Source organism: Burkholderia sola, assembly GCF_905400185.1.
GTDB classification, from domain to species: Bacteria; Pseudomonadota; Gammaproteobacteria; order Burkholderiales; family Burkholderiaceae; genus Burkholderia; species Burkholderia sola.
Genome location: NZ_FR989675.1, coordinates 2287313 through 2513471, shown reverse-complemented (window position 1 = coordinate 2513471; position 226159 = coordinate 2287313). Strand labels below are relative to the sequence as shown.

The 226159-nt window shown below is 66.5% G+C and carries 197 protein-coding genes, 13 tRNA genes, 3 rRNA genes and 4 pseudogenes (2 of these 217 cut by a window edge); 146 read left to right on the top strand and 71 right to left on the bottom strand.

Annotated elements, in window-relative coordinates:
- Positions 1-413, bottom strand: the 5' portion of a protein-coding gene (locus KR541_RS11530) for an oxepin-CoA hydrolase, alternative type (RefSeq protein ID WP_089488679.1). The gene continues 379 nt to the left of window position 1, outside the view; only the first 413 of its 792 coding nucleotides appear in the window; the start codon lies at positions 411-413; the stop codon falls past the left edge of the window.
- 202 nt (positions 414-615) lie between these two features.
- Between KR541_RS11530 and KR541_RS11525 the strand changes: the two genes are divergently transcribed.
- The gene (locus tag KR541_RS11525; protein ID WP_050016493.1) at positions 616-1272 is read left to right on the top strand and encodes a glutathione S-transferase family protein; all 657 of its coding nucleotides are present in this window, start codon (positions 616-618) and stop codon (positions 1270-1272) included.
- A gap of 39 nt (positions 1273-1311) precedes the next feature.
- On the opposite strand, the gene KR541_RS11520 is transcribed toward KR541_RS11525, so the two are convergent.
- Both KR541_RS11520 and KR541_RS11515 read right to left on the bottom strand, forming a co-directional pair.
- Positions 1312-2484 carry a pyridoxal phosphate-dependent aminotransferase gene (locus KR541_RS11520; RefSeq protein ID WP_216089544.1) on the bottom strand — a complete coding sequence of 391 codons (1173 nt, stop codon included), beginning with the start codon at positions 2482-2484 and terminating at the stop codon, positions 1312-1314.
- A 28-nt stretch (positions 2485-2512) separates the two neighbouring features.
- A complete protein-coding gene (locus tag KR541_RS11515) occupies positions 2513-2998 on the bottom strand; it encodes a putative toxin-antitoxin system toxin component, PIN family (RefSeq protein ID WP_089488677.1) in 486 nt (161 codons plus the stop codon).
- Between the two features lie 57 nt (positions 2999-3055).
- Between KR541_RS11515 and yaaA the strand changes: the two genes are divergently transcribed.
- Positions 3056-3838 (top strand): peroxide stress protein YaaA, encoded by a 783-nt coding sequence (gene yaaA, locus KR541_RS11510; RefSeq protein WP_050016498.1) that lies wholly within the window; start codon positions 3056-3058, stop codon positions 3836-3838.
- 140 nt (positions 3839-3978) lie between these two features.
- Positions 3979-5133 carry a M14 family metallopeptidase gene (locus tag KR541_RS11505; RefSeq protein WP_124554874.1) on the top strand — a complete coding sequence of 385 codons (1155 nt, stop codon included), beginning with the start codon at positions 3979-3981 and terminating at the stop codon, positions 5131-5133.
- Between the two features lie 84 nt (positions 5134-5217).
- On the opposite strand, the gene KR541_RS11500 is transcribed toward KR541_RS11505, so the two are convergent.
- From KR541_RS11500 to KR541_RS11485, 4 genes are all read right to left on the bottom strand, one after another.
- Positions 5218-5844, bottom strand: coding sequence for a BspC domain-containing protein (locus tag KR541_RS11500; protein WP_050016502.1), 627 nt, complete (start codon positions 5842-5844; stop codon positions 5218-5220).
- A gap of 169 nt (positions 5845-6013) precedes the next feature.
- On the bottom strand, positions 6014-6688 hold the full coding sequence (locus KR541_RS11495) for an energy-coupling factor ABC transporter permease (protein ID WP_050016504.1): 675 nt from the start codon (positions 6686-6688) through the stop codon (positions 6014-6016).
- 76 nt (positions 6689-6764) lie between these two features.
- On the bottom strand, positions 6765-7607 hold the full coding sequence (locus tag KR541_RS11490; protein WP_050016506.1) for a response regulator transcription factor: 843 nt from the start codon (positions 7605-7607) through the stop codon (positions 6765-6767).
- Between the two features lie 211 nt (positions 7608-7818).
- Positions 7819-9036, bottom strand: a complete 1218-nt coding sequence (locus KR541_RS11485) for a DUF2863 family protein (RefSeq protein WP_089488673.1) — start codon at positions 9034-9036, stop codon at positions 7819-7821.
- A gap of 569 nt (positions 9037-9605) precedes the next feature.
- Between KR541_RS11485 and KR541_RS11480 the strand changes: the two genes are divergently transcribed.
- From KR541_RS11480 to KR541_RS11445, 8 genes are all read left to right on the top strand, one after another.
- Positions 9606-11138: ribosomal RNA gene (locus KR541_RS11480) — 16S ribosomal RNA — on the top strand.
- Between the two features lie 63 nt (positions 11139-11201).
- A tRNA-Ile gene (locus KR541_RS11475) sits at positions 11202-11278 on the top strand.
- A gap of 91 nt (positions 11279-11369) precedes the next feature.
- A tRNA-Ala gene (locus KR541_RS11470) sits at positions 11370-11445 on the top strand.
- Between the two features lie 288 nt (positions 11446-11733).
- Positions 11734-14614, top strand: a 23S ribosomal RNA gene (locus KR541_RS11465).
- A gap of 226 nt (positions 14615-14840) precedes the next feature.
- Positions 14841-14953 (top strand): 5S ribosomal RNA (gene rrf, locus KR541_RS11460).
- Together the 16S, 23S and 5S rRNA genes with 2 tRNA genes alongside form the textbook arrangement of a ribosomal RNA operon.
- 250 nt (positions 14954-15203) lie before the next feature.
- On the top strand, positions 15204-15608 hold the full coding sequence (gene cueR / locus KR541_RS11455; protein WP_050018291.1) for a Cu(I)-responsive transcriptional regulator: 405 nt from the start codon (positions 15204-15206) through the stop codon (positions 15606-15608).
- 215 nt (positions 15609-15823) lie between these two features.
- A complete protein-coding gene (locus KR541_RS11450) occupies positions 15824-15970 on the top strand; it encodes a DUF3563 family protein (RefSeq protein ID WP_006478295.1) in 147 nt (48 codons plus the stop codon).
- Between the two features lie 144 nt (positions 15971-16114).
- The gene (locus KR541_RS11445; RefSeq protein ID WP_050018294.1) at positions 16115-16450 is read left to right on the top strand and encodes a hypothetical protein; all 336 of its coding nucleotides are present in this window, start codon (positions 16115-16117) and stop codon (positions 16448-16450) included.
- Between the two features lie 14 nt (positions 16451-16464).
- On the opposite strand, the gene KR541_RS11440 is transcribed toward KR541_RS11445, so the two are convergent.
- On the bottom strand, positions 16465-17310 hold the full coding sequence (locus tag KR541_RS11440) for a 23S rRNA (adenine(2030)-N(6))-methyltransferase RlmJ (RefSeq protein ID WP_050018292.1): 846 nt from the start codon (positions 17308-17310) through the stop codon (positions 16465-16467).
- A gap of 111 nt (positions 17311-17421) precedes the next feature.
- On the bottom strand, positions 17422-18393 hold the full coding sequence (locus tag KR541_RS11435) for a potassium channel beta subunit family protein (RefSeq protein WP_050018293.1): 972 nt from the start codon (positions 18391-18393) through the stop codon (positions 17422-17424).
- Positions 18394-18557: 164 nt separating this feature from the next.
- On the opposite strand from KR541_RS11435, the gene KR541_RS11430 reads away from it, so the two are divergent.
- On the top strand, positions 18558-19346 hold the full coding sequence (locus KR541_RS11430) for a 3-hydroxybutyrate dehydrogenase (RefSeq protein ID WP_089488615.1): 789 nt from the start codon (positions 18558-18560) through the stop codon (positions 19344-19346).
- A gap of 126 nt (positions 19347-19472) precedes the next feature.
- Here the strand turns inward: KR541_RS11430 and KR541_RS11425 are convergent, their stop codons facing one another.
- Complete coding sequence (locus tag KR541_RS11425) at positions 19473-20672, bottom strand: amino acid aminotransferase (protein ID WP_050018182.1); 1200 nt, start codon at positions 20670-20672, stop codon at positions 19473-19475.
- 259 nt (positions 20673-20931) lie between these two features.
- Between KR541_RS11425 and uvrB the strand changes: the two genes are divergently transcribed.
- From uvrB to KR541_RS11400, 5 genes are all read left to right on the top strand, one after another.
- Entirely contained in the window at positions 20932-23022 is a 2091-nt protein-coding gene (gene uvrB / locus KR541_RS11420) for an excinuclease ABC subunit UvrB (protein ID WP_050018183.1), read from the top strand.
- Between the two features lie 226 nt (positions 23023-23248).
- Complete coding sequence (locus KR541_RS11415) at positions 23249-23800, top strand: iron transporter (RefSeq protein ID WP_050018184.1); 552 nt, start codon at positions 23249-23251, stop codon at positions 23798-23800.
- Positions 23801-23855: 55 nt separating this feature from the next.
- Positions 23856-24188, top strand: a complete 333-nt coding sequence (locus tag KR541_RS11410; RefSeq protein ID WP_006478303.1) for a cupredoxin domain-containing protein — start codon at positions 23856-23858, stop codon at positions 24186-24188.
- 58 nt (positions 24189-24246) lie between these two features.
- The gene (locus KR541_RS11405; RefSeq protein ID WP_216089543.1) at positions 24247-25089 is read left to right on the top strand and encodes an FTR1 family iron permease; all 843 of its coding nucleotides are present in this window, start codon (positions 24247-24249) and stop codon (positions 25087-25089) included.
- A complete protein-coding gene (locus KR541_RS11400; protein ID WP_050018185.1) occupies positions 25086-26483 on the top strand; it encodes a 4Fe-4S binding protein in 1398 nt (465 codons plus the stop codon). Before KR541_RS11405 ends, KR541_RS11400 begins: the two co-directional genes overlap by 4 nt.
- A 265-nt stretch (positions 26484-26748) precedes the next feature.
- Here KR541_RS11400 and hemP read toward each other — a convergent pair whose 3' ends face one another.
- From hemP to KR541_RS11385, 3 genes are all read right to left on the bottom strand, one after another.
- A complete protein-coding gene (gene hemP, locus KR541_RS11395) occupies positions 26749-26994 on the bottom strand; it encodes a hemin uptake protein HemP (protein WP_050018186.1) in 246 nt (81 codons plus the stop codon).
- A 139-nt stretch (positions 26995-27133) separates the two neighbouring features.
- On the bottom strand, positions 27134-27616 hold the full coding sequence (locus KR541_RS11390) for an SRPBCC family protein (protein ID WP_050018187.1): 483 nt from the start codon (positions 27614-27616) through the stop codon (positions 27134-27136).
- A gap of 97 nt (positions 27617-27713) precedes the next feature.
- Positions 27714-28586 carry a pirin family protein gene (locus KR541_RS11385; RefSeq protein WP_050018188.1) on the bottom strand — a complete coding sequence of 291 codons (873 nt, stop codon included), beginning with the start codon at positions 28584-28586 and terminating at the stop codon, positions 27714-27716.
- 121 nt (positions 28587-28707) lie between these two features.
- Here KR541_RS11385 and KR541_RS11380 point away from each other — a divergent pair, with 121 nt between their 5' ends.
- Positions 28708-29682: a LysR substrate-binding domain-containing protein gene (locus KR541_RS11380; RefSeq protein ID WP_050018189.1), complete on the top strand. Its 975-nt coding sequence runs from the start codon at positions 28708-28710 to the stop codon at positions 29680-29682.
- 405 nt (positions 29683-30087) lie between these two features.
- On the opposite strand, the gene KR541_RS11375 is transcribed toward KR541_RS11380, so the two are convergent.
- From KR541_RS11375 to KR541_RS11335, 9 genes are all read right to left on the bottom strand, one after another.
- Entirely contained in the window at positions 30088-30516 is a 429-nt protein-coding gene (locus tag KR541_RS11375) for an ExbD/TolR family protein (protein ID WP_006478310.1), read from the bottom strand.
- A 13-nt stretch (positions 30517-30529) separates the two neighbouring features.
- Complete coding sequence (locus KR541_RS11370) at positions 30530-31264, bottom strand: MotA/TolQ/ExbB proton channel family protein (protein ID WP_006483875.1); 735 nt, start codon at positions 31262-31264, stop codon at positions 30530-30532.
- Between the two features lie 35 nt (positions 31265-31299).
- Positions 31300-32031, bottom strand: coding sequence for an energy transducer TonB (locus tag KR541_RS11365; protein ID WP_050018190.1), 732 nt, complete (start codon positions 32029-32031; stop codon positions 31300-31302).
- 218 nt (positions 32032-32249) lie between these two features.
- Complete coding sequence (locus tag KR541_RS11360; RefSeq protein WP_006482749.1) at positions 32250-32486, bottom strand: (2Fe-2S)-binding protein; 237 nt, start codon at positions 32484-32486, stop codon at positions 32250-32252.
- Positions 32487-32637: 151 nt separating this feature from the next.
- Positions 32638-33495 carry a glutamate racemase gene (gene murI / locus KR541_RS11355; protein ID WP_050018191.1) on the bottom strand — a complete coding sequence of 286 codons (858 nt, stop codon included), beginning with the start codon at positions 33493-33495 and terminating at the stop codon, positions 32638-32640.
- 34 nt (positions 33496-33529) lie between these two features.
- A complete protein-coding gene (gene bfr, locus KR541_RS11350; protein ID WP_043188739.1) occupies positions 33530-34006 on the bottom strand; it encodes a bacterioferritin in 477 nt (158 codons plus the stop codon).
- Between the two features lie 193 nt (positions 34007-34199).
- Positions 34200-35723: a fumarate hydratase gene (locus KR541_RS11345; protein ID WP_050018192.1), complete on the bottom strand. Its 1524-nt coding sequence runs from the start codon at positions 35721-35723 to the stop codon at positions 34200-34202.
- A gap of 43 nt (positions 35724-35766) precedes the next feature.
- Positions 35767-36351 carry a TIGR00645 family protein gene (locus tag KR541_RS11340; protein WP_050018193.1) on the bottom strand — a complete coding sequence of 195 codons (585 nt, stop codon included), beginning with the start codon at positions 36349-36351 and terminating at the stop codon, positions 35767-35769.
- A gap of 112 nt (positions 36352-36463) precedes the next feature.
- On the bottom strand, positions 36464-37372 hold the full coding sequence (locus KR541_RS11335) for a DMT family transporter (RefSeq protein WP_089488613.1): 909 nt from the start codon (positions 37370-37372) through the stop codon (positions 36464-36466).
- 319 nt (positions 37373-37691) lie between these two features.
- Here KR541_RS11335 and acs point away from each other — a divergent pair, with 319 nt between their 5' ends.
- The 3 genes from acs (at position 37692) to KR541_RS11320 (ending at position 42122) form a co-directional block, all read left to right on the top strand.
- Positions 37692-39674 (top strand): acetate--CoA ligase, encoded by a 1983-nt coding sequence (gene acs, locus KR541_RS11330; RefSeq protein ID WP_204383331.1) that lies wholly within the window; start codon positions 37692-37694, stop codon positions 39672-39674.
- Between the two features lie 84 nt (positions 39675-39758).
- Positions 39759-40103 carry a DUF4212 domain-containing protein gene (locus KR541_RS11325; RefSeq protein ID WP_216089541.1) on the top strand — a complete coding sequence of 115 codons (345 nt, stop codon included), beginning with the start codon at positions 39759-39761 and terminating at the stop codon, positions 40101-40103.
- A 3-nt stretch (positions 40104-40106) separates the two neighbouring features.
- The gene (locus KR541_RS11320) at positions 40107-42122 is read left to right on the top strand and encodes a sodium:solute symporter family protein (RefSeq protein WP_050018007.1); all 2016 of its coding nucleotides are present in this window, start codon (positions 40107-40109) and stop codon (positions 42120-42122) included.
- Between the two features lie 229 nt (positions 42123-42351).
- Here KR541_RS11320 and KR541_RS11315 read toward each other — a convergent pair.
- Both KR541_RS11315 and KR541_RS11310 read right to left on the bottom strand, forming a co-directional pair.
- Positions 42352-42442 (bottom strand) — tRNA-Ser (locus tag KR541_RS11315).
- A 57-nt stretch (positions 42443-42499) separates the two neighbouring features.
- Positions 42500-44680, bottom strand: coding sequence for a TonB-dependent receptor (locus KR541_RS11310; protein ID WP_050018006.1), 2181 nt, complete (start codon positions 44678-44680; stop codon positions 42500-42502).
- Positions 44681-45023: 343 nt separating this feature from the next.
- Between KR541_RS11310 and KR541_RS11305 the strand changes: the two genes are divergently transcribed.
- The 8 genes from KR541_RS11305 (at position 45024) to KR541_RS11270 (ending at position 51807) form a co-directional block, all read left to right on the top strand.
- Positions 45024-45653 carry a LysE family translocator gene (locus KR541_RS11305; RefSeq protein ID WP_050018005.1) on the top strand — a complete coding sequence of 210 codons (630 nt, stop codon included), beginning with the start codon at positions 45024-45026 and terminating at the stop codon, positions 45651-45653.
- A 45-nt stretch (positions 45654-45698) separates the two neighbouring features.
- Positions 45699-46115: a hypothetical protein gene (locus KR541_RS11300; protein WP_050018004.1), complete on the top strand. Its 417-nt coding sequence runs from the start codon at positions 45699-45701 to the stop codon at positions 46113-46115.
- Between the two features lie 352 nt (positions 46116-46467).
- Positions 46468-47565 (top strand): toxic anion resistance protein, encoded by a 1098-nt coding sequence (locus KR541_RS11295; protein ID WP_050018003.1) that lies wholly within the window; start codon positions 46468-46470, stop codon positions 47563-47565.
- A gap of 20 nt (positions 47566-47585) precedes the next feature.
- Positions 47586-48326: a VWA domain-containing protein gene (locus KR541_RS11290; RefSeq protein ID WP_050018002.1), complete on the top strand. Its 741-nt coding sequence runs from the start codon at positions 47586-47588 to the stop codon at positions 48324-48326.
- A 43-nt stretch (positions 48327-48369) separates the two neighbouring features.
- Entirely contained in the window at positions 48370-49386 is a 1017-nt protein-coding gene (locus KR541_RS11285; protein WP_050018001.1) for a DUF475 domain-containing protein, read from the top strand.
- A 97-nt stretch (positions 49387-49483) separates the two neighbouring features.
- Positions 49484-50140, top strand: a complete 657-nt coding sequence (locus tag KR541_RS11280) for a TerD family protein (protein WP_050018000.1) — start codon at positions 49484-49486, stop codon at positions 50138-50140.
- 51 nt (positions 50141-50191) lie between these two features.
- On the top strand, positions 50192-51064 hold the full coding sequence (locus KR541_RS11275; protein ID WP_216089540.1) for a hypothetical protein: 873 nt from the start codon (positions 50192-50194) through the stop codon (positions 51062-51064).
- 122 nt (positions 51065-51186) lie between these two features.
- Positions 51187-51807, top strand: a complete 621-nt coding sequence (locus KR541_RS11270; RefSeq protein ID WP_050017998.1) for an HAD family hydrolase — start codon at positions 51187-51189, stop codon at positions 51805-51807.
- 29 nt (positions 51808-51836) lie between these two features.
- On the opposite strand, the pseudogene KR541_RS11265 reads toward KR541_RS11270, so the two are convergent.
- From KR541_RS11265 to KR541_RS11250, 4 genes and pseudogenes are all read right to left on the bottom strand, one after another.
- Positions 51837-52178 (bottom strand): annotated as a pseudogene (locus KR541_RS11265) (fatty acid desaturase); the annotation flags it as partial.
- A 121-nt stretch (positions 52179-52299) separates the two neighbouring features.
- The gene (locus KR541_RS11260) at positions 52300-53346 is read right to left on the bottom strand and encodes a lactonase family protein (protein ID WP_216089539.1); all 1047 of its coding nucleotides are present in this window, start codon (positions 53344-53346) and stop codon (positions 52300-52302) included.
- On the bottom strand, positions 53333-54700 hold the full coding sequence (locus tag KR541_RS11255; protein ID WP_050017996.1) for an MFS transporter: 1368 nt from the start codon (positions 54698-54700) through the stop codon (positions 53333-53335). The genes KR541_RS11260 and KR541_RS11255 overlap by 14 nt, the downstream gene beginning before the upstream one ends.
- Before the next feature lie 221 nt (positions 54701-54921).
- Positions 54922-55122 carry a hypothetical protein gene (locus KR541_RS11250; protein ID WP_216089538.1) on the bottom strand — a complete coding sequence of 67 codons (201 nt, stop codon included), beginning with the start codon at positions 55120-55122 and terminating at the stop codon, positions 54922-54924.
- 151 nt (positions 55123-55273) lie between these two features.
- On the opposite strand from KR541_RS11250, the gene KR541_RS11245 reads away from it, so the two are divergent.
- Together KR541_RS11245 and KR541_RS11240 are read left to right on the top strand one after the other, a co-directional pair.
- Entirely contained in the window at positions 55274-56254 is a 981-nt protein-coding gene (locus KR541_RS11245; protein ID WP_089488670.1) for an acetyltransferase, read from the top strand.
- A gap of 327 nt (positions 56255-56581) precedes the next feature.
- The gene (locus tag KR541_RS11240) at positions 56582-58060 is read left to right on the top strand and encodes a cryptochrome/photolyase family protein (RefSeq protein ID WP_176016052.1); all 1479 of its coding nucleotides are present in this window, start codon (positions 56582-56584) and stop codon (positions 58058-58060) included.
- Positions 58061-58082: 22 nt separating this feature from the next.
- Here KR541_RS11240 and KR541_RS36925 read toward each other — a convergent pair whose 3' ends face one another.
- From KR541_RS36925 to KR541_RS11230, 3 genes are all read right to left on the bottom strand, one after another.
- Positions 58083-58205 carry a hypothetical protein gene (locus tag KR541_RS36925; RefSeq protein WP_050017994.1) on the bottom strand — a complete coding sequence of 41 codons (123 nt, stop codon included), beginning with the start codon at positions 58203-58205 and terminating at the stop codon, positions 58083-58085.
- Positions 58196-59428, bottom strand: coding sequence for an MFS transporter (locus KR541_RS11235; protein ID WP_050017993.1), 1233 nt, complete (start codon positions 59426-59428; stop codon positions 58196-58198). Before KR541_RS11235 ends, KR541_RS36925 begins: the two co-directional genes overlap by 10 nt.
- Positions 59429-59593: 165 nt before the next feature.
- The gene (locus tag KR541_RS11230) at positions 59594-60535 is read right to left on the bottom strand and encodes a LysR substrate-binding domain-containing protein (protein ID WP_050017992.1); all 942 of its coding nucleotides are present in this window, start codon (positions 60533-60535) and stop codon (positions 59594-59596) included.
- A gap of 234 nt (positions 60536-60769) precedes the next feature.
- Between KR541_RS11230 and KR541_RS11225 the strand changes: the two genes are divergently transcribed.
- On the top strand, positions 60770-61810 hold the full coding sequence (locus KR541_RS11225) for an alpha/beta hydrolase family protein (RefSeq protein WP_124557629.1): 1041 nt from the start codon (positions 60770-60772) through the stop codon (positions 61808-61810).
- A gap of 123 nt (positions 61811-61933) precedes the next feature.
- The gene (locus KR541_RS11220; protein WP_176016051.1) at positions 61934-62689 is read left to right on the top strand and encodes a 4'-phosphopantetheinyl transferase family protein; all 756 of its coding nucleotides are present in this window, start codon (positions 61934-61936) and stop codon (positions 62687-62689) included.
- Between the two features lie 19 nt (positions 62690-62708).
- Here KR541_RS11220 and KR541_RS11215 read toward each other — a convergent pair whose 3' ends face one another.
- Positions 62709-63629, bottom strand: coding sequence for a glutamate/aspartate ABC transporter substrate-binding protein (locus KR541_RS11215; protein WP_089488606.1), 921 nt, complete (start codon positions 63627-63629; stop codon positions 62709-62711).
- Between the two features lie 212 nt (positions 63630-63841).
- Here KR541_RS11215 and hutH point away from each other — a divergent pair, with 212 nt between their 5' ends.
- From hutH to KR541_RS11165, 10 genes are all read left to right on the top strand, one after another.
- Positions 63842-65365, top strand: coding sequence for a histidine ammonia-lyase (gene hutH / locus KR541_RS11210; RefSeq protein WP_050017988.1), 1524 nt, complete (start codon positions 63842-63844; stop codon positions 65363-65365).
- 4 nt (positions 65366-65369) lie between these two features.
- A complete protein-coding gene (gene hutC, locus KR541_RS11205; protein ID WP_050017987.1) occupies positions 65370-66065 on the top strand; it encodes a histidine utilization transcriptional repressor HutC in 696 nt (231 codons plus the stop codon).
- Between the two features lie 39 nt (positions 66066-66104).
- On the top strand, positions 66105-67793 hold the full coding sequence (gene hutU, locus KR541_RS11200) for a urocanate hydratase (protein WP_011549425.1): 1689 nt from the start codon (positions 66105-66107) through the stop codon (positions 67791-67793).
- Positions 67794-67795: 2 nt separating this feature from the next.
- The gene (locus KR541_RS11195) at positions 67796-68407 is read left to right on the top strand and encodes a HutD/Ves family protein (RefSeq protein WP_050017986.1); all 612 of its coding nucleotides are present in this window, start codon (positions 67796-67798) and stop codon (positions 68405-68407) included.
- Between the two features lie 4 nt (positions 68408-68411).
- A complete protein-coding gene (gene hutI / locus KR541_RS11190; RefSeq protein WP_089488669.1) occupies positions 68412-69635 on the top strand; it encodes an imidazolonepropionase in 1224 nt (407 codons plus the stop codon).
- A 199-nt stretch (positions 69636-69834) separates the two neighbouring features.
- Positions 69835-71211 (top strand): formimidoylglutamate deiminase, encoded by a 1377-nt coding sequence (locus KR541_RS11185; protein WP_124557626.1) that lies wholly within the window; start codon positions 69835-69837, stop codon positions 71209-71211.
- Positions 71212-71263: 52 nt separating this feature from the next.
- Positions 71264-72061 (top strand): N-formylglutamate deformylase, encoded by a 798-nt coding sequence (hutG, locus tag KR541_RS11180; RefSeq protein WP_050017983.1) that lies wholly within the window; start codon positions 71264-71266, stop codon positions 72059-72061.
- Positions 72062-72818: 757 nt separating this feature from the next.
- Positions 72819-73631 (top strand): gamma-glutamyl-gamma-aminobutyrate hydrolase family protein, encoded by an 813-nt coding sequence (locus KR541_RS11175; protein WP_050017982.1) that lies wholly within the window; start codon positions 72819-72821, stop codon positions 73629-73631.
- Positions 73632-73642: 11 nt separating this feature from the next.
- On the top strand, positions 73643-74980 hold the full coding sequence (locus tag KR541_RS11170) for a glutamine synthetase family protein (protein WP_050017981.1): 1338 nt from the start codon (positions 73643-73645) through the stop codon (positions 74978-74980).
- A gap of 28 nt (positions 74981-75008) precedes the next feature.
- On the top strand, positions 75009-76394 hold the full coding sequence (locus KR541_RS11165; protein WP_176016048.1) for an aspartate aminotransferase family protein: 1386 nt from the start codon (positions 75009-75011) through the stop codon (positions 76392-76394).
- 109 nt (positions 76395-76503) lie between these two features.
- On the opposite strand, the gene KR541_RS11160 is transcribed toward KR541_RS11165, so the two are convergent.
- Positions 76504-76578: transfer RNA gene (locus KR541_RS11160), tRNA-Val, on the bottom strand.
- A 98-nt stretch (positions 76579-76676) separates the two neighbouring features.
- Positions 76677-77579, bottom strand: a complete 903-nt coding sequence (locus KR541_RS11155; RefSeq protein ID WP_050013031.1) for a LysR family transcriptional regulator — start codon at positions 77577-77579, stop codon at positions 76677-76679.
- A gap of 174 nt (positions 77580-77753) precedes the next feature.
- On the opposite strand from KR541_RS11155, the gene KR541_RS11150 reads away from it, so the two are divergent.
- The 3 genes from KR541_RS11150 to KR541_RS11140 all read left to right on the top strand — a co-directional run bounded on the left by KR541_RS11150 (position 77754) and on the right by KR541_RS11140 (position 82318).
- Positions 77754-79505: an acyl-CoA dehydrogenase family protein gene (locus tag KR541_RS11150; protein ID WP_050013030.1), complete on the top strand. Its 1752-nt coding sequence runs from the start codon at positions 77754-77756 to the stop codon at positions 79503-79505.
- A gap of 5 nt (positions 79506-79510) precedes the next feature.
- Positions 79511-80737 (top strand): CaiB/BaiF CoA transferase family protein, encoded by a 1227-nt coding sequence (locus KR541_RS11145; RefSeq protein WP_089488668.1) that lies wholly within the window; start codon positions 79511-79513, stop codon positions 80735-80737.
- 168 nt (positions 80738-80905) lie between these two features.
- A complete protein-coding gene (locus tag KR541_RS11140) occupies positions 80906-82318 on the top strand; it encodes an MFS transporter (RefSeq protein ID WP_050013029.1) in 1413 nt (470 codons plus the stop codon).
- A 215-nt stretch (positions 82319-82533) separates the two neighbouring features.
- Here the strand turns inward: KR541_RS11140 and KR541_RS11135 are convergent, their stop codons facing one another.
- Positions 82534-82809, bottom strand: a complete 276-nt coding sequence (locus tag KR541_RS11135) for an oxidative damage protection protein (protein ID WP_006478357.1) — start codon at positions 82807-82809, stop codon at positions 82534-82536.
- Positions 82810-82860: 51 nt separating this feature from the next.
- Positions 82861-84240, bottom strand: a complete 1380-nt coding sequence (gene argA / locus KR541_RS11130) for an amino-acid N-acetyltransferase (protein ID WP_050013028.1) — start codon at positions 84238-84240, stop codon at positions 82861-82863.
- Between the two features lie 23 nt (positions 84241-84263).
- On the opposite strand from argA, the gene hrpA reads away from it, so the two are divergent.
- From hrpA to KR541_RS11105, 5 genes are all read left to right on the top strand, one after another.
- On the top strand, positions 84264-88469 hold the full coding sequence (gene hrpA / locus KR541_RS11125) for an ATP-dependent RNA helicase HrpA (RefSeq protein WP_216089537.1): 4206 nt from the start codon (positions 84264-84266) through the stop codon (positions 88467-88469).
- A 179-nt stretch (positions 88470-88648) separates the two neighbouring features.
- The gene (locus KR541_RS11120) at positions 88649-89638 is read left to right on the top strand and encodes a YVTN family beta-propeller repeat protein (protein ID WP_089488603.1); all 990 of its coding nucleotides are present in this window, start codon (positions 88649-88651) and stop codon (positions 89636-89638) included.
- 16 nt (positions 89639-89654) lie between these two features.
- On the top strand, positions 89655-90629 hold the full coding sequence (locus tag KR541_RS11115) for a sterol desaturase family protein (protein ID WP_124651465.1): 975 nt from the start codon (positions 89655-89657) through the stop codon (positions 90627-90629).
- 132 nt (positions 90630-90761) lie between these two features.
- Positions 90762-91589, top strand: coding sequence for an EI24 domain-containing protein (locus KR541_RS11110; protein WP_050013024.1), 828 nt, complete (start codon positions 90762-90764; stop codon positions 91587-91589).
- The gene (locus KR541_RS11105) at positions 91586-92401 is read left to right on the top strand and encodes a competence/damage-inducible protein A (RefSeq protein ID WP_050013023.1); all 816 of its coding nucleotides are present in this window, start codon (positions 91586-91588) and stop codon (positions 92399-92401) included. Before KR541_RS11110 ends, KR541_RS11105 begins: the two co-directional genes overlap by 4 nt.
- 122 nt (positions 92402-92523) lie before the next feature.
- On the opposite strand, the gene KR541_RS11100 is transcribed toward KR541_RS11105, so the two are convergent.
- Complete coding sequence (locus KR541_RS11100) at positions 92524-92988, bottom strand: rhodanese-like domain-containing protein (RefSeq protein ID WP_050013022.1); 465 nt, start codon at positions 92986-92988, stop codon at positions 92524-92526.
- Between the two features lie 403 nt (positions 92989-93391).
- Between KR541_RS11100 and glnA the strand changes: the two genes are divergently transcribed.
- The 4 genes from glnA (at position 93392) to KR541_RS11080 (ending at position 99863) form a co-directional block, all read left to right on the top strand.
- Positions 93392-94807, top strand: coding sequence for a type I glutamate--ammonia ligase (glnA, locus tag KR541_RS11095; protein ID WP_017331833.1), 1416 nt, complete (start codon positions 93392-93394; stop codon positions 94805-94807).
- 160 nt (positions 94808-94967) lie between these two features.
- Complete coding sequence (gene glnL / locus KR541_RS11090; RefSeq protein WP_006478366.1) at positions 94968-96110, top strand: nitrogen regulation protein NR(II); 1143 nt, start codon at positions 94968-94970, stop codon at positions 96108-96110.
- A 37-nt stretch (positions 96111-96147) separates the two neighbouring features.
- Positions 96148-97662, top strand: coding sequence for a nitrogen regulation protein NR(I) (gene ntrC / locus KR541_RS11085; RefSeq protein WP_050013021.1), 1515 nt, complete (start codon positions 96148-96150; stop codon positions 97660-97662).
- Positions 97663-97754: 92 nt separating this feature from the next.
- The gene (locus KR541_RS11080; RefSeq protein ID WP_050013020.1) at positions 97755-99863 is read left to right on the top strand and encodes a prolyl oligopeptidase family serine peptidase; all 2109 of its coding nucleotides are present in this window, start codon (positions 97755-97757) and stop codon (positions 99861-99863) included.
- Positions 99864-99915: 52 nt separating this feature from the next.
- On the opposite strand, the gene xth is transcribed toward KR541_RS11080, so the two are convergent.
- The gene (gene xth / locus KR541_RS11075) at positions 99916-100692 is read right to left on the bottom strand and encodes an exodeoxyribonuclease III (RefSeq protein WP_050013019.1); all 777 of its coding nucleotides are present in this window, start codon (positions 100690-100692) and stop codon (positions 99916-99918) included.
- Between the two features lie 182 nt (positions 100693-100874).
- Between xth and KR541_RS11070 the strand changes: the two genes are divergently transcribed.
- Positions 100875-100951: transfer RNA gene (locus KR541_RS11070), tRNA-Met, on the top strand.
- A gap of 99 nt (positions 100952-101050) precedes the next feature.
- On the opposite strand, the gene KR541_RS11065 is transcribed toward KR541_RS11070, so the two are convergent.
- Positions 101051-101854, bottom strand: a complete 804-nt coding sequence (locus tag KR541_RS11065) for a DUF3472 domain-containing protein (protein WP_216089536.1) — start codon at positions 101852-101854, stop codon at positions 101051-101053.
- A 295-nt stretch (positions 101855-102149) separates the two neighbouring features.
- Positions 102150-102842: an aspartate/glutamate racemase family protein gene (locus KR541_RS11060; RefSeq protein WP_050013017.1), complete on the bottom strand. Its 693-nt coding sequence runs from the start codon at positions 102840-102842 to the stop codon at positions 102150-102152.
- 165 nt (positions 102843-103007) lie between these two features.
- Here KR541_RS11060 and dinB point away from each other — a divergent pair, with 165 nt between their 5' ends.
- Complete coding sequence (gene dinB / locus KR541_RS11055) at positions 103008-104183, top strand: DNA polymerase IV (protein ID WP_050013016.1); 1176 nt, start codon at positions 103008-103010, stop codon at positions 104181-104183.
- Between the two features lie 65 nt (positions 104184-104248).
- Here the strand turns inward: dinB and KR541_RS11050 are convergent, their stop codons facing one another.
- From KR541_RS11050 to fixL, 4 genes are all read right to left on the bottom strand, one after another.
- The gene (locus tag KR541_RS11050) at positions 104249-106336 is read right to left on the bottom strand and encodes a M3 family metallopeptidase (RefSeq protein ID WP_050013015.1); all 2088 of its coding nucleotides are present in this window, start codon (positions 106334-106336) and stop codon (positions 104249-104251) included.
- A gap of 272 nt (positions 106337-106608) precedes the next feature.
- On the bottom strand, positions 106609-107469 hold the full coding sequence (gene folD / locus KR541_RS11045; protein WP_050013014.1) for a bifunctional methylenetetrahydrofolate dehydrogenase/methenyltetrahydrofolate cyclohydrolase FolD: 861 nt from the start codon (positions 107467-107469) through the stop codon (positions 106609-106611).
- 251 nt (positions 107470-107720) lie between these two features.
- Complete coding sequence (fixJ, locus tag KR541_RS11040) at positions 107721-108359, bottom strand: oxygen response regulator transcription factor FixJ (RefSeq protein WP_006493245.1); 639 nt, start codon at positions 108357-108359, stop codon at positions 107721-107723.
- Positions 108356-110872 carry an oxygen sensor histidine kinase FixL gene (gene fixL, locus KR541_RS11035; protein WP_050013013.1) on the bottom strand — a complete coding sequence of 839 codons (2517 nt, stop codon included), beginning with the start codon at positions 110870-110872 and terminating at the stop codon, positions 108356-108358. The genes fixJ and fixL overlap by 4 nt, the downstream gene beginning before the upstream one ends.
- 273 nt (positions 110873-111145) lie before the next feature.
- On the opposite strand from fixL, the gene aceE reads away from it, so the two are divergent.
- The 3 genes from aceE to lpdA all read left to right on the top strand — a co-directional run bounded on the left by aceE (position 111146) and on the right by lpdA (position 117619).
- Entirely contained in the window at positions 111146-113842 is a 2697-nt protein-coding gene (aceE, locus tag KR541_RS11030) for a pyruvate dehydrogenase (acetyl-transferring), homodimeric type (protein WP_050013012.1), read from the top strand.
- Positions 113843-113910: 68 nt separating this feature from the next.
- On the top strand, positions 113911-115563 hold the full coding sequence (gene aceF / locus KR541_RS11025; protein ID WP_050013011.1) for a dihydrolipoyllysine-residue acetyltransferase: 1653 nt from the start codon (positions 113911-113913) through the stop codon (positions 115561-115563).
- 283 nt (positions 115564-115846) lie between these two features.
- On the top strand, positions 115847-117619 hold the full coding sequence (gene lpdA / locus KR541_RS11020) for a dihydrolipoyl dehydrogenase (protein ID WP_124557689.1): 1773 nt from the start codon (positions 115847-115849) through the stop codon (positions 117617-117619).
- A gap of 198 nt (positions 117620-117817) precedes the next feature.
- On the opposite strand, the gene KR541_RS11015 is transcribed toward lpdA, so the two are convergent.
- The gene (locus tag KR541_RS11015) at positions 117818-118384 is read right to left on the bottom strand and encodes a phasin family protein (protein ID WP_034188948.1); all 567 of its coding nucleotides are present in this window, start codon (positions 118382-118384) and stop codon (positions 117818-117820) included.
- Positions 118385-119038: 654 nt separating this feature from the next.
- Between KR541_RS11015 and pbpG the strand changes: the two genes are divergently transcribed.
- Positions 119039-120205 carry a D-alanyl-D-alanine endopeptidase gene (gene pbpG, locus KR541_RS11010; RefSeq protein ID WP_050013009.1) on the top strand — a complete coding sequence of 389 codons (1167 nt, stop codon included), beginning with the start codon at positions 119039-119041 and terminating at the stop codon, positions 120203-120205.
- Positions 120206-120332: 127 nt separating this feature from the next.
- Here pbpG and KR541_RS11005 read toward each other — a convergent pair whose 3' ends face one another.
- Entirely contained in the window at positions 120333-121142 is an 810-nt protein-coding gene (locus tag KR541_RS11005; RefSeq protein WP_050013008.1) for an IclR family transcriptional regulator, read from the bottom strand.
- Between the two features lie 183 nt (positions 121143-121325).
- On the opposite strand from KR541_RS11005, the gene KR541_RS11000 reads away from it, so the two are divergent.
- From KR541_RS11000 to iscX, 12 genes are all read left to right on the top strand, one after another.
- Positions 121326-122048 (top strand): (Fe-S)-binding protein, encoded by a 723-nt coding sequence (locus KR541_RS11000; protein ID WP_089488595.1) that lies wholly within the window; start codon positions 121326-121328, stop codon positions 122046-122048.
- Positions 122049-122083: 35 nt separating this feature from the next.
- Positions 122084-123496 carry a lactate utilization protein B gene (locus KR541_RS10995; RefSeq protein WP_050013006.1) on the top strand — a complete coding sequence of 471 codons (1413 nt, stop codon included), beginning with the start codon at positions 122084-122086 and terminating at the stop codon, positions 123494-123496.
- A gap of 128 nt (positions 123497-123624) precedes the next feature.
- Positions 123625-123852 carry a hypothetical protein gene (locus tag KR541_RS10990; protein ID WP_050013005.1) on the top strand — a complete coding sequence of 76 codons (228 nt, stop codon included), beginning with the start codon at positions 123625-123627 and terminating at the stop codon, positions 123850-123852.
- Between the two features lie 101 nt (positions 123853-123953).
- Positions 123954-124436 carry a low molecular weight protein-tyrosine-phosphatase gene (locus KR541_RS10985; protein WP_050013004.1) on the top strand — a complete coding sequence of 161 codons (483 nt, stop codon included), beginning with the start codon at positions 123954-123956 and terminating at the stop codon, positions 124434-124436.
- Positions 124437-124550: 114 nt separating this feature from the next.
- Positions 124551-125090 (top strand): Fe-S cluster assembly transcriptional regulator IscR, encoded by a 540-nt coding sequence (gene iscR, locus KR541_RS10980; RefSeq protein ID WP_006401955.1) that lies wholly within the window; start codon positions 124551-124553, stop codon positions 125088-125090.
- Between the two features lie 65 nt (positions 125091-125155).
- Positions 125156-126379 (top strand): IscS subfamily cysteine desulfurase, encoded by a 1224-nt coding sequence (locus KR541_RS10975; RefSeq protein ID WP_050013003.1) that lies wholly within the window; start codon positions 125156-125158, stop codon positions 126377-126379.
- 67 nt (positions 126380-126446) lie between these two features.
- Positions 126447-126854 (top strand): Fe-S cluster assembly scaffold IscU, encoded by a 408-nt coding sequence (iscU, locus tag KR541_RS10970; protein ID WP_006478389.1) that lies wholly within the window; start codon positions 126447-126449, stop codon positions 126852-126854.
- A gap of 65 nt (positions 126855-126919) precedes the next feature.
- On the top strand, positions 126920-127243 hold the full coding sequence (gene iscA, locus KR541_RS10965; RefSeq protein WP_011885413.1) for an iron-sulfur cluster assembly protein IscA: 324 nt from the start codon (positions 126920-126922) through the stop codon (positions 127241-127243).
- 96 nt (positions 127244-127339) lie between these two features.
- Positions 127340-127867: a Fe-S protein assembly co-chaperone HscB gene (gene hscB / locus KR541_RS10960; RefSeq protein WP_050013039.1), complete on the top strand. Its 528-nt coding sequence runs from the start codon at positions 127340-127342 to the stop codon at positions 127865-127867.
- A gap of 54 nt (positions 127868-127921) precedes the next feature.
- Entirely contained in the window at positions 127922-129790 is a 1869-nt protein-coding gene (gene hscA, locus KR541_RS10955; protein WP_216089535.1) for a Fe-S protein assembly chaperone HscA, read from the top strand.
- Between the two features lie 87 nt (positions 129791-129877).
- On the top strand, positions 129878-130219 hold the full coding sequence (fdx, locus tag KR541_RS10950; protein ID WP_006478392.1) for an ISC system 2Fe-2S type ferredoxin: 342 nt from the start codon (positions 129878-129880) through the stop codon (positions 130217-130219).
- Between the two features lie 19 nt (positions 130220-130238).
- Entirely contained in the window at positions 130239-130448 is a 210-nt protein-coding gene (iscX, locus tag KR541_RS10945; protein WP_006478393.1) for a Fe-S cluster assembly protein IscX, read from the top strand.
- A gap of 153 nt (positions 130449-130601) precedes the next feature.
- Here the strand turns inward: iscX and KR541_RS10940 are convergent, their stop codons facing one another.
- The 5 genes from KR541_RS10940 to KR541_RS10920 all read right to left on the bottom strand — a co-directional run bounded on the left by KR541_RS10940 (position 130602) and on the right by KR541_RS10920 (position 137318).
- A complete protein-coding gene (locus tag KR541_RS10940) occupies positions 130602-131330 on the bottom strand; it encodes a glycine zipper 2TM domain-containing protein (protein ID WP_124556715.1) in 729 nt (242 codons plus the stop codon).
- Positions 131331-131677: 347 nt separating this feature from the next.
- Positions 131678-133204, bottom strand: a complete 1527-nt coding sequence (gene lysS, locus KR541_RS10935; RefSeq protein WP_050013000.1) for a lysine--tRNA ligase — start codon at positions 133202-133204, stop codon at positions 131678-131680.
- A gap of 73 nt (positions 133205-133277) precedes the next feature.
- Positions 133278-134382, bottom strand: a protein-coding gene (gene prfB, locus KR541_RS10930) for a peptide chain release factor 2 (RefSeq protein WP_102961735.1) whose coding sequence is annotated in 2 segments (ribosomal slippage) — positions 133278-134300 and positions 134302-134382 — 1104 coding nt in all. Because the reading frame shifts where the segments join, the coding sequence is not laid out codon by codon here.
- A 148-nt stretch (positions 134383-134530) separates the two neighbouring features.
- Positions 134531-136228 carry a single-stranded-DNA-specific exonuclease RecJ gene (recJ, locus tag KR541_RS10925; RefSeq protein ID WP_050012999.1) on the bottom strand — a complete coding sequence of 566 codons (1698 nt, stop codon included), beginning with the start codon at positions 136226-136228 and terminating at the stop codon, positions 134531-134533.
- 13 nt (positions 136229-136241) lie between these two features.
- Positions 136242-137318, bottom strand: coding sequence for a hypothetical protein (locus tag KR541_RS10920; protein WP_050012998.1), 1077 nt, complete (start codon positions 137316-137318; stop codon positions 136242-136244).
- Between the two features lie 150 nt (positions 137319-137468).
- Here KR541_RS10920 and KR541_RS10915 point away from each other — a divergent pair, with 150 nt between their 5' ends.
- The 9 genes from KR541_RS10915 to ftsB all read left to right on the top strand — a co-directional run bounded on the left by KR541_RS10915 (position 137469) and on the right by ftsB (position 148510).
- Positions 137469-138722, top strand: coding sequence for a lipoprotein-releasing ABC transporter permease subunit (locus KR541_RS10915; RefSeq protein WP_006478398.1), 1254 nt, complete (start codon positions 137469-137471; stop codon positions 138720-138722).
- 58 nt (positions 138723-138780) lie between these two features.
- Positions 138781-139476: an ABC transporter ATP-binding protein gene (lolD, locus tag KR541_RS10910; RefSeq protein ID WP_486195167.1), complete on the top strand. Its 696-nt coding sequence runs from the start codon at positions 138781-138783 to the stop codon at positions 139474-139476.
- A 66-nt stretch (positions 139477-139542) separates the two neighbouring features.
- Positions 139543-140331, top strand: coding sequence for a TatD family hydrolase (locus KR541_RS10905; RefSeq protein ID WP_089488592.1), 789 nt, complete (start codon positions 139543-139545; stop codon positions 140329-140331).
- A gap of 55 nt (positions 140332-140386) precedes the next feature.
- Positions 140387-142873 (top strand): DNA internalization-related competence protein ComEC/Rec2, encoded by a 2487-nt coding sequence (locus tag KR541_RS10900; protein WP_216089533.1) that lies wholly within the window; start codon positions 140387-140389, stop codon positions 142871-142873.
- A 194-nt stretch (positions 142874-143067) separates the two neighbouring features.
- Positions 143068-143913: an alpha/beta fold hydrolase gene (locus KR541_RS10895; RefSeq protein WP_050012995.1), complete on the top strand. Its 846-nt coding sequence runs from the start codon at positions 143068-143070 to the stop codon at positions 143911-143913.
- Positions 143914-144103: 190 nt separating this feature from the next.
- Entirely contained in the window at positions 144104-145762 is a 1659-nt protein-coding gene (gene pyrG, locus KR541_RS10890) for a CTP synthase (RefSeq protein ID WP_050012994.1), read from the top strand.
- Positions 145759-146613: a 3-deoxy-8-phosphooctulonate synthase gene (gene kdsA / locus KR541_RS10885; RefSeq protein WP_050012993.1), complete on the top strand. Its 855-nt coding sequence runs from the start codon at positions 145759-145761 to the stop codon at positions 146611-146613. Before pyrG ends, kdsA begins: the two co-directional genes overlap by 4 nt.
- 106 nt (positions 146614-146719) lie before the next feature.
- The gene (gene eno / locus KR541_RS10880; protein ID WP_006478406.1) at positions 146720-148003 is read left to right on the top strand and encodes a phosphopyruvate hydratase; all 1284 of its coding nucleotides are present in this window, start codon (positions 146720-146722) and stop codon (positions 148001-148003) included.
- Positions 148004-148084: 81 nt separating this feature from the next.
- Positions 148085-148510: a cell division protein FtsB gene (gene ftsB, locus KR541_RS10875; RefSeq protein ID WP_011549473.1), complete on the top strand. Its 426-nt coding sequence runs from the start codon at positions 148085-148087 to the stop codon at positions 148508-148510.
- A gap of 89 nt (positions 148511-148599) precedes the next feature.
- Here the strand turns inward: ftsB and KR541_RS10870 are convergent, their stop codons facing one another.
- The 3 genes from KR541_RS10870 to KR541_RS10860 form a co-directional block, all read right to left on the bottom strand.
- Positions 148600-148971, bottom strand: a complete 372-nt coding sequence (locus KR541_RS10870; RefSeq protein WP_124714605.1) for a hypothetical protein — start codon at positions 148969-148971, stop codon at positions 148600-148602.
- A 148-nt stretch (positions 148972-149119) separates the two neighbouring features.
- Positions 149120-150070, bottom strand: coding sequence for an Hsp33 family molecular chaperone HslO (gene hslO / locus KR541_RS10865; protein ID WP_050012991.1), 951 nt, complete (start codon positions 150068-150070; stop codon positions 149120-149122).
- A gap of 25 nt (positions 150071-150095) precedes the next feature.
- Positions 150096-150620 carry a gamma carbonic anhydrase family protein gene (locus tag KR541_RS10860; protein WP_089488588.1) on the bottom strand — a complete coding sequence of 175 codons (525 nt, stop codon included), beginning with the start codon at positions 150618-150620 and terminating at the stop codon, positions 150096-150098.
- A 142-nt stretch (positions 150621-150762) separates the two neighbouring features.
- Between KR541_RS10860 and KR541_RS10855 the strand changes: the two genes are divergently transcribed.
- The 11 genes from KR541_RS10855 (at position 150763) to KR541_RS10805 (ending at position 160116) form a co-directional block, all read left to right on the top strand.
- Positions 150763-151623: a ferritin-like domain-containing protein gene (locus KR541_RS10855; protein ID WP_050012989.1), complete on the top strand. Its 861-nt coding sequence runs from the start codon at positions 150763-150765 to the stop codon at positions 151621-151623.
- A gap of 175 nt (positions 151624-151798) precedes the next feature.
- Entirely contained in the window at positions 151799-152689 is an 891-nt protein-coding gene (locus tag KR541_RS10850; protein ID WP_216089532.1) for an alpha/beta fold hydrolase, read from the top strand.
- Positions 152690-152771: 82 nt separating this feature from the next.
- On the top strand, positions 152772-153602 hold the full coding sequence (locus KR541_RS10845) for a 3',5'-nucleoside bisphosphate phosphatase (protein ID WP_034178618.1): 831 nt from the start codon (positions 152772-152774) through the stop codon (positions 153600-153602).
- Between the two features lie 72 nt (positions 153603-153674).
- Positions 153675-154307, top strand: a complete 633-nt coding sequence (locus KR541_RS10840; protein WP_050012987.1) for an L-threonylcarbamoyladenylate synthase — start codon at positions 153675-153677, stop codon at positions 154305-154307.
- Positions 154308-154354: 47 nt separating this feature from the next.
- Positions 154355-155017 (top strand): site-2 protease family protein, encoded by a 663-nt coding sequence (locus tag KR541_RS10835; RefSeq protein ID WP_011549479.1) that lies wholly within the window; start codon positions 154355-154357, stop codon positions 155015-155017.
- Positions 155018-155025: 8 nt separating this feature from the next.
- A complete protein-coding gene (locus KR541_RS10830; RefSeq protein WP_050012986.1) occupies positions 155026-156228 on the top strand; it encodes a tryptophan--tRNA ligase in 1203 nt (400 codons plus the stop codon).
- 8 nt (positions 156229-156236) lie between these two features.
- Positions 156237-156839 carry a class I SAM-dependent methyltransferase gene (locus tag KR541_RS10825; RefSeq protein WP_050012985.1) on the top strand — a complete coding sequence of 201 codons (603 nt, stop codon included), beginning with the start codon at positions 156237-156239 and terminating at the stop codon, positions 156837-156839.
- A 46-nt stretch (positions 156840-156885) separates the two neighbouring features.
- Entirely contained in the window at positions 156886-157791 is a 906-nt protein-coding gene (gene dapA, locus KR541_RS10820) for a 4-hydroxy-tetrahydrodipicolinate synthase (protein WP_050012984.1), read from the top strand.
- 111 nt (positions 157792-157902) lie between these two features.
- The gene (bamC, locus tag KR541_RS10815) at positions 157903-159048 is read left to right on the top strand and encodes an NlpB/DapX family lipoprotein (RefSeq protein ID WP_050012983.1); all 1146 of its coding nucleotides are present in this window, start codon (positions 157903-157905) and stop codon (positions 159046-159048) included.
- Between the two features lie 4 nt (positions 159049-159052).
- On the top strand, positions 159053-159829 hold the full coding sequence (locus KR541_RS10810) for an MBL fold metallo-hydrolase (protein ID WP_050012982.1): 777 nt from the start codon (positions 159053-159055) through the stop codon (positions 159827-159829).
- A 122-nt stretch (positions 159830-159951) separates the two neighbouring features.
- Positions 159952-160116: a hypothetical protein gene (locus tag KR541_RS10805; protein ID WP_162838119.1), complete on the top strand. Its 165-nt coding sequence runs from the start codon at positions 159952-159954 to the stop codon at positions 160114-160116.
- A gap of 20 nt (positions 160117-160136) precedes the next feature.
- On the opposite strand, the pseudogene KR541_RS37025 reads toward KR541_RS10805, so the two are convergent.
- Positions 160137-160383, bottom strand: a pseudogene (locus tag KR541_RS37025) (hypothetical protein).
- A 56-nt stretch (positions 160384-160439) separates the two neighbouring features.
- Positions 160440-161660 carry a cupin domain-containing protein gene (locus tag KR541_RS10800; RefSeq protein WP_216089531.1) on the bottom strand — a complete coding sequence of 407 codons (1221 nt, stop codon included), beginning with the start codon at positions 161658-161660 and terminating at the stop codon, positions 160440-160442.
- A 32-nt stretch (positions 161661-161692) separates the two neighbouring features.
- Between KR541_RS10800 and KR541_RS10795 the strand changes: the two genes are divergently transcribed.
- The gene (locus KR541_RS10795) at positions 161693-162235 is read left to right on the top strand and encodes an FKBP-type peptidyl-prolyl cis-trans isomerase (protein ID WP_011694320.1); all 543 of its coding nucleotides are present in this window, start codon (positions 161693-161695) and stop codon (positions 162233-162235) included.
- Here the strand turns inward: KR541_RS10795 and KR541_RS10790 are convergent.
- From KR541_RS10790 to KR541_RS10775, 4 genes are all read right to left on the bottom strand, one after another.
- Positions 162215-163486, bottom strand: coding sequence for a hypothetical protein (locus KR541_RS10790; RefSeq protein ID WP_089488586.1), 1272 nt, complete (start codon positions 163484-163486; stop codon positions 162215-162217). The genes KR541_RS10795 and KR541_RS10790 overlap by 21 nt on opposite strands.
- On the bottom strand, positions 163467-166124 hold the full coding sequence (gene mutS, locus KR541_RS10785; RefSeq protein ID WP_124631415.1) for a DNA mismatch repair protein MutS: 2658 nt from the start codon (positions 166122-166124) through the stop codon (positions 163467-163469). The genes KR541_RS10790 and mutS overlap by 20 nt, the downstream gene beginning before the upstream one ends.
- Positions 166125-166404: 280 nt before the next feature.
- Positions 166405-168027, bottom strand: a complete 1623-nt coding sequence (locus KR541_RS10780) for an NAD(P)/FAD-dependent oxidoreductase (protein ID WP_089488584.1) — start codon at positions 168025-168027, stop codon at positions 166405-166407.
- A gap of 304 nt (positions 168028-168331) precedes the next feature.
- Positions 168332-169135: an inositol monophosphatase family protein gene (locus KR541_RS10775; RefSeq protein WP_050012977.1), complete on the bottom strand. Its 804-nt coding sequence runs from the start codon at positions 169133-169135 to the stop codon at positions 168332-168334.
- A 280-nt stretch (positions 169136-169415) separates the two neighbouring features.
- On the opposite strand from KR541_RS10775, the gene KR541_RS10770 reads away from it, so the two are divergent.
- Complete coding sequence (locus KR541_RS10770) at positions 169416-170240, top strand: RNA methyltransferase (RefSeq protein ID WP_050012976.1); 825 nt, start codon at positions 169416-169418, stop codon at positions 170238-170240.
- 304 nt (positions 170241-170544) lie between these two features.
- Positions 170545-171318 carry a serine O-acetyltransferase gene (cysE, locus tag KR541_RS10765; protein ID WP_027784824.1) on the top strand — a complete coding sequence of 258 codons (774 nt, stop codon included), beginning with the start codon at positions 170545-170547 and terminating at the stop codon, positions 171316-171318.
- Positions 171319-171370: 52 nt separating this feature from the next.
- Here cysE and KR541_RS10760 read toward each other — a convergent pair whose 3' ends face one another.
- The 4 genes from KR541_RS10760 to KR541_RS10745 all read right to left on the bottom strand — a co-directional run bounded on the left by KR541_RS10760 (position 171371) and on the right by KR541_RS10745 (position 174117).
- On the bottom strand, positions 171371-172171 hold the full coding sequence (locus KR541_RS10760; protein ID WP_216089530.1) for a UDP-2,3-diacylglucosamine diphosphatase: 801 nt from the start codon (positions 172169-172171) through the stop codon (positions 171371-171373).
- 27 nt (positions 172172-172198) lie between these two features.
- Positions 172199-172690, bottom strand: coding sequence for a peptidylprolyl isomerase (locus tag KR541_RS10755; RefSeq protein ID WP_006478428.1), 492 nt, complete (start codon positions 172688-172690; stop codon positions 172199-172201).
- 88 nt (positions 172691-172778) lie between these two features.
- Positions 172779-173354 carry a peptidylprolyl isomerase gene (locus KR541_RS10750; RefSeq protein ID WP_006478429.1) on the bottom strand — a complete coding sequence of 192 codons (576 nt, stop codon included), beginning with the start codon at positions 173352-173354 and terminating at the stop codon, positions 172779-172781.
- A gap of 40 nt (positions 173355-173394) precedes the next feature.
- Positions 173395-174117, bottom strand: coding sequence for a tetratricopeptide repeat protein (locus KR541_RS10745; RefSeq protein ID WP_060733325.1), 723 nt, complete (start codon positions 174115-174117; stop codon positions 173395-173397).
- 234 nt (positions 174118-174351) lie between these two features.
- Between KR541_RS10745 and cysS the strand changes: the two genes are divergently transcribed.
- From cysS to tilS, 4 genes are all read left to right on the top strand, one after another.
- Positions 174352-175749 carry a cysteine--tRNA ligase gene (gene cysS / locus KR541_RS10740; RefSeq protein ID WP_089488583.1) on the top strand — a complete coding sequence of 466 codons (1398 nt, stop codon included), beginning with the start codon at positions 174352-174354 and terminating at the stop codon, positions 175747-175749.
- 43 nt (positions 175750-175792) lie between these two features.
- Positions 175793-176620 carry a DNA-3-methyladenine glycosylase family protein gene (locus KR541_RS10735; RefSeq protein WP_050012971.1) on the top strand — a complete coding sequence of 276 codons (828 nt, stop codon included), beginning with the start codon at positions 175793-175795 and terminating at the stop codon, positions 176618-176620.
- Between the two features lie 103 nt (positions 176621-176723).
- Positions 176724-177695, top strand: a complete 972-nt coding sequence (locus KR541_RS10730; RefSeq protein WP_006478433.1) for an acetyl-CoA carboxylase carboxyltransferase subunit alpha — start codon at positions 176724-176726, stop codon at positions 177693-177695.
- Between the two features lie 46 nt (positions 177696-177741).
- Complete coding sequence (tilS, locus tag KR541_RS10725) at positions 177742-179163, top strand: tRNA lysidine(34) synthetase TilS (RefSeq protein WP_050012970.1); 1422 nt, start codon at positions 177742-177744, stop codon at positions 179161-179163.
- A 122-nt stretch (positions 179164-179285) separates the two neighbouring features.
- Here tilS and KR541_RS37020 read toward each other — a convergent pair.
- Positions 179286-179523, bottom strand: a pseudogene (locus KR541_RS37020) (hypothetical protein); the annotation flags it as partial.
- Between KR541_RS37020 and KR541_RS10720 the strand changes: the two are divergent.
- Positions 179506-180759 (top strand): aspartate kinase, encoded by a 1254-nt coding sequence (locus KR541_RS10720; RefSeq protein ID WP_050012969.1) that lies wholly within the window; start codon positions 179506-179508, stop codon positions 180757-180759. The pseudogene KR541_RS37020 and the gene KR541_RS10720 sit on opposite strands and share 18 nt — an antisense overlap.
- A gap of 110 nt (positions 180760-180869) precedes the next feature.
- A tRNA-Ser gene (locus tag KR541_RS10715) sits at positions 180870-180963 on the top strand.
- Positions 180964-181139: 176 nt separating this feature from the next.
- On the opposite strand, the pseudogene KR541_RS10710 reads toward KR541_RS10715, so the two are convergent.
- A pseudogene (locus KR541_RS10710) lies at positions 181140-181639 on the bottom strand (IS30 family transposase); the annotation flags it as partial.
- 384 nt (positions 181640-182023) lie between these two features.
- Here KR541_RS10710 and KR541_RS10705 point away from each other — a divergent pair.
- From KR541_RS10705 to KR541_RS10620, 18 genes are read left to right on the top strand one after another with little or no spacing between them, the layout of a single operon-like run.
- Positions 182024-182719, top strand: coding sequence for a beta-ketoacyl synthase chain length factor (locus tag KR541_RS10705; protein WP_050012968.1), 696 nt, complete (start codon positions 182024-182026; stop codon positions 182717-182719).
- Complete coding sequence (locus tag KR541_RS10700) at positions 182703-183497, top strand: lysophospholipid acyltransferase family protein (protein WP_050012967.1); 795 nt, start codon at positions 182703-182705, stop codon at positions 183495-183497. Before KR541_RS10705 ends, KR541_RS10700 begins: the two co-directional genes overlap by 17 nt.
- Positions 183472-183777 (top strand): phosphopantetheine-binding protein, encoded by a 306-nt coding sequence (locus KR541_RS10695; RefSeq protein ID WP_050012966.1) that lies wholly within the window; start codon positions 183472-183474, stop codon positions 183775-183777. The genes KR541_RS10700 and KR541_RS10695 overlap by 26 nt, the downstream gene beginning before the upstream one ends.
- The gene (locus KR541_RS10690) at positions 183774-184022 is read left to right on the top strand and encodes an acyl carrier protein (RefSeq protein ID WP_050012965.1); all 249 of its coding nucleotides are present in this window, start codon (positions 183774-183776) and stop codon (positions 184020-184022) included. The genes KR541_RS10695 and KR541_RS10690 overlap by 4 nt, the downstream gene beginning before the upstream one ends.
- A 17-nt stretch (positions 184023-184039) precedes the next feature.
- Positions 184040-184660 carry a COG4648 family protein gene (locus KR541_RS10685; RefSeq protein WP_185731881.1) on the top strand — a complete coding sequence of 207 codons (621 nt, stop codon included), beginning with the start codon at positions 184040-184042 and terminating at the stop codon, positions 184658-184660.
- Positions 184657-186345 carry an ApeI family dehydratase gene (locus KR541_RS10680; RefSeq protein WP_124556732.1) on the top strand — a complete coding sequence of 563 codons (1689 nt, stop codon included), beginning with the start codon at positions 184657-184659 and terminating at the stop codon, positions 186343-186345. Before KR541_RS10685 ends, KR541_RS10680 begins: the two co-directional genes overlap by 4 nt.
- Entirely contained in the window at positions 186345-188051 is a 1707-nt protein-coding gene (locus tag KR541_RS10675; protein WP_124556733.1) for a glycosyltransferase family 2 protein, read from the top strand. The genes KR541_RS10680 and KR541_RS10675 overlap by 1 nt, the downstream gene beginning before the upstream one ends.
- Positions 188038-189648, top strand: coding sequence for an HAL/PAL/TAL family ammonia-lyase (locus tag KR541_RS10670; protein ID WP_124631410.1), 1611 nt, complete (start codon positions 188038-188040; stop codon positions 189646-189648). The genes KR541_RS10675 and KR541_RS10670 overlap by 14 nt, the downstream gene beginning before the upstream one ends.
- Positions 189645-190073 (top strand): acyl-CoA thioesterase, encoded by a 429-nt coding sequence (locus KR541_RS10665; RefSeq protein ID WP_050012961.1) that lies wholly within the window; start codon positions 189645-189647, stop codon positions 190071-190073. The genes KR541_RS10670 and KR541_RS10665 overlap by 4 nt, the downstream gene beginning before the upstream one ends.
- Positions 190064-190729 carry a LolA family protein gene (locus tag KR541_RS10660; protein WP_216089529.1) on the top strand — a complete coding sequence of 222 codons (666 nt, stop codon included), beginning with the start codon at positions 190064-190066 and terminating at the stop codon, positions 190727-190729. Before KR541_RS10665 ends, KR541_RS10660 begins: the two co-directional genes overlap by 10 nt.
- Entirely contained in the window at positions 190729-193137 is a 2409-nt protein-coding gene (locus tag KR541_RS10655; protein ID WP_216089528.1) for an MMPL family transporter, read from the top strand. The genes KR541_RS10660 and KR541_RS10655 overlap by 1 nt, the downstream gene beginning before the upstream one ends.
- Entirely contained in the window at positions 193134-194321 is a 1188-nt protein-coding gene (locus KR541_RS10650) for a beta-ketoacyl-[acyl-carrier-protein] synthase family protein (protein WP_216089527.1), read from the top strand. Before KR541_RS10655 ends, KR541_RS10650 begins: the two co-directional genes overlap by 4 nt.
- Position 194322: 1 nt before the next feature.
- Positions 194323-194826, top strand: a complete 504-nt coding sequence (locus KR541_RS10645; RefSeq protein ID WP_050012957.1) for a hotdog family protein — start codon at positions 194323-194325, stop codon at positions 194824-194826.
- Positions 194823-195548 carry a 3-ketoacyl-ACP reductase FabG2 gene (locus KR541_RS10640; protein ID WP_050012956.1) on the top strand — a complete coding sequence of 242 codons (726 nt, stop codon included), beginning with the start codon at positions 194823-194825 and terminating at the stop codon, positions 195546-195548. Before KR541_RS10645 ends, KR541_RS10640 begins: the two co-directional genes overlap by 4 nt.
- Positions 195548-196777: a beta-ketoacyl-ACP synthase gene (locus tag KR541_RS10635; protein ID WP_050012955.1), complete on the top strand. Its 1230-nt coding sequence runs from the start codon at positions 195548-195550 to the stop codon at positions 196775-196777. The genes KR541_RS10640 and KR541_RS10635 overlap by 1 nt, the downstream gene beginning before the upstream one ends.
- Complete coding sequence (locus KR541_RS10630; protein WP_050012954.1) at positions 196774-197997, top strand: beta-ketoacyl synthase N-terminal-like domain-containing protein; 1224 nt, start codon at positions 196774-196776, stop codon at positions 197995-197997. The genes KR541_RS10635 and KR541_RS10630 overlap by 4 nt, the downstream gene beginning before the upstream one ends.
- Positions 197998-198029: 32 nt before the next feature.
- The gene (locus KR541_RS10625; RefSeq protein ID WP_216089526.1) at positions 198030-198452 is read left to right on the top strand and encodes a signal peptidase; all 423 of its coding nucleotides are present in this window, start codon (positions 198030-198032) and stop codon (positions 198450-198452) included.
- Positions 198453-198475: 23 nt separating this feature from the next.
- Positions 198476-198898, top strand: a complete 423-nt coding sequence (locus KR541_RS10620) for an excinuclease ABC subunit A (RefSeq protein ID WP_089488578.1) — start codon at positions 198476-198478, stop codon at positions 198896-198898.
- Positions 198899-198946: 48 nt separating this feature from the next.
- Here KR541_RS10620 and KR541_RS10615 read toward each other — a convergent pair whose 3' ends face one another.
- Complete coding sequence (locus KR541_RS10615) at positions 198947-199666, bottom strand: class I SAM-dependent methyltransferase (protein ID WP_050012952.1); 720 nt, start codon at positions 199664-199666, stop codon at positions 198947-198949.
- Positions 199667-199774: 108 nt separating this feature from the next.
- Here KR541_RS10615 and KR541_RS10610 point away from each other — a divergent pair, with 108 nt between their 5' ends.
- The 7 genes from KR541_RS10610 to cyoD all read left to right on the top strand — a co-directional run bounded on the left by KR541_RS10610 (position 199775) and on the right by cyoD (position 207792).
- On the top strand, positions 199775-201034 hold the full coding sequence (locus KR541_RS10610; RefSeq protein ID WP_050012951.1) for an NAD(P)/FAD-dependent oxidoreductase: 1260 nt from the start codon (positions 199775-199777) through the stop codon (positions 201032-201034).
- Positions 201035-201080: 46 nt separating this feature from the next.
- Positions 201081-201677 (top strand): LysE family translocator, encoded by a 597-nt coding sequence (locus KR541_RS10605; protein WP_235356183.1) that lies wholly within the window; start codon positions 201081-201083, stop codon positions 201675-201677.
- A 465-nt stretch (positions 201678-202142) separates the two neighbouring features.
- A complete protein-coding gene (locus KR541_RS10600; RefSeq protein ID WP_050012950.1) occupies positions 202143-203672 on the top strand; it encodes a complex I subunit 4 family protein in 1530 nt (509 codons plus the stop codon).
- Positions 203673-203956: 284 nt separating this feature from the next.
- Positions 203957-204844 (top strand): ubiquinol oxidase subunit II, encoded by an 888-nt coding sequence (cyoA, locus tag KR541_RS10595; RefSeq protein WP_050012949.1) that lies wholly within the window; start codon positions 203957-203959, stop codon positions 204842-204844.
- A 3-nt stretch (positions 204845-204847) separates the two neighbouring features.
- Positions 204848-206851, top strand: a complete 2004-nt coding sequence (cyoB, locus tag KR541_RS10590) for a cytochrome o ubiquinol oxidase subunit I (protein ID WP_050012948.1) — start codon at positions 204848-204850, stop codon at positions 206849-206851.
- A complete protein-coding gene (gene cyoC / locus KR541_RS10585) occupies positions 206851-207459 on the top strand; it encodes a cytochrome o ubiquinol oxidase subunit III (RefSeq protein WP_027784811.1) in 609 nt (202 codons plus the stop codon). The genes cyoB and cyoC overlap by 1 nt, the downstream gene beginning before the upstream one ends.
- Positions 207460-207792: a cytochrome o ubiquinol oxidase subunit IV gene (cyoD, locus tag KR541_RS10580; RefSeq protein ID WP_050012947.1), complete on the top strand. Its 333-nt coding sequence runs from the start codon at positions 207460-207462 to the stop codon at positions 207790-207792.
- Between the two features lie 108 nt (positions 207793-207900).
- On the opposite strand, the gene KR541_RS10575 is transcribed toward cyoD, so the two are convergent.
- On the bottom strand, positions 207901-208200 hold the full coding sequence (locus KR541_RS10575; protein ID WP_050012946.1) for a DUF4148 domain-containing protein: 300 nt from the start codon (positions 208198-208200) through the stop codon (positions 207901-207903).
- Positions 208201-208418: 218 nt separating this feature from the next.
- Here KR541_RS10575 and KR541_RS10570 point away from each other — a divergent pair, with 218 nt between their 5' ends.
- The 9 genes from KR541_RS10570 (at position 208419) to KR541_RS10530 (ending at position 218385) form a co-directional block, all read left to right on the top strand.
- Positions 208419-209093 carry a response regulator transcription factor gene (locus KR541_RS10570; RefSeq protein WP_050013034.1) on the top strand — a complete coding sequence of 225 codons (675 nt, stop codon included), beginning with the start codon at positions 208419-208421 and terminating at the stop codon, positions 209091-209093.
- Positions 209094-209104: 11 nt separating this feature from the next.
- Positions 209105-210496 carry a sensor histidine kinase gene (locus tag KR541_RS10565; protein ID WP_050012945.1) on the top strand — a complete coding sequence of 464 codons (1392 nt, stop codon included), beginning with the start codon at positions 209105-209107 and terminating at the stop codon, positions 210494-210496.
- 16 nt (positions 210497-210512) lie between these two features.
- Positions 210513-211187, top strand: a complete 675-nt coding sequence (locus KR541_RS10560) for a response regulator transcription factor (protein ID WP_050012944.1) — start codon at positions 210513-210515, stop codon at positions 211185-211187.
- A gap of 164 nt (positions 211188-211351) precedes the next feature.
- Positions 211352-211708, top strand: coding sequence for a hypothetical protein (locus tag KR541_RS10555; RefSeq protein ID WP_050012943.1), 357 nt, complete (start codon positions 211352-211354; stop codon positions 211706-211708).
- Positions 211709-211848: 140 nt separating this feature from the next.
- Complete coding sequence (locus tag KR541_RS10550; protein WP_050012942.1) at positions 211849-213723, top strand: extracellular solute-binding protein; 1875 nt, start codon at positions 211849-211851, stop codon at positions 213721-213723.
- A gap of 50 nt (positions 213724-213773) precedes the next feature.
- Positions 213774-214817 carry a microcin C ABC transporter permease YejB gene (locus tag KR541_RS10545; RefSeq protein ID WP_050012941.1) on the top strand — a complete coding sequence of 348 codons (1044 nt, stop codon included), beginning with the start codon at positions 213774-213776 and terminating at the stop codon, positions 214815-214817.
- A 48-nt stretch (positions 214818-214865) separates the two neighbouring features.
- Entirely contained in the window at positions 214866-215963 is a 1098-nt protein-coding gene (locus KR541_RS10540) for an ABC transporter permease (RefSeq protein ID WP_050012940.1), read from the top strand.
- Positions 215960-217582: an ABC transporter ATP-binding protein gene (locus tag KR541_RS10535; protein WP_050012939.1), complete on the top strand. Its 1623-nt coding sequence runs from the start codon at positions 215960-215962 to the stop codon at positions 217580-217582. The genes KR541_RS10540 and KR541_RS10535 overlap by 4 nt, the downstream gene beginning before the upstream one ends.
- Positions 217583-217710: 128 nt before the next feature.
- Positions 217711-218385, top strand: coding sequence for a C40 family peptidase (locus KR541_RS10530; protein WP_050012938.1), 675 nt, complete (start codon positions 217711-217713; stop codon positions 218383-218385).
- A gap of 170 nt (positions 218386-218555) precedes the next feature.
- Here the strand turns inward: KR541_RS10530 and KR541_RS10525 are convergent, their stop codons facing one another.
- Complete coding sequence (locus KR541_RS10525; protein ID WP_050012937.1) at positions 218556-219473, bottom strand: patatin-like phospholipase family protein; 918 nt, start codon at positions 219471-219473, stop codon at positions 218556-218558.
- 273 nt (positions 219474-219746) lie between these two features.
- On the opposite strand from KR541_RS10525, the gene gltX reads away from it, so the two are divergent.
- From gltX to KR541_RS10480, 9 genes are all read left to right on the top strand, one after another.
- Positions 219747-221156 (top strand): glutamate--tRNA ligase, encoded by a 1410-nt coding sequence (gltX, locus tag KR541_RS10520; protein WP_050012936.1) that lies wholly within the window; start codon positions 219747-219749, stop codon positions 221154-221156.
- A gap of 127 nt (positions 221157-221283) precedes the next feature.
- Positions 221284-221359: transfer RNA gene (locus tag KR541_RS10515), tRNA-Ala, on the top strand.
- A gap of 138 nt (positions 221360-221497) precedes the next feature.
- Positions 221498-221573: transfer RNA gene (locus tag KR541_RS10510), tRNA-Glu, on the top strand.
- Between the two features lie 78 nt (positions 221574-221651).
- Positions 221652-221728, top strand: a tRNA-Asp gene (locus tag KR541_RS10505).
- Between the two features lie 63 nt (positions 221729-221791).
- Positions 221792-221867, top strand: a tRNA-Glu gene (locus KR541_RS10500).
- 80 nt (positions 221868-221947) lie between these two features.
- Positions 221948-222024: transfer RNA gene (locus KR541_RS10495), tRNA-Asp, on the top strand.
- 67 nt (positions 222025-222091) lie between these two features.
- Positions 222092-222167, top strand: a tRNA-Glu gene (locus KR541_RS10490).
- Positions 222168-222240: 73 nt separating this feature from the next.
- Positions 222241-222317 (top strand) — tRNA-Asp (locus KR541_RS10485).
- 349 nt (positions 222318-222666) lie between these two features.
- Positions 222667-223131, top strand: a complete 465-nt coding sequence (locus KR541_RS10480; RefSeq protein ID WP_050012935.1) for a GNAT family N-acetyltransferase — start codon at positions 222667-222669, stop codon at positions 223129-223131.
- A gap of 25 nt (positions 223132-223156) precedes the next feature.
- On the opposite strand, the gene KR541_RS10475 is transcribed toward KR541_RS10480, so the two are convergent.
- Positions 223157-224038 (bottom strand): AraC family transcriptional regulator, encoded by an 882-nt coding sequence (locus tag KR541_RS10475; protein ID WP_050012934.1) that lies wholly within the window; start codon positions 224036-224038, stop codon positions 223157-223159.
- A gap of 281 nt (positions 224039-224319) precedes the next feature.
- Here KR541_RS10475 and KR541_RS10470 point away from each other — a divergent pair, with 281 nt between their 5' ends.
- Positions 224320-224733: a gamma-glutamylcyclotransferase family protein gene (locus tag KR541_RS10470; RefSeq protein ID WP_050012933.1), complete on the top strand. Its 414-nt coding sequence runs from the start codon at positions 224320-224322 to the stop codon at positions 224731-224733.
- Between the two features lie 138 nt (positions 224734-224871).
- Here the strand turns inward: KR541_RS10470 and aceB are convergent, their stop codons facing one another.
- Positions 224872-226159: the 3' portion of a malate synthase A gene (gene aceB / locus KR541_RS10465; RefSeq protein WP_050012932.1), read on the bottom strand. The gene runs 305 nt beyond the window's last position; the window shows 1288 of its 1593 coding nt (coding positions 306-1593); its start codon lies beyond the right edge, outside the window; it ends in the stop codon at positions 224872-224874.

The window sequence follows — 226159 nt, the reverse complement described above, 5'->3', positions numbered from 1 at the left end:
TACGACATCACGAATTTCGCATCGTGTGCGGCGACGATCAGGTCGCACGCGAGCGCGAGCGAGAAGCCCGCGCCGGCCGCGGCGCCTTCGACGGCCGCGATCACCGGCTTCGTCGACGCGCGGATCGCCGTGACCCATGCCGCGAGCTGATCGATGCTGTCGGCCTGGAAGGACGGATCCTTCGAGCGATTCTCGAGCAGCCGGTTCAGGTTGCCGCCTGCGCAGAAGAAGCGATCGGCGCCGGTCAGCACGACGGCGCGAATCGCCGGATCGCGCTCGGCGGTGGCGAGCGCTTCGATGCCGGCCGCGTACATGTCGGGATGCAGCGCGTTGCGCGCGCCGGGATTGGACAGCGTGAGGACGAGCGTCGATTCGCTCTCGGGCGGACGCGAGGCCAGCAGTTCAGCACTCATGCGAGCGTGTCTCCATCGGATGGCGCGGCGGCGACGCCGCGTGTGTCGCGCGGACGGGCGAAGCCGACGCCGCAGCGGAGGTAATGTCGTCGTGACGAACACACAACTTGCTTTAGACTAGCACGGACGTGCTTTTCAGCGCGATGAATCCCGATGCGGCCGGCGTCGATGCGGCCGCGCTTCAGCAAGGAAGGAGACCCCGATGCTACAGCTGTGCGGTATTCCGTTGTCCAACTACTACAACAAGGTGAAGTTCGTCCTGCTCGAGCACGACATTCCATTCGAGGAACGGGTGTGCGGTTTTCCGATCAGCGATCCGGCGCAGCTTGCCGATTCGCCGCTCGGCAAGATTCCGTTCCTGAAGACCGAAGAGGGCGCGCTGTTCGAGTCGCAGGCGATCATCGAATACCTGGCGGCGCGCTATCCCGAGAAAGGCATTTTCCCCGCAAGCCCGTTCGCTGCGGCGAAGGTGCGCGAACTTGTCGAGACGCTCGAGCTGTATCTCGAATGGATGGCGCGGGAGGTGTACACGGAAGCGTTTTTCGGCGGCAAGGTGAGCGACGGGATGAAGGCGCACGTCGAGAAGCGCCTGCCGCGCGCGATCGATGCATTCAAGCAGATGACGCGCTTTTCGCCGCATGTGCTCGGCGACTCGTTCGGCCTCGCGGACATGGCCGCGTGGGTTCATCTGCCGGTCGTCGGGATGGCGACGAAGGCCGTCTTCGGGCGCGACTTCCTGCTCGATGCTGGCATCGACTGGAAGGCGCACGCAAAGACGGTCGGTGAACGCCCGGCCGCGCAACGCGTGGCAGCCGAGCGCAAGGCGTATGTCGAAGCGGCGAACGTCGTGCGTTCGTAAGCGTGTCTGACGGGCGGCGCGTGGCCGCCCCTGCCGGGCTTACAGGCGGGCGAGCCGTTCGAGCGCGGATGCGAGCGTGCTTTCCTGCTTCGCGAAGCAGAAGCGCACGACGCCCGATTCGTGCGGCTCATGATAGAACGCCGACACCGGAATGGCCGCCACGCCGATCTCCGACGTGAGCCACTTCGAGAATTCCGCTTCGGGCAGGTCGCTGATCGCCGAGTAATCGACGCACTGGAAGTACGTGCCCGTGCACGGCAGCAGCTTGAAGCGCGTGCGCTCGAGGCCGGCCCGGAAGAAGTCGCGCTTCTTCTGATAGAAGCCCGCGAGCGACAGGTACGGCGCCGGGTCGCGCAGGTAGTCGGCGAGCCCGATCTGCATCGGCGTGTTCACCGTGAACACGTTGAACTGGTGGACCTTGCGGAATTCCGCGGTCAGCGCCGCCGGCGCCGCGACGTAACCGACCTTCCAGCCCGTCACGTGATAGGTCTTGCCGAAGCTCGACACGATGAAGCTGCGCGCGGCGAGCTCCGGGTAGCGCGCGACGCTCTCATGGCGCGCGCCGTCGTAGACCATGTGTTCATAGACCTCGTCGGACAGGATCAGCACGTTGGTGCCGCGCACGATGTCCTCGAGCTTGCGCATGTCGGCCTCGCGCCACACGGTGCCCGTCGGGTTGTGCGGCGTGTTGATCAGGATCATCCGCGTTCGCGGCGTGATCGCGGCCGCGAGACGGTCGAACGGGATCGTGTAGTCGGGTGCGTCCAGCGTGACGAACACGGGTTTGCCGCCGGCAAGCTCGATCGACGGCAGGTAGCTGTCGTAGGTCGGCTCGACGACGATCACTTCGTCGCCCGGATGCACCGCGCAGAGGATCGCCGTCAGCAGCGCCTGCGTCGCGCCGGCCGTCACGGTGATTTCGGTGCCCGGATCGTAGCGTCGGCCGTACACCTGCGCGATCTTGTCGGCGATCGCGTCGCGCAGCGGCGCGACGCCGGCCATCGGCGGGTACTGGTTGTGTCCGTTGCGCATCGCGGTGGCGGCCGCATCGACGATGCGCGGATCGCAATCGAAATCCGGGAAGCCCTGGCCGAGGTTCACCGCGCCTTTTTCGGTGGCAAGCGCGCTCATGACCGTGAAGATCGTCGTGCCGACGTTCGGCAGGCGCGACGGGAAAACGGGAGTCGTTGGCATATCTGAAGGAGCGTTCATCGAGACGGTCGAATTCGGGTGTGAGGCGTCAGGCCGGCGTCGCCGTGGCGTCGAGCGCGCAGGCTTCCACGAACGGCGCGGGTTGCGCGATCCGGAAGCCGAAGTCGCGTGCGGTGCGTTTCGCGAGCTTCAGCAGCGCGCGGTCTTTCGACACGAGCCAGTCGGCCTGTGCGGCGCGGGCGAGTTCGAGAAATTTCTGGTCGTCGCGGTCCTTGCACTTCGGCAGCGGCGGCGCGTCGGCGTCGACGGGCGACGGTTCGACGAGGCTCGCGAGCCGGGCGACCGTCGCGAGCGCGGCAGCCTTGTCGATCGCGCGCGACTGGAACTGCGGATAGTCGAGCACGTATTCGAGCTCGGTCAGGCAGCGGCCGTCGATTACGGCGGCCAGCGTGCCGCGCTCCAGCGCGGCACGGATTGGGCGCGTAGCGGGGTCGTCGAATACGAGGATGTCGATCCAGACGTTCGAGTCGAGCACGACGCGGTGGGCGGCATGCGGGGCGAGAGAGCGGGGCATTCGTTACAATCGGTGGTTTTCGTCTGACCGCAAGGCACGGCGTGCCAGCGAGCCTCTATGATAATCGTTCTCTCTCCCGCCAAATCCCTCGACTACGAGACGCCCGCGCACATCCAGTCTTACACGAAGCCTGCATTCGTCGACGACGCGTCGGAGCTGATCGCCGGCCTGCGCAAGCTGTCGCCGCAGGACATCGCGGCGCTGATGGATATCTCCGACCCGCTCGCGCGCCTGAACTTCCAGCGCTACGCCGATTGGTCGCCGACCTTCACGCCGGCCAACGCGAAGCAGGCCGTGCTGGCGTTCAACGGCGACGTCTACGAGGGTTTCGACGCGAAATCGCTGTCGCCGACCGATCTCGACTATGCGCAGCAGCACGTGCGCGTGCTGTCGGGCCTGTACGGGCTGTTGCGTCCGCTCGACCTGCTGCAGCCGTACCGGCTCGAGATGGGCACGCGTTTCGCGAACGCGCGCGGCAAGGATCTGTATGCGTTTTGGGGCGACCGCATCACGCGGGCGCTGAACGAGCAGCTCGAGACGCGCAGCGGCGCGGCGCGCGTGCTCGTCAACTGCGCGTCGACCGAATACTTCAAGTCGGTCAAGCCGAAGCTGCTGGCCGCGCCGGTCATCACGCCGGTATTCGAGGACTGGAAGGGCGGCCGCTACAAGATCATCAGCTTCCATGCGAAACGCGCGCGTGGCCTGATGGCGCGTTTTGTCGTCGAGAACCGTATCACCGACCCGAAGGCGCTGAAGGCATTCGCGACCGAAGGCTATGCGTTCGATGCGGCGGCGTCGAACGATTCGACTTACGTATATCGCCGGCGCATCGGCGAGTGACCCAGCCGGCCGTTCACGAGACGGCCGGCGCATGCATTGGGGCCGGACAGGCGGTACGCTGCCCGATTCGGTCGACCGCTTTGCATGGGACCAGCGTAAGCGCTGAAGCGCTTACGCTGGTCGACAAAGGAGATAGACAGATGGCCGTTTCGATCACCAGTAATTTCGACGCGGGCGCAATCGACGTCGTGTCGTGCGATAGCCCCGACGCAATCCGGCTGCGCGTGCGTGGCGACAATCGCTCGGAATTCGCGCAATGGTTTTACTACCGTTTGACGGGGGCGCGCGGCGAGCGATGCGTGATGACGTTCGAGAACGCAGCCGAATGCGCGTATCCGTCGGGCTGGCGCAACTACCACGCGGTAGCGAGCTATGACCGCGTCGACTGGTTCCGGGTGCCGACGACATTCGACGGCAAGACGATGACCATCGACCATACGCCGGAATTCGATAGCATCTACTACGCGTATTTCGAACCGTACTCCGAAGAGCGTCACGCGGCGTTTCTCGGCGCGGTCCAGCAGTTGCCGCAGGCGAGGGTCGCCGAGCTCGGCCGCACGGTCGAAGGCCGTCCGATGTCGCTGCTGACGCTCGGCACGCCGGAAACCGATGGCGCGCCGAAGAAGAAGGTGTGGATCATCGCGCGCCAGCATCCGGGCGAATCGATGGCCGAGTGGTTCGTCGAAGGCCTGGTCAAGCGGCTGGCCGGATGGGGCGACTGGGCGGGCGACCCGGTTGCGCGCAAGCTCTACGATCGCGTGACGTTCCACATCGTCCCGAACATGAACCCGGACGGCAGCGTGCACGGTAACCTGCGCACCAATGCGGCCGGTGCGAACCTGAACCGCGAGTGGATGGCGCCCGATGCCGAGCGCAGCCCCGAAGTGCTGGCCGTGCGCGATGCGATCCACGCGATCGGCTGCGACATGTTCTTCGACATTCACGGCGACGAGGATTTGCCGTACGTGTTCGTCGCCGGCTCGGAGATGCTGCCGAGCTTCACCGAGCAGCAGCGCAAGGAGCAGACCGCGTTCATCGACGCGTTCAAGGTCGCCAGCCCCGACTTCCAGACCGAGCATGGCTACGCGGCGAGCAAGTACAAGGAAGACGCGCTGAAGCTCGCGTCCAAGTACATTGGCCACCAGTTCGGCTGCCTGTCGCTGACGCTCGAAATGCCGTTCAAGGACAATGCGAACCTGCCCGACGAGCGCGTCGGCTGGAACGGCGAGCGTAGCGCGGCGCTCGGCGCGGCGATGCTGGCCGCGATCCTCGTGCACGTCGACACGTTCGCGTAAGCGCAGCCGTCGTCGCATGAAAAAGGCCGGCGCATCTTGCGATGCACCGGCCTTTTTTGATGCTGTCGTCGCCGCTCCGCCGTATCAGGACTTCTTCGCGGTTTTTTTCTTCACGGCTTTCTTCTGCCCGCCTGATTTCTTCGTCGCGACGGCCTTCTTGCTGCCGGTGCGGCCCGATGCCTTCGCCTTGGCTTTGCCGCGGTGCGACTTGCCCTTGAACTTCTTCGTCGAAGACGACGAGCGCTCGACGCGCGGCTTCAGCGGCGGAACCGGATCGTTCCAGCTGAACGCGAGCATTTGCTGGCCGACATAGCCGCAACGGAATTTCAGCGGCGTCGGGTCGCTGCCGTCGCTATGGATGCCGAGCCCGTCGACGGTGACGATGTTGTCGACTTTCACACGCTGCTTGCCCTGGTCGAACGAGTCGTTCCACGGCGTGATCGTCGCGTTGCCGCCGTCGAATGCGTTCGGCGCGAAGTCGACGCGATCGAACGCCGTCGACGTGCTGGCGATGAAGCTGCCGTGCGCCGCACAATCGGCGGCGAGCGGATCGGCACGCATCTCGTTGACGAATTTGTTGATCAGTTCGGAACGCTGGTCGAGCAGGTCGGCGAATACCGGTGCGGGAAGCGCAAGCGACAGGCCCGCGATACAGGCTGCCAGCTTGCCGAGCGCCCGGAAAATCCGGAGCGAGGCAGGTGAGCTGTCCATCTGGTTATTGGTGAGGAGCGAAGAAGACGTCGGGCACGTATAGATGCCCGATGAAGAACAGGAGTTCAATCTTAGCGTAAAAAAGTTGTGCGGCAGTAGGTGACGTATTCGGCGCGCGCGGCGGAATGGCCGCCGATACGCGTGTGCGCTCGTCCGATGCGGAGGAAATTCAGGCGCGCGGGCCGCCGAGGCGGTAGCGGCGGACGTCGAAGGTCGTGACCCACGCGGGGCGATAGACGGCGATGAGGGCCGTTGCCATGCCGGTGAACCAGGCCTCGCCGAGCGCGAGCAGCGCGGTGTTCAGCAGATAGCCGGCCGGAATCACGACGGGCACGCCGTCCGCGAGCGCGAGCTGGACACCGGCCGCCGCCGCGGCGACCGCGACGATCGCGATAGCGGGCGACAGGAAGCCCTGCCCGGTGATGAACGACGCGAGGTTGTGCGGCAGCCACGCGAGTGCGGCGCGTTGCAGCAACGCCGACACGCCGACAGGCAGCGCACCGTAGATCAGATAGGTCAGGCCGATGCCTTGCCACGGCGCGTCGAAGATGACCGCGGCAATCGCCGTGACGGCGCCCATCGCGACCAGTGCGAGCGTCCAGTCGAACAGCGTGACGAGCAACGTCGCGCCGAGCAGATGCATGACGATGCCATCTTCGAGCCATGCGTTCGAGGCCCACAGGACCGCGATCGCTGTGACGAGCGCGAGCCACACGTGCTGAAGCGTGGCGTCTTGCAGGCGTACGAAGGGGCGATTCCAGATCGCGAGCGCGAGCAGGGCCACGGCGGCGATCCAGCCACCGATGCCAACCCAGAGCGGAAGCGGTGTGAAAAGAAAACCCATGCGTCCATATTACTCGTTGAGCATCAAAGGTGGGAGCCTGCACATGCCCGACCGTCGCAATATCGAGACTGTTTGCCTAGCGTCCGCGCCTGAACCGTGCCGGTGGCTCGGCGGCGAGTGGCAGGTCCTGCGTGCCGGTATTCGCGGTGGGTAACGGGTACGGACGGTCATGCCGTTGTGTACGCAGCGGAGCCGGGCCGTGTTCCCCGATGACCGGTTTACGGGCGCGGTTCCGGTTCGCCAGCAGCACCTCGAGATGGGGCGACAGCCAGCCGTTGTAGATCGCGACCGCGGCGGCGCGGTTTGCGGCGCCGAGCTGCTGGAAGATGCTCGCGAGGTGGATCTTCACGGTGCCTTCGCTGATGCCGAGCGTACGCGCGATCATCTTGTTCGTGCTGCCCATGTGGACGAACCGCATGATCTGCGCTTGCCGCGGCGACAGGAGGCCGCTCGGCGGGCGCCGCGGCAGGGAGCCCGCGAGCGTCTGGAAATGGGCGTCGTGGCGGGCCGTCGCCGTTGCCGTGGACGGCAGCAGGCTGAGGGCGATCGGCGGAATGTAGTGGCCGCCCAGCAGCACGATCTCGAGCGCCCGCACGATCAGGTGCGGCCGCGTGGAATGCGGGATCACGCCTGCGACGCCGTAATTGAAGAAGCGCTGGATCGCTTCGGGCGAGATGTCGTCGACCAGGACGGCGACCGGGGTCGGCGAGCACGCGTTGCCGAGTGCCTGAAGCTCGCTGATCCGGCCCACGTCCAGCCAGTCGATCGCGACGAGGTCGAAACGCTGGGTGCGCAGCAGCCGGCGTGCCTGGAAACCGTCAGGCGCATCGTTGATGCTGGCGTGCCGGTCGATCTGCCGCAACAGGGTCTTCAGTCCGTCACGCCGTTCGGCGTCTGAGTTAAGTACCAAGAACCGCATATTCAACCTCCGTGAAGTGAGTCATTGACTGCCGTCGGGGATAAGCTGGCCCCGATAATGACAAAGACCTTACACGATGTCTGCTTGGCTGAAAGGCTTAGGAAAAGTTCGAAATTTCGAGCGACCGGGCATCGGATATGAAAAAAGCCGCTTCGGCAGGGAACCGAAAGCGGCTTTGGGGCGGGCAGGCCGTCTGGGCCTGCGGTGCGGGTCAGTGGAAGTGCGGCTGGGCGGGCGACGCGTCTTCCGGCATTTCCGCATGGACAATTTCGCCGAGCGGATCGGCGTAAAGCGGCACGCCGCAGTCGTCGCAGTATTCGGGTTCGAAGCGGCCCGCGTGCCGCCGGACGTCGGTTACGCCGCATTCCTTCAGCAGGCTCACGATTTCCTCGAGCGGTCCTTCGATCGGCGCTTCGCCTTCGAGCGTCGCGTTGTCGACCGAGATGTCGCCGTTTTCACGGCCGTAGAGCGGCCACACGACACCGTAGATCACGTCGTTGCTCGCACGTCGCGTGAAGCCGACGCGATACTCGTCGATACGGCGTTCGCCGAAGCCGGCGACCACCGCGCGTAGCTCTTGCGGCGCTGCACCAAGTGTGTCGAATAGATAACGAATGGCCGTTCGGACGGTATGCGGACGTACGCGTTCGTCCGCATCGCGACAAGCCGAGTAGTACGCGTCCGGAAGCAGGCATTCGAACTCGCAGCCGGGCAGCGCGATCGACAGGTTCGGGCCGCCTTGGGCCGTCCATTGTTCGAGGCACTGGCCGCGCTCGATCCGGCTGCCGTTTTCTTCTTCTTGCCAGCGGAACAGCGGCGCGCCGGCCGGCGCGGCGACGACCGCCAGCAGGAAGCGCGGATCGGCGAGGATCGGCGAAGTTTCCGGCAGGTCGCCGAAGCTCAGCTTCGGGGCGTGCTGGCCGATTGCCGCGTGGGCGAGCTGCTGGGCCAGCCGGTAGGTTTCGACATGGTGCCGCGGCAACTGGTCGATGCTGTAGAGGAACGGTGCGAGGCCGACGAGGGTGCCGTTCGCGAGCACGTGCGCTTGCAGATGCGTTCGCAGCGCGTCGGCAACGTCGCCCTTGAGCGGGCCCGACGGAATCATGTAGCGCGTCCAGGCGAGGACCGGGACGGCGACCAGCAGCGCATCGTATGGTTGGCCGTCGTGCTCGATCACCATCGACTCGCTGTGCGTCTCGGCCATGTCGGCGAGCGCGCCGTAGGCGTCGGGATGATTCTGCTGAAGATGGTCGAGCGCGGCGTCGAGCGTAGTTTGATTGCCGTTGCGGACGATCTTGGCGAGCAGCGTATCGAGCTTCGCTTCCCAGAAGCGATCCTCGATGCGGCTGCCCGACGCGAAGAGCGCAAGTGACAGACCGACCAGTTTGTCGGCATCGGGGGGGAGGCGTTTGGCGATTCGCTGGCGCATATTAAAGACGTATATAGAAAGAGGCGAAGAACCTCACATTCTAGTCCGTTCTTTGCACCATAAGCGGTCTCGTGGCCAAGCATGGCCGGACGGCCGAATTGCGGCCTGTGTAAAAAAGTTTCTGCGAAACCCCTTGCGCTCACGACCTGAGCTGCATAGAATCACGCCTCTTTCGCGCTAACGGAAACGCGGCGCGGAAGGAAGGGAAGCGGTGCTGTTGGGGTTCGGTCGTAGCGAGCCTTGGCGGTACAGGAAGTTGAGCCCCGCAGTCGCAACGATGTAGTGTAAAAAGTTGTTGACGAGCTGCGAAACACGGTTCATAATCTCGCTTCTCTGCTGCTGAAAACGCGGCGCTGCCGGGAAATACGAAGTTCCTCGCAGAATGCTCTTTAAAAATTAACAGCCGATAAGTGTGGGCGCTTGATGAAAGCGAGCTGATCCTCGGATCAGATAGCGAAAGTATCAAGAGTCTCACACTAAAGTAAGTCAGGTTTATGAAGTGATTCATATTCCTGTCAGCTTTGAGTGAGCGACCGGTTCTTAACCGAACCGAAAACAGTAACAGGTTTGAACTGAAGAGTTTGATCCTGGCTCAGATTGAACGCTGGCGGCATGCCTTACACATGCAAGTCGAACGGCAGCACGGGTGCTTGCACCTGGTGGCGAGTGGCGAACGGGTGAGTAATACATCGGAACATGTCCTGTAGTGGGGGATAGCCCGGCGAAAGCCGGATTAATACCGCATACGATCTACGGATGAAAGCGGGGGACCTTCGGGCCTCGCGCTATAGGGTTGGCCGATGGCTGATTAGCTAGTTGGTGGGGTAAAGGCCTACCAAGGCGACGATCAGTAGCTGGTCTGAGAGGACGACCAGCCACACTGGGACTGAGACACGGCCCAGACTCCTACGGGAGGCAGCAGTGGGGAATTTTGGACAATGGGCGAAAGCCTGATCCAGCAATGCCGCGTGTGTGAAGAAGGCCTTCGGGTTGTAAAGCACTTTTGTCCGGAAAGAAATCCTTGGCTCTAATACAGTCGGGGGATGACGGTACCGGAAGAATAAGCACCGGCTAACTACGTGCCAGCAGCCGCGGTAATACGTAGGGTGCGAGCGTTAATCGGAATTACTGGGCGTAAAGCGTGCGCAGGCGGTTTGCTAAGACCGATGTGAAATCCCCGGGCTCAACCTGGGAACTGCATTGGTGACTGGCAGGCTAGAGTATGGCAGAGGGGGGTAGAATTCCACGTGTAGCAGTGAAATGCGTAGAGATGTGGAGGAATACCGATGGCGAAGGCAGCCCCCTGGGCCAATACTGACGCTCATGCACGAAAGCGTGGGGAGCAAACAGGATTAGATACCCTGGTAGTCCACGCCCTAAACGATGTCAACTAGTTGTTGGGGATTCATTTCCTTAGTAACGTAGCTAACGCGTGAAGTTGACCGCCTGGGGAGTACGGTCGCAAGATTAAAACTCAAAGGAATTGACGGGGACCCGCACAAGCGGTGGATGATGTGGATTAATTCGATGCAACGCGAAAAACCTTACCTACCCTTGACATGGTCGGAATCCTGCCGAGAGGTGGGAGTGCTCGAAAGAGAACCGGCGCACAGGTGCTGCATGGCTGTCGTCAGCTCGTGTCGTGAGATGTTGGGTTAAGTCCCGCAACGAGCGCAACCCTTGTCCTTAGTTGCTACGCAAGAGCACTCTAAGGAGACTGCCGGTGACAAACCGGAGGAAGGTGGGGATGACGTCAAGTCCTCATGGCCCTTATGGGTAGGGCTTCACACGTCATACAATGGTCGGAACAGAGGGTTGCCAACCCGCGAGGGGGAGCTAATCCCAGAAAACCGATCGTAGTCCGGATTGCACTCTGCAACTCGAGTGCATGAAGCTGGAATCGCTAGTAATCGCGGATCAGCATGCCGCGGTGAATACGTTCCCGGGTCTTGTACACACCGCCCGTCACACCATGGGAGTGGGTTTTACCAGAAGTGGCTAGTCTAACCGCAAGGAGGACGGTCACCACGGTAGGATTCATGACTGGGGTGAAGTCGTAACAAGGTAGCCGTATCGGAAGGTGCGGCTGGATCACCTCCTTTCCAGAGCTATCTCGCAAAGTTGAGCGCTCACGCTTATCGGCTGTAAATCAAAGACAGACTCAGGGGTCTGTAGCTCAGTCGGTTAGAGCACCGTCTTGATAAGGCGGGGGTCGTTGGTTCGAATCCAACCAGACCCACCATTGTCTGACGTGTCGGTGATCGTTAGCGCTTTAGCGCTTACGAGCAGCCCATGCCGATAGGCTGTAGTACCTGAGGTCATCTGTACTCAATGGGGGCATAGCTCAGCTGGGAGAGCACCTGCTTTGCAAGCAGGGGGTCGTCGGTTCGATCCCGTCTGCCTCCACCAATCTTCAATGACAAGCGTTCGAACGAAGCGTTGTTCGAGTCTTTGTCATTGGCGATTGAGCCAGTCAGAGTGATACGTAGTATGTATCGGCTGTCGTTCTTTAACAATCTGGAAGAAGTAAGTAATTTGGATAGCGGAAGCGTCTCGAGATGGACGTGGAAGTTATCCGGGTTGTGATTGTATCGATGTATCTCAAGATGATTCGAACTCTATGTTCGACTCAATTGGAATACGGCACAACGCGAGAACTCAACCTGTAGCGGCTGTCGAGAGACAGACTCGTTATAGGGTCAAGCGAACAAGTGCATGTGGTGGATGCCTTGGCGATCACAGGCGATGAAGGACGCGGTAGCCTGCGAAAAGCTACGGGGAGCTGGCAAACGAGCTTTGATCCGTAGATGTCCGAATGGGGAAACCCGGCCCTTTTGGGTCATCCTGGACTGAATACATAGGTCCAGTGAAGCGAACGCGGTGAACTGAAACATCTAAGTAACCGCAGGAAAAGAAATCAACCGAGATTCCCAAAGTAGTGGCGAGCGAAATGGGATGAGCCTTGCACTCTTTATTTGTATTGTTAGCCGAACGCTCTGGAAAGTGCGGCCATAGCAGGTGATAGCCCTGTAGGCGAAAACAGTATGAAAGAACTAGGTGTGCGACAAGTAGGGCGGGACACGTGAAATCCTGTCTGAAGATGGGGGGACCATCCTCCAAGGCTAAATACTCGTGATCGACCGATAGTGAACCAGTACCGTGAGGGAAAGGCGAAAAGAACCCCGGGAGGGGAGTGAAATAGATCCTGAAACCGCATGCATACAAACAGTCGGAGCCTCGCAAGGGGTGACGGCGTACCTTTTGTATAATGGGTCAGCGACTTACGTTCAGTAGCAAGCTTAACCGTATAGGGCAGGCGTAGCGAAAGCGAGTCCGAATAGGGCGTTCAGTTGCTGGGCGTAGACCCGAAACCAGGTGATCTATCCATGGCCAGGATGAAGGTGCGGTAACACGTACTGGAGGTCCGAACCCACTAACGTTGAAAAGTTAGGGGATGAGCTGTGGATAGGGGTGAAAGGCTAAACAAACCTGGAAATAGCTGGTTCTCTCCGAAAACTATTTAGGTAGTGCCTCGTGTCTCACCTTCGGGGGTAGAGCACTGTCATGGTTGGGGGGTCTATTGCAGATTACCCCGCCATAGCAAACTCCGAATACCGAAGAGTGCAATCACGGGAGACAGACATCGGGTGCTAACGTCCGGTGTCAAGAGGGAAACAACCCAGACCGCCAGCTAAGGTCCCCAAATATAGCTAAGTGGGAAACGAAGTGGGAAGGCTAAAACAGTCAGGAGGTTGGCTTAGAAGCAGCCACCCTTTAAAGAAAGCGTAATAGCTCACTGATCGAGTCGTCCTGCGCGGAAGATGTAACGGGGCTAAGCTATATACCGAAGCTGCGGATGCGAGCTTGCTCGCATGGTAGGAGAGCGTTCCGTAAGCCTGCGAAGGTGCCTTGTAAAGGGTGCTGGAGGTATCGGAAGTGCGAATGCTGACATGAGTAGCGATAAAGGGGGTGAAAGGCCCCCTCGCCGTAAGCCCAAGGTTTCCTACGCAACGTTCATCGGCGTAGGGTGAGTCGGCCCCTAAGGCGAGGCAGAAATGCGTAGCTGATGGGAAGCAGGTCAATATTCCTGCACCATTGTTAGATGCGATGGGGGGACGGATCGCGGAAGGTTGTCCGGGTGTTGGAAGTCCCGGTCGCTGCATTGGAGAAGGCGCTTAGGCAAATCCGGGCGCGCAATTCAAGGGTGTGGCGCGAGCTCCTTAGGGAGCGAAGCAATTGGAAGTGGTTCCAAGAAAAGCCTCTAAGCTTCAGTCTAACGATGACCGTACCGCAAACCGACACAGGTGGGCGAGATGAGTATTCTAAGGCGCTTGAGAGAACTCGGGAGAAGGAACTCGGCAAATTGGTACCGTAACTTCGGGATAAGGTACGCCCTTGTAGCTTGACTGGCCTGCGCCAGGAGGGTGAAGGGGTTGCAATAAACTGGTGGCTGCGACTGTTTAATAAAAACACAGCACTCTGCAAACACGAAAGTGGACGTATAGGGTGTGACGCCTGCCCGGTGCCGGAAGATTAAATGATGGGGTGCAAGCTCTTGATTGAAGTCCCGGTAAACGGCGGCCGTAACTATAACGGTCCTAAGGTAGCGAAATTCCTTGTCGGGTAAGTTCCGACCTGCACGAATGGCGTAACGATGGCCACACTGTCTCCTCCCGAGACTCAGCGAAGTTGAAGTGTTTGTGATGATGCAATCTACCCGCGGCTAGACGGAAAGACCCCATGAACCTTTACTGTAGCTTTGCATTGGACTTTGAACCGATCTGTGTAGGATAGGTGGGAGGCTATGAAACCGGAACGCTAGTTTCGGTGGAGCCGTCCTTGAAATACCACCCTGGTTTGTTTGAGGTTCTAACCTTGGCCCGTGATCCGGGTCGGGGACAGTGCATGGTAGGCAGTTTGACTGGGGCGGTCTCCTCCCAAAGCGTAACGGAGGAGTACGAAGGTACGCTAGGTACGGTCGGAAATCGTGCTGATAGTGCAATGGCATAAGCGTGCTTAACTGCGAGACCGACAAGTCGAGCAGGTGCGAAAGCAGGTCATAGTGATCCGGTGGTTCTGTATGGAAGGGCCATCGCTCAACGGATAAAAGGTACTCTGGGGATAACAGGCTGATACCGCCCAAGAGTTCATATCGACGGCGGTGTTTGGCACCTCGATGTCGGCTCATCTCATCCTGGGGCTGTAGCCGGTCCCAAGGGTATGGCTGTTCGCCATTTAAAGAGGTACGTGAGCTGGGTTTAAAACGTCGTGAGACAGTTTGGTCCCTATCTGCCGTGGGCGTTGGATATTTGAAGGGGGCTGCTCCTAGTACGAGAGGACCGGAGTGGACGAACCTCTGGTGTACCGGTTGTCACGCCAGTGGCATCGCCGGGTAGCTATGTTCGGAAGAGATAACCGCTGAAAGCATCTAAGCGGGAAACTCGCCTTAAGATGAGATATCCCTGGGGACTAGATCCCCTTGAAGGGTCGTTCGAGACCAGGACGTTGATAGGTCAGGTGTGTAAGCGCAGTAATGCGTTCAGCTAACTGATACTAATTGCCCGTAAGGCTTGATCCTATAACAAGTCTGCCTTGTCGATGATCGTTAGTGCTTCAGCACTTACGAGCATCCCACGCAGAGCGTCGAGCAGCGAAGCTGATCGATGCGGCGCGCCGGTTGAAGTACCGGCGACCTGCGTAGCAAGATGAGACAAGTTGGATTCTCGTGTGTGATACACACAACTCAAGATTACTGCTTCTTCCAGGATTGGTTGCGCTGCGAAGCAACGCAACAACCCCCTTTGCCTGATGACCATAGCGAGTCGGTCCCACCCCTTCCCATCCCGAACAGGACCGTGAAACGACTCTACGCCGATGATAGTGCGGATTCCCGTGTGAAAGTAGGTAATCGTCAGGCTCCCTAAGCCAAGAACCCCCGCCCGACAAGGCGGGGGTTTTTGCATTTCGGCGTCCCCAAAAGCATGTGGCGAAGCGCCCCCATCCCTCGCAACCCAACGGCGTGCGTGCAAGGTCGGATCATCTGCGTTCCTGCTGCCAACTCTTCCCCGGAACGAACCGCCTCGATTTGATACGATCGATATGTCGTCGACGAGGGCGTCCGTCGGCGGTCGTGTTCGAAACCAGGGTTTGATGGAGAGGGGAGGGGAATGAATATCGGCGACGCGTCGCGCGAATCCGGAGTCAGCGCAAAAATGATCCGGTACTACGAGCAGGTTGGGCTTCTTGCGCCGAGCAAGCGTACCGATGCCGGCTACCGCATCTACGGCGCGGACGAAATCCATATCTTGCGGTTCATCCGTCAGGCACGACGACTCGGCTTTCTCGTCGAGGACATTCGCAAGCTGCTGATGCTTTGGCAGGATCGTTCACGCGCCAGCGCCGAAGTGAAATCGATCGCACTTGAACATGTGGCCGAACTCGACAAACGCATCGCGGAGCTGAGCGACATGCGCGACACGCTGGCCGATCTGGCTGCGCACTGCCATGGTGACGGGCGGCCGGAGTGCCCGATTTTGGCGCGCTTGGCCGACCCCGTCAGTGAACCAAATTAGTGCGTGTGCTCGAGCCTCCAAACGCGCCCACACAGCATGTCATTTAAAATCAACGGGTTGGATGCGCCACGCTTTTCTTCATTCCGATTTGGAATGGTTTCCATGCAAGTTTTTCACTAGCATATTGGTGCGGCGTCGCTATAATTCGGGATAACCCTATACGGGAAATCCCTGAATTTCGATTCACCAGGGGTCCCTCTTCCTTGGAGAACGTCATGATCGCCTACATCGTTGAAAAGCTGAGCAACTGGTTCGAATCCGCAGAACGTGAGCGCCGTGAGGCTTACCTCGCCACGTCGTCGGACATCGTCCAGCTCGAGAGCCGCATTCGCTCGCTCGAAACCAACGGCTACTCGCTGTAATCGGAGTCACCGTCAGGTGCCGCGCGGCACCGCACGATAAGCAAGCCCCGTATTGACGGGGCTTTGTTTTTTTGTGCGCCGGATCTGGCGAAATCGTCGGTGCAGCGCTATGGTATGGACCTTTTCATCCTGAAGGACACGATCATGCGTTTGCGTGTCGAAGTGCGTCGCAGTGCCCGCGCGCGTCTCATTCTGGGCGCAGTCGTGCTCGTCCATGGCATCGCGGCGGGCGCCGCGACGTCGTCCAGGCCGCTCGTTCTCGATACGCAGCGCGGTATCCAGGACGGCAAGGGCGGGTTGGTGTTGCAGACGGCGCCGTTGTCGCAGGAGCCGATCGTCGAGCCGGCAGGTATGCGGGCTCCAGCCGGACAGGGGACGAACACGTCGGTTCCGCTGTTCGTCGCGCCGTATATCAGTGTTCCCGCGTGGGGCGGGCAGCCGGCCAACCAGCCGCGGCTCGCGCCCAGGCCGCAGCCGTAACGACCGTCGCCCGGTCAGTTTCCGCGGTGCTCGATTTGACAGCGGGCGCCGCTATCCTGTCCCAGCTTCTCGACCAGGTAAGGCAGGACCTCGTTCATGCTCTGGGCGAGCGTATATGGGGGATTCAGGATGAACATCCCGCTGCCGTAGAGGCCAAGTCCGTCGGTCGGCGGATTCGACACCGTCAGCGTCAGGTGCAGCCAGTTGTTCGGCTGCAGGCGCTTCAACTGCTCGGGAAAGCGCTGCGATTCCGTCCGCGTGACCTGCGGATACCAGATCGCATAGCAGCCGGTCGCGAAACGCTTCAGGCATTCGGTCACGCAGCCCACCGTGCGCGTGTAATCCTTCTTGTCCTCGTAGGACGGATCGATCAGCACGAGTGCGCGTCGCGGCGGCGGCGGCAGCAGCGCCTTGATACCTTCGAAGCCGTCGCCGGCGAAGATCATCGCGCGTCGCCCCGCATCGCGGAAATTGTGGCGCAGCACATCGATTTCCGTCGTGTGCATTTCGAACAGGCGCATACGATCCTGCTCGCGCATCGACCGCCATGCGATGTACGGCGAGCCTGGATAGAAGTGCAGTTCGCCGTCGTCGTTCAGCGCGCGGACTTCGTCCACATAGTCACCCAACGCCTCCGGCAGGTTCTTTTCGTTCCACAGCCGGCCGATGCCGGTATCGAATTCCGACGTCTTCGCTGCATAACCGTCGCGCAGCGAGTACACGCCGGCGCCCGCGTGCGTATCGATATACCAGTACGATTTGTCCTTCTTGTTCAGGTAGCGCAGCAGCTGGACGACGACGGCGTGCTTGAGCACGTCCGCGTGATTGCCTGCGTGAAAACCGTGACGATAACTGAGCATGGCTGGCCGCCTGAAACGAAAGATGAATCGATGAAAGCGCTCGATCGCGCGCGGCCGTCAGGCCGGGCGCCGATGCGGCCGCGTATTGTACGCGAGTGGCCGCGCGTCGCCTTACTCGTATGCGTCGCCGACCACTGCCTCGATGCGTTGCTTCACATCCGGCGTCAGCTTCGCGGCAACGTCGAGCGCGCGCATGTTGTCGCCGATCTGGTCGACCCGCGATGCGCCCGTGATGACCGAACTCACGCGCGGATTCGCGAGTACCCAAGCGATGGCCAATTGGCCGGTGCTGCAGCCGAGCTCGGCCGCGATCTCGCCGATCCGTTCGACGATGTCGTTGGCTGCCCGATCGGTCAGGCGTTCGCGCATCCAGTCGTAGCCCTGCAACTGCGCGCGGCTGCCGGGCGGCACGCCGTCGCGGTACTTGCCGGTGAGCAGGCCCGACGCCAGCGGGCTCCAGGTCGTCAGGCCGAGGCCGTAATCGTCGTAGAGCCGCGCATATTCCTGTTCGACCCGGCTGCGATGGAACAGGTTGTACTGCGGCTGTTCGACGACCGGCTTGTGCAGATGGTGCCGCTCGGCGATCTCGCATGCTGCACGGATCTCGTCGGCGCTCCATTCCGACGTGCCCCAGTACAGCGCCTTGCCGCGCACGATCATGTCGCTCATCGCCCAGACGGTTTCCTCGATCGGCGTATGCGGATCGGGGCGATGGCAATAGACGAGGTCGACATAGTCGAGCTGCAGCCGGCGCAGCGAGCCGTCGATCGCGTTCAGCAGATATTTCCGGTTCAGCGTGTGATACTGGTTCGGGGCTTCCGCGAGCCCCCAGAAGAATTTCGTGGACACGATATAGCTGACGCGCGGCCAGTCGAGCGACTTGAGCGCGTGGCCCATGATTTCCTCGGATTTGCCGCCGGCGTAGACCTCGGCGTTGTCGAAGAAATTGACGCCCGCGTCGCGTGCCGCGGCAAGGCATTCGCGCGCGACCCGCTGGTCGACCTGGTTGCCGTACGTCACCCACGAGCCGAGGGAAAGCGCGCTGATCTGCAGGCCGGAGCGGCCTAGCCGTCGATAGTGCATGAGACTCTCCTGCTGAACGGAACCGACCTTAAGCTTAGACGTTTTGCGCACGAACGGCGGGGCCGATCGTGCACAATGACGGCTGGCACGCCGATGCGATTTCGCGATGAGCGCGGATACGACGGGCGCGTGTTTTATCGATCCGATATCGGGAGGAGACGGACATGGCAGCAGATCTGAGCGGCAAGACCGCAGTCGTCACGGGCGCCGCGAGCGGCATCGGCAAGGAAATCGCGCTGGAACTGGCCAAGGCAGGCGCGGCCGTCGCGATCGCCGACCTGAACCAGGACGGCGCGAACGCGGTCGCCGACGAGATCGTCAAGGCAGGCGGCAAGGCGATCGGCGTCGCGATGGACGTGACCAACGAGGACGCCGTGAACAGCGGCATCGACAAGGTGGCCGACGCGTTCGGCTCGGTCGACATCCTCGTGTCGAACGCCGGCATCCAGATCGTCAACCCGATCGAGAACTACTCGTTCGCCGACTGGAAGAAGATGCAGGCGATCCACGTGGACGGCGCGTTCCTGACGACGAAGGCCGCGCTCAAGCACATGTACAAGGACGATCGCGGCGGCGTCGTGATCTACATGGGCTCGGTGCACTCGCACGAGGCGTCGCCGCTGAAGTCCGCGTACGTGACGGCCAAGCATGGCCTGCTCGGCCTGGCCCGCGTGCTGGCGAAGGAAGGCGCGAAGCACAACGTGCGCTCGCACGTCGTGTGTCCGGGCTTCGTGCGCACGCCGCTGGTCGACAAGCAGATTCCGGAGCAGGCGAAGGAGCTCGGGATCAGCGAAGAGGACGTGATCAAGAAGGTGATGCTCGGCAACACGGTCGACGGCGTGTTCACGACGGTGCAGGACGTCGCGCAGACGGTGCTGTTCCTGTCGGCGTTCCCGAGCGCCGCGCTCACCGGCCAGTCGTTCGTCGTCAGCCACGGCTGGTTCATGCAGTAACGCGGGAGCGGGCGGTATCGCCGTCCGCCGCGTTGGACGCTGGACTGCACAAAAAAACGCGCTCCGTGGAGCGCGTTTTTCATGTCGGCAGGGCGGGGCCGGTGACAGCCGCCTCCCGGCGTGGCTTTACTTCAGGACCGCTGCGACCGCATTGGCGACCGCGTCGAGGTTCCGCATATTCAGCGCGGCGACGCAAATCCGGCCCGTGCCGACCGCATAGATGCCGAACTCGTCGCGCAGGCGATCGACTTGTGCCGAGGTCAGGCCCGAATACGAGAACATCCCGCGCTGCGCGTTGATGAAGCTGAAGTCACGATCGACGCCGCTCGCCTTCAGGCGTTCGACGAGACCATTGCGCATCGCGCGGATGCGATCGCGCATTTCGCCGAGTTCCTGCACCCACGAAGCGTGCAGTTCCGGCGACGCGAGCACCGCTGCGACCACTGCGCCGCCGTGGGTCGGCGGGTTCGAGTAGTTCGTGCGGATCACGCGCTTCAGTTGCGACAGCACGCGCGTGGCTTCTTCCTTGCTCGACGTGATGATCGACAGCGCGCCGACGCGCTCGCCGTACAGCGAGAACGACTTCGAGAACGACGACGACACGAACGCGTTCAGGTCGGCCGCGGCAAACAGGCGCACGGCAGCGGCATCGGCTTCGATGTTCTCGCCGAAGCCCTGGTAGGCCATGTCGAGGAACGGCACGAGGTTGCGCGCCTTCACGACGTCGACGACCTGTTGCCATTGCGCTTCGGTCAGGTCCACGCCGGTCGGGTTGTGGCAGCACGCGTGCAGCACGACGACCGTGCCGGCCGCATAGCCGTTCAGCGCCGACAGCATGCCTTCGAAGTTCACGCCGTGGGTGGCCGCGTCGTAGTACGGGTACGCGACGACCTCGAAGCCGGCCGCTTCGAACAGTGCGCGATGGTTTTCCCAGCTCGGATCGCTGATCGCGACCTTCACGTTCGGGTTCAGGGTGCGCAGGAAATCGGCGCCGATCTTCAGCGCGCCGGTGCCGCCCAGTGCCTGGGCCGTGACCACGCGGCCCGCCGCGATCAGCGGCGAGTCGTTGCCGAGCAGCAGCTTCTGCACGGCTGCATCGTAGGCGGCGATCCCGTCGATCGGCAGGTAACCGCGCGGCAGGCCGGCCTCGACACGCGCCTTTTCCGCGTCGCGAACCGCGCGCAGCAGCGGAATCTTGCCGTCTTCGTTCGTGTACACGCCGACGCCGAGGTTGACCTTGGTCGGACGCGCATCGGCGTTGAAGGCTTCGTTCAGGCCCAGGATCGGGTCGCGGGGAGCAAGCTGGACAGCGGAGAAGAGCGACATGATGATTCGGCAGTAGTGAAAAGAGGGTCAGGCTTTCAACCGGCGGGGCGGGCGCAGTGGACCGCGCCTGCGGCGCGACGCCGGGAAGCGCAGCAGCCTGACATTGTAGCGAATTCGTGCTGGCGGGGGCGGTCATTCCGTCGCGATCAGGGCGACGAATCGCGATTTCGGGCGGCCGTCGCGCGTCAGGAGTCGACAGCAGTTCGCACGGCCGCGAAGCGCTAGAATGCTTTCTTTGCCCTTGCTCCGGCCGCATTCCATGTCCGAACATCATGCCGAAGTCGGCGACGCGCTCGACGAATCCAAATTCGTCACTTTCGAAGGGTCGCCGTTCCAGCTTTACCAGCCCTATCCGCCCGCGGGCGACCAGCCGACCGCGATCGACACGCTCGTCGAAGGCGTCGGCGACGGCCTTGCCTTCCAGACGCTGCTCGGCGTAACCGGTTCGGGCAAGACCTTCACGATGGCGAACACGATCGCGCGGCTCGGCCGCCCGGCGATCGTGTTCGCGCCGAACAAGACGCTCGCGGCCCAGCTTTACGCGGAGTTCCGGGAGTTCTTCCCGCGCAACGCGGTCGAGTATTTCGTCTCGTACTACGACTACTACCAGCCTGAGGCCTACGTGCCGCAGCGCGACCTGTTCATCGAGAAGGATTCGTCGATCAACGAGCACATCGAGCAGATGCGGCTGTCGGCGACGAAGAGCCTGATGGAGCGCCGCGACGTGGTGATCGTCGCGACGGTGTCGGCGATCTACGGTATCGGCAATCCGTCCGAATACCACCAGATGATCCTGACGCTGCGAACCGGCGACAAGCTCGGCCAGCGCGACGTGATCGCGCGGCTGATCGCGATGCAATACACGCGCAACGAGCAGGATTTCCAGCGCGGCACGTTCCGCGTGCGCGGCGACACGATCGACATCTTCCCCGCCGAACACGCGGAAATGGCCGTGCGCGTCGAGCTGTTCGACGACGAGGTCGAGACGCTGCACCTGTTCGACCCGCTGACCGGGCGCGTGCGGCAGAAGATTCCGCGTTTCACCGTGTATCCGTCGTCGCACTACGTGACGCCGCGCGACACCGTGATGCGCGCGGTCGAGACGATCAAGGACGAATTGCGCGAACGGCTCGAGTTCTTCCATCGCGAAGGCAAGCTCGTCGAGGCGCAGCGCCTCGAGCAGCGCACGCGCTTCGATCTCGAGATGCTGCAGGAGCTCGGCTTCTGCAAGGGCATCGAGAACTATTCGCGGCATTTCTCGGGCGCGGCGCCCGGCGATCCGCCGCCGACGCTCGTCGACTACCTGCCGCCCGATGCGCTGATGCTGCTCGACGAATCGCACGTGCTGATCGGCCAGCTGAACGGCATGTACAACGGCGACCGCGCACGCAAGGAAAACCTCGTCAATTACGGGTTTCGCCTGCCGTCCGCGCTTGACAACCGGCCGCTGAAGTTCCCCGAGTTCGAGCGCAAGATGCGGCAGGTCGTGTTCGTGTCGGCCACGCCGGCCGACTACGAGAAGCGCGTGACGGGGCAGATCGCCGAGCAGGTCGTGCGACCGACGGGCCTCGTCGATCCGGAAATCGAGGTGCGGCCGGCGAGCTCGCAGGTCGACGACGTGCTGACCGAGATCAACGCGCGCGTGAAGGCCGGCGAGCGCGTGCTGATCACGACGCTGACGAAGCGCATGGCCGAACAGCTGACCGAGTTCCTGGCCGACCATGGCGTCAAGGTGCGTTACCTGCACAGCGACATCGATACGGTCGAGCGCGTCGAGATCATCCGCGACCTGCGGCTCGGCACGTTCGACGTGCTGGTCGGGATCAACCTGCTGCGCGAGGGCCTCGACATTCCCGAAGTGTCGCTCGTCGCGATCCTCGACGCGGACAAGGAAGGCTTCCTGCGCGCCGAGCGCTCGCTGATCCAGACGATCGGCCGCGCCGCGCGGAACGTGAACGGCAAGGCGATCCTCTACGCGGACAACATGACCGAGTCGATGAAGCGCGCGATCGGCGAAACCGAGCGGCGCCGCGCGAAGCAGATCGCGTACAACGAAAAGATGGGCATCACGCCGCGCGGCGTCGTGAAGCGCATCAAGGACATCATCGACGGCGTCTACAACGCCGACGACGCGCGTGCGGAGCTGAAGGAGGCGCAGCAGCGCGCGAAATTCGAGGACATGTCGGAAAAGCAGCTCGCGAAGGAAATCAAGCGCCTCGAGAAGCAGATGGCCGACTACGCGAAGAACCTCGAGTTCGAGAAGGCCGCCGCGACCCGCGACCAGCTTGCCGTGCTGCGCGAACGCGTGTTCGGCGCGAACGTCGGCGACCACATCAGCGGCGGGCGGTAAATCTTTCCAAACGTCACCGTATCCTTTTGGTAAAGCGCCTGTAAGCCTTGTCGGATCAGGGGTTTACGGCGCTCTCCGTTTGTTCCGGAACGGGTTCGGTGCTAAACTCCCCATGTATTGAGAATAGTTCGCATTAACGTTCTTCGTCGCGTTAGTGTTTCCAGCGGGCGGCCCGGCGGCGGCCCGCATGTCGTCAAGATAGTCAGACAAATAACAAGGAGTGTCCATGTTGGGTTCTTCGTTCATCCGCACGACGGTTGCGGTAGCGGCGGCGCTGGCCGCGATGTCGGCCTCGGCTGCCGAGTATCCGATCGGCAAGCAGCAGATCCAGGGCGGCATGGAAATCGGCGCGGTGTATCTGCAGCCGATCACGATGGACCCGGAAGGCATGATGCGCAAGGCGTCGGATTCCGACATCCACCTTGAGGCCGACATCCATGCGGTCAAGAACAACCCGACCGGTTTCGCGGAAGGCGACTGGATGCCGTACCTGCAGGTCACCTACAAGCTGACGAAGCAGGGCGACACGAAGTGGAAGGCCGAAGGCGACCTGATGGGCATGGTTGCGAGCGACGGCCCGCACTACGGCGACAACGTGAAGCTCGCCGGCCCAGGCAAGTACCACCTGACGCTGGTCGTCAAGCCGCCGATGCAGTCCGGTCACATGGCGTTCGGTCGCCACGTCGACAAGGAAACGGGCGTGGGCCCGTGGTTCAAGCCCATCACGCTCGAGTACGACTTCCCGTTCGCCGGTATCGGCAAGAAGGGCGGTTACTGATCGGTGGCATCACGAACGGCGCGCTTCGGCGCGCCGTCGGCGTAGAGAACCCAGTATGAAAATTCCCCAGAAAATCGTCGCCGCAGCCGCTGCGCTGTGGCTTGCCGGCGCGGCCCATGCGGCCGATCTGCCGACGTTCAAGCTCGAGATGACGGACGGCAAGCTGAACCCCGCCCGCATCGAAGTGCCGGCCGGCCAGCGTTTCAAAATCGAGATCAGGAACACCGGCAAGGGTGCCGCCGAATTCGAGAGCGTGCAGTTGCGCAAGGAGAAGGTGCTCGCGCCGGGCGCCGACTCGTTCGTCGTCGTCGCCCCGCTGTCGCCGGGCGAATACAAGTTTTTCGACGATTTCCACCAGCAGGCACAGGGCGTGATCGTCGCGAAGTAACGCGTTTTATCTGCGCGCGGGCGCGCCAGTCCCTTGCCCCGCGCGTCAGGAGGTATCGATGGGTCAGATCTTGTTCATCGTCTGGCGGGAGAGCGTCGAAGCGCTGCTCGTCGTCGGCATTCTCTATGCATGGCTGAAAAACGGCGGCGACGACGCGCGCCGCGGCCTGCCTTTCCTCTGGGCCGGCGTCGGCGTCGGCCTGCTGATGGCCGTCGGCCTCGGCGCCGCGCTGGTCGGGTTCACCGAAGTGTTGTCCGGCGACGCGCAGGACTATTTCCAGACGGCGATGGTGCTGATCGCGTGCGTGCTGATCGTGCAGATGGTGCTGTGGATGCGCCGGCACGGCCGCACGCTGAAGCGCGACATGGAGCAATCGCTGCAGCAAAGCACGCGCGATTCGAACTGGTGGGGCGTCGCCGTGCTGGTCGCGCTCGCGATCGCGCGCGAAGGCAGCGAGACGGTGATCTTCCTGTACGGCCTCGGTTTCGGCCAGTCGGGCCACGTCGATGGCAGCCAGATGCTTGCGGTCGTGATCGGTCTCGGCCTCGCGTTCCTCACGTTCTATCTGCTGCAACTCGGCGGCAAGTACTTCTCGTGGCGGCATTTCTTCCGCGTCACCGAAGTGATGCTGCTGTTCCTCGGCGCGGGCCTGTTCCAGACCGGCGTCGACAAGCTGATCGACAAGGAAATCCTGCCGCTCGGCATCTCGCAAGTGTGGGACACGTCCGCGATCCTCGATGATTCGGGCACGTTCGGTTCGCTCGTCGCGACGCTGACCGGCTATCGCGCGCATCCGGCGCTGACCAACCTGGTCGCCTATGCGGTTTACTGGGCGGTCGTCTGGCTGCTGATGAAGCGTGCGAGCCGCCGTCCGGCCGTCGCAGCGGGTCGCGCGGCATGAGCGTTATCGCCGCCGTCAAGCCGGGCTGGCTCGCGCAGGCCGGCCAGTGGATGCAGCGCCACGGTGCGCTGATCCGGGGTATCCAGTGGATCGTCGTCGCCGTCTACGCGTTCCTGATCATCGTGCCGGCCGTGCTGCCGCTGCCGGACGATTCCGCGCATCTGTGGAACAACCTCACGCTCATCGCGCAGTTCGCGTTCTGGGGCATCTGGTGGCCGTTCGTGCTGCTGTCGATGGTGATGCTCGGCCGCGTGTGGTGCGGCGTGCTGTGCCCGGAGGGCGCGCTCACCGAATACGCGAGCAAGTTCGGCCGCGGCGGCCCGATTCCGCGCTGGATCCGGTGGGGCGGCTGGCCGTTCGTCGCGTTCGGCATCACGACGATCTACGGGCAGATGGTCAGCGTGTACCAGTACCCGCTCGCGGTGCTGTTCGTGCTCGGCGGCTCGACCGTCGGCGCGATCGTGATCGGCGTGCTGTACGGTCGCGAGAAGCGCGTGTGGTGCAAGTATCTGTGCCCGGTCAACGGCGTGTTCGGGCTGCTCGCGCGGCTTGCGCCGATGCGCTACAAGGTCGACGAGGATGCGTGGCGCCGTTCGTACAAGAACGGCGAGCACGGCCATCGCGTGATTCCGATCAATTGCGCGCCGCTCGTGCCGTTGCGCAACATGAAGGGCGCGGCGGACTGCCATATGTGCGGCCGCTGCAGCGGGCACCGCGACGCGATTTCGCTGTCGCTGCGCTCGCCGTCCGACGAAGTCGTGAATCTCGGTGCGGAGCGGGCCAATCCGTGGGACACCGCGCTGATCCTGTACGGCTTGCTGGGCGTGGCGATCGGTGCGTTCCACTGGACCGTCAGCCCGTGGTTCGTGCAGATCAAGCAATGGCTCGCGGGCTGGCTGATCGATCAGGACATCACGTGGCCGCTCGAGACCAATGCGCCGTGGTTCCTGCTCACGCACTACCCGGATCGCAATGACGTGTTCTCCTGGCTCGATGGCGGGCTGGTCGTCAGCTACATCGTCGGCACGGGGCTCGTGTACGGCACGGCGCTGCTGGTGTTGCTGGCCGGCGCCACATTGATGCTCGGCCGTTTCGATCGCGTGCGCCTGCATCACCTCGCCCAGGCGCTGATCCCGATCGCGGGCGCGGGCGTGTTCCTCGGGCTGTCGGCCACGACGCTGTCGTTGCTGCGCGCCGAGCATGTGCCGCTCGGCTGGGCTACCGATGTGCGCATCGCGATTCTGGTCGGCGCCAACGTATGGAGTGCGTGGCTCGCGTGGCAGGTGACGGGGCGCTATGCGACGTGGCCGCGCCGGCTCGCGGCATTCGCGTGGTTCGCGGTCGGCCTGGCCGTCATCGACAGCGCGTGGTGGTTGATGTTCTGGGGGTTCTGAAGCGGCGCGTGCCGCTTCCTTCGGCTGACCAGCCACATACATGCGGGCGGCATGCTTCGTACATTGGCTGCCCACACAAAAAAGCGACACGTCCATCGACGTGTCGCTTTTTTCTTCCTTGTGCGAGAACCAAAAAAGTGGCTTGGCTTGCTGCAACGGCTGCTTGAGTGTGTTTGCACGAAGGGGTCTAGATCTCGCGTGCAAGCCGTTACGCTGGCTACTGCCCAACACCTCTCAGGGAGGTGGTCCCCACAATACTCGGTCGTTACTTCGTCAGGATCAGTTTGCCGAGCCGCGTGGCCCGCAACTGATAAGTCTCTCCGTTATGCGCGATGCTGACGTGGCTTTGGCCTTGCAGCAGCGCATCGCTGTTGACGACCCGCGTGCCTGCATCGCGGTTGCCGGCGGGTTTCGCCGGCGTGGTGACCGCTGCCGTCTTCTGGCGGCTGCTGGCTGCGGTGCTCGTGGTGCGGCGCAGGGTCAGCGTGGTCGGGCGCATGGTGTCGGTCATTCGGTTTGATCGGTGACTGTCGATACGATGGAATGAATTCTAAATGATAACTATTCCCATTTACAAAAACTCTTTATCGATCGATTCGTCTGGGCTGATAGCCTGAGTCAAAGGGGCGGGCCGCGGGCCGCCGCCGGGTTCAGTGCAGCGGATCAGGGTCCTTGCGACCCTGCGCGTATTCGCGGATCAGGCGAACGGTGTCGATGTCCGACGTGCGGTACGCCTCCTTGACGATCCCGTGCGTCTGTCGCGCTTCTTCGCTGTCGTCGGTGACCGTCAGCGTCGTGCGGTACTCGAAACGCAGGAACAGCTCGTGGTCGTCGCGTTCCTCGATCGTCATCGTCAGCGAGCCACCGATCTCGCCATCGGCCGCACGGATGTCGTAGCGGACCTGCTGGTTCGGCGTGAACGTCACGTGGTCGCGCACGGTCGCGTGGCCGTAGTGCAGTTCGCGTTCGAGCGTCGTGTCTGTCCGCTCGCGGATGACGCAGCTGTCGAGGCCGATCACGAACAGTTGCGGCTGTTCGGCACGCAGGACGAGACCTTCCCAGAGCTGGTCGCGGTTGAGGCTTGGCACGGCCGGATCGTCGGAATTGATCTGGATCAGATGTTCGAAGTTCAAGGGGACGGGTTCCTTCTGGTGGCGGGCGGCCACATGGTTCAAGAAGTTATTGTGACGCAAAACCATCGGCTTCGCGGCACCTGCCACCCGATCCGATTCACGCTTCGATGCGACCCATGCGACCGGTCTGATAGTCGACGACAGCCTGCCGGATCTCTTCCTCGGTATTCATCACGAACGGGCCGTAACGGACGATCGGCTCGTTGAGCGGCACGCCGCCGATCAGCAGCAGGTCGAGCGACGTGTCGCCGGCAGCGAACGTGACGGTGTCGCCATCGTCGCCGTAGACGATCATGTGCCGTGCGTCGACAGCTTGCCTGTCGGGCCCGTAAAGGCCCCTTCCGTCGATCGGATAGGCAAACACGCGATAACCGGCCGGCACGGGCTGCGTGACCGTTGCACCGGGCTCCAGCGTGAAGTGCTGGTAGAGGATCGGCGTGCGCGTCTCGATCGCGGCTTTTACGCCGAATGCTTCGCCCGCGATGACGCGCACGCGCGCGCGGCCGTCCGGCGATGTCGCGGTCGGAATGCGGGCGGCCGGGATCTCCTGGTAGCGCGGCGCGATCATCTTGTCGCGGCGCGGCAGGTTGACCCACAGCTGGAAGCCGTGGGAGCGTCCGCCTGCCCGAGCGAACGCCGGTTCGGGCATCTCGCTGTGCACGACGCCGGCGCCGGCCGTCATCCACTGCACGTCGCCGGGGCCGAGCGTGCCGGCATGGCCGGACGAGTCGCGATGGCGGAAGCGTCCATCGAGCGCGTAGGTCACGGTCTCGAAGCCGCGATGCGGATGGTCGGGCGCACCCACGGCTTCGCCGGGCGCGTAGTCGACGGGGCCCATTTCATCGAGCAGCAGGAACGGATCGAAATCCATCAGCAGCCGCGTCGGGAACGGGCGGTGAACCACGAAACCGCCGCCTTCGGTGGTGCGAAGCGCGGGGTAGGTGCGATCAAGCGAGCGAGCGGTGGTCATGGGAAGCCCTCGAAATCATCGGAATAGCGTTATTTTTGAAACATAGCGCTATTATATTGGGCGTTTTCCCGTTCGATTGGCGGTGGTTCGCAATGGATTGTTCTGAAATTGGAACGATGAGATGAATATCGATGCACATAACCTGAACGACCTGATGTACTTCTCGCAGGTCGTTGAACATGGGGGCTTTTCGGCCGCCGAACGCGTGCTGGGCATCTCGAAATCGCGTCTGTCGCGGCGCCTGACCGAGCTCGAGGCCGCGCTCGGCGTGCGCCTGCTTCAGCGCTCGACGCGCAAGCTCGCACTGACCGAGGCGGGGGAGCTGTTCTACCAGCATTGCCAGGCGATGCTCGCCGAAGCACGGGCCGCGATGAACGCGGTGCAGCAATTGCGCGCGTCGCCACGCGGCTCGGTGCGCGTCAGCGTGCCGGTGACGCTGTCGCAGACAATGCTGTCGCGCATCCTGCCCGAATTCCTGCGCCGCTATCCCGAGGTGAAGGTGCATGTGCGCGTGACGAATCGCGTGATCGACCTGTTCGAGGATTCGATCGACGTCGCGTTGCGCGTGCGCTCGGAGCCGCCGCAGAACGCGAACATCGTCGTGCGGCCGCTGTGGCGCACCGAGCAGATGCTGGTCGGCGCGCCGAGCCTGCTGAGCCAGAACGCGCCGCCGCTGGCGCCGGACGACTTGACCGGCTTCGAGACGCTCGATACGCCGAGCGTCGACGGCCGGCACGTATTCAACCTGATCGCGCCGGACGGAACGCGTCACGTGCACGAGCATGATCCGCGTCTCGTGACGGCCGACCTGATGACGATCCGCGAGGCCGTGCTCGACGGCCTCGGCATCGCGGCGCTGCCGGAGATGATGTACGGCAACGCGTTGCGCGCGGGGCAACTGTCGCCGGTGATGCCGGGCTGGACGCTGCCGGTGCCGCAGCTGTATGCGGTGTTCGTGTCGCGTCAGGGGATGCCGCCCGCGGTCCGTGCGTTCGTCGATTACCTGGTCGAGAAGCTCGACCATGGCGCATACAAGGAGCCAGGTTGCCCCGAGCGTGCGAAGAAGGAAACGGCAGCCGATGTTTCGGCCACCTGAACACGGCACGCACGACGACGCAAATTTGTTTTGTCATTGAAGCGTCGGCTGCAATCGCAAGTTTCAATCGCCGGAACCTTGAATGCGTGCGCGGGCGGGCCTATATTGAAATCCCATTTCGCGAAGGAAGTTCTGAGCGAAATCAGGTGGCCGCATATATTGTGAGCCAGATAGGGCAGAACGCGCAGTCCGTGCAGACCACGGCAGAGTCGCATTTGCGTTGCTCGAGGCGTAACCGATACCGCCGAAGAGCCCGCCGCCCGAAGGCGCCCGCGTGCGCATGAAAAAAGGCCTTCATCTGGCGATGAAGGCCTTTTACTTTGGGTACGGCCGGTTAGGTACGGCCGGTTAGGTACGGCCGGCTAGCTGCGCAGTGGCGACTGGCGACGGCGGAACGTGCGTGCGTTACTTCGCTTTCGCGCCCGGCTCCGTCACGAAGCCGAGTTTTGTCAGGCCGCCAGCTTGCGCATCCGACATCACTTCCGCGACGTGTTCGTAGGCAACCTTGCGGTCCGCGCGCAGATGCAATTCCGGCTGCGGCGTGCGCTTCGCAGCTTCCGCAATGCGTGCCTGCAGCTGTTCGCGCGTGACCGTGTGGTCGTCCCACAGGATCGTGCCGTCGCCCTGGATCGCGACGTCGACGGTCTGCGGCTTTTCGTCGACGGGCTGGCTGCTGGCGTGCGGCAGGTCGATCTTCACCGCATGCTGCATCGCCGGGATCGTCACGAGGAAAATGATCAGGAGGACGAGCATGACGTCGACGAGCGGCGTCATGTTGATCTCGCTCATCACGGCATCGTCGTCATCGTCGCTGAAACCGGTGTTCATGGCCATGGTTCACCTCGTCTCAGCTGGCGGCGCGCGATGCGAGACGCAGGCCGTCGCGCGTCGACGACGACGCGAGGCTCGCGCCCGTCACGAAGTACGCATGCAGGCCGTGCGCGAAGCGGCGCAGCTTGCTGACGACGCCCTTGTTCGCGCGGGTCAGCGCGTTGTAGCCGAGCACCGCGGGAATCGCGACGAACAGGCCGAAGGCCGTCATGATCAGCGATTCGCCGACCGGGCCCGCGACCTGGTCGATCGACGTCTGGCCGGTGGCGCCGATCGCGAGCAGCGCGTGATAGATGCCCCAGACCGTGCCGAACAGGCCGACGAACGGCGCCGTGCTGCCGACCGATGCGAGGATCGCGAGGCCGCTCTGCATGCGCGAAATGCCTTCGTCCATCGTGTCCTTCAGGCAGCGCGTGACCCAGTCCGATACGTCCATGCGGTCGTGCAGGTGCGGTTGCGTCTGATGGTGGTGGTCGGCGGCTTCCTTGCCCGACAGCGCGAGCGCGAGGAACGGGTTGTCGTTCGGCGTCGATGCGGCGAGGCCGAGCTTCTTGATGCCGTCGTCGAAATTGTCGGAATGCCAGAATGCCTGTTCGGCATTCTTCGTGAGGCGGTTCAGGCGGATCACGTTCCAGCCCTTGATGACGATCACGATCCACGACAGGACCGACATCACGAGCAGCGTGATCGCGATGGCGCGCGTGACGAAATCACCTTGCGCCCAGACGTGCGCGATACCGTAGCTTTGCATTTTTTGTTTCCTTTGAATCTTCCGGATGAGGCAGGTTAGTCGGTGAGCCCGAAGCTGTAGGGCTGTGTGCGGGCGGCGCGGATCGCCTGGCCGTTCTCGACGTACGGGCGGCAGGTGGTCGAGCGCATCGCGTCGAGTGCGGCATCGTCGAGGCGCGGATAGCCGCTGCTCTTCTGCAGATCGATGCTTTCGATCTTGCCGGTCACGCCGACGACGAAGTGAACATAGGCGGTGCCCGATTCGCCGCGGCGGCGCGACATCGACGGATAGTCGGGCTTCACGAAGTTGCATTGGAGCGTCGGCACGTTCTTCGGTGCGCTGACCTGCATCGTTTCGCGCGCCGGGCCCGGCGTGGCGGCCGGTGCCGCGGGAGCGGGCGCGGCCGGCGCCGGCGTTGGATCGGCTGCGGGAGCGGGTGTGGGCGATGGGGCCGGCGACGGCGCAAGCGGCTGCGGGGTCGGCTTCGCCGCCTTTTGCACCGGCTTCGGCTCGACCTTCGGCTTTACGCGCGGCACGGGCTTCGGCGGTGCCGGCTGCGGGATCGACTCGGCCGCGACCTGCTGCGCGATCGGCGCGGGCGTGATGAGCTGCGCGGTGATCGTCTGGACCTCGACCGATTTCGGCGGCGGTGCGTTGCGATGGAGCCACGCGGCCGTCAGCATGATCGCGTGTGCGGCAAGCACACCGACCGCGACGACGATCATTCGGGGATTCATACGTGGTGCAGCCGGCATGGCGCCGGCAGGAGCGAGATGCGAAGCCTGCATGTTAGCTTGAAAGAACGACGTCGCACCCGGGGCGCGGCGGGTGAATCGGCATCACTTGCGGAAGATCAGCAGCGAGATGCAAACGGTGGTTACGAATCCGATCAGCAATTCCATCACAGGCTCCTTGGCAGGTAAGCCGTTGGCTCGCGCAGACGGTGGCTTGCTGACGGTCAAGACAAAAAATGCGGCCTGGGCCGCATGCGCACGCTCGGCGCCGCTCAGGCGGCCTTGCGGTCGTAGAACGTGACCGGAATCGGATGCGCATGATGCTCGACACCGCAACGGCTCGCGCAGACGCCTTGCTCGGCCATGAGGTCGCGTACGGACTCCTCGCACTTGCCGCAGCACGTGGCCACGCCGAGCTCGAACTGGAGTTCATCGAAAGAGTTCACGCCCTCGGCGAGGGACGCGCGAATCTTGCGATCCGAAACAGACTTGCACACGCAGACGATCATGATGAGTTGCGATAGCTAACGTTAATGCGAATTATTATCATTAATTTTGCGGAGGTTGACAAGCCTGGGTCCGGCTTTTTTTAAGGTCATCGGACCCTTGAAACGGCGGGGGAAGGCGAAGTCGTCGCGGGAGCGGGCGCACCGGCCCGCGTCAGGCGGTCGCGCAGGCGCGCGCGTTCGGCGACGAAATGGTGACGGATTCGACCGGCGCATCGAGGCCGAGCAGCGTCGACGCGAGCGCGCGCAGTTGCAGGCCGTCGCTCGTCGAGCAGAAGCGCGGCGGCGCGGCATGCGTGCCGGCCGGCGCGCGCAGACCGCGCTCGTCGAGCACCCGCGCGAGCTGGCGCGCGATGGCATCGCTCGTGTCGACGATCGTCAGGCGCTCGCCAACAAGGTTACGAATCGTGTCTGTGAAGAACGGGTAGTGCGTGCAGCCGAGGACCAGCGTATCGGCGCCGTCGTCGAGCATCGGCTGGATGTAACGCTCGAGCAGCGCGCGCAATGCGGGCGAGTTCGTGTCGCCGCGTTCGATCGCTTCGACGAGCCCGTGGCCGGGCTGGCAGATGAAGCGGCGGCCGGCGCCGTAGCGGTCGAGCAGTGCCTGGAAGCGCGGGCTGTTCAGCGTCGATTGCGTCGCAAGGACGCCCGCGACGCCGGTCGTGGACAGCGCGGCGGCCGGCTTGATGCCCGGCTCGACGCCGACGAGCGGGATCGACAGGCGTTCGCGGATGGCCGCGATCGCCCGTGCCGTGGCCGTGTTGCACGCGATGACGAGCGCTTTCGCGCCTTCGCGGGCGAGCCACTCGCCGATCGCCAGCGTGCGTTCCGTGATGAATGCCTCGTCGCGCGGGCCATACGGCGCGTGGTGCGAGTCGGCGACGTAGACGAACGATTCGCCGGGCAGGTGCGCGCGCGCGGCGCGCAGCACCGACAGGCCGCCGAGCCCCGAGTCGAAGATGCCGACAGGGGCGGTGGCGCGCGGCGCGGGTGCGGCGGACGGGTTCGTCATCGTCGGGTGGGCGGCAGGCTGGCGGGCGGTGCGATTACTCGGCCGAACCCATCATCGTTTGCTGATAGTTCTGCAGGCCGACCTTGCCGATCAGGTCGATCTGCGTTTCGAGCCAGTCGATGTGCTCTTCGGTGTCGTCGAGGATCTTTTCGAAGATCTCGCGCGACACGTAGTCGCGAACCGATTCGCAGTAGGCGATCGCTTCCTTGCAGGTGGACTGCGAGATCTGCTCGAGCTTCAGGTCGCACTTCAGGATCTCTTCGGTTTCCTCGCCGACGAGCAGCTTGTGCAGGTCCTGCAGGTTCGGCAGGCCGTCGAGCATGAACACGCGCTCGATCAGCCAGTCGGCGTGTTTCATTTCGCCGATCGACTCATCGTATTCGTGCTTGCCGAGCTTCTCGAGGCCCCAGTGCTTGTACATGCGCGCATGCAGGAAGTACTGGTTGATCGCCGTGAGTTCGTTCTTCAGTTGGGCGTTCAGATATTCGATGACTTTCTTGTCGCCTTGCATGGCTATTCCTTGTTCAGTGGGGCTTCAGAAACCGAACGATAATCGCTCGAACGAGAAAAGCCAAGCCTCGAAGCCTTGTCGGGCCTGCCTTTCGCGTGTAATGAGAATCAGCCTCGAACGACCGGCCGAACACAATAATGAGAATGAGAAGTAAAAAGGCCGGACGTCCGTCCGGCCTTTCGTTCGATCGCGCTTAAGCGGTGGCGACCGGGATCTTGCCGATCTTCGCTTGCCACTCCTTCGGACCGGTCTGGTGCACCGACGTGCCCGACGAATCGACAGCAACTGTTACAGGCATGTCCTGCACGTCGAACTCGTAGATCGCTTCCATGCCGAGGTCTTCGAACGCGAGCACCTTCGCGCCGCGGATCGCCTTCGACACGAGGTAGGCCGCCCCGCCGACCGCCATCAGGTAGGCTGCCTTGTGCTTCTTGATCGCGTCGATCGCGACCGGGCCGCGCTCGGCCTTGCCGACCATCGAGATCAGACCCGTCTGAGCGAGCATCGTCTCGGTGAACTTGTCCATGCGCGTGGCCGTCGTCGGGCCGGCCGGACCGACCACTTCGTCGCGCACCGGATCGACCGGGCCGACGTAGTAGATCACGCGGTTCGTGAAATCGACCGGCAGCTGCTCGCCCTTCGCGAGCATGTCGGCGATGCGCTTGTGCGCGGCGTCGCGGCCGGTGAGCATCTTGCCGGACAGCAGCAGCGTCTGGCCCGGCGTCCAGCTCGCGACTTCTTCCGGCGTCAGCGTGTTCAGGTCGACGCGCTTGCTGGTTTCCGTGTTCGGCTCCCACTGCACCTTCGGCCAGGCATCGAGCGACGGCGCTTCAAGCTTGGCCGGGCCCGAGCCGTCGAGCACGAAGTGCGCGTGGCGCGTGGCCGCGCAGTTCGGGATCAGCGCGACCGGCTTCGAGGCCGCGTGCGTCGGCGCCGCCATGATCTTCACGTCGAGCACGGTCGCGAGGCCGCCGAGGCCCTGCGCGCCGATGCCGAGCGCGTTGACCTTCTCGTGCAGTTCCACGCGCAGTTCCTCGACCCAGTCCTTCGGGCCGCGCGCGATGATTTCCTGGATGTCGATCGGCTCCATCAGCGATTCCTTCGCCATCAGCATCGCCTTCTCGGCGGTGCCGCCGATGCCGATCCCGAGCATGCCCGGCGGGCACCAGCCGGCACCCATCGTCGGGACCGTCTTCAGCACCCAGTCGACGATCGAGTCGGACGGGTTCAGCATCACGAACTTCGACTTGTTTTCCGAGCCGCCGCCCTTGGCCGCGACCTGCACGTCGACCTTGTCGCCCGGCACGATCTCGTAGTGGATCACGGCCGGCGTGTTGTCCTTCGTGTTCTTGCGGGCACCTTCCGGCGGATTGACGATCGACGCGCGCAGCACGTTGTCCGGGTGCGTGTAACCGCGGCGCACGCCTTCGTTGATCATGTCGGTGAGGCCCATCGTCGCGCCGTCCCAGCGCACGTCCATGCCGACCTTCACGAAGATCGTCACGATGCCGGTGTCCTGGCAGATCGGGCGCTTACCTTCCGCGCACATGCGGCTGTTCGTGAGGATCTGCGCAATCGCGTCCTTCGCCGCCGGGCTCTCTTCCAGCTCGTACGCGCGGCCGAGGGCCTGGATGTAGTCGAGCGGGTGGTAGTAGCTGATGTACTGCAGCGAATCCGCGATGCTCTGGATCAGGTCTTCCTGTTTGATGACGGTCATGGCTGAGACTCTGTGGGGACAGTGGGAATGGTTTGCCGACGGTTCAGGCCGCCGGTCGGGACGCCGCGGGCGCATGCGCCTCGTGGAAATGGGCCGGGTGCGTATGCGTCGTCAGGCGGTCGACCCACGCCATCACGAGCGCCGACACGAGGAACGACACGTGGATGAGCACCTGCCACATGATCGCGTGCGTCGTGTGCTGGTCGGGGTTGATGAAGGTCTTCAGCAGGTGGATCGACGAAATGCTGATCAGCGCCATCGACAGCTTGACCTTCAGCACGCCCGCGTTCACGTGGTCGAGCCATTCGGGCTCGTCGGGGTGGCCCTCGATGCCGAGCCGCGACACGAACGTTTCATACCCGCCGACGATCACCATGATCAGCAGGTTCGAGATCATCACCACGTCGATCAGGCCGAGCACGGCGAGCATCACGCTGATTTCGTCGAGGCCCGCCGCATGCGACAGCAGGTGCCAGACTTCCTTCAGGAACAGGAACACATAGACGGCCTGCGCGACGATCAGGCCGAGGTAAAGCGGCACCTGGAGCCAGCGGCTCATGAAAATCAGCGCGGGAAGGGGGCGAAGCGGGCGACGGCCAGGATGGCCGGGCGAATGCGGGGCGGACATGTCGGGGTACGGGCGCGGTGCGCAGGTATCGGGGATGATCTTGAAAAGGCGCGCTATTGTAACGCGTCGGCCGGCGCGGTTGCAGCGACGCGCCGGCACTGCCGGGGACGGATCAGGAAGCGGCGGCCGGCACGCGTTTCACGCGCAGGCTCGCGAGCACGATGCCGGCGACGACGCACGCGAGCGCGATGCCATGCGCAAGCGTCGGGCGCTCGCCGAGGAACGCGATGCCGTACGCGGCCGCGGCGATCGGCAGCACCGCGCTGAACACGCCGGCGAGGCTGCCCGGCACGTGCCGGATACCCTTCATCCACAACCAGAACGAGAAGATGCTGGCCGACAGCCCGTACCAGACGACGAGCGCCCAGGTGCCGGCGGGCACGCTCGCGTAATCGAAGTGCCACAGCGCGGTTGCGCCGAGCGGCAGCATCAGGAACAGGCCGAACAGGTGCGTGTACGCGCAGATGTCGATCGGCGCGAGCGTCTGCGTGAGCCGGCGCGACAGGATCACGTAGATCGATTCGCAGCACACCGCGCCGAGGATCAGCAGGTTGCCGGTCAGCGAGCCGGACGCGTCGCCCTGCGCGCCGTGACCGGCCGCGCCGCCGTTGGCGAGGTTGATCGTCACGACGCCGATGATCGCGAGCGCGATCGACACGAGCGCACGGCCGTTCGGTTTTTCACGCATGATCAGCCACGCGAACAGCGCGACGATCGCCGGGATCGTGCTCGTGATGACGCCCGCGGCCACCGCGCTCGTGCGCTGCACGCCGTTGAGCATCAGCAGCGTGAACATGAAGGTGCCGAAGAAGGCCTGCAGGAACAGGTTCAGCCATTCGCCGCGCTTGACCGCGCGCATCTTCACGGGGCTGAACAGCGGCCACAGCACGGCGATCGCGATCACGAAGCGCAGCGTGGCGAGGATGGCGACGGGGACGAATGCAACGATGGATTTACCGATACCGACGTTGCTGCCGACGAACAGCATCGACAGGATGAGGAAGAGGGCGTAGCGATTCAAGCTGGAATCCGGAAGGCGAGTTCAGTTAGGATTGTAGGGTCGCGGTTGTAACAGCGTAAAGCCGACCTCGATGCGGCGCCGCCCGGCGCACGAAACGGCCATGCCGCGTAAGTGACGGGTAAGTTGGAGCGCTTATCGTGGAAACTGCCGGGCCGCGGGTCACGTTCATGTGAGGTGGTGCGGTGCAGCATCGTGCGCAGGCTTCGCGGCCGCGTGCGGGTGGTGGGAGACAGCGGCGCGCAGGCGCCGGCCAAGACGACGCGCGGCGCACACGATCGCGCCGCCATGCAGAGGATTCATGTTCACCAAGGGGTTGTCGATGTCTGCGATTGAATCGGTTCTTCACGAAACCCGTCAGTTCGCGCCGCCCGCGGCGCTCGAGCAGACGGCGACCATTTCCGGCATGCCGGCCTATCGCGCGCTCGTCGCCGAGGCCGAGCAGGATTACGAAGGCTTCTGGGCGCGTCTCGCGCGCGAGGGCCTCACGTGGCACAAGCCGTTCACGACCGTGCTCGACGAGCGCAACGCGCCGTTCTACAAGTGGTTCGACGACGGCGAGCTGAACGCGTCGTACAACTGCCTCGACCGCCACGTCGAAGCCGGCCACGGCGAACGCGTCGCGGTGATCTTCGAGGCCGACGACGGCACCGTCACCCGCGTCACCTATGCGGATCTCCTCGCGCGCGTGTCGCGCTTCGCGAATGCGCTGAAGCAACGCGGCATCGGCAAGGGCGATCGGGTCGTCATCTATATTCCGATGTCGATCGAAGGCATCGTCGCGATGCAGGCCTGCGCGCGCATCGGCGCGACCCACTCGGTCGTGTTCGGCGGCTTCTCCGCGAAATCGCTGAACGAGCGGCTCGTCGACGTCGGCGCGGTCGCGCTGATCACCGCCGACGAGCAGGCGCGCGGCGGCAAGACGCTGCCGCTCAAGAGCATCGCCGACGAGGCGATCGCGATGGGCGGCTGCGAAGCGGTCAAGAGCGTGATCGTCTATCGCCGCACCGGCGGCCAGATCGACTGGCATGCGGATCGCGACCTGTGGATGCACGAGCTGACCGACGGCGAGTCCGACCGCTGCGAACCGACCTGGGTCGGCGCCGAGCATCCGCTGTTCATCCTGTACACGTCGGGCTCGACCGGCAAGCCGAAGGGCGTGCAGCACAGCACGGGCGGCTACCTGCTGTGGGCCGCGCAGACGATGAAGTGGACCTTCGACTGGAAACCCGACGACGTGTTCTGGTGCACGGCCGACATCGGCTGGGTCACGGGCCACACGTACATCACGTACGGGCCGCTCGCATGCGGCGGCACGCAGGTCGTGTTCGAGGGCGTGCCGACGTATCCGGACGCCGGCCGCTTCTGGAAGATGATCGACGATCACAAGGTCACCGTGTTCTACACCGCGCCGACCGCGATCCGTTCGCTGATCAAGGCGGCCGAGGCCGACGACAAGGTGCATCCGAAGAGTTACGACCTGTCGAGCCTGCGCATCATCGGCACGGTCGGCGAGCCGATCAATCCGGAAGCGTGGATGTGGTACCACAAGCACGTCGGCCACGAGCGCTGCCCGATCGTCGACACGTGGTGGCAGACCGAAACCGGCGGCCACATGATCACGCCGCTGCCGGGCGCGACGCCGACCGTGCCGGGTTCGTGCACGCTGCCGCTGCCGGGCATCATGGCCGCGGTGGTCGACGAGACGGGCCAGGACGTGCCGAACGGGCAAGGCGGGATTCTCGTCGTCAAGCGGCCGTGGCCCGCGATGATCCGCACGATCTGGGGCGATCCCGAGCGTTTCAAGAAGAGCTATTACCCGGAAGAGCTCGGCGGCACGCTCTATCTGGCCGGCGACGGCACCGTGCGCGACAAGGAGACCGGCTACTTCACGATCATGGGCCGGATCGACGACGTGCTGAACGTGTCGGGCCACCGGCTCGGCACGATGGAGATCGAGTCGGCGCTGGTATCGCATGAACTGGTTGCCGAAGCGGCGGTGGTCGGCCGTCCGGACGATACGACGGGCGAGGCGGTCGTGGCGTTCGTCGTGCTGAAGCGTTCGCGCCCGGAAGGCGACGAAGCGGCGGCGCTCGCGAAGACGCTGCGCGACTGGGTCGGCAAGCAGATCGGGCCGATCGCGAAGCCGAAGGACATCCGCTTCGGCGACAACCTGCCGAAGACGCGCTCGGGCAAGATCATGCGGCGCCTGCTGCGCTCGCTCGCGAAGGGCGAGGCGATCACGCAGGATACGTCCACGCTCGAGAATCCGGCCATCCTCGAGCAGCTCACCGAAGTACGCTGAACGCCTGTCGGTTCGCGTCAAGCGTGCAAGCCCCTGCGCGGCAATCCCGATTGCCCGCGCAGGGGCTTTTTGCTACATAACGGCATGACCGTTCCGACCCGTTCGGCGCCTGCCGCGCCACCTCCCGTTCCCGTACCGCTCGCGCGTGCGCATGCGCGCTATTGGCGCTTCAACGTCGCACTGATCGCGGTGCTGATGGTGATCGGCTTCGCGGTGTCGTTCATCGTGCCGTTCTTCGGGCCCGCACTCGCCGGCGTGCGCTTCGCCGGCTTCAGCTTGCCGTTCTATGTCGGCGCGCAGGGCGCGATTCTCGTGTACCTCGTGCTGATCGTCGTCTACATCGGGTTGATGCAACGTGCGGACCGCACGCTGCGCCGCGCGTACGACGAGCATGCGGCGCGCGCCGGCCATGCGAACGTCGGGCGCTGATTCATGCTGACGCGTCGACTGATACGCGCATACGCGCTCTACACGCTCGGATTTCTCGGCTTCGTGCTGCTGATGTGGCGGATCGAGCGCGCGACGGGCTCGGGCGTGTGGATCGGCTACGTGTTCCTGTTCGTGCCGATCGCCGTGTATGCGGTGATCGGGTTGTTGTCGCGCACGTCCGATCTCGTCGAGTACTACGTGGCGGGGCGGCGCGTGCCGTCCGCGTTCAACGGGATGGCGACGGCGGCCGACTGGCTGTCGGCCGCGTCGTTCATCGGCCTGGCCGGCTCGCTCTACGCGACCGGTTACGACGCGCTCGCGTACGTGATGGGCTGGACGGGCGGGTTCTGCCTCGTCGCGTTTCTGCTCGCGCCCTATGTGCGCAAGCTCGCGCGCTACACGATTCCGGATTTTCTCGGCACGCGCTTTTCGAGCACGGCCGTGCGCGCGCTCGCGGCCGGCGCGGCGATCCTGTGTTCGTTCGTGTACCTCGTTGCGCAGATCCAGGGGATCGGCCTGATCGCGACGCGCTTCATCGGCGTCGATTTCGCGATCGGCATCTTCTGCGGGCTCGCGGGCATTCTCGTGTGCTCGTTTCTCGGCGGGATGCGCGCGGTCACGTGGACCCAGGTCGCGCAGTACATCATCCTGATCAGCGCGATCCTGATCCCGGTGTCGCTGATCGCGATGAAGAACGGGCTCGGTCCGGTGCCGCAGTTCAATTACGGCAAGCTGATGGAGCGCGTCGCGGCGCGCGAGGCGCAGGTGCGCGACGCGCGCGACGAGCAGCAGGTGCGCGATGCATACCGCCGGCAGGCCACGGCTATCCAGACGCGGCTCGACCGGTTGCCGGCGTCCTATGCGGATGCGCGCCGGCATCTCGTCGACCAGCTTGCGGATCTGCGGCGCCATAACGGGCCGCTGCGCGAGATCAGCCGGCGCGAGCGCGAGTTGGCCGATTTTCCGCGCGATCCGGCGGCGGCGCGCGTGGCGTGGACGCAGGCGCGTGACGACCTGCTGGCGCGTGCCGAACCGCCCGTGCCGATGCACGAGCCGTTTCCGGCCGCGAGCGAGGACGAACGCAAGCCGCGCGAGCGGAACTTCCTCGCGCTGCTGCTGTGCCTGTCGCTCGGCACCGCGAGCCTGCCGCACATCCTGACGCGCTACAACACGACCACGTCGGTCGCGTCGGCGCGGCGGTCGGTCGGCTGGACGCTGTTCTTCATCGCGCTGTTCTACCTGAGCGTGCCGGTGCTCGCGGTGCTGATCAAGTACGAGATCCTCGCGAATCTCGTCGGGCGACCGTTCGCCGAATTGCCGGCCTGGATCACGCAGTGGCATCACTTCGAACCCGACCTGATCAGCGTCGTCGAGGTGATTCGCGACGGTATCGTGCACTGGTCGGAAATCCAGATGCAGCCGGACATGGTCGTGCTGGCCGCGCCGGAGATCGCGGGGCTGCCGTATGTCGTGTCGGGGCTGATCGCGGCCGGTGCGCTGGCCGCGGCGCTGTCGACTGCGGACGGGTTGTTGCTGACGATCGCGAACGCGCTGTCGCACGATGTCTATTACTGCATGGTCGCGCCCGATGCGTCGAGCCAGCGGCGCGTGACGATCTCGAAGGTGCTGCTGCTGGGGGTGGCGCTGTTCGCGTCGTATGTCGCGTCGCTCAATACCGGGAAAATTCTGTTTCTCGTCGGGGCGGCATTTTCGCTGGCGGCGTCGAGCTTCTTTCCGGCGCTGGTGCTGGGCGTGTTCTGGAAGCGCACGACGACGCGTGGCGCGATTGCCGGGATGGTGACGGGGTTGGCGGTGTGCGTGTATTACATCGTGTCGACTTATCCGTTCTTCACGCAGCTGACGGGGTTCGCCGGGCGTACGTGGTTCGGGATCGAGCCGATCAGCTCAGGCGTGTTCGGTGTGCCGGCGGGGTTCGCGGTGGCGATCGTGGTGAGTTTGTGTGACAAGCGGCCGGATGAGTATACGCGGGCGTTGGTGGATTACATTCGGCATCCGTGAGGGGGGCCGATGAGGTATCGCGTGTCGACGCCCAAATGAAAAGCCCCCTGATTTCTCGGGAAATCAGGGGGCTTCATGGATTCTGGCGGAGAGAGGGGGATTCGCCCACACAAGCGCGGGCCGCGGATTCGCTTGCAAGCGAATCCCTTCGAATCCCCCGCGCAAGCCGAATTGTCGGCTTGCTTCTCTCCGGAAACGAAAATGCCCGCTGGCGCGGGCATTTGAATCCTGGCGGAGAGAGGGGGATTCGAACCCCCGATAGGCGATTAACCTATACACGCTTTCCAGGCGTGCGACTTAAACCACTCATCCATCTCTCCGGAAGACCGAGAGTATAGCAAACTCTGGCGGCAGCCCGCCACTCCCTTCGGCGTTCGTCAGAAATCCGTCGTCATCGACAGCCACACCGAGCGCGGATCGCCCTGCGTCAGGTATCCGCCGATCGTCGACGACCAGTACGACTTGTTCGCGACGTTGCGAACGGTCGCGCGGAACGTCGTCTTCTTGCCGAACACCTCCGTCGCGTAACGGGCGCCGAGGTCGACGCGGTCCCACGCGTGGATCGACATCGTGTTCGCGACGTCCAGGTACTGCGGCCCGGTGTGGATCCAGCGCGCGGTCAGCGTAAGCCCGTTCAGCATCGGTACGTCGTATTCGGCGCCCGCGTTGAGCAGGAACGACGGCACGCCGATCGGCCGGTGGCCGTCGTTCGCGCCGCCCGCCGTGTCCTGCAGCGTCGCGTTGAGGTACGTCGCGCCCGCGATCAGCCGCACGCCTTTCCACGGTTCGCCGTACACGGCCGTCTCGATGCCGCGGTGGCGCTGGGTGCCGTCGGCGCCGAACAGGTTCGTCGCCGGATCGGTGTACGCCATCGGCTTCTCGATCTGGAACAGCGCGAGCGACGCGCCGACCTTGTCGGTGTCGTACCGGATGCCGGCTTCATATTGCTTCGAGCGGTACGGCGACAGCGCCTGGCCAGCGTTGCGTGCGGTGTTCGGTGCGATCTCGCCCTGGGCGAGCGCTTCGCTGCGGTTCGCGAAGATCGACACGTTGCGCCACGGCTTCACGACGAGACCGAATACCGGCGTCGTGATCGCGTCGCTGTAGACGCCCGTGACCGCGCCCGTGTAGCTGAAATTGTCGACCGAAATCGACTGGCGGCGTGCGCCGATCGTGAACAGCACACGATCGTCGAGGAAGCCGAGCGTATCGGACACCGCGACGCTGCGCAGCCAGCTCTTCGTGACCGTGCCCGGATCGTTCATGTCGCCGCCTGCGTAGGCCGTCGGCGGGAACGCGACCGGCGCCGGATCGTAGAGCGTCGTCGGAAACGCGTTCGACAGCGTGTACGCGGACTGGCTGTCGACGCGGATGAACGACGCGCCGGCCGTCACGAAGTGCGACACGGGGCCGGTCGTGAAGCGGCCGCGCACGCCGGCTTCGGCCGACTGCGCATCTTCCTTGTGCGGCACGCTCAGGCGCGAGCCGGTCGTGCCGGACGACGAGTAGGTCGGCGTGTAGTAGTCGCCGTGCTCGTTCGTATGGCGCGCGCCGGCCGATACGTAGGCCGTCCACGCGGGCAGGAAGTCGTACTCGGCGCGCACGATCCCGACCGTGTCCTCGAGTTCGCTGAAGCTCCACGGCTGCGCATAGTTGTGCGTCGCGGACGGCACGGCGGGCAACTGATTGCCGCTGACGAGCACGATCGGGCGGCCGTTGTCGATCCGCTGCCGCTGATACAGGAAGTCCCCTGACAGGCGCAGCCTGTCGCCGCGCCAGTCGAGCGACACCGCCGTCACGTTGCCGCGGCGGCGCTCGTCGTCGACGGCCGTGTCGCCGCCGCTGATCGACTGGTTCACGCGTACGCCGAACTGGCCTTCGCTGCCGAAGCGGCGGCCGATGTCGACATGCGTGCCGAGCGAACCGGACGTGGCGCCGTCGACGGTGACGCGCGTGAGCGGCTTGTCGTCCGCGCGCTTCAGCTGGAGGTTCACGCCGCCGCCGACTGCCGAGCCGTTCGGCGATGCCCCGTTCAGGAAGGCATTCGCGCCCTTGAACACGTCGACGCGCTCGACCGCATCGGTTTGGACGAGCTGCCGCGGCGTGACGCCGTACAGGCCGTTGAGCGACACGTCGTCGCCGGCGAGCGCGAACCCGCGGATGACGAACACCTGCGAGAAGTTGCCGTAGCCGGATGCGCTGCGCACGGCCGGATCGTTGTCGAGCACGTCGGCGAGCGTGCGCGCCTGCTGGTCCTCGATCAGTTTCGACGTGTAGGTGGTCATGCTGAACGGCACGTCGCTCGCCTTTTGCTGGCCGAGCACGCCGAAATCCGCGCCGCGCGCGACCTGGCCGCCGGCGTAGGTCGGCGCGAGATCGCCCGGCAGCGGCTCGGCCGCGCCGGTCACGTTGATCGACGGCAGCACGGCGCCATCGGGCGCGGTGTTGGCGGCGGAAGTCGCTTGCTGAGCGTGTGCGGCGGCCGGGAAGGCGCAGGCGAGCGCAATGCCGAAGGCAATCGGCGTGAGACGCCGGGCGGGTAACGAAAATGTCGACATGGGACGCAAATCGGTGTGGTCGATGATCCGTCCCAGGGCGGCAAGTCGGAATCCGGGCGGCGTGACGCGTCCGTACTGTCGCGGACGTGCTTTTATCGAGCGGCGGAGTCTAACGTAAACGAGAATCATTGTCGTTTACGGAGGAATCAGTCCACTATTTGAGATAACCGCGGGCCGTTCACCGGCGACGGCGCACAACCGCCGAGCGGGCGTCGGGACGAACATGCGATCATGCGAAGTCCGCATTCGTCGTAACAAACCGTGCGTGCCGATTGCGGTCTGTCGGGTCGATCGGTTCCATGCCGCCCGTCCGCATCGCACTCTTCAAAAGGAACGCCACACCATGTCGCTCTCCGCCTTGCTCGCCTTTGCGCTGATCCTGTCCGTCGGTGTCGCGACGCCCGGCCCGACGGTGTTGCTCGCGATGAGCAACGGTTCGCGCTACGGGCTGCGTCACGCGATGGTCGGTATGCTCGGCGCGGTCACCGCCGACGTCGTGCTCGTTGCGCTGGTCGGGTTCGGCCTCGGCGTGCTGCTCGACGCGTCGGAAACGGCGTTCGTGACGCTGAAGCTGCTCGGCGCGGCGTGGCTCGCGTATGTCGGCATCCGGATGCTGATATCGAGCGGCGGGGCCGCGGCTGCGCAGCCGTGCGTGCCTGCGACGCCCGATCGCCGGAGCGCGTTTCTGAAGAGCTTTTTCGTCGCGATGAGCAACCCGAAGTACTACCTGTTCATGTCGGCGCTGCTGCCGCAGTTCGTCGACCGGTCGCACGCGATCGCGCCGCAGTACGCGATTCTCGCGGCGACGATCGTCGCGATCGACGCGATCGGCATGACCGGTTACGCGCTGCTGGGCGTGCATTCGGTCCGCGTATGGAAGGCGGCCGGGGAAAAGTGGCTGAACCGCGTCAGCGGATCGCTGCTGCTGATGCTCGCGGGGTACGTTGCGCTGTATCGGAAGGCTGCGCATTGACACGGTGATGGAGCGGGGAAGCAGTATGCCTAGGGCAGAGCGGTGATGAAGCCGGTCGACCGCTTCGCGCTCGCAACGCACGACGGGCCGTATGAAGCGTGGCCGGCGCGCACCGATGTGCTCGTGGATGGCGTGCGTTCCGGTCTCGCCGTTTCCGGTTACGTGCTGCTGCGCCAGTTCGAGACGCCGGCCGCGTTTCTGCTTGTCACCGACTACGACTGCTCGTTCGAGGAAGCGGTCACGTTTACGCTCGTGTCGAAGGGGCCGCTGAAGGTGCTCGCGCAGCGCACGGTCGGTGCGATGTATGCGTCGTGCCATCTGGACGAGATGACGTGGGCCGACGACCGGCATTTCAGCACGACTTTTGTCGGTATCGACGGACGATGGGATTTCACGATTCGTGACCTATCGGTGCCGTTCGTCCGGTCTCGGCTCGGCATGCATCGCGTGCGGGATCGCTGACGCGCGACCGACGAGCACGCGCATTTCATGCCAGAGGGGCCCGCGCCACATCTGCAAAAATCGTCTATTTCATTTCTCTTTCACTTTGATCGGGCGTGTAAGTTTTGATGCGCGCCGATCGTGCGTGCCCTACGCACATGGCGGCAGGAATGGCGACGTCCGCGCCTCGCGCGCGTTCACGACATTACAAAATGAATGGAAATTGAAAGAAATCCTTCCCTTGACGCCATGCATCGTCGCCCTTTATTGTCCGGTCTGCCGCCCGTGAGAGAGCACCGACGGCACCGCGCAAGCGCGCCTCGCGCGCACGACAACACGTAGCAAAAAGCAGAAAAGGAAACGTGGTAGCCACATGAAGCCGCTATTCGACGACAACAAATCCGATGCGGTCAGCGATCGTCCTTCCACGCCGTCTTTGTCGCCCATCGCCGCCCCGGCCGCCGTCGCCAACGTCGCCGTGCCGGCCGCGCAGCCGACGGAACACGCGCGCCTGATCACCGTCGACGAGATCGACCAGCTCGGCGCGACACAGGGCACGCGGATCGCCGCCTTCTCCCAGCAGATCCTCGCGAGCGTCCGCGCGTCGGACGCCGACCAGTTCGGTGACAAGCTCAACGAGTTGATCGCGACCGCTAAAGGGCTCGACCCGCGCGGCGCCGACAAGGGCGGGCTGCTCACGCAGGTCACGCGGCTGTTCCGCTCGACCAAGGAGAAGCTGCTGTCGCAGTACGAATCGGTGAGCAAGCGGATGGACACGCTCGTCGTCGAGCTCGAAAACCATGCGCAGCGCCAGAAGGCCGGCATCGACGAGCTCGAGCGGATGTACAACGACAACTACGCGCTGCACCAGGAACTCGCGCAGTCGAAGGCGCACGGCGAAACGGCGCTTGCGGCGCTGCGCGCGCATCTGGCGGCCGGCCAGCAGCCGGCGGACGATGCGTTCGCCGCACAGCGCCTGCTCGACGTGAAGCGCAAGATCGACGCGCTCGAAAGCAAGCTCGACGATCTCGACCGCGCGATGCTGATGTCGAAGCAGCTCGCGCCGCAGATCCGGATGGAGCAGGACCAGAAACGCACGCTGACGTCGAAGTTCATGACGATCAAGACCGTGCTGATCCCCGCGTGGACCAACGCGTTCGCGCTCTACCTCGAACAGCTCGGCACGAAGCGCGCGGCGGCGCTCGCGAACGCGACGTACGACGCGGCCGACGAGGCGATCCGCGCGCAGGCCGACCTGAATCGCCAGAACGCGCAGGAAGTCGCGAAGCTCGGCCAGCGTCCGGTGATCTCGACCGACACGTTCGAATACGCGCAGCAGCAGCTGTTCGGCGCGTTCGACGACATCACGCAGATCATCGCCGACGGACGCCGCCAGCGCGAGCAGGACGCGCCGCGCCTGCGCCAGCTCGAACAGGACCTGATCACCCGATTCGCTCCGAAGCACAACTAAGAGAACTGAGAGAACACCGCATGATTACGCTTGAGAAACGCGCGGCGAAGGTCGCGATCGTCCTCGAAAAACGTCAGATCCTGAAGCCGCCGGTCGTGCGCGTCGGCGCGGCGCTCGACATCTCGGGTTCCGCGAAGCCGCTGTACCAGTCGGGCGTGATCCAGGAGACGCACGACCGCATTCTCGGCATTGCACTGAAGTTCGACGACAACGGCGAGGTCGACACGTGGACCTTCACCGAAGGCTACGACCGCCTGCCGACCGCGACGCCGGACAACTACGGCTCGTACATTTCCGATCACGTGCTCAATGCACGGATCGAAAAGTGGGGCGGCACGCAGTACGCACCGGTGATGAACGACATCGTCGATTTCTTCTTCCGTGCGCCGGAGCCGAAGCGCGAGGAAAAGCGCGGCTTTCTCAGCCGGCTGTTCGGCGGTGCGGACGACACGCTCGCGCCGGCCGCTGCGGCGCCCGCGAACGGCCATCTGCCCGCATGGGTGCTGTTCGTCACCGACGGCCAGAACCCGAAGAACGACCGCAAGCGCGTGCGCCAGCTGCTGGCCGAATCGCAGCACTTCCCGCTGTACTGGTCGCTCGTCGGCGTCGGCGATCCGAGCGAATTCGACTTTCTCGCGGAAGTGGCGGACGAAATGCCGAACGTCGGCTTCCTGCATCTCGAATCGCTCGATCTCAGCGACGAACAGATCTACGAACACCTGATCACGCAGGAATTCTGCGACTGGGTGCGCGCGAAGTAAGCGCGTCCCGCCTGCCCATTTTTCTGAACTCGATTACTCCATCATGTTGAAAGACTTCAAGATCCCGTTGTCGCTCACCGCGCTCGCGCTGATCGCGGCCTATCTCCTCGGCGGCGTGAAGGACATGCTGATCGTCGCGGTCCTGTGCGTGCTCGAAATTTCGCTGTCGCTCGACAACGCGGTCGTCAACGCATCGGTGCTTAAGAACTGGTCGGAGAAGTGGCGCAACCGCTTCATGGTGTTCGGCCTGCCGGTCGCGGTGTTCGGCATGCGGCTCGTGTTCCCGCTGCTGATCGTCGCGGTGATCGGCCACATCGGCCTGTGGGACGCGCTGACGCTCGCGGTCGAATCGCCGGACAAGTACGCGGCAGTGCTGACGTCCGCGCATCACGAGGTGTCGGCGTTCGGCGGCGCGTTCCTGCTGATGGTGTTCTTCAAGTTCATGCTCGACACCGAGAAGGACGAGCACTGGATCGGCTTCCTCGAAGGCCCGATGCGCCATCTCGGCCGCATCACCGCGCTGGAAGTGGCGCTGACGCTCGCGATCGTGATCGTCGCGTCGTTCTACGTGCCGGCAACCGAGCAGGTGAACTTCCTGCTCGCGGGCGCGTTCGGCGTGATCGGCTTCGTGATCGCGCACGGCGTGGGCGACCTGGTCGGCGGCGAGGACACGGGCACGCGCGTGGTGCGAGAAGGCGTCGCGGGCTTCATGTATCTGGAAGTGCTCGATTCGTCGTTCAGCTTCGACGGCGTGATCGGCGCATTCGCGCTGTCGAACAACATCTTCCTGATCGCACTCGGCCTGGGCGTCGGTGCGGCCTACATCCGGGAAATGACGCTCGTGCTGCTGAAGAAAGGCACGCTCGCGCAGTACCGCTATCTCGAACACGGTGCGTTCTGGGCGATCGGCGCGCTCGCGACCATCATGTTCCTCGGCGTGAAGCTCGAGGTGCCCGAGGTCGTCACGGGCCTGGTCGGCGCGGCGATGATCGCCGCGGCCGTGTGGTCGTCGATCGTCGTGCAGCGCAAGGAAGACCGCGCGGCGGTGGCGGGCAAGTAAGCGCGTCACGCGGCACGAAAACCATCCACGAAGGGGCCGCCGCGCGCGGCCCGGCATCGCCGCCGGCGCAACGGCGGTTCCAGCAGAAGAGGTTCAGATGATCAATTTGTCGAAAGGCGGTCGCGTCAACCTGTCGAAGGAAGCGCCCGGCACGCAGAAATTCCGCATCGGTCTCGGTTGGGACGCGAACGCGACGGACACGGGTACGGATTTCGATCTCGACGTGTCGGTGTTCCTGTGCAAGTACGACGCGCAGAGCAATCCGAAACTGATCTCGGATCAGCATTTCGTGTTCTACAACAGCGAAGTGCGGACGATGGAGCGCAAGGAAACCTTCATTCAGCCGGGCGACGATTTCCCGAAGCGGGGGATGCCTTCGTCGAAGTGCCTGGGCGTCGTGCATAGCGGCGACAACCGCACGGGCAGTGGCGACGGCGACGACGAAGTGATCTTCATCGACATCACGAAGCTCGCGGCCGACGTCGAGGAAATCTCGGTGGTCGTGACGATCGACCAGGCCGAAGCGCGCCGCCAGAATTTCGGGCAGGTTCGCAACAGCTACATCCAGATCGCCGACGAGGTGTCGGGCGCGGTGATCGCGAAGTACGCGCTCGAGGAGGACTTCTCGATGGAGACGTCGGTGCAGGTCGGCAGCTTCTATCGTCGCGACGGCCACTTCATGTTCAAGGCGGTCGGCGCGGGCTACAACCGCGGCCTCGGCGATTTCGTCCGCGCGTACGGCGGCGCGGTCTGACGGGCGGCAGCCCGGCGCGCGAAACACCGCCGCGCCGGGCAGGAAGCAGCGATGACGAATCCGTCCGACGAGCCGAAACGGCTCGAGTTCGATGCGACGCCCGAGCGCACGCCCGGGCGTCTTGCGTTCGACGCGCCGGCCGCGCCCGGTGCGCCGGTCGCGCGTGCGCCGGCGCGGCCCGCCCCGCAGGCGCTCGATTTCGGGCCGGCGCCCGCCCCCGATCAAGCCGTGCGCGCGGCGCCCGCCGACGCCATCGGCCGTGCGCTGTTCGGCGAATCGAACCATCCGCAGCTCGAAGCGTGCTTCCGCGCCGCGCAGGCCAGCTTTCCGAATCTCTATCCGGACTACGCGCCGCGCATCGAGCGGCAGATCCGGCAACTGGTGCCGCTGAAGCTCGGGACGGTCGCGACGATCGGCGACGGCGCGCTGGAGACGGCCGGCAACCTCGTCGAAGCGGTCGCGGCGACGACGCGCGAATTCAACGAACTCGGCGCGGCCGACATGATGGCCGGGGTGCTCGCGCAGGCGACACGCAAGGCCGGCATGTTCGAACGCTGGTTCGGTGGGACGTCCAGCCATGTCGACTACCGCGCGGCGCTCGGCGCGCTGAAGCAGTCGCTCGGTTTTTTCCCGCGCCGCACCGAGGAACTCGCCGCGAAGGTCCGCCATGCGGAGGAAAACCTCGTGGTCGTGCTCGCGGCGCTGAGCGCGGTGTCGGACGTCGTGCGGGCGCCGGACGATGCGGGCGTCGAGCGTACGCTGTTCGACCGCCGCAACATCGTCGGGCAGGCCGTCCAGCAGATCCGGATGCAGCCGGCGCAACTGCGCGGGCTGGACGAGCGCGTGACCGACCTGCTGTCGCGCGCCGATCACCTGATGAACGTCGTGCTGCCGGCGGCGCTTGCCGCGCGGCCGTCGCGCTGAGCGAACGACTCGACCGCATGCGCTTCGCCGCGCGCGGTCTCGTGTCGGGCGATACGGTTTCGCGTGGGGGCCGCGAGTCTGCTATCTTCCCGGGCATCTCATCGCTTTCCCGCCGATTCTTCATGACCGACCGCATCGTCGCCGCCTTCGATTTCGACGGCACCATCACGACTACCGACAGCTTTCGCCATTTCGTCCGCCAGACGGTCGGCACGCCGCGTTTCGCGTGGGCCGGGCTGCGCGCGCTGCCGTGGATCGTCGCGATGAAGGCCGGGCTGCTGTCGCGCGGCGACGCGAAGGCGAAGTTCGCGTCGTTCGCGTTCGGGCCGATCCGCGAGGACGCGCTCGATGCCCAGGCGCGCAGGTTCGTCGACAGTTATCTGCCGAGGCTCGTGCGTCCGGAAATGCTCGAGCGCGTTCGCGAACATCGCGCGCGCGGGCATGAAGTTGTGCTGGTCAGCGCGTCGCCGTCGCTGTATCTGGAGAAGTGGGCCAAGACGGCCGGCTTCGACGCGGTGCTCGCGACGCGGCTCGCGTTCGAGCGCGGCATCTTCGCCGGCCGGCTCGACGGCGAGAACTGCTGGGGGCCGCAGAAGGTCGTGCGGCTGCGCGGGTGGTGGGGCAACCGGCCGCCGAAGCAATTGTTCGCGTACGGCGACAGCCGCGGCGACAAGGAGATGGCCGAGCTCGCGAACTGGTCGTGGATCCGCGGCCAGGGACCGATGCCGCCGATCGGCGATTGAGGCCGCGCTGATGTCGCGCGCCGCCGGCGTTACGCGTCGGCCTGCGCGCTGTGCGTGCCGCGCGGCGGACGATAGCCGCCCCAGCGATTCGCGCGCGCGAACGTGCCGACGTCGTTGAAGCGCACGCCGACTTCGCGTAATGCCGCATGCGCGGTGCGCGCGGTCAGTTGCCGGATGTAGAACGGATCGCGCACCACGAAGTGATGGATCGCGTGCGTGCTGCCGAAATTGAAGCAGAACAGCTGGAACGGCAGCATCCACCACGGGTTCAGCACCTGCGTCTGCTGGATCACGTTGCGCGAATCGATGTCGCCGAAATAATGCATGTTCGAGCTGACGAAGTTGATGCAGAAGCTGCGCAGGAAGTTCGGCTGCCAATTTCACGCGCGCGTTCAAGCGCTGGACGGGCGTTGCGCCGAGCGAGCGGCGCTGAACGTCGCACCCGCATCGGGGTGTCGGTTCCCGCGCAGGCGCCGAATCTTTTTCAGACCGTCAGACGATCGCGATCCAGTTCGCGCCGCGTCCGCCCGGCACGCGCGCGTGCAGCGACAGCGTGCCATCGTCCGGCGCGATCGCATACACGGCCACGTGTTCCGACTGTTCGCCGCAGGCGACGAGCCAGCGTCCCGACGGATCGATCGCGAACCCGCGCGGCTGGGTCTCGGTGGGTGTCGCGTGGGTGGGCTCGAACGTGCCGTCTTCGTTGCGGCGATAGCCGAGCAACCGGCTCGACGTGCGCTCGCTGACGTACGCGAAGCGCTCGTCGGGCGTCAGGTGCAGATCGGCGGCCCACACGGACGGTTCGGCGGGAGCGGGCGGGCGCGCATGGCCTTGCGCGAGTTCGGCGACGGCCGGATGGCGCGCGCTCACGTGCGGGTCGCCGAGCCGGCCGGTGTCGGCGTCGCGCGCGAAGGTCGCGAGCGTTCCCCGGAATTCGCTGACGACGACCAGCGTGCGGCCGTCATCCGCGAACCGCAGGTGACGCGGGCCGAAGCCGGCCGGCACGCGCGTTTCGCCGTGTTCGACCGCGCGCACGCCGGCGGCGTCCTCGACGAGCGCAAAGCCGAACACCCGATCCGAGCCCAGCGAACTGACGTACGCGAAGCGGTTGTCCGGCGATACGATCACCGCATGCGCGTTCGCGATGCCGCCCGCGACTTGCAGCGGCGTGCCGTCGCCGTCGCGCACGCGCGCCGCGTCGTAGAGGCTCAACGAACTGCCGCCGTACGACGCGCCGAGCAGCCAGCGGCTGCTGCGGTCGAGCGACAGGTACGCATGGCTCGCGTCGATCGCGGTCGCGCCGATGCGCACGAGCGCGCCCGTGGCGGCGACGCGGAACGCGACGATCGTCGGCTGCTCGCCGCGCGTCGCGACGTAGAGCCGCGCGCGGTCGGCCTGCACGGCGATCGGCATCGCGGCGTCGGCGGCCGGATAACGGGCGAGCGGCGCGAGCGTGCCGTCGCCGGCGAGGGAGAACGTGGCGAGGTCGCCGTCGACGGCATTCGAGACGACGACGGTCAGGCGGTCAGTGTTCGGCATGGCGGAGCATCGAAGCGTGCGTGAAGGATTCGTCGGCCGGCCGGCCGCGCGGCGGATCGCTGCGCCGGTGCGTGCGCGCGAACAGCGCGGCGACCGCGGCGACGAGCGAAGCGATCGCGAGCGCATACAGCCCGCCCGTGATCGAACCCGTATGTTGCTTCAGATAGCCGAAGGCCGTCGGCGCGACGAAGCCGCCGAGGTTGCCGACCGAGTTGATCAGCGCGATCACGGCCGCGGCCACGCGCGTGTCGAGATAGCCCTGCGGGATCGGCCAGAACAGCGACGCCGCGGCCTTGAAACCGAGCGCGGCGAAGCAGATCGACGCGAACGACCACACCGGATTCGGCGACGTCGATGCGAACAGTCCGCACGCGGCAAGCACGAGCGCGAACGCGAGCCAGCGCTGCGGATGCTTCCACTTCGACGACAGCACCGCGAAGCCGTACATCGCACCGATCGCGATCATCCACGGAATCGTGTTGTACAGGCCGACCTGGAAATCGGTGAGGCCGCCCATCTTGCGGATGATGGTCGGCAGCCAGAACGTGGCCGCGTAGATCGTCAGCTGGATCGAGAAGTACAGGAAGCAGAACAGCATGATTTGCGGATCGCGCAGCAGCGTGGTCGCGCGCACCGGCACGTTCGAGCGGACGTCGCGCGTCGCGCGCTCGTCATCGAGCGCGTTCTGGAGCGCCGTGCGTTCTTCCGGCGTGAGCCACGTCGCGTCGCGGATATGCGATTTCAGCAGCAACCAGCTCGCGCCGCACAGCGCGACCGAGAACAGCCCTTCGATCAGGAACATCCACTGCCAGCCTGCGAGGCCGAAGCCGCGGATCGACAGCAGTGCGCCGGTGACGGGCCCGGACAGCACCGACGCGAACGCGGAGCCGCCGAGGAAGATCGCCATCGCCTTGCCGCGTTCCTGCGGCGGCAGCCATTGCGACAGGTACAGCACGACGCCGGGGAAGAAGCCGGCCTCGGCGGCGCCGAGCAGAAAGCGCAGCGCATAAAACGATGTGTCGTTCCACACGAACGCCATCGCGGCCGCGACGATGCCCCACGTCGCCATGATCCGCGCGAGCCAGATGCGCGCGCCGTAGCGCTGCATCAGCAGGTTCGACGGCACTTCGAACAGCGCGTAGCCGACGAAGAACAACCCGGCGCCGAGCCCGTACGCGGCCGCGCCGATGCCGATCGACGCTTCGAGATGGCGATCGACGAAGCCGACGTTCACGCGGTCGATGTAGTTCGCGATGAACATGATCAGCACGAGCGGCAGCACGTGCCACTTCACTTTCGAGACGGCGGACGCGAGCGGGTCGCGGCCGGGCAGGGCGGACGAGGGCGGGTTCAACGGTGTCTCCGGTCGGGCGGCCGCGGACGGGGCGGTAGCCCGCGTCGCGTCCGGGTGGCAGTTTATGTAGTACGTCGTCGTATGACATAGTACGCCGGTGCGTTGGCGATGACGCCGCGGGTTTACCCGGAAATTTTCTTGGTTTTGGAGAAATCAGGCGATGGAAAGCGGAAGTTTTCACATCTGATGACGTATGACATAAAACGACATTGCGTCGACCGTCAGGTGCGGCGCGGGCCCGCCTCGGCGTGAAAGCTCGGGATCGAGGCGATGCATTCGTGCCCGGTACGTTGAGGGAGCCGGGCGAGAGAACCGACCTCGACGGCGCACTGCCCGATATCCGTGTGTTTCGCACGACGGCGCTCAAGCGGGAAGTCGTGCTGCGCATAAAGCGGCAACAGCGCGCTCGTGGCGAACGACATGCAGGCGACCCGCAAGCCGTTTGCAGGGCAGCGCCGCTACGCTGTATCGAAGGCGCGCGCGGTTGCGGCACAATACTTGGCGCGCGCGTTCGGCGTGCACGCCAGTTGCGCGAACGGCGGATTTCATGCGTTGACGATGGAGCAACGGATCATGCAGGACAACCAGTACGCGCGGCATGTCTTCGCGTTCAACGGCGACGCGGACGGCCTGTGCGCGCTTCAGCAACTGCGGCTCGCGGAACGCGTGCACGGCACGCTCGTGACCGGCGTGAAGCGCGACATCAGGCTGCTCGAGCGCATCGACGCGGGCGCCGACGACATCGTCACCGTGCTCGACGTGTCGCACGACCAGAACCGCGACGCGTGCGCGCGGCTGCTGCGCGACGGCGCGACGGTCCGTTACTTCGACCATCACTTTGCCGGCGAGCTGCCCGACCATCCGCGCTTCGACGCGCATATCGACATGGCGGCCGACGTCTGTACGAGCGCGATCGTGAACCGCCATCTCGACGGCCGGTACGCGCGCTGGGCGATCGTCGCGGCGTTCGGCGACGAACTGCCGGCGCTCGGCGAGGCGCTGGCGCGCGAGCACGGCGTCGACGAAGCCGAGCGGGGCGTGCTCGCCGAACTCGGGCGCTATCTGAACTACAACGCCTACGGCGAGTGCGTCGGCGATCTGCACTTCGATCCGGCGGCGCTCGCGGACGCGATGCTGCCATGCGTCGATCCGCTCGATTTCGTGCGCGGGACGGCCGTGTTCGCCGCGTTGCGCGACGGCTACCGCGACGACATGGCGCGCGCGTGCGCGCTCGCGCCGCTGCGCGAGGTGCCGGGCGCAACGCTGGTCCGGATGCCCGATCATCCGTGGGCGCGGCGCGCGACCGGCATGCTCGCGAACGAGCGAATGCGCGACGCGCCGCATGCGGCGCTCGCGGTGCTGTCGCCGCGCGCGGGCGGCGGGCTCGTCGTCAGCGTACGCGTGCCCGACGGCCGGCCGATCGGCGCGGACGAGTTCTGCCGCGGCTTCGCGACCGGGGGCGGGCGCAAGTGCGCAGGCGGCATCAACCATCTGCCGGAAGCCGAGTTCGATGCGTTTGCGGAGCGCTTCGAGGCCACGTTCCGGCTCGATTGACGCGATGCATCGTTGACCGGATCAGCCGGTCGCCCCGGCGGGCACGGACGACCGTCGGGCAGCCGCAGCGTGGCTCGCTGCGTTCGGCGTTGCGTCGACCGTGCGCGGTGTGCGGTGTGCCCGAACCGTTCGACGTGCAACACCGTCAGAGCAACATGCCGTGCGTGCGGCCGTCCGGCAGCACGACTTCCTTTGAATTGAAGTGGATCGTGCGGTCGCGTTCGGTGTCGCCGTGGCGTGCCGGCCGTGACGACCGGCGTCGACACCGCGCAGCGCAGCCGCGACAATACGCGTCTCCCTTTGCTTTCGTCATCGAGGTGCCTGCCCGTGTCTGCCAAGCCGTCCGTTGCCCCCGCGATCGTCTGGTTCCGCGACGATCTGCGCGTGACCGATCAGCCCGCGTTGACGCGCGCGGTCGAATCCGGCCGGCCGCTCGTCTGCGTGTTCGTCGACGACACGGGCGCCGGCGCCGGACCCGCGCTCGGCGGCGCGGCGCGCTGGTGGCTGCACGGGTCGCTGGCCGGGCTCGACGCCGCGCTCGCGCGGCATGGCGGGCGCCTGCTGCTGCTGCGCGGCGACGCGCAGCGCGAGATCGAGCGCGTCGTCGGCGACACGGGCGCGGCCGCCGTGTACTGGAACCGCCGTTATGCGCAGCCGCAGCGCGACGCCGACGCGGCGCTGAAGGCATCGCTCAAGGCGCGCGGCGTGACGGTCGAGAGCAGCAACGGCAGCCTGTTGAACGAGCCGTGGGAGGTGCTGACGGGCAGCGGCGGCCCGTACCAGGTCTTCACCGCGTACTGGCGCGCGGCGCGCCGCGATCGCACGGTCGCCGCGCCGCTGCCGGCGCCCGAGCGGATCGCGTTTCATCCATGGTCGCAAGCCGTGCGCGACCGTGCGCTGTCGCTCGACGCACTTGCGTTGCGTCCGCCTGCGCCGGACTGGGCCGGCGGTCTGCGCGACGCGTGGCCGGCGCCCGACGAAGCCGGCGCGCACGCACAGCTCGATACGTTTGTGACGACCGCGCTCGCCGGCTATGCGGATGCGCGCGACCGTCCCGATCGCCCCGCGACGAGCCGGCTGTCGCCGTTCCTGCGCTTCGGCAACGTGTCGCCGCGACAGGTGTGGCATGCGGTGCAGGGCGCCGCGCACGCAGGCGGCGCGGCGTACGCGGCGCACGCCGACAAGTTCCTGAGCGAGCTCGGCTGGCGCGAATTCAGCTACACGCTGCTGTATCACTTCCCGGCGCTCGCGACCGACAACTTCCGCGCGCAGTTCGATGCGATGCCGTGGCGCGACGATCCCGCCGCGTTACGCGCGTGGCAGCGCGGGCGGACCGGCTATCCGCTCGTCGATGCGGGCCTGCGCGAACTGTGGACGACCGGCTGGATGCACAACCGCGTGCGGATGGTCGTCGCGTCGTTCCTGATCAAGCACCTGCTGATCGACTGGCGCGCGGGCGAAGCGTGGTTCCGCGACACGCTGGTCGACGCCGATCCCGCGAACAACGCGGCGAGCTGGCAATGGGTGGCCGGCTGCGGCGCCGACGCCGCGCCGTATTTCCGCATCTTCAATCCGGTCGCGCAGGGGCAGAAGTTCGACCCGGACGGCGCGTACGTGCGGCGCTGGGTGCCCGAGCTCGCCGGCCTCGACGACGCATCGATCCACGCACCTTGGGAAGCGTCGCCGCTGGCGCTCGAAGCGGCCGGCGTACGGCTCGGCGTCGACTATCCGGCGCCGCTCGTCGAGCACTCGGCCGCGCGCGCCCGTGCGCTCGATGCGCTGGCCACGTTGCCGAAGCGCCGCTGACCGTCCGCTCCGGTTTGCCGCATCAATTGCAGAAGGCGACGTGCTCGAGCAGCGCGTAGGCGACGCCCGCATCGAAGTAGGCCGCGCCGCACCACGCGACGAACGCGAGCGTGCCGGCGGCCAGCGCCGCGCGCATCATGCCCATGCCGCGTTCCCCGATGCCGGGCGCGCGACGCGCGCGTCGTCGATCGGCAGGTGCAGTAGCGCCGCGAGCACGCCGAGCGCGATCGAGCCGATCCACAGCGGCAGGTACGAATGCGTCGCGTCGTACACGAGCGCGCCGAGCCACACGCCGAAGAAGCTGCCGAGCTGGTGGCCGAAGAATACGAAGCCGAACAGCGTCGCGATGTAGCGCACGCCGAACATCTGCGAGATCACGCCGTTCGTCAGCGGGACCGTGCCGAGCCACGTGAAGCCCATCACGGCCGCGAACACGTAGACGCTCGTGGGCGACAGCGGCGCGGCGACGAACGCGGCCATCGCGAGCGCACGCACGAGATACAGCACGGACAGCACGTACTTGCGCCGCAGCAGCCCGCCCAGATGGCCGCACGCATAGGTGCCGGCCACGTTGGTCAGCGCGATCAGCGCGAGCGCGACGCTCGCATGGCGCGCCGGCAGCCCGTGGTCGAGCAGGTACGCGGGCAGGTGCGTCGCGATGAAGGCGAGCTGGAAGCCGCACGCGAAGAAGCCCGCGTTCAGCAGCCAGAAGCCGCGATGCGCGAACGCCTCGCGCACGGCTTCACCGATCGACTGTTCGGGGCCGGCGGCGGCGCCCGCCGCCTGCGCGGGCCGGTCGCGCAGCAGCACGGCGAGCGGCGCGAGCAACGCGGCGACGAGCGCCAGCGCGATGAACGCGTGCCGCCAGCCGATGCCGCCGATCAGTTCCTGTGCGACGGGCACCATGCAGAACTGGCCGAGCCCGCCGATCGCGCCGGCAACCCCGAGCGCCCAGCCGCGCCGATCGGGCGGGAACAGGCGGCTCAGCGCGCCGTAGATCGACGCGAACGCCGAGCCCGACAGCGCGATGCCGATCACGAGCCCGGCGCCGACCGTGAACACGCCGGTCGTGGCCGCCTGCGCCATCGTGACGAGCCCGACCGCGTACAGCAGCATGCCGGCGACGATCACGCGCACCGAGCCGAAGCGGTCGGCGATCATCCCGGTGAACGGTTGCGCGACGCCCCAGATCAGGTTCTGCAACGCCAGCGCGAGCCCGAACGCCTCCCGCGACCAGCCGTGGTCGAGCGACACGGGCGCCAGGAACAGGCCCTGCACGTGCCGGATGCCGAGCGCGGCGCCCATGATCAGGCCGCCTGCCAGCACGGGCAGCCAGCGGCGCCGGACTTCCTGCTCGATCGGGGTCATGCGTGTCTCCGGATGAAGGCGCGCGGCGAAACGGTCGCGCTCGATCCGATTAGACGAGCGGGGCGGTCGTCGCTCAAGCGATCATTCGGTCAGGTTGGCATGCGTGACGGGAATGCGAAGGGGCGACGTCGGCTGTCCGCGGTCACGCGCATCCGCACCGTCGGCTCAGGCCGACGTCATGTCGTGCGCGTGCATCGACGCATCGCATTCGGCCGCTTCGGCGAGCATCCAGTCGCGCACGTCGGCGACTTCGCGGCGCGGGGCCGGATCGTGCTGGAACAGCCAGTAGCCGTACGTTTCCGACAGCGTCTGCGTGTGCGGCCCGAGCACCGCGAGCCGGCCGTCGGCGAGCATCGGCGCGACGAGCGCGAGCCGGCCGAGCGCGATGCCCTGGCCGGCGATCGCGGCCTGGATCACCTGATCGTACTGGTTGAAGCGCAGCACGCCTTTCGGGCGCGCGTCGCCGAGCCCGGCCGCGTGCAGGTGCGCGTGCCACTGCAACTGCGGTTGCGGCGGCCCGTCGAATTCGAGCAGCACGTGATCGGCGATCGCGGCCGCGCTCGTGACCGGCCGCGCGGCGAGCGCGGGATGCCCGACCGGCATGACGATCTCGTCGAACAGGCGCAGCGCGCCGGCCGGCGCGCGCTCGCGCGGGCAGTAGCGGATGCCGAGGTCGATGCCCTCCGCGCGCAAATCGAGTACCTTGTCGTTCGCGGCGACGCGCAGGTCGATTTCGGGCAGCCGCGCCTGCAGCCGGCCGAGCCGCGGCAGCAGCCACAGCGCGGTCACGCCGATGCTGGCGGTGATCGTCACGGGCTGGCGCTCGCGCGCGGCGGCGAGCGACGCGACGGTGTCCTGCAGGCCGTGCAGCGCCGCATCGGCGACGCGGAACAGTCGCTCGCCTTCCGGCGTGAATGAAATCTTCCGGTAGCCGCGCTGCAGCAACGTCACGCCGAGATGCGCTTCGAGCGCATGGACCTGGCGGCTGACCGCCGACTGCGTGACGCACAGATCCTGCGCGGCGAGCGTGATGCTCATGCGGCGGCCGACGGCGACGAAGCCGCGGACGAGATCGAGCGACGGGAGGCGGACGAGTGGCGTTGACATGCGCGTGACTCATGCGAACGGAGCAGCAAGATTGGTTGAGAACGCGGCACGCGTCAAGTTCAATGGAGGCGGGTTGGTTGCGGACGGGGAGGCTGAGTCAGCGTTGACGCGCCAACTCGGACCGACCGCTATGCGTGGGATCCGAGTAAGCGCTAAAGCGCTAACTGGGGTCGACCGCGATGCATGGGACCTCAGTAAGCGCTAAAGCGCTAACTCGGACCGACAGGAGACACGATGACGATTTCGAACGAGGAAAGCGGCGCAGCGCAGGGCAGTCGCGCGGCGGGCGCATTGCCGCCCGAACCCGTGACGCTGCGGGCAGCCGACGGCTACGAACTGCGCGGCCACGTGTGGCGCCATCGCGGCGCCGCCGCAGCGCGGCCCGTGACGGTCATCAACTGCGCGACGTCGGTGCGCTGCGACTACTACTTTCGTTTCGCGGCCTGGCTGTTCGCGCAAGGGCGCGACGTGCTCGTCTACGACTATCGCGGTATCGGCGGATCGCGTCCGGCGCAGCTCGCGAAGCTGCGCGCGAACTGGCTCGACTGGGGACGGCTCGATTGTGAAGCCGCGCTGCACTATGCGCGCGACGCGTTTCCGGGCCAGCCGCTCGATGTGGTTGCGCACAGCATCGGCGGCTGCGTGCTCGGCCTCGCGGCATCGAACGTGCACGTGCGGCATGCGGTGACCGTCGGCGCGCAGTACGCGTATTGGCGCGACTATTTGCCCGCTGAGCGGCGCCGCATGTGGTGGAAGTGGCATGTCGCGATGCCCGCGCTCGCCGCCGTGTTCGGCTACGTGCCCGCGAAGCGGCTCGGCTGGATGGAGGACACGCCGCGCGGTATCGCGCTGTCGTGGGCGCGTTCGCGGCCGCGTTTCGAGGACGGCTACCTCGGCAGCGTGCTCGACGACGGCGCGGCGAGCCGTGCCGCGTTGCCGGCGCGCTTCGCGGGGCTGTCGGCGCCGATGCTCGCGGTCGGCATCGACGACGACGCGTTCGGCACGGTCGCCGCGATCGAGCGGCTGGTCGGCTACTACACGGGCAGCAACGTCACGCATCTGCGGATCGCGCCGGCCGACATCGGCGTCGACGCGATCGGTCATTTCGCGTTTTTCCACAGCCGCTTCACCGACACGCTGTGGCCGGTCGCGTTGTACTGGCTGCAACACGGCGTGCTGCCGGCCGATGCACCGGGCGTCGTGCACGCGCTGCACCCGACGTCGCGCGGGCGAGTGACGGGGAGCGGCGTGCCGGGCAGGGCGGCGAGCGGGTGACCCAGCGTATGCGAGCGCGACGCGCAGCCTCGTTCGCGTCGCGCGCCCGCAGCAGCAGCCGGACGCCGCCGCGATCGATTAACATCGGACGTTTCGCTCCCATGCACAGACTGCCGCGCGCCGATGTCCATTCCGTCCGATTCCGCTTCTCCCGTTGAAACGCCCCGCGCATGGCGCATGCACGCACTCGACGTGCCGCCCGCCGCCGCGCGCGCCGGCGTGCGGATCGCGCGCATCGATTTCGACTGGCGCGTCCCGCTCGCGTCGCCCGCGTATGCGGCGCTGAGCGACGACGAGCGCGCCCGCGCCGCACGTTTCCTGCGGCACGAGGATGGGGTGCGCAGCGCCGCGACGCGCGCCGCGCTGCGCGACGTGCTCGGCGCGGCGCTCGGCATCGCGCCGCGCGCGGTCGCAATCGTCGTCGACGCAGCGGGGCGGCCGTCGCTGGACCCTGCGCATCGTGCGTCGCTCGACTTCAACGTGTCGCATGCGGGCGCTCATGCGCTGCTCGCATGGGTGCCGGCCGGTCGCGTCGGCGTCGATATCGAGGGCTGCAACCGCGCGACGGACTGGCGCGCGCTGACGCGCGAAGTGTGCGCACCCGCCGAGATCGCATATCTCGACGATCTGCCGTCCGGCGAGCGCGAGGGCGAATTCATGCGGGTGTGGTCCGCGAAGGAGGCGCTGCTCAAGGCGCTCGGCACCGGCATCGTCGGCGGGCTGCGCGCGTTCGCGGTCGTGCCGCCGCGCGACTCGGCGACACCCGCGACGACGATCGTCGACCCGATCGCGCCCGCCGCCGGCGTCGCGGCGTTCGATGCGGCGTGGCTCGATGCGGCGCCCGGCTACGCGGCGTGCGTCGCGTGGACGCGCGCGTAGGCCGAGCGCGACGCGGCGCTTACTCGAGCGGTGCGTCGTTCGGCGCCGCGTAGCGCGCCTTGATCACGTCGCTCATCGGGAAGTCGAACGACAGCCCCTTCGGCGGCACCGGCTTCATGAACCATTTGTCGTACAGCGCATTGATCTCGCCGCTTTTCATCAGCTGCACGAGCACGCCGTCGACGAGGGCCTTGAACTGCGGATCGTCCTTGCGCAGCATGAATCCGTAGGCTTCCGACGATTGCGGCGTGCCGACGAGCTGCCAGTCGGCCGGCTTCGCGGCGAGCTGGCGCACGCCCGCGAGCAGCACGTCGTCCATCATGTACGCGGCCGAGCGGCCCGATTCGAGCGTGAGACGTCCTTCGCCATAGTCCTTCGCGCTGATGATCTGCATACCCATCTTCTTTTCCTCGTTCATCTTGCGCAGCAGGCGTTCGGACGTCGTGCCCTGGTTCGTCACGACCGTCTTGCCGGCGAGATCGGGGAAGTCGCGGATGCCCGAGCTCGTGCGCGTGAGCAGGCGCGTCGTCGCGACGAAGAAGGTGGTCGAGAACGCGACCTGCGCATGGCGCGCGGCGAGATTGGTCGTCACGCCGCATTCGAGATCGACGGTGCCGTTCTGCACGAGCGGAATGCGGTTCTGCGACGTGACCGGAATGAAGCGCACCTGCAGGTCGGGCTTGCCGGTGCGCGCCTTCACCGCGGCGATCACGCGGTCGCACAGGTCCTGCGAGAAGCCGATGACCTTGCCACTCGCATCGACATAGGAGAACGGCACCGACGTTTCGCGATGGCCGATCGAAATCAGGTTGGACTGCCGGATCTTCTCGAGCGTGCCGGACAGCGGCTCGGCGGCGACGGACGCGCCGCACGCGAGTGCGCACGCGGCGACGAGCAGGGGGCGGCCGATGCCGGCGGCGAATCGTGACGGGAAGGGCATGACGGTCTCCGTGGCGAATGAGGATCCACATGTTGCCAAATAAAAAATAAAAGCAACATATGTTAAATCGCGACCCCAACCGGCCGAGCCGGCGGCGCGTGGCGGACATCAGGGAAACTCCCGAGCCGGAATTATGAAAAACGGGTTGTCTAGACAAGTTCCGATGGCTACACTTCAATCCATTCCGAACTTGTCTAGACAGGATTGCTCACATGATTACGTTGACCCCCGGCCATCTGACCCTCCCGCAACTGCGCCGGATCGCACGCGAATCCGTGCAACTGAAACTCGACCCGGCCAGCTTCGCGAAGATCGACGCGGGCGCGAAGGCCGTCGCCGACATCGCCGCGAAGGGCGAGCCGGCCTACGGCATCAACACGGGTTTCGGCCGTCTGGCGAGCACCCACATCCCGCACGACCAGCTCGAACTGCTGCAGAAGAACCTGGTGCTGTCGCACGCGGTCGGCGTGGGCGAGCCGATGGCGCGCTCGTCGGTGCGTCTGCTGATGGCGCTGAAGCTGTCGAGCCTCGGCCGCGGCCACTCGGGCATCCGTCGCGAAGTGATGGACGCGCTGATCACGCTGTTCAATGCGGACGTGCTGCCGCTGATCCCGGTGAAGGGTTCGGTCGGCGCCTCGGGCGACCTCGCGCCGCTCGCGCACATGTCGGCCGTGCTGCTCGGCGTCGGCGAAGTGTTCATCCGCGGCGAACGCGCGAGCGCGCTCGACGGTCTGCGCGTCGCCGGCCTCGCGCCGCTGACGCTGCAGGCGAAGGAAGGCCTCGCGCTCCTGAATGGCACGCAGGCATCGACCGCACTCGCGCTCGACAACATGTTCGCGATCGAAGACCTGTACCGCACCGCGCTCGTCGCCGGCGCGCTGTCGGTCGACGCGGCAGCCGGCTCGGTGAAGCCGTTCGACGCGCGCATCCACGAACTGCGCGGCCATCAAGGCCAGATCGACGCGGCCGCGTCGTACCGCGAACTGCTCGAAGGTTCGCCGATCAACCAGTCGCACCGCGACTGCGACAAGGTGCAGGATCCGTACAGCCTGCGCTGCCAGCCGCAGGTGATGGGCGCGTGCCTCGACCAGATGCGTCATGCGGCCGACGTGCTGCTGGTCGAAGCGAACGCCGTGTCGGACAACCCGCTGATCTTCCCGGATACCGGCGAAGTGCTGTCGGGCGGCAACTTCCATGCCGAGCCCGTCGCGTTCGCGGCCGACAACCTCGCGCTCGCCGCGGCGGAAATCGGCGCGCTGGCCGAGCGCCGCATCGCGCTGCTGATCGACGCGACGCTGTCGGGCCTGCCCCCGTTCCTCGTGAAGGACGGCGGCGTGAACTCCGGCTTCATGATCGCGCACGTGACGGCGGCCGCTCTCGCATCGGAGAACAAGACGCTCGCGCACCCGGCGTCGGTCGACTCGCTGCCGACTTCCGCGAACCAGGAAGACCACGTGTCGATGGCGACGTTCGCCGCGCGCAAGCTCGCCGACATCGCGGACAACACGAAGCACATCCTTGCGATCGAACTGCTGGCCGCCGCCCAGGGCGTCGACCTGCGTGCGCCGTACCACACGAGCCCGAAGCTCGCGCCGGTGATGGAGACGATCCGCGGCAAGGTTGCGCACTACGAGCTCGATCACTACTTCGCACCGGACATCGCGGTGATCGCGAAGCTGGTCGGCGAGCGCGCGTTCGCGAAGGTCGCGCCGTTCTCGTTCGCATCGGAACAGTAAGCCGATGAGTGCGCCGGTCTACCAGGAGATCAAGGATTTCATCCTGGGCCGCATTCACGCCGGCGAGTGGGCGGAGGGCGATCAGGTGCCGTCCGAGAACGAACTGGCACGCGAGTTCAAGGTCGCGCGCATGACCGTCAACCGCGCGGTGCGCGAGTTGACGGCCGAGCAGGTGCTCACGCGCATGAAGGGCGCGGGCACCTACGTCGCGCGGCCGAAGTACGAGTCGACGCTGGTCGCGATCCGCAGCATCTCGGAAGAGGTGGGCGCACGCGGGCATGCGTACCGCGCGAGCGTGCTCGGGCTCGACACGATCCGCGCCGACGATGCGCTTGCCGACGAGATGCAGGTGGCCGTGCGCACGAAGCTGTTTCATTCGCAGGTGCTGCACTTCGAGAACGACGAGCCGGTGCAGCTCGAAGAACGATGGGTGAATCCGGCGGTCGCGCCGGATTACGCCGAGCAGGATTTCACGAACACGACGCCGAACCTGTACCTGATGCGCGCGGCGCCGCTGCAGCGCGTCGAGTACCGGATCGAAGCGGCGGCCCCGGCGCCGGAGCGGCGCGAGCAGCTGCGGATGGACGACGTCGAACCGTGTCTGGTTTTACATCGGCGCACCTGGTCGCAGGGCGTCGTCGCCTCGGTGGCGAATTTGTGGCATCCCGGCAGCCGTTATCGCTTCACCGGGCATTTCTGATTCCTTATTGATCTTCCATTTCCTTCGGGAGCAGTCGTCATGAACCATCCGAAACACATCGATCCCCGTCTCGATCCGACGCGCACGATCCGCGCGCCGCGCGGCAGCGAAAAGACCTGCAAGACCTGGCTGGCCGAAGCGGCCTACCGGATGATCCAGAACAACCTCGACCCGGAAGTCGCCGAGCATCCGCATGCGCTCGTCGTGTACGGCGGCATCGGCCGTGCGGCGCGCAACTGGGAATGCTACGACCAGATCCTCGCGTCGCTGAAGGATCTCGAGGAAAACGAAACGCTGCTGATTCAATCGGGCAAGCCGGTCGGCGTGTTCCGCACGCACAAGGATGCGCCGCGCGTGCTGCTCGCGAACTCGAACCTGGTGCCGCACTGGGCGAACTGGGATCACTTCCACGAGCTCGACCGCAAGGGCCTGATGATGTACGGCCAGATGACGGCCGGCAGCTGGATCTACATCGGCAGCCAGGGCATCGTGCAGGGCACCTATGAAACGTTCTTCTCGGTCGCGAACCAGCACTTCAACGGCGATCCGTCGGGCCGCTGGATCCTGACGGGCGGCCTGGGCGGGATGGGCGGCGCGCAGCCGCTCGCCGCGACGATGGCCGGCTTCTCGATGATCGCGGTCGAATGCGACGAGACGCGCATCGACTTCCGCCTGAAGACGCGCTACGTCGACAAGAAGGCGACGACGCTCGACGAAGCGCTCGGCATGATCGACGAAGCGAAGCGCACCGGCAAGCCGGTGTCGATCGGCTTGCTCGGCAACGCGGCCGACGTGTTCGCGGAACTCGTCACGCGCGGCATCACGCCGGACTGCGTGACCGACCAGACGAGCGCGCACGACCCGATCAACGGCTACCTGCCGCAAGGCTGGACCGTCGCGCAATGGCGCGAGGCGCAGAAGGTCGATCCGCAAAGCATCGTGAAGGTCGCGAAGCAGTCGATGGCCGTCCAGGTGCGCGCGATGCTCGCGCTGCAGGAACGCGGCGCGGCGACGCTCGACTACGGCAACAACATCCGCCAGATGGCGCTGGAAATGGGCGTCGAGAACGCATTCGACTTCCCGGGCTTCGTGCCGGCGTATATCCGCCCGCTGTTCTGCGAAGGCAAGGGCCCGTTCCGCTGGGTCGCGCTGTCCGGCGATCCGGAAGACATCTACAAGACCGACCAGAAGGTGAAGGAGCTGATCCCCGACGATCCGCACCTGCACAACTGGCTCGACATGGCGCGTGAGCGCATCGCGTTCCAGGGCCTGCCGGCACGGATCTGCTGGGTCGGCGTGAAGGATCGCTACCGCCTCGGCCAGGCGTTCAACGAGATGGTCAAGAACGGCGAACTGAAGGCGCCGATCGTGATCGGCCGCGACCACCTCGACACGGGTTCGGTCGCGAGCCCGAACCGCGAAACGGAATCGATGAAGGACGGTTCGGACGCCGTCAGCGACTGGCCGCTGCTGAACGCGCTGCTGAACACCGCGGGCGGCGCATCGTGGGTGTCGCTGCACCATGGCGGCGGCGTCGGCATGGGCTTCTCGCAGCACTCGGGCGTCGTGATCGTCGCCGACGGCACCGCCGACGCGCACGAGCGTCTCGGTCGCGTGCTGCTGAACGATCCTGCGACGGGCGTGATGCGCCATGCGGATGCCGGCTACGAACTCGCGCAGCAGACGGCCCGCGAAGCCGGCCTGAAGCTGCCGATGCTCGGCCGCTGAGCATGACGGCGCTCGACCAGGCGCCGGTGAACGTGACGACGATCCGCGCGGCGGATCTCGTCGCGTCGCCGTGGAAGAACGGCGGCGGCGTGACGCGCGAGATCGGCGCGTTCCCGCCCGGCGCGGCACTCGATGCGTTCGCGTGGCGCGTGAGCGTCGCGGACGTCGGCACGGCCGGGCCGTTCTCGCGTTTCGACGGCGTCGACCGCACGCTCGTGCTGCTGTCCGGCGCGGGCATGACGCTCGCCGAAGCGGGCGGCACGCGGCACGTGCTCGATGCACCGCTGGCCCGTGCGGATTTTGCGGGCGAGACGGCGATCGACGCGATGCTGCACGACGGCGCGACGCGCGACTTCAACCTGATGACGCGCCGTTCGGCTGCGCGCGGGTCGGTCGACGTATGGCCCGAGGGCACGCACCGCATCGAGCGCGCCGATACCGTGCTGCTGTTCTGCGCGACCGGCGCGGTCGGTGTCGAGATCGACGGCGCGCACTACGCGCTGCAGGAAATGGACACGCTGCGGCTCGACGGGCCGCGGCGTGCGTTTGACGTCGTCGTGAGCGGAAGCGGCGCGCTGCTTGCCGTATCGCTCGCCGTCGGCGAACGAGACTGAACGCATGAAACCGACTGTCTGGCATCACCTGAGGCTGTGTCCGCACGGCCATCCCGACGAGACGATCGACGACGCGGCGATCGCCGTCGACGAAACCGGCACGATCGCGTGGCTCGGCGCATTGTCCGCGCTGCCGCACGGTTATGCGCACTGGCGGCGCGAGGACCTGCACGGCGCGTGGGTGACGCCGGGCCTCGTCGACTGCCATACGCACCTCGTGTACGGCGGCACGCGCGCCGACGAATTCGCGCAGCGCCTCGCGGGCGTCAGCTACGAGGAAATCGCGCGGCAGGGCGGCGGGATCGTGTCGACGGTGCGCGCGACGCGCGCGGCCGACGAGACAGCGCTGTTCGTGCAGGCCGCCGCGCGCCTGCAGCCGCTGCTCGCCGAAGGCGTGACCGCGATCGAGATCAAGTCCGGCTACGGGCTCGACCTCGCGAGCGAGCGCAAGATGCTGCGCGTCGCGCGCCAGCTCGGCGAACGCTTCCCGGTCAGCGTCTATACGACCTTCCTCGGTGCGCATGCGCTGCCGCCGGAATACGCGGGCCGCGCGGACGACTACATCGACGAAGTGTGCGACCGGATGCTGCCGACGCTGGCCGACGAAGGGCTCGTCGACGCGGTCGACGTGTTCTGCGAACGCATCGGCTTTTCGCTCGCGCAGACCGAACGCGTGTTCGAGGCCGCGACGCGGCGCGGGCTGCCGGTGAAGCTGCATGCGGAGCAACTGTCGAATGCGGGTGGCACGGCGCTCGCCGCGCGTTACCGCGCGCTGTCCGCGGACCACCTCGAATTTCTCGACGAAGCCGGCATCGAGGCGATGAAGGCGGCCGGCACGGTCGCCGTGCTGCTGCCCGGCGCGTACTACTTCATCCGCGAAACGCAACTGCCGCCGATCGAGCTGCTGCGCAAGCACGGCGTGCCGATCGCGCTCGCGACCGATCACAACCCGGGCACGTCGCCGCTCGAATCGCTGCTGCTGACGCTGAACATGGGCTGCACGCTGTTCCGCATGACGGTGCCCGAGGTGCTGCAGGGCGTCACCCGCCATGCGGCCGCGGCGCTCGGCCGCGCGGATCGCCACGGCGCGCTCGAGGTCGGTCGCCAGGCCGATTTCGCCGCGTGGTCGGTCGGTTCGCTGGCCGAGCTGGCGTACTGGATCGGCCGGCCGCTGTGCGAGCAGGTCGTACGCGGCGGCACGACCGTGTTTCGCAGGATGAACGGATAGTTTTTGCGACGGACCGGGTTCGGTACGTGACGTACCGGATCCGGGCGACGCTTTGCAGGGGACCGGACCCGGCGCGCAACGGCGCACTCCGGTCGATCGCCGCGAGGCCGGCGCTGGCGCGACGCGCTCGCGCCTGCCGGCCGCGGCACCGGGCCGGACGAGATGCTCAAGCGCTCGATCCGGTCGATGAGGACACGCAATGACCGACACCCTGTTGTTCGCGGACCATGCCTACCTGCCCGATGGCTGGCGCCGCAACGTGCTGCTGCGCTGGGACGCGGCCGGCACGCTGACCGACGTGACGCCCGACACCGACGCGCCGGCCGGCGTCGCGCGCGCGGCCGGGCCGGTGCTGCCCGGCATGCCGAACCTGCATTCGCACGCGTTCCAGCGCGCGATGGCGGGGCTCACCGAATACCGCGCGAATCCTGCCGACAGTTTCTGGAGCTGGCGCGACCTGATGTACCGCTTCGCGCTGAAGATCACGCCCGACGCGCTCGCGGCGATTGCACGCTGGCTGTATGTCGAGATGCTCAAGTGCGGCTACACGTCGGTGTGCGAATTCCACTACGTGCATCACGCGCAGGACGGCTCGCGCTATCCGCAGATCGCGGAGCTCGGCACGCGCGTGGTCGATGCCGCGCGCGCGGCCGGCATCGGCATCACGATGCTGCCCGTGTCGTACCAGTTCGCCGGCTTCGGCAACAAGCCGCCGCGCGACGACCAGCGCCGCTTCATCAACACGCCCGACGGCGTGCTCGAACTGCTCGACGCGATGCGTCGCGCGGCGCCCGAGCATGGCGGGCTGCGCTACGGCGTCGCGCCGCATTCGCTGCGCGCGGTGTCCGAGAGCGGGCTGCGTGTGCTGCTCGACGGGCTGCCCGGCGATGCGCCGGTGCACATCCACATCGCCGAGCAGACGGCCGAAGTCGACGACTGCGTGCGCGCGTACGGCGCACGCCCGGTCCAATGGCTGCTCGATCGTTTCGACGTCGACGCGCGCTGGTGCCTCGTGCACGCGACGCACGTCGATGCGGCCGAGACGGCGGCGCTCGCGAAGCGTCGCGCGGTCGCCGGGTTGTGCCTGACGACCGAAGCGAACCTCGGCGACGGCGTGTTTCCGGCCGTCGACTATCTCGCGCAGGGCGGCGTGATCGGCGTCGGCTCGGACAGCCACGCGTCGGTCGAGTGGCGCTCGGAGCTGCGCCTGCTCGAATACGGGCAGCGGCTCGTGCACCGCGCGCGCAACGTGCTGGCGAGCGAGTCGCAGGCGCACGTCGCCGATCGCCTGTTCGATGCGTCGCTCGCGGGCGGGGCGCAGGCAAGCGGGCGACGCATCGGTGCGCTGCGCGCAGGCTGTCGCGCCGACTGGCTCGTGCTCGATCCCGATCATCCGGCGATCGCCGAACACGACAGCACGGCATGGCTGTCGGGCATCGTGTTCGCCGAACATGGCGAGACGCCGGTGCTCGACGTCTACACGGGCGGCGAGCGCGTCGTGAGCGGCCGCCGCCATCGCGACGAAGCCGCCGCGTATGCCGACTACCGCGCCGCGCTGGCGCAACTGCTGCGCTGAACGCGCGATACCCGGCGCACGGTGCGCCGGCCGACTCTTACGGTGAGGCGACATGACTGAACAACCGGCTGTATTCACGCTGAAGCAGGGCACGCTGCCGCTGCTGATCTCGATTCCGCATGCGGGCACGCACATCCCCGACGACATCGCAGCGACGATGACGCCCGGCGCGCGCTTCGTCGACGATTGCGACTGGCATCTGGAGCGGCTGTACGGCTTCGCGGCCGATCTCGGCGCATCGATCCTCGTGCCGTCGCATGCGCGTTACGTCGTCGACCTGAACCGTCCGCCCGACAACGAGAACCTGTATCCGGGGCAGGACACGACGGGGCTCGTGCCGGTCGATACGTTCGACAAGGCGCCGCTGTATCCGGCCAACGCGCTGCCCGGCAACGACGAGATCATGCGTCGCCGCGACCGTTACTGGCTGCCGTATCACGACGCGCTGCAACGCGAGATCGCGCGCCTGAAGGGCGAACACGGCCGCGTGCTCGTGTGGGAAGCGCATTCGATCCGCTCGCACGTGCCGCGTTTCTTCGACGGCCGCCTGCCGGACTTCAACTTCGGCACGTCGAGCGGCGCGAGTGCGGCGCCCGGTCTCGCGGAGGCGCTCGCCGCGCGCGTGCTCGCGCACGGCGGCTACACGGCCGTCGCGAACGGGCGCTTCAAGGGCGGCTACATCACGCGTCACTATGGCGTGCCCGATACCGGCGTCGAGGCCGTGCAGCTCGAGCTGTCGCAGATCACCTACATGGAGGAGACGCGTCCGTACGCGTACGACGAAGCGCGTGCAGCGCGGATCGCGCCGCTGCTGCAGACGCTCGTCGAAACGGCGCTCGCGCATCGCTGAGCACCGGCCGCATGCATGCGGCAGCGCGGCGGGCAGTGCGTTCCGCCCCGTCGGCACATGGCAGGCGAGCCGATGCAATGCACAAAACGGCATCGATCCGCGCGATCGATGCCGTTTTTTTCGTCTGACCGATGGCGTCATCGGCACCTGAAAATTTGACGCAATTTTTCGGTGATATAAGCTGAATGTCAGGAAGTCGTCACGCGCGTACCGGCGGCGAGGCCATCGACGATGGCCGGACTGCGCCGGCATCCGCTGCGAGACATCTTGCTGACGTGTCGCCACGCGGCATAGCGACACGTGTCCTGTCTCCATCAGTCAGTCGAGTACGATCGTGAAAGCCGCCAGCCCTTCGATACGCCGGACGCGAAGTCCGTCGGCGGGCGCGCCGCCTCAGGCCGGGCCGAACCGGCATGCTGATCGCGGCACGCGCGCCACCCCGTTACGCGAGCCTCGCTTCTTCGCCATTTCCCATCGCGGCCCGCGCCGCTTCAATCTCGCGACCGCGCACCTGTCGAGCGCGGTGCAGTGCGACGGCAGCGCATCGTTGTTGCCCTAGCGTCCGTTTCCGCTTCCGTTTTCGCTTCCGTTCCGGGACGCATCGCCCGTTGCCGCAGCATCCGTGCGGCAGGATCGCGCCTGCGCCTGCGCCTGCGCCTGCGCCTGCGCCGCGCGATCGCACGCGCGTGCGACGTACCCGTGAACCTGGATCGTTGCGCGCGCAAGCGTGTCGCGCGCCCTTACCGGAGAGACGTCGATGCGTGAACGCCCGATCGTAGCCGTCACCGCCGACCGCATCCTGCGCGGCGCCCATCCGAACCACACGGCGGGCGAGAAGTACCTCGCCGCCATCGTCGACGGCGCCGGCGCGCTCGCGTTCGTCTTGCCCGCGCTCGGCGCGCGGCAGCCGGCCGACGCGATCGTCGCGGCAATCGACGGACTGCTGCTGACCGGCAGCTATTCGAACGTCGAACCGCATCATTACGGCGGCGCTGCGAGCGTACCCGACACGCTGCACGATCCGGCGCGCGATGCGACCGCGCTGCCGCTGATCCGCGCGGCGATCGACGCGGGCGTTCCCGTGCTCGCCGTCTGCCGCGGCATGCAGGAGCTGAACGTCGCGTACGGCGGCACGCTGCATCAGCGGCTGCATGCGACGACCGGCTTCGACGACCACCGCGAACGACCGGACGATCCGCTCGAACGGCAGTACGGTCCCGCGCATGTCGTGCAGCTCACGCCGGGCGGCCTGCTGCAGCGGATCGCGCGCGGCGCGCAAGAGGCGACGGTCAATTCGCTGCACGACCAGGGCCTCGCGCGCCTGGGCGCGGGGCTCGCCGTCGAAGCGAGCGCGCCCGACGGGCTGGTCGAAGCCGTCAGCGTGCGCGGTGCGCGTGCGTTCGCGCTCGGCGTGCAGTGGCATCCCGAATGGCGCTACGCGGAGCAGCCGCTGTCGCGCGACATCTTCGCGGCATTCGGCGCGGCGTGCCGCGCGCGGATGACGCATCGCCTTCGTGCGGGCGGCGGCGCGACGCCATCGCCGGCCGCATCCGATATCGACATCGACTAACGAGGCCGATCATGCAACCCGAACTGAGCGAATTCCTGCGACAGCACCGCATCACCGAAGTCGAGGCGATCATTCCCGACATGGCCGGCATCGCGCGCGGCAAGATCATTCCGCGCAACAAATTCGAATCCGGCGAATCGATGCGCCTGCCGCAGGCCGTGATGGTGCAGACCGTCACCGGCGACTATCCGGAGGACGGCACGCTGACCGGCGTGACCGATCCCGACATGGTGTGCGTGCCCGATCCGTCGACGATCTGCCTGATCCCGTGGGCAGTCGATCCGACCGCGCAAGTGATCCACGACTGCGTGCACTTCGACGGCTCGCCGGTCGAAATCTCGCCGCGCTACGTGCTGCGCCACGTGCTCGACCTGTACGAGGCGAAGGGCTGGAAGCCCGTCGTCGCGCCGGAACTCGAGTTTTATCTGGTCGACATGAACGCCGATCCCGACTTGCCGCTGCGGCCGCCCGTCGGCCGCACGGGGCGGGCGGAAACGGGTCGCCAGTCGTATTCGATCGAGGCCGTCAACGAGTTCGATCCGCTGTTCGAGGACATCTACGAGTACTGCGAAATGCAGGGCCTCGATATCGAGACGCTGATCCATGAAGTCGGCGCCGCGCAGATGGAGATCAATTTCATGCACGGCGACGCGCTGTCGCTGGCCGACCAGGTGTTTCTGTTCAAGCGCACGGTGCGCGAGGCTGCATTGCGTCACAACATGTATGCGACGTTCATGGCCAAGCCGATGGAAAACGAGCCCGGGTCCGCGATGCACATTCATCAGAGCCTCGCGGACATACGCACCGGGCGTAACCTGTTCGCCGACGAAAACGGCGCCGTGTCGCCGCTGTTCCACAGCTATCTGGCGGGGCTGCAGAAGTACACGCCGGCGCTGATGCCGATCTTCGCGCCGTACATCAATTCGTACCGTCGCCTGTCGCGCTTCATGGCCGCGCCGATCAACGTGCAATGGGGCTACGACAACCGTACGGTGGGTTTTCGCATCCCGCAGTCGAGCCCCGTCGCGCGTCGCATCGAGAACCGGATACCGGGCGTCGACTGCAACCCGTACCTTGCGTTCGCGGCGACGCTCGCTGCCGGCTATCTCGGCATGACGCAACAGCTCGCGCCGACCGAGCCGATCGCATCGGACGGCTACGATCTGCCGTATCAGCTGCCGCGCAACCTCGAGGAAGGCATCTCGCTGATGGCCGCGTGCGAGCCGCTCGCCGGCATCCTCGGCGACAAGTTCGTGAAGGCCTACCTGGCATTGAAGGAAACCGAATACGAAGCGTTCTTCCGTGTGATCAGCTCGTGGGAACGCAGGCATTTGCTGCTGCACGTGTAGACGTGCGGCGCTGTTTGACGGAGAAAACATGACCGATCGAAACGACGCTTTTCCGCAGTACTCGACCGCCGATTTTCGTGCGCTCGACGCCGCGCACCACATCCACCCGTTCTCCGACATGGGCGCGCTCAACCGCGCCGGCAGTCGCGTGATCGTGAAGGCCGACGGTGTCTACCTGTGGGACTCGGACGGCAACAAGGTGATCGACGGGATGGCTGGCCTGTGGTGCGTGAACGTCGGCTACGGCCGCAAGGAACTCGCCGACGCCGCGTATCGCCAGATCCAGGAGCTGCCGTTCTACAACACGTTCTTCAAAACCACGCATCCGCCGGTGATCGAACTGTCGGCGATGCTGGCCGAAGTGACGCCCGCCGGCTTCAACCACTTCTTCTATTGCAACAGCGGCTCGGAAGGCAACGACACCGTGCTGCGTCTCGTGCACCAGTACTGGCGCGTGCAGGGCAAGCCGCAGAAGAAGTACGTGATCTCGCGCAAGAACGGCTATCACGGCTCGACGATCGCGGGCGGCACGCTCGGCGGGATGGGCTACATGCACGAGCAGATGCCGTCGAAAGTCGAGCACATCGTGCATATCGATCAGCCGTATTTCTTCGGCGAAGCGCAGCCGGGCGAGACGCCCGAAGCATTCGGCCTCGCACGCGCGCAGCAGCTCGAAGCGAAGATCCTCGAACTCGGCGCGGAGAACGTCGCGGCATTCATCGGCGAGCCGTTCCAGGGCGCGGGCGGCGTGATCTTCCCGCCGTCGACGTACTGGCCGGAAATCCAGCGGATCTGCCGCAAGTACGACATTCTGCTCGTCGCCGACGAAGTGATCGGCGGGTTCGGGCGCACCGGCGAATGGTTCGCGCACCAGCACTTCGGCTTCGAGCCGGACTTGATCACGATGGCGAAGGGCCTGACGTCGGGCTATGTGCCGATGGGGGCGGTGGGCATTCATGAGCGCGTCGCGCGCCCGATCATCGATAACGGCGAATTCAATCACGGCCTCACGTATTCGGGCCATCCGGTGGCGGCGGCCGTCGCGGTCGCGAACCTGAAGCTGCTGCGCGACGAGGGGATCGTCGAGCGCGTGAAGACCGATATCGGGCCGTATTTCCAGCGCCGGCTGCGCGACGCGCTGGGCGACCATCCGATCGTCGGCGAGATCGCGGGGAGCGGGTTGGTTGCTGGCGTTCAGCTTGCGCGCGATCGTGAGCGGTTCGATGCGAGTGTCGATATCGGCACGATCTGCCGCGACTTCTGCTTCAACGGCAACCTGATCATGCGCGCGACCGGCGACCGGATGCTGCTGTCGCCGCCGCTCGTGATCCGCGAGGCGGAGGTAGACGAGATCGTCGACAAGGCGAAGCGCGCATTCGATGCGACGGCGGAGCGGGTGGGGCGCGTGCGGTAAGTCTCGTTATCTGCAAGCGGGCGCGTCGTCGCATGACGTGGCGCTTGCGTCGCAAACGACGCCAAAACGAAAAGGGCCTGCGTCGTGAGACGCAGGCCCTTGAATTCTTTGGTGGGCGGTACTGGGATCGAACCAGTGACCCCTGCCGTGTGAAGGCAGTGCTCTACCGCTGAGCTAACCGCCCAAAGAAGAATCAAATTATGTCAGAGCTTTTGGGGTTCGTAAAGCCCTTTCTGCAAATTTTTTCAAATAGCCGCAAGCACCGGTTCTCAGGCCGCATGCTCAGCCCGCGAGTGCCGGCAGCGCGTCGATCGATGCGCGCACGTAGCCGGCAAAGCGCAGCGCGACCGGTTCGGCGGTGCCGCTGCGTTTCAGCGCGAGCGTGCGCGATTCGAGCGACGCGTCCTTCAGCGGCACGAACGCGAGCCGGTCGCTTTTCGCCTGCTGCAGCACGCGCGGCACCAGCGCGATGCCCATCCCGAACTCGATCATCGACAGGATCGTCTGCCACAGCCGGGCCTCGTGGCGGATCAGCGGGCTGAATCCCGCGTTCACGCACTGCGCGATGATCAGGTCGTGATAGTGCGGCGCGGCGTCGCGCGGAAACAGGATGAACGGTTCCGTCGCGAGCGCGGCGAGCGCGATCTGCCGGCGCCGCGCGAGCGGATGCGCGGCCGGCAGACAGCACACGAACGGCTCCGCATAGACGGGCGCCGATTCGACGTCGGGCGGAAAGCGGCCCCAGTGCGCATAGCCGAGATCGATCTGGCCGCGCTGGATCGCCTGCACCTGCGTGTGCGTGTTCATCTCGCTCAGCACGACTTCGACGCCCGGATAGTCGGCCTCGAAGCGCCGCACCGCATCGGGCAGCCCGCGATACAGCATCGAGTGGACGAAGCCGATCCGCAGCCGGCCCGCGAGGCCCGATGCGGAGCGCACCGTCAGGCGCTCGGCTTCGGTCGCCTGCAGCAGCAGCCGGCGCGCTTCGCCGAGCAGCACCTCGCCCGCGTTGGTCAGCGCGACGGTCTTGTTGGTGCGCGAGAAGAGCTGCACGCCGAGCGCGTCCTCGAACTTGCGGATGTCGAAACTCAGCGCCGGCTGCGAGATGAACAGGCGCTTCGCCGCGCGCCCGAAATGCAGCTCCTCGGCGACCGCCACGAAGTAGCGCAACTGCCTCAGTTCCACGGTGTCTCCTCCCGGCGTCGGCATCGATAAGCGATATCTATCGTACCGGATAAATCCTGTATTGGACGCTTATCGACCGCACGCCTACGCTCTTCGGAAGGCTTGACGCAGGACCGGCCGGGCGTTGCGGCACGCGGCCCGGGCACCTGCGCAGGCAATCCAGGAGACGCACGCATGAACGACACCGCTCGCACGCCGGACCCCGGCGCATCCAATATCCCCGACAGCCGGGGTCTCAATTTCTTCACCGTCGATCTTGATCTCGGCGCGTTGCTGAAGCTGCATCTCGGCGACGCGCACTATGCCGAACTCGAGCCGCGGCTGCGCGCGCTCGGCGCGCGCGTATCGGGCGAACTCGACGAATGGGCGTCGCGTGCGGACAAGCATCCGCCCGTGCTCGAGCATCGCAACCGGCGCGGCGAGGCCGTGCAGCGGATCGACAAGGATCCGGCGTACGTCGCGCTCGAACGTGTCGCGTATGCGGAACTCGGGCTCGCGTCGCTGAGCCATCAGCCCGACGCGGTGCCGCCGCTCGTCAAGTACGCGCTGACGTTCCTGTTCGTGCAGGCGGAATTCGGATTGTGCTGCCCGGTCAGCATGACCGATTCGCTGACGCGCACGCTGCGCCGCTTCGGCGATCCCGAGCTCGTCGCGCGCTACCTGCCGAGGCTCGCGTCGCGCGACTTCGACACGCTGTATCAGGGCGCGATGTTCATGACCGAGCAGGCGGCGGGCTCCGACGTCGGCCGGATCGCGACGCGCGCGACCCGCGAAACCGACGCGCACGGCGAGACCGTCTGGCGCCTGACCGGCGACAAGTGGTTCTGTTCGAACGCGGACGCCGATCTCGCGATGGTGCTCGCGCGGCCCGACGGCGCGCCGGACGGCATCAAGGGTCTCGCGCTGTTCCTGCTGCCGAAGACGCTGCCGGACGGCACGCGCAACCGCTACCGGATCGTGCGCCTGAAGGACAAGCTCGGCAGCCGTTCGATGGCGAGCGGCGAGATCGCGCTCGAAGGCGCGCAGGCCTACCTGATCGGCGAGATCGGCCGCGGCTTTCACCAGATGGCCGACATGATCAACATGTCGCGTCTGTCGAACGGCGTGCGCGCGGCCGGGCTGATGCGGCGCGCGCTGAACGAAGCGCTGCACGTCGCCGCGCATCGCGACGCGTTCGGCCGCAAGCTGATCGAGATGCCGCTGATGCAGCGCCAGCTGATGAAGATGCTGCTGCCGGCCGAGGCCGCGCGCGCGATGTTCATGCAGATCGCATTGCTGCTGCCGCACGCGGATGCGGGCGACGAGCAGGCGGCGCGCTGCGTGCGGATCCTGACACCGCTGATCAAGTTCCGCGCCTGCCGCGACGCGCGCCGCGTGACGGGCGACGCGATGGAAGTGCGCGGTGGCACCGGCTATATCGAGGAATGGAGCGACGCACGGCTCGTGCGCGACGCGCACCTCGGCTCGATCTGGGAAGGCACGAGCAACATCGTCGCGCTCGACGTCGCGCGCGCCGCGCAGCGCGAACATGCGCTCGACGCGCTGCGCACGTTCCTCGGCGATCGTCTGGGCGCGGCGCCGCTGCCCGACGCGAGCCGCACGGCGCTGCGGCGCATTCTGGCGCGGGCGTGCGATGCGCTCATGCGGGTCGCCGACAAAGGCGACGACGCGCGCGTGCGGCAGGCCGCGTCCGCGCTGTATTACGCGAGCGCGGCCGTGCTGATGGCCTGCGAGGGCGCGCGGCTCGCGCCGGATTTCAGGCGTCTCGCGCTCGCGCACCTGATCGTGCGGCACAAGCTGCTGCCGGTCGATCCGCTCGCGCCGGCATCGCTCGACGATGAATCGGCCGCGTCCGATGCGCTGCTGCGTGGCACGCCGGTGCCGCTCGACATGGCGCTCGACCTGCTGCCGGAGGTCGAACGATGAGCACGATGACAGCGACACAGGCGGCGACGCCGAACACCACGCGCGGCGCACTGGACGGCCTGAAGGTCGTCGACCTGAGCCGCGTGCTGGGCGGCCCGTACTGCACGCAGGCGCTCGCCGACCACGGCGCGACGGTGATCAAGATCGAGCCGCCCGACGGCGACGAGACGCGCGGCTGGGGGCCGCCGTTCCTCGGCGACACGGCCTGGTACTTCATGGGCGTGAACCGCAACAAGGAGGGGCTCGCGCTCGACCTGTCGCACGACGAAGGGCGCGCGATCCTGTGGCGCCTGCTCGAAGACGCCGACGTGCTCGTCGAGAACTTCAAGCCCGGGACGCTCGCGCGCTGGGGGATGGATTACGCACGCGACCTGCAGCCGCGCTTCCCGCGGCTGATCCATTGCGCGGTGACGGGCTTCGGCGACGACGGCCCGCTCGGCGGCCTGCCGGGCTACGACGCGGTGATCCAGGCGATGGCCGGGCTGATGAGCGTGAACGGCGAGCGCGACGGCGCCGCGACACGCATCGGCTTGCCGATCGTCGACATGGTCACGGGGCTGAACGCGCTCGCCGGCATCCTGCTGGCGCTCGCGGAGCGCGAAAAGAGCGGGCGCGGCCAGTCGATCGACGTGGCGCTGTACGACTGCGGCGTGTCGCTGCTGCATCCGCACCTGCCGAATTTCTTCGGGTCGGGCCGCGTGCCGGAACGCAGCGGCAACGCGCATCCGAACATCGCACCGTACGACAGCTACCGCACGGCGACCGTGCCGATTTTCCTCGCGGTGGGCAACGACCGGCAGTTCGCGCGGCTCGTCGCGCATCTCGGGGCGCCGGCGCTCGCCAGCGACCCGCGCTTCGTCGATAACCGCAGCCGCTGCGCGCACCGGCCGCAGTTGAAGGTCGAACTGGAAGCGCGGCTCGCCGCGCACGCGTGCGAGCCGCTCGCGCGCGACCTGATGGCGGCCGGCGTGCCATGCGGGCCGGTGCGCACGGTGGCCGACGTCGCGCGCGATCCCCATGCGCTGCACCGCGAGCTGTTCGTCGAGATCGGCGCGTATCGCGGCACTGCGTCGCCGGTGAAGCTGTCGCGCACGCCGGCCATCTACCGGTCGGCGCCACCCGCGCTCGGCCGCGACACGCGCGCGGTGCTCGACCGTCTCGGCATCGATCGCGCGCTCCAGCAGCAACTGCTCCATGCCGGCGTGCTGAAGGTCGCGCCGGACGAGACGTGACGGGCGAGGGCCCCTGCAGATGAGAGTCGTCCCGAACCGACCGATCGCAACATCGACGGCAACCCCGGGGCAACGCAACGTAGCGCAATCCCGCCAGCCGGCGGCGCAACGCCGGCCGCCCGGCAACGCGCGCGACAGTCGCGCAGCCGAACAAACATGGAGACATCGATGAGCCGTCCGCAATCCCCGCCCGCCGCACAGCCGCGGCCCGGCCGCGCCGCCCTCGCGGCGTTCGTCGGCACCACGATCGAGTGGTACGACTTCTACATCTACGGCACGGCCGCCGCGCTCGTGTTCGGCAAGGTGTTCTTTTCGAGCACGATGGACCCCGGCGTCGCGACGCTGCTCGCGTTCGTCACGTTCTGGGCCGGCTTTGCCGCGCGGCCGCTCGGCGGGATCGTGTTCGGCCATCTCGGCGATCGCGTCGGCCGCAAGACCGCGCTCGTGATCACGCTGGTGATGATGGGGCTCGCGACGACCGGCATCGGCCTGCTGCCCGGCTATGCGTCGATCGGCGTATGGGCGCCCGCGGGCCTCGTCGTGCTGCGCGTGCTGCAGGGCATCGCGGTCGGCGGCGAGTGGGGCGGCGCGGTGCTGATCGCGAGCGAGAATGCGCCGAAGCATCGCAGCATCCTGTATGCGGCGTTCGCGCAGCAGGGCTCGCCCACCGGCAACCTGCTGGCCACGGCCGCGTTCTTCGCGCTGAGCGCGCTGCCGACGCCGTCGTTCCTGATGTGGGGCTGGCGCATTCCGTTCCTGCTGTCGGCGGTGCTCGTGATCATCGGGATGGTGATCCGGCTGCGGCTCGAGGAGTCGATCGACATGCAGCGCGTGCTCGCGCGCAAGCGCACGGTGAAGCTGCCGCTGCGCGACGTCGTGCGCGACCACTGGGTCGTCGTGCTGCTCGCGGCCGGCACGCTGCCGGTGATCAACGTCACGTATTTCCGCAGCACGTTCGCGCTGTCGTGGGCGACCAGGGAGCTCGGTTACGCGCAGGGCACGTTCCTCGGCATCCTGTCGATCTCGCTCGTCGTGCAATTCCTCATGCAGCCGGTCGGCGCGTGGTTCGTGTCGAAAGTCGACATGCGGCGCGCGATGTGCTGGATCCTGATTCCCGAGATCGTGCTGATGCCGGTGATGTTCCATGCGCTCGCGACGCGTTCGTACTGGGTCGCCGTCGCGGGCATGTGCATTTCGACGATTCCGTCGGCGATGTTCTACGGCGCGGTCGGCGGCGTGCTCGCGCGCGTGTTCCCGGCCAACATCCGCTATACGGGCCTGTCGCTTGCGTATCAGTTGAGCGCGCTGGTCGTCGGCGGCGGCACGCCGGTGCTCGCGCAGGCGATCCTCAACGCGACCGGCAGCATCGTCGGCGTCGCGGTCGCGTCGGGGCTCTATGCGCTCGTGTCGCTCGCGTGCATGCTGGCGCTGCTCGATCGCACCGGGTATCGCGCAGACGAACTGTCGAGCGCCGAGCGCAGCGATGCGGCCGAGTGGGGCACCGAGAGTACGGGGGCGGGAAGCCTCGCAGGCGAAGCCGCGCAACCCGACGATCGCGGCACGTTGAAGCCGGCAGGTTGAGCGGGGCAGGCCGGTGCGATGCGGCGAGGTGGCGATTCGGCGATTCCGCGGCATCGGGCGCCCGGCGGGCCGCGCGTCGCGTTGCCTTCGCTGGCGCCGGACCACGCATTCCCAAAAGCAAACGGCACCGTGCGATACACGGTGCCGTTTGCCTGGACATCGGCTTCACGTCGCGACGCCGCCGGTACGGCGCGGCCGTCGCGAGTCGCGTCGCTTTAGCCTTCCGTCGGCGGCACGTAGCCGGACGCCTGGTCCGCGCCGTCGCCGAAGAAGTACTTCTCCGTCTGCTTCATCAGGTACTGGCGTGCGCGCGGGTCGGCCATGTTCAGGCGGTTTTCGTTGATCAGCATCGTCTGCTGCTTGAGCCAGCCTTGCCACGCTTCCTTCGAGACGCTCTCGTAAATGCGCTTGCCGAGTTCGCCCGGCAGCGGCGGGAAATCGAGGCCTTCGGCTTCCTTGCCGAGCTTCGCGCATTGGATCATTCGAGCCATCGTGTACTTCTCCTGTAATCGGTCTGGGGGGAAGGGCAGTCGTGCCTGCGCTCAGAGCTGCTTCATCAGCACGAGCGACTTGCGCTGCCAGTTATAGAGTTTGCGGCGGTCTTCCGGCAGGTCGTCGACGCTGACCTTGACGAAGCCGCGCTTGAGGAACCAGTGCTCGGTGCGCGTCGTGAGCACGAAGATGTGCGTGAGGCCGCGCGCGCGGGCGCGCTGCTCGATGCGCTTGAGCAGGCGTTCGCCGTCGCCCGAGCCCTGCGCTTCCGGCGCGACCGTCAGGCACGCCATCTCGCCGATCTTCTCCTGCTGGTACGGGTACAGCGCCGCGCAGCCGAACAGCACGCCATCGTGCTCGATCACCGAGAAGTGGTCGATGTCGCGTTCGATCTGGTGGCGGCCGCGCCGCACCAGCGTGCCGTCCGACTCGAGCGGCTCGATCAGCGACAGGATGCCGCCGACGTCGTCCGGCGTCGCCTCGCGCAGGCTCTCGAGGTTCTCGTACGAGATCATCGTGCCGACGCCGTCGTGCAGGAACAGTTCGAGCAGCATGCTGCCGTCGAGCGATTGCGGGATCAGGTGCGCGCGGGTCACGCCGCCGCGGCATGCACGGATCGAATGCTTGAGGAAGAATGCGTCGTCGCCCTGGATGTTGCCGGAATCGAGCAGCTCGGCCGCCGCGTCGAGCGACATTTCACGCACCAGCTCGCCTTCGTCGCCGACGATGCCGGGCCCTTCGGTCAGGAAGATGATCTTGTCGGCGCGCAGCGCGATCGCGGCCGCCGACGCGACGTCTTCCATCGACAGGTTGAACGCCTCGCCGGTCGGCGAGAAACCGAGCGGCGACAGCAGCACGAGCTTGCGGCTCGCGAGCGAATGACGGATCGATTCGGCGTCGATCTTGCGCACGATGCCCGTGTGCGCGAAATCGACCCCGTCGAGAATCCCCACCGGCCGCGCGGTCACGAAGTTGCCCGACACGACGCTGATGTGCGCGTGCGCCATCGGCGAGTTCGGCAGACCCTGGCTGATCGCGGCCTCGATGTCGAGGCGCACTTCGCCGGCCGCTTCCTTCGCCGATTCGAGCGCGCGCGCATCGGTGATGCGCAGCCCGTGCGAAAACTCGGATTCGACACCGTGCAGGCTCAACTGCTCCTCGACCTGCGGGCGGGAGCCGTGCACCAGCACGATCTGAATGCCCATCGCCTGCAGCAGCGCGATGTCGGACACGAGCGCATTCAGCAGCCCCTGCTGCACCACCTCGCCGCCGAACCCCACGACGAACGTGCTGTTGCGGAACTTGTGGATATAGGGCGCGACGGAGCGCATCCAGTCGACGAACTGCGCGTGGCTGGCGGCCGAATCGTCGGCGGCCGGCGGCGTCGCGGCGCCGGTCTGGGCGGGAGGGAGGTCGGTTTGGGAATTCATGGGCGGGATTATAATGCGCCCCCATGTCGAATGTTTCTAAAAGTCCCGCGCCGACGCGGGCCAATACGCCGTCGGCGAAGCACCCGGATGGTGCGGCCGATGCGCGCGAGCAGCAGGGCCAGCCGCCGCGCCAGCAGCAGGACAAGCCGGCGGGCAAGCCGGCACCCGCGCCGCGCGGGCCGCGCCATGACGAACGGCGCGGCGACGCGCGCCAGCCGGCCGCGAAGGGCGCGCCGCAGGCAACCGGCGAGCGCGCCCCGCGCCGCGAGCGTGCGGCGCGCGCGGCAGTCCCGCCGAACCCCGTCCCGCCGATCACCTACCCCGAAAGCCTGCCCGTGTCGGGCAAGCGCGACGAAATCGCGCGCGCGATCGCCGGTCATCAGGTCGTCATCGTCTGCGGCGAAACCGGCTCGGGCAAGACCACGCAGTTGCCGAAGATCTGTCTCGATCTCGGCCGCGGCCTCGGCGCCGGCGGCACCGGCCTGATCGGCCATACGCAGCCGCGGCGCCTGGCCGCGTCGTCGACCGGCCGCCGCATCGCCGAGGAACTCGGCACGCCGTTCGGCGAGGTGGTCGGCTACAAGGTGCGCTTCACCGACAATCTCGCGCCGGGCGCGTCCGTGAAGCTGATGACGGACGGCATCCTGCTCGCCGAGACGCAGACCGATCCGCTGCTGAAAGCGTACGACACGCTGATCATCGACGAGGCGCACGAGCGCAGCCTGAACATCGACTTCCTGCTCGGCTATCTGAAGGAGATCCTGCCCCGGCGGCCGGACCTGAAGCTGATCGTCACGTCCGCGACGATCGACGCCGATCGCTTCGCGCGCCATTTCGGCACCGACGAACGTCCGGCGCCCGTGATCGAGGTGAGCGGGCGGCTGTACCCGGTCGAGATGCGTTACCGGCCGGTGGCCGAGGATCGCCCGGCCGTGAAGAACGCCGAAGGCACGGGCGGCCGCGACCGCGTGAAGACCGCACGCGAAGCCGAACGCGACCTGATGGACGCGATCGTCGACGCGGTCGACGAGCTGTGCCGCGAAGGCCCCGGCGACGTGCTGGTGTTCCTGCCCGGCGAGCGCGAGATTCGCGACGCGGCCGAGGCGCTGCGCAAGCACCATCCGCCGCATACGGAGATCCTGCCGCTGTTCGCGCGGCTGTCGGCGGCCGACCAGGACAAGGTGTTCAAGGCGTCGAACGCGCGCCGGATCGTGCTCGCGACCAACGTGGCCGAAACCTCGCTGACGGTGCCGGGCATCCGCTACGTGGTCGATACCGGCCTTGCACGCGTGAAGCGCTATTCGTACCGGAACAAGGTCGAGCAGTTGCAGGTCGAGTCGATCTCGCAGGCCGCCGCGAACCAGCGCGCGGGCCGCTGCGGCCGCGTGGCCGACGGCGTGTGCATCCGCTTGTACGAGGAAAGCGACTATCAGGCGCGTGCGCGCTTCACCGATCCGGAAATCCTGCGCTCGTCGCTCGCGTCGGTGATCCTGCGGATGAAGTCGCTGCACCTGACCGCGATCGAATCGTTCCCGTTCCTCGAACCGCCGCCCGGCCGCGCGATCGCGGACGGTTATCAGTTGCTCAACGAGCTCGGCGCGGTCGACGACGACAACGCGCTGACGCCGCTCGGCCGCGAGCTCGCGCGGCTGCCGCTCGACCCGCGCGTCGGCCGGATGATTCTCGCCGCGCGCGACCAGCAGTCGTTGCGCGAGGTGCTGATCATCGCGAGCGCGCTGTCCGTGCAGGACCCGCGCGACCGCCCGATCGAAGCGCAGGAGCAGGCCGACCAGGCGCATCGCCGGTTCGCGGACGAGCGCTCCGAATTCCTGCAGTGGCTGAAGATCTGGGCGTGGTTCGAAGAGGCCGTCGCGCACAAGAAGTCGAATCGCCAGCTGATCGACGCGTGCCGGCAGAACTTCCTGTCGCACCTGCGGCTGCGCGAGTGGCGCGACGTCCATTCGCAGCTGCTGACGGTGGTGCGCGAGCACGGCTGGCGGCTCAACGAAGCCGAAGCCACGTACGAGCAGATTCATCTGGCCCTGTTGACGGGCCTGCTCGGCAACCTCGGGATGAAGGCCGACGACGATCCGCATTACCTCGGCGCGCGCGGCATCAAGTTCTACCTGTGGCCAGGCTCCGCGCTCGCGAAGAAGGCCGGCCGCTGGGTGATGGCGGCCGAGCTCGTCGAGACGAGCCGGCTGTACGCGCGCTGCCTCGCGAAGATCGAGCCGGAGTGGGTCGAGAAGATCGGCGCGCACCTGCTGAAGAAATCGCTGTCGGAGCCGCACTGGGAGAAGCGTCCGGCGCAGGTCAGCGCGTTCGAGCGCGCGACGCTGTACGGGCTGCCGATCTACCACCGGCGGCGCGTCGCGTTCGGCAAGCAGGACCCGGCGCGCGCACGCGAGCTGTTCATCCGCGGCGCGCTGGTCGAAGGCGAATTCGACACGAAGCTGCCGTTCTTCGCGCACAACCGCAAGCTGCTCGCCGACATCGAGCAGCTCGAGCACAAGTCGCGCCGCCAGGACGTGCTGGTCGACGACGAGCTGATCTACGCGTACTACGACCACGCGATCCCGGAAGGCATCCATACGGGCGTCGCGTTCGAGCGCTGGTATCGCGACGAGGTGAAGAAGGGCGGCCAGCCCGACGACAAGCAGCGGCTGCTGTACCTGTCGCGCGACGACCTGATGCGTCACGAGGCGGCCGGCGTGACGACCGACCTGTTCCCGAAGCGCGCGACGATGGCCGGCGTCGAGATGGCGCTTACGTACCACTTCGAACCCGGCACGCCGCGCGACGGCGTGACGCTCGCGGTGCCGCTCTACGCGCTGAACCAGGTCGACGCGCGCCGCTGCGAGTGGCTGGTGCCCGGGATGCTGAAGGAGAAGGTGCAGTTGCTGCTGAAGTCGCTGCCGCAGAAGCTGCGCCGGCACTGCGTGCCGCTGCCCGAGTACGCGGCCGGTTTCGTCGAGCGGATGGGGCGCGAGCGCTTCGGCGCGGGCGGCCTCGTCGAGGCGCTGATCGCCGACGTGCGCGGCGAGACGCAGGTCGCGATGAAAACGGCCGACTTCAAGCTCGAGACGTTGCCCGCGCACCTGTTCATGAATTTCAAGGTGATCGACGAGCACGGCCGCCAGCTCGCGATGGGGCGCAATCTCGCGCAGCTTCGCCAGGAGCTGGGCGCGCAGGCGCAACAGCAGTTCCAGAAGATCGCGGCGGCGTCGACGATCGCGACCGGCGGCGACGCGGGCGCGGGCGACGCAGGCGACACGGCCGCGCCTGCCGCCCCGCCGGGTTCGGCGGCGCGAGGCGGCAAGCCGGGCAAGGGCGCGGCGCCGCAGACGGCCGCCCCGGCCGAAACCGGCGCGACCGCGCTGTACGAGAACCTGACGACGTGGAATTTCGGCAAGCTGCCCGAGCTGCTGGAAATCCGCCGGCGCGGCCAGACGCTGTACGGCTATCCGGCGCTCGTCGACCGCGGCACGCATTGCGACGTCGAGGTGTTCGATTCGCCGGAGGAGGCCGCGCGCATCCACCGGGCCGGCTTGCGGCGGCTGTTCGCGCTGCAGTTGAAGGAGCCGATCAAGTTCCTGGAAAAGAACCTGCCGGGCCTGCGCGAGATGGCGATGCAGTACATGTCGCTCGGCACGCAGGACGAACTGCGCGACCAGCTGATCGACACGGCGCTCGACCGCGCATGCCTGCAGGACCCGCTGCCCGACGACGACGCGAGCTTCCACGCGCGCCGTGACGAGGGCCGCAGCCGCCTGAACCTGCTCGCGCAGGAAATCGCGCGGCTCGTCGGACAGATCCTGGCCGAATACGCGGGGCTCGTGAAGAAGCTCGCGCAGGCGAAGCCGTTCGCGCAGGCCCATGCGGACCTGCAGCAGCAACTGGCCGCGCTGGTCGGCAAGCGCTTCGTGATCGACACGCCTTACGCGCAGCTTGCGCATTTCCCGCGCTACCTGAAGGGCATCGCGCTGCGGATCGACAAGCTGAAGGCCGATCCGGCGCGCGACGCGAAGCAGTCGGCCGACCTGCTGCCCCTGGCCCAGCAGTACCAGCGCGCGGTGTCTCAGCGTGGCGGCGTCGCCGATGCGCGGCTCGCGGAATTCCGCTGGCTGCTCGAGGAACTGCGGATTTCGCTGTTCGCGCAGGAACTGCGCACGCCGATGCCGGTCTCTGTCAAGCGTCTGCACAAGGTCTGGGAGTCGATGCAGCGCTAGCGCGACGTCGGTTGGCCGGGCCTGCACCGCGACGCCGGCCGCGGCGGCTCGTCCCGCCGCCGCGGCGTGCGGCGAGGTGACGCACAGGCGGCGCAAAAGCGGCGCAATACCGGCATGGGTCAACCGGAGGGGCCCGCCGAACGTTCTACAATGACCGCTGTTCCACGACGTGAGTCTTCATGCGCACTTTCCTTTCCTTCGGCCGCACGCTTGCGCTGGCCGCCGCCGTGCTGGCGCCCGCCGCACACGCGAATAACGTGATCGTCCTCAATTCGGCCGAAGCGACGCTTTCCCTGATCGACCAGCAGTCCCGCGAGGTCGTATCCACGATGCCGACCGGGAAGGAGCCGCACCATCTGATGGCGACGCCCGACAATTCGTCGCTGATCGTCGCAAATTCGGTCTCGAACAGCCTGATGTTCGTCGATCCGAAGACGGGCAAGCTGCAGCGCACGGTCGAAGGCATCGAGGATCCTTACCAGCTTGGCTTTTCGCCCGACAAGAAGTGGTTCGTGTCGACCGGGCTGCGCCTCGACCGGCTCGACATCTACAGCTACGACGGCCGCGACCTGCATCTCGTGAAGCGCTTGCCGCTCGCGGTGATGCCGAGCCACCTCGCGTTCACGAAGGACAGCAAGACCGTGCTCGTGTCGCTGCAGGTGTCCGGCGAGATCGCGGCGGTCGACCTCGCGACGCAGACGGTCAAGTGGAAGATGCCGGTCGGCAAGGTGCCGGCGGGCCTGTGGATGACGCCGGACGACAAATACCTGCTGGTCGGCATGACGGGCGCCGATTACGTCGCGGTCGTCGACTGGCGCAATCAGAAGATCGTGAAGACGATCCAGACGGGCAAGGGCGCGCACAACTTCCGCTCGCTCGCCGACGGCACGCACGTCGCGATCACGAACCGCGTCGCGAACACGATCAGCATCATCGACGAGATCACGCTCACCAAGGTCGGCGACATCACCGGCCTGCTGCCGGGCCCCGACGACATGGAGCTGTCCGCCGACAAGAAGACGCTGTGGGTGACGTTCCGTTTCGCGAAGAAGGTCGGGATCATCGATCTGGCCTCGCGCAAGCTGGTGCAGACGATCGCCGTCGGCCGCTCGCCGCACGGCATCTACTTCTACGACCGCGCGCCGTGGAAGGCGGCGAACGGCGCGTGACGGGCGGAGGCGAACGATGTTGCACCTGATCGATGCGTTCGTGTCGGACATCCAGACCTGGCTGTACGTCGACGTCGTGCAGCCGCTCCTCTTCAAGTTCAACCTGATGGACTACGACGAGGACACCTACGATGCGCTGTACTGGGTGATCGTCGGCGCGCTGCAGATGGTGCTGATGTTCGCGCTGCTGCGCCCGCTCGAGGCGCTGTTGCCGGTCGAGCGCTGGAAGAACCGCCGCGCGGTGCGGGTCGACGTGATCTACACCGCGATCTCGAAGCTCGGCATCTACACGCTGTTCTTCTTCTTCGCGCTGCAGCCGGTGTTCGACAACCTCCAGGCGTGGCTGCGCCTGCACGGCGTCGCGAACGTGAACCTCGACTATCTGTGGCCGGGCGTGACCTCGCAGCCGATCGTCGCGTTCGCGATCTACCTCGTCGTGCTCGATTTCGCCGGCTACTGGTATCACCGCTGGCAGCACAAGTTCGGCATCTGGTGGGAGCTGCACGCGGTTCATCACAGCCAGCGGCAGATGTCGCTGTGGTGCGACGACCGCAATCACCTGCTCGACGACGTGCTCCAGTCGTGCTTCTTCGCGGCGATCGCGCTGGTGATCGGCGTGACGCCGTCGCAGTTCGTCGTGCTGACCGCGGTCACGAACTTCCTGCAGAGCATCCAGCATACGAATGCGCGGCTGTCGTACGGCCGCATCGGCGAGCGCCTGCTCGTCAGCCCGATCTTCCACCGCCGCCACCATGCGGTCGGCTACGGTCACGAAGGCACCAAGTACGGCTGCAACTTCGGCGTGCTGTTCCCGTGGTGGGACATGATGTTCGGCACCGCGTCGTGGAACCGCACGGTCGAGCCGACCGGCATCCGCGAGCAGGTGGACGGCGTGTCCTACGGCGACGGCTTCTGGTCGCAGCACGGCCTCGCGTTCGTGCGGATCTTCCGGCGCCTGTTCCCCGCGAAGCGCGGCGCGGCGTCGGCCTGATCCCCATCCCGATCGGGCCTTTCTCCCGGTGAACGACTTTCCCACGCGGCCCGCCTGCGCTTTGGCGCACGCGGGCCGCGTGGTTTATGCTTTCCCCGTTTTTCTCCGTCAATCCAGATTTCATAGGCTCGCATGAACGACCTGCTGCGTTCCTTCGTCCGGGCGCTCGCCAGCGCGCTGCATCCGCGCATGCTGTGGCTCACCCTGATGCCGTTCGTCGTGTCGGCGCTGCTGTGGGGCGTCGTGCTGTGGTTCTCGTGGCAGACGCTGCTGGATCTCGCGCGCGGCGCGCTCGACGGTTTCGTGCTGACGGCCGCGCTGTATCGCGCGTTCGATGCGATCGGCATGTCGCAGCTGCATGCGGTCGTCGCGCCGTTCGTGGTCGTGTCGCTCGCGATCCCGCTGATCGTGCTGACCGTGCTGCTGCTGATCGCGACGATCTCGATGCCGGTCGTGATCAAGCACCTGTCGAACCGGCAGTTCGCGGCGCTCGAGCCGAAGCGGGGCGGCACCTTCCTCGGCAGCGTGGTCAATTCGCTCGGCGCGGCGATCGTCGGCGTCGTGCTGCTCGTCGTCACGATCCCGCTGTGGCTGATTCCGCCGTTCTTCGCGCTGCTGCCGCCGGTGATCTGGGGCTGGCTCACGTACCGCGTGATGACCTACGACGCGCTCGCGCTGCACGCGAGCCGCGACGAGCGCCGCGCGCTCGTGCGCCGGCATCGCTGGCCGCTGATCGGCATCGGCGTCGCGACCGGGCTGCTCGGCACCGTGCCGACCTTCGTGTGGGTCTCGTCGGTCTGGATGATGGTGCTGTTCCCGTTCGTCGCGGCCGCCATGATCTGGGTTTACGCTTTCATCCTCGTCTTCTCGGCGCTGTGGTTCGGGCACTACTGCCTGCGCGCGCTGGAAGACCTGCGCGCGAGTGCGCGCGCCACCGCAATCGACATGGGGCAGGCATGAGCATCGGCATCATCATCATCGGCGACGAAATCCTTTCGGGCCGCCGGCAGGACAAGCATCTGGCGAAGGTCATCGAACTGCTGGGCGCGCGCGGCCTCGCGCTCGACTGGGCCGAATACGTCGGCGACGATCCCGCGCGCATCACCGCGACGCTCGCGCGTGCGATCGCGTCGGGCGACATCGTGTTCTCGACGGGCGGGATCGGCGCGACGCCGGACGACCATACGCGCCAGTGCGCGGCCGCCGCGCTCGGCGTGCCGCTCGAGCTGCATCCGGACGCGAAGGCGTTGATTTCGGAACGGATCCGCGAAACGCACACCGATCCTGCCACGCCGGTCGACTTCGAGTCGCCGGAAAACCAGCATCGCTTCAACATGGGCGTGTTCCCGGCCGGCGCGACGATCATCCCGAACGGCTATAACCGGATTCCGGGCTTCTCGGTCGGCGATCTTCACTTCGTGCCGGGCTTCCCGGTGATGGCATGGCCGATGATCGAATGGGTGCTCGATACGAAGTACGCGCATCTGCATCACGCGACGCCGCATGCCGAGCGCTCGCTGTACGTGTTCGAGCTGCCGGAATCGACGCTGACGCCGCTGATGGAGAAGATCGAGCGCGATTTCCCGGGCGTGCGCGTGTTCAGCCTGCCGAGCGTCGGCGACGCGGAGCGCGGCGGCATCTATGCGCGCCGTCACATCGATCTCGGCGTGAAGGGCGAGCCGGAAGCGGTCGCGGCCGCGTTCGTGAAGCTGCGCGAAGGCGTGCACCTGCTCGGCGGCGACGTCGTCGAGCCCGACACGCCGCGCGCCTGAGCGGCGGCCTGCAACAACCCGGCCGCACCAAAAGCAACGGGCCGCGCAACGCGGCCCGTCATCGGCATGTCATCGCCCGGCTCGACGATGAGGCTGTCGCAACCGGCGGGCGCGGCGCGCCGTCAGGCGCCGATCCACGGCAGTTTGCGGAAGCACCAGCCGTCGACCGTCTTGCGGTGGCCTTCGGCGTCCTTCGCGCCTTCGAAGCCTTCGAGCAGGTCGAACGCCTTCGTGAAGCCGGCCTGCGCGGACGCGACCGCCGCGAGCTTCGAGCGCGCGGCGCTGCGGCACAGGAACAGGATCGGCGTATCGGCCGGGAGGGCCGCCTTCAGTTCGTTGACGAATTCGGCGTTCGGCACGCCGCCCGGGTAGCGCGTCCATTCGACGTGCAGGTACTGGCCGTCGCCGACGAGCGGGCGGCCGATCCAGTCGAGTTCGGCGCGCGTGCGCACGTCGACGAGGCGCGCGGATGGATCGAGCTGCAGCAGTTCGAATGCCTCGACCGGCAGTAGCGCGCCGGCATAGTTGAGCGCGCCTTGTGCGCGGCGTTCGTCGGCCTTCGCGTAAAGCTGGTCCAGCGTACTCATGGCAGGGGTCTCCGTATCGGTCAAACGGCCATTCTAGCGCGACGTCGCTGCACGAACGTCCGGATGCGGCACGGCGCGCGCCGGACACACGCTCACCAAAACGGTGCAGAATGGACGGCGTGCACCAGAATGATCGCGTTGTGCGGATGTGTCCGATCGATTGCACCATATCGGTGCGACGTCGCCATCGCCGGTGCGGCGCCCGGCCCCGGAATCGCGCAGCGAAGCCCCGCTGCGGCGCGGGCCGGCGTGATTCGCGTCGGTTTTGCGATGGTTGGCACGGAAGCTGCTATATAGAATTCGGTCGAATCGGGGCGCGCTGCGCCAAAGCAAGACCCCGGTCAGCTCGATAAACGAGGCGGTTTCCCAGTCCGCCGGAATTGTTCAATCAGGAGAAGAGGTTATGAGTAAAACCGTCGCCGACGTCATGCAGCTCGTGAAGGACGAGGACGTCAAGTTTGTCGATTTCCGCTTCACGGATACGCGCGGCAAGGAACAGCACGTGTCGGTGCCGGTTTCGGCGTTTGACGAAGACAAGTTCGAAAGCGGCCATGCATTCGACGGTTCGTCGATCGCGGGCTGGAAGGGCATCGAGGCGTCGGACATGCTGCTCATGCCGGATCCGAGCGCTGCCTTCGTCGATCCGTTCTATGAAGAGTCGACCCTCGTGCTGACCTGCGACGTGGTCGAGCCGGCCGACGGCAAGGGCTACGAGCGCGATCCGCGTTCGCTCGCGAAGCGCGGCGAAGCGTACCTGAAGAGCACGGGTATCGGCGATACGGCGTACTTCGGTCCGGAACCGGAATTCTTCATTTTCGACTCGGTCCAGTGGAACACGGACATGTCGGGCTGCTTCGTGAAGATCAACTCGGAAGAAGCGCCGTGGTCGGCAGGCAAGGAATTCGAAGGCGGCAACACGGGCCACCGTCCGGGCACGAAGGGCGGCTACTTCCCGGTCGCGCCGGTCGACACGTTCCAGGACATGCGTTCGGAAATGTGCCTGCTGCTCGAACAGCTCGGCATCCCGGTCGAAGTGCACCACCACGAAGTGGCGGGCCAGGGCCAGAACGAAATCGGCACGAAGTTCTCGACGCTGGTTCAGCGCGCCGACTGGACGCAATGGTCGAAGTACATCATCCATAACGTCGCGCACTCGTACGGCAAGACGGCGACGTTCATGCCGAAGCCGGTCGTCGGCGACAACGGTTCGGGCATGCACGTTCACCAGTCGATCTGGAAGGACGGCCAGAACCTGTTCGCGGGCAACGGCTACGCCGGCCTGTCGGAACTGGCGCTGTTCTACATCGGCGGCATCATCAAGCACGCCCGTGCACTGAACGCGATCACGAACCCGACGACGAACTCGTACAAGCGTCTGGTCCCGCACTTCGAGGCACCGGTCAAGCTCGCTTACTCGGCACGCAACCGTTCGGCATCGATCCGCATTCCGCACGTGTCGAACCCGAAGGGCCGCCGTATCGAAACGCGCTTCCCGGATCCGATGGCGAACCCGTACCTGTGCTTCACGGCACTGATGATGGCCGGCCTCGACGGGATCCAGAACAAGATCCATCCCGGCGAAGCCGCGGACAAGAACCTGTACGACCTGCCGCCGGAAGAGGATGCAAAGATCCCGACCGTCTGCGCGGGCCTCGACCAGGCACTCGAAGCGCTCGACAAGGATCGCGAGTTCCTGACCCGTGGCGGCGTGTTCACGGACGGCATGATCGACGCGTACCTCGCGCTGAAGGAGCAGGAGCTGGCGAAGTTCCGCATGACGACGCACCCGATCGAGTTCGAGATGTACTACTCGCTCTAATCGGCGATGGCGCTTCGATTCAGCGCCGTCATGCCGGTTCGTTCCCGTCGCGCGGCTGGCGGCGGGGACGGCGGAGTCTGAAAGGGGACGGCGTCCGGCCGTCCCTTTTTTGTTCCGCCGATTTTCATTTTCTGCCCGGTGAGGCGCGACAAGCACGCAGATGGTTCTGAAGAATCTGATCAAGGCGAAAACGGGGCAGCCCGAACGACTGACGGACGACGAGCGGCTCGCGCGCTCGGGTCTGCTGGCGGGGCTCGAAGCGCTGCCGACGGTCGTGATCGTGCTCGACCGCAAGACGCTGCGGGTCGCGTTCGCGAACCCGTCCGCGGAGGCAATGCTCGACATCTCGCGGCGGCAGCTCGCGCAGCGGCCGTGGGGCGAGATTTTCCCGAACGCGAACGAGCTCGCGTCGACGATCACCGCGATCGGCCAGGAACGCTTTCACGCGACGCACCTCGATACCGTGCTCGATCGGCCCGGCCGCGAACCGCTGCACGTGCATGCGATCGTCGGCTTCCTCGAGAGCGCGCCCGATTTCGTGCTCGTCGAACTGTTCGAGAACGAACGGCAGTCGCGCACCGATCGGGAAGAGCGCATCCACGACCTGACCGCGGTCAACAAGCAACTGATCCGCAATCTCGCGCACGAGATCAAGAATCCGCTCGGCGGCATTCGCGGCGCAGCCCAGCTGCTCGAATTCGAACTGGGCGAGCGCGAGCGCGGCGAATTGCGCGAATACACGCAGGTGATCATCAAGGAGTCCGACCGCCTGCAGACGCTCGTCGACCGGTTACTGGAGCCGCACCGGCATCCGCACATCGTCGGCGACGTGAACATCCATGAAGTATGCGAACGCGTACGCGCGGTGATGCTCGCGGAATTCCCGCGCGGGCTCACGATCGAGCGCGATTACGACGTGAGCGTGCCGGACCTGCGCGGCGACAAGGAGCAGTTGATCCAGGCGCTGCTGAACATCGTGCGTAACGCCGCGCAGGCGCTGCGCGAACGGATCGCGCAGGGCGACGCGAAGATCGAGCTGCGCACGCGCATCGCGCGCAAGATCACGATCGCGAAGCGCCTGTACAAGCTGGCACTGGACTTGCACGTGGTCGATAACGGGCCCGGCATTCCGGAGGAGATCCGCGACCGGATCTTCTACCCGCTCGTGTCCGGACGCGACGACGGCAGCGGCCTCGGCCTCACGCTCGCGCAGACGTTTGTCCAGCAGCACGACGGGATGATCGAGGTCGAAAGCCGGCCCGGACGTACCGAATTTCAGATTCTGCTGCCGCTCGACCATTGAGCGGCGGCATTGCGATTCACCCATACCTGACCGACCTATGAAGCCGATCTGGATAGTAGACGACGACCAATCGATCCGCTGGGTGCTTGAAAAGGCACTCGCCCGGGACAGCTTCGCGACGAAGAGCTTCGCGAACGTGCGCGACGCGCTGGCCGCGCTCGACCACGAGACGCCGCAGGTGCTCGTGTCCGACATCCGGATGCCGGGCGGCTCGGGCCTCGAATTGCTGCAGGCGATGCACGAGCGGCTGCCGGGCCTGCCCGTCATCATCATGACGGCGTTCTCCGATCTCGACAGCGCCGTCGCCGCGTTCCAGGGCGGCGCGTTCGAATATCTCGCGAAGCCGTTCGACGTCGACAAGGCGGTCGAGCTGATCCGTCGCGCGGTGGAAGAAAGCCTGCGCGGCGGCGCGCCGCAGGACGAGCGCGTGGCCGAGGCGCCCGAGATGCTCGGCCAGGCGCCCGCAATGCAGGACATGTTCCGCGCGATCGGGCGGCTGTCGCATTCGGCCGCGACCGTGCTGATCACCGGCGAGTCGGGCACCGGCAAGGAGCTCGTCGCGCGGGCGCTGCACCGTCACAGCCCGCGCGCGAACGGGCCGTTCATCGCGCTGAACACGGCGGCGATTCCGAAGGATCTGCTCGAATCCGAACTGTTCGGCCATGAGCGCGGCGCGTTCACCGGCGCGCAGACGACGCGGCAGGGCCGCTTCGAGCAGGCCGAGAACGGCACGCTGTTCCTCGATGAAATCGGCGACATGCCGTTCGACCTGCAGACGCGCCTGTTGCGCGTGTTGTCGGACGGGCAGTTCTATCGCGTAGGCGGTCACAACCCGCTGCGCGCGAACGTACGCGTGATCGCGGCGACGCACCAGAATCTCGAGTCGCGCGTGCGGCAGGGGCTGTTCCGCGAGGACCTTTACCACCGGCTCAACGTGATCCGGCTGCGTCTGCCGCCGCTGCGCGAACGCAGCGAGGACATCGCGCTGCTCACGCGCCACTTCCTGCAGAAGAGCGCGCGCGATCTCGGCGTCGAGCCGAAGCGCGTGTCCGACGACGCGCTCGCGTACCTGACGTCGCTGCCGTTTCCCGGCAACGTGCGGCAGCTCGAGAATCTCGCGAACTGGCTGACCGTGATGGCGCCCGCGCAGACGGTCGAGATCAAGGACCTGCCGCCCGACCTCGTGCCGGCCGGTGCGCCGGTCGTCGCGACGGGCGACGGCGCGGACGTGCACGGTAGCAGCAGCCACGCGACGGCGGCGCCTGCCGCGATCGGTGCAGCGCCGACGGCCGCGCCGGTCGCGAGCGCGGCGAACGGCAGCGCGCCGACCGGCTACCCGCTGTGGGAGCACGGGCTGCGCACTGAAGTCGCGCGGCTGTTGCGCGAGAACTCGGCCGACGTGATGGACGAACTCGCACGCCGCTTCGAGGCGGCCGTGATCCGCGAGGCGCTCGACTTCACGCGCGGCCGCAAGGTCGAAGCCGCGGAGCGGCTCGGCATCGGCCGCAACACGATCACGCGCAAGATCCAGGAACTCCATCTGGAGCCCTGACCGAGCACGATTCGCGGCATGCGCGGGCCCGCGCATGCCGCGATCGGACATAATCGCGGTTTGCACGCCGTTTGCCATCCCGCCGATCCTCCATGTCCGACTCCTTCCGCTGGCCCGCCGGGGCCGACCCGTTCCGTTTCCTCGAAGCACTCGACAGCAAGCGCGCCCGCACGTGGGTCGACGAGCAGAATGCGCGCACGCGCGCCGCGCTGCGCGACGACGATGAATATCGTGCGTTGACCGCGCGTCTCGCGAAAGCGTATCTGCCGCGCGAACGCCCGGTGATTCCGACCCGCTGGCGCGACTGGGCATACGACCTGTGGCAGGACGATCTCCATCCAAAGGGACTGTGGCGCCGCACGCGCTGGGCCGACTGGCGGGCCGGCCAGCCGGCGTGGGAAACGCTGCTCGACGTCGACGCGCTCGGCGCCGAAGAGGGCGAATCGTGGGTGTTCGAGCAGGACGCGATCCTGTATCCGGACGGCGATCGCGTGCTGCTGTCGCTGTCGCCGGGCGGCGCCGACGCGGTCGTCGTGCGCGAATTCGATCTCGTCGAGCGGCGGTTCGTCGACGGCGGGTTCACGATCGACGCGCCGGGCCATCACACGGTCGGCTGGATCGACCGGGACACCGTGTACGTGAGCTGGGATCGCGGCGAAGCGCATGCGACCGCGGCCGGTTATCCGTATGAAGCGCGGCGCTGGGTACGCGGCACCGCGCTCGCCGCTGCGCCCGTCGTGTTCAGCGGCGAGCCGGACGACATCAGCGCCGGCGCATGGTACGACCCGATCGACCGCCGCCACGTCGCGTGGCGCAGCGTCGACTTCTTCGACGCGCACGCGTACCGGCTGACCGACGCAGGCGAATGGGCGCGCTACGACGTGCCGACGCATGTCGAGGTCGGGTTCTGGGAAGGCTGGCTCGTGCTGGAGCCGCGCCTCGACTGGGACTGCAACGGCGTGCGCCACGCGGGCGGCTCGCTGCTCGCGATCCGCGAGCAGGCGTTCCTCGCCGGTGCGCGCGAATTCACGACGTTGTTCGCGCCGCGCCCGACGACGTCCGCCTGTACGTGGACGCACACGCGCACGATGCTGATCGCGAGCTGGCTCGACGACGTGCACAACCGCACGATGCTGTGGCAGCCGAAGCAAGCAGAAGACGGGTCATGGACGTGGGACGCGCGGCCGTTCGACTGGCCGGGCGACGCGCAGATCGACGTCGAACCCGTCGAGTCGACGCTGAACGACGAGGTGTACGTCGACGTCGACACCTATCTCGATCCGCCCGAATGCTGGCTGGCCGATCTTGCCGATCGCGCGGACGATGCGCCGTCGCGCCGCGTGCTGCTCGACCGGCCGCCGGTGCAGTTCGATGCGGCCGGGCTCGTCGTCCGCCGCGCGAGCGCGCGTTCGCGCGACGGCACGGTGGTGCCGTACACGTTGATCGGTCCGCGCGATGCCCTCGATGCACCGGAAGGCAGGGCGCGTGTCGCGCGGCCGTGCCTGCTGTCAGGCTACGGCGGCTTCGCGATTCCGAACCTGCCGGGCTACAGCGATGCGTTCGGCATCGGCTGGCTCGAACGCGGCGGCGTGATGGCGTTCGCGCACATCCGCGGCGGCGGCGAATTCGGGCCGCGCTGGCACGTCGACGCGCAGCGCGAACATCGGCAGCGTTCGTTCGACGATTTCATCGCGGTCGCCGAGGACTTGGCCGCGACCGGCGTGACGACCGCCGCGCAACTCGGAATCGAGGGCGGCAGCAACGGCGGGCTGCTGGTCGCCGCGTGCATGATGCAGCGTCCGGAGCTGTTCGGCGCAGTGCTGTGCCGCGTGCCGCTGCTCGACATGCAGCGCTATCCGAAGCTGCACGCGGGCGCCGCATGGCTCGACGAATACGGCGACCCGGACGATCCGCGCGAAGGCGCGGCGCTGGCCGCGTATTCGCCATATCACCGCGTGCGCGAAGGCGTCGCATATCCGCCGTTGTTGCTGACGACGTCGACGCGCGACGACCGCGTGCATCCCGCTCATGCGCGCAAGATGGCCGCACGCATGCAGGCGCTCGGTCACGAACGGGTGTGGTACTGGGAGAACACCGACGGCGGCCACGGCAGCGCCGACGATCTCGAACGCGCGGAAGCCGACGCAGCCGAATTCGGCTTTCTGTGGGCCCATCTCGGGCCGGCGCCCGCGCGGCGCTGATCGCGCGCGGGCGGCCTGGGGCCTGTTATCGGCGTGAACAGGCCCTGAACGATCAGCCGACGACCGCGACGACCGGCGTGTGGTCGGACGGCTGTTCCCACGTGCGCGGCACGCGATCGACCTCGCACGACGCGCAGGTCGCCGCGAGCGCCGGCGACAGCAGGATGTGATCGATGCGCAGCCCCGCGTTGCGGCGGAACGCCATCATCCGGTAGTCCCACCACGTGAAGGTTTTCTCGGGCTGTTCGAAGCGACGGAACGCATCGACGAAGCCGAGTTCGATCAACTGCGCGAAATGCGCGCGCTCCTGCGGCGACACGAGATTCTGGCCTTCCCATTTCGCGGGATCGTGCACGTCGCGGTCTTCCGGCGCGATGTTGTAGTCGCCGAGCAGCGCGAGCTTCGGGTAGCGCTGCAGCTCGGTGCGCAGCCACGCCTGCAGCGCGTCGAGCCACTGCATCTTGTAGACGAACTTGTCGGAGTCGAGCGCCTGGCCGTTCGGAAAATACGCGGACACGATGCGCACGCCGTCGACCGTCGCGGCGATCACGCGCTGCTGCGAATCCTCGAAGCCGGGGATGTTGCGCACGACGTCCGATTCGTCGACGGCGAGCGTGTCGCGCACGAGGATCGCGACGCCGTTGTAGGTCTTCTGGCCGGTGAACCAACTGCGGTAGCCGGCCGCCTCGAGATCGGCGCGCGGGAATTTCTCGTCCGGCAGCTTCAGTTCCTGCAGGCACAGTACGTCGGCGCCGCTTTGCGCGAGCCAGTCGAGCACGTGCTGTTTGCGGACGTTGAGCGAATTGACGTTCCAGGTGGCGATTTTCATGAACGGGGGGTGCGTGCGGCGTGAATGCGAAGGCCGCCATCTTACCGCGAGCATGGGGTGCGAACGCGTGCGTCATGCGGGCTCGCGCATGTGTCACGCATCGCCGCGTGGGCAACGGAAGCAGAAATTGTGACAAAAGTATTGACGTGAGTACTTCCTCACCCTATAATTTATTTCTCTGACGCGGGGTGGAGCAGTCTGGCAGCTCGTCGGGCTCATAACCCGAAGGTCACAGGTTCAAATCCTGTCCCCGCAACCAAGCACACCAGGCGATGTGCCGCGCAATTGACCGATGCGCACTTCGTCTACGAAAAACCCGGCTCCGTGCCGGGTTTTTTGTTTTTCGCGTCCGTCTTCGTTATTTCGGTGCGCCCGGGCTCCCGGGCAAGAAGCCGTTCTCGAGCAGATAGGTGGTCGTGTTGACCAGCGTGGCCCGCGCGTTCGGCGTGCCCGACAGCGCCGCGCACTTGTCCTGGCCCGTATTCAGCCGGATCGACCGTTCGGTCGTCGGGTAGTCGACGTCCTTCAGATAGAAATGCGGCAGCGACGTCATGTAGCGCGCATACGGCACGCATGGCCGCTGCATCGGGTCCCTCGACGCGGCGTTGAACGGAAAGTACTCGTCGAACAGATAAGCCGAACTCGACAGGCCGCCCCAGTCGGCCGGCACGGCAATGCTGCCGGTCGGCGTCGTCGCGCCGGTGGCGACGTCAGTGATGAAGCCGTCGACGGTCGAGCGCCCGTCGCTGCGATTACCCTGCGTCACGGTGACCTGCAACCGGTAGGCGTGGCCCGTTTTCCACGGGTAGGCGATCGAGCACGAGGTGCCGGAGCCGCCGTCGGCGCCGCCGCGGCAATTCGCCGACAGCGGCGTCGTGCCGGTGCCGAACGCGCTGAAGATCACCACGTTGCTGTTTTGCGTGCGTGGCTGGATACCGGTGTAGATCGCGTGGCCGCCATGTTGCGACGACAACTGGTTGGCCCAGTAGTAGCTCGCGTTGACCTGGGTCGGCACGACCTCGGGCGTGATCTCCCACGTCATGCGATCGAAGCCGTCCCGGGGCGTCGAGGCCGCCGATGCGGTGATGTTGGGGTCGGCGTGCGCGGTGAGCGTGAACGATACGGCGAGCAACGCGCCGAATGCGGTGTTCAGTTTTTTCAATTTCCTGTTTCCTGTTGGTGGAAAAGAGACTGCGACGAGCAGGGTCGATTGAGCGCCGCTGCTCGCGTACCAATTTGCGGTCACTTTATTACCAATGAATAACCAGTCGTGTCGGCGCGCCCGCGCGAGCCGCGTTGGGTGATTCGCGGGCCGTGCGCGCCGGGCCCGTGTGGCGGGCGAGAGCACGGAGTCGCGCGCGCGGCGAGGCGCGCCTCGGGAGACTGAATCCTGCCGCACGGAACAATGCGGCGATACCTTCAGGCGGCGATTGTCGTTCAGCGCCGGCGTGCGTCGTTCAGCGCGCCGCCCATTCGACGGCCGCCTTCGCATGCAGCGCGGTCGTATCGAATACCGGCAGCGGCGAATCGTCCGCGCCGATCAGCAGCGTAATTTCCGTGCAGCCGAGGATCACGGCCTGCGCGCCGCGTTTTGCCAGTTCGTCGATGACCGACACGTACGTCACGCGCGATTCCGCCGAGATCACACCGTGGCACAGCTCGTCGTAGATGATCCGGTGCACGTCGTCGCGCCCGCGTTCGTCCGGCGTCAGCACGTCGAGCCCGAACTTCTCGCGCAACCGCTCCGCATAGAACGGCAGCTCCATCGTGTAGCGCGTGCCGAGCAGGGCGACGCGCTCGACGCCCGCGTCGCGCAGCGCGCTGCCGGTCGGGTCGGCGATGTGCAGGAACGGCAGCGTCACCGCGGCTTCGATCGCCTCGTGCACGCGATGCATCGTATTGGTCGTCAGGACGACGAGATCGGCGCCGGCCGCTTCGAGCTGCCGCGCGGCGTCGGCCATCCGTTCGCCGAGCGCCGCCCAGTCGTGCGTGCGCTGCAGCGCTTCGATCTCGGCGAAGTCGACCGTGACCAGCACGCTCTTCGCGTTGTGATGGCCGCCGTGCAATGCCTTCGAGTGCCGGTTGATCATCCGGTAGTACTCGGCCGACGATTCCCAGCTCATGCCGCCGATCAGTCCGATCGTCTTCATCTGACACCCCTGCGTTTCGTGTATCGCGGCAGACGAGTATAGGCGCCGCTGCGCGTGCCCGGCCGGTACGATCCGCGCAAACCGGGCCAGTACGGCGCAGCCGGGTGTGGGTGGCCGGCGGCGGGCGACCGACTCGGGTCATACGCGGCAGTTGAAACCGGCACTGTGTTTTTGTACAGTATCGGCACCGTGAGCCCGACCACCATCCCGCCTGCCGATCCGCCCGCGCCGCCGCCCGGCGACGCGCCACCGCGCATGCGCAAGATCATCCACTGCGATTGCGACTGCTTCTACGCGTCGGTCGAGATGCGCGACGACCCGTCGCTGCGCAACCGGCCGCTCGCGGTCGGCGGCCGGCCCGACCAGCGCGGCGTGATCGCGACCTGCAACTACGAGGCGCGGCGCTACGGCGTGCATTCGGCGATGTCGTCGGCGCTGGCGATGCGCAAGTGCCCGGACCTGCTGATCCTGCCGTCCGCGATGGACAAGTATCGCGCGGCGTCGCGGCAGATCATGGCGATCTATCGCGACTACACGCCGGACGTCGAGCCGCTGTCGCTCGACGAGGCGTACCTCGATGTCAGCGGGTCGGAGCGTTGCCAGGGCAGCGCGACGCTGATCGCGCGCGAGATCCGCGAGCGGGTGCGCGATACGGTCGGCGTGACCGTGTCGGCGGGCGTCGCACCGAACAAGTTCATCGCGAAGATCGCGTCCGACTGGAACAAGCCCGACGGGCTGTTCGTCGTGCGGCCGCACGAGATCGACGCGTTCGTCGCGGCGCTGCCGGTGCGCAAGCTGCACGGGGTCGGCAAGGTGACGGCCACGCGGCTCGACCGGCTCGGCATCCAGACCTGCGCGCAGCTGCGCGACTGGCCGCTGATCGACCTGCACCGCGAGTTCGGCGCGTTCGGGCGGCGGCTGTACGAACTGTCGCGCGGGATCGACGAGCGGCTCGTGCAGGCCGACCAGGAGCGCAAGTCGGTCAGCGTCGAGACGACCTACGTGACCGACCTGACGACGCTCGAGCAATGCGCGGACGAAATCCGACGCCTCGTCGTGCAACTCGACGCGCGGATCGAGCGCGCCGGCGCCGCGCGGTCGATCCGCAAGCTGTACGTGAAGATCCGCTTCGCCGATTTCCAGCGTACGACGGTCGAGTGCGTGGCCGACGCGACGAATGCCGAGACGGCCGTCACGCTGCTCGCGAAGGGGTTGTTGCGGCGCGCGCAGCCGGTGCGGCTGCTCGGCGTCGGCGTGCGTATCGACGAGGACACGGCCGAGCGCCACGGGCAATTCCTGCTGTTCGACGACGAAGCGGGCGACGACACGCCCGCGCCATGAAAAAAGGCACCGCCGAAGCGGTGCCTGTCGATGCAGCCGGAACAGCCGGAAGGGCCGGGCGGCGCTCAGTGCGCGGACGCGGCCATCCCGTTGTGGCGCAGCAGTGCGTCGATCTGCGGTTCGCGGCCGCGGAACGCCTTGAACGACTCCATCGCCGGACGGCTGCCGCCGACCTCGAGGATTTCGCGGCGATAGCGCGTGCCGGTTGCCGCGTCGAGCACGCTGCCGCTGGTGGCGGCCGCTTCCTCGAACGCCGCGTACGCGTCGGCCGACAGCACCTCGGCCCACTTGTAGCTGTAGTAGCCGGCCGCGTAGCCGCCCGCGAAGATATGGCTGAACGTGTTCGGCCAGCGCGAGAACGCCGCCTGCGGGATCACGTGATAGCGCTCGTTGATCTCGCGCGCGAACGCGGTCACGCCGGTGGCGCCGGCCGGGTCGAAATCGACGTGCAGCAGCATGTCGAACATCGAGAACACGATCTGGCGCAGCGTACCGAGCCCGCTCTGGAAGTTCTTCGCGGCGATCATCTTGTCGAACAGCGCGCGCGGCAGCGCGGCGCCCGTATCGACATGCGACGACATCGACGACAGCACGTCCCATTCCCAGCAGAAGTTCTCCATGAACTGCGACGGCAGTTCGACCGCATCCCATTCGACGCCGTTGATGCCCGACACGCCGAGCTCGTCGACGCGCGTGAGCATGTGGTGCAACCCGTGGCCGAATTCATGGAACAGCGTGATGACCTCGTCGTGCGTGAAGCACGCGGGCTTGCCGCCGACCGGCGCGGAGAAGTTGCAGGTCAGGTACGCGACGGGCGTCTGCACGTCGCTGCCGCGCTTCGCGCGCGAACGGGCGTCGTCCATCCACGCGCCGCCGCGCTTGCCTTCGCGCGCGTACAGGTCGAGATAGAACTGCGCGACGAGCGAGCCGTCGCGGTTCTCGACGCGGAAGAAGCGCACGTCCTTGTGCCATACCGGCGCGTCGTCCGGCTTGATCTTCACGCCGAACAGCGTTTCGGTGACGGTGAAGAGGCCCTTCAGCGCGGCCGGCTCCGGGAAGTACTGCTTGACCTCGTTTTCCGAGAACGCATAGCGCTGCTGGCGAAGCTTTTCGGCCGCGTACGCGACGTCCCACGGCGCGAGTTCGGTCAGGCCGAGCGCATTCGCGGCGAACGTGCGCAGTTCGTCCCAGTCCTTGTCCGCGTGCGGGCGGGCGCGCGTCGCGAGATCCTCGAGGAACGCGATCACCTGCTGCGGCGATTCGGCCATTTTCGGCGCGAGCGACACTTCGGCGAAGTTGCGGTAGCCGAGCATCTGCGCCTCTTCGCGGCGCAGCTTCAGCGCGTCGGCGACGATCGCCGTGTTGTCCCATTCGGCCTTGCCGTCGCCATACTGCGGCCCGAGCTCCGACGCGCGCGTCGCATACGCGCGGTAGAGCGTCTCGCGCAGCGCGCGGTTGTCCGCGTACTGCAGCACCGGGAAGTACGACGGGAAATGCAGCGTGAATTTCCAGCCTTCCTTGCCGTCCTTCTGCGCGGCTTCGCGGGCGGCCTCGATCGCGTCGCCGGGCAGGCCGGCCAGCTCGGCTTCGTCCTTCGCGAAGTACGCGTACGCATTGGTCGCGTCGAGCACGTGATCGGAGAACGCCTTCGACAGCGCGGCCTGCTGTTCCTGCAATTCCGCGAAGCGCGGCTTCTGGTCCTCGGGCAGCTCGGCGCCCGACAGGCGGAAGTCGCGCAGCGCATTGTCGAGGATCTTCTTGCGCTCGGCGGACAGCGTCGCGTATTCGGCGCTCGCGGCGATCGCCTTGTACTTTTCGTACAGCGCGAGATTCTGGCCGACGCTCGACCAGAACTCGGTCACGCGCGGCAGGTTTTCACCGTAGGCAGCCCGCAGTTCGGGCGTGTCGGCGACCGCATTCAGGTGGCCGACGATGCCCCATGCGCGGCCGAGCGGCTCCGTGGCTCGCTCGACCGTCTCGACGACGGCGGCCCAGGTCGACGGCGTGTCGCTCGCGCTCGCCGTTTCGACCGCGCGGCTGGCGGCATCGAGCAGCGTATCGAGCGCGGGCGTCACGTGTTCCGGGCGGATCTCGCCGAAACGGGGCAGGCCGGAGAAGTCGAGGAGCGGATTGGTGTTGGCGCTGGCGGACATTAAGACTCCCTGTCTGTTGCCGGATGAACCGGGGTGAAAAGGGTGAGGCGCGACGAAGCGGCGCCCGATACCGACATTATTGGGGCGCATCGTGCGCTTTCCAATCGTTAGTTTCTAATGACGCGATTGACGCAGGGTCGGATGCGGGCGGCCGGCGAGGTGCGGCCGGAGAGGTGCGGCCGGCGAGATGCGGCCGGCGAGGTGCAGCCGCGCGATGGCGGCTGGCGAGGCGCCGGCGCGCTGAACCGCGCGCCGGCCGGGCAAAGGCAGTGTCAGGCTGCGGAGGCCGCCGCGCGTTCGGCGGATTCGATCGTGTTGATCAGCAGCATCGTGATCGTCATCGGGCCGACGCCGCCCGGCACCGGCGTGATGTAGCCGGCGACTTCCTTCACGCCCGCGAAATCGACGTCGCCGCACAGCTTGCCCGCGTCGTCGCGGTTCATGCCGACGTCGATCACCGTCGCGCCCGGCTTCACCATGTCGGCGGTCAGGATGTTGCGCTTGCCGACCGCGGCGACCACGATGTCGGCCTGGCGCGTATGTGCGGCGAGGTCGCGCGTCTTGCTGTGGCAGATCGTCACGGTCGCGCCGGCGTCGAGCAGCATCATCGCCATCGGCTTGCCGACGATGTTCGAGCGGCCGATCACGACCGCGTTCGCGCCTTGCAGCGCGATGCCGTGCGCTTCGAACATCTTCATCACGCCGTACGGCGTGCACGGGCGGAACAGCGGCTTGCCGGTCATCAGCGCGCCCGCGTTCGCGACGTGAAAGCCGTCGACGTCCTTTTCCGGCGCGATCGCCTCGATCACCTTGTGGCTGTCGATATGCGCGGGCAGCGGCAGCTGGACGAGGATGCCGTGGATCTTCGGGTCGCGGTTCAGCGCGTCGATGCGCGCGAGCAGGTCGGCTTCCGACAGCGTGGCCGGGTACGCATCCTTCAGCGAGAAGAAACCGTTGTCCTCGCACGCCTTGATCTTGTTGCGCACGTAGACTTCGCTCGCCGGGTTCGCGCCGACGAGGATCACCGCGAGACCGGGCTGGTGGCCGCGCGCGGTCAGCGCGGCGGCGCGTTCGGCGGCCTGGGCGCGCAAGGTCTTCGAAAGGGCGTTGCCGTCGATGAGGAGGGCTGTCATGGTGGTGGGTCCTGCCGGGAAGTTGGAATGCGGGCGTACGGCGCCCGAAGCGCCGTAGCAAAGCACGTAATTATACCGTTCGCCTGCTGCCGTCCGACAGCGAATCAACGGGAAGCGTCATGGCCGCGGCGCGCGTGCGCCGGGAGGAACGGCCGCCGCCGCGCGAGTGGGCCGCATCGCGCGGGGCGGCAAACGCCGGTTGCGGGCCGGGCAGCCGGGGCGGGCCGTGCCGCCGCGGCCGGAGCACCCGCTCAGGCCTGTTTCTTCGACAGCGCGAGGCGCAGCAGGTCGGCCACCGTGTTGACGTTGAGCTTTTCCATGATGTTCGCGCGGTGCGCCTCGACCGTCTTGATGCTGATGCCGAGATCGTCGGCGATCTGCTTGTTCAGGCGGCCCGCGATGATCCGTTCGAGCACCTGCTGCTCGCGCGCGGTCAGCTTCGACAGGCGTTCGCTCGCGGCGCGCTGCTCCTGGACGCTCTTGCTTTCGCTTCGGGCCTTGTCGAGCATCCGCTCGACGAGCTTGCGCAGCTCGGCTTCGTCGAACGGTTTCTCGATAAAGTCCATCGCACCCTTTTTCATCGTCGACACGGCCATCGGCACGTCGCCGTGGCCGGTGACGAAGATGATCGGCAGCGCGGCATTGTCGGCGATCAGGCGTTCCTGCAATTCGAGGCCGCTCATGCCCGACATCCGCACGTCGAGGATCAGGCACGCGATCTGGCCGGCCTGCTGCGCCGGCTGGTACGCATCGAGGAACTGCTCGGCGCTCGAGAAGCATTGCACGCGATAGCCGTTCGCCTCCAGCAGCCAGCGCAGCGAGTCCCGTACGGCCTCGTCGTCGTCGACGACAAAGACGGTTTCCTGAGTGGTGGTGACAGGGCTATTCATAGTTCTCCCGTAACGGTATGTGATGCCGATGCCTCGCGCCCCCCTTGGCCGAGATCAGCGGGTTCCCCAATGGGCAGGCTGCAGTGGAACGTCGCGCCGGAAATGCGGCCGTCCGGCTCGACGTTGTTGACCACCCACAGACGCCCCCGATGCGATTCGATGATCGAACGGCAGATGTTCAGCCCCATGCCCATGCCATCGGACTTGGTGCTGTAAAACGGTTCGAACAGGCGCTCGGCGGTCGCTTCGTCGACGCCCGGGCCCTGGTCGATCACACGGATGTCGACGAAGCCCGCATCGATGTCGGCGACGACGCGGATCACGCCGTCCACCGACGCCGGTTTCACGTCGGCCATCGCCTCGGCTGCGTTCTTCATCAGGTTCACGAGCACCTGCTCGATCAACACGGGGTCGACATAAATAATAGGCATTCTTGCGAGGATTTCCGTGACGATCCGGATTCTGCGCTTCCTGGCCTCGATTTCGGCGAGCCCGACCGCGTCGGCGACGATGTCCGCGACCCGCGCCGGCTGGCGCTTCGGCTCGCTGCGCTTCACGAATTCGCGGATCCGCTTGACGATCATCCCCGCGCGCAGCGCCTGCTGCGCGGTCTTCTCCAGCGCCGGCTGCAGCGTCTCGGGCGTGCCGCGGCCGCTCTTGACGAGCGCGAGCGTGCCCGAACAGTAGTTGTTGATCGCGGCGAGCGGCTGATTCAATTCGTGAGCAATCGACGACGCCATTTCGCCCATCGTCATCAATCGGCTCGTGAACTGCAGCTTTTCTTCCTGCTGGTGCGCGAGTTCCTGCGCCTTCTTGCGGGTCGTGATGTCGGTCGCGATCTGCATCTGCGCGAGGTGGCCGTCCACCCACTGGATGTACTGGCGGCGCACCTCGAACCACTTCTGGATGCTCTCGACGTACACCTCCTGCGCGTCCGCCGTGCTGCTTGTCAGCGCGGCGGCCGGCAGGCCCGCGAACGCGTCGACCATGTCGATCGAGTCGGACGACGCCTGCGCGCGGTCGAAGCCGCCGCCCGACAGCTCCAGATGGCCGTCCGGACGGATGCCGAACAGGTGGCGGTAGTAGCGGTTCGCGAACAGCAGCTCGGCTTCGTCGGCGGCGAGCACCGACACCGCGGCGTCGAGGCTTTCGAGCACCGTCGTGAAGCGTTCGTGCGCGGCCGCGAGCTCTTCGCGCGCGCGCTTCGGCTCGGTGATGTCGGTCATCGACGACATCCAGCCGGTCTGGCGGCCCGAACTGTCGATCAGCGGCGACACGTACAGGCGCGCATGGAACAGCGTGCCGTTCTTGCGCCGCACGCGCAGCTCGAAGCCCGAACTCGGCGCCTTGCCGCGCAGCGTCATGTCGAGCTGGCGCTGCATTTCCGGGTACGCGTCGCGCGGCCAATACGGGAACGGCGCGACCTTGCCGACGAGATCGGTCTCGTCCCAGCCCGTCATCCGGCAGAACGCGGGGTTCACGTGCGTGATGCGGCCGTGCATGTCGAGCACGCGCATGCCGATCAGCACCGAGTTTTCCATCGCGCGGCGGAAGAACGCCTCAGCGTACAGCGCCTGCTGCGCCTCGAAGCGCTGGCGCGTGTGCTTCCACAGGCTCCAGAGGCTCCATAGCACGAAGCACGACAGCCCGGCGACGAGCCACACGAGCGTGTTGTTGGTCAGGTTCGTGAGCTGCGGGAACGCGTACACGCGCACCGTCAGCCCTTGGCCGGGCGGGTCGAGCGGGAGATCGTAGTGCGAGTCGCGCGGCAGTCGCGGGCGCGTCGACGTGGACGACAGCTCGCGGTTGTTCGAGTCGGTGATCGAGATCTTGTACTTCGACGACAGCTCCTGCGGAATGTCGTGCTTCAGGATCCCTTCGACCGAGAACACCGCGGCGAGCGAGCCGAGATATTCGCGGTCGCCGCGCATTACCGGCGTCTGCAACGTGATGAAGCCGTTGCCGAACTCGTCGTAGATCAGCGGCGAATACGCCTGGCGGCGCGTGCTGCGCGCCTCGTCGTACGCGCCGCGCACCGCGTCCTGCATCTGCGCGTCGCCGGGCTTCGCGAGCCGTTGGCCGAGCAGCGGTGGATGCACGGCCGGCCAGCGCTGCACGCCCGGCGCCGTGTACCAGTTCAGGTAGAGGATTTCCGGATGCGTCTGCATCACGTCCGCGACCGCCATCTGGAACGCGTTCTGATCGAGGCGGCCGGACGCGAGGTCGCGCGACAGCGCCTGCAGTTGTTCCTGCGCGCCCGTCATCGACAGGCGGATCTGCTGCTGGGCCCACGCGACGTTGCGAAACAGGGTGTCTTCCTGCTGCTGCTGTTCGCGCCGGTTGAGGCTCCACAGGATGAGGCTCATCACGACGAGGAACACCAGGATCGACAGCAGCGGCGTCAGCAAATAGGAATTGGACCACCACGGTCCGTGGTGCCAACGGGACGGCTGCGACTCCGCCGGCGGGCCCGGCGGTCGCGCCGAGCGTGCGAAAAGCCGATCGGTCAACATGGCAGGATTGTAGCGCAGCGCAATACATGGAAAACCGATACCGGATATGTTGAACGGAAACGGTTTTGTTCCGACGAGACGGGCCGCGGAGCCCCGAAATATGGGTGCAGCGCAGCAATATTTCGCATCATGAGAAAAGATCTCACGATTCGAAAATTTTGTTGCGCAGGCCCGTCCACGCTCATTACAATCCGTCGGAGCTTGCCCGCAGCCGGCCGCGCCGCGTCGTCTGCACGAGAGCGATCCTCACATTCCAGGACCCAGGAGACGAGAATGTCCGCTGTACCGAACGAAGTGATGAAGTATGTCGCCGCCGAACGTGACGACGACCCGCAAGAAACCGTCGAGTGGCTGGAGTCGCTCGATGGCGTGATCTCCTCCGTGGGCACTGGCCGCGCGCATTACCTGATCGAAAAGCAGATCGAATTCGCCCGCATGCACGGCGAACACCTGCCGTTCTCCGCCAATACCCCGTACATCAACACGATTCCGCTCGAAGCACAGGCGAAGATTCCGGGCGACCAGGACATCGAGCACCGCATCCGTTCGTACACGCGCTGGAACGCGCTGGCGATGGTGCTGCGCGCGGGCAAGGACACGAACGTCGGCGGCCACATCGCATCGTTCGCGTCGGCCGCGACGCTCTACGACGTCGGCTACAACCATTTCTGGCACGCGGCGTCCGACCAGCATGGCGGCGATCTCGTGTTCGTGCAGGGCCACTCGTCGCCGGGCGTGTACTCGCGCGCGTTCCTGCTCGGCCGCCTGAAGGAAGAGCAGCTCGACAATTTCCGTCAGGAAGTGGACGGCAAGGGCATTTCGTCGTACCCGCACCCGTGGCTGATGCCGGACTTCTGGCAGTTCCCGACCGTGTCGATGGGTCTCGGCCCGATCATGGCGATCTACCAGGCACGCTTCATGAAGTACCTGGAATCGCGCGGCATCGCGAAGACGGAAGGCCGCAAGGTGTGGGCGTTCCTCGGCGACGGCGAGACGGACGAGCCGGAATCGCTCGGCGCGATCGGCATGGCGAGCCGCGAGAAGCTCGACAACCTCGTGTTCGTGATCAACTGCAACCTGCAGCGTCTCGACGGCCCGGTGCGCGGCAACGGCAAGATCATCCAGGAACTCGAATCGGAATTCCGCGGCGCCGGCTGGAACGTGATCAAGGTCATCTGGGGCAGCCGCTGGGATGCGCTGTTCGCGCGCGACAAGTCGGGCGCGCTGATGCGCCGGATGATGGAATGCGTCGACGGCGAATACCAGACGTACAAGTCGGAGTCGGGCGCGTACGTCCGCGAGCACTTCTTCAACACGCCTGAACTGAAGGCGCTCGTCGCCGACTGGTCGGACGACGACATCTGGGCGCTGAACCGCGGCGGTCACGATCCGCACAAGATCTACGCGGCGTTCCACGAAGCGACCAACACGAAGGGCGCGCCGACCGTCATCCTCGCGAAGACCATCAAGGGCTACGGGATGGGCGAGTCGGGCCAGGCGATGAACATCACGCACCAGCAGAAGAAGCTGCCGGTCGAGCAACTGAAGAAGTTCCGTGACCAGTTCCGCCTGCCGATCACCGACGAGCAGATCGCCGACGTGCCGTATCTGAAGTTCGAGGAAGGCTCGAAGGAACTCGAATACATGCGCCAGAAGCGCATGGACCTCGGCGGCTACCTGCCGCACCGCCGCGAGAAGGCGACGTCGCTGCCGGTGCCGGCGCTCGACGCGTTCGAGCCGCTCCTGAAGGGCACGGGCGAAGGCCGCGAGATCTCGACGACGATGGCGTTCGTGCGGATCCTGAACATCCTGCTGAAGGACAAGGCGCTCGGCAAGCGCGTCGTGCCGATCGTCCCGGACGAATCGCGTACGTTCGGCATGGAAGGCCTGTTCCGCCAGATCGGCATCTGGAACCAGGAAGGCCAGAAGTACGTGCCGGAAGATTCCGACCAGCTGATGTTCTACAAGGAATCGCAGACCGGCCAGATCCTGCAGGAAGGCATCAACGAAGCGGGCGGCATGTGCGACTGGATCGCGGCGGCGACGTCGTATTCGACGCACGGCGAGATCATGGTGCCGTTCTACATCTTCTATTCGATGTTCGGCTTCCAGCGCATCGGCGACCTCGCGTGGGCCGCGGGCGACATGCGTTCGCGCGGCTTCCTGCTGGGCGGCACCGCGGGCCGTACGACGCTGAACGGCGAAGGCCTGCAGCACGAAGACGGCCACTCGCTGCTGTGGGCGGCATCGGTGCCGAACTGCGTGAGCTACGACCCGACGTTCGGTTATGAACTCGCGGTGATCGTCCAGGACGGCCTGCGCCGCATGGTGCAGGACCAGGAAGACGTGTACTACTACATCACGGTGATGAACGAGAACTACGAGCACCCGGCGATTCCGCAGGGCGAGCACGTGGCGGCCGACATCATCAAGGGCATGTACGCGTTCAGGAAGGCCGACGCCGACAAGAAGGCGCCGCGCGTCCAGCTGCTCGGCGCGGGCACGATCTTCAACGAAGTGATCGCCGCCGCCGACCTGCTGAAGAACGACTGGGGCGTCGCCGCCGACCTGTGGAGCGTGCCGAGCTTCACCGAACTCGCGCGCGAAGGCCATCAGGTCGAGCGCTGGAACCTGCTCCATCCGACCGAGGAGCGTCGCCTGTCGCACGTGCAGAAGTGCCTGAAGGACACGCAGGGCCCGGTCATCGCTTCGACCGACTACGTCCGTGCGCTGGTCGACCAGATCCGCGGCCAGATCGATCGCCGCTTCGTCGTGCTGGGCACCGACGGCTTCGGTCGTTCGGACACCCGCGAGAAGCTGCGTCACTTCTTCGAAGTCGACCGTCACTGGGTCACCGTCGCCGCGCTCAACGCGCTGGCCGACGAAGGCACGATCGAGCGCAAGGTGGTCGCGGACGCGATCGCCAAGTACAACCTCGATCCGTCCAAGCCCAACCCGATGACCGTTTAACGCACACGCCGTGTGATGCCGCGCGCCGCTCCCGCGAGGAGCGCGCGCGGCCATGGAGACAGAAACAGATGAGTCAAGCGATCGAAGTGAAGGTGCCGGATATCGGCGATTACAAGGACGTGCCGGTCATCGAGATCGGCGTGAAGGTCGGCGACACGGTCGAGCCCGAGCAGTCGCTCGTCACGCTCGAGTCCGACAAGGCGACGATGGATGTGCCGAGCCCGGTCGGCGGCGTCGTGAAGGAAATCAAGGTCAAGGTCGGCGATTCCGTGTCGGAAGGCTCGTTGATCATCCTGCTCGAAGGCGGCGCAGGCGCGCAGGCGAATGGCGCGGCCGCGCCGGCCGCGGCTCCCGCTCCCGCAGCAGCGCCGGCACCGGCCGCCGCCGCGCCCGCTGCCGCACCGGCCGCGTCCGGCGGCACGCTCGAAGTGAAGGTGCCCGACATCGGCGACTACAAGGATGTCCCGGTGATCGAGATCGGCGTGAAGGTCGGCGACACGGTCGAGAAGGAACAGTCGCTCGTCACGCTCGAGTCGGACAAGGCGACGATGGACGTGCCGAGCCCGGCCGCCGGCGTCGTGAAGGGCATCTTGGTCAAGGTGGGCGATTCGGTGTCGGAAGGCACGCTGATCGTGCTGCTCGAAGCCGCTGGCGCACCGGCTGCAGCCGCACCGCAGGCCAGCGCGCCGGCGCCGGCCGCGGCCGCCCCGGCGCCCGCCGCCGCACCGGCACCCGCGAAGGCTGCGCCGGCACCGGCCGCCGCCGCTCCGGCTCCGGCCGCCGCGCCGTCGGGCGAATATCGCGCGAGCCACGCATCGCCGTCGGTCCGCAAGTTCGCACGCGAACTCGGCGTCGAAGTCGCGCGCGTGCAGGGCTCGGGGCCGAAGGGCCGCATTACGAAGGAAGACGTGACGGGCTTCGTGAAGGGCGTGATGACGGGCCAGCGCGCGGCGCCGGCCGCGGCAGCCGCGCCGGCAGGCGGCGGCGAGCTGAACCTGCTGCCCTGGCCGAAGGTCGACTTCTCGAAGTTCGGCCCGTTCGAGGCGAAGCCGCTGTCGCGCATCAAGAAGATCTCGGGCGCGAACCTGCATCGCAACTGGGTGATGATCCCGCACGTCACGAACAACGACGAAGCGGACATCACCGAGCTCGAAGCGCTGCGCGTCCAGCTGAACAAGGAACACGAAAAGGCGGGCGTGAAGTTCACGATGCTCGCGTTCGTGATCAAGGCGGTCGTCGCCGCGCTGAAGAAATTCCCGACCTTCAACGCGAGCCTCGACGGCGACAACCTCGTGTTCAAGCAGTACTTCCACGTCGGTTTCGCGGCCGATACGCCGAACGGCCTCGTCGTGCCGGTGATCCGCGATGCGGACAAGAAGGGCCTCGTCGACATCGCGAAGGAAATGAGCGACCTGTCGAAGGCCGCGCGCGAAGGCAAGCTGAAGCCGGACCAGATGCAGGGCGGCTGCTTCTCGATCTCGTCGCTCGGCGGGATCGGCGGGACAAACTTCACGCCGATCATCAACGCGCCGGAAGTGGCGATCCTCGGGTTGTCGCGCGGGCAGATGAAGCCGGTGTGGGACGGCAAGCAGTTCGTGCCGCGGCTCATGCTGCCGTTGTCGCTGTCGTATGACCATCGTGTCATCGATGGCGCCGAAGCCGCGCGGTTCAATGCGTATCTCGGCGCGTTGCTCGGGGATTTCCGTCGCATCATTCTTTGATGAGATGAGGGGCTCGCGGGGGCGTGGTTTCGTGTCTGTTCTCCACGCTCTTGTCGTTAACCTGTTTTGCCAACGGTCTGCTAGCGTCGCCCCTGCGCGGGGCGGCGGTCACTTTTCTTTGTCTTCCAAAGAAAAGTGACCAAAAGAAAGGCGCGTCCTTGGGCGGACGGCAAAGGTGGTCCTGCCCAACGTCGCGTGCTCTTGTCAGGCCGCATGTCGTCAGGTTCCGTCTTTCCGCCGGTCCCTCCCTCTCTCTCTGCAGCTATTCAAGAAGGGGACAGTCATGAGTCTCATCGAAGTCAAGGTTCCGGATATCGGCGATTTCAGCGGCGTCGATGTCATCGAAGTCAACGTCAAACCCGGCGACGTGATCGAAAAAGAGCAAACGCTCATCACGCTCGAATCCGATAAAGCCTCCATGGAAGTGCCCAGCGACGTCGCCGGCACCGTCAAGGAAGTCAAGGTCAAAGCCGGCGAGAAAGTCTCGCAGGGCACCGTCATCGCCATCGTCGAAGCGTCGGCAGGCGCAGCCGCTCCCGCGAAAGCGCCCGAAGCGCCGAAGCCCGCAGCCGCCGCACCGGCTCCGGCCGCAGCCGCGCCGGCACCCGCGCCCGCGCCGCAAGCCGGCAGCTACAGCGGCGCCGCCGACATCGAGTGCGACATGCTCGTGCTCGGCGCCGGCCCCGGCGGCTACTCGGCCGCATTCCGCGCCGCCGACCTCGGCATGAAGACCGTACTCGTCGAACGCTATTCGACGCTCGGCGGCGTCTGCCTGAACGTCGGCTGCATCCCGTCGAAGGCGCTGCTGCATACGTCGCTCGTCGTCGAGGAAGCCGCGGCGCTCGCGTCGCACGGCATCACGTTCGGCAAGCCGCAAGTCGATCTCGACAAGCTGCGCGACTTCAAGGGCGGCGTCGTCAAGAAACTGACGACCGGCCTCGCCGGCATGGCGAAGGCGCGCAAGGTCGAAGTGGTCACCGGCGTCGGCGCGTTCGTCGATCCGTTCCACATGGAAGTGCAGGGCGAAAACGGCAAGAAGGTCGTCAAGTTCAAGCAGGCGATCATCGCCGCGGGCTCGCAGGCCGTGAAGCTGCCGTTCATGCCGGAAGACCCGCGCGTCGTCGATTCGACGGGCGCGCTCGAACTGCGCCAGCTGCCCAAGCGCATGCTCGTGATCGGCGGCGGCATCATCGGCCTCGAAATGGCGACGGTCTACTCGACGCTCGGCGCCGAGATCGACGTCGTCGAAATGATGGACGGCCTGATGATGGGCGCCGACCGCGATCTCGTGAAGGTCTGGGAAAAGTACAACGCGAAGCGCTTCGGCAACGTGATGCTGAAGACCAAGACGGTCGGCGCGGAAGCGAAGGAAGACGGCATCTACGTGAAGTTCGAGGGCGAAAAGGCGCCGGCGGAAGCGCAGCGCTACGACCTCGTGCTCGTCGCGGTGGGCCGCAGCCCGAACGGCAAGAAGATCGGTGCCGACAAGGCCGGCGTCGCGGTCACGGATCGCGGCTTCATCGACGTCGACAAGCAGATGCGCACGAACGTCCCGCACATCTTCGCGATCGGCGATATCGTCGGCCAGCCGATGCTCGCGCACAAGGCCGTGCATGAAGGCCACGTCGCCGCGGAAGCCGCGCACGGCGAAAAGGCGTACTTCGACGCACTGCAGATCCCGTCGGTGGCCTACACCGATCCGGAAGTGGCGTGGGCCGGCAAGACCGAGGACCAGTGCAAGGCCGAAGGCATCAAGTACGGCAAGGCCGTGTTCCCGTGGGCCGCTTCGGGCCGCGCAATCGCGAACGGTCGCGACGAAGGCTTCACGAAGCTGATCTTCGACGAGGAAACCCATCGCGTGATCGGCGGTGCGATCGTCGGCCTGAACGCGGGCGACCTGATCAGCGAAGTGTGCCTCGCGGTCGAGATGGGCGCGGACGCGGAAGACATCGGCAAGACGATCCACCCGCACCCGACGCTCGGCGAATCGGTCGGCATGGCCGCCGAGCTGTACGAAGGCGTCTGTACGGACCTGCCGCCGCAACGCAAGAAGTAACAGTAACGCGACCGGCATGGCCGGCCACGCGCCGGCCACGAAAACGCCGCCGCCCGGGCAACCGGACGGCGGCGTTTTGTTTTGCGTGGCGCGCGACAGGCTCGATGGTGGCGGGCAGTTGGCCGCCCGCCCGGCACATTCCGGCGCCAGAAACGAAAAAGCCGCGCTGGGCGCGGCTCTTTCAGGAGCAGGGGACGCTTACGCGGCCGGCTTGCTCGAACGACGTGCGGCAGCGGCGGTTGCAGCCTTCGTTGCGACGGCAGCAGCGGCGTTGAAGTTCGTTTCAGCGATTTCCACCGCTTGCTTCGTGGCCTTCTGAACCGTTTCGTACGTGGTGTTCGCAGCGTTCAGCGCCGACTTCAGTGCGGCGACAGCCGTTTCCGAACCGGCCGGGGCGTTCTTCGCGACGTTGTCGACGAGTGCCTGGACCTTCTTGTTCTGCTCGTCGAATTGCGCTTCGGCGACCTTCGCGAACTCGGCTTGCGTCGACGATGCGATTTCGTACAGGTGACGGCCGTACGACAGCACCTTTTCCGCGACCGGCTGCGACAGGCTCGCTTGCAGCGCGATCAGTTCCTGCGCGTCCTTCACCGACAGCAGACGCTGCGCGTTTTCCTGGCCTTCGGCCAGCGTCGACTTCACGACTTGCAGGTTGAGTTCGATCAGCTTTTCGACGCCTTCGAACGCCTTGGTCGTCAGACCGAACAGGCTTTCGAGGTTGGCTTTTTGGGCGGCGGCGATTTGCTCGGGGGTCAGCAAGGACATGTCAGGCTCCTGAAAAGCGATCGCGTCGATCGCAGGATAAAGGGCACTACGCTGGGGAACTTCGGCGCCGCGTGCTTTGTGCAACGCAGCAATGAGGCCTATTTTAGGGCAGAGAGCACGGATGTCAAGCACTTTTTGTGCGTTGCACAATCGCGACAAATTATCGATAAAACAACGAGTTATCGCACCCGTGCGGAATCGGTTTCATGCGTGTTCCCACATGGTGCGCACGGCGCCGGGGAAAACGCGCCGCACCATGATCACGCACCGGTAAACCTGACAGGCCCATGGAACGTTATCCTTCTGTTCCTGTCGAAAAACGCGCCGTTTCGACGCGCGTGCCGTGGCGACGTGCCGCCGTCACGGCCGAGACCGGCGCCCTGGGCACGCCGAGCATCGGATACGTACTTTCCCCGCTTTAAATTGCCGCCGAAGTGACGTTATCTCAATTAACCGCGTGGTAATCGGGAGACGGGCGCTGTCGGGCAGTGCGTCCCATCGATTTTTTCGATGGGAACGGAAGGGTCGATTGGCCGGAGGTTGGCCGACTCTTACATTCCGGTTTAAAGACGATCGGTAAGTGCCTAATATTGCTCTTTTTTTCAGCTTTAACTACACTTGCGGAAACCTCCCGCCCGCTTTGTCCAGACCCCAATGAAAGCCGAATCGTTTTCACCGCGCAGATTGTTGCAGAGCATGACGCTCGGCACCGCTGTGTCGGTCGCAGTCGCGTTGCTCGCGACCACCGCGTCCGTCACGCCTGCCGACGCCTTCGCCGCCACTGCGAAGACCCAAGCCGCCAAGAAAAAGGCCGTCGCTCCTGCTTCGTCAGCGAAGAAGAAGTCGGCCCGGGCGACCTCCGACAAATCCGCCAAGGTCGCCGACGCCGATGCGCCGCGCGCGAAAGCGTCGCGCAAGCGCGTGACGCTCGCGGCGAACAACCTGCATGGCGGCCATCGCGGCGCGGTGCGCAAGGTCGCGTTCCAGCCGCGCCGTCCGACGGTCGGCCAGGCGTTCGGCCTGCACGACACGCCCGACGCGCTCGCGCTGCGCTCGAGCGTCGCGTACGTCGTCGACCAGAATTCCGGCGAGCCGCTGTTCGACAAGAATTCGCACGCGGTCGTGCCGATCGCGTCGATCTCGAAGCTGATGACGGCCATGGTCGTGCTCGACTCGAAGTCGCCGATGACCGATCAGCTCGAAGTCACCGACGAAGACCGCGACTACGAGAAGGGCACGGGCTCGCGCTTGTCGGTCGGCTCGGTGCTGTCGCGCGAGGACATGCTGCACATCGCGCTGATGGCGTCGGAAAACCGCGCGGCCGCCGCGCTGTCGCGCTACTATCCGGGCGGTCGTCCGGCGTTCATCGCAGCGATGAACGCGAAGGCGAAGTCGCTCGGCATGACCGATACGCATTTCGAGAATTCGACCGGCCTGTCGAGCTCGAACGTGTCGAGCGCGCGCGATCTCGTGAAGATGGTCAATGCAGCGTACCAGTACCCGATGATCCGCCAGTTCTCGACTGATCGCACCTACGAGGTGTACACGGGCAAGCGCAACCTCGTCTACAACAGCACCAACGCGCTGATCCGCGGCAACGGCTCGTGGGACATCGGCCTGCAGAAGACGGGCTTCATCAACGAAGCGGGCGAATGCCTCGTGATGCAGGCCACGATTCACGGCCGGCCGATGGTCATGGTGCTGCTCGATTCGTTCGGCAAGTACTCGCGTTTCGCCGATGCCTCGCGCCTGCGCAACTGGCTCGATGCCGGCGGCGGCGAGCGCCTGACGGCGGCCAACACGCCGAGCGGCGGCACCTGATCGCGCGCGGCGGTTCGCCGCCGTACCGTACCGGTCGCCGCAACGCAAAAGCCCCGCAATCGCGGGGCTTTTTTTTGTCTGGCGAAACCGGCGCCGGCGCCGGAAGGAACCTGGCCGCCGGCGCGGCTTACGCCTGCCGCTGCAGCCCGTCCACGTCCTTCGCGGGCGCCGGCCGGTAGCCGAGCGATTCCGAGATGGTGAGCGCCGTCCGGCTCAACTGGCCGAGCCACGCGTCCTGCAGCCGGTCGGCCGGCGCCGACAGCGACAGGCCCGCGACGAGCTTGCCCGAATCGTCGTAGATGCCGGCCGCGATGCAGCGCACGCCGAGTTCGAGTTCTTCATTGTCGCGCGCGCACGATTGCTGGCGGACGATCGTCAGCTCGCGCTCGAGCTTCGCGATATCGGTGATGCTGTTCTGCGTATGGCCGGACAGCCCCGTGCGCGTCGCATACGCACGCACGCGCGACGTTTCGTCGGCCGCGAGGAACAGCTTGCCGACCGACGTGAGGTGCAGCGGCGCGCGACCGCCGATCGCGCGGACGACCTGCATTCCCGAGCGCTCCGAATACGCGCGCTCGATATAGACGATCTCGTCGCCCTGGCGCACCGACAGGTTCACGGTCTGCCCGGTGAGGCGGTGCAGCTCGCGCATCGGCATCAGCGCCGCGTCGCGCACCGACAGGCGCGCCTTCACGAGATTGCCGAGCTCGAGCAACCGCATGCCGAGGCGGTAGGTGCCGGGATCGGAGCGGTCGACGAGGCGGCAGGTCACCATGTCGTTGAGGATGCGGTGCGCGGTCGACGGGTGCAACTCCGTGCGCTGCGCAAGTTCCTTCAGGCTGACGGGGTCGCTGTGCGCGGCGAGCGCGTCCAGCAACCGCATCATGCGTTCGATCACCTGGATCGACGTTTTTGAATCCGGGGTGGGTTGGCTCATGTCGGGGGAGGAATCGGTTGACGCGTCAAGCGGTGTTGGATCGATTGTATCTCGTATCGTGAAAAAAGCGAACGCCGTTCGAGGAAGTCCTCGTTTCGCGCACCGCGGGCTTGCGCGCGGACCGGCGTTGGTCTTGCCGGACAAACGTCGGATAATGAGAGCCGTTTTCTCGAAGGAGCACGTATGCGAGTCGGTTTGTTCGTCACCTGCCTGGTCGACCTGATGCGCCCCGAAATCGGTTTTTCGGCGCTCAAGCTGATTCGCGACGCCGGCTACGAGGTGATCGTGCCGCCCACGCAGACCTGCTGCGGCCAGCCCGCCTACAACTCGGGCGACCGCGCGCTCGCACGCGACCTCGCGGAAAAGACGCTGCGCGAGTTCGAGTCATTCGATTACGTCGTCGCGCCGTCCGGTTCGTGTGGCGGGATGATCCGCGCGCACTACGGCGACCTGTTCCGCGACGATCCCGAGCTGATGGGGCGCTACACGCGGTTCCAGCAGAAAGTTTACGAACTCACCGATTTCCTCGCGAACGTCGCGAAGGTGTCGCTCGCGCCGGGAGAATTCGCCGGGCCGGTCACCTATCACGATTCGTGCTCGGGCCTGCGCGAGCTCGGCGTGAAGGCGCAGCCGCGCGCGCTGCTCGCGCAGCGCGGCGTGGCCGTCACCGAGATGAAGGACTGCGAGCACTGTTGCGGCTTCGGCGGCACCTTCTCGGTCAAGTACGGCGACATCTCGGCGGCCATCGCGGACGAAAAATGCGCGAACGTGCGCGCGTCGGGCGCGGGCACTGTGGTGCTCGGCGATCTCGGCTGCATGCTGAACATCGAAGGGCGGTTGCGCCGCACCGGCGACCGCGACACGCGCGTGCTGCACGTCGCGCAAGTGCTGGCGGGCGACGTCTGACGCCCGGTTCCGCTCACTTTTCCCCCGATACCGCGATGCAAGTCCAATCGATGCATTTCAAGGCGCGCGCCGGCCAGAAGCTGGCCGACCAGCGCCTGCAGCAGAACCTGAAGAAGCTGTCGACGAAGTTCGTGTCCGCGCGCGCCGACGCGATGACCCTGATCGACTTTCCGGCCACGCGCGCCGCGCTGAAGGCGCGCCGCAACCGCGCGCTCGAGAATCTCGACGTGTGGCTCGAGGCGTTCGAGCGCGAGGCGACGCGGCGCGGCACGACGGTGCTCTTCGCCGAAACGACTGCGGACGCCGCGCGGCTCGTGGCCGACATCGCGCGCCGGCACGACGTGAAGAAGGTCATCAAGACCAAGTCGATGGTGTCCGAGGAAATGCGCCTGAACGCGGTGCTCGCCGAGATGGGCGTGCAGTCGATCGAGACCGATCTCGGCGAATACATCCTGCAGATCAACGACAACGAGCCGCCGAGCCACATCATTGCGCCCGTCGTGCACAAGGACAAGGACGAGATCGCCGACCTGTTCGCGCGCACGCATGGGCGCGAGCGGCTCACCGAGATCCCGGACATGACGCGCGAGGCGCGCGAGGTGCTGCGCCCGCATTTCATGTCGGCCGACATGGGCGTGACGGGCGGCAACTTCGTGATCGCGGAAACGGGTTCGGTCGCGATCGTGACGAACGAAGGGAACGAGGGCATGTGCACGGTGATGCCGCGCGTGCATGTCGCGGTGACGGGCATCGAGAAGGTGTTGCCGACCCTCGAGGATCTCGCGACCGCGATGCGGCTGCTGCCGCGTTCCGCGACCGGGCAGAAGACGTCGAACTATTTCTCGCTGCTGACCGGGCCGCGCGGGCCCGGCGACGAGGACGGCCCCGAGCACAACTACGTGGTGCTCGTGGACGGCGGCCGCACGGGCCTGATCGGCGGCGAATTCCAGGAGATGCTGCGCTGCATCCGCTGCGGCGCGTGCATGAACCATTGCCCGGTGTACCAGAAGGTCGGCGGTCATGCGTACGGCTGGGTCTATCCGGGGCCGATGGGATCGGTGCTGACGCCGAGCTACGTCGGGCTCGACCGCACGCTCGACCTGCCGCAGGCGGCGACGCTGTGCGGCGAATGCGACAGCGTGTGCCCGGCCGGGATTCCGTTGTCGCACCTGTTGCGCACGTTGCGCGAGAAGCAGGTCGAGCGCCACCTGCGACCGTGGCGCGAACGCGCGGCGCTCGCCGCGTGGGGGTTCTTCGCCCGACGCCCGATGCTGTATGCGCTGACGACCAAGCTCGCGGTGCGCGTCCTCGAACGGCTGGGCGGCGACGGCGGCATGCTGCGGCGCCTGCCGATGATGGGCGGCTGGATGGATACGCGCGACCTTCCGACGCCGACCGGGCGCACGTTCCGCGAGCTGTACGCGGCGTCGCAAAGTCACCTCGGCTGACACTGTTCAGCGAGCGGCAACAGTGCGTTCGCTATTTGCATATTTATCTTGATAGATGCGGTCTATAGAATCTCGTCTGTAGTCCCCGGAATCGGGTTTCGGGGTACGAGGTCAACGAGGTCCGCATCATGAAAAAGACAATATCGATGTACTGGCCGCTGGCAATCGTGGTTCCGCTGGCAGCGGTTGCCTATCTGCATGCGATGGCCGATGCGCCGTCGCGCGGCCCGCTCGCGGTTCACCAGGCGTCCGCCGAACTGGCGCGCGCGGTGTCGTTCGGGCTGGTCGGCGACGCGGCGCAGCCGCTGCCCGCGGCATCCGGCGACATGGCGCTCGCTGCGCCGAAGGCGCTGTAACGCATGACGCCGTCGCTTCGCGCGGCGGCGTGATGTCGGCCGCCTTTGTATAATGGCGTGTTCTTCTCCCACGCGGTGCGCCGCGGCTTTTCGATAGTGCGATGACCCGCGTTGCGATCTGTTTCGTCTGTCTCGGCAACATCTGCCGTTCGCCCACCGCGGAGGGCGTGATGCGCCACCAGGTCGATGCGGCCGCGCTGGCCGACCGGATCGCGATCGATTCGGCCGGCACTGGCGACTGGCACGTCGGCGAGCCGCCCGATACGCGTGCGCAGGCGGCAGCCCGCAGCCGCGGCTACGATCTGTCGGCGCTGCGCGCGCGGCAGGTGAGCGCGGCGGATTTCGAGCGGTTCGATCTGCTGCTCGCGATGGACGAAGCGAATCTCGCCGAGCTGCGCCGTCGCTGTCCGCCGCAGCATCGCGACAAGGTGCGCCTGCTGATGGAATTCGCGCCGGGCGCGACCGAAACCGAAGTGGCCGATCCGTATTTCGGCGGCGCGCAGGGCTTCGAGCAGGTGCTCGACCAGGTCGAGCGCGCGTGCGCGGGCCTGCTGGAGACGCTCCGCGCACGCACGGCGCACTGACCGCGCAATATTCAGCGGTCTGCGAATACCCTTTCACAGACATGGATACTTGACTAAAAACGTCAAATATTTATACTTGACCAAAATCGTCAAGATTGCAGTCCCCTAGACACCATGAGACTCACCACCAAAGGCCGTTTCGCCGTCACGGCGATGATTGACTTGGCACTGCGCCAGGAGCAGGGCCCGGTGACGCTTGCAGGCATCAGCCAGCGCCAGCGGATTTCGCTCTCGTATCTCGAACAGCTGTTCGGCAAGCTGCGCAGGCATGAAATCGTCGAATCCGTGCGCGGCCCGGGCGGCGGCTACAACCTCGCGCGTCGCGCGCAGGACGTCACCGTCGCCGACATCATCATCGCGGTCGATGAACCGCTCGACGCCACGCAGTGCGGCGGCAAAGGCACGTGCGACGGCTCGAAGCAGCCCGACGGCCATTGCATGACGCACGAGCTGTGGTCGACGCTGAACCAGAAGATGGTCGAATACCTCGATTCGGTGTCGCTGCAGGATCTCGTCGATCAGCAGCGCGCACGCGAGGGCGCCCCTGCGGTGCTGCGCGACCGTCGCGCGCCGGAGCCCGTCGCCGCACCGGCCGAGCCCGTGCGCACGATGCCGCTCGGCCCCAATTCGGTGTTCAACATCGCGAGTTCGTGAGCGCGAAGGCGCCCGCCAACCCCCATAACGCACATAGTCCCTGCACAGAATACCCGGAGCGACAGATGACCCAAGAGACTCTCCACCTGCCCATCTATATGGATTACAGCGCGACGACGCCCGTCGATCCGCGCGTGGTCGACAAGATGGTGCCGTACCTGCGCGAGCAGTTCGGCAACCCGGCGTCGCGCAGCCACGCTTACGGCTGGGACGCGGAGCGTGCGGTCGAGGAAGCGCGCGAACAGGTGGCCGCACTCGTGAACGCCGATCCGCGCGAGATCATCTGGACGTCGGGCGCCACCGAGTCGGACAACCTCGCGATCAAGGGCGCCGCGAACTTCTACAAGGGCAAGGGCAAGCACATCATCACGGTGAAGACCGAGCACAAGGCCGTGCTCGACACGTGCCGCGAGCTCGAGCGCGACGGTTTCGAAGTCACCTACCTCGACGTGAAGGACGACGGCCTGATCGACCTCGACGTGTTCAAGGCCGCACTGCGCGCGGACACGATCCTCGTGTCGGTGATGCACGTGAACAACGAGATCGGCGTGATCCAGGACATCGAGACGATCGGTGAAATCTGCCGCGAGAAGGGCATCGTGTTCCACGTCGATGCCGCGCAGTCGACCGGCAAGGTCGCGATCGACCTCGCGAAGCTGAAGGTCGACCTGATGTCGTTCTCGGCGCACAAGACCTACGGCCCGAAGGGCATCGGCGCGCTGTACGTGCGCCGCAAGCCGCGCGTGCGCATCGAAGCGCAGATGCACGGCGGCGGTCACGAGCGCGGGATGCGGTCGGGCACGCTGGCGACGCACCAGATCGTCGGCATGGGCGAGGCGTTCCGCATCGCGCGCGAGGAAATGGCGACCGAGAACGAGCGCATCCGCATGCTGCGGGACAAGCTGCTGCGCGGCCTGTCGCAGATCGAGGAAACCTACGTGAACGGCGACATGGATCGCCGTGTCCCGCACAACCTGAACATCAGCTTCAACTTCGTCGAAGGCGAGTCGCTGATCATGGCGATCAAGGACGTTGCGGTGTCGTCGGGCTCCGCATGCACGTCCGCGTCGCTGGAGCCGTCGTACGTGCTGCGTGCGCTCGGCCGCAACGACGAACTCGCGCACAGCTCGATCCGCTTCACGGTCGGCCGCTTCACGACGGAGCAGGAAGTCGACTTCGTGGTCGATCTGCTGAACAGCAAGATCGCGAAGCTGCGCGAACTGTCGCCGCTCTGGGAAATGCACCAGGAAGGCATCGATCTGTCGACGATCGAATGGGCCGCGCACTGATACCGCATTGAATGCAACCGCGGGCGGATTGACGCACGCAGACGTAACGAGTCAAGGAGTCTGAGTCATGTCTTACAGCAACAAGGTTCTGGATCACTACGAAAACCCGCGCAACGTCGGTTCGTTCGCGAAGGACGACGACACGGTCGGCACGGGCATGGTCGGCGCGCCGGCATGCGGCGACGTGATGAAGCTGCAGATCCGCGTCGGCGCGGACGGCGTGATCGAAGACGCGAAGTTCAAGACCTACGGTTGCGGTTCTGCGATCGCATCGAGCTCGCTCGTCACCGAATGGGTGAAGGGCAAGACGCTCGACGAGGCACTGTCGATCAAGAACACGCAGATCGCCGAGGAACTCGCGCTGCCGCCGGTGAAGATTCACTGCTCGATCCTCGCGGAAGACGCGATCAAGGCAGCCGTGGCCGACTACAAGAAGCGCCACGACACCAAGGAAAGCGATCAGGCAGCAGCCTGAACGGCATCGAGCGGCTAGGGAAGGGAACGCGGCGGGCCCCGGCGGCGCGCCGCGGCAAGGACATCATGGCAATTACACTGACCGAAAAAGCAGCACAGCACGTGCAGAAATACCTCGTCCGTCGCGGCAAGGGTGTGGGCCTGCGGCTTGGCGTTCGCACGACCGGGTGCTCGGGGCTCGCGTACAAGCTCGAGTATGTCGACGAGCTGGCTCCCGAGGATCAGGTGTTCGAGAGCCATGGCGTGAAGGTCGTCGTCGATCCGAAGAGCCTCGCCTATATCGACGGCACCGAGCTCGACTTCGCCCGTGAAGGCCTGAACGAAGGGTTCAAGTTCAACAACCCGAACGTGAAGGACGAGTGCGGGTGCGGGGAATCGTTCCGCGTGTGACGCGGCTCCCTCCGCGCGACGCGGGCAACAGGCGGCACGGGCCGCCTTTTTAATGTGCGGCGTTTGCCGCGCGACGAACCGGAATTGAACGCGACGATGGTTTCGCTCAAAGACAGCCATTTCGACCTGTTTCACCTGCCGGCGCAATTCGCGCTCGATGAGACGGCGCTCGACACCGCCTATCGGACGGTGCAGACGCAAGTGCATCCGGACCGCTTCGCAGCGGCCGGCGATGCGCAAAAGCGCATCGCGATGCAATGGGCCACGCGCGCGAACGAGGCGTACCGCACGCTGCGCGATCCGCTGAAGCGCGCGTCCTATCTGCTGTCGCTGCGCGGCGTCGACATCGGCGCGGAAAACAACACGGCGATGGAGCCCGCCTTCCTGATGCAGCAGATGGAATGGCGCGAGGGCATCGAGGACGCCGCGGCCGCCCGCAACGTCGACGCGCTCGATGCATTGCTCGCCGAGTTGCGCGACGAGAAGCGCGTGCGCGTCGAGCGCCTCGGCACGCTGCTCGACAGCGGCGCCGACCAGGCAGCCGCGGAAGCCGTGCGTCAGCTGATGTTCATCGAACGGGTCGCGTCGGAAGTGGGCGCGCAGATCGAGCGCCTCGAAACTTAACCGCGTGCCTGGCGGCACGCGCAGCAAACGGGCCGAGCGCCCGAACGAACCAAGATGGCTTTACTGCAAATTTCCGAACCGGGCATGGCGCCGGCACCGCACCAGCGGCGACTCGCCGTCGGGATCGATCTCGGCACGACGAACTCGCTCGTCGCCGCCGTGCGCAACAGCGTGCCCGAAGTCCTGCCGGACGAAGCGGGCCGCGTGCTGCTGCCGTCGGTGGTCCGTTACCTCGAGAAGGGCGGCCGCCACATCGGCCACGAAGCGAAGGCGCAGGCCGCGACCGATCCGCGCAACACGATCGTGTCGGTCAAGCGCTTCATGGGCCGCGGCAAGGCCGAGGTCGAAGGCGCGGCGAACGCGCCGTACGAATTCGTCGACGCGCCGGGCATGGTGCAGATCCGCACGATCGACGGCGTGAAGAGCCCGGTCGAAGTGTCGGCCGAGATTCTCGCGACACTGCGTTATCGCGCCGAGGATTCGCTCGGCGACGATCTGGTCGGCGCGGTGATCACTGTGCCCGCGTACTTCGACGACGCACAGCGCCAGGCGACCAAGGATGCCGCGCGCCTCGCGGGCCTCAACGTGCTGCGCCTGCTGAACGAACCGACCGCCGCGGCGATCGCCTATGGTCTCGACAACGCGGCCGAAGGCCTTTATGCGGTGTACGACCTCGGCGGCGGCACGTTCGACCTGTCGATCCTGAAGCTGACGAAGGGCGTGTTCGAGGTGCTGGCCGCGGGCGGCGATTCCGCGCTCGGCGGCGACGATTTCGACCACGCGCTGTTCGGTCACGTGCTCGCGCAGGCCGGTATCGACGCGAAGACGCTCGCGCCCGAGGACGTGCGCCTGCTGCTCGATCGCGTGCGCGTGCTGAAGGAAGCGCTGTCGTCGGCGCCTGAAGCGGCGCTCGACGTGACGCTGTCGAGCGGCGCGCACCTCGTGCAGACGATTTCGCACGACACGTTCGCGTCGCTCGTCGAGCCGCTCGTGCAGCGCACGCTCACGCCGACCCGCAAGGCGCTGCGCGATGCGCAGGTCACGCCGGCCGACATCAAGGGCGTCGTGCTCGTCGGCGGCGCGACGCGCATGCCGGTGATCCGCGACGCGGTCGCGAAGTATTTCGGCCAGCCGCCGCTCGTGAACCTCGATCCGGACCAGGTCGTCGCGCTCGGCGCGGCGATCCAGGCCGATCTGCTCGCGGGCAACCGCGGCACCGGCGACGACTGGCTGCTGCTCGACGTGATTCCGCTGTCGCTCGGTGTCGAGACGATGGGCGGTCTCGTCGAGAAGATCATTCCGCGCAACTCGACGATTCCGATCGCGCGTGCGCAGGAATTCACGACCTTCAAGGACGGCCAGACTGCGATGGCGATCCACGTCGTGCAGGGCGAGCGCGAGCTCGTCGCCGACTGCCGGTCGCTCGCGCGCTTCGAGCTGCGCGGCATTCCGCCGATGACGGCGGGCGCGGCCCGCATTCGCGTGACCTATCAGGTCGACGCGGACGGCCTCCTGTCGGTGTTCGCCCGCGAGCAGTTGTCGGGCGTCGAGGCGTCGGTCGTCGTGAAGCCGTCGTACGGCCTCGCCGACGACGACATCGCGAAGATGCTGGAAGACAGCTTCAAGACCGCCGAAATCGACATGCGCGCCCGTGCGCTGCGCGAAGCGCAGGTCGAGGCCGAGCGGATGCTCGAGGCGACGCAGGCCGCGCTGGCGGCCGACGGCGAATTGCTCGAGGCCGACGAGCGCGCGCAGGTCGACGCGCTGACCGCGGCGTTGCGCGCGGTCGCGCAGGGCGACGATACGAACGCGATCGAAGCGGCGACCAAGGCGCTGGCCGACGGTACCGACGAATTCGCGGCGCGCCGGATGGACAAGAGCATCAAGCGCGCGCTGTCGGGCCGCCGGCTCGACGAGATCTGAACCCACGAACCGCGCATCGGCCGGCAACGGCCCGCGCGACGATGAACGTGCGGCGCGCGGCGCCGCACCCTGACTGACGGAACGAACATGCCTCAACTGGTGGTGCTGCCTCACGTCGAACTGTGCCCGGACGGTGCGGTGATCGACGCGACGCCCGGCAAGAGTATCTGCGACAACCTGCTCGATCACGGGATCGAGATCGAGCATGCATGCGAGAAGTCGTGCGCATGCACGACGTGCCACGTGGTGATCCGCGAAGGCTTCAACGATCTGACGCCGTCCGAGGAGGACGAGGATGATCTGCTGGACAAGGCGTGGGGCCTCGAGCCGACGTCGCGCCTGTCGTGCCAGGCTATCGTGAAGGAAGATTCGGACCTGGTGGTCGAGATCCCGAAGTACTCGATCAACCACGCGAAGGAAAATCACTGACAGGAACCGGAGGCAGGCGATGAAATGGACCGATTCGCGTGAAATAGCCATTGCGCTGGCGGACAAGCACCCGGACATCGACCCGCAGCGGATCAACTTCGTCGACCTGCGCCAGTGGGTGCTCGAGCTCGACGGCTTCGACGACGATCCGACGCACTCGGGCGAGAAGATCCTCGAGGCGATCCAGGCACACTGGATCGACGAATCGGATTTCGACGACGAGGACTGACGGACCCGACCGGTCACGGCGTGCGCTGCAACGGTGCACGCCGCGCCAATGAAAAACGGCTCGTGAGCATTTGCTCGCGAGCCGTTTTCGTTTTGGGCGCGCTGCCCGCGCACGTTGCGCGGGCAGGGGACGCCTGCGATTACGCGATCAGCTTCAAGCGCCGACCAGCGTGCCGTTCTCGATCCGCACGCGCTGGCCCTGGCCGAACGGCGGCGGGTTGTGGTACGTGAACGTGCGCGTCGCGCCGCTTTCCATCTGCACTTGCACCTGATAGTCGGTTTCCGCGCGAACCTGCTTCTCGACCTGGTTGCCGGCGAGCCCGCCGCCCAGCGCGCCGATGATCGTCATTGCGGTGCGGCCGTTGCCGTGGCCGAACTGGTTGCCGAGCAGGCCGCCGGCCGCCGCGCCGCCCACGGCGCCGATCCCCGAGCTCTGGCCCGGTGTGCGCGTCTGCGTGATCGCGACGACCGTACCGCAACTCTGGCAGTAGGCTTGCGCGGGCGCCGACGGCTGCTGCGCGTATTGCGGCGGCTGCGGTGCGGTCGTGTGACGGCGGTGCGGCGCGGCCGGGCGCGGCGCGGGCTTCGGCTCGGCCTGCGCGACGGCGGCCTTCTGCTGCGCGGCGGCCTGTTCCGCGGCCTGCCGCTGCGCTTGCGCGGCCAGCGCGGCGCTGGCGGCCGCGGCCGTATCGACGGCCGGTTGCGACGCGATCAGCGCGGCCTGGGTCTGGCCGTTCTGTTCGTTGCTGCTGGTGGCTTTCGGGAAGACGCCCGTGATTGCTGCCGTCGCCGCGAGGCTGGCGACGATGACGGCGCCCGCTGCAGTGGCGATCAGCGGGTGAAGGCGTTGCTTTTGCGGCGTGGTCTGATTCTGGTTGTCCATTTTGTTCTCCAAGGTCGATCCGGATCGGCGCGCTGCGCCGGAGCAGGATCCCACGCTCGGGAGCGAGCAGACTCGGCGTTCCGGCGCCTCGTTCTGGTCCCGTGGTCATGCGTGGTGACGCAACAGGAGTGTCGTCCACGGCCCAGCGGCGCGCCGTATCAAGGTGTAACGAATTGCAGCGGGGCATTCACGGCCGTTTCCGGGAAAACCCGGAGAAGCGCGTCGCGACGAGGGAATAAAACGGGGGAGGATCGAAGGCCGGCGGACGCCGGCTGGCGGGATTTACGCGTCGTTACAAAGCCGACGCGTGCGCGCCACGGGACGCGGCGCACACGCGGTGGCGGGCGTCAGTCTTCGCGGCGCAGGTGCGGGAACAGCAGCACGTCGCGGATCGTCGGGCTGTCGGTCAGCAGCATCACCAGACGGTCGATACCGATCCCGCAACCGCCGGTCGGCGGCATCCCGTATTCGAGCGCGCGGATGTAGTCGGCGTCGAAGAACATCGCTTCCTCGTCGCCCGCATCCTTCTGCTCGACCTGCTTCTTGAAGCGCGCGGCCTGGTCTTCCGGGTCGTTCAGCTCCGAGAAGCCGTTCGCGATTTCGCGGCCGGTCATGAACAGCTCGAAACGCTCGGTGATGCCCGGCACCGTATCCGATGCGCGTGCGAGCGGCGACACCTCGACCGGGTAGTCGATGATGTAGGTCGGCTCCCACAGCTGCGATTCCGCGGTTTCCTCGAACAGCGCGAGCTGCAGCGCGCCGATGCCTGCGTTCAGGAACGCCGGCTGCGACACGTCGACGCCGAGGCGCTTCAGTTCGGTGCGCAGGAACGCGTCGTCCGACAGCTGGCCGTCGGTGTAGTCCGGTGCGTACTTCTGGATCGCCTGCGTGATCGTCAGGCGATGGAACGGCTTCGCGAGGTCGAGCTCGCGGCCCTGGTACTGGATCGTCGCGGTGCCGAGCGCATCGATCGCCGCCTGGCGGATCAACTGCTCGGTGAAGTCCATCAGCCAGCGGTAGTCGGTGTACGCGGCGTAGAACTCCATCATCGTGAATTCCGGGTTGTGACGCGGCGACACGCCTTCGTTCCGGAAGTTACGGTTGATCTCGAACACGCGCTCGAAGCCGCCGACGATCAGGCGCTTCAGGTACAGCTCCGGCGCGATGCGCAGGAACATCTGCATGTCGAGCGCATTGTGATGCGTGACGAACGGCTTCGCGGCCGCGCCGCCCGGGATCGGGTGCAGCATCGGCGTCTCGACTTCCATGAACTCGGCGTTGTCCATGAACTTGCGGATCGACGCGATCGTCTTCGTGCGGGCGCGGAACGTGTCGCGCGTTTCCGGCGTGACGATCAGGTCGACGTAGCGCTGGCGGTAGCGCATTTCCTGGTCGGACAGGCCGTGGAACTTGTCCGGCAGCGGACGCAGCGCCTTCGACAGCAGGCGCAGCTCCTTGCACTGGACCGACAGCTCGCCCTTGTTGGTGCGGAACAGCACGCCGCGCGCGGCGACGATGTCGCCGAGGTCCCACTTCTTGAACGCGTCGTAGGTGTCGGCGCCGACGTCGTTCGGCGTCACGAAGAACTGGATCTGGCCCGATCCGTCCTGCACCGTCGCGAAGCTCGCCTTGCCCATCACGCGCTTGAGCATCATGCGGCCGGCCACCGACACCTCGACCGGGTTCGCTTCGAGCGCGGCCTTGTCCGAATCGGCGAATTTGGCCTGCAGGTCGGCTGCGTGGTGCTCGGGCCGGAAATCGTTCGGATAGGCGACGCCTTGCTCGCGCAACGCGCGCAGCTTCTCGCGGCGCTCGGCGATGATCTGGTTGTCGTCCGCCGTGACGGCGGGCTGCGTTTGGGTCGGTTCGGTCATGATGGTCGGAATTCGGAGTGGGGTGCGGCAACGCAAACGGGAAGGGCGGCGCGGGCCGGCCGCGCCGCGGCGCTTACACGCCCTGTTTGAGGCTCGCGCTGATGAAGTCGTCGAGGTCGCCGTCGAGCACCGCCCGCGTGTTGCTCATTTCGACGTTCGTGCGCAGGTCCTTCACGCGGCTCTGGTCGAGCACGTACGAGCGGATCTGGTGGCCCCAGCCCACATCGGTCTTGCTCGATTCGAGCTTGTCCTGCTCGGCCTGGCGCTTGCGCATTTCGACTTCGTACAGGCGCGACTTCAGCATCGCCATTGCTTCGGCGCGGTTGCGGTGCTGCGAGCGGTCGTTCTGGCACTGCACGACGATGCCGGTCGGCATGTGCGTGATCCGTACCGCGGAGTCGGTCTTGTTGATGTGCTGACCGCCCGCGCCCGACGCGCGGTACGTGTCGATGCGCAGGTCGGCCGGGTTGATCTCGACTTCGATCGAATCGTCGATTTCCGGATAGACGAACACCGACGAGAACGACGTATGGCGACCGCCCGACGAGTCGAACGGCGACTTGCGCACGAGACGGTGGATGCCCGTTTCGGTGCGCAGGAAGCCGTATGCGTATTCGCCCGTGACCTTGACCGTCGCGTTCTTGATGCCGGCGACGTCGCCGTCGGACTCTTCGAGCACCTCGGCCTTGAAGCCCTTGCGTTCGCAGTAGCGCAGGTACTGGCGCAGCAGCATCGACGCCCAGTCGCATGCCTCGGTGCCGCCGGCGCCGGCCTGGATGTCGATGAAGCAGTTGTTCGGATCGGCCGGGTTCGAGAACATCCGGCGGAACTCGATGTCGCCGACGCGCGCCTCGAGCTTCGCGGCGTCGTCTTCGGACGCGAGAAGGGTGTCCTCGTCGCCTTCCTCGCGCGCCAGCTCGAACAGGTCGAGCGCATCGCGCAGGTCGCTATCGAGCGCGGTGAGCGTCGTGACGACGCCTTCGAGCAGCTTTTTCTCGCGACCGAGCGCCTGGGCGTTCTTCGAGTCGTTCCAGACGTTCGGGTCTTCGAGTTCCTTGTTGACTTCGGTCAGACGCGCAGCTTTGGCGTCGTAGTCAAAGATACCCCCGAAGCTCGCCCGCGCGGTTGCGCAGGTCGAGCAGGGAGCTTTCGATCGCGTTGAGACGTTCCGCTTCCATGATCGTTCGCTATTCTTGCTTCGTAAAAAAGCGGAATTATAGCCGATCGGCGGGCTTGCCCGGTGACGCAAACGGTGCCAGCACGCGTGTTGACGGCCCATCCGGCGCGGCGCGCGCGCGGCGGCGCGTCGCGGGCCGGGTGCGATGCTCAGCCGGCCGCGTGTTCGACGATCAGCTGGACGCGCGTGACGCCGTTCCACGTATCGGCGACGAGCCGGTACGCGACCAGCGCACTCGCCGGCAGCGGCTCGGTGTGGTTGAACCAGATCGCGTTGAAGCGCTGGCGGCCGCGCGCCAGCTGCAGCTTCAGGTGCTTTTCCTTCACGAGCGACTGCGACACGACGTCGAATTCGCCCGAGAAAAGCGGGGCCGGAAACCCTTGCCCCCACACGGCCTCGTCGAGCAGGCCGACGAACTGCGGCGTGAAGTACGCGTCCTCGAGCTCGCCGTCGGTCTCGATCACGCGGGCGAGTGCGTCGTCGGACAGCCATTCGCGCGCGACGGCCTCGAACGCGGCCGCGAAGCGCGGCACGTTGTCGGTGTCGAGCGTGAGGCCGGCCGCCATCGCGTGGCCGCCGAACGCGACGATCAGGTCCGGTTCGCGTTTCGACACGAGGTCGAGCGCGTCGCGCAGATGGAAGCCGGCGATCGACCGGCCCGATCCCTTGACCCGTTTGCCTTCGTCGTCGGCGTGCGCGAACGTGAACGACGGACGGTGGAACTTTTCCTTGAGCCGGCCGGCGACGATGCCGATCACGCCCTGGTGCCACTCGGGATTGAACAGCGTGATCGTGCACGCGTCGGCCGGATCGACGTCGGCGAGATCGGCGAGCGCCTGCTGCTGCATGCCGGCTTCGATTTCGCGGCGTTCGCGGTTCATCACGTCGAGTTGCTGCGCGAGATCCCACGCGCGGCCGATGTCGTCGGTGATCAGGCATTCGATGCCGAGCGACATGTCGGATAGCCGCCCGGCCGCGTTCAGGCGCGGGCCGAGGCCGAAGCCGAGGTCGAAGCCCGACGCGGTGCGCGCTTCGCGCGCGGCGGCGCGGAACAGCGCGGCGATGCCCGGCTGCATGCGGCCGTTGCGGATGCGCTGCAGCCCCTGCGCGACGAGCACGCGGTTGTTGCCGTCGAGCCGTACGACGTCGGCGACGGTGCCGAGCGCGACGAGGTCGAGCAGGCCGTCGAGCCGCGGCTCGGCTTCCTTGCTCGCGAACGCGCCGCGGCGACGCAGCTCGGCGCGCAGCGCGAGCAACACGTAGAACATCACGCCGACGCCGGCGAGGTGCTTGCTCGGAAACGCGCAGCCGGGCTGGTTCGGGTTGACGATCGCGCGCGCGGCGGGAAGCGCGTCGCCGGGCAGGTGGTGGTCGGTCACGAGCACGTCGATGCCGCGCGCGTTCGCGGCTTCGACGCCGGCGACGCTCGCGATCCCGTTGTCGACGGTGATCAGCAGGTCGGGCTTGCGCGCAGCCGCGAGCTCGACGATCTCGGGCGTGAGGCCGTAGCCGTATTCGAAGCGGTTCGGCACCAGGTAGTCGATCTGCGCGCCGAACATCCGCAGGCCGCGCACCGCGACCGCGCAGGCGGTCGCGCCGTCGCAGTCGTAGTCGGCGACGACGAGCAGGCGCCGCTGGTCGGCGATCGCGTCGGCGAGCAGCACCGCCGCATCGGCGCAGCCTTTCAGCTCGGTGGGCGGAACGAGGCGCGCGAGCGCGGTCTCGATGTCGACGGGCGACTGCACGCCGCGCGACGCGTACAGGCGCGCGAGGACGGGGTGCAGTCCGTGGCGCGCGAGCGCTTCGGCGTCGGCGGGCGCGACGGGGCGGGTAACGATCCGGGTCATTCGGGTTGGCTTGTTATTCGAACAGGGAGGCAAGCGCGCGGCGGCGCCAGAACTTGCGCAGGTCGCCGCGCGTCGCGTGCAGCGTCACGGAGCCCGTGTCGCCGCACAGCGTGACGTCGACGCTCGCCAGCTCGCCGTTCCGCAGCGCGGCGAGCGCGGGCGCGAACCAGTCGCGCTCCAGCGCGGCGAGGCCGTCGTGCCAGCGCGCCCAGTCCTGCTCGATGAACGGCGTGGTCAGCGTCGGCAGCTCGACGAGCGTCGCGCCATCGGCGGCGGGCAGCGCGCCGAACGTCGCGGGCAGGCCGTCGGCTTCGGCGTGCGCGGCGCGTGCGAGGCCGAGCGCGGCCGGCGACGCGGACAGCACGCGCGCGAACGGCTTGCCGACCGGCTTCAGCGTGCCCTGCGCATGGAACCAGACCGAATTGACGGCGGGCAGCCCACGCGCCTCGCGGGCTTCGTTCACCGGGTGCTGGAACCACGCCATCTGCACTTCGTTCTGCAGTTTCATCCACATCCGCGAGCGCTCGCCCGTATGCGCCTCGTGCGGCAGCCAGATCTCGATGTTGCGGCCGCTGGCGCGCAGCGGCGCGGCGCCGGCAAGGCGCGCGAGCTGGTCGCTCGACAGGTACCAGCGCGCCGGGTTCGGCGCTTCGAGCCGCACGCCGAGCTCCTCGATCAGCGGCCGCGCGACCGCGAGCAGCGCGGCCGCGTCGCCGTCGTCGAGCGCCAGCGAAGCCGGATCGACGAGTACCAGGTGATCGTGCGCGATTTCGACGTGCACGGGCTCGACGCACGCCCATGCCTGGGTGCCGGGATCGCCGCCGTCGGCCAGCAGCATGTAGGGCGCGAGCGGCGCCTCGTCGGCGGCGTTGCCCTGCGTGGCGCCGAAGCGGCTTGCCAGCCAGCGCTCGTGCGGCAGCGTGCGCTGGAAGTCCTCGCCGGCCACACGCTCGACGAGAGTCGCGCGGGCGAGCAACTTTTGGAGCGCGGGGCTGTCCAGCGTGTGCAGGGACGAGGCCGCGTCGGCCGCCGACGGCAGCGCGAACGGAACGAGAAAATGGAGGCGTCGGTCGTGCATGATGGTGCGCATTGTATGGCAAACTGCGCGCGTGATCGGGCCGGCTGACGGCCCGTTCGCGTCCGGCGGCCGTTTTTTCGACCGTGCCCGGGCTGCCGGCCGCCACCCGGCGGCGGTCCGGCCGCGGCGTGCCTCCCGCCGTAACCAGCAGAAAGGATTCGCTTGAAACTTCCGTACGAATGGCAGATCGGCTGGCGCTACACGCGCGCCGGCAAACGCACGACCGGCAACGGCTTCATTTCCTTCATCGCGCTCGTATCGATGCTCGGGATCGCGCTCGGCGTCGCGGCGCTGATCGTCGTGCTGTCGGTGATGAACGGCTTCCAGAAGGAAGTACGCGACCGCATGCTGTCGGTGCTCGCGCACGTCGAGGTGTTCTCGCCGACGGGATCGATGCCCGACTGGCAACTGACCGCGCAGGAAGCGCGCCGCAATCCGTCAGTGATCGGCGCCGCGCCGTACGTCGACGCGCAGGCGCTGCTCACGCGCCAGGACGCGGTGAGCGGCGTGATGCTGCGCGGCGTCGAGCCGTCGCTCGAGCCGCAGGTGTCCGACATCGGCAAGGACATGAAGGCCGGGCAGCTCGGCGCGCTCGTGCCGGGCCAGTTCGGCATCGTGCTCGGCGACGCGCTCGCCGGCAATCTCGGCGTGACGGTCGGCGACAAGGTCACGCTCGTCGCGCCCGAAGGCTCGATCACGCCGGCCGGCATGATGCCGCGCCTGAAGCAGTTCACCGTGGTCGGCGTGTTCGAATCGGGCCACTACGAATACGACAGCACGCTCGCGATGATCAACATCCGCGACGCCGAGGCGCTGTTCCGGATGAACGCGCCGACCGGCGTGCGGCTGCGGCTCACCGACATGCAGAAGGCGCCGCAGGTCGCGGTCGAGCTGTCGCATACGCTGTCGGGCAGCTTGTACATCCGCGACTGGACCCAGCAGAACAAGACGTGGTTCTCGGCCGTGCAGATCGAGAAGCGGATGATGTTCATCATCCTCACGCTGATCATCGCGGTGGCCGCGTTCAACCTCGTGTCGTCGCTCGTGATGACGGTGACCAACAAGCAGGCCGACATCGCGATCCTGCGCACGCTCGGCGCGCAGCCGGGGTCGATCATGAAGATCTTCGTCGTGCAGGGCGTGACGATCGGTTTCGTCGGCACCGCGTCCGGCGTCGCGCTCGGCTGCCTGATCGCGTGGAGCATCCCGTGGCTGATCCCGATGATCGAGCACCTGTTCGGCGTGCAGTTCCTGCCGCCGTCGGTGTACTTCATCAGCGAGCTGCCGTCCGAACTGGTCGCGAGCGACGTGATCCGGATCGGGCTGATCGCATTCGCGCTGTCGGCCGTCGCGACGCTCTATCCAAGCTGGCGCGGCGCGAAGGTGAAGCCGGCGGAGGCGCTCCGCTATGAATGACCGCGCGGCCGCATTCGCGGATTCACGACAACAACACAACAGACAGGATTCGGCAGGTATGCAGGAATACGTGCTTCAGGCGCGCGGGATCACGAAGGCGTTCGTGCAGGGCGGCTTCAACGTGCAGGTGCTCAACAACACCGAGCTGACGGTGCGGCGCGGCGAGAAGCTCGCGGTCGTCGGCGCGTCGGGCTCCGGCAAGAGCACGCTGCTGCACGTGCTGGGCGGGCTCGACGAACCGAGCGCCGGCGAAGTGTCGCTGCTCGGCAAGCCGTTTACGCAACTCGCCGAGCGCGAGCGCAACGAGCTGCGCAACCGCGCGCTCGGCTTCGTCTACCAGTTCCACCACCTGCTGCCCGAGTTTACGGCGCTCGACAACGTCGCGATGCCGCTGCGCATCCGCCGGATGACGACCGAGGACGCGCGCGCGCAGGCACAGGCGATGCTCGAACGCGTCGGTCTCGGCCCGCGTGCGAAGCACCGGCCGGGCGAACTGTCGGGCGGCGAACGGCAGCGCGTCGCGATCGCGCGCGCGCTGGTCACGAAGCCCGCGTGCGTGCTCGCCGACGAGCCGACCGGCAACCTCGACGGCACGACGGCCGACACGGTGTTCAACCTGATGCTCGAACTGTCCGAGACGCTCGAAACGAGTTTCGTGATTGTTACGCACGACCCCGATCTCGCCGCGCGCTGCGACCGCATCATGCGGCTGCGCGACGGGGTGCTGAACGAGGAGCCGGCGCTGCCGGTGTAAAAAAGCCACGCCGTTGGCCGGCCGCCGGTTTGTCGCGGCACGGCGCAACGGCGCAGGACCGCTGACATGTGGATCGACACGCACTGCCATCTCGATGCCGCCGAGTTCGACGCCGACCGCGACGCGGTCGCGCAGGTTGCGCGCGCGGCCGGCGTGTCGCGCATCGTGATCCCGAGCATCGGGCGCGACAACTTCACGACGGTGCGCGAACTCGCGCAGCGCACGCCGGGCGCGGCCTATGCGCTCGGCATCCATCCGATGTATACGCCGCAGGCGCGCGACGCCGATCTCGACCGGCTGCGCATGGAGATCGAGGCGAGCCTCGACGATCCGCGTTTCGTCGCGATCGGCGAGATCGGGCTCGACTATTTCGTGCCGGGGCTCGACGAAGACCGGCAGCAGTTCTTCTACCAGGGCCAGCTCCAGTTGGCGCGGGAATTCGACCTGCCGGTGCTGTGCCACGTACGCAAGTCGCAGGACCGCGTGCTGGCCGGGCTGCGCCGTTTCGGCGTGCGGCGCGGCATCGCGCATGCGTTCAACGGCAGTTTTCAGCAGGCCGAAGCGTATCTGGCGCAGGGGCTGCATCTCGGCTTTGGCGGCAACGTGACCTTCACGCGCGCGCGACAGATCCGCCGGCTCGCCACCGAGTTGCCGCTCGACGCGCTCGTCGTCGAAACCGACGCGCCCGACATCGCGCCCGAATGGGCATACAAATCCCGCAACACGCCCGACCAGGTGCCGCGCATCGGCGGCGTGCTCGCCGAATTGCGCGGGCTGGATACTGGCGAACTGGCCGTATGCACTTCGGCTAACGCGCTCGCCGCGCTGCCGCGACTCGCCCTTTCGTCCGCATAATCGTTGCCGGAAGGCGCCGCATTGGCAGGGGGCGCCGGGTCGACGAGGAGGCGGAATGCGCGTGGGGTGGATCGCGTTCGCACTCGGCGTCGTCGTGCTGCAGCGGCAGGCGGCGTTGCCCGGGGCGATCGCATGGACGATCGGAGCAGCCGTGCTCGCGGGCTGCGCGGCGCTGGGCGCATGGTGCGCGCGTCGACGGCGCACGCGCGCGGTCCTGGTATGTGGATGGATGCTGTGCGCGGTCGCGACCTGCGTCGCGGGGTTCGGCTATGCGGCCGCGCGCGCCGAATGGCGGCTGCGCGACAGCCTGCCTGTCGAATGGGAAGGGCGCGACATCGTCGTCACGGGCGTGATCCGTGGGTTGCCCGTTGTTGACGAAACAGGCGCGCGGCTGCTGTTGGCGGTCGAGTCGAACGATGCGGGGCTCACCCGTTTCCCGCCATTGATCCGGCTGTCGTGGCGCGCGTATGGCGCATCCGCGACACGCGAAGCGCTGCCCGATTTGCGTGCGGCCCAGCGCTGGCGTTTCGTCGTGCGTCTCAAGCGTCCGCACGCCGAGGCCAATCCCGGCGTGCGCGACAGCGAGGCGGCGTGGCTGGCCGCCGGCATTCGTGCGATCGGCTATGTCAGTGCGCCGCGTCGGGCGGTATTGCTCGATGCGCGCGCATCGGGATGGCGCGCATCGATCGACCGGGTGCGCGACACGCTGCGCGCACGCATCGGCGCGGTGCTCGGTGCCGATGCGGCGCACCGCGGCATCGTCGCGGCGCTGGCGATCGGCGACCAGTCGGGCATTGGCGACGACGACTGGCGCGTCCTGCGCAACACGGGCACGAGCCACCTGGTCGCGATTTCCGGTCTCCATGTCGGGCTGGTCGGCGCGATCGCCGGCTGGCTCGTGTCGATGGTGTGGCGCCGCGTGCGCTGGCGCACGCGGGCCGCGACGCTCGTGTTGCCGGCGCCGTACGCGGCCGCGCTTGCCGCGCTGGTTGCTGCCGCGGGCTACGCCGCGCTCGCCGGCTTCAACGTGCCGGCACAGCGCGCGTGGTGGATGATCGCGGGCGGCGGCGTCGCGTATCTGGCCGGCCGCAGCGTGCCGACGTCCGCGGTGCTGTGCGCGGCGCTCGGCGGCGTGCTGCTCGCCGATCCGTGGGCCGTACTGTCGGCCGGATTCTGGCTGTCGTTCGGCGCGGTCGCCGTGATCCTGCTGGCCGTCGCCGGCTGGCGCGCGGTGCGCGAGCTCGACGATGTGGATGAAGCGGGCGCGGAAAGCCGCACGGCCGGCTTGCGGAGGAGGTTGCGTGGGTGGGCGACGCGCTGCCGGCGCCGCATCGCCGAGGCGACGCGCGTGCAGTACGCGGTGACGATCGGTCTCGCGCCGCTCACCGCCGCCTGGTTCGCGCAGGTCTCCCTGTCGGGTCCGTTCGGCAATGCGTTCGCGATTCCGTGGGTCAGCTCGGTCGTGACGCCGGTCGTGCTGGCCGGCATCGCGTTGCCGTCGCCGCTCGATGCGGCGGCCTTTCGGCTTGCGCATGCGGCGCTCGCGCCGATGATGACGCTGCTCGGTCATCTGGCGGACTGGCCGGCCGGCGTGTTCTGGCTGCGCATGCCCGACTGGCCGGTGCTGGCACTCGCCTGCGTGGGTGTCGCGTGGGCGCTGATGCCGCGCGGCTGGCCGTTGCGCTGGGCGGCGCCGCTGACGTGGCTGCCGCTCGTCGCGCCGGCGCCCGATGCGCCGCCGCCGGGCGGCTTTCGGCTGACCGTGCTCGACGTCGGGCAAGGCGCGGCGGTGCTGGTCGAAACCGCGCGCCGGACGTTGCTGTTCGATGCGGGGCCGGGCGCGGAGTCGTCCCACGCCGGTACGCGGATCGTCGCGCCGGCGTTGCGCGCGCGCGGCATCGCGACGATCGACTCGCTCGTGCTCAGTCATGCGGATGCCGATCATGCGGGCGGCGCGCCGGCCGTCTATGCGGCCGCCGACGTGCGCCAGCTGCTGGCCGGTATTGCGCCGCGCCACCGGCTGTGGCGCGATGCGCAGGCGGCCGGCGTGGCTGATCGGCTGCCATGCGCGGCGGGGCAGCGGTGGACCTGGGACGGTGTCGTCTTCACGATGCTGTGGCCACCCGGCGGGGTGGGCACGGGTTCGTCGAACGGACAATCGTGCGTGCTGCGCATCGATGCGGGCGGCACGTCGGCACTGCTGACGGGCGACATCGAGGCCGCCGCCGAGCGCCGGCTGGTGGCCGATGCGCGCGACGCGCTGGCCGCGCAGATCCTGGTCGTTCCGCACCACGGCAGCCGTACGTCGTCGATCGAGCCTTTCCTCGATTCGGTCGAGCCGCGCGTCGCGGCTTTTCCTGTAGGCTATCGCAATCGCTTCGGGCATCCGCACCGGACGGTCCTCGCCCGCTACGAGGCGCGCGGGATTCCGCTGCCGCGCACCGATCGCGACGGCGCCGTGCGGTTCGACGTCGCGCCGGCCGGCGGGTTCGCATGTGCGCGCTATCGCGACGAACAGCGCCGGTACTGGATGGACCGGTGAGCGCGGCGAAGGCTGGTGTATCGGACGGAAAATCCGGGGCCGGCGTACCGTGCCGAAGCACGGTTCCGACATACAAAAATATGAAGGATGGGGCTGGCGTAAGCGCTGAAGCGTTAACTCCCGCCGACCGCGAAGCATGGGACGAGAGTAAGCGCTAAAGCGCTAACTCTCGTCGACAAAGGAGACATCGTCGTTTGAAGGACATCCTCCACTTCTCGCATGCGAATGGCTTTCCGGCGTCGACGTACCGGACGATCTTCGCCGAACTGGCCGACGACTACGAGCTGCGCTACATCGAACGGATCGGCCACGATCGCCGCTACCCGGTGACGCGCGACTGGCCGCATCTCGTCGAACAACTGCTCGACGATATCGGCAGCCGCTACGAGCGCCCGGTCTGGCTCGTCGGCCATTCGCTCGGCGGCTACCTGTCGCTGATGGCCGCGTTGAAGAAGCCGCAGTGGGTGCGCGGCGTCGTGATGATCGATTCTCCGATCATCGCGGGCTGGCGCGCCGGCGCGCTGCGCGCGAGCCAGTGGGCGGGGCTCGACGAGCGGCTGTCGCCGGCCGCGGCGACGCGCAACCGGCGCACGCGCTGGATGAGCCGCGACGAAGTGTGGCGGCACTTCCGCGAGAAGCCCGCGTTCGCGCGCTGGGACGAGCGGATGCTCGCCGACTATATCGACCACGGCATCCCGCAGGCCGGCGCCGACGGCGAGCGCGCGCTGGCGTTCGACCGGCAGGTCGAATACCTGATCTACCGGACGCTGCCGCACACGCTCGGCCCGCGGCTCGCGCACGGCGCGCCGGTGCCGCTCGGCTTCCTCGCCGGCACGCGCTCGCGCGAGGTGCGGCAGGTCGGGCTCGATGCGACGCGCCGCGCGACGCGCGGGCGCATCGAATGGCTCGAGGGGAGCCACCTGTTCCCGATGGAACGGCCGATCGAGACTGCTCGCGCATTGCAGCGGATGCTGAATTCGCTGAAGACGGAGGAGGGCGGCGTTTCGCAGGCCGGCGCGCCGCTCGCGAAGCGTGCCTGACGTTTCGCCGGGCGGCCGGAATGCCCGCCGGCGCATGCGCGGCGCGCCGACCGGCCGGCCGGTTCGCGCCGGCGCGCGCGATCGGCGCGGGTCCGCGCGGGCCGGCACGAAAGGGCGCGATCATCACGCCAATTGCTGAGAGAAGGGCGGGCTTTACGGTATAATCCGTTTTTCCCGCGAGCATCCAGCGATGACCAAATATGTTTTCGTCACCGGCGGCGTAGTTTCTTCCCTCGGCAAGGGTATTGCCGCCGCCTCTCTCGCCGCGATCCTCGAATCGCGCGGTCTGAAAGTCACCCTCCTCAAACTCGATCCCTACATCAACGTCGACCCCGGCACGATGAGCCCGTTCCAGCACGGCGAAGTGTTCGTGACGGAAGACGGAGCGGAGACCGACCTCGACCTCGGCCACTATGAGCGCTTCATCAGCACGAAGATGCGCAAGGCCAACAACTTCACGACCGGCCAGATCTACGAATCGGTGATCCGCAAGGAACGCCGCGGCGACTATCTCGGCAAGACCGTGCAGGTCATTCCGCACATCACGAACGAAATCCAGGCGTTCATCGAGCGCGGGGCGGCATCGGCCACCTGCGGCGAGCCGGACGTCGCGATCGTCGAGATCGGCGGCACGGTCGGCGACATCGAGTCGCTGCCGTTCCTCGAGGCCGCACGCCAGATGAGCCTGCGCCTCGGTCGCAACAGCGCGTGCTTCGTGCACCTGACGCTCGTACCGTACGTCGCGACGGCCGGCGAGCTGAAGACGAAGCCGACCCAGCACAGCGTGCAGAAGCTGCGCGAGATCGGCATCCTGCCGCACGTGCTGCTGTGCCGTGCGGATCGCCGCATCCCCGACGACGAATCGAAGAAGATCTCGATGTTCTCGAACGTGCCGGAAGACGCGGTGATCTCGGTGTGGGACGCCGACAGCATCTACAAGATTCCGCAGATGCTGCACGACCAGGGCCTCGACCGGATCATCTGCGAGGAACTGAAGCTGTCGCCGAAGGACGCCGACCTGAGCATGTGGTCGGCGCTCGTCGAGAAGCTGGAGCATCCGAAGCACGAAGTGACGATCGGCATGGTCGGCAAGTATGTCGATCTGACCGAGTCGTACAAGTCGCTGATCGAAGCGCTGCGTCACGCGTCGATCCACACGTCGACCAAGGTCAACATCGAGTACATCGACTCGGAAGAGCTCGAGGCGAACGGTGTCGACAGCCTGAAGCATCTCGACGCCGTGCTGGTGCCGGGCGGTTTCGGCCGTCGCGGCACGGAAGGCAAGATCGCCGCGGTTCGCTATGCGCGCGAGTCGAAGGTGCCGTATCTCGGCATCTGCCTCGGCATGCAGCTCGCGGTGATCGAATTCGCGCGCGACGTCGTCGGCCTGAAGCAGGCGAACAGCACGGAATTCGATCCGGACACGCCGGAGCGCGTGGTCGCGCTGATCACCGAATGGTACGACCGCGAAGGCAAGGTCGAGACGCGCACCGAGGAATCCGACCTCGGCGGCACGATGCGCCTGGGTTCGCAGCGCTGCCCGATCAAGCCGGGCACGATGGCGGAAGAAATCTACGGCAAGGACGTGAACGAGCGCCATCGCCACCGTTATGAAGTCAATAACCGCTTCGTGCCCCAGCTCGAAGCCGGCGGCCTTATCATCAGCGCCCGTACCCCGAGCGAGGATCTGCCGGAAATGATGGAACTGCCGCGTTCGATGCACCCGTGGTTCGTCGGCGTCCAGTTCCACCCGGAATTCACGTCCACGCCGCGTGACGGTCATCCGCTGTTCAAGTCGTTCGTCGAAGCCGCGCTCGCCAACAAGCAAGCGCGCGGAGTGCAAGCATGAAGCTGTGCGATTTCGAGGTCGGTCTCGACCAGCCTTTCTTCCTGATCGCGGGTACCTGCGTCGTCGAATCGGAGCAAATGACGATCGACACGGCCGGTCGCCTGAAGGAGATCTGCGAGAAGCTGAACGTCCCGTTCATCTACAAGTCGTCCTACGACAAGGCGAACCGCAGTTCGGGCAAGTCGTTTCGCGGCCTCGGAATGGACGAGGGCCTGCGGATCCTCGGCGAGGTGAAGCGTCAGCTCGGCCTGCCGGTGCTGACCGACGTGCATTCGATCGACGAGATCGAGCAGGTCGCGTCGGTCGTCGACGTGCTGCAGACGCCGGCGTTCCTGTGCCGTCAGACCGATTTCATCCATGCGTGCGCGCGCTCGGGCAAGCCCGTCAACATCAAGAAGGGCCAGTTCCTCGCGCCGCACGACATGACGAACGTGATCGACAAGGCGCGCGACGCGGCGCGTGAAGCCGGTCTGTCGGAAGACCGCTTCATGGCGTGCGAGCGCGGCGTCTCGTTCGGCTACAACAATCTCGTGTCGGACATGCGTTCGCTCGCGATCATGCGCGAGACGAACGCGCCGGTCGTGTTCGATGCGACCCACTCGGTGCAGTTGCCGGGCGGGCAGGGCACGAGCTCGGGCGGCCAGCGCGAATTCGTGCCGGTGCTCGCCCGTGCGGCGGTCGCGACGGGCGTCGCGGGCCTCTTCATGGAAACGCATCCGAATCCGGCCGAGGCGAAGTCGGACGGCCCGAACGCGGTGCCGCTGAACCGCATGGGCGCGTTGCTGGAGACCCTCGTCACGCTCGACCAGGCGGTGAAGCGCAATCCGTTCCTGGAAAACGATTTCAATTAAAGATCGAATGAACCTTGCGACGGCTTCGCGCGTCTGTAGCGAAAGCGGTTCCGGCGCGCACGCCGTTGCAGTTTGAAGAATCCATCGTCATTCTCAGAGGAAACCCATGAGTGCAATCGTAGATATCATCGGCCGCGAGATTCTGGATTCGCGCGGCAACCCCACCGTCGAATGCGACGTGCTGCTCGAATCGGGCACGATGGGCCGCGCGGCGGTGCCGTCGGGCGCGTCCACCGGCTCGCGTGAAGCGATCGAACTGCGCGACGGCGAAGCCGGCCGCTACAACGGCAAGGGCGTGCTGAAGGCGGTCGAGCACATCAACACCGAAATCTCCGAAGCCATCATGGGCCTCGACGCGTCGGAACAGGCGTTCCTCGACAAGACGCTGCTCGAGCTGGACGGCACCGACAACAAGTCGCGCCTCGGCGCGAACGCGATGCTGGCCGTGTCGATGGCCGTCGCGAAGGCCGCCGCCGAAGAGGCCGGCCTGCCGCTGTACCGCTATTTCGGCGGCTCGGGTGCGATGCAACTGCCGGTGCCGATGATGAACATCGTCAACGGCGGCGCGCACGCGAACAACAGCCTGGACATCCAGGAATTCATGATCGTCCCGGTCAGCCAGCCGACGTTCCGTGAAGCGCTGCGTTGCGGCGCGGAAGTGTTCCACGCGCTGAAGAAAATCCTGAGCGACCGCGGCATGAGCACGGCGGTCGGCGACGAAGGCGGCTTCGCACCGAACTTCGGCAGCAACGACGAGTGCCTGTCGACGATCCTGCAGGCGATCGAGAAGGCCGGCTACCGTGCGGGCGAAGACGTGCTGCTCGCGCTCGACTGCGCGGCATCCGAGTTCTACCACGACGGCAAGTACCAGCTCGCGGGCGAAGGCCTGCAACTGTCGTCGGCCGAATTCACCGACTACCTCGCGACGCTCGCCGACAAGTTCCCGATCGTGTCGATCGAGGACGGCATGCACGAAAGCGACTGGGACGGCTGGAAGCTGCTGACCGATCGCCTCGGCAAGAAGGTGCAACTGGTCGGCGACGACCTGTTCGTCACGAACACGCGCATCCTGAAGGAAGGCATCGAGAAGGGCATCGCGAACTCGATCCTCATCAAGATCAACCAGATTGGTACGCTGACCGAAACGTTCGCGGCGATCGAAATGGCGAAGCGCGCGGGTTACACGGCCGTGATCTCGCACCGCTCGGGCGAAACGGAAGATTCGACGATCGCGGACATCGCGGTCGGCCTGAACGCCGGTCAGATCAAGACGGGTTCGCTGTCGCGCAGCGATCGCATCTCGAAGTACAACCAGCTGCTGCGTATCGAGGAAGATCTCGGCGACATCGCGAGCTACCCGGGCAAATCGGCTTTCTATAACCTGCGCTAACGCGCTACTATCGGGTTCGTCATCTCGACGCCGCTCTGTGCCTGTGCGCGGAGCGGCGCTTCTTATATCTGCGTCTCTTACATGCGGCTTGTCACTGTCGTCCTGATTGCCTTGCTGGCGCTCATTCAGTACCCCCTATGGTGGGGACACGGCGGCTGGCTGCGGGTGCACGAATTGCGTCAGCAACTCGACGACCAGCTGCAGAAGAACGCGGACGAGAAGCTGCGCAACGAGCGCACCGCCGGCGAAGTGCAGGATCTGCAGAGCGGCACCGCGGCGATCGAGGAGCGTGCGCGCTACGAGATGGGCATGGTGAAGGATGGCGAAGTATTCGTGCAGTTCGTGTCGCCGAATGCACCTGCAGGACCGGTGAACACCACGCCGTCGAATACGTCGACGCGCGGCGCCGTGTCCGCGGCGCCGGTGCGGGTCGTGCCGAATCCGCAGTCGATCGCGAAGCCGTCGCGGCATCACGGCGGCGACAAGGGCAAGCCGGCGCATCACTGAGCGCGGTACGTCGAATCCATTGAAAAAGCGCGGGAAATGCCGCGCTTTTTTATTTCCTGCCGGTCGTCAATCGATCGGGCGACGCCCGTTCACCACCACCAGCCGGGGTAGCCGTAACCGACGCCCGTGCCCCAGCGATTGCCCCATCCGCCGTAGTAGCCGCCGTAGACCGTCACCGGCGGCGGCGAGTAATAGGCCCACGCGCGCGCGGCCGCTTCGGCCGCCATCGCGCTGTTCTGCTCGCGCAACACCTGCCGGTCGATCTCGTCGTAGCGCTTGCGTTCGGCGCTCGACAGCACGGGCGGCTGGCCGCCTGACGCACCCGGTTCCGGCAGGCGGCTCAGGATCGTGGCAGTCGGCGGCGGCATCGCGCAGCCGGCAAGCGCGAGCGTGCCGGCGGCCATGCTCGTCAGGACGACGGTGCGGACGGTGCGGACGGTGCAAAAGGGGCGGCGATTCATGTGTTTCTCCTGCGGCGCGCCGACCGTGGAAAGCGGCTGGCGCCGAAGGCCGTGCCTTCGGCGCTCGAACCGCGCGTGCGGCGCTCGTGCGTCATTATGCGCCCGCGCCGTGCCGCTGGTGGGCACGGGCATGCGGCTCACGCGCGACTCAGTGACGCTGGTCGGTCGCGGGTGCGATGCCGGTTTCGACACCGGGCGCCGCGAACAGTTGCGCGACGTCGACCGGATCGAATTCGTAGCGCTGGTTGCAGAACTCGCAGTGGATCTCGACGTGGCCACGCTCGACGATCACGCTGTCGACTTCCTCACGACCGAGCATGCGCAGCATCGCACCGACCTTCTCGCGCGAACACGAACACTGGAAGCGCGTGCCGGCCGGTTCGAAGTGCTGCACGTTTTCCTGCCAGAACAGCCGGCGGAACACCACTTCCGGTTCGACCTCGAGCAGCTCCTTCGCGGACAGCGTGGCGCCGAGCGTGCACACGCGCTCCCACGTGTCGATATCGGTTTCGGCGTTGCGCGGCACGATGCCGCCGTCGCCCGGCAGCTTCTGCAGCAGCATCCCGACCGCGCGGTCGCGATCGGCCGCGAGCCACAACCGGGTGTCGAGCTGCTCCGAATGATGCATGTAGTGCTCGAGCACCTGCGACACCGATTCGAGCGGGCCGTCGACGCCGTTCAGCGGCACGATGCCCTGGTACGGCTGCTGGCCCGGCAGCTTGTCGGCCGGGTCGAGCGTGATCACGCAGCGGCCGTGGCCGCTTGCGTTGACGAGCGACGCGAAGCGCGTGTCGTCGCCGATCGTCTGCGCGGCGTCGCCGGCGAACTTCGCGGTGGCCCGCATCGACAGGTCGGACCCGCACTGGACGACCAGCATCTGGACCGGCCCGTCGCCGAAGATCTGCATGATCAGGGTGCCGTGAAATTTCAGGTTCGCGGACAGCAGCGCGCACGCGGCCATCATCTCGCCGAGCACCGTGCGCACGGGGGCGGGGTAGTCGCGGCGGGCGAGTACTTCCTGCCACGTGTTGCGCAGCGAAACGATCTCGCCGCGCACGGGCGCCGCATTGAACATGAATTTCTGTAACTGGTCGCTCACTCTTCTTCCTTGAAATCCGTGCGGATCACCCGATCCGCACGAGTTGCTCCTTGAAATGCGCGCGTCGCTCGACATACGTCTTCGCGTTCGCGCGCAGCCGCGCGACGTCTTCGGCCGACAGCTCGCGCACGACTTTCGCCGGTGCGCCGAGAATCAGCGAGTTGTCCGGGAACGTCTTGCCTTCCGTCACGACCGCGCCGGCACCGACCAGACAGTTGCGGCCGATGATCGCTCCATTCAAGACCACCGCCTGAATTCCGATCAGCGAACCTTCGCCGATCGTGCAGCCGTGCAGCATCGCCTGGTGCCCGATCGTCACGTTGTCGGCGATCGTCAGCGGAAAGCCCGGGTCGGTATGCAGGACCGCGCCTTCCTGGACGTTGCTGCCGGCGCCGACCGTAATCGTCTCGTTGTCGCCGCGAATCGTCGCGCCGAACCACACGCTCGCGTTTTCCTCGAGCACGACCTTGCCGATGATGGCTGCCGTATCGGCGACGAATACGCTTTCGTGGATCGTCGGGGCCGTATCGCCCAGCTTGTAGATCGTCACGGGGTCTCCTTGTCTCTTCGATGATGGGCGCCGGTAGAATGGCGCGTCCGGTTTGCTCGGCGCCTGGCGCCGCGGAACAAACGCATATTGTAAACCGTCGCGTGCCTGTGCTCCCGCATGCGTACGCAAGGTGTCCCCGTTTATGAGCATCGTGTCTTCTTCTTTCGGCCCGGCGCCCGCCTGTGTGCGCAGCGTGGCGCTCGACGCGCTGCGTATTGCCGAGCCGGCGGCCAAGGCCGCGCAGGTGCGCGTGCTGCACGATGCGCTGCGGGCCGGGCAGGCCGCGATCGCGCCGGCGCTTGAACTGCGCGAACCGGCCGGTCTGCCCGGGCGCCCGGCACGGCCGCCGCTCGTCGAGCCGCGCGAACTGCAGCGGCGCAGCATGCGGTCGCCGGAAGGGCGTGCCGTGCTGTTGCACGCGCTTGCCCATATCGAATTCAATGCGATCAACCTGGCGCTTGACGCGGTCTGGCGCTTCGCGGGCCTGCCGGACGCGTTCTACGCGGACTGGCTGAAGGTCGCGGCCGAGGAGGCCTATCACTTCACGCTGCTGTCCGACCGGCTCGCCGACGGATTCGGGCATGCGTACGGCGACTTTCCCGCGCACAACGGGCTGTGGGAGATGTGCGAGCGGACCAGGGACGACGTGCTCGCGCGCATGGCGCTCGTGCCGCGGACGCTCGAGGCCCGCGGGCTCGACGCGTCGCCGCCGATCCGCGCGCGGCTCGTGCAGGCGGGCGACGATGCGTCGGCCGCGATCCTCGACGTGATCCTGCGCGACGAAATCGGCCATGTCGCGATCGGCAACCGCTGGTTCCGTCATCTGTGCGACGCGGCCGGGCGCGATCCGGTGCCGACCTATCGGCAGCTCGCCGAGCAGTACCACGCACCGCGACTGCGCGGCCCGTTCAATTTCGATGCGCGGCGCGATGCCGGCTTCGACCAGGCCGAACTCGACGAACTGGCCGCGCAGGACGCGGCGGACGGACGCCCCGCGCATTAGCCGGATCGCGTTCGGCCGCGTCCGGACGGCCGCCGGCCGGCTCGCGCACCGGATCGATGCCATCTGCCGGCCGGCGCCGGAACGACCTCGCCGCTAGAGCGGTACCTCGATCGCGGGCCGCCGGAGCCGGGGCGCCGCTATAATCGAACGACCATTCTTTTTTTGAGCGGCTGCAATGACTGCCTCGAGTTCTGTTTCCGATTTCGTCACGGTGCGCGGCGTCCAGCTGCATGTGCGGCGCTGGGGCCGGCCCGATGCGCCGACGCTGTTCATGCTGCACGGCTGGATGGACGTCGCGGCGTCGTTCCAGTTCGTCGTCGATGCGCTCGCGGGCGACTGGCGGGTGATCGCGCCCGATGCGCGCGGCTTCGGGCTGTCCGACTGGCCGGTCGCGCGGCAGGGCGGCGGCCACTATTGGTTCCACGAATACCTGGCTGATCTCGATGCGCTCGTCGACCGCTATGCGCCGACCGGCGAGGTGAATCTGGTCGGACACAGCATGGGCGCGAACGTCGTGTGCCTGTATGCCGGCGCGCGGCCGGAGCGCGTGCGGCGGGTGGTCGATCTCGAAGGGTTCGGGCTCGCGCCGGCCCGCGCCGAACAGGCGCCGCGCCGGCTGCGCGGCTGGCTCGACGAGTTGCGCCAGCCGCCCGCGCTGCGGCCGAACGCATCCCTCGACGACGTGGCGGCGCGCCTGATCAAGACCAATCCGCGGCTCGACCCGCGCCGCGCCGCGTTTCTCGCCGCGCACTGGTCGAAACGCGGCGACGACGGCCTCTACCACCTGCTGGCCGACCCGGCGCACAAGATGCCCGGCCCGCTGCTGTACCGGCTCGACGAAGTGATGGCGACCTGGAAACAGGTGCGCGCGAAGGTGCTGCACGTCGAGGCCGTCAATTCGCCGACGCTCGCTTACATCGCCGGCGACATCCCGCTGCCCGAATTCAAGGCGCGTTTCAACGCATTCCCGGACTGGCGCGAGAAGCTCATCGAGGATGCCGGGCACATGGTGCACCACGACCAGCCCGAGCAGATCGCGGCGCTGATCGAGGCGTTCTGCGCATAGGCGCGTGGCGCGGGCGGCACGGCGGCCGGGCGGCGCAATTGCGGCGTTGCAGTAGAATGAGGCCTTACCTGCGATGCCGATAATGAACGCCGATCTCCACTGCCATTCCAATGTTTCCGACGGGTTGCTGTCGCCTGCCGACGTCGCGCGCCGCGCGCATGCGGGCGGCGTGACCCTGTGGGCGCTGACCGATCACGACGAGATCGGCGGCCAGGCGGCGGCGCGCAGCGAGGCGGAAGCGCTCGGCATGCGCTACCTGAGCGGCGTCGAGATTTCGGTCACGTGGGCATCGCGCACCGTGCACATCGTCGGTCTGCACATCGATCCCGCCCATCCGGCGCTGGTCGACGGCCTGTACCGCACGCGCCACGGCCGCGCGGCGCGCGCGCTGGCGATCGCCGAGCAACTCGCGACGCTCGGCATTCCCGGCGCGTACGAAGGCGCGCTGAAATACGTGTCGAATCCCGACCTGATCTCGCGCACGCACTTCGCGCGCTTTCTCGTCGAAAACGGCCACGCCGAATCGACGTCGGACGTGTTCGATCGCCTGCTCGGCGACGGCAAGCCCGGCTTCGTCCCGCATCGCTGGGCGTCGCTGTCCGACGCGGTCGGCTGGATCCGCGCGGCGGGCGGCGAAGCGGTGGTCGCGCATCCGGGCCGCTATCGCTATACGCCGGTCGAATTCGACGCGTTCTTCGGCGAGTTCATCGATCTCGGCGGCCGCGCGATCGAGGTCATCACGGGTAGCCACACGCCCGACCAGTACCGCGAATACGCGGACGTTGCACGCCGCTTCGGCTTCGAAGTGTCGCGCGGCTCGGATTTCCATGCGCCGGGCGAGGGCCGCATCGAGCTCGGCAGCCTGCCGCCGTTGCCGCCCGACCTGACACCGGTCTGGGAGCGCTGGCTCTGACGCCGGGCGGCTTCGGGCGGCCCGCGTTGCCGCCGATGCGTGCATCCGACTTCTCCCTCTTTACGTGTCCCCATGTCCCAGTTCTTCAGGATTCATCCGGATAATCCGCAGCCGCGCCTGATCAAGCAGGCGGTGGAGATCGTCAACAAGGGCGGCGTGATCGCGATGCCGACCGATTCGAGCTATGCGCTCGCGTGCCATCTCGACGACAAGGATGCGGTCGAGCGCGTGCGCCGGATTCGCGGCCTCGACGAGAAGCAGCACCTGTCGCTGCTCGTGCGCGACCTGTCGGAGCTCGCCAACTTCGCGATGGTCGACAACCGCCAGTACCGGCAGATCAAGTCGGTGACGCCGGGCCCGTACGTGTTCATCCTGCAGGCGACGAAGGAAGTGCCGCGCCGGCTGTCGCACCCGTCGCGCAAGACGATCGGGCTGCGCGTGCCCGATCATGCGATCACGCTCGCGCTGCTGGAGTCGCTCGGCCAGCCGCTGCTCGGCACGACGCTGATCCTGCCGCCGGACGACGAACCGCTGAACGATCCGGAGGAAATCCGCACGCGCCTCGAGAAACAGGTCGACCTCGTGATCGACGGCGGCGCGTGCCCGCGCGAACCGTCGACGGTGATCGACCTGACCGGCGACGCGCCCGAACTCATCCGCGCGGGGCGCGGCGCGCTCGAACCGTTCGGCCTCTCGGCCGCATGAGCGCGCCGTTCATTTTTGCGCGAGTGCGCTTGTTACAATAACGCGATATGGATGCTTCCCTGATACAGACCATCGCCGTCTACGCGTTGCCCGTGATCTTCGCGATCACGCTGCACGAGGCCGCGCATGGCTACGCTGCACGCCTGCTCGGCGACAACACCGCGTACGCGATGGGGCGCGTGTCGTTCAATCCGATGCGCCACATCGACCCGCTCGGCACGATTGCCATTCCGCTCGCGATGTACTTCCTGACCGGCGGCGCGTTCCTGTTCGGCTATGCGAAGCCGGTGCCGGTATCGTTCGGCAACCTGCGCAATCCGCGCTGGGGCAGCCTGTGGGTCGCGCTCGCGGGCCCGGCCTGCAACTTCGTGCAGGCGCTCGTCTGGGGCCTGCTGACGCTCGTGCTGCCGGCCGTCGGCGTCGACGAGCCGTTCTTCACGCGGATGGCGTTCGCCGGCGTCAGCGCGAACCTCGTGCTCGGCGTGCTGAACCTGTTTCCGCTGCCGCCGCTCGACGGCGGCCGCATCCTGGCGGCGCTGCTGCCGACCAGGCAATCGATCGCGCTGTCGCGCATCGAGCCGTACGGTTTCATCATCGTCCTCGTGCTCGTCACGACGGGCGTGCTGACGAACTTCTGGCTGCGTCCGCTCGTCAATGTCGGCTACGCCGTCCTGAGCGCCATCCTGTCCCCCTTCGCCTCGCTTTTCTAACGACAATCATGTTCCCAGAACGTATTTTCTCCGGCATGCGACCCACCGGGTCGCTGCACCTCGGTCATTACCACGGCGTGCTGAAAAACTGGGTGAAGCTGCAGTCCGAGTACCCGTGCTTCTTCTGCGTCGTCGACTGGCATGCGCTGACGACGCACTACGAGACGCCCGAGGTCATCGAGAAGAACGTGTGGGACGTGCTGATCGACTGGCTCGCGTCCGGCATCGATCCCGCGCAGGCGACACTGTTCATCCAGAGCAAGGTGCCCGAGCATGCGGAACTCGCGCTGCTGCTCGGCATGAGCACGCCGCTCGGCTGGCTCGAACGCGTGCCCACCTACAAGGAGCAGATGGAGAAGCTGAAGGACAAGGATCTGTCCACCTACGGCTTCCTCGGCTACCCGGTGCTGATGGCGGCCGACATCCTGCTGTATCGCGGCTCGCTCGTGCCGGTCGGCGAGGACCAGGTGCCGCACGTCGAGATGACGCGCGAGATCGCGCGCCGCTTCAACTACCTGTACGGCCGCGAGCCCGGTTTCGAGGAGAAGGCGCTCGACGCCGCGAAGAAGCTCGGCGGCAAGCGCGCGAAGCTCTATCACGAGCTGCGCAACGCGTATCAGCAGGAAGGCGACGACGAGGCGCTCGAACAGGCGCGCGCGATGCTGCAGGAATCGCAAAGCCTGTCGATGAGCGACCGCGAGCGCCTGTTCGGCTATCTCGAAGGCGCGCGCAAGATCATCCTGGTCGAGCCGCAGGCGCTGCTGACCGAAGCGTCGCGGATGCCGGGCCTCGACGGGCAGAAGATGTCCAAGTCGTACGGCAACACGATCGGCCTGCGTGAAGACGCCGACACGATCACGAAGAAGGTCCGCACGATGCCGACCGATCCGGCCCGCGTGCGCCGCACCGATCCGGGCGATCCCGACAAGTGCCCGGTGTGGCAGCTTCACCAGGTCTACACGGACGAAGCGACGCACGAGTGGGTGCAGAAGGGCTGCCGTTCGGCGGGTATCGGCTGCCTCGACTGCAAGCAGCCGGTCGTCGAAGGCATCCTGCGCGAACAGCAGCCGATGCTCGAGCGCGCGCAGAAGTACATGGACGATCCGTCGCTGCTGCGTGCGATCGTCGCGGACGGTTGCGACAAGGCGCGCAAGTACGCGACGGAAACGATGCGCGACGTGCGCGACGCAATGGGCCTGTCGTACAACTGATCCGGCGCATGAGCGAATCCGTCATCGCCGCTGCGGGCGGCCACGTCGGCCAGGCCGAGCCGTCGCGCTGGGTCGCGCAATGGGCGCGGCTCGTGCCGGCCGGCGGCGCGGTGCTCGACGTCGCCGCGGGCGGCGGCCGCCATGCGCGCGGGTTCGCGTCGCGCGGGCATCCGGTCGTCGCGCTCGATCGCGATCCGGCCGCGCTGGCCGCATTGCGCGCGATTCCGGGTGTCGATGCCCGAGCGGCCGATCTCGAGGGCGCGCCGTGGCCGCTGCCGGCCGGCGAGCAGTACGCGGCCGTGATCGTCACGAACTACCTGCATCGTCCGCTCTGGCCCCATCTGCTCGATGCGGTGGCGCCGGGCGGCGTGCTGATCTACGAAACCTTCGCGCAAGGAAACGAAACGGTCGGAAAACCGTCCAACCCCGCGTTCCTGCTCGCCCCGGGCGAGTTGCTGGACGCCGTGCACGGCCGCCTGCGGGTGGTCGCGTACGAGGACGGTTTCATCGCCGCGCCGCGCGAGGCATTCGTCCAGCGTCTTAGCGCAGTGCGCGAGGGCGCGACCCCGAAGGCGGGGGCGGGAATTCCACGTTACGAACTGCCCGGCTAATCCGCTACAATCTCAATGTTTACCGGTACATACTCAATCGCGTTTCATGGCTAACGGCACCCAAGACGGCATTCAAATCCGCGGCAGCATCCCCGCGATCGTCACCCCGATGCTCGAAGACGGCAGTCTCGATCTGCCGGCGTTTCGCAAACTGGTCGACTGGCACATCGCGGAAGGCACCGATGCGCTGGTCGTCGTCGGTACGAGCGGCGAGTCGGCAACGCTCAGCGTCGAAGAGCACATCCTGATGATCCGCACGGCGGTCGAGCATGCGGCGAAACGCATCCCGATCATCGCGGGCGCCGGCGGCAATTCGACCGCCGAGGCGATCGAGCTGACGAAGCACGCGAAGGCCGTCGGCGCGGACGCGACGCTGCAGGTCGTGCCGTACTACAACAAGCCGACGCAGGAAGGCATGTACCGCCACTTCCGGACGATCGCCGAAGCGGTCGACCTGCCGGTGATCCTGTACAACGTGCCGGGCCGCACGGTCGCGGACATGGCGCACGAGACGACGCTGCGCCTCGCGCAGGTGCCGGGCATCATCGGCGTGAAGGAAGCGACCGGCAACATCGATCGCGCCGCGCACCTGATCAAGGCCGCGCCGAAGCATTTCGCGATCTACAGCGGCGACGATCCGACCGCGATCGCGCTGATGCTGCTCGGCGGCCACGGCAACATCTCGGTGACCGCGAACGTCGCGCCGCGCGCGATGAGCGAGCTGTGCCGCGCGGCGCTGGCCGGCGACGTCGCAACGGCGCGCGAACTGCACATGAAGCTGCTGTCGCTGCACAAGAATCTGTTCATCGAAGCGAACCCGATCCCGGTGAAGTGGGCGCTGCAGGCGATGGGCAAGATGCAGGGCGGGATCCGGCTGCCGCTCACGGCGCTCGACGAGCGCTGCCACGATGCCGTGCGTTCGGCCCTCGTCGAGGCCGGCGTTCTCGCCTGATGCCGACGCGGCCGCGTCCTGCGGCCGCCGGCTCGACCCCTGATCAACCCGCACCGGCCGGCTCCGTCCGGCGCCGCTCCTGACGAGCGTTCTAGCAAGACGAAGGATTTCATGAAACGTTTCGCCATTTCCTCTCGCGCCATCCAGTTGTCGGTGGTGGCGCTGGCGCTGGGCGCGCTCGCTGGCTGCGATACGCTGAACGACTACCTGGCCCCCGACCGGGTCAACTACAAGAACACCGGCTCGGCGCCGCCGCTCGCGGTGCCGAGCGACCTGAAGCCGGTGCAGACGACGCAGCAGTTCGTCGCGCCACCGACCAACGCAGGACTCGGCACGCTGCCGCCGCGGGCCACGACGCAAGCGGGCAACGCGACCGACGGCATCCCGAGCGCGCAGGATCCGCTCGGCATGCACATCGAGCGCGACGGCGATCGCCGCTGGCTCGTCGTCGACGGCCGCACGCCCGAGCAGCTGTGGCCGATCCTGAAGGAGTTCTGGCAGGAGAACGGCTTCTCGCTGAAGACCGATGCGCCGTCGACGGGCATCATGGCCACCGACTGGGCCGAGAACCGCGCGAACATTCCGGACGACTGGTTCCGCCGCACGATCGGCCGGGTCATCGATTTCGCGTACTCGTCGGGCACGCGCGACCGCTTCCGCACGCTCGTGAACCGGACGTCGGACGGCAACACCGACATCTCGATCACGCATAGCGCGATGGAAGAAATGATGGTCGGCCCGCAGGGCGGCACGTCGTCGCGCTGGGAGGAGCGTCCGCGCAACCCGGTGCTCGAAGCCGTGTTCCTGTCGAAGCTGATGCAGAAGTTCGGCCTGACCGACGCGCAGGCGAAGCAGTTGCTGACCGATGCGCGCCCGGCGACGGCGCCGGCGCAGGTCAGCGACACGAGCGGCGGCGCGGCGACGCTGCAACTGGCCGAGTCGTTCGATCGCGCGTGGCTGCGCGTGGGCCTGGCGCTCGACCGGACCAACTTCACGGTCGACAATCGCGACCGCGAGAAGGGCGTCTATACCGTGCGCTATGCGAATTCGATGGAAGAGCTCAAGCGTGACGGCCTGTTCGGCAAGCTGTTCTACGGCGGCCCGTCGGCAGCCAAGCCCGGCAAGGAATACCTGATCAACGTGCGCGCGGCAGGCGCCAGCGGCACGCAGGTGGCGGTGATCGGCGCGAACGGCCAAGTCGACAACTCGTCGGACGCGCAGCGGATCATTTCGCTGCTGCACGCGCAGCTGAACTGAGCGCGTGCGATTCGCCAGCCTCGGAAGCGGCAGCGAAGGCAACGCGCTGGTCGTCGAGGCCTCGAGCGGCACGACGACCACCCGCGTGCTGCTCGACTGCGGCTTTTCCGCCAAGGAGGTCGAGCGCCGGCTCGGCCGACTGAATCTCTGCATCGCCGATCTCGATGCGATCCTCATTACCCACGAACACAGCGACCACGTCGGCAGTGCGCTGACGCTCGCGCGCCGCGCGTCGCTGCCGCTCTACATGAGCTGGGGCACCGCGCGCGCGGTGGGCGCGGACGAGGCCGATGTCGATCTCCACGTGCTGTGGGGCGACGAGACGGCCGCGATACGCGATCTGGCCGTGATGCCCTATACGGTCCCGCACGATGCGCGGGAACCGCTCCAGTTCGTGTTCATGGACGGAAACCGCCGGCTCGGCGTGCTGACGGACGTCGGGATGGCTACGCCGCACATCACGGCCGTCCTGAGCGGCTGTGACGCGCTGGTGCTTGAATCCAACCACGATACCGCGATGCTGGCCGCGAGCCGCTATCCGCAGTCGCTGAAGGCGCGGATCGGCGGCAACCACGGCCACCTGAGCAACGACGCGGCGGCCGACATCCTCGCGTCGCTCGAACGCAGCCGTCTCCAGCATCTGGTCGCGGCCCATCTGAGCCAGCAGAACAACCTGCCGGAACTGGCCCGCCAGGCGTTTGGCGGCGTACTCGGGACGGACGGGGAGGACGTGGTCGTGGCCTCGCAGGACGCGGGCTTCGACTGGCTGATGCTCGGATGAGCGGGGCAGGGCCGCTGCGGCGGCCCGAAGCGGCTGCCGGGCGCTCGATTCGAAAGCGGCAGACGTAAAAAAACCGGCCCTCGGGCCGGTTTTTTTTCAGCTGATGCTGAAGGCTTACTGGCTTGCGCCCGAAGCCGGAGCAGCCGTCGCTGCCGAAGCAGCCGACGCCACTGCAGCAGCAGCGTCGCTCGCAGCAGCCGAAGCCGACGAAGCAGCAGCCGAAGCGTCGCTCGCAGCACCAGCAACTGCCGAAGCAGCCGACGAAGCAGCAGCCGATGCGTCGCTAGCAGCCGACGAAGCAGCTTGATCAGCGCTCTTGTTGCAAGCAGCCAGTGCAACAGCAGCCAACAGGGAAGCTACGAGGAGGGATTTCTTCATGATCACGTCCTTTTATGGTTAAAGGTAAGCAACAGCGCGAAACAATACCGGTAATGTGCTCCAACACCGACCTGGGCCGCTGGTGGAGATGCACTTCTTAGAGCGTGAATCTTCCCTACGGCTTGGGCGGAAATTATATGCACTTTCCTATCGACCGTCGACAAATGCGGGGTCAATACGTTGTCTTTCCCATACAGAATTTGATCTGCATGGGCATACGGGGCGACTCACACTAATTCCGGCTTCCGACCCGTATCCAGCCCGCACGATACCACTCGTGCAACAAGGCTGTCATCGAGGGACCCCGGGATAGTGTTACAAACCGTTTCGCCTCCATCTGGCGTTGATTGGCCAGTTCGGGCAGCCATTCCTCGGCTTGCTCGAGCGGACCTTCCTCGCCATTAATGAAGTACGAGCGCGCGTTATACATCAATGCGGCCCTTCTGTCGAGACGCACGCCACGGCGTGATGCCTGCGTAACGAACGCGGCCTCGGACAGCGGACGCTCGGGCGGGTCGAAAACGACGTTCGATTTGGGCTCGCTCAGGTAGCAGCCGAGGAATTCGGCGACGTCGCGCTTGCGCCAGCGGATCGCGTCGACGATCTCGGCGACACGGTCGACCATCGCCGGCGGCAACTGCGCGGGCGCGTCGACGGCCGGCTGCTTCGGATCGCGGTAGAGGTCGTCGCCGCCCGCGTCGCGCAGGCCGCCGCGCTCCGCGAGGTAATACAGGAACTGGGCGCCCAGCTCGCCGGCGGACGGGGCCCGAAAGCCGATCGAGCAGGTCATGCACTCGCCTTCGGCGACGCCGTCGTGCGCGATGTGCGGCGGCACGTACAGCATATCGCCGGGTTCCAGCACCCATTCGTCGCTCGGCTCGAAGTTCTCGAGGATCTTCAGCGGCACGTCCGGCTGCAGCGACAGGTCCTTCTGCGCGCCGACCCGCCAGCGGCGCCGGCCTTCGACCTGCAGCAGGAAGACGTCGTACGAATCGAAGTGCGGGCCGACGCCGCCGCCGTCCGTCGCATACGAGATCATCAGGTCGTCCAGCCGCGCGTCGGGGATGAAGCGGAAGCGGTCGAGCAGCGCACGGGCCGCGTCGACGTGCAGGTCGAGCCCCTGCACGAGCAAGGTCCAGGATTTGCGCGTGACGGCAGGCAGCGAGTCGGGCTCGAACGGACCGTGCGACAGTTGCCACTTGTTACGAAAATGGGTGATCAATCGCGATTCGGCGTCATAGTCGGCGGCGAGTTCGAACAATGCATCGCGCGTGACCGGCGACGCGACGCCGGGGATCGCCTGGCGGATCAGCAGCGGCTTCTTTTGCCAGTAGCCGCGCATGAATTGCGCCGGCGTCAGGCCGCCGAGCAGCGGCGTGGGAAGATCGGAAGGCGGCGCGCCGAGCGGGGCGGCAGCGGCATCCCGCGGTTCGGCTTGAGACCGGTTGCGCATCGTATAATGAGTTTTGTATTTGGGAGAATTGGATGAAAATCGCAAAAAACACCGTCGTGTCGGTCACCTACAAGCTGTCGGACGCACAGGGCAATCTGATCGAGGAAAGCGACGAGCCGATGGTCTATCTGCACGGCGGCTATGATGGCACGTTCCCCAAGATCGAGGAACAGCTCGACGGCCACGAGGCGGGCTACCAGGCGCAGATCCAGCTCGAGCCGGAAGATGCGTTCGGCGACTACGATCCCGAACTCGTGAAGATCGAGCCGCGCGACCGTTTTCCCGAGCCGCTCGAAGTGGGCATGCAGTTCGAAGGCACGCCGGAAGACGGTGACGAGGAAGCCGACTCGCTGATCTATACGGTCACCGATATCGCCGAAGACAAGGTCGTGCTCGACGGCAATCACCCGCTGGCGGGCATGGCGCTGCGTTTCGCGCTGACCGTGAAGGACGTTCGCGAAGCCACCGAAGACGAAATCGAGCACGAGCACGCGCATGGCGCGGAAGGGCTCGAGATCGTCGACGAGGATGACGACGAAGACGGCGAAGCGCCGTCAGGGCGTACGCTGCACTGAGCTTGCCGGCAGGCCCGGCGCCGGCCCCGATGCGGGGGATGGTGCCGGCCACGACGCGCCGCCCGGTGCGGCGCCGTCGCCCTGCAGCGGCGGCGCGACCGACGACGCGTCGGGCAGCGCCGGCAGCGCGGGAATTTCCGGCATCTGCGGCAGCGGCACGTCGTCGCGCGGCGCGAGCGGCAGCGTGGGCGGCACCGGCAGGTTCTTCGGCACCTCCTGCAGGCTCACGTTGAAGATCGTCTGCCGCGCCGGCGAGACGCTGACCTTCACCCACTGATTCGCCGGATGGCGCGGTCCGATCGCGACGCGCGTCACGTTTCCTACCAGCTCACCGTCGTCGCCATGCAGCGGACGGTCGATCAGAAAGCCGTTCGCCAGCGGTTCGCCGCTCGCGTGCATCACCAGGATCGGGCCGCGGAACGTCGCCGCCGCCTTCACCAGCGTTCGTTTCAGCTCACGGAAGCCGTCGCGCACGCGCGGCCGGTTGAAACGCAGCCACGCGAAGCGCTCCGAGCGTTCATAGCGTTCGAACTGCGGATCGCCTTCGAAAATCACGACCATCGCGCGTGCTTCGCGCCGCTTCGCATATTCGGCCGCGTGGTCGATCCAGAAGCCGTTCGCGACGATGCGATCCTCGAATTCGCCGTTGCGCCCGCCCGCCGTCAAATAATGGTTGTTCGGCGCCGGCGCATTGAGTGCGACGTAGACGATGTCGTCGCGCATCCAGCGTGCGTTTTCGCGATACGGCCGGAACCGTGCGACTTCGCTTTCCCGCGTAATCTGCAGCGCGCCGGGATCGGGCAGCGCCGCGTCGGCGAGCAGCGTCTGCCGCAGGAAATCGAGCCGCTCGACCGGGTCGTAGCCGCCGCCGGCCGCGGTGCTGCACGCGATCCAGTCGTCGTGGCCGGGAATGAACACGAGCGGCACGCGCGCCGAATCCAGGATCGCGCCGCGCTGCGCATACAGCGTGTCGCGGCATGCTTCCTTCGAGCCTTTGAGATCGCCTGCGTAGACGACGAACGCGAGGTTGCGCTCGCGTGCGATCGCATCGAGCAGCCGCTGTGCGGCCGGTTCGTCCGCCGGGACGTTGATGACGCCCGACACGACCGCGAACGAGTAGGGCGCCGCGCTGCGCTTGGGCGGCGCGGCCAGCGCAGCGGCCTGCGCCAGCGCAAGGACCGCCGCGACCAGCGCGGCGGCGGCGCGGGCCGGCAGGCCGCGCGCAACGCGCTTACGCGTGCCCGTCGGCATCGTGCGACCGGACCAGCGTACGCAGTTCGTACAGCAGGTCGAGCGCCTCGCGCGGCTTGAGATCGTCGGGATCGATGTCGCGCAGTTTTTCGAGCGCAGGATGCGGCGTGTCGGGCAGCGCCGGCGCGTCCGCGCATTCGAGATCGTCTACGGCCGCCGGCGGCGCGCTGAAAAGATCGAGTTGCGGCGTGTGCTGGGATGCCGACTGCTGTTCGAGATACGCGAGGTGCTTGCGCGCGGCGCGGATCACCGGCGCCGGCACGCCCGCGAGCTGCGCGACCTGTAGGCCGTAGCTCTGGTTCGCCGGGCCTTCGTTGACCGCGTGCAGGAACACGATCCCGTGGCCGTGCTCGACGGCCGACAGGTGGACGTTGGCCGCTTGCGGGAATTCGGCCGGCAGTTGCGTCAGTTCGAAGTAGTGCGTCGCGAACAGCGTGTAGCACGCGTTGTGCGCGAGCAGGTGGCGCGCGATGGCCCACGCGAGCGCGAGGCCGTCGAAGGTCGACGTGCCGCGGCCGATCTCGTCCATCAGCACGAGGCTTTGCGGCGTCGCGTCGTTGAGGATCGCCGCGGCTTCGGTCATCTCGACCATGAAGGTCGAGCGGCCGCCCGCGAGATCGTCGGCCGCGCCGATGCGCGTGAAGATCCGGTCGATCGGGCCGAAGCACGCCGACTTCGCCGGCACGTAGCTGCCGACGTACGCCATCAGCGCAATCAGCGCGGTCTGTCGCATGAACGTCGACTTACCGCCCATGTTCGGGCCGGTGATCAGCAGCAGCTTGCGCTCGGCGCCGAACCGGCAGTCGTTCGCGATGAACTGCTCGACCTGCGCTTCGACGACCGGATGGCGACCCTGCTCGATTTCGATGCCGATCTCGTCGGTGAAGGTCGGCGCGACCCAGTCGAGCGCGCGTGCGCGTTCGGCGAAGGCCGCCAGCAGGTCGAGCTCGGCGAGGGCCGACGCGACGCGCTGGCATTCGGGGATGAACGGCAGCAGCGCCTGCAGCACCGAGTCGTACAGCGCGCGCTCGCGCGCCAATGCGCGTTCCTGCGCGGACAGCGCCTTGTCCTCGAAGGTCTTCAGTTCCGGCGTGATGTAGCGCTCGGCGTTCTTCAGCGTCTGGCGGCGGCGGTAATCGTCGGGCACCTTGTCGGTCTGGCCGCGCGTGACCTCGATGTAGAACCCGTGCACCTTGTTGTATTCGACGCGCAGGTTCGCGATGCCGGTGCGCGCGCGCTCGCGCGCTTCGAGATCGATCAGGAACTGCCCGCAGTTCTCCGAAATGTCTCGCAACTCGTCGAGCTCGGCATCGTAGCCGCGCGCGATCACGCCGCCGTCGCGCACCATCGCGGCCGGCTCGGTGGCGATCGCGCTCGTCAGCAGGTCGAGGCATTCGGCGGGCGGCGCGAGCGCCGCGTCGACGCGCGCGAGCGCATCCGCGTTCGCGACGATCGCGCCGATGCGCTCGCGCAGCGCCGGCAGCGCGGCGAACGTGTCGCGCAGGCTCGACAGGTCGCGCGGGCGAGCGGACAGCAGCGCGAGCCGCCCGGTGATCCGTTCGACGTCGGCGATCTGGCGCAGCGCGCTGCGCAGCGCATCGAGGCTTGCGTTGGCCGGCGCATCGAGCAGCGCGCCGATCGCCTGCTGGCGCGACTGCGCGGCGACCGACGCGCGCGGCGGGTGATGCAGCCAGTGACGCAGCAGGCGGCTGCCCATCGTCGTGCAGCAGGTGTCGAGCAGCGAATACAGCGTGGGCGACTCGGTGCCGCGCAGCGTCTCGGTCAGTTCGAGATTGCGGCGCGTGGCCGGATCGAGCCCGATGTATTCGGTTTCGTTCTCGACCTTCAGGCTGCGCACGTGCCGCAGTTGCTGGCCTTGCGTGGCCGCTGCGTAGAGCAGCAGCGCGCCGGCCGCACCGCACGCGCTCGTCAGTGAATGCGCGCCGAAACCGTCGAGACTCGCGACGTCGAGCTGGTCGCACAGACGCTGCGTGCCCGACGCGATGTCGAAGTGCCAGGCCGGCATGCGCTTGCTTGCGCCCGCGCCGGCGGGAAGGGCGTCGGTCGCGCCGTCCGGGGTCAGGATTTCGGCCGGCCGGATGCGCTCGAGCGCGGCGGCGAGCTGTTCGGGCTCGATCTCGGCGAGCCGCAACGCACCGCTCGCGAGGTTCAGCCACGCGAGGCCGATATTGACCGCGACGCCGCGCTTGTTGTGGCCGGTGCACATCGCGAGCAGGTAGACGTCGTTCTTGTCGGACAGCAGCGCGGCATCGGTCAGCGTGCCGGGCGTGACGACGCGCACGACCTTGCGCTCGACCGGGCCCTTCGACGTGGCTGGATCGCCGATCTGCTCGCAGATCGCGACCGATTCGCCCATCTTCACGAGCTTCGCCAGATACTGCTCGACCGCGTGATGCGGGACGCCGGCCATCTTGATCGGCGTGCCGGCCGACGCACCGCGCTGCGTGAGGGTCAGGTCGAGCAGGCGGGCCGCTTTTTCCGCATCCTCGAAGAACAGCTCGTAGAAGTCGCCCATCCGGTAGAAGACGAGCGTGTCCGGATGATCGGCCTTGATGCGCAGGTACTGCTGCATCATCGGGGTGTGGCCTGCGAAGGCTTCGGGCGACAGCGTGGTCATAGGTCAGGCATGAAGTTGTTGCTTGGGTTGCCCGAGTTTACCAGTGGCTTCGACGCGAACGTGCGAAGTTGGCCGTTTGGTCGATTGCCGGCGGCGCCGTGCAGCGGCAACCGACCTCGAGCGCTGGCTCACGATCGCCGGCCATCAGGCGCCGACGAAAGGGCGCATGGCCGGCAGCCGCGCGCGCTTTCACCATTCCCGATCGAAAGCGTTGCCACGCGCGCGGCAGGGCGGCGGCGCCCGGCTTGCGAGCCTGCGCGCGCCGACCCCGTACCGCCGATCAGGACGCGTGCGCCGACGTCAGGCTGAGCGCCACCGCCTGCGCGATTTCGATGCCGTCGATCGCGGCCGAATAGATGCCGCCCGCATACCCGGCGCCTTCGCCGGCCGGATACAGGCCTTCGACGTTCATGCTCTGGTAGTCGTCCTTGCGTCGAATCCGGATCGGCGACGACGTGCGCGTCTCCACGCCGGTGAGCACGGCGTCGTGCATCGCGAAGCCGGCGATCTTCTTGTCGATCTCCGGCAGCGCTTCGCGGATCGCTTCGATCACGTAGTCGGGCAGCGCGGTGCCGAGATCGGTCGGCGTCACGCCGGGCTTGTACGAAGGCTCCACGGCGCCCAGCGACGTCGATGGCCGGCCCGCGATGAAATCGCCGACCAACTGGCCCGGCGCGCGGTAATCGCCGCCGCCGAGTTCGAACGCGCGTTCTTCCCATTTGCGCTGGAACGCGATGCCCGCGAGCGGGCCGCCCGGATAGTCGTCCGGCGTGATGCCGACGACGATGCCCGCGTTCGCATTGCGCTCGGCGCGCGAATACTGGCTCATCCCGTTGGTGACCACGCGGCCCGGCTCCGAGGTCGCGGCGACCACCGTGCCGCCCGGGCACATGCAGAAGCTGTAGACCGCGCGCCCGTTGCTTGCGTGGTGGACCACCTTGTAGTCGGCCGCGCCGAGTTGCTTGTGGCCCGCGAACTTGCCGAAGCGGCTGCGATCGATCAACCCCTGCGGATGCTCGATGCGGAAACCCAGCGAGAACGGCTTGGCTTCGATGTAGACGCCGCGGTCGTGCAGCATCTGGAACGTGTCGCGCGCGCTGTGGCCCACGGCCAGCACCACGCGGTCGCACCGCAGCGTTTCCCCGTTGGACAGCTTGAGCGCGCGCACCTTGCCCTGGTCGATTTCGATGTCGTCGACGCGGGTTTCGAAACGCACTTCGCCGCCGAGCTCGTGGATCGACGCGCGCATTTTTTCCACCATGCTGACGAGGCGGAACGTGCCGATGTGCGGGCGGCTCAGATACAGGATGTCCTCCGGTGCGCCGGCCTTGACGAATTCGTCCAGCACCTTGCGGCCATAGTGGTTCGGATCCTTGATCTGGCTGTACAGCTTGCCGTCGGAAAACGTCCCCGCGCCGCCTTCGCCGAACTGCACGTTGGATTCGGGATTGAGCACGCTCTTGCGCCACAGGCCGAAGGTGTCCTTGGTGCGCTCGCGCACGGCCTTGCCGCGTTCGAGGATGATCGGACGGAACCCCATCTGCGCGAGGATCAGCCCCGCGAACAGCCCGCACGGCCCCATGCCGATGACGACCGGGCGCAGGAAATCGGCGTGTTCGGGCGCCTTCGTGACGAAGTGGTACGCCATGTCGGGCGTCACGCCGCAATTCGGCTTGCCGGCGATGCGCTCGAGCGCGGCCGCTTCGTCATTGACTTCGATATCGACGATATACGTGAGCTTGATGTCGGCGCGCTTGCGCGCGTCGTGCGCGCGGCGGAACACGGTGTAACGGAGCAGCCCGTCTGGTGCCACGCCAAGCTCCGCGAGGCGCGCGCGAATCGCGGCCTCGAGCGCGCTCTCGGGGTGGTCGAGGGGGAGTTTAATTTCGCTTAGCCGTAACATGATGACTCGGATGCGATTGCCACGGCGCCGTGGCGATGTTGATACAGGCGGGGCCGGCACGCCTACGGCGTGCTTCGCCGCGCGGGCATGCCGGACGCAAACCCTACGCTGTCGTTGCGGGACAAGCGGTGCGAGCGGCAGTACGCCGGCTCGAACGCGCAACTCGAGCAACTTCAGGATAGGCGCACGAAGCGGCCCGCGTACACGGAAGATTGTCCCGCGTGTCGGGCGATCGGCGCGCCATCACGACGATGTCGCGCGAGCGGCTTGCGCGAAAGCCGCGCCACGCGGGCGCGGCCCGGGCTTACTCCGCTGCCGGATGCATGCGGCTGTAGCGGTTCAGGATCGGAATCATCTGCGCGTAGATCTTCGGGTTCGCGGCGACGATTTCATGGCGATGCAGGAAATCGGCGTCGCCCGTGTAGTTGCCGACGAGGCCGCCGGCCTCGGTGATCAGCAGGCTGCCCGCGGCCATGTCCCACACGTTGATGCCTTGCTCGAAGAACGCGTCGAGGCGGCCGGCCGCGACGTTCGCGAGGTCGAGCGCCGCCGCGCCCGGGCGGCGCAGGCCCGTGCAGGCCTGCGTCATTTCGGTGAAGAGGCGCGCGTACGCGTCGAGGCCGTCCTTCTCGCGGAACGGGAAGCCCGTGCCGACCAGCGCGTCCGACAGGCGGTCGCGGCGGCCGACGCGGATGCGGCGGTCGTTCAGGTACGCGCCGCGGCCGCGGGTGGCCGTGAACAGGTCGTTCTTGTTCGGATCGTAGACGACGGCCTGCGTGACGACGCCCTTGTGCTCGAGCGCGATCGATACGCAGTAGTACGGGAAGCCGTGGATGAAGTTGGTCGTGCCGTCGAGCGGATCGATGATCCACTTGAATTCGGATTCGTTCTCCGATTCGCCCGATTCCTCCGCGAGGATCGCGTGGTCGGGGTAGGCGGTCTTCAGCGTCTCGATGATCGCGTCTTCGGCGGCCTTGTCCACTTCGGTGACGAAGTCGTTCTGCTGCTTCTTGCGGATCTCGATCAGGTCGAGATCGAGGGACGCGCGATTGATGATCTGTCCGGCGCGGCGCGCAGCCTTGACAGCAATGTTGAGCATGGGATGCATGAGCCTGGATCCTGTAGCCGGCGGCACGGGCCGCCACGAAGTGGGACAACCGCCCGGAACGGCGCAAGCGTGCCGGGGCGAGGTGAGACGCGAATTGACAAAGAGCGGGGTACGACCCGCGCTGCGCCGAGCGCAACGCGTAAGGGCATGATTTTACCCGATTTTCGGCGGTTTCAGGCGACCGGCATGCGGGGAAACCCCACTGGCCGTCCGGACGAGTGGGTTTGCGCGGGCGATGGCGATACCATACGGCCATTCTGATGAACCGAGTCGTATCGTAGTGGAAACCCCGCAGAACACCGCCGCGCCGTCCGAGTCGGGCGCGGCCTCGTCCGCGCCGCCGTCCGGCGGCTTCACGTCCACCCGCTTCGTGCTCGTCGAGCCGAGCCATCCCGGCAACGTCGGGGCGGCGGCCCGCGCGCTGAAGACGATGGGCTTCTCGCGTCTCGTGCTGGTCGCGCCGCGCGTGCCGCACGTGCAGAGCGACCCCGAGGCGATCGCGATGGCCAGCGGCGCGGACGACGTCCTCGCGTCCGCGCACGTCGTGCCGACGCTCGGCGAAGCGCTGTCCGGCGTGCACTGGTCGATCGCGCTGACCGCGCGCACGCGCGAATACGGACCGCCGCGCCTCGCGCCGCGCGCGGCCGCCGCGCAGGCGAGCGCGCAGGTCGGCGTGGGCGACATCGCGCTCGTGTTCGGCAACGAGCGCACCGGTCTCGCGAACGAGCATGTCGACCAGTGCAGCGCGCTCGCGCATATTCCGGCCAACCCGGCCTACAGTTCGCTGAATCTTGCGCAGGCGGTGCAGGTGCTCGCGTACGAGTTGCGCGTCGCGTTTCTCGAACAGGCGAGCGAGCCGTCGGCGCAGCCGCCGGCCGAAGCCGGCACGCTCGCGCAGAGCGACGAGATCGAGCGCATGTACGTGCACCTCGAGAACGCGTTGATCGCGCTCGACTTCCTCGATCCGCGCAATCCGAAGAAGCTGATGCCGCGGCTGCGGCGCCTGTTTGCGCGCACGGGCCTCGAGCGCGAGGAGGTCAACATCTTGCGCGGCGTCGCGAAGCACATCCTGCTGAAGTCGGGCAAGCCGGACGGCGACGCGTAGGCGGCCGGCGCTCCGATTGGCGGGCGGGGCGGGAGTCCGCTGGATGCGGCGTGCGGCCGGGCAGGCCGTGCGTCGGCCTGCCGGAGACGTCGAACCGGCTGTTTCTCCCGACCGATCGCCTCCGGAAACCCCGCCGCAACAAGCGTCCCGGCCGAATACCCGCGCCGACGGCGGGGTGAACGCGCGACCGCGTGCGGCCGGGCGCGACTGGCCCTACAATCGCCGGACGTCATAAGCAAATGACCCGGCGCGATAACGGCCGGCATTGCCGGCGATGCGCGCCGGCCTTTTCCCAGATCACATCATGTTCACGAGACTGCGCGAAGACGTTGCAACGATTCGCGAGCGGGATCCCGCCGCTCGCAGTGCGTGGGAAGTGCTGACCTGTTATCCGGGGCTGCATGCGCTCGTGCTGCACCGTTTCGCGCACGCCTGCTGGCGCGCGAAACGCTACTGGCTCGCGCGGTTCGCGTCGCAGGCCGGCCGGTTCCTGACGGGGATCGAGATCCATCCCGGCGCGACGATCGGCCGGCGCGTGTTCATCGATCACGGCATGGGCGTCGTGATCGGCGAGACGGCGATCATCGGCGACGACTGCACGATCTATCAGGGCGTGACGCTGGGCGGCACGTCGCTCACGCGCGGCGCGAAGCGTCACCCGACGCTGGAAGCCGGCGTGATCGTCGGCGCCGGCGCGAAGGTGCTCGGCGGTTTCACGGTCGGCGCGGGCGCGAAGATCGGCTCGAACGCGGTGGTCGTCAAGCCGGTGCCGGCGGGCGGCACCGCGGTCGGCAATCCAGCGCGCATCGTGATGCCGGCGCAGCCGAAGCCGCAGCCCGAGCGCGCGGCGTTCTGCGCGTACGGGATCACGCCGAACGCGGACGATCCGATGTCGCTCGCGATTCACGGGTTGATCGATCACGCGGCGAAGGAAAGCCGCCGCGTCGACGAAATCGTCGCGGCGCTCGAGCGGCTCGGCACGCATCTGGAAACGCTGCAGGGCGCCGACGCGGCGCGCCTCGACCTGCGCAGGCTGTCGGCGGTGCTGGAAGGCAAGACGGTCGAACGCCAGATGTAACGAACGTGACGCGCACTGATCGCTGCTGGTCGGTGCGACGGCAGCGGCGGCGTCAGTCGAGCGGCATCGCGTGGATGCCTTCCGAGTCGACGCGCAGATAGCCGCCGCGCGGCATGCCGTGATCGAGATCCCAGTCGGGCAGCACCCAGCGGATCCCGCCCGGTTCCGCGTGGCGCGCGGGGCGGTGCGTGTGGCCGTGAATGATCACGCTCGCGCGGCTTTTCCGGAACAGCGCGGCCACGCCTTCCCGCGTGACGTCGTAGGCGGCCGAAGCAGGGCGCATCCGGCCCGCTTCGCTGGTCGAGCGCATGCGCTGCGCGAGCGCACGGCGCCAGCGGAACGGCCACGCGAGAAACAGCCATTGCGCGACGCGGTTGCGCGCGAAGCGGCGGAACACCTGGTAGCCGCGGTCGGCCGTGCACTGCGCGTCGCCGTGCGCGAGCACGATGCGCTGGCCGAATGCCATGATCAGCGAAGGGTCGGGCAACAGCATTGCGCCGGCCGCCTTCATGAAGCGCCGGCCGAGCAGGAAATCGCGGTTGCCGTGCATCACGTAGAGCGCGATCCCGCGCTCCGAGAACGTGTGCATCAGCGCGGCCATGCGCGCGGCGAACGGATCGTCGTCGAGGAGGTCGTCGCCGATCCAGTATTCGAACAGGTCGCCGAGGATGAACACCGAGTCGGCGCTGTCGGCGGTGTATTTCACGAAATGCTCGAACGCGGCGACCGTCTTCGGAATCGCCTCGCTCAGGTGCAGATCGGACAGAAACAGGAACGGGCGTGCGGCTTGCGCGTATTCGCGCTCGCCCGGCACGCCCGCGGAGACGCTTCGCGGCGGACTCTCCTGCAACATCGAAGTGCCTCCGTAACGGCTGGTGCGTCAGACCACCACGGCCTTTTCGATCACGACGTCGTCGGTCGGCACGTCCTGATGGAAGCCGGCGTTGCCCGTCTTGACGCCCTTGATCTTGTCGACCACGTCCTGGCCTTCGACGACCTTGCCGAACACAGCGTAGCCCCAGCCCTGCGGCGTCGGCGACGAGTGGTTCAGGAAGTCGTTGTCGTTCACGTTGATGAAGAACTGGGCGGTCGCCGAGTGCGGATCGTTCGTGCGCGCCATCGCGACCGTGTAGTTGTCGTTCTTCAGGCCGTTGTTCGCTTCGTTGTCGATCGGCGCGTCGGTCGGCTTCTGCTTCAGGCCCGGCTCGAAGCCGCCGCCCTGGATCATGAAGCCGTTGATCACGCGATGGAACACGGTGCCGTCGTAATGGCCCTTCTTCACGTAGTTCAGGAAGTTCTCGACCGTCTTCGGTGCCTTCGCGGCGTCGAGTTCGAGCTTGATCACGCCGTGGTTCGTATGCAGTTCAACCATGATGAATTCCTTCGGTGAGGCGGTTTAAATGGCACGCGGCCGGTCGTGCGACGCGGCCGCGTGTGGCGCCGGACGTGCCGGCAGGTGCTTACTTGGAGACGATGCTCGCCGATTCGATCACGACCGGTTGCGCCGGCACGTCCTGCATCGGCCCGCGCGAGGTCGTCGCCACGCCTTCGATCTTCTTCACGACGTCGAGGCCCGACACGACCTTGCCGAACACCGCATAGCCGTTGCCGTCCGGGTTCGGGTAGTCGAGGCCGCCGTTGTCGACCGTGTTGATGAAGAACTGCGCGGTGGCCGAATTCGGATCGCTCGTGCGCGCCATCGCGATCGTGCCCGTCAGGTTCTTCAGACCATTGCGGCTTTCCAGCGGGATCGGCGCGCGGGTCGGCTTTTCCTCGAAGTTGGTCTTGTAGCCGCCGCCCTGGATCATGAAGCCTTTGATCACGCGATGGAAGATCGTGCCGTTGTACTGGCCGGCCTTCACGTAATCGAGGAAGTTGGCGACGGATTTCGGCGCCTTCTCCGGATAGAGCTCGACGCGGATGTCGCCCTGCGAGGTCTTCAGCTGCACGACGGGGTGCGCGGTGGCCGTTTGCGCGAACGCGGGCGCGGTCGCGAGAAGGGCGGCGCCGCCAAGCGCCAGCAACAGACGTTTCATTGCGATCCTCAGGTTGGGAGGGAAGGAAGGCCGCGCCGCTTTATTTCGACGGCGCGACGTACGGTGCCGCCAGTGCGCCCGACGGACCGCTGAACTGGAACGTCGGCGACATCGGCAGCGTGGTGGTGCTCACGTTCGCGGCGGCGCGGTCGGTGTAGTCGCGCGTGGCCGGCGTCGTCGTGCGGGCGTTTGGCGCGGCTTTCGACGGCGACACGATTTTCTGCAGATCGGCGAGGCGCTGCGCGGTCGCGCCGCTCGTGCGGCCGAGCGATTGCGCGCGCTTGTACGATTCGGCCGCGAGGCGCAGGTACAGATCGCCGAGGTTCTCGTACGCGAGCGAGTAGCTCGGGTTCGATTGCGTCGCGGTGACGAGCGCGGTGCGCGCTTCGTCATAGCGGCCGTGCTTCGCGTAGAGCGCCGCGAGATTGTTGTACGGCTCGGGCAGTTCGGGGTACGCCTGCGTGATCGCGACGAACTGCTGGATCGCGTCGTCGTCGCGGTTCAGGCGGGCCAGCACGGTGCCGCGCTTGAACTGCGCCTGCACGTCGCGCGGGTTCGACGCGATGCGCGCGTCGAGCTGCGCGAGCGCCTGCTTCCACTGCTTGCCGGCGATCGATGCGTCGACTTCCGGGGTGCCGTCGGCGACCGCCGGGGCCTTTTGCGCATGCGCCGCGGGCGCTGCGAAAAGCGTCAGCGCGACGCCCATGACGGTGGTCGCAACGAGGGTCGCAGCGCTCGGCGCGCGGCCGCGATGAGGTTTCATAGGCGTAAATCGGAATGTTATACTCCGACCCATTCTAACAAAACGTCTGCGCGTTCCGGCGAGCGGCAGACAGTCTTTCTTAGCCTCTCGTGGCCGTCACCGCTGTGCTTGCAGCCTGACCGCCCCATGTGATATCGAGGACGCGCGGCCTGGCGCCGCGGCAGATGGTCCGTCCGTTTCACATGCTGGGCGAGCTTCGCCAGGGCGGTTTCCTTCGGCTCACGGTTCATCTCTATGGAATCACTGCGCATCTACAACACGCTCGCGCGTGACAAGCAAGTTTTCGTGCCGCGCCAGCCCGGCGAAGTGCGGATGTACGTATGCGGGATCACCGTCTACGACTATTGTCACGTGGGCCATGCGCGCATGCTGGTCGTGTTCGACCTCGTCCAGCGCTGGCTGCGTGCGATCGGCTATCGGGTCACGTACGTGCGCAACATCACCGACATCGAGGACAAGATTATCCGCCGCGCGGTCGAGAACGGCGAGACGATCAAGTCGCTGACCGACCGCTTCATCGGCGCGATGCACGAGGATGAAGCCGCGCTCGGCATCCAGCGGCCCGACATCGAGCCGCGCGCGACGCAGTTTATCCCGCAGATGCTCGGCATGATCGAGACGCTCGAGGCGAACGGCTACGCGTACCAGGCGACCGACGGCGACGTCAATTACTCGGTGCGCAAGTTCGCGAACTACGGGAAGCTGTCGGGCAAGTCGCTGGACGATCTCCGCGCGGGCGAACGCGTCGCCGCGAACGATGCGAAGCAGGATCCGCTCGACTTCGTGCTGTGGAAGCGCGCGAAGGCGGACGAGCCGGAAGGCGCGTCGTGGGCGTCGAAGTACGGGATGGGGCGTCCGGGCTGGCACATCGAGTGCTCGGCGATGGGCTGCTCGCTGCTCGGCAATCATTTCGACATCCACGGCGGCGGGCAGGATCTGCAATTCCCGCACCACGAGAACGAGATCGCGCAGAGCGAAGGCGCGACCGGCGAGACGTTCGTCAATTACTGGATGCACAACGGCTTCGTGCAGGTCGACAACGAGAAGATGTCGAAATCGCTCGGCAACTTCTTCACGATCCGCGAAGTGCTCGAGCGTTACGACGCGGAAGTCATGCGCTTCTTCATCGTGCGCACGCACTACCGTTCGCCGCTCAATTACAGCGACGTGCATCTCGACGATGCACGCGCGTCGCTCACGCGTCTGTACACCGCGCTGAAGGATGTCGAGCCCGACACGCTCCCGCTCGACTGGAACGAGCCGCACGCACAGCGTTTCGCGGCCGCGATGAACGACGATTTCAACACGCCGGTCGCGGTGGCGACGCTGTTCGAGCTGGCGGGCGAAGTCAACCGCACGCGCGATGCGTCGCTCGCGCGGCAACTGAAACAGCTGGCGGGCCTGCTCGGCCTGCTGGGCCGCGAACCGCGCGCGTTCCTGCAGCAGGCGTCCGGCGCCGCGCAGGCGGGCGGGCTCGCGGCCGACGAGATCGAAGCGAAGATCGCCGCGCGCGTCGCGGCGAAGCAAGCGAAGGACTATGCCGAAGCGGACCGGATCCGGGCGGAACTGCTCGAAGCCGGTATCGCACTTGAAGACAAACCGGGCGGATCGACCGAATGGCGTCGCGTATGAGCGCGGTGCGTTCCACTGACCGATCCGTCAGGTAGGAGGCAAGATGGCAACGGCCAGAAAAGCGCCGGTCAGGCGCGCGACTCCGGTCGCCGCGCGTCCGGCAGCCAAGCGCGTCCCGGCGACGAAGGCGGACGCGACACGCGCCGTGCCGAACGGCGCGCTGAACGGTCATGCGCAGCCGGCCGCCGCGCTGCCGGCCGCCGACGCGGCCCGCAAGACCCGTGCGTCCGAGGCGGACGGCGAGGAGGTCGTCGTGCGCCCCGCCTATTGGGACAAGGCGTGCGCGGACCTCGTCAAGCGCGACCGGATCCTGAAGAAACTGATTCCGAAGTTCGGTCCCGCGCATCTCGTGAAGCGCGGCGACCCGTTCGTCACGCTCGCGCGCTCGGTCGTCGGCCAGCAGATTTCGGTGCCGTCCGCCCAGTCGCTGTGGGCGCGCATCGAGGACGCCTGTCCGAAGCTCGCGCCGCAACCGGTGATCCGGCTCGGCGCGGACAAGCTGATCGCGTGCGGGTTGTCCAAGCGCAAGACGGAATACATCCTCGATCTCGCGCAGCATTTCGTGTCCGGGGCGCTGCACGTCGACAAATGGATGTCGATGGACGACGAGGACGTGATCGCGGAACTCACGCAGATCCGCGGCATCAGCCGCTGGACGGCCGAGATGTTCCTGATCTTCAACCTGTCGCGGCCGGACGTGCTGCCGCTCGACGACCCGGGCCTGATCCGCGCGATCAGCGTCAATTACTTCAGCGGAGAACCCGTCACGCGCAGCGAGGCGCGCGAGGTTGCGGCCAACTGGGAGCCGTGGCGCACCGTCGCGACCTGGTACATGTGGCGCAGCCTCGATGCGCCCGACGCCGACGCCTGAGCGCTGGCTATCGGGTTTTAAACATCAATAGTTGAGAGCCGGTTTTGAGCATCGCCCGCGCGGGTAGAATACGCGCTGCCGCAAGACCCAAGGATTCGAACACATGAAGACCACATTTCTGGATTTCGAACAGCCGATCGCCGAACTCGAGGCCAAGATCGAAGAGCTGCGGTTCGTGCAGGACGACTCGGCTGTCGATATTTCGGAAGAAATCGAGCGGCTGTCGAAGAAAAGCCAGCAACTGACGAAAGACCTCTACGCGAACCTGTCGCCGTGGCAGGTTTCGCAGATCGCGCGGCATCCGCAGCGGCCGTACACGCTCGATTACGTCGCGGAACTGTTTACCGATTTTCACGAGCTGCATGGCGATCGCGCGTTCGCGGACGACCTGTCGATCGTCGGCGGTCTCGCGCGCTTCGGCGGCCATCCGTGCATGGTGATCGGTCACCAGAAGGGTCGCGACACGAAGGAGCGCGCCGCGCGCAACTTCGGGATGCCGCGTCCGGAAGGCTATCGCAAGGCCGAACGCCTGATGCGTCTGGCCGAGAAGTTCGGACTGCCGATCTTCACGTTCGTCGACACGCCGGGCGCGTACCCGGGCATCGGCGCGGAAGAGCGCGGCCAGTCGGAGGCGATCGGCCGCAACCTGTACGTGATGGCCGAGCTGAAGACGCCGATCATCACGACGGTGATCGGCGAGGGCGGTTCGGGCGGCGCGCTCGCGATCGCCGTGGCCGATACCGTGATGATGCTGCAGTTCTCGACCTACTCGGTGATCTCGCCGGAAGGCTGCGCGTCGATCCTGTGGAAGAGCGCCGCGAAGGCGCCGGAAGCCGCGGAAGCGCTGGGCCTGACCGCGCACCGCCTGAAGGCGCTCGGCCTGATCGACAAGATCATCAACGAGCCGCTCGGCGGCGCGCATCGCGATCCGAAGGGCATGGCCGCGCTGCTGCGCCGTGCGCTGGCCGATTCGCTGCGCCAGTTCCAGGGCATGAGCATCGATGCGCTGCGCGAGCGCCGCTTCGAGCGCCTGATGGCCTACGGCAAGTTCAAGGAAACCACGCCGGGCGCATGACCGGCCGTGTATTCAATGCGCGCGCCGCTGCGCGCGCGTCCCGCTCGTGATCCCGCCCACCGAATTCTCCACCGACCGCGTCGTACTCGACGCGGTCGGCGTTGCGCTTTCCGGCCTGCCGCCGGATGCGCGCATCGCGATCGCGTACAGCGGCGGCCTCGATTCGACCGTGCTGCTCGATGCGGCCGTGCGCGTCGCGGGCGCATCGCGCTGCGTCGCGCTGCACGTGCATCATGGCCTGAGCGCGAACGCCGATGCGTGGGTCGCGCATGCCGAAGGGCAGGCGGCGCGGCTCGGTGTCGCGTTCGAATCGATGCGCGTCGACGTGCCGCGCGACAGCGGGCTCGGTATCGAGGCGACGGCGCGCGAGCGTCGCTACGCGGCGCTCGACGAGATGGGCGAGCGCCACGGCGTGGCGGCGCTGTGGCTCGCGCAACATGCGGACGACCAGGCCGAGACGGTGCTGCTGCAACTGCTGCGCGGGGCGGGAATCGCGGGGCTCGCCGCGATGGCCCCGCGTTATCGCCCCGACGGCGTGAGCATCGAGCGCGTGCGTCCATTGCTGAGACTGTTGCGCGCACAACTTGAGCGCTATGCGGAGCAGCACGCGCTCGCGTGGATCGACGACGAATCGAACGGTGATACGCGCTATGCGCGCAATGCGCTGCGCGTCGACGTGCTGCCGGCGCTGGCCGTGCATTTCCCGGGCTTTCGCGACGCGCTCGGTCGCGCGGCCCAGCATGCGGCGGCCGCTCAGCGGCTGCTCGACGATCTGGCCGAGCTGGATTTCGCTGTCGCCGCGCGCGATGACGGTCAGGCGCTGTCGCGCGACGGGCTGATCGGCTTCGACGACACGCGCGGCGCGAACCTGCTGCGCTTCTGGATGCGCCGGCTCGGTTTGCCGGGCGCGTCGGCGGCCCGGCTCGCCAACATGATGCGGCAACTGCGCGCGGCCCACGACGCGCATGCGCTGCGCGTCGATCACGCGGGGCAGTGCCTGCGGCTCTATCGCGACGTCGTCTACTGGGAAGCGGGCGACAGCAGCGAACCGCCCGACGACGGCACGGGTACGTCGCAACCGGAGGTGGCACTCGCATGGGACGGACAGGACGTGTGGCACCTGCCGGGATGGCGCGGCACGTTCGTGTTCGCGCCGGCCGATGCGGGCAGCGCCGATGCGGTGCCGGAGGGGCTGCTGCGCGGTGCGCGGCTGGCGGCGCGCGCGCGGGCCGGCGGCGAACGGATGCGCACGTCGCCGGGCGGGCCTGGCCGGACGCTGAAGAATCTGTTCCAGGAGCGCGGCGTGCCGGCCTGGCAGCGCGACGTGCCGCTGCTGTTCGCGGGTGACCGGCTGATCTACGTGCCGAGGCTGGGCGTCAATCGCGACATCGGCGAGCTTGCCGACGCGACGTTGGGCGCCGCCGCATGGCGCCGGCTCGAATGGCGTCCCGACCTGCTGATCGCATAGCGGCGGCGGGCTGCCGGCGGCGCGATGGCGCGCCCATTTTCACCATTTGGTAAACAGCGCCGGAACGGCCGGCGACACGGCGCGCGGCTTGTCAAGTGGGCGTCTATCGGGTACGCTCGGTCGTTTGCTCGGCTCGATTTTTGAGCGTTTTGTGCAGGTTTTCCGCGTGACGTACCCGGTTTGCGCGGCCTGATCGGCCTTCCGGGCAAAATCCGTCACGCTTGCGTGTTGCGTCCCAGCCGTCCCCCTCGTCGTCCGTCCACAGCCACAAGCCGCGTGACCGAACGGCAACGCGGCCTGCCCAGCGCGCCCGTGCGGCTTCTCCTCCAGTTCAGAACGACAATGGCACTCATCGTACACAAATACGGCGGCACTTCGATGGGCTCGGTCGAGCGCATCAAGAACGTCGCGAAACGCGTCGCAAAATGGCATCAGGCCGGGCACCAGATGGTGGTCGTGCCTTCGGCGATGTCCGGCGAAACCAACCGTCTGCTCGGTCTTGCGAAAGAGATTTCGAGCCAGCCGAGCCCGCGTGAGCTCGACATGATCGCGTCGACCGGCGAGCAGGTCAGCGTCGGCCTGCTGTCGATCGCGCTGCAGGAAATCGGCGTCGAGGCCGTGAGCTATGCCGGCTGGCAAGTGCCGATCAAGACGGACAGCGCGTTTACGAAGGCACGCATTCACTCGATCGACGACGAGCGCGTGAAGGCCGACCTGAACGCCCGCAAGGTCGTGATCATCACGGGCTTCCAGGGTGTCGATCCGGACGGCCACATCACGACGCTGGGCCGCGGCGGTTCGGACACGTCGGCGGTGGCGGTGGCCGCTGCGCTGGGCGCCGAAGAGTGCCTGATCTATACCGACGTCGACGGCGTCTACACGACCGATCCGCGCGTCGTCGAAGAGGCGCGCCGCCTCGATCGCGTGACGTTCGAGGAGATGCTGGAAATGGCCAGCCTCGGCTCGAAGGTCCTGCAGATCCGCTCGGTCGAATTCGCCGGCAAATACCAGGTGAAGACGCGTGTGCTGTCGAGCCTGACCGATCCGCTGATTGCGCTCGACGAAGAAATGCGCTCCGGCACCCTGATTACTTTTGAAGAAGACGAGACCATGGAAAAGGCAGTCATTTCCGGCATCGCGTTCCAGCGCGACGAAGCACGCATTGCGGTGATGGGCGTGCCCGACAAGCCGGGCATCGCATATCAGATCCTCGGCCCGGTGGCCGATGCGAACGTCGACGTCGACATGATCATCCAGAACCAGAGCGTCGAAGGCAAAACCGACTTCACGTTCACGGTTGGTCGCGGCGACTACCAGAAGGCGATGGACATCCTCACCAACCAGGTGCAGGGCCATGTGAGCGCCGAGCGCGTGCAGGGCGACCCGAAGGTGTCGAAGGTGTCGGTCGTCGGCGTCGGCATGCGTTCGCACGTGGGCGTCGCGAGCAAGATGTTCCGCACGCTGTCGGAAGAGGGCATCAACATCCAGATGATCTCGACGTCCGAAATCAAGATTTCGGTGCTGATCGACGAAAAGTACATGGAGCTGGCCGTCCGAGCGTTGCACAAGGTGTTCGAACTCGACCAGGCGTCGTGAATTTTTCGTGATGCATTGAAGAAAATGCCTCACGGAAATTGACGCGCGGTTCGAAACCCTATATTATTTCGTTCTCGTCGCACTGCCTCCCTGGTGCGAGCGAAAGTTTGGGAGACGTGGCCGAGAGGTCGAAGGCACTCCCCTGCTAAGGGAGCATCTGGGCCAAAACCTGGATCGAGGGTTCGAATCCCTCCGTCTCCGCCAAAAGCGGTGACAAAGCCCCGCAAGTTCTCGGACTTGCGGGGCTTTTTCTTTTTCGGTTCCTCCGTAGACCCTTGCAACCCTGCTCCGCGCGGGTCCGTGCGCATTTCGACGGTCGGAGGCGGTGTGACGGGTTATTGCCGCTCCATGTAAAGGAATGGCTAGCGTTGGGTGCGAAATTAACCGGTCGATGCCCCAAATTGATGGAACTGCTCAACCGGAGTATCAAGGTTCTGCGTCTCGAGGGGCGCCGGTTGAGCCCTCTTGCCATGGTGTCGAGCTCGGCTTGGGAATAGGCAGAGACGTCAGTACCCTTCGTGAAGTACTGCCTCGGCAGCCCATTCATGTTTTCATTCGAGTCGCGTTGCCCCGGATTCCGCGGATCGCGGAAAGAGACCCGAACGTCGGTTGCGACCGTAAAGCCTTTGTGATTCGCCATTTCCATACCCCGGTCCCAGGCCAGCGACTTATATCGTTTCGGCGATAATTCGCTGGCATGTCGTATCAATGTGTTGACCACGGCTTCGGCATCCTTGCCGGTTGCTTTAACCGGCATCACAAACCGGTTTTGGCGTTCGACGACGATCGAAATCCGGCCACTTGCGTTTCCCAATAGCAAGTCGCCTTTCCGGTGTTTGGGTATTGCGCGATCCTCCGGCGTGGCGGGGCGTTCACTGATCCTTCTTCGACTGCTGACGAGCCATACTTCAGCGCGTTCCGAGGACCCCGGATCGATGGCTTCATTACAATTTGCAAACAGTATCAAATGCCGATGTGCGCCGGGCCCTCGCGTTGATTTTGCGCGACGGTCCTGCTACAGTCTCGCCGAAACAATGCGCCGGATAAGTTAAGCTGGTTGGCAGTGCGATCGTATTGTGCTCACTGATGTGATTGCTTGTCTTATCGGGCATATGTGGCTCGGGAGCCCATAAGTCGATGTCTCCTCCGTTGAGGCCGATATACACGACAGCGCGCTCGGCGAAAGCGGGGTGTGACAGCGCACTGGCGAGCAGCACAATAGAAAAATTACCCTCAGCGAAGTAATCTCAAAGAGAACAAAAAAATGGCCGATTTGCATTGGACCATGCCAATCGCCAGATGGACGTCGATTTCGACCGCGGGGGTGCCGGGCGTCGAAGCCCTCGATCCGATGGTGCGACGTCGCTTGAGCCGGCTGTCGCGTCTCGCGCTTCAGGTCGCCTACGACTGTGTCGGGACGGAAAATCCGGTGCGTGTGGTATTCGCATCGCGTCACGGCGAACTGGTGCGTACCAGCGGCATTCTCGCCGCCATTGGCGCCGCGGAACCTGTCTCGCCGACGGCCTTCAGTCTTTCGGTCCTCAATGCCGTTACAGGCATATTCGGAATCGCCCGGCGTGACCGGTCCGCCGCGACCGCGGTCGCGGCCGGGCATGAAACGCTCGGTTACGCGCTGCTCGAAGCTTATTCCCAATACGAAATGTCGCCGGCATCGCCGGTGTTGCTCGTCTATGCGCACGAGCCGGCCGATCCCGTCTACGGCGACGTCGATGACGACACGGAGAGCGTGGGGCTGGCGATTCTGCTCGATGCCGGCGAGCCGGCCGGTCATCTGGTCTGTGAAGTGGCGGAGGATGGCCCGAGTGAGGCGGGGGCGACCGGCGATGCGGCCGGTACGCAAAGCGCGGCGGTGCTGCGTTGTCTGTCGGCGCGCACGACGGCGTCGTGGCGCGGTCAGCACGCATCGTGGCGATGGAGCTGGCATGATCGCGCGGCTTGACTACGGCTGGCGCCTGTTCGCGACTGGCGCGAGCCTGGTTTTTTTTGCGCTGTGCGGATCGGTGTTCTCGTTGCTGGCAATCGTCGTCGGCGGGGTATGGCCGCACCGGCGCTCGCGTCAGCGCGGCGTGACACTTGTCATCCATTATTTCTTCCGCGCGCTGGTTGCATTACTGCAGCGTATCGGCGTGATGAGGCTCGAGCTGAGCGGCGTCGAGCGCCTTGCAAAAGGCGGCCCGGCAATCGTTGTCGCCAATCACCCGACCTGGCTCGACGTCATGGTGCTGCTGTCGTTGACGCCGAAGGCATGCTGCGTCGTCAAGCGCGGTCACTGGGGCAACCCGTGTTTCTGGGGCATCGTCCGTGCAGCCGAGTACGTAAGCAATGCAGATGCCACTGATCTCGTCGAGGCCGGAGCGAGGCAACTGGCGGCGGGCTACACGATGATCATCTTTCCGGAAGGGACGCGCAGCCCAGGGGGCGATCGCCTGCATGCGTTCTCGCGCGGCTTCGCGCATATGGCGCTGCAGTCGCGCACGCGGATCCAGCCGGTTCTGATCGATTGCGATCCGCCGGTATTTACCAAGACGCTTCGTTGGTATCACGTGCCGTCTCGTGCGTTTCGCATGCGCATCGACGTGCTGGAGCCGATGGATCCGAACCGGCTGGCGCCGAGCGTGGCGCCGCCGTCGATTGCCGCTCGCAGCATTGCCCGCGAGGTGGAAGTACACATTACTCAACGCCTGTTTCAGCATGGATACTTTAAAACTGCAAATTAAGCAGCTTCTGATCGAGATGCTCGATCTTAGCGACATGACGGTCGACGAAATCGACGACGACGCGCCGCTATTCTCGACCGACGGGATCGGGCTCGATTCCGTTGATGCACTGGAAGTCGGCATCATGCTGCGCAAGAAGTTTCAATTGACGATCGCCGCGAACGACGAGCGCACGAAAGCGCATTTCCGGTCGATCAACACGCTGGCGGCCTTCATTGCCGATCAGCAGTCTCATCACGCATCGCAAGAAGCCGTGCTGGAAAAAGGGGCCCACTCGTGACCGACGCTGAAATCCTGGAGCGCATCCGCGCGATCTTTCATGAGAATTTCGCGATCGAGCCCGAGCGCGTGACGCCCGATACGCACCTGTTCGAGGAACTCGACCTGGACAGCATCGACGCAGTCGATCTGGCCATCAAGCTTCAGGAAATGACGGGCAAGCGCATCAAGCCCGAAGAGTTCAAGTCGGTTCGGACCGTCGGTGACGTCGTTGCCGCCGTTCACGCGCTGCTCGCGCGCGCGTGACGATAGCGGTGACGGGCATGCGGGCGACTACAGGCACGATCCTGCCGCGCTGGTCAGCGGTCGCTGCCAGGGTGGCGCTGGTCGTGGCCTATCCGCTCGTCATCCTGTTTGCGTGGCAAAGCATGTCGCCGCGTTACGTCGGTTGCCTGCTGGTTGCGTTGCTGTGGCTGCAGCGCACGATCGGCAAGGGCCCGCTGGCGCAGGCGCTCAAACGGCTCACGACGCTCGACTGGTGCGTGGCCGGTGCATTGACCGCGTTGTCGGTCGCGATTGCCGTGACCGATAGCGAGCGACTTCTTCATCTTTATCCCGCATGCGTGAGTGCCGGTTTGCTGGTCGCGTTCGGCGCCACCCTGCGGCACGGTCCGACAATGATCGAAAAATTCGCACGACTGACCTATCCCGAGCCCGGCCCGGCAATCGTCCGGTATACGCGGCGCGTCACCCAGGCGTGGTGCGCGTTCTTCATCGTCAACGGCGGTTTTTCGGTTTATACGGCGCTGTACTGGAGTCGTGAATCATGGGCGCTCTACAACGGGCTGATCGCGTACGTGCTGATCGGGATGCTGCTTGCGGGCGAGTGGCTGTGGCGCAGGTTCGTCGTCGTACCGACGCGGAAACGGGCGGGGGGCGCATGATCGCACTGCACGAGATGCTGTGTGCTGAAGTCGATAGCGGCGTGGCGGTCTGTCGCGACGGCACCGCGCTGCTGACGCTGCGGGACCTGCGGGCCCGCGTGGACGCCATCGCCCGGCTGGTGGACGCGCGCGGCGCGCGTCGGGTCGCGATCTGCACGGACGATCCGTACGCGTTCGCGTGCGCATTCTTCGCGGTCGCGGCGACCCACGGGGAAATCGTGATTCCGGCGAGCAACGCGCCAGGCTACCTCGGCGATCTGGCTCATGCATACGACCTGGTGCTGGATGCGCCGGCACTGGCCGCGTGCGAGCGCGACACGGCGGGCGAATCGGATATCACCGCCCGCCCGATCGACGCTGCCGCCGCGGTGACGCTTTATACGTCGGGCAGCAGCGGCACCGCGAAACCGGTGCGGAAGTCGCTCGCGCAGTTCGATGCCGAAGTGCGCACCCTGCAGCGCGAGTGGGGCGACCGTATCGGGGCGGCGGTGACGCTGTCGAGCGTGCCGCATCACCACATATACGGACTGCTCTTCAGGATTCTGTGGCCGCTGGCAGCGGGCCGTGCGTTCGACCGAATGCCGGTGCTCGAGCCGCTGCAACTGCAGCAGCGGCTGGCCGAATACGGTGGCGGTGTCGTGGTTTCCACGCCGTCGCAACTGATGCGCTGGCCGGCGTTACCCGGCTTTCCGATGCAGGCGCCGCCGCCATGCGCGTTCTTCTCGTCGGGCGGCCCGCTGTCGGCCGATGCAGCGATCGTCTATTCGAACGCGTTCGGCGCCGCGCCGCTGGAGATCTTCGGCAGCACCGAAACCGGCGGCATCGCGTGGCGGCGTCAGGATGTCTCGTCCGCGTGGCAGCCGCTGACGGGCGTCGACGTGCGTTGCGATGACGACGGCGTGCTGTGCGTGCGTTCCGCCCATCTCGGTCACGACCGCTGGCACCCCACCGACGACACCGCGCGCTTCGACGCGTATGGTCGCTTCGCACTCGCGGGGCGGCGCGATCGCGTCGTCAAGCTCGACGGCAAGCGTGTTTCGCTGCCCGAACTCGAGGCGCGGTTACATGCGCACGCCTACGTCGAGCAGGCGGCGGCCGTGGTGGTCGACGGCACGACCCGTGCGCACGTCGGCGTCGTCGCGGTATTGACCGCGGCGGGGCGCGACGCACTGGCGAGCGAGGGGCGACTTGCGGTTGCCACGATCTTGCGGCATGCGCTCGGTGCGTACTTCGACGCGGCCGCCTTGCCGCGCTACTGGCGATTCCCGCACACGATGCCGTTCGATGCGCGCGGCAAATTGCCGGCCGTCGCGCTGGCGGCCGCGTTCACGGCCACGCCGGAGGGTTTCGAACTGCTCGCTTCGTGGCGCAGCGACGACGCGTTGCATTACGAGCTGCGCGTGCCGGCCGCGCTCGCGCATTTCGACGGGCATTTTCCGGGGCTGCCGATCCTGCCCGGTGTCGTGCAAATCGACTGGGCCGCACGCCTCGCCGGCCGCGAAATACCGGCCGCGCGCGCCATCCGTTCCATCGAACACCTGAAATTCAAGGCGCCGGTGCCGCCGGGTGCGGTGCTGGCGTTGCGTATCGCGCACGACCCCGTACGCGGACGTGCGCGCTTCGCGTTTCGCTGCGCCGGGCGGGAATGCACGTCGGGCGTGTTGGTCTACGGCGCGGCGGAGTGATGAGCGACACCTGCATCGTCATTCCGATCTACAACCATCGCGAAGCGATCGGCGGCACGCTGGCGCGCCTCGTCGTGCACGGCCTGCCGATCCTGGTGGTCGACGACGGCAGCGACGCACCGACGCAACAGGTGCTGGCCGCGCTGGCCGCGCACTATGCGCCGTCGGTGACGCTGCTGCGGTTGCCCGTCAACGCCGGAAAGGGCGCGGCGGTCATGGAAGGATTGCGCGCCGCGCGCGCCCGCGGCTATCGGCACGCGATTCAGATCGATGCCGACGGCCAGCACGATGCCGCCGACGTGCCGACGTTCGTGGCGGCCGCGCAGGCGGCGCCGGATGCCGTGATCCTGGGCCGGCCGCGTTTCGACGACAGCGTGCCGAAGGCCCGCCTGTATGGCCGCTACCTCACGCACGTGTGGGTATGGATCGAAACGCTGTCGCTCGACATCCCCGATGCGATGTGCGGGTTTCGGCTTTATCCGGTCGCTGCCGTTTGCGAACTGATCGACGCGGTATCGATGCCGACCCGAATGGCTTTCGACAGCGAAATCCTGGTCCGGCTGCACTGGCGCGGGCTGACGTTCAAGACGGTCCCGACGCGCGTCGTCTACCCGGCCGACGGCGTGTCGCATTTCGACGTCTGGCGCGACAACGTGCGCATCAGCATGAGCCATACGCGGCTCGTCGCGGGGATGCTGGCGCGCGCACCGATGCTGCTGACCCGTCGGCTCGTCGGGCGGCGCGGCGCATCGCCGGCGGCGCGCACGCGCGCGTGGTGGCGCCTGCCGGAACGCGGCAGCCGTATCGGCATGGCGTTGCTGGCGCTCAGTTGCCGCTGGTTCGGCAAGGGCTTTACGTCGCTCTGGCTGCATCCGATCGTCGGTTACTTCGTGCTGACGAATCGCACGGCGCGCACCGCGTCGCATGCCTATATCGCGCGGCTGCGCGACGCGCGAGCGGCGGACGTGCCGAAGCCGGGATGGCGCAGTGCGTACCGGCACATGCTTGCCTTCGCGCAGGCGGGATTCGACAAGTTCGTCGCATGGTCCGGCCGTCTCGACGAACTCGACGTGCGCTTCGACGATTCGTCCGCGTTCGATACGCTCGCCGCGAGCGGGCGCGGCGCGCTCGTGATCGGCGCGCACCTGGGCAACCTGGAGATGACCCGGGCGCTTGCGCTGCGCGACGCGCACACGAAGGTGACGGCGATCGTCTACACCGAGCATGCGAAGCGTTTTACCGGTGTGCTGGCCGGCGCGAATCGGGAATTCGGCAAGCAGCTCGTCGAAGTGGCGGACTTCGGGCCGGATACGGCGATGATGATGCAGTCGCGCATCGACGCGGGCGAGTTGCTCGTGATCGTCGGCGACCGCGTGCCGCCGCGCGATTCCGGCAAGACGGTCGACGCCTGTTTCCTCGACGCGACGGCGCCGTTCGCGCAGGGCCCGTACATCCTCGCGCACGCACTCGGTTGCCCGGTCTACCTGTTCTTCTGCCTGAAGGAGGGGCGCGGCTACCGGCTCTATTTCGAACCGTTCGCCGACCGGATCGAGCTGCCGCGCCGCGAGCGCGCGGGCCACGTTGCCGAATGGGCGCAGCGCTATGCCGCGCGGCTCGAACACTATTGCCGCAAGGCTCCCTATCAATGGTTCAACTTCTTCGATTTCTGGGCGCGGCCCGATGGAGGTCCGCGTGGCCGAGCATGACATGAACGACGCCGCGGCGACCGTCGCCGCGCACGCGAACCGGCCGCCCGTCGTGATCGGCGGCCGGCATCTGACGATCGAGGACGTCGTCGCGGTCGCCCGCGACGGTGCGCCGGTCGCGCTGAACGCGGCGCCCGAATGGCGCGCGCGGATCGAGCGCGGCGCAACCTGGCTGCGCGACTATCTCGCGAATGGCGGCACGCTGTACGGGGTAACGACCGGCTATGGCGACGCGTGCGTGGTCGAGGTGCCGCCGGCGCTCGTCGAAGCGCTGCCGCTGCAACTGACGCGCTATCACGGGTGCGGGATGGGCGACTGGTTCGACGCGACGCAAACGCTCTCGATCGTCGTCGCTCGGCTCAACTCGCTCGCGTTCGGCTACTCGGGCGTGCGGTTCATGTTGCTCGAACGGCTGGCCGATCTCGTGAATCACCGGATCCTGCCGCGCATTCCGTCGGAAGGCTCGGTTGGCGCCAGCGGCGACCTGACACCGCTGTCCTATGTCGCAGCGGCGCTGGTCGGCGAGCGCACCGTATCGTTCGATGGCGACGAACGGGACGCGCGCGCCGCGTGGGACGCGATCGGTCGCGCGCCGCTGTCGCTTGCACCGAAAGAAGGACTGGCCTTGATGAACGGCACGGCGGTCATGACCGGCCTGGCCTGTCTTGCCTTCGCCCGTGCCGATCACCTGACGCGGATGGCGGCCCGCCTGACCGCATTGACGACCGTCGCGCTCGACGGGCGGGCGGGGCACTTCGATGCACGATTGTTCGACGCGAAACCGCATGCGGGGCAGGCTGAGGCGGCCGCATGGATACGCGGCGATCTCGCCGGGCGCGATGAACTGCCCGGACGCCGTCTGCAGGATCGCTATTCGGTGCGGTGCGCGCCGCACGTGATCGGCGTGGCGCGCGACGCGTTGTCGTGGATGCGTCGCGACATCGAGAACGAACTGAACAGTGCGAACGACAATCCGCTGATCGATCCGGACGAAGGATGCGTGCTGCACGGTGGCAATTTCTACGGCGGTCACATCGCGTTCGCGATGGACGCGCTGAAGACCGCCGTGGCGAACCTCGCCGATCTGATGGACCGCCAGCTCGCGCTGCTGGTCGACGACAAGTTCAGCAACGGACTGCCGCGCAACCTGACCGGCGCGGCGCCGGAGCGCGTGGCGATCAACCACGGGTTCAAGGCCGTGCAGATTTCTTCTTCCGCGTGGACCGCGGAGGCGCTGAAGCATACGATGCCGGCCAGCGTGTTCTCGCGTTCGACCGAGTCGCACAATCAGGACAAGGTCAGCATGGGGACCATCGCCGCGCGTGATTGCCTGCGCGTGCTGGCGCTGACCGAACAGGTTGCCGCCGCGCATGTGCTCGCGACCGTGCAGGCCGCCCGGCTGCGTCTGCGCGACGCCCCCGGGACACAGCTTTCGCCCGCGCTGCGCGCGTTCATCGACGACGTTGGCCGCCAGTCGCCGCTGGTGGTCGAGGACCGGCCGCTCGAAGCGGAGCTGCGTGCGCTGACCGCGCGTCTTGCGGCATGCGAGCCGATCGGCGAAGCATCCGGCGGCATCCGGCGCGGGGAGGCGGCATGAACGCATCTCGTCCGCCGCTGACCGCGACGGCTCGCGTCGAGGTCCTGTTTCACGATGTCGACGCGATGAACGTCTGCTGGCACGGTCATTACCTGAAGTACTTCGAAAGCAGCCGTGCGGCGTTGCTGCGCATGATCGACTACGACTATCCGGCGATGCTGGCGTCAGGCTACCTGTGGCCGGTCGTGGAGGCACATCTGAAGTACGTTCGCCCGGCCCATTACAGCCAGCAGCTCGACGTGCGTGCGACGCTGCTCGAATTCGAGAACCGGCTGAAGATCGGTTACGAAATCGTCGATGCGGCCTCCGGTGAGCGTCTGACGAAGGGGTATACGGTGCAACTGGCGGTCGATGCGACGACGCGCGAGCTGCAGTTCGTGGCGCCGCCGGCCCTGATCGAACGGGTGCGTGCGCAATGGGCCTGAATCCGATCCGCAGACGGCTGGTGGCGATGTTCGCCGCCTGTGCGGTGCTCGCCGGCGGTGACGCGATGGCCGCTCCGGTGCCGACCCCCGCGACCCGGCCGGAGAATGCCGCGCTCGTGTCCGACATCGCGATGCGGCTGGCGCGGGTCGACGCGATACGCGCGGATTTTCGACAGACCCAGACGCTGTCGGCGATGAAGCAACCGCTCGTCAGCACCGGATCGATGTTGTTCGATCGCCGGTCGGGCGTCATCTGGCGAATCGAGACGCCCTACAAGGCCACTTATGTGATTACCGACCGCGGCGTGCGCGAGGCGGGCGCGGACGGGCGCCTCGTCGCGTCCAGTAGTGGCGGCCGTGGCGTCGCACAGGTGTCGCGCATGATGCGCGACATGCTGGGCGGCGACCTGTCCGCGCTGTACGCGCAATTCGACGTCGACGCGAGCGGCACGCCGGAGCGTTGGCGAATGGTCCTGCGGCCGAATCAGCCGCAGCTCGCCCAGGCGATCCGCATGCTCGACATGCGTGGCGGCGCCTATCTCGGCCGGCTCGACATGACGTTCGCGAACGGCAACGTGACCGTGCTCGAGTTCGGGCGGATGACGCCGGTCGACGCGCCTGCGCCTGCCGAGCGCGCGTGGCTGGAGGCGCGTTGATGGACCCGGCGCGCGACGTGATCGGCGTGGCGGGCGAACGGGCCCGGCGGCGCGTGCAGTGCGCTGCATGGCTGCTCGTCACGCTGGCGGCCGTCGCCTACATCCTGTGGCGCTTCAGCGGGCCGGCGCCGCTGCAGACGAACCTGCTCGCGTTGCTGCCGGCCACCGAGGCGAACCCGGTTGCCGAACGCGCCGTCGACATGCTGGGCGATGCGCTCGGCAATCGCACCGTCTACCTGGTGACTGACCGGGACGCCGCCCGCGCGAAAGCCGCCGCGAAGCGGTTTGGCGCGCGGCTCGGCGCGAGCGGCGCATTTCGGTCGGTGACGGTCGAGGTGCCGCCGTTCGACCTGTCGCAGATCGCGGCCACCTACCTGCCGGCCCGTTTCGGCCTGCTGACGGACGCGGATCGCCGGTCGCTCGAACAAGGCGACGCCACGCTCGGTGAACGGTTGACCCGGCGGCTCTATGCGCCGCCGGTCGATGGGCTGCAGACCGCCGTGGCCGACGATCCGTTCGGCTGGCTGCAGCACTGGCTCGGCGAACTGCCGCTCGCCGCATCGAGTCTGTCGCTCGAAGACGGGATGCTGGTGTCGCATCGCGACGGGGCAACGGGTGTGCTCGTGATGACGTCGCTGCCGGGCTCGGCCTATGAATCCAGGGTCCAGCACGCGGTGCGTATCGCGACGGCCGATGCGGAGCAAGCGCTGGCGACGGACTTTCGCGGCGTTCGTGTCGACCGGGCCGGCGCGGTGTTTTATGCGCAAGCCGCACGCGCCAGCGCGGAGCGCGACGTGCACGTGATCGGCGCCGTGTCGCTGGCGGGCATCGCGCTGCTGCTGATGAGCGTATTCCGTTCGCCGCGTCTGCTGGTGCTCGCGTTTGCGTCGACGGCATTCGGCATCGTGTGCGCGCTGGCGGCGACGCTGCTCGTATTCGGCAAGCTGCACCTGCTGACGCTGGTGTTCGGCGTGAGCCTGATCGGCGAGGCCGTCGATTATTCGATCCAGTATTTCGTCGCGTACCTGTCCGCGGGGCGGCAGTGGGACGCGCGGCGCGGCGCGGCGGCGGTGCGGCCGGCGCTCGCGGTGGCGCTGGCGACGAGCCTGCTCGGTTACGCGATCCTGATGTGGGTGCCGTTCCCGGCGCTCAAGCAGATCGCGTGCTTTGCGATCGTCGGGATCCTCTGCGCATTCGCCGCCGTGACCGGCTTCTTGCCGCTCATGCTGACGCAGGCGCCGCGGCGCGTGCCGTCCCGCGTTTTCTCGGGCGCCGCGCGCCTGCTGAGCGGATGGCAGTCGCTGCTCGCGGGCCGGCGTGCCGTGGCCGCCGCGGTGCTCGTTGCGCTGGTCGCGATTCCGGGCTGGGCGCGCTTGACGAGCGATGACGACATTCATCTGCTGGTTCAGCGCGATGCGAGTCTTGCTCGACAGGAAGGCAATATCCGGGCGGCGGTCGGACTGGCGAATACGGCACAGTTCTTCGTCATCCAGGGTGCGTCGCAGGAACAGGTACTCGAGCGCTCGGAGGCGCTGGTCGGAGCGCTCGATCGGCAGCAGCTCGGCCGCATCCAGTCGATCGCGACGTTCGTGCCGTCGGCGAAGCAGCAGGCACATGACCGCGCCGTGCTCGACACGCACGTGTTCGCCGATGTCGCCGCGCTGCGCGAGACGCTCGCGAAAGCGGGTTTCCGCGACGACGTCGCCGACGCATGGATTCAGGCGTTTTCCCGCGATGCTCGGGCGACGCTGTCGGTCGACAGCTGGCTGGCGGCACGCTGGTCGGCGCCGTTCCGGCATCTGTGGCTCGGGCGCGTCGACGGTAGCGCCGGTCCCGTCGATGCGGCACTCGCGATTCCGGAACGGGTCGATGCGACGAACGCGGCGACGTTCGCGGCCCTCGCGCGCACGCTGCCGGGCGTATCGTGGGTCGACAAGGCCGCGAGCGTGTCGAACCTGTTCGGCGCGTATCGGGTCGACAGCGGCCTGTGGTTGATCGGCGCATTGGTCGTGGTCGCCGCGCTGCTGACGTGGCGATACGGCATGCGCGGCGGCATCGCGACGACGTTGCCGGTCGTGTTCGCCATCGCGTTGACGCTCGCGGCGTTCGGCTATGCGCGGGTGCCGCTCACGCTGTTCAACTGGCTGGCACTGATGCTGGTGCTTGGCGTGGGCGCCAATTACGCCGTGTTCCTCCGCGAAGGATGCCTGCGCGACCAGGCCGGGATCGGCGCCGTATGGACCGGCGTGCTGCTGTCGGCGGCCACGACGTTGCTGTCGTTCGGCATGCTCGGCGCGAGCGCGATGCCCGCGCTGCGCAGCTTCGGCACGACGCTCGCGATCGGCATCGTATTGTCGGTGCTGTTCGCACCGCTCGCCACGCCATCCGCCAAGGAGCGTCGCGCATGAATTCGAAACAGACGCCGGTCTACCTGTCCGCGCCCGGCATGATCAACGCGCTTGGCGCAACGACCGACGAGATCGTCGCCGCATTGCGCGCGGGCGTCGCACCGGGCATGACGCCGCGTACCGACGTTCCCGCCGGCGGCTGGGTCGGGCACGTACGGTCCGCGCTCGACATCGCGCCGCCTGACGCGCTCGCGCATTTCGACTGCCGGAACAACCGGCTGCTGCTCGCCGCGCTCGCGCAGATCGAATCGTCCATCGCCGCGGCGATCGCGCGCCATGGTCCGCGCCGGGTCGGGGTCGTGATCGGCACGAGTACGTCCGGCATTCAGGCGGCGGAACAGGCGCTCGCCGAGCGTGCCGCGACCGGCACGACACCCGCCGGATTCGACTATCGACAGATGGAAATCGGCACGGCCGCGCCGTTCGTGCGGGCCGTACTCGGTGTCGGCGGGCCGGCCTATACGCTGTCGACGGCCTGCACGTCGAGCGCGAAGGCGTTCGCGGCCGCGCGCCGCCTGCTGCGGCTGAAGCTCTGCGATGCGGTCGTCGTCGGCGGTGCGGATTCGCTGTGCGAGCTCACGCTGCAGGGCTTCGCGTCGCTCGAATCGGTCAGCCCGGGCCGGACCAATCCGATGAGCCGGAACCGCTGCGGTATCACGATCGGCGAAGGCGCCGCGCTGTTCGTGATGAGCCGCGACGAAGCGGCGGTTCGCCTGGCCGGCGTCGGCGAGTCGAGCGATGCGCATCACATCTCGGCGCCGGATCCGGCGGGCCACGGCGCCGAGGACGCGTTGCGCGCCGCGCTCACGGACGCGGGTGTGGCTGCGTCCGCGATCGGCTACGTGAACCTGCATGCGACCGCGACGCGGCTGAACGACGAGATGGAAGCGAACGTGATGGCCCGCGTGTTTCCGCACGGCGTGCCGGCGAGCGGAACCAAGCCGCTGACGGGGCACATGCTCGGCGCGGCAGGCGCGACCGAGCTGGGATTCGGCTGGCTGACATTGGCCCGCGGGATCGCGCTGCCGGCGCACGTCTGGGACGGCGAGCACGATCCGGCGCTCCCGGCACTCGACCTCGTCGACGGCGAGCGCCGTCTGGCCGGCGATGCCACCGGACGTTACGTGATGAGCAATTCGTTCGCTTTCGGCGGCAGCAATGCCAGCCTGATTCTGGGGACCTGACATGCAAGCCGGACCATTGATCGACGCGCTGCACGGCGGCGCGGATATTCCTGTCGGCGACGTGCGCGACGTGCTGCCGCATCGCGGCACGATGCTGCTGCTCGACTCGATCGAGCGCTGCTCGGAAACCGGCATCGAGGTGAGCGCGATGGCGCGCCGCGATGCGTGGTACGCCGACGACAGCGGTGCGATGCCGGCGTGGATCGGCATCGAGCTGATGGCGCAGGCGATCGCCGCGCACGTCGGCCTGCTCGCCGCGCATGCGGGCGGCCGGGCGAAGCCGGGCGTATTGCTCGGCGCGAACCGCTATGTCGCGCATCGCCCCGCGTTCCGCACGGACACGACGCTGCGCATCGTCGCGCGGGAACTGTTGCGCGGCGACGAGGGGCACGGCGCGTACGAGTGCGCGATTCATGCCGACGGCGAGTGCTGCGCGGAAGCCGTCGTCAAGGTGTACCAACCGAGCGATTTTCAGACTTTTATCGAAGGGAGTTTCAATTCATGACTCGGCGAGTTCTCGTGACAGGGGCGAGCCGCGGCATCGGCCGCGCCGTGGCACTGCGCTTGGCATCCGACGGTTTCGCCGTGACGGTTCATTGCCGCACCGGCCGCGACGACGCGGAAAGCGTCGCCGCGACGATTCGCGCGCAGGGCGGCACGGCGAGCGTGCTGCAGTTCGACGTGCGCGATCGCGCGGCGTGCCGGCGTGAACTGGAGGCCGACGTCGACGCGCACGGCGCGTACTACGGGATCGTCTGCAGCGCGGGCGTGACGCGGGATGGCGCGTTTCCGGCGCTGTCCGAGGAGGACTGGGATATCGTGATCGAAACCGGGCTGGACGCGTTCTACAACGTCGTTCATCCGCTGACCATGCCGATGGTGCGTCTGCGCGGCGGCGGCCGGATCGTGACGATCGCGTCCGTGTCGGGCGTGATGGGCAATCGCGGCCAGGTCAACTACAGCGCCGCGAAGGCCGGCCTGATCGGCGCGACCAAGGCGCTGGCGGTCGAACTGGCATCGCGAAAGATCACGGTCAATTGCGTCGCGCCCGGGCTGGTCGATACCGGCATGCTCGACGACGTGCCGCTGGAACAGGCATTGAAGACGGTCCCGATGGGCCGCGTCGGCCAGCCTGACGAAGTCGCGGCGGTGGTCGGCTTCCTGATGTCGGATGCGGCGACCTACGTCACCCGACAAGTGATCGGCGTCAACGGCGGGATGGTGTGATGAAGCGAGTGGTCGTGACGGGAATGGGCGGCGTGACCGCCTTCGGTCAAAGCTGGGCGGACATCGAGGCGCGCCTGCGCGACGGGCGCAACGCGGTGCGTTACATGCCGGAATGGGACTGCTACGAAGCGCTGCATACGCGGCTCGCGTGCCCGCTGCCGGCGTTCGAGCTGCCGCGCACGTATCCGCGCAAGAAGACCCGTTCGATGGGGCCCGTATCGATGTACGCGGTGCGCGCGAGCGAACTGGCACTGGCCGATGCGGGGCTGGGCGACGACGCGTCGATCCGGGACGGCCGGATGGGCGTCGCGTACGGGTCGTCGTCGGGATCGGTCGAGCCGATCCGCGCGTTCGGCACGATGATCGAGACGGGATCGATGCGCGACGTCACGTCGAACAGCTACGTGCAGATGATGCCGCACACGACGGCAGTCAACGTCAGCTTGTTCTGGGATCTGAAAGGCCGGATCGTGCCGACGTCGTCGGCCTGCGCGTCCGGCAGCCAGGCAATCGGCTACGCGTACGAGGCGATCGCGACGGGCAAGCAGGCGCTGATGCTGGCGGGCGGCGCGGAGGAGTTGTCCGGCCCGGCGGTCGCGGTGTTCGATACGTTGTACGCGACGAGCACGCGCAACGATGCCGCGAACCTGACGCCGCGGCCGTTCGATGCCGATCGCGACGGGCTGGTGGTCGGTGAAGGCGCGGCGACGCTCGTGCTCGAGGAATACGAGCACGCGATGGCGCGCGGCGCGACGATCCATGCGGAGATCGTCGGTTTCGGCTGCAATTCCGACGGCGCGCACATCACCCAGCCGACCGCGGAGACGATGGCGGTCGCGATGCGTGTCGCGCTGCGCGATGCGGCGCTCGATGCCGATGCGATCGCCTACGTGAACGCGCACGGCACGTCGACCGACCGGGGCGACGTCGCGGAAAGTCATGCGACCGCGTCCGTATTCGGCGAACGCATGCCGATCAGCTCGCTGAAGAGCTATGTCGGGCATACGCTGGGCGCATGTGGTGCGCTCGAGGCGTGGTGGACGATCGAGATGATGAAGCGCAACTGGTATGTGCCGACGCTCAATCTCGATACGATCGATCCGGCCTGCGCGCCGCTCGACTACATCGTCGGCGACGCGCGCCGGATCGAAGCGGAATTCGTGATGAGCAACAACTTCGCGTTCGGCGGGATCAACACGTCGCTGATCTTCCGGCGGGTCGCCGCATGACGGCGCGCGTCGTCGTCACGGGGCTCGGCATCGTGTCGTGCCTCGGCAACGCGCTTGACGAAGTATCGGCCGCGCTGCGCGCCGGTCACTCGGGTGTGAGCCGCGTGGACGCATGGCGCGAGCGCGGTTTTCGCAGCCAGGTCGCCGGCGTGGCGTCGGTCGCCCCGGCAGCGCGGTTTGCCCGCAAGCACGAACGCTTCATGGGTGACACAGCGCGCTTTGCCGCGCATGCGGCCGCGTCGGCGCTCGACGATGCGTGCCTCGCTGCCGACGTGCTCCGTTCGCCGCGCGTGGGCGCGATCGTCGGGTCCGGCATCGGATCGATGGCCGACTACGACGACGCGATGACGATCGCGCAGCATCGCGGCATCGACAAGACGCCGCCCTATGTCGTGCCGAAGGCGATGAGCAGCACGGCGTCGGCATGCGTCGCGCAGGTGTTCGGCATCGAGGGCGTGTCGTACTCGCCGTCGTCCGCGTGCACGAGCGGGGCGCTCGCGATCGGGCAAGCGGCGCAATTGATCCGCTCCGGGTGCCAGGACATCGTGCTGGCCGGTGGAAGCGAGGCGCTGCACGACAACATGACGTTGATGTTCGACGCGATGGGCGTGTTGTCCAGCGGTTTCAACGACACGCCGGACCGCGCGTCGCGTCCGTATGCGCTTGACAGGGATGGTTTCGTGATCGCGTCCGGCGCCGGCATTCTGGTGCTCGAATCGCTCGAGCATGCACGCGCGCGCGGCGCGCGAATTCATGCGGAGATCAGCGGATTCGGCCAATGCACGGACAACGCCGGCATGGCGATGCCGCATGCGCCGGGGATGGCGCGCGCGATGCGTGGCGCGCTCGAACATGGCGGCGAACGGCGTCCGGACTACGTCAATACGCACGCGCCGTCGACGCAGCGCGGCGACGTCGAGGAACTGAAAGCGCTCGGCGACGTATTCGGCGGCGACGTGCCGGCGTTCTCGTCGACGAAGGGAATGACGGGGCATCCGCTCGGCGCGAGCGGTGCGCATGAAGCGATCTATACGATCCTGATGATGCGCGACGGCTTCGTCGCGGGCTCGGCCGTCGGCGATGTGCCCGATCCCGCGATAGCCGGCATGCCGCTCGTGCGCGACGCGCGCGAATTCGCGATCGAACGCGCGCTGTCGGTTTCGTTCGGATTCGGCGGCAGCTGTGCAAGTGTGTTGTTGGACGCCTGGAAGGGCGATTGAAGTGAACTTACTGAGCTGAGAGGACGATAACAATGAAGCACACACGACATCTGGCCGGCATGTTGGTCGCGACATCGTTGCTGACCGGGTGCGGCACCGTGGTGCGTTCGCTGCCTCTGCCGGCAGCGGCAACGGCACCGGACACGAGCGGCGTCGCGATTTATTTCGGTGCGCAGCCGCATCCGGAGGTCAAGACCAGCATCGGTCCGCGTTCGGAATCGGTGCGCGTGCGCCGGGTCGAAAGCGAGCAGCCGACGTGCGAGCAAGCGCTGGCGGAAGCGCTGAACCGTCTTCGCATTTATGCGAAGCATTACGGCGGGAATGCGGTCATCAACGTGATGACGCGCTTCCATGAAAAAAGCTCGAATTCGACGACCGAATATACGTGTGGCGTGAGCGGCAGTGCGGGCGCGATTGCCGTGTCGGGCGACGTCGTGCAGTTGAATGCTCAATGACGGGGGCACACGTGAAATATCGCATGGCACTGGCATTGATCGGCGCGACGTTCGCGGCTTCGGCCGCCTACGCACGGGATACGATCCGCGACTATCCGATCGACAGCGCGTTGAAGAGCGAGGAAGGCAAGCTCGACGACGGCGTCGCGCTCTATTTCGGCGATCAGCCGCATCCGCGCGTGATGAAGTCGTACGGGACGTTCGCGACCAACAAGAAGACCAACGCGTTCGGCAAGAGCGACGAGGCGGCGTGTCAGCATGTATTCCTGTCGGCCGTGATCGAGCTTCAGGCGCGCGCGCGCAAGGAGGGCGGCAATGCGGTGGTCGGCATCAAGAGCAATTACCGCAACGTGTCGCGCTCCAGCCCGAGCGAGTACACGTGCGGTGCCGGCGCGGTGGTTGCCGGCGCGGCGCTGACGGGCGAGGTCGTGACGTTGAAGCAGTAACCGGCACCGGCCGGTAGCAGGGGGCCGCCGAACGGCGGCCTTGCTGGCTCAGGCAGGCTTGCGCGCGGCGACGTTGACGAGCGTTTCGCGGCGCTTGCCGGGTTTCGGTGCGTACAGGCCGATGCGCTCGAGGAGTCCGAAGTCTTTCGCGCGGCTCCACCACAGATAGGGGAACGACACGTTGCGGGTGTCGAAACCGAACCCGGCGTCGCGTAGCATGGCAAGGTAGCCGTCGGCGCTTTTCTGAACCTCCATCGGGTGGCGGAACAGCAGCCGGATCACCCACGACTTGATGTACGCGTCGGTCGATTCGGCGAACAGCAGCAGTCCGCCGGGTTTCAGCACGCGGCGAAACTCGGCCAGCGCATGGTCCTGATCGACGAGATGGTGAAAGGTCTGATGGCAGAACACGATGTCGACGCTCGCATCGGCAAGCGGAATCTGCGTGCAGTCGGCATGCCGCAGTTCGACGGGCGTGGCGCAGCGATGCGCCGCTTCCGACGCATGCGCGAGCGAGTCGTCGTGGCAGTCGATACCGATGATCCTGGCGGGTGCGAACGCTTCGCTCAGCAGGCGAAACGACTTGCCCTGGCCGCATCCTGCGTCGAGGAGGACGGGGGCCGACGGCAGCGGCGCCGCGATGAGCCGCTTCAGATCGTCGATCGCAACCTTGAGCACGTGATGTTCCCACGTATGCGTGCGAAGAAACCAGATGCCGAACCGGGTTTCGGGAACATAGGCGGGCGCGTGCGTGCGGGAGGACGTCATGGGTCTCTCATCGATCTTGGATTTGTTGAGCGCCTATTGTAGTTGGCAACGCCGGATCGTGGCGTCAGAAACATAAGATACCCAATCAATCGGACTGAATTGGCAAGCATGAGTGAAATGAAATCGAATTCCATCGACGTCGCGATCATCGGGGCAGGGCCTTCCGGTGCCGTCGCGGCCGCGCTGCTGCGCAAGGCCGGCCGTTCGGTGCTGGTGCTCGAGCGTCAGCATTTTCCGCGCTTTTCGATCGGAGAAAGCCTGTTGCCCCAGAGCATGCAGTATCTCGAGGAAGCGGGCATGCTGCAGGCGGTCGTCGAGGCCGGCTTCCAGTTCAAGAACGGCGCGTACTTCGTCTATCGCGACAGGATGTCGTCGTTCGATTTTCGCGAGAAGTTTTCCGCGGGCTGGGGGACGGCCTATCAGGTCGAGCGCGCGGCCTTCGACGATCTGCTGATCCGTTGTGCGGCCGAACAGGGCGCGGACGTGCGATTCGGCCATACGGTGCGCGCCTTCCAGCCGGGCGACAAGCCGCGGCTCGACATCGTCGACGAAGCCGGGCACGACTATTCCGTTCAGCCGTCGTTCGTACTCGATGCGAGCGGGTTCGGCCGCGTGTTGCCGCGCCTGCTCGATCTCGACGCGCCGACCGGCCTGCCGACGCGAGCGGCCCTCTTTTCGCACGTCGAGGACAGCCTGCCGGCCGGGTCGACCGATCGCGACAAGATCTGCATCGCCGTTCATCCGGAGCGACGCGACGTGTGGTTCTGGATGATCCCGCTGACGAACGGGCGCTCGTCGGTCGGCTGCGTGGCCGATGCCGGGTTTCTCGACGTGCCGGACGCGCGACAGGAATCGTTGTTGCGCGAATTGCTGCAAAGCGAGCCGACATTGTCGCGACTGGTCGGCAGCAAGCCGTTCGTGATGCCCGTGCGCCGCATCTCGGGTTATGCGTCGAACGTCGAGACCCTGCACGGCCCCGGCTATGCGCTGCTCGGCAACGCGGGCGAATTCCTCGATCCGATCTTTTCGTCGGGCGTGACGATCGCGATGCGCTCGGCTCAACTGGCGGTCGCCGCACTCGAACGGCAGTTGCGTGGCGAGTCGGTCGACTGGGCACGTGATTACGACATCGCGCTGCGCAAGGGCATCGACACCTTCCGCGCCTTCGTCGAACGCTGGTACTCGGGCGCGCTGCAAGACATCGTGTTTCACGAAGACAAGGCCTCCGACGTGAAACGCATGGTCTGCTCGATTCTGGCGGGTTATGCGTGGGACCAGACGAATCCGTTTGTACGGGAGCCGGCGCGGGGTCTCGATATTCTTGCGCAGTTGTGCAGTTCGATAGGCGGGACCGACATCGCCTCGTAGCGCGAGAAGCCGAATACATTGGCTCACTCCTTCGATCGAGATTGCAGTGGATACGCATCAACTCATTACGATATGCCTTTACTCGGCCCTAGTATTGATCGTTCCGGGACCGACCAACACGTTACTTTTTTCGTCCGGAATAAGCGTTGGTCTGACGCGAACCCTCCCGCTCCTGTTCGCCGAAGGCGCAGGCTACGTCATCGCTATCTCGGCTTGGGGCGTTTCGCTGCTGGCGTTCGCCGTGGCGCATCCTCAAATCTTGAGCGTGATCAAGTTGGCATGCGCGTCGTATCTGCTGCTGCTGGCGGCAAAAATGTGGGCACGGGGCACGCTGGAAGAGGATCGGCGTTCGAAGCCGGTGACGTGGCACGATGTCGTCGTCGCCACGCTATTGAATCCGAAGGCTTTTCTGCTTGCAAGTACGGCGTTTCCACTCCAGGCGTTTCAGAACGTCGGTAACGGGGCCGTCGCGTTCGGTGCGTTTCTGCTGGTCCTCGTGCCCATTGGAGCGGGTTGGGCGAGCCTCGGGCGCGTGACGAGGATACTGGCATCCGGGCCGCGTCATATCACGGCGCTATTTCGTTCGGCGTCGGTGCTGCTGGTTCTGTTTTCGGGGTCGCTGCTGTATTCGGTCGTGAAATGAGCTTTCTATGGTCGTGCGATCGATTCCTGTCGCGGAAAAGATCACGCGACCCCTGTGAAATAAAAATGAAAGGGCGTGTGTAAGGCAGGCGACCCTGCACGATCTCCCCACCGCGAGCCGTCAATCCGGTCGTTCCGGCCCTTCGAAACGACCGGTTGGTATCAAAAATGCGGCGCTGCGTCTATTCCTGGCGCGCGCCGCATCGGTCAATACAAAAAATTACGCATATAAATCATTGGCCTACGCCGACGCCAAAAAACAATGCTCTGCTGCGCTGCAGAAAATAATCAATCGCCTTATGCTGGTTAACCCGATCGCGTTTGAGCGGCATCAAGTTTTCCGGTGATGCTGCTTTACATTTAGCCAACATTGGCGATTCACGAAATCTACCTGTCGATTTGATTTCGTTCCTTTCGTCGCGCCTGTCCCCGATGCAAGGCGCGACCTCCTCAAGGCGTTGTTGACATGCATGATTTCCCCTTTCTGAGCCTGGCCATCTGGGTTCCGATACTGTTCGGCGCGGGCCTGCTGCGCGCCGGTTCCGACCAGCATTTCCGCCGAATACGACTGATTGCGCTGGTCGGCTCGATTGCCGGGCTGGCGGCCGTCGTTCCGCTGATTGCCGGTTTCGACGCGCATTCGGCGGCGATGCAGTTCGTCGAAAGACGCGACTGGCTCGCGGCATTCAATGCCGGATGGCGGGTCGGCATCGACGGCGCGTCGCTGTGGCTCGTCGTGCTGACCGCGTTCACGACGCTGGTGGTAGTGGTGGCATCGTGGGAATCGGTCACCGTGCGCGTCGCGCAGTACTACGCGTCGTTCCTGATCCTGTCCGGACTGATGGTCGGCGTGTTCGTCGCGCAGGACGGGCTGCTGTTCTTCATCTTCTTCGAGGCGACGCTGATCCCGCTGTACCTGCTGATCGGCACGTGGGGGCGCGAGCGCCGCGTGTATGCGGCCGTGAAGTTCTTCTTCATCTCGTTCGCCGGCTCGCTGTTGCTGCTGATGGCGATGCTGTACCTGTACGCGCAGTCGCATACGTTCGACATGGCCGTGTGGCGCACGCTGCAGCTCGGCTTCGCGCCGCAGTTGCTGGTGTTCCTCGGTTTCTTCGCCGCGTTCGCGGTCAAGGTGCCGATGTGGCCGGTCCACACGTGGCTGAGCGACGTGTACACGGACGGCCCGACGGGCGCCGCGCTGATGCTCGCGATGCTCAAGCTCGGCGGCTACGGGTTCCTGCGCTTTGCGCTGCCGATCACGCCCGACGCGAGCCACTTCTTCGCGCCGGCCGTGATCGCGCTGTCGCTGTTCGCGATCGTCTACGCGAGCCTGATCGCGCTCGCGCAGACCGATCTCGGCAAGCTGCTCGCGTATTCGACGGTCGCGCACATGGGCATCGTCACGCTCGGGCTGTTCCTGTTCAACCGGATCGGCGTCGAAGGCGCGATCGTGCAGCTCGTGTCGTACGGCTTCGTGGCGGGCGCGATGCTGTTGTGCGTGAACGTGCTCGTGGATCGCACGCGGCAGCGCGAGATCGCCGCATACGGCGGCGTGGCGGGCGTGATGCCGCGCTTCGCGACCTTCACGCTGCTGTTCGCGATGGCCAACGTCGGGCTGCCGGGCACGTCGGGGTTCGTCGGCGAGTTCATGGTGATCATGGGCGCGATCCGCTTCAACTTCTGGATCGGCGCGATCGCGGCGCTCACGCTGATCCTCAGCGCGTCGTACACGCTGTGGATGCTCAAGCGCGTGGTGTTCGGCAAGGTCGCGAGCCAGCGGATCGCGAAGCTCGCCGACCTGAACCGTCGCGAGATCGTGATGTTCGCGTCGCTCGCGCTGATCGTGCTGGCGGTCGGCATCGATCCGAAGCCGTTCACCGATGCGATCGATCCGACCGTCGGCAAGCTGATCCAGGAAGCGAGCCATTCGAAGGTGCCGGCGGGGGATGGCCCCGCGCCGGCGCTGCCGTCGTACATGGCATCGACGCACGACTGAGCGCGGCACACCGAGCCGCACCACGCCGCGCAAGCCCGCCGCATCGCGCGGCGCGCATCGTTGCGCACACATCGATCCGCGGCCCGGCACGGCAAGTGCCGGGCGCGCTTCCGGCTGCGTGAAATTGCCCCGCGACAATGTGACTCACGGCAGATTTTGCAATGATGATTTGCCGCATGCACCGGTTTTTCATCGCACTCGCGCGACGTATGATTCGGCCAATTTCGTGAATCGAATGCGCATCGGGCATACGCAAACGGATTCAATGACCCTCGGGCTGTGTGATGAAAAGAAGAGCATCAAGAGGCTGGTCGGCGCTGCTTTCAATGGGCGCGGCATTGAGCCTGTCAGGTTGTAATTTAGATGTACTAAATCCGAAAGGAAGCGTGGGGGCGGCCGAAAAGGCGCTGATCGCGACGTCCACGTGGGCGATGCTGATCGTCGTCGTGCCGGTGATCCTGCTGACGTTATGGTTCGCGTGGCGTTACCGCGCGTCGAATCGCAACGCCGCCTACGCGCCGAACTGGTCGCACTCGACCGCGATCGAGGTCGTGATCTGGACGGTGCCGACGCTGATCATCCTGTTCCTCGGCGTGCTCACGTGGAAGACCACGCACGAACTCGATCCGTACAAGCCGCTCGAATCGGCGGTGAAGCCGATCGACGTCGAGGTGGTCGCGCTCGACTGGAAGTGGCTGTTCATCTATCCGGAATTCGGCATCGCGTCGGTGAACCAGCTCGCGATTCCGGTCGGCACGCCGGTGAACTTCCGCATCACGTCGGATTCGGTGATGAATTCGTTCTTCATCCCGCAGCTCGGCGGCCAGGTCTACGCGATGGCCGGCATGCAGACGCGCCTGCACCTGATCGCCGACGAGCCCGGCAATTACGCGGGCACGTCCGCCAACTTCAGCGGCCGCGGGTTCTCCGACATGAAGTTCCGCACGCTCGCCGAGCCGCGCGAGCAGTTCGATGCGTGGGTGCAGAAGGTGAAGGCGTCGCCGGACCGGCTCGACGCGACCGTATACGGCAGCGTCGCGCAGCCGAGCGAAAAGGCGCCGGTGCGCTACTTCTCGTCGGTCGATCCGCGGCTCTTCCACAACATCATCGCGAAATACAACGATGGCCACGTCCTCGACCTGAAGGACGCCGCCTGCGGCACGAAGGGGTAACGCATGTTCGGCAAACTCACACTTTCGGCGATCCCGTTCGATCAGCCCATCATCATGGGGGCCGGCGCCTTCATGGGGCTGGTCGTGCTGGGCATTCTCGCCGCGCTGACGATCACCGGCCGCTGGAAATGGCTGTGGACGGAATGGCTGACCACGGTCGACCACAAGAGACTCGGCGTGATGTACATCATCGTCGCGCTGATCATGCTGCTGCGCGGCTTCGCCGACGCGATCATGATGCGCATGCAGCTCGCGCTCGCGTACAACGCGCCCGGCTACCTGCCGCCGCACCACTATGACCAGATCTTCACCGCGCACGGCGTGATCATGATCTTCTTCATGGCGATGGTGTTCATGGTCGGCCTGATGAACCTGATCGTGCCGCTGCAGATTGGCGCGCGCGACGTCGCGTTCCCGTTCATCAACTCGCTGTCGTTCTGGATGACGGCGGTCAGCGCGATCCTGATCAACCTGTCGCTCGTGATCGGCGAATTCGCGCAGACGGGCTGGCTCGCGTACCCGCCGCTGTCGGAGCTGCAGTTCAGTCCGGGGGTAGGGGTCGACTACTACCTGTGGGCGCTGCAGATCTCCGGTGTCGGCACGCTGCTGACCGGCGTGAACTTCTTCGTGACGATCATCAAGATGCGCGCGCCCGGCATGACGCTGTTGAAGATGCCGGTGTTCACGTGGACGGCGCTCTGCACGAACGTGCTGATCATGGCGTCGTTCCCGATCCTGACCGCGACGCTCGCGCTGCTCGGCCTCGACCGTTACCTCGGCATGCACTTCTTCACGAACGACGCCGGCGGCAACGCGATGCTGTACCTGAACCTGATCTGGGCGTGGGGCCATCCGGAGGTGTACATCCTGATCCTGCCGGCGTTCGGGATCTTCTCGGAAGTCATCGCGACGTTCGCGAAGAAGCCGCTGTTCGGCTACAAGACGATGGTGTACGCGACCTGCGCGATCATGGTGCTGTCGTTCCTCGTGTGGCTGCATCACTTCTTCACGATGGGCTCGGGCGCGAACGTGAACGCGTTCTTCGGGATCATGACGATGATCATCGCGATTCCGACCGGCGTGAAGGTGTTCAACTGGCTGTTCACGATGTATCGCGGCCGGATCCAGTTCACGACGCCCGTGCTGTGGACGATCGGCTTCATGGTCACGTTCACGCTCGGCGGCATGACCGGCGTGATGATGGCCATTCCCGGCGCGGACTTCGTGCTGCACAACAGCCTGTTCCTGATCGCGCACTTCCACAACGTGATCATCGGCGGCGTGCTGTTCGGTTATCTCGCGGGCTTCAACTACTGGTTTCCGAAAGCGTTCGGCTTCAAGCTGAACGAGAAGCTCGGCAAGGCGGCATTCTGGTTCTGGCAGGTCGGCTTCTACGTCGCGTTCGTGCCGCTCTACGTGCTCGGCTTCATGGGCATGACGCGCCGCCTGAACCATTACGACAACCCGGCCTGGCATCCGTGGCTGCTGGTCGCCGCGTTCGGCGCCGTGCTGATCGCGATCGGCATCGCGTGCCAGCTGCTGCAACTGGTGGTCAGCATCCGCAACCGCCATCTGCCGGAGTACCGCGACACGACGGGCGACCCGTGGGGCGGCCGCACGCTGGAGTGGGCGACGTCGTCGCCGCCGGCCGACTACAACTTCGCGGTGATCCCGCAGGTGCGCACGCTCGACGCGTATGCGGACATGAAGGCGCGCGGCGAAGGCCGGCCGAACCCGGCCGTGATCCGCGACATCCACATGCCGTCGAATACCTGTGCGGGCCTCGTGATCGCGATCTTCAGCCTGGTGCTCGGCTTCGCGCTGGTGTGGCACATCTGGTGGATGGCGATCGGCGGGCTCGTCGGGATCATCGCGACGCTCGTGATCTACAGCTCGCGCGATAACGACGGCTATTACATCCCTGCGTCGACGGTGCGCAAGACCGAAGACAAGCAGCCGACGAAGCGCCCGGCGCGCGTCGACGACGTGGAACTGGAGGCCAACTGATGTTGCAGAAAACCTTGAGCGCAACCCTGCTCGAGCACGACGACCATCCGCCGTCGCATTCGGTGTTCGGGTTCTGGCTGTACCTGATGACCGACTGCGTGATCTTCGCGGCGCTGTTCGCGACGTTCGCGGTGCTCGGCCACCAGTACGCGGGCGGGCAGACCGCGAAAGAGCTGTTCGACATTCCGGGCGTCGCGGTGGAAACCGCCGCGCTGCTGCTGTCGAGCATCACGTACGGTTTCGCGATGCTCGCGGCGTACAAGCAGCGGCGCGGTGCGCTGCTCGCGTGGCTCGCAGTGACGTTCGTGCTCGGCGCGGCGTTTCTCGCGATGGAACTGCGCGAGTTCTCGCACCTGATCGCGGAAGGCGCCGGCCCGCAGCGCAGCGCGTTCCTGTCGGCGTTCTTCACGCTGGTCGGCACGCACGGGCTGCACGTGACGGCCGGCCTGTTGTGGATGATCGTGCTGGCCGCGCAGATCGTGTTGCGCGGCGGCGACCTGACCGATCGCGACCTGCGACGCCTGACGTGCCTGAGCCTCTTCTGGCACTTCCTCGACATCGTGTGGATCTGCGTGTTTTCCTTTGTCTATCTCGCGAGCGTGATCTAAATGGCCCATTCGCATTCGTCTCAACTCGAAGAAGGGCACGGCAGTGTCGGCGGCTACGTCGCCGGTTTCATCCTGTCGGTGCTGCTCACGGCCGCGTCGTTCGGCCTCGTGATGGGCGGCGTGCTGTCGCCGCATGCGTCGCTGATCGGGCTCGCCGTGCTCGCGCTCGTGCAGATCGTCGTGCACCTCGTGTACTTCCTGCACATGAACGGCTCGTCGGGCCAGCGCTGGAACGTGATGGCGTTCAGCTATACGGTGCTGACTGCCGCGATCCTGATCGTCGGCACGCTGTGGGTGATGCACAACGTGAGCATGAACATGATGTCGCGTTGAGCGGCGGCGCGGCGCATCGGGTTCACCTCCATGCGCGTTCATGAAGAAAAGGCGGCACGTGCCGCCTTTTCGTTTTTTCCCGCTGCTGCGTCGCGCGGGGCAGGGCGGTCAGTGCCGCACGCCGGCATCGGCCGTCAGCGCATGCGTGCAGTCCGCGCGGTACTCGGCGGCGAGCCGACGCTTCGCACCGTCGAGGTCGTCGGGGTAGTACGGGCTCGCATGGGCGGGATCGTAGCCGACCTGTTCGAGTTCGGTCAGCTCGCGCACGAGGTCCGCCCGCGTGACGTCGCGGCCCGTGTGCACGAACGGGTATGCATTGCATTCCTGCGGGGTGAGGTGCGGCCCCGCGAATGCGGCGGTGCTGGCGCATGCGAGCAGCATGCAGGCGACGGTGGTCGACAGTTTCATCCGGTAGCTCCTGGTTTCGCGGCCCGATGCCGCATGACGTCAGCGTAGGCGGCCCCGGCCGCAGCGCGGCCGACGCACGGATGAAACATGTTTCACAGGCGCGTGCCGCGACGCAGGATGAAGCTATTTTCATCTGGCGCCGCGCGGCGATCGCGGCGCTTACGATAGCGGCGGGCGCATCGTGCGCGCCCGTCTTGACGTTCATTGCGAGGGCAACCATGCGAGTACTGACGGTCGAGGACGATGCGGTGACCGCGAACGAAATCGTCGGCGAGCTGACCGCACGCGGCTTCGAGGTCGACTGGATCGACAACGGCCGAGAAGGAATGATGCGCGCAATGAGCGCATCGTACGACGCGATCACGCTCGACCGGATGCTGCCGGGGGCGGACGGTCTCGCGATCGTGACCGCGATGCGCACGGTCGGCATCGATACGCCGGTGCTGATGCTGAGCGCGCTCGGCGACGTCGACGAGCGCATTCGCGGTCTGCGTGCGGGCGGCGACGATTACCTGACGAAGCCGTTCGATTCCGGCGAACTGAGCGCGCGCATCGAAGTGCTGCTGCGCCGCCGGCAGGCATCGGGCGTGCCGCAGCAGACGCTGCTGAAGGTCGGCGCGCTCGAGCTGGACCTCATTTCGCGCTGTGCGCGCCGCGGCGCCGACGAGATTCCGCTGCTGCCGACCGAGTTCCGCGTGCTCGAATTCATGATGCGCAACGCGGGCCAGACGATCACGCGCACGATGCTGTTCGAGGCCGTGTGGGGCTATCACTTCGATCCCGGCACCAACCTGATCGACGTTCACATGGGGCGGCTGCGCAAGAAGATCGATCCGCCTGGCGCGAACCCGATGATCCAGACGGTGCGCGGATCGGGCTACATGCTCGCTTGATGGAGGCACGGATGGACGCAGCCCGCGCGGCGAACTTCACGCGCCGCTGGCATACGACGACGTTTCGCTGGCTGTGTGCTTACGCGGCGATCTTCTCGGTGTCGCTGCTGCTGCTCGCGGGCGTGATCAGCGTGGCCGCGACGCACACGATGGCCCGCGACACCGACGAGGTGCTTGCGTGGCAACTGATCTATTTCGATTCGATTCCCGACGCCGAGCTGCCGCTCGCGATCCATCGGCGGCTCGAGCACGAGCACATGCATACGAATTTCTACGGGCTGTTCGACGCGAGCGGGCGCCGCGTGGCTGGCGACATCGCGACGCCGCCCGTGCTGCGTACCGATCGCCACGGCCGGACGCTGAACCGCACGCTCGCGCCGCTCGACGGTCAATCGTCGCCGATCACGCGCGCGATGGCCGTGCGCCGCGACGACGGGATGACGCTGGTCGTCGCGCGCGACCTGTCGCATTTCATCCAGATCCGCGACGTCGCGATTCGCGGGCTCGTGATCGGCGGCGTGATGATCCTGATCGCGGGCGTCGCGGGCGGCAGCATGCTCGGCATGCGGCAGATGCGCCGCGTCGCCGAGATCCGGCGCGTCACGCGGCAGATCGCCGAGGGCGATCTCGGCAAGCGGCTGCCGGTCGGCGGCTATGACGAACTCGACCTGCTCGCGCATCTCGTGAACCATATGTTGGACGAAGTCGAGCGGCTGATGGGCGAGGTGCGCCATACCTGCGACGGGATCGCGCACGACTTGCGCACGCCGCTCGCACGCGTGCATACGATGCTGGCGCGGCTAGCCGACCAGCCGTTCTGCGCACACGATCCCGCGTCGGCTGCGCTGCTGGCGTCGGCGCGCGACGAAACCGACCGGCTGCTCGAACGTTTTCGCGCGATGCTGCGCATCTCCGAGATCGGCACGCTGAGCCGGCGCGGCGGGTTTGCCGCGGTCGACGTCGCGGCGTTGCTGCGCGACGTGTGCGAACTTTACGAGCCGCTGGCCGAGGCGGTCGACGTGTCGTTGGAGCTCGATGCGGCCGCGGTCGACGGCATTCATGGCGACCGTGCGTTGCTGTTCGAGGCGTTCAGCAATCTCGCGGACAACGCGATCAAATTCACGCCGCCCGGCGGCCGCGTGCGCGTCGCGCTCCAGACGACGTCGCATGGTCCGCTCGTCCGGTTCGAGGACACCGGGCCCGGCATCCCGCCCGGCGAGCGCAATGCGGTGCTCGAGCGCTTCTATCGCGGCGAGCGCACGCGCCACGTGAACGGCTCGGGGCTCGGGTTGAGCATCGTGTCGGCGGTGATGCGCGTGCACGGTTTCGTGCTGCGGATCGGCGATGCGCAGCCGGCCGGTGCGGCGATCACGGTCGAATGCTGGCCGCGTTCGCTCGCGTGACGGAGGGGGCCGATCGATGCGCATCCTGCTGATTGCGCCGCCGACGCCTGATGCGTCGCGGCTCGACAAGGCGTTTCGGGAAAGCATGCACGGCGTCGAACGCGTCGACGAATGGCGCGACGGCTGTTTCGCGGCGACGCAGGACCGGTTCGACGCGATCGTGATCCTCGCGACCGATGGCGCTTCCGTGCCGACGCTTCTCGACGGATTCCCGCCGCTTGCCGCGTCGGCCGGCAGCGCGACGATTGCCGCGATCGTCGCCGGCACCACGTCCGCCGAGCGTGCACGGATGCTGAACGCGGGCTGCGACGTGTGCCTGGCCCATCCGTGCTCGTTCGTCGAATTGCACGAGCGGCTGCGCGCACTGTGGCGCCGCACGGGCGTCATCGCGATGCGGGAATCGATCCGGCTCGACACGGCGACGCGCGCGCTCGACGAGCGGGGCCGGCGGCTCGCGCTCAGCGCCCGGGAATTTCGCGTGGTCGAATGCCTGCTGCGCGAAGCGGGGCGGCCGGTCGGGCGCGACGCCGTGCTGCGTTATGCGTGGGGCGATGCGGACATCGAACCCGAAACGGTCAATGCGCTGGTCGTACGGTTGCGGCGCAAGCTGGCCGCGCATGCGTTTTCCGCGCGGATCGAAACGGTGGCGCGATTCGGCTTCCGGTTCGACGCGGGCCGCGGCGCAGGTTGAAGGACGTTTCCGGAAAGGGGGGCGCCGGGCGCCGATTGTTACAAGACGTTAGCGCGGGCTTCCCGTTGCGATGCGGCGCATCAGTTCTTACAAACTTGAAATATGCGGGGCGGGCGCTTGCCGCTATAGTCGAATCACACATGACACAACCAGAAGAGGAATCCATGAAGACTTTGCGTGTTGCCTCGCTCGTGACCGGTATGACGGCCTTGCTCGTGTCGGGCGCAGCAATGGCGGGAGTCAATGTCGGGATCAACGTCGGCGTGCCGGCACCGGTCTACGTCGCGCCCGCGCCCGTGTATGCGCCGCCGCCTCCGCCGGTCGTCTACCAGCCGGCGCCCGTCTACGCACCGGCGCCCGTGTACGGGCCGGCGCCGGCGATCGTGATCGGCTGGCACGGCGACCGCTACTGGGACGGCCGCCGCTACTGGGGCCGCGACGAATGGTATCGCCACCATGGTCGCGGCTGGGGCGGCGATCGCGGTCACTGGGATCACGGCCGCCACAACGGCTGGCGCTGATCGACCGGTCGCGCGTGCGTGCCGCGCGCGCGACAACGGCTCGTGAGGAAACCGCCCGCGTGGCGGTTTTCTTTTGGCTCGACGGATTGAATGGGTAGAATCGCTCCACGTTACTACCCTCATTCGACGACAGGGCCTCTATGACGAAGGGTTCGCCCCGGGCCGCCGCCGCGCGCGCCTGCCGCGGTGCACTGCGGGCCGCCGGCCGCGTGGCCGCGGTGCTGGCGCTGCACGCGGCGCTGGCCGCGCCCGCCGCGCACGCGGCCTACGCGATTGCGCAGTACGGCGAGCCGAAGTATCCGCCGGGCTTCAAGCATTTCGACTACGTGAACCCCGACGCGCCGAAGGGCGGCACGCTCGTGCTCGCGAACCCGAGCCGGCTGACGTCGTTCGACAAGTTCAATCCGTTCACGATGCGCGGCAACACCGCGCCGGGCATCGACATGCTGTTCGAGAGCCTCGCGACCGGCAGCCTGGACGAGCCGGCGTCCGCGTACGGATTGCTCGCCGACGACATCGACGTCGCGCCGGACCGCCGCTCGGTCACGTTCCACCTGAATCCGCGCGCGCGCTTCTCGAACGGCGATCGCGTCACGGCGGACGACGTCAAGTTTTCGTTCGACACGCTGAAGAGCAAGCAGGCCGCACCGCAGTTCGGCGCGTACTTCGCCGAAATCACGAAGGCCGTGGTCGTCGATCCGGCGACCGTGCGCTTCGAATTCCACAGCGCGAACCGCGAGTTGCCGCTGATCGCCGGCGGCGTGCCGGTGTTCTCGCGCAAGTGGGGATTGCGCGCGGACGGCTCCCGCATCCCGTTCGACCAGCTCGCGTTCGAGCAGCCGATCGGCAGCGGCCCGTACGTGATCGACCATTACGACAACGGCCGCACGATCACCTACCGGCGCAGCCCCGCGTACTGGGGCGCCGACCTGCCGGTGCGAGTCGGCACCCACAACTTCGAGCGGATCGTCTACAAGCTGTACGGCGACGGCGTCGCGCGGCTCGAGGCGTTCAAGGCCGGCGAATACGACGTGCTCGTCGAGTACGTCGCGCGCAACTGGGCGCGACGCGACGTCGGCAAGCGTTTCGACAGCGGCGAGCTCGTCAAGCGCGAATTCCGCCAGCATAACGGCGCCGGCATGCAGGGCTTCTTCATGAACCTGCGCCGGCCGTTGTTCCGCGACGTGCGCGTGCGTCAGGCGCTCGACCTCGCGTTCGACTTCGAATGGCTGAACCGCCAGCTGTTCTACAGCGCGTACACGCGCCTGAACAGTTATTTCGCCGACACCGACCTGCAGGCGACCGGTACGCCGGGCGAGGGCGAGCTGAAGCTGCTGGAGCCGCTGCGTGCGCAGCTCGATCCGGCCGTGTTCGGCCCGATGGTCACGCAGCCGAACACGAATCCGCCGGGCTCGCTGCGCGCGAACCTGTTGAAGGCGCGCGCGCTGCTCGCACAGGCCGGCTGGACCTATCGCGACGGCGCGCTGCGCAATGCGAAGGGCGAGCCGTTCGCTTTCGAGATCCTCGACGATGCGGGTGGCGCGATGGAAGGCGTCGTGACCGCGTACCAGCGCAACCTCGCGAAGCTCGGCATCGCCGTGCGGTTTCGCACGGCCGATTACGCGCTGCTGCAAAAGCGCCTCGATGCGTTCGACTACGACATGACGACGATCCGCCTGCCGGGCGTGCAGGTGCCCGGCGCCGAGCAATACTCGCGGTACGCGAGCAAGTTCGCCGACGAGCCGGGCTCCGACAACTTCATCGGATTGAAATCGCCGGCCGTCGACGCGTTGCTGCACGCGCTCGGCACCGCGCAGACGCGCGAGGAATTGCTCGACGCGACGCACGCGCTCGACCGCGTGCTGATGCACGGCTACTACGCGGTGCCGCAGTGGTACAGCACGACGCACCGCGTCGCGTACCGACGCACGCTCGCCTATCCGCAGACGCTGCCGCTGTACTATTCGGCCGAGGGCTGGGTCGTGTCGACCTGGTGGGCGAAGCCCGATCACTGACCCGCGCCGGCCCTTCATCCAACCCGCCACCGATCACGAGTCGACGCCCTATGTGGAGCTACATCCTCAAACGCCTGCTGTTGATGATCCCGACGCTCGTCGGCGTGCTGACGCTCACGTTCGCGGTGATCCAGTTCGTGCCGGGCGGCCCGGTCGAGCAGGCCGTGCAGGAGTTGCGCAAGGGCGCGACCGAGCAGGGCGCGACGCCATTCGGGATGCGCGCGCACACCGGCGTCGACGCGCAGCAGCTCGCGCAGCTCAAGGCGTTGTACGGTTTCGACAAGCCGCCGCTCGAACGCTACTGGCTGATGCTCAAGCGCTTCGCGCGCTTCGATCTCGGCGAAAGCTACTTTCGCCACCAGAGCGTGTGGTCGCTGGTCGTGCAGAAGCTGCCCGTGTCGATCAGCATCGGGCTGTGGACGTTCTTCCTCACGTACCTGATCTCGGTGCCGCTCGGCATCGCGAAGGCCGTGCGCAACGGTTCGCCGTTCGACGTCGCGACGAGCCTCGTCGTGCTGGTCGGCTATGCGATTCCGGGCTTCGTGCTCGGCGTGCTGCTGCTCGTGCTGTTCGGCGGCGGCTCGTTCTGGCAGCTCTTTCCGCTGCGCGGCCTCACGTCCGACAACTTCGCGCAGCTGTCGCTCGTCGGCAAGGTGCTCGACTATCTGTGGCACATCGCGCTGCCGATCACCGCGTCGGTCGTCGGCAGCTTCGCGGTCATCACGATGCTCACGAAGAATGCGTTCCTCGACCAGATCCGCCGGCAATACGTGCTGACCGCGCGCGCGAAGGGGCTCTCCGAGCGCAGCGTGCTGTGGAAGCACGTGTTCCGCAATGCGATGCTGCCGCTGATCGTCGGTTTCCCGGCCGCGTTCATCGGCGCGTTCTTCACCGGCAGCCTGCTGATCGAGACGCTGTTCTCGCTCGACGGCCTCGGGCTGCTGTCGTACGAGTCGGTCGTGCGGCGCGATTACCCGGTCGTGCTCGGCACGCTGTACCTGTTCACGCTGATCGGGCTCGCGACCAAGCTGATTTCCGATCTTTGCTATGTGTGGGTCGATCCGCGCATTCAATTCGACAACCTGGAGCGCTGACATGAAACGAGCCATTCGCATGCCCGGCGCCAGCGGGCGAGGCGCGCGATGAACCGGGCCGTCGCATCCCCCCGCATCGACGCCGCGCGCGCGCGCGTGTCGCCGTCGCCGGCCCGCCGTGTGTGGCAGCGCTTCCGGCAGCAGCGCCTCGGCTACTGGAGCTTCGTGATCTTCGTCGTCGCGTTTGCCGCGAGCCTCGCGGCGCCGCTGTGGTCGAACGACAAGCCCCTCGTCGTGCGCTACGACGGCCAGACCTATTTCCCGATGTTCCATGCGTACCCGGAGACGACCTTCGGCGGCGATTTCCCGACGCCGGCCGACTATCTCGATCCGTATGTGCGCAAGCGGCTCGAGGCGCCCGGCAACTTCGTCGTCTATCCGCCGAACCGCTATTACTACGACACGCTGAACTACTTCTCGAACGTGCCGAACCCGGCGCCGCCGTCGCGCGAGAACTGGCTCGGCACCGATGCGCAGGGCCGCGACCTGCTCGCGCGGCTCGTGTACGGGTTCCGCATCTCGGTCGAGTTCGGGCTGATCCTGACCGTGATCGGCACGCTGCTCGGGATCGCCGCGGGCGCGGTGCAAGGCTTCTTCGGCGGGCGCATCGACATCGTCGGGCAGCGGCTGATCGAGATCTGGAGCTCGCTGCCCGAGCTGTACCTGCTGATCATCTTCGCGTCGATCTTCGAGCCGAGCTTCCTGCTGCTGATCGTGCTGCTGTCGCTGTTCGGCTGGATCGGGCTTGCCGACTACGTGCGCGCCGAGTTCCTGCGCAACCGCACGCAGGACTACGTGCGCGCGGCCCGCGCGATGGGACTCACGAACTGGCAGATCATCTGGCGCCACGTGCTGCCGAACAGCCTCACGCCGGTGATCACGTTCCTGCCGTTCCGGATGAGCGGCTCGATTCTCGCGCTCACCAGCCTCGATTTCCTCGGGCTCGGCGTGCCGCCGCCGACGCCGAGCCTCGGCGAGCTGCTCGCGCAGGGCAAGGGCAACCTCGACGCGTGGTGGATCTCGCTGTCGACGTTCGGCGTGCTGGTCGCGACGCTGCTGCTGCTGACCTTCATGGGCGATGCGCTGCGCAACGCGCTCGACACGCGGATCGCCGATTCGGTGCGCGCGGCGGGAGGGCAGCGATGAGCGACGCAGTCGTATCGAAGGCGGACGAACCGCTGCTGTCGCTCGAGCATCTGCACGTGCGCTTCGGCGACACGGTCGCGGTGGACGACGTGACGCTCGCGATCGGGCGCGGCGAGCGGGTCGCGCTCGTCGGCGAATCGGGGTCCGGCAAGAGCGTGACCGCGCTGTCGATCCTGCGGTTGCTGCGCGACGCCGATGTCACCGGCGCGATCCGTTTTGCCGGGCAGGATCTGGCGGCCAAGAGCGAGCGCGAGATGCGCGGGCTGCGCGGCTCGGACATCGCGATGATCTTCCAGGAGCCGATGACGGCGCTCAATCCGCTGTATACGATCGGCGTGCAGATCGGCGAGACGATCGTGCTGCACGACGGCGTATCGGCCGTCGAGGCGCGCAAGCGGGCGATCGCGTTGCTCGCGCGCACCGGCATCGCGGAGCCCGAGAAGCGCGTCGACAGCTACCCGCACCAGTTGTCGGGCGGCCAGCGGCAGCGCGCGATGATCGCGATGGCGCTCGCGTGCCGGCCGCGCCTGCTGCTCGCCGACGAGCCGACCACCGCGCTCGACGTGACGATCCGCGCGCAGATCGTCGACCTGCTGCTCGAGCTGCAGCGCGAGGAGGCGGAAAAGCGCGGGATGGCGATCCTGCTGATCACGCACGACCTGAATCTCGTGCGGCACTTCGCGCAGCGCGTCGCGGTGATGGAGCATGGCCGGCTCGTCGAGAGCGGGCCCGTCGAGCGGATCTTCGCGTCGCCCGAGCATCCGTATACGCAGCGGCTGCTGAACAGCCGGCCGCAACGCGCGGTCACGCCGGTGATGCCGATCGCGCCCGTCGTGCTCGACGCGCGCCACGTGAGCGTGCAGTTCGCGCGCAAGCGGCCGGGCTTCGCCGGCTGGTTCGGCACGGTGCCGGTGACGGCCGTGGCCGACGTGTCGGTGTCGGTGCGGCAGGGCGAAACGCTCGGCATCGTCGGCGAATCGGGATCGGGGAAGTCGACGCTCGCGATGGCGCTGCTCGGGCTGCAGAAGACGGCCGGCGGCGAGATCGAATTCCAGGGGCGTGCGCTGTCGACCTATCGCGGCCGCGAACAGACCGCGCTGCGCTCGAACATGCAGGTGGTCTTTCAGGACCCATTCAGCTCGCTTTCGCCGCGTCACACGATCGAGCGGATCGTCGGCGAGGGGCTCGAGCTGCATCGCCCGGACATGACGCCCGACGCGCGCCGCGCGAAGTCGCTCGCGGTGCTGCGCGAAGTCGGCCTCGACCGCACGGTGCTGCACCGCTATCCGCACGAATTCTCGGGCGGCCAGCGCCAGCGGATCGCGATCGCGCGCGCGCTGGTGCTGGAGCCGCGCATCCTGATCCTCGACGAGCCCACATCGGCGCTCGACGTGTCGATCCAGCAGCAGGTGCTGAAGCTGCTCGCGAATTTGCAACAGAAATACAACCTCGGCTACGTGTTCATCAGCCACGACCTGGAGGTGATCGGCGCGATGGCGCACCGCGTCGCGGTGATGCAGGACGGCGCCGTCGTCGAGTCGGGGGAGGTGTCCGACATCTTCGCTCGACCGTCACATCCTTACACACAAAAGCTGTTGAAAGCGGTCTGGAAAGCGTGATAGGCGGCCAATGGTCTGACCATCTCGATTGTATTTATTAATTTGTTTTGACAAACGATTACGCGCTGGCTAGTATCGACCGAAATTTTCCGCCAATCAGCTGATTTTTAAGCATATTCCATCGACCAATGCAGCATCGATCCCTGACCCAGGCATGCGCGCGCACCATCGCCGGGCTGTTCATCGGCGCCCTGTTCGCAGCAGCACCCGGCGCGTTCGCCGACGAAGTCAGCAGTTTTAACCAGAATGTCAGCAATTCGACTCAGATCGGGTCGGGTTCCCCCCTCCAGCAGACCAGCGCGCAGCCGTCGAGCGGCGGCGCGAAGTCGTTCCTTGCCGGCATGGCGGGCAAGGCAGGCGACGTGGTGGTCGGCGCGCTGAACATGATCGGCGTGCGGTATCGCTGGGGTGGCAACTCGCCGGATTCGGGCCTCGACTGCAGCGGCTTCGTGCGCTACGTGTTCCAGGACACGCTCGGCATGTCGCTGCCGCGTCGCGCGGAAGAAATGAGCCGCGTCGGCGAGAAGGTGAGCATGAGCAACCTGAAGCCGGGCGATCTCGTGTTCTTCAACACGATGCGCCGCACGTTCTCGCACGTCGGCATCTATATCGGCGACAACAAGTTCGTGCATTCGCCGTCGACGGGCAGCACGGTTCGCGTCGACGATCTCGACAGCGGCTACTGGGAAAAGCGTTTCACCGGTGCGCGCCGGATCGAATCGGAATTCCCGATGAAGCCCGAAGACCTGCGTCAGCGCGTGCGCGCGACGCTCGGCGACGATTCGGCGAACGGCAGCAACTGACGTTTGCCGGTCGCGCGGGCCGGACGATAAAATAAAAAACCCTGTCACCGAAAGGCGGCAGGGTTTTTTGCTTTTGGGGCGGCGTCGACGGCGGGGCGGAAGTCGTTGCGTCGGCCACGGGCGGCAGGCGGCGCGTGCCGCGGCCTCCCGCTCATCGTGGCTTGGGCGGCTTACGCGGCCACGGCCACGCCGCGCGCCGCCGCGAGCTTGCGCTGCAGTTCCGGCATGATGCGCGCGACCGCTTCCTCGCCCGCGAGGATCGCCGCGTTGCGCTGGTTGAAGTCGCTGCCGCCCATCGCCGCGAGGTTCGGGCGAATCACGACGTCCGCGTACTTGTCGAGCTCGTAGGTCTTGATCGTCTGGCCCATGATCGTGAAGGTCTGCAGCAGCATCTCGATCGGGTTGTTGGTCGCTGCGCCGTCGGGGCGGGCCGAGATGTCGACCGCGATCACGAAGCTCGCGCCCATCTTGCGCGCAAACGACGCCGGCACAGGGCTCACGAGGCCGCCGTCGACATATTCGCGCGTGCCGATCTTCACCGGCTCGAACACCGACGGCACGCTGCACGACGCGCGCACCGCGAGCCCCGCGTTGCCTTGCTGGAACAGGATCGGCTGGCCGCTTTGCAGGTCCGTCGCGACGATGCCGAGCGGCTTCGCCATCTTCTCGATCGGCCGGTTGTTGAGCGTCTTGTTCAGGAAGTTCTGCAGCGCGACGCCTTGCAGCAGGCCGCGCGAGCGGAACGGCAGCGCCCAGTCGCTGATCGCCGCCTGGTCCATGTCGAGGGCGATCTTGTTGATCTGCAGCGCGTTCATGCCCGACGCGTAGAGTGCGCCGACCACCGAGCCCGCGCTCGTCCCGGCGACGATCTCGATCGGAATGCCGCGCGCCTCGAGCGCCTTCAGCACGCCGATGTGCGAGAAGCCGCGCGCGGCGCCGCCGCCGAGCGCGATACCGATCTTGACGGGCTTCTCCTGCGGCAGGGCCGTGCCGGGGCGGGACTTGTCGCCGAAGGACGTACAGGCGGCGAGGCTGGCGGACGCGCACGCGATCGTGAAGTGGCGGCGCGACAGGCGAGGGGACGACATCGATGGTTCTCCGGCGGCTTGGCGGCGGGTCACACGGCCCGCGGCGGCGAGGGTTTCCGAGGCCGCGCAGCGGGTTCCGCGCGGCCGGCGCCGCACCGGCTGGCGGCCGCGGCGCGCACATCATAAAGCAAGCGGCGCGCTTGGCGCGATGTCCGGCGCGAGTATAATTCCGGCTTCTTTCCCGTTCCGGGCGTCGCCGGCTCCGTTGCTGTCCGGGCTGCCGTCGTCCCGCGTCGAATCATTCATGCGCCCCAGGCGTTCGAGTTACCGTTTATGACCCGTCCTGTCCGTACCCGCTTCGCGCCGAGTCCCACCGGCTTCATCCACCTCGGCAACATCCGCTCCGCACTCTATCCGTGGGCGTTCGCCCGCAAGATGAAAGGCACGTTCGTGCTGCGCATCGAGGATACCGACGTCGAGCGCTCGTCGCAGGAAGCGGTCGATGCGATCCTCGAAGGGATGCAATGGCTCGGGCTGGATTTCGACGAAGGCCCGATCTACCAGATGCAGCGGATGGACCGCTATCGCGAAGTGCTCGCGCAGATGCTCGAGAAGGGCCTCGCGTATCCGTGCTACATGTCGGCCGAGGAACTCGACGCGCTGCGCGAACGCCAGCGCGAAGCCGGCCTGAAGCCGCGCTACGACGGCACGTGGCGTCCGGAGCCCGGCAAGGTGCTGCCGGAGCCGCCGGCCGGCGTGAAGCCGGTCCTGCGCTTCCGCAATCCGCTGACGGGCACGGTCGTGTGGGACGACGCGGTGAAGGGGCGTGTCGAGATCTCGAACGAGGAACTCGACGACCTCGTGATCGCGCGCCCGGACGGCACGCCGATCTACAACTTCTGCGTGGTGGTGGACGACATGGACATGGGCATCACGCACGTGATCCGCGGCGACGACCACGTGAACAACACGCCGCGCCAGATCAACATCCTGAACGCACTCGGAGGCGAGCCGCCCGTCTATGCGCACCTGCCGACCGTGCTGAACGAGCAGGGCGAGAAGATGAGCAAGCGGCATGGCGCGATGAGCGTGATGGCGTACCGCGACGCAGGCTTCCTGCCGGAGGCCGTCGTCAACTATCTCGCGCGCCTCGGCTGGTCGCACGGCGACGCCGAGATCTTCTCGCGCGAACAGTTCGTCGAATGGTTCGATCTCGAGCACCTCGGCAAGTCGCCCGCGCAGTACGACCACAGCAAGCTGAGCTGGCTGAACGCGCATTACATCAAGGAAGCCGACAACGCGCGCCTCGCGGCGCTCGCGAAGCCGTTCCTCGATGCGCTCGGCATCGACGACGCGGCGATCGCGACGGGCCCCGCGCTCGACGCGGTGGTCGGCCTGATGAAGGATCGTGCGACGACGGTCAAGGAGATCGCGGAAGGCGCGACGATGTTCTACCGTGTGCCGGCGCCCGACGCCGATGCGCTCGCGCAGCACGTGACCGATGCGGTGCGGCCGGCGCTGGCCGATCTCGTCGTCGCGCTGAAGGCGGCCGACTGGACGAAGGAGGCAGTGTCCGCGGCGTTGAAGGCGACGCTCGCCACGCACAAGCTGAAGATGCCGCAGCTCGCGATGCCGGTGCGTCTGCTGGTGGCGGGCACGACGCACACGCCGTCGATCGATGCGGTGCTCGTGCTGTTCGGTCGCGACGTCGTGGTGTCGCGCATCGAGGCCGCGCTGGGCTGACGTATGGGCGAGCGCGAAGCCGCCGCGCATGAGCGCGCGGCGGCTTCGCAAAAAATTTCGCGCGAATCGTAAAAAGGGTATTTACAAGTTCGAAATCGGTCCATATAATCTCATTTCTGTTCTGCAAGGGGGTATAGCTCAGCTGGGAGAGCGCTTGCATGGCATGCAAGAGGTCAGCGGTTCGATCCCGCTTACCTCCACCAACAGAACAAGCTGGATTGATTTGCGAAGCAGCGGTAGTAATAAGTGCTTCACAAAATGATTCAAAGCAGTTAGAATTTCGGCCTTCGCTGTTGACTGTAAAGTAAATAGCGAAAGTCAGACAAATCTGAAAAGATTTTGTCCCCTTCGTCTAGAGGCCTAGGACATCACCCTTTCACGGTGAGTACAGGGGTTCGAATCCCCTAGGGGACGCCAAATTCAGCGGCGTTTCGTAGAAGCGTCGCAAGGCTTGCAGGAACGTAACCGACGTCCTGCAGGTTGGGTAAGAAAGCTGGAGCGGTAGTTCAGTCGGTTAGAATACCGGCCTGTCACGCCGGGGGTCGCGGGTTCGAGTCCCGTCCGCTCCGCCAGAACGAAGCCCGTTCAAGACGTTTTTGAGCGGGCTTTTGTATTAAAGATGTAAGCAGTACGTTGTCCCCTTCGTCTAGAGGCCTAGGACATCACCCTTTCACGGTGAGTACAGGGGTTCGAATCCCCTAGGGGACGCCAGATTCGGCGGCGTTTCATGGAAGTGTCGCAACGCGTGCAGGAACGTGACGAGATCCTGCAGGCGGTGGTGCAGAAAAGCTGGAGCGGTAGTTCAGTTGGTTAGAATACCGGCCTGTCACGCCGGGGGTCGCGGGTTCGAGCCCCGTCCGCTCCGCCAGAACGAAGCCCGTTCAAAAAGCGTTTTTTTGAACGGGCTTTCTCGTTAAGGATGTAAGCAGTACGTTGTCCCCTTCGTCTAGAGGCCTAGGACATCACCCTTTCACGGTGAGTACAGGGGTTCGAATCCCCTAGGGGACGCCAGATTTCGGCGTCGTTCGAACAAACGACGCGCCGGCAGGAAGTAACCGACGCCTGCCAGGCAAGCAGCAAGACTGGAGCGGTAGTTCAGTCGGTTAGAATACCGGCCTGTCACGCCGGGGGTCGCGGGTTCGAGTCCCGTCCGCTCCGCCAAACGAACAACAATGCCCGCCTTGTGCGGGCATTGTTGTTTGTGCATTCGGTCGTTGTGCTCGCTCGCGGGCGCGTGACTGCGGAGCGGAGGAAGCCGCCTGCGCGGCTTCCGACGGGACTCGAAGGGCTGCGCGTGCACGCGCAGCCGCGGCCTGCGGGATGTAGGCGAGTCCCGTCCGCTCCGCCAGAAAATGAAGAAGCCCGCCTCGTGCGGGCTTTTTCATTTGAATCGTCCATTGTGCCTTCCGCTGACACCCGACACCGCGCGCCGCGCCCCTACGAGAAATTCGCGATTGCATCCGCACGCGACTGCGCTATCGTGGCGGGATGCGTTTCCGACTCCTGCGCGATGCTCGATCCGACCGACCTGCGACTCCTGTATCAGCTCCGACCCGCGGAGCCCGGCGATTTTCCGTATGCCGAAGCGTTGACGCACGGCAACATGGGCGGCTACTACAAGCGCCATGGGCTCGTGTGGCGCAGCGACCTGTTCTATGCGAGCTGGCGCGAATCCGAAAACTTCATCCTCGAAGCCGACGGCGAGCGCATCGGCGTGCTGCGTGTGACCGAGGAGTGCGATTCGCTGCACATCCGCGACGTGCAGATCGCGGCCGGCCATCGCGGGCAGGGCGCCGGCACCTACATGCTCGAGATGTCGCATCGCTGGGCGCGTGCGCGCGGGCTGCACGAACTGCAGTTGCGCGTGTTCGTCGACAATCCTGCCGCGCATCTGTATCTGCGCATGGGCTACCGCGTCACCGGGCCGCGGCTCGCGCAACTCGGCTCGATCCGCCACATGGTGCGGCCGGTCTGACGGTCCGGCGCGCGGGAACGAGCGATCAGCGGGCCGCGTCGATCGCGCCGTCGTCGTCCGGCGTTTCGTTTTCCGCGACGTCGCCTTCCGGGCCCCGATGTTCGTAGCCGCGCAGCATGAACGCGCGCGGGCTTTCGCCGAATGCGCGGCGGAACATCGCCGAGAACGCGCTCTGGCTCTGGTAGCCGAGTTCGCGCGCGATGTGCGACAGCGGTCGCCCCTGGTTCAGCAGCGGGATCGCCCGCGCGAGCAGCGCCTGCTGGCGCCACTGCGAAAAGCTCACGCCCAGTTCCTGCTTGAAGAGCCGGGAGATCGTGCGCGTGCTCGCGCCGACCTCGCTCGCCCAGTGTTCGAGCGACTCCGCATGCGCGGGCTGCGCGAGTACCGATTCGCACAGCAGGCGCAGCCGTTTTTCGTCCGGCATCGGCACCGCGAGCGGCAACGGTTCGGCATGACTCAGCTCGTCGAGCACGAGCCCGCACAGCAGGCGCTCGCGCGCGGCGCTCAGGTCGCGCGCGTCGAGTGCGACGATCAGCTCGCGCAGCAGCCCCGTCACCTCGACGACGCGGCATGCATCGAGCCCGCCCGGCACGATCGACTCGTCGATATACAGCGTGCGCAAGTAGGCCTCTTCGACGATCACGACTTCGTGCGACACGTGCGGCGGCACCCAGATCGCGCGGGACGGCGGCACCATCCAGGTCGTGCCGGTCGTCGCCACGCGCAGCACGCCGCGCGACGCATACGCGAGCTGCGCCCACGCATGCGTGTGCAGCGGAATGCGGCGGCCGGCATCGACCTGCCGCGCGCGCACGCGCATCGGATGGTCGGCGGTCGGCGCGAATTCCGGCGGGATGTCGATGACGTCGTACGGGTTCGATACGTCGGCTTGGGCGGGCGGATTCATGAAAGTTCGGGCGGCGCGGCGGCGATGCCGTTATTTTAGAAGGCGCCGCGCGTGCGCATGCGGCGGTTTTTCGGGCCATCATGCCGGCTTCAAATGAACTTTGTGTGGGCGTCGGCGAATCCGGGGTGGCTGCCCGCAGCCGGTCGCCCGCAGCCGGTCGCACCGACGGTTCGAACCATCGGGCCGATATCGCGGTCTATCGATGCGTGCGCCACGTCGCGCCCATCGCGCACCGGTCGCACGCCAACACGGCAACACACGAATCGAAGAGGAGAACCACGATGCGCCACGTATTCGTCTATGGCACCTTGAGAGCCGGACAGGCCAACGACATCGGCCATGCGGCCGCCCGCCACGGCATCGCCGCGCCGACGCTGCTGGGCGCGGCCGCGCTGCCGGGCGAACTGGTCGATTTCGGCACGTATCCGGGCATGATCGCCGGTACGGCCGGCAAGTCGCTGGTGTGGGGCGACGTCTACGAGGTCGACGCGCAGCTCGTCCCGGTGCTCGACGAGATCGAGCGCGTCTATCCGGGCGTCGATTCGCTGTTCAAGCCGGACGAGGTAACGGTCGAGCTCGGCGGCCGGCAGTACGCGTGCCTGTATTATCCGGTCGCCGCGCACGCGGCGGCCGGGCGTCCGCGCATCGCGTCCGGCGATTGGGTTCAGCACCGGCGCGAGCAGGAAGCCGCCTGAGCGTGCCTGCGGGCGGTGGCAGGATTCGCTGCAAAAGAGGAAGCGCCCCGCGGGGCGCTTTTTTCCTGCCGGTGACCCGTCATCGCATGCGACCGCCGACACGGCGTGGCCGTCCGGCGATCGCAGCCGACGGCGTCGTCAAATTTCCTCGTACAGCGGCAGCGTCAGGAATTCGGTGAAGCCTTCCGACGTGGACATCTGCTCGAAGATCGCCGCGGCGCGTTCGTACGGCTGCGTGTTGCCGCCGACCGAGCGCTTCACGTTGTCGAGCTCGAGCTTCGCGAATTCGCGCACGAGGTCGGCCGTGACCTTGCGGCCGTCGTCGAGCACGCCCTTCGGCGAGCGGATCCATTGCCACACCTGCGAGCGCGAGATCTCGGCCGTCGCCGCGTCTTCCATCAGGTTGTGGATCGGCACGCAGCCGTTGCCGTCGAGCCATGCGCCGAGGTAGTGGATCCCGACGTTGATATTGTTGCGCAGCCCGGCTTCGGTGATCGGCGCTTCCGGCTGGAAGTCGAGCAGGTTCCTGCCTTCGACCTGCACGTCGTCGCGCTGCTTTGCGATCTGGTTCGGCTGGTCGCCGAGCACCTTGACGAATTCTTCCATCGCGATCGGCACGAGGCCCGGATGCGCGACCCAGCCGCCGTCGTAGCCGTCGGTCGCGTCGCGCTGCTTGTCCGAGCGCACCCCGCCCATCGCCTTGTCGTTCGCTTCCGGATCGTTCTTGATCGGGATCAGCGCGCTCATCCCGCCGATCGCCGGCGCGTTGCGCTTGTGGCAGGTCTTCAGCAGCAGCAACGCGTACGCGCGCATGAACGGCACTGTCATCGTGATCTTCGAACGCTCGGCCAGGCAGAAGTCGCGGTCGTTCTTGAACTTCTTGATCGCCGAGAAGATGTAGTCCCAGCGGCCGGCGTTCAGGCCCGAGCTGTGTTCGCGCAGTTCGTACAGGATCTCGTCCATCTCGAACGCGGCGAGGATCGTCTCGATCAGCACCGTCGCGCGGATCGTGCCGCGCGGCACGCCGATCGCTTCCTGGGCCGCGACGAAGATGTCGTTCCACAGGCGCGCCTCGAGATGGCTTTCCATCTTCGGCAGGTAGAAGTACGGGCCCGAGCCGCGCGCGATCAGTTCCTTCGCGTTGTGGAACAGGAACAGCGCGAAATCGAAGATGCCGCCGGACACGCGCTGGCCGTCGACCGTCACGTGCTTCTCGTCGAGGTGCCAGCCGCGCGGACGCACGATCAGCGTCGCGACCTTGTCGTTCAGCCGGTACGACTTGCCGTTCTGCTCGAGCGAGATCGTGCGGCGCACCGCGTCCTTCAGGTTGATCTGGCCGTCGATCTGGTTCGTCCAGCTCGGCGCGTTCGAATCCTCGAAGTCCGTCATGTACGAATCGGCGCCCGAGTTCAGCGCGTTGATGATC

What these genes read in the sequence shown, in the direction of transcription:
- KR541_RS10705 (WP_050012968.1), top strand. Translation starts at nt 182,024, where the DNA reads ATGGCCGATTTGCATTGGACCATGCCAATCGCCAGATGGACGTCGATT.
- KR541_RS11300 (WP_050018004.1), top strand. Translation starts at nt 45,699, where the DNA reads ATGAAGCCGGTCGACCGCTTCGCGCTCGCAACGCACGACGGGCCGTAT.
- gltX (WP_050012936.1), top strand. Translation starts at nt 219,747, where the DNA reads ATGACCCGTCCTGTCCGTACCCGCTTCGCGCCGAGTCCCACCGGCTTC.
- KR541_RS11175 (WP_050017982.1), top strand. Translation starts at nt 72,819, where the DNA reads ATGCGTGAACGCCCGATCGTAGCCGTCACCGCCGACCGCATCCTGCGC.
- KR541_RS36925 (WP_050017994.1), bottom strand. Translation starts at nt 58,205, where the DNA reads ATGGGCATGATGCGCGCGGCGCTGGCCGCCGGCACGCTCGCGTTCGTC.
- KR541_RS10760 (WP_216089530.1), bottom strand. Translation starts at nt 172,171, where the DNA reads ATGTTGCAGGAGAGTCCGCCGCGAAGCGTCTCCGCGGGCGTGCCGGGC.
- KR541_RS11080 (WP_050013020.1), top strand. Translation starts at nt 97,755, where the DNA reads ATGTCCGACTCCTTCCGCTGGCCCGCCGGGGCCGACCCGTTCCGTTTC.
- KR541_RS11285 (WP_050018001.1), top strand. Translation starts at nt 48,370, where the DNA reads ATGTTGAAAGACTTCAAGATCCCGTTGTCGCTCACCGCGCTCGCGCTG.
- KR541_RS10830 (WP_050012986.1), top strand. Translation starts at nt 155,026, where the DNA reads ATGTTCCCAGAACGTATTTTCTCCGGCATGCGACCCACCGGGTCGCTG.
- KR541_RS11110 (WP_050013024.1), top strand. Translation starts at nt 90,762, where the DNA reads ATGAACGACCTGCTGCGTTCCTTCGTCCGGGCGCTCGCCAGCGCGCTG.
- dapA (WP_050012984.1), top strand. Translation starts at nt 156,886, where the DNA reads ATGGCTAACGGCACCCAAGACGGCATTCAAATCCGCGGCAGCATCCCC.
- KR541_RS11495 (WP_050016504.1), bottom strand. Translation starts at nt 6,688, where the DNA reads ATGGGTTTTCTTTTCACACCGCTTCCGCTCTGGGTTGGCATCGGTGGC.
- KR541_RS10655 (WP_216089528.1), top strand. Translation starts at nt 190,729, where the DNA reads ATGGACCCGGCGCGCGACGTGATCGGCGTGGCGGGCGAACGGGCCCGG.
- hrpA (WP_216089537.1), top strand. Translation starts at nt 84,264, where the DNA reads ATGTCGAATGTTTCTAAAAGTCCCGCGCCGACGCGGGCCAATACGCCG.
- KR541_RS10900 (WP_216089533.1), top strand. Translation starts at nt 140,387, where the DNA reads ATGCGCGTGGGGTGGATCGCGTTCGCACTCGGCGTCGTCGTGCTGCAG.
- KR541_RS10645 (WP_050012957.1), top strand. Translation starts at nt 194,323, where the DNA reads ATGCAAGCCGGACCATTGATCGACGCGCTGCACGGCGGCGCGGATATT.
- KR541_RS10610 (WP_050012951.1), top strand. Translation starts at nt 199,775, where the DNA reads ATGAGTGAAATGAAATCGAATTCCATCGACGTCGCGATCATCGGGGCA.
- KR541_RS11225 (WP_124557629.1), top strand. Translation starts at nt 60,770, where the DNA reads ATGACGATTTCGAACGAGGAAAGCGGCGCAGCGCAGGGCAGTCGCGCG.
- KR541_RS11015 (WP_034188948.1), bottom strand. Translation starts at nt 118,384, where the DNA reads ATGTCCTTGCTGACCCCCGAGCAAATCGCCGCCGCCCAAAAAGCCAAC.
- yaaA (WP_050016498.1), top strand. Translation starts at nt 3,056, where the DNA reads ATGATAATCGTTCTCTCTCCCGCCAAATCCCTCGACTACGAGACGCCC.
- KR541_RS10990 (WP_050013005.1), top strand. Translation starts at nt 123,625, where the DNA reads ATGAAAAAGACAATATCGATGTACTGGCCGCTGGCAATCGTGGTTCCG.
- KR541_RS10735 (WP_050012971.1), top strand. Translation starts at nt 175,793, where the DNA reads ATGGCAACGGCCAGAAAAGCGCCGGTCAGGCGCGCGACTCCGGTCGCC.
- KR541_RS10995 (WP_050013006.1), top strand. Translation starts at nt 122,084, where the DNA reads ATGCAAGTCCAATCGATGCATTTCAAGGCGCGCGCCGGCCAGAAGCTG.
- KR541_RS11170 (WP_050017981.1), top strand. Translation starts at nt 73,643, where the DNA reads ATGCAACCCGAACTGAGCGAATTCCTGCGACAGCACCGCATCACCGAA.
- KR541_RS10555 (WP_050012943.1), top strand. Translation starts at nt 211,352, where the DNA reads ATGAAGACTTTGCGTGTTGCCTCGCTCGTGACCGGTATGACGGCCTTG.
- KR541_RS11340 (WP_050018193.1), bottom strand. Translation starts at nt 36,351, where the DNA reads ATGTCCGCCCCGCATTCGCCCGGCCATCCTGGCCGTCGCCCGCTTCGC.
- KR541_RS10745 (WP_060733325.1), bottom strand. Translation starts at nt 174,117, where the DNA reads ATGAAACCTCATCGCGGCCGCGCGCCGAGCGCTGCGACCCTCGTTGCG.
- KR541_RS10800 (WP_216089531.1), bottom strand. Translation starts at nt 161,660, where the DNA reads ATGCGCAACCGGTCTCAAGCCGAACCGCGGGATGCCGCTGCCGCCCCG.
- KR541_RS10470 (WP_050012933.1), top strand. Translation starts at nt 224,320, where the DNA reads ATGCGCCACGTATTCGTCTATGGCACCTTGAGAGCCGGACAGGCCAAC.
- bamC (WP_050012983.1), top strand. Translation starts at nt 157,903, where the DNA reads ATGAAACGTTTCGCCATTTCCTCTCGCGCCATCCAGTTGTCGGTGGTG.
- folD (WP_050013014.1), bottom strand. Translation starts at nt 107,469, where the DNA reads ATGACAGCCCTCCTCATCGACGGCAACGCCCTTTCGAAGACCTTGCGC.
- KR541_RS10625 (WP_216089526.1), top strand. Translation starts at nt 198,030, where the DNA reads ATGAAGCACACACGACATCTGGCCGGCATGTTGGTCGCGACATCGTTG.
- KR541_RS10565 (WP_050012945.1), top strand. Translation starts at nt 209,105, where the DNA reads ATGGACGCAGCCCGCGCGGCGAACTTCACGCGCCGCTGGCATACGACG.
- KR541_RS10695 (WP_050012966.1), top strand. Translation starts at nt 183,472, where the DNA reads ATGGATACTTTAAAACTGCAAATTAAGCAGCTTCTGATCGAGATGCTC.
- cueR (WP_050018291.1), top strand. Translation starts at nt 15,204, where the DNA reads ATGAATATCGGCGACGCGTCGCGCGAATCCGGAGTCAGCGCAAAAATG.
- KR541_RS11440 (WP_050018292.1), bottom strand. Translation starts at nt 17,310, where the DNA reads ATGCTCAGTTATCGTCACGGTTTTCACGCAGGCAATCACGCGGACGTG.
- KR541_RS11185 (WP_124557626.1), top strand. Translation starts at nt 69,835, where the DNA reads ATGACCGACACCCTGTTGTTCGCGGACCATGCCTACCTGCCCGATGGC.
- KR541_RS11120 (WP_089488603.1), top strand. Translation starts at nt 88,649, where the DNA reads ATGCGCACTTTCCTTTCCTTCGGCCGCACGCTTGCGCTGGCCGCCGCC.
- acs (WP_204383331.1), top strand. Translation starts at nt 37,692, where the DNA reads ATGTCTGCGATTGAATCGGTTCTTCACGAAACCCGTCAGTTCGCGCCG.
- KR541_RS10680 (WP_124556732.1), top strand. Translation starts at nt 184,657, where the DNA reads ATGATCGCACTGCACGAGATGCTGTGTGCTGAAGTCGATAGCGGCGTG.
- KR541_RS11410 (WP_006478303.1), top strand. Translation starts at nt 23,856, where the DNA reads ATGAAAATTCCCCAGAAAATCGTCGCCGCAGCCGCTGCGCTGTGGCTT.
- KR541_RS11295 (WP_050018003.1), top strand. Translation starts at nt 46,468, where the DNA reads ATGAAGCCGCTATTCGACGACAACAAATCCGATGCGGTCAGCGATCGT.
- KR541_RS10920 (WP_050012998.1), bottom strand. Translation starts at nt 137,318, where the DNA reads ATGCGCACCATCATGCACGACCGACGCCTCCATTTTCTCGTTCCGTTC.
- KR541_RS10755 (WP_006478428.1), bottom strand. Translation starts at nt 172,690, where the DNA reads ATGGTTGAACTGCATACGAACCACGGCGTGATCAAGCTCGAACTCGAC.
- hutG (WP_050017983.1), top strand. Translation starts at nt 71,264, where the DNA reads ATGACTGAACAACCGGCTGTATTCACGCTGAAGCAGGGCACGCTGCCG.
- KR541_RS11105 (WP_050013023.1), top strand. Translation starts at nt 91,586, where the DNA reads ATGAGCATCGGCATCATCATCATCGGCGACGAAATCCTTTCGGGCCGC.
- KR541_RS11230 (WP_050017992.1), bottom strand. Translation starts at nt 60,535, where the DNA reads ATGTCAACGCCACTCGTCCGCCTCCCGTCGCTCGATCTCGTCCGCGGC.
- KR541_RS11385 (WP_050018188.1), bottom strand. Translation starts at nt 28,586, where the DNA reads ATGACCACCGCTCGCTCGCTTGATCGCACCTACCCCGCGCTTCGCACC.
- KR541_RS10615 (WP_050012952.1), bottom strand. Translation starts at nt 199,666, where the DNA reads ATGACGTCCTCCCGCACGCACGCGCCCGCCTATGTTCCCGAAACCCGG.
- KR541_RS10975 (WP_050013003.1), top strand. Translation starts at nt 125,156, where the DNA reads ATGACCCAAGAGACTCTCCACCTGCCCATCTATATGGATTACAGCGCG.
- KR541_RS11135 (WP_006478357.1), bottom strand. Translation starts at nt 82,809, where the DNA reads ATGGCTCGAATGATCCAATGCGCGAAGCTCGGCAAGGAAGCCGAAGGC.
- KR541_RS10480 (WP_050012935.1), top strand. Translation starts at nt 222,667, where the DNA reads ATGCTCGATCCGACCGACCTGCGACTCCTGTATCAGCTCCGACCCGCG.
- ftsB (WP_011549473.1), top strand. Translation starts at nt 148,085, where the DNA reads ATGCGGCTTGTCACTGTCGTCCTGATTGCCTTGCTGGCGCTCATTCAG.
- hutC (WP_050017987.1), top strand. Translation starts at nt 65,370, where the DNA reads ATGAGTGCGCCGGTCTACCAGGAGATCAAGGATTTCATCCTGGGCCGC.
- KR541_RS11100 (WP_050013022.1), bottom strand. Translation starts at nt 92,988, where the DNA reads ATGAGTACGCTGGACCAGCTTTACGCGAAGGCCGACGAACGCCGCGCA.
- KR541_RS11485 (WP_089488673.1), bottom strand. Translation starts at nt 9,036, where the DNA reads ATGCGCCAGCGAATCGCCAAACGCCTCCCCCCCGATGCCGACAAACTG.
- KR541_RS10600 (WP_050012950.1), top strand. Translation starts at nt 202,143, where the DNA reads ATGCATGATTTCCCCTTTCTGAGCCTGGCCATCTGGGTTCCGATACTG.
- KR541_RS10685 (WP_185731881.1), top strand. Translation starts at nt 184,040, where the DNA reads ATGCGGGCGACTACAGGCACGATCCTGCCGCGCTGGTCAGCGGTCGCT.
- uvrB (WP_050018183.1), top strand. Translation starts at nt 20,932, where the DNA reads ATGTCCGAACATCATGCCGAAGTCGGCGACGCGCTCGACGAATCCAAA.
- KR541_RS11450 (WP_006478295.1), top strand. Translation starts at nt 15,824, where the DNA reads ATGATCGCCTACATCGTTGAAAAGCTGAGCAACTGGTTCGAATCCGCA.
- KR541_RS10545 (WP_050012941.1), top strand. Translation starts at nt 213,774, where the DNA reads ATGTGGAGCTACATCCTCAAACGCCTGCTGTTGATGATCCCGACGCTC.
- KR541_RS11275 (WP_216089540.1), top strand. Translation starts at nt 50,192, where the DNA reads ATGACGAATCCGTCCGACGAGCCGAAACGGCTCGAGTTCGATGCGACG.
- KR541_RS10475 (WP_050012934.1), bottom strand. Translation starts at nt 224,038, where the DNA reads ATGAATCCGCCCGCCCAAGCCGACGTATCGAACCCGTACGACGTCATC.
- KR541_RS11195 (WP_050017986.1), top strand. Translation starts at nt 67,796, where the DNA reads ATGACGGCGCTCGACCAGGCGCCGGTGAACGTGACGACGATCCGCGCG.
- KR541_RS10660 (WP_216089529.1), top strand. Translation starts at nt 190,064, where the DNA reads ATGGGCCTGAATCCGATCCGCAGACGGCTGGTGGCGATGTTCGCCGCC.
- KR541_RS10840 (WP_050012987.1), top strand. Translation starts at nt 153,675, where the DNA reads ATGTCCCAGTTCTTCAGGATTCATCCGGATAATCCGCAGCCGCGCCTG.
- KR541_RS11050 (WP_050013015.1), bottom strand. Translation starts at nt 106,336, where the DNA reads ATGTCCGCCAGCGCCAACACCAATCCGCTCCTCGACTTCTCCGGCCTG.
- KR541_RS11165 (WP_176016048.1), top strand. Translation starts at nt 75,009, where the DNA reads ATGACCGATCGAAACGACGCTTTTCCGCAGTACTCGACCGCCGATTTT.
- iscR (WP_006401955.1), top strand. Translation starts at nt 124,551, where the DNA reads ATGAGACTCACCACCAAAGGCCGTTTCGCCGTCACGGCGATGATTGAC.
- eno (WP_006478406.1), top strand. Translation starts at nt 146,720, where the DNA reads ATGAGTGCAATCGTAGATATCATCGGCCGCGAGATTCTGGATTCGCGC.
- glnA (WP_017331833.1), top strand. Translation starts at nt 93,392, where the DNA reads ATGAGTAAAACCGTCGCCGACGTCATGCAGCTCGTGAAGGACGAGGAC.
- cyoA (WP_050012949.1), top strand. Translation starts at nt 203,957, where the DNA reads ATGAAAAGAAGAGCATCAAGAGGCTGGTCGGCGCTGCTTTCAATGGGC.
- KR541_RS11445 (WP_050018294.1), top strand. Translation starts at nt 16,115, where the DNA reads ATGCGTTTGCGTGTCGAAGTGCGTCGCAGTGCCCGCGCGCGTCTCATT.
- KR541_RS11320 (WP_050018007.1), top strand. Translation starts at nt 40,107, where the DNA reads ATGCTGACGCGTCGACTGATACGCGCATACGCGCTCTACACGCTCGGA.
- KR541_RS11260 (WP_216089539.1), bottom strand. Translation starts at nt 53,346, where the DNA reads ATGCCGAACACTGACCGCCTGACCGTCGTCGTCTCGAATGCCGTCGAC.
- pbpG (WP_050013009.1), top strand. Translation starts at nt 119,039, where the DNA reads ATGAAAGCCGAATCGTTTTCACCGCGCAGATTGTTGCAGAGCATGACG.
- KR541_RS11220 (WP_176016051.1), top strand. Translation starts at nt 61,934, where the DNA reads ATGTCCATTCCGTCCGATTCCGCTTCTCCCGTTGAAACGCCCCGCGCA.
- KR541_RS10650 (WP_216089527.1), top strand. Translation starts at nt 193,134, where the DNA reads ATGAATTCGAAACAGACGCCGGTCTACCTGTCCGCGCCCGGCATGATC.
- lolD (WP_486195167.1), top strand. Translation starts at nt 138,781, where the DNA reads ATGCAGGAATACGTGCTTCAGGCGCGCGGGATCACGAAGGCGTTCGTG.
- KR541_RS11140 (WP_050013029.1), top strand. Translation starts at nt 80,906, where the DNA reads ATGAGCCGTCCGCAATCCCCGCCCGCCGCACAGCCGCGGCCCGGCCGC.
- fixJ (WP_006493245.1), bottom strand. Translation starts at nt 108,359, where the DNA reads ATGAATAGCCCTGTCACCACCACTCAGGAAACCGTCTTTGTCGTCGAC.
- KR541_RS11515 (WP_089488677.1), bottom strand. Translation starts at nt 2,998, where the DNA reads ATGCCCCGCTCTCTCGCCCCGCATGCCGCCCACCGCGTCGTGCTCGAC.
- KR541_RS11270 (WP_050017998.1), top strand. Translation starts at nt 51,187, where the DNA reads ATGACCGACCGCATCGTCGCCGCCTTCGATTTCGACGGCACCATCACG.
- hutH (WP_050017988.1), top strand. Translation starts at nt 63,842, where the DNA reads ATGATTACGTTGACCCCCGGCCATCTGACCCTCCCGCAACTGCGCCGG.
- KR541_RS10540 (WP_050012940.1), top strand. Translation starts at nt 214,866, where the DNA reads ATGAACCGGGCCGTCGCATCCCCCCGCATCGACGCCGCGCGCGCGCGC.
- KR541_RS10675 (WP_124556733.1), top strand. Translation starts at nt 186,345, where the DNA reads ATGAGCGACACCTGCATCGTCATTCCGATCTACAACCATCGCGAAGCG.
- KR541_RS10530 (WP_050012938.1), top strand. Translation starts at nt 217,711, where the DNA reads ATGCAGCATCGATCCCTGACCCAGGCATGCGCGCGCACCATCGCCGGG.
- KR541_RS10750 (WP_006478429.1), bottom strand. Translation starts at nt 173,354, where the DNA reads ATGAAACGTCTGTTGCTGGCGCTTGGCGGCGCCGCCCTTCTCGCGACC.
- KR541_RS10845 (WP_034178618.1), top strand. Translation starts at nt 152,772, where the DNA reads ATGAACGCCGATCTCCACTGCCATTCCAATGTTTCCGACGGGTTGCTG.
- cysE (WP_027784824.1), top strand. Translation starts at nt 170,545, where the DNA reads ATGTTCACGAGACTGCGCGAAGACGTTGCAACGATTCGCGAGCGGGAT.
- hemP (WP_050018186.1), bottom strand. Translation starts at nt 26,994, where the DNA reads ATGACCGACACCATGCGCCCGACCACGCTGACCCTGCGCCGCACCACG.
- aceF (WP_050013011.1), top strand. Translation starts at nt 113,911, where the DNA reads ATGAGTCAAGCGATCGAAGTGAAGGTGCCGGATATCGGCGATTACAAG.
- glnL (WP_006478366.1), top strand. Translation starts at nt 94,968, where the DNA reads ATGGTTCTGAAGAATCTGATCAAGGCGAAAACGGGGCAGCCCGAACGA.
- KR541_RS11325 (WP_216089541.1), top strand. Translation starts at nt 39,759, where the DNA reads ATGACCGTTCCGACCCGTTCGGCGCCTGCCGCGCCACCTCCCGTTCCC.
- KR541_RS11490 (WP_050016506.1), bottom strand. Translation starts at nt 7,607, where the DNA reads ATGCGGTTCTTGGTACTTAACTCAGACGCCGAACGGCGTGACGGACTG.
- KR541_RS11425 (WP_050018182.1), bottom strand. Translation starts at nt 20,672, where the DNA reads ATGTCGCTCTTCTCCGCTGTCCAGCTTGCTCCCCGCGACCCGATCCTG.
- KR541_RS11520 (WP_216089544.1), bottom strand. Translation starts at nt 2,484, where the DNA reads ATGAACGCTCCTTCAGATATGCCAACGACTCCCGTTTTCCCGTCGCGC.
- KR541_RS10535 (WP_050012939.1), top strand. Translation starts at nt 215,960, where the DNA reads ATGAGCGACGCAGTCGTATCGAAGGCGGACGAACCGCTGCTGTCGCTC.
- cyoB (WP_050012948.1), top strand. Translation starts at nt 204,848, where the DNA reads ATGTTCGGCAAACTCACACTTTCGGCGATCCCGTTCGATCAGCCCATC.
- KR541_RS11360 (WP_006482749.1), bottom strand. Translation starts at nt 32,486, where the DNA reads ATGATCGTCTGCGTGTGCAAGTCTGTTTCGGATCGCAAGATTCGCGCG.
- KR541_RS11215 (WP_089488606.1), bottom strand. Translation starts at nt 63,629, where the DNA reads ATGCCCTTCCCGTCACGATTCGCCGCCGGCATCGGCCGCCCCCTGCTC.
- KR541_RS10940 (WP_124556715.1), bottom strand. Translation starts at nt 131,330, where the DNA reads ATGGACAACCAGAATCAGACCACGCCGCAAAAGCAACGCCTTCACCCG.
- KR541_RS10855 (WP_050012989.1), top strand. Translation starts at nt 150,763, where the DNA reads ATGAGCATCGTGTCTTCTTCTTTCGGCCCGGCGCCCGCCTGTGTGCGC.
- hutU (WP_011549425.1), top strand. Translation starts at nt 66,105, where the DNA reads ATGAACCATCCGAAACACATCGATCCCCGTCTCGATCCGACGCGCACG.
- KR541_RS10665 (WP_050012961.1), top strand. Translation starts at nt 189,645, where the DNA reads ATGAACGCATCTCGTCCGCCGCTGACCGCGACGGCTCGCGTCGAGGTC.
- KR541_RS11290 (WP_050018002.1), top strand. Translation starts at nt 47,586, where the DNA reads ATGATTACGCTTGAGAAACGCGCGGCGAAGGTCGCGATCGTCCTCGAA.
- KR541_RS10905 (WP_089488592.1), top strand. Translation starts at nt 139,543, where the DNA reads ATGTGGATCGACACGCACTGCCATCTCGATGCCGCCGAGTTCGACGCC.
- KR541_RS11405 (WP_216089543.1), top strand. Translation starts at nt 24,247, where the DNA reads ATGGGTCAGATCTTGTTCATCGTCTGGCGGGAGAGCGTCGAAGCGCTG.
- iscU (WP_006478389.1), top strand. Translation starts at nt 126,447, where the DNA reads ATGTCTTACAGCAACAAGGTTCTGGATCACTACGAAAACCCGCGCAAC.
- KR541_RS11345 (WP_050018192.1), bottom strand. Translation starts at nt 35,723, where the DNA reads ATGACCGTCATCAAACAGGAAGACCTGATCCAGAGCATCGCGGATTCG.
- hutI (WP_089488669.1), top strand. Translation starts at nt 68,412, where the DNA reads ATGAAACCGACTGTCTGGCATCACCTGAGGCTGTGTCCGCACGGCCAT.
- KR541_RS10525 (WP_050012937.1), bottom strand. Translation starts at nt 219,473, where the DNA reads ATGTCGTCCCCTCGCCTGTCGCGCCGCCACTTCACGATCGCGTGCGCG.
- KR541_RS11370 (WP_006483875.1), bottom strand. Translation starts at nt 31,264, where the DNA reads ATGCAAAGCTACGGTATCGCGCACGTCTGGGCGCAAGGTGATTTCGTC.
- KR541_RS11435 (WP_050018293.1), bottom strand. Translation starts at nt 18,393, where the DNA reads ATGCACTATCGACGGCTAGGCCGCTCCGGCCTGCAGATCAGCGCGCTT.
- ntrC (WP_050013021.1), top strand. Translation starts at nt 96,148, where the DNA reads ATGAAGCCGATCTGGATAGTAGACGACGACCAATCGATCCGCTGGGTG.
- KR541_RS10560 (WP_050012944.1), top strand. Translation starts at nt 210,513, where the DNA reads ATGCGCATCCTGCTGATTGCGCCGCCGACGCCTGATGCGTCGCGGCTC.
- fixL (WP_050013013.1), bottom strand. Translation starts at nt 110,872, where the DNA reads ATGTTGACCGATCGGCTTTTCGCACGCTCGGCGCGACCGCCGGGCCCG.
- KR541_RS10790 (WP_089488586.1), bottom strand. Translation starts at nt 163,486, where the DNA reads ATGCCGACGGGCACGCGTAAGCGCGTTGCGCGCGGCCTGCCGGCCCGC.
- KR541_RS10870 (WP_124714605.1), bottom strand. Translation starts at nt 148,971, where the DNA reads ATGAATCGCCGCCCCTTTTGCACCGTCCGCACCGTCCGCACCGTCGTC.
- KR541_RS10775 (WP_050012977.1), bottom strand. Translation starts at nt 169,135, where the DNA reads ATGCATCCCATGCTCAACATTGCTGTCAAGGCTGCGCGCCGCGCCGGA.
- KR541_RS11145 (WP_089488668.1), top strand. Translation starts at nt 79,511, where the DNA reads ATGACAGCGACACAGGCGGCGACGCCGAACACCACGCGCGGCGCACTG.
- KR541_RS11280 (WP_050018000.1), top strand. Translation starts at nt 49,484, where the DNA reads ATGATCAATTTGTCGAAAGGCGGTCGCGTCAACCTGTCGAAGGAAGCG.
- hscB (WP_050013039.1), top strand. Translation starts at nt 127,340, where the DNA reads ATGGTTTCGCTCAAAGACAGCCATTTCGACCTGTTTCACCTGCCGGCG.
- KR541_RS11415 (WP_050018184.1), top strand. Translation starts at nt 23,249, where the DNA reads ATGTTGGGTTCTTCGTTCATCCGCACGACGGTTGCGGTAGCGGCGGCG.
- KR541_RS10780 (WP_089488584.1), bottom strand. Translation starts at nt 168,027, where the DNA reads ATGTTACGGCTAAGCGAAATTAAACTCCCCCTCGACCACCCCGAGAGC.
- KR541_RS11115 (WP_124651465.1), top strand. Translation starts at nt 89,655, where the DNA reads ATGTTGCACCTGATCGATGCGTTCGTGTCGGACATCCAGACCTGGCTG.
- aceE (WP_050013012.1), top strand. Translation starts at nt 111,146, where the DNA reads ATGTCCGCTGTACCGAACGAAGTGATGAAGTATGTCGCCGCCGAACGT.
- KR541_RS11380 (WP_050018189.1), top strand. Translation starts at nt 28,708, where the DNA reads ATGAATATCGATGCACATAACCTGAACGACCTGATGTACTTCTCGCAG.
- KR541_RS10985 (WP_050013004.1), top strand. Translation starts at nt 123,954, where the DNA reads ATGACCCGCGTTGCGATCTGTTTCGTCTGTCTCGGCAACATCTGCCGT.
- KR541_RS10730 (WP_006478433.1), top strand. Translation starts at nt 176,724, where the DNA reads ATGAAGACCACATTTCTGGATTTCGAACAGCCGATCGCCGAACTCGAG.
- recJ (WP_050012999.1), bottom strand. Translation starts at nt 136,228, where the DNA reads ATGACCCGGATCGTTACCCGCCCCGTCGCGCCCGCCGACGCCGAAGCG.
- KR541_RS10630 (WP_050012954.1), top strand. Translation starts at nt 196,774, where the DNA reads ATGACGGCGCGCGTCGTCGTCACGGGGCTCGGCATCGTGTCGTGCCTC.
- KR541_RS11305 (WP_050018005.1), top strand. Translation starts at nt 45,024, where the DNA reads ATGTCGCTCTCCGCCTTGCTCGCCTTTGCGCTGATCCTGTCCGTCGGT.
- KR541_RS10620 (WP_089488578.1), top strand. Translation starts at nt 198,476, where the DNA reads ATGGCACTGGCATTGATCGGCGCGACGTTCGCGGCTTCGGCCGCCTAC.
- hscA (WP_216089535.1), top strand. Translation starts at nt 127,922, where the DNA reads ATGGCTTTACTGCAAATTTCCGAACCGGGCATGGCGCCGGCACCGCAC.
- KR541_RS10550 (WP_050012942.1), top strand. Translation starts at nt 211,849, where the DNA reads ATGACGAAGGGTTCGCCCCGGGCCGCCGCCGCGCGCGCCTGCCGCGGT.
- KR541_RS11005 (WP_050013008.1), bottom strand. Translation starts at nt 121,142, where the DNA reads ATGAGCCAACCCACCCCGGATTCAAAAACGTCGATCCAGGTGATCGAA.
- lpdA (WP_124557689.1), top strand. Translation starts at nt 115,847, where the DNA reads ATGAGTCTCATCGAAGTCAAGGTTCCGGATATCGGCGATTTCAGCGGC.
- kdsA (WP_050012993.1), top strand. Translation starts at nt 145,759, where the DNA reads ATGAAGCTGTGCGATTTCGAGGTCGGTCTCGACCAGCCTTTCTTCCTG.
- KR541_RS10635 (WP_050012955.1), top strand. Translation starts at nt 195,548, where the DNA reads ATGAAGCGAGTGGTCGTGACGGGAATGGGCGGCGTGACCGCCTTCGGT.
- KR541_RS11375 (WP_006478310.1), bottom strand. Translation starts at nt 30,516, where the DNA reads ATGGCCATGAACACCGGTTTCAGCGACGATGACGACGATGCCGTGATG.
- KR541_RS11310 (WP_050018006.1), bottom strand. Translation starts at nt 44,680, where the DNA reads ATGTCGACATTTTCGTTACCCGCCCGGCGTCTCACGCCGATTGCCTTC.
- KR541_RS11400 (WP_050018185.1), top strand. Translation starts at nt 25,086, where the DNA reads ATGAGCGTTATCGCCGCCGTCAAGCCGGGCTGGCTCGCGCAGGCCGGC.
- iscA (WP_011885413.1), top strand. Translation starts at nt 126,920, where the DNA reads ATGGCAATTACACTGACCGAAAAAGCAGCACAGCACGTGCAGAAATAC.
- lysS (WP_050013000.1), bottom strand. Translation starts at nt 133,204, where the DNA reads ATGACCGAACCGACCCAAACGCAGCCCGCCGTCACGGCGGACGACAAC.
- cysS (WP_089488583.1), top strand. Translation starts at nt 174,352, where the DNA reads ATGGAATCACTGCGCATCTACAACACGCTCGCGCGTGACAAGCAAGTT.
- KR541_RS11150 (WP_050013030.1), top strand. Translation starts at nt 77,754, where the DNA reads ATGAACGACACCGCTCGCACGCCGGACCCCGGCGCATCCAATATCCCC.
- KR541_RS10825 (WP_050012985.1), top strand. Translation starts at nt 156,237, where the DNA reads ATGAGCGAATCCGTCATCGCCGCTGCGGGCGGCCACGTCGGCCAGGCC.
- KR541_RS10575 (WP_050012946.1), bottom strand. Translation starts at nt 208,200, where the DNA reads ATGAAACTGTCGACCACCGTCGCCTGCATGCTGCTCGCATGCGCCAGC.
- KR541_RS10720 (WP_050012969.1), top strand. Translation starts at nt 179,506, where the DNA reads ATGGCACTCATCGTACACAAATACGGCGGCACTTCGATGGGCTCGGTC.
- bfr (WP_043188739.1), bottom strand. Translation starts at nt 34,006, where the DNA reads ATGCAAGGCGACAAGAAAGTCATCGAATATCTGAACGCCCAACTGAAG.
- KR541_RS10640 (WP_050012956.1), top strand. Translation starts at nt 194,823, where the DNA reads ATGACTCGGCGAGTTCTCGTGACAGGGGCGAGCCGCGGCATCGGCCGC.
- KR541_RS11000 (WP_089488595.1), top strand. Translation starts at nt 121,326, where the DNA reads ATGCGAGTCGGTTTGTTCGTCACCTGCCTGGTCGACCTGATGCGCCCC.
- KR541_RS11235 (WP_050017993.1), bottom strand. Translation starts at nt 59,428, where the DNA reads ATGACCCCGATCGAGCAGGAAGTCCGGCGCCGCTGGCTGCCCGTGCTG.
- KR541_RS10850 (WP_216089532.1), top strand. Translation starts at nt 151,799, where the DNA reads ATGACTGCCTCGAGTTCTGTTTCCGATTTCGTCACGGTGCGCGGCGTC.
- KR541_RS11245 (WP_089488670.1), top strand. Translation starts at nt 55,274, where the DNA reads ATGCAGGACAACCAGTACGCGCGGCATGTCTTCGCGTTCAACGGCGAC.
- fdx (WP_006478392.1), top strand. Translation starts at nt 129,878, where the DNA reads ATGCCTCAACTGGTGGTGCTGCCTCACGTCGAACTGTGCCCGGACGGT.
- KR541_RS10700 (WP_050012967.1), top strand. Translation starts at nt 182,703, where the DNA reads ATGATCGCGCGGCTTGACTACGGCTGGCGCCTGTTCGCGACTGGCGCG.
- argA (WP_050013028.1), bottom strand. Translation starts at nt 84,240, where the DNA reads ATGAATTCCCAAACCGACCTCCCTCCCGCCCAGACCGGCGCCGCGACG.
- KR541_RS11500 (WP_050016502.1), bottom strand. Translation starts at nt 5,844, where the DNA reads ATGGACAGCTCACCTGCCTCGCTCCGGATTTTCCGGGCGCTCGGCAAG.
- cyoD (WP_050012947.1), top strand. Translation starts at nt 207,460, where the DNA reads ATGGCCCATTCGCATTCGTCTCAACTCGAAGAAGGGCACGGCAGTGTC.
- cyoC (WP_027784811.1), top strand. Translation starts at nt 206,851, where the DNA reads ATGTTGCAGAAAACCTTGAGCGCAACCCTGCTCGAGCACGACGACCAT.
- KR541_RS10795 (WP_011694320.1), top strand. Translation starts at nt 161,693, where the DNA reads ATGAAAATCGCAAAAAACACCGTCGTGTCGGTCACCTACAAGCTGTCG.
- xth (WP_050013019.1), bottom strand. Translation starts at nt 100,692, where the DNA reads ATGAAAATCGCCACCTGGAACGTCAATTCGCTCAACGTCCGCAAACAG.
- KR541_RS11430 (WP_089488615.1), top strand. Translation starts at nt 18,558, where the DNA reads ATGGCAGCAGATCTGAGCGGCAAGACCGCAGTCGTCACGGGCGCCGCG.
- KR541_RS11505 (WP_124554874.1), top strand. Translation starts at nt 3,979, where the DNA reads ATGGCCGTTTCGATCACCAGTAATTTCGACGCGGGCGCAATCGACGTC.
- KR541_RS10570 (WP_050013034.1), top strand. Translation starts at nt 208,419, where the DNA reads ATGCGAGTACTGACGGTCGAGGACGATGCGGTGACCGCGAACGAAATC.
- pyrG (WP_050012994.1), top strand. Translation starts at nt 144,104, where the DNA reads ATGACCAAATATGTTTTCGTCACCGGCGGCGTAGTTTCTTCCCTCGGC.
- KR541_RS11060 (WP_050013017.1), bottom strand. Translation starts at nt 102,842, where the DNA reads ATGAAGACGATCGGACTGATCGGCGGCATGAGCTGGGAATCGTCGGCC.
- KR541_RS11525 (WP_050016493.1), top strand. Translation starts at nt 616, where the DNA reads ATGCTACAGCTGTGCGGTATTCCGTTGTCCAACTACTACAACAAGGTG.
- KR541_RS11365 (WP_050018190.1), bottom strand. Translation starts at nt 32,031, where the DNA reads ATGCAGGCTTCGCATCTCGCTCCTGCCGGCGCCATGCCGGCTGCACCA.
- mutS (WP_124631415.1), bottom strand. Translation starts at nt 166,124, where the DNA reads ATGACCACGCTGTCGCCCGAAGCCTTCGCAGGCCACACCCCGATGATG.
- iscX (WP_006478393.1), top strand. Translation starts at nt 130,239, where the DNA reads ATGAAATGGACCGATTCGCGTGAAATAGCCATTGCGCTGGCGGACAAG.
- KR541_RS11250 (WP_216089538.1), bottom strand. Translation starts at nt 55,122, where the DNA reads ATGTCGTTCGCCACGAGCGCGCTGTTGCCGCTTTATGCGCAGCACGAC.
- KR541_RS10835 (WP_011549479.1), top strand. Translation starts at nt 154,355, where the DNA reads ATGGATGCTTCCCTGATACAGACCATCGCCGTCTACGCGTTGCCCGTG.
- murI (WP_050018191.1), bottom strand. Translation starts at nt 33,495, where the DNA reads ATGACGAACCCGTCCGCCGCACCCGCGCCGCGCGCCACCGCCCCTGTC.